Raw genomic sequence first — 209,090 nt, 5'->3', positions numbered from 1 at the left:
CCCACACGGGGGTATGAGGAGCCGGAACCAAATAAAACATTTGGCACTGACATTCATCGACACACTATTGAGTTCTCAAAGAACACACGCACACAACTCCACCCCAGATTCTCTCGGGAGGCTTGTTGAGGCAACTTTCCTAGCCTAGCCAACCGCCCGCGCAGAGTCAAGTCTGCTCGTTCGATCCGGCAACGCTGGTCGCCAGGCGCTCCTCGTCCTACCTCGTTTCCCAGGCCGCTGTGCTCAACGTTTCCGCTGCGCTTTGGGCTCCGGGTCGGTGTCCGTGTCGCTCTGACTTGGATAAAGTTACGCGGCGGAGAACGTCGAGTCAAATCCGCACTACACGCGTGTCATTCCGCAGGTCAGAGGCCATCCGACACCCCCGAAACCTGGTCCGGGCCACCCGAATGTGACCCGAGCCACGTGATCTTTATGCGCCTGCCCGCAGTACGCCCGCGAAGTTCCGCTTGCCGCGGCGCAGCACCAACCACCGTCCGTGCAGGTAGTCAGCATCGGCGGGCGTCCATTCCAGATCCGAGATCCGCTCGTTGTTCACCGACGCTCCACCCTCGTTCACCGCCCGACGCGCGGCGCCGCGGCTCTCCGACAGTCCGGAGGCGACCAGCAGATCGACGATCGTGCTCGGTTCACCGGTCCCGACCTGCGCGACCGTGCCGTCGACCGCGGCTTCGCGCAGGGCTGCCGACAGCGTCGGCTCATCGAGTTCACGCAGATCCGCGCGGCCGAACAGGGCCTGACTCGCCAACTGCACGGCGAGGGTATTCGCCTCGCCGTGCACCAGATTCGTCATTTCCTCGGCCAGCTTGCGCTGCGCTTCCCGAGCATGCGGACGCTCGGTCGTGGCCGACTCCAGCTCGGCCAACTCCTCGCGGGACAGGAAGGTGAACCAGCGCAGGTACCGCACGACATCGGCATCGGCGGTATTCACGAAGTACTGGTACCAGGCGTACGGGCTGGTCATCTCCGGATCGAGCCACAGGCTGCCGCCGCCGGTCGACTTGCCGAATTTCTTGCCGTCGGCCGAGGTAACGAGCGGCACGGTCAGCGCGTGTACCGACGCAGCATCGACGCGACGGTTCAGCTCCACGCCGGCGATGATGTTGCCCCACTGGTCCGAACCACCGACCTGCAGTGTGCAGCCGTAGTTGCGGCGCAGCTGGAGGTAGTCGTTGGCCTGCAACAGCATGTAGCTGAATTCGGTGTAGGAGATGCCCTCACCGTCCAAGCGCCGCTTGATGGTGTCGCGGGCCAGCATGACGTTGACCGAGAAGTGCTTGCCGATATCGCGTAGGAAGTCGACGGTCGATAGCTGACCGGTCCAGTCCATATTGTTGGCGATGATCGCGCCGGTGGGCGAGTCGTCGAGGTCGACGAAGCGCTCGAGTTGCGAGCGGATCCGGCCCGCCCATTCCGCGACGGTATCGGTCGAATTCATGGTGCGCTCGCCCACGTCGCGCGGGTCGCCGATGAGGCCGGTGGCACCGCCGGCCAGCACAATCGGGCGATGACCCGCGCGCTGGAACCGCTTCAGCGCAAGCAGCGGAACCAGATGTCCGGCGTGCAGGCTGGCCGCGGTGGGATCGAAACCCGCATACAGGGTCAGCGGCCCGGCGGCTATCGCCGCGCGCAGGGCTTCCAGGTCGGTGGACTGCGCGATCAGTCCGCGCCAGGTCAGTTCGTCGATGATGTCGCCGCTCACGCCTGCGCCTCGCTGGCGCTCGGCTCCGGCGTGCGCGAGGCGCGCTGGCACATGGTTCGCTCACTTCGTTCGCTCACGCTGTCCCATCTTTCCGCACCGGTCCCCGCGACCGGTATGGCCCTCAGTGTCGCCGTGCGCCGCCACGCAGGGCGAACCATTTTCGGTAAACGCGACAACGATCGACAGACCGCAGGTCTGCCGATCGTGTGCGTTATTCGGATGTTCAGCGAGCCAGCAGCTCCCGCACCGCGACGATGCTGTCGCGACGCTGCCAGGCGATCCAGACGAACACCACGCCGAGCACCAGCGGGAAGGGCGCCAGAGCGGCCGCGCCGAGCAGGAACACCTGGGTCAGGGCGGCGCAGACCATGGTGATGGTCAGGCCGACGGCTGCGGGGCCGGTCAGGCGGGGCACCAGCAGGCCGATGCCGCCGGCGAGTTCGACCAAGCCGGTGAAGTAGCGGAACCACTGGCCCCAACCGATCGTGTCGAAGGATTCGACCGCAGCATGCGCACCCAGCAGCTTCGGGGCGGCGGAGGCGATGATGAAGAACAGCCCGAGCAGGATCTGCACGGTCCAGAGCGCGATATTCATCTTCTTGCTGGGGCGGTGGGCAACGGCGGCGGCGGTGATGGGGGCGGCGGAGGCGATGGCGGTCATCTGTCTATCCTTCGGTTCGGTCGCGGCGGGTGCAGCGCGTTCAACAGATAGGACGGACACCGCGCCGAAAACTCATCGCTGATCCCGAAAATTCTTGTGACCTGGCGTTATACCGCTTCCATCGGAGCGCGCGGGCTGCGCCGGTAGACCGAGACCGCCGGTGATGCGAGCCAGAATCGCCACGGTACATCCGCCGCGCTGCTGACCCCGACGCGCGGGCCGTTGGAAATCTCGGCGGGGTCGATCGCGCCGTTGAGTTCCAACCGGATCGGCGAGGCAGGGTCGAAGAGCGGAGTTCCATAGTCGCTCAGCGTGATTCCAAGCGCGCTGCCGAGATTTCCTGGGCCCCTTGCCAAATCGGCGTCGGTGCGGGCTGGTGGCCGTCGATCCCTTGCCGTCTCCAACCCGGCGATCACTTCGCCGGACCTGATGAGTACCGCGCTCGCCGTGCCGTCCGGACCGCTGGTCACGTTCACGCACATGTGCATGCCGTAGCTGAGGTAGACGTACAGCACTCCTGCGGGCCCGAACATCACCGCATTGCGCTTGGTCCGCCCGCGTCCGGAATGCGATGCCGGATCCGGCCACGGTCCGGCCGGATCGCCGCCATATGCCTCTACCTCGACGATGCGCACGCCGACCGGTCCGGACCACAGCGTCGAGCCGAGCAGTCGGCGGGCCGCGGCGGGCGGTTCGACCGCGAGTTCTTCATTTCGCACGACTCTCAATTGTTCCCGAAAGTCAGACGTAGCGACTGTGCTGGCCCGAGCGCAGCGTGACGAGGTCGTCGATGATCACCGCGGCGTAGCCGACAGCGACCAGCACTGCCAGTTGTGCCCAGGCGACCCATACGACACCGATCGGGATGGTGACGGCCACCGCAGCGGCGGCGAGCAGTCGCGACCACGGGCGCGGCAGACCCAATGCGAGCCGGAAACAGAATTGTCCGAAGAAGTACAGCGCGACGCCGCCGGAGAGCGCGGACGCCGCGGCGATGGAAGCGCGTTCGTTGCCGTGCGCGATGGTCATATTGATGCCCGCGGCGGCGACCGTAATGCCGATCAGCAGTGGGTAGAGCGCATAGCCGTAGGCGAGCAACGCGGGACGCGAGCGTTCCCGCGCGGGAACCGCGGCAAGCGCGTGCTCGCCGCGCTCGTCGTCGATCCCGAAATAGGCCCACCACAGCACATAGACCAGGCAGAGGCCGAGTGCGACGGTGGCGGTCAGCGGCACCGTCAGCTTCTCCCCTGCCAGTCCCAGACCGATCGCGACCACCGATTCACCGATGGCGACGATGATCACCAGCCCGTTGCGCTCACAGAAGTGGCTGGCCCGCACCACGAAATCGCGGGTGTCGACCAGGTACGGGCTCAGTATCTGCACCGCGAGTGCCGAGGCCCAGCACAGGTATTGCCACCAGCCGTGCACGAATCCGCCCGCGGGCACGAGCCCTGCCGCGAGCGCGTTCAGTGGCGCGAGGCGTTTGATCGCTTGGCTGGCCGAGGTGCCGCCGCTGACCCAGAACAGTGCCGTGTGCACGGTGTTGACCAGGACGTATCCGAGACCGAAAGCTAGACCCGTGCCGTGGAACGCGTCCGGGATCGCCAGCGCCAGCACGAAGAAGCCGAACATACCGATCAACAGCAGCGTGCGGCGCTGCGAACTGCTCGGCGCCACCTCGTTGGTGAGCCAGACGTAGCCGCTGTACATCCACCAGATAACCCCGAACAGCACCACCACCTGAGCCAGTGCCTCCCAGCCGGGATGGTGGGTGAAGACGTGGGTCAGCTGGGTGATGGTGAAGACGAAAACGAGATCGAAGAACAGCTCCAGGGTGGAAACCCGAACCTGACCTCCGTCCACGTTTGTTTCCGTGGTCTGGCTGGTCACGGCAGGATCGTAAAGCAACGCCCCGCAATGGTCACCCGAGGACGTCGGTCCCCATGTAGAGCCCCCCGAGTTTGCTCGGGTTCACCTGGAAGCGCAGGTTGTGGATGTGGCCGTCGATGATGTCGTAGGTGAACGCCGCCACCGGATTGCCCTCGATGCGCGCCAGCGCACCGAGTTCCCCGTTGATATGCGCTGGCTCGAGGACGATGCCCGCGACCGACGGCTTGGCGAGTACGCCGAGGACCCAGCGGGCCACATGATCGGGTCCGTACAGCGGACGCCGGGCCGCGGTGACCACGCCGCCGCCATCAGACCATGAGGTGACATCGGGGGCGAGCAGATCCATCAGGGCATTGAGATCGCCACCGGCGCAGGCGGCCATGAATTGTTCGGTGATGTGGGTGCGCTCGGCCTTATCGGTATCGAAGCGCGGGCGGCGGGACTGCACATGTGAGCGGGCCCGATGTGCGATCTGCCGGACGGTGGCCTCGGGCTTGTCGAGGGTGTCGGCGATTTCGGCGTGGCTGTAGCCGAAGACCTCGCGCAGCAGGAAGACCGCGCGCTCCACCGGATTCAAGGTCTCCAGGACCACCAGCATCGCGGTGGAGACGGTGTCGGCCAACTCGGTCTCCTCGGCGATATTCGGTGAGGTCAGCAGGGGTTCGGGAAGCCAAGGGCCGACGTAGGTTTCGCGTTTGGCCTTGGCGGAGGTGAGCCGGTTCAACGACAGGTTGGTGACTGTGCGCACCAGATAGGACTTGGGGTGCTGGACCGCCGACTGATCGGTTTCATTCCACTTCAGCCAGGTGTCCTGGAGGATGTCCTCGGCATCGGTGACGGTGCCGAGCATCCGGTAGGCGGTGGAAAAGAGCAGCCGCCGGTGTTCGATGAATGGATCCCGCGCGGGCGTAGCGTCGACCATTTGGCCCATGCTCCTAGTGCAAGTCCGGATTTGGCAATCCAGCTTTCGGGACGAACGCGGAAACCGCCCGCCTGGGCTGGCGGACGGCTCATCCGGTTCATACGGTCCGACGCGTGGCCTTGCCGCCCTTGGACAGCTGGACCGAGACCGTCATCTTCTTGCTGAGCTTGAAGCTCGGCAACGGGCTGCTGCTCACGCTCTCCTTGTACAGCACGGCGGCGCGTCCGGTCAGGTAGAACCGGCCGGGGGTGTCGTCGACCTTGGTGAACTGGATGACAGCATCCGTGCGCCCCAAGCTGACGGGCTGGTGGAAGTAGCCGAACCGGAACGGCTTGACCTTCTTGCCCTTCAGCTGCCGCGCGATGGTGTCGGCGGCGTACGCCGCGGTCGGCATACCGGACTGGCAGGTGCCGTGGATCTGTCCCCAGGCCTGGCGCACTGCGGCGGCATCGCCGATGGCATGGATGTTCGGGTGCGAAACCGACCGCAGGGTCGGATCGACCACGATGAGCCCGCGCGCATCGGTTTCGATGCCCGCCTGTGCGGCCAGTGGCGAGACACGGACGCCGGTGGTCCACAGGGTCAGATCGGCCGAAACCAGTTCGCCACTGGCGAGTTCGACCGCGTCCGGCAGCACCTTGGTGACCGACTGGCCGACCTGACGAGCCACGCCGAGCCGATCGAGTGCCTTGTTCAGATAGGCACGGGCCTTATCGCCCATCATCGCGCCCGGTTCGGTCCTGCTGATCAGCGTGACGCGCAGGCCCGGGAAGCTTTCAGCGATTTCGGCTGCCGCCTCGATACCGGCCAGACCGCCGCCACACACCGCGACAGTGCCACCATTGGCCGCAACCACCGCGAGGTGTTCAGAGAATCGGTGGGCGGTGCGCGGATCGTTCAGGGTCCAGGCGTGATCGTCGGCGCCGGGCACGATGCTGGTGTCGGTGCTGCTGCCGAGTGCGTAGACCAGCTCGTCGTAGTGCAGCGTGCCGGTGCCATCGAGGTAGACCCGCTGGGCCTCGGGATCGATGGAAGTTGCCCAGCCCTGGACGAATTCGATGCCCGTACCCGCCAGGATTTGCGGGATCCGATTATCGGCCAACTCCTGCCCCGCGGCGATCTGGTGCATGCGCAGCCGCTCGGTGAAGCGGGCGGCCGGGTTGACGAGGGTGATCTTGACATCGAGCTTGCGGGTACGCCTGGCCAGCCGAATGGCGGCCAGCATGCCGGTGTAGCCCGCGCCGAGTACGACGATCCGATGCGTGGTGGTGGTCATGGCTTGCTCCCGTGGTCGGTGTCACCGGGGCAGGTTGTTGGTTGGTGACGACCATCGGACAAAGCAGCACCGCCGGACGTGACAGCCACGCGATGTGACGTGGGACACCCACCGGATCAGGGGTGAAATGGGGACGCTCCCGGATGTGGTCAGGGGCCGGTGATCCTTACCGTCTGCGGCATGTCTTCGGTTTCCCGGCCGCGGTGGTTGCGGCGGTTTCTCTCGATCGGCGTGGCGGTCACGACGATTTTGCTGCTATCGGTTGGCGGCTGCGTGACGTGGGTGTACAGCAGTGCGTCCATATCTACTGTCGGCAGTACCGAATTCAATAACGAACTCGCGATTCCGCCGCTGGCGCAGTCTCGGGTGCGAGCGGACGGTACGCGGGTCTTCGAACTCGAAATGCGTTCGGGGCAAAGGGAATTCCGTGCGGGTCAGTCGACCGGGACATGGGGGTTCAACGGAGACTATCTCGGACCAACGCTGCGGGCGCGGCGCGGGGAGAAGGTAGAAGTCGCAGTTCGGAACAATCTTTCGGAGCAGTCGACGGTGCACTGGCACGGGATGCATCTGCCCGCGGCAATGGATGGCGGGCCACACCAGATGGTGCAGGCCGGTGACACGTGGACACCGCACTGGACAGTGGACCAGCCCGCCGCCACGCTCTGGTACCACCCGCATCCGCACGGTGCGACCGAAGAGCACGTCCGGCGTGGTCTCGCGGGGCTATTCCTACTCGATGACGAAGTGTCCGAAGGGCTTTCGCTGCCGAAGAACTACGGCGTCGATGATCTGCCGGTGATCGTCCAGGACGTGAAATTCCGTGGCAATCAGCTCGATTCGTCACACGGCATGTTCCGCGACGTCGGGTTCCTCGGCGACCGGACCATGGTGAACGGAACTCTCACGCCCTATCGGAGTGTCGGCGATGAGCTCGTGCGGTTGCGGTTGCTCAATGCTTCGACGGCGCGGATCTACACCTTCGGCTTCGCCGACGAACGCCACTTCTCGCTGGTCGGCACCGACGGCGGACTGGTGGAACATCCGGTCGCGCTCGATCGGGTGCGGTTGTCGCCGGGCGAACGCGCCGAGATCGTGGTTCGCGTGCGGCCCGGCGAACGGACGGTGCTGCGCAGCACGAAACTCGATGCGGGACTGAACTTCTGGACGCAGCGATTCTCAGGCGGTGACGACAGCTTCGACATCCTCGAATTGCGTGCGGCCTCGACATTGCGGCAATCGCCGGAATTGCCTGCGGTACTGACACATCCATCCACACCGGATGGCTCGGATTCCGTGCGCGAGCGAAACTTCGAACTGAATCTGAGTGGTATCAACGGCAGTCCGATGGCAATGGATCGGATCGATCTGACGGTCACTCGCGGCACCGCCGAAACCTGGGTGGTGCACAACAACGACGGCATGCCGCACAACTTCCACATTCACGATGTGCAGTTCCGCGTCCTCGAATTGAACGCCGCACCGCCGCCCGAAGCGCTGACCGGCCCGAAGGACACCATCTTCCTGCCGCCGAATACCACCGCGAAACTCGCCATGCGGTTCGACGGACCCGCCGATCCGAACTCGCCGTACATGTATCACTGCCACCTGCTCTGGCATGAGGACCAGGGCATGATGGGCCAGTTTGTCGTGGTCGAGCCCGGCCAGTCGGCCGGAACACCAACACATCACCACTAACGGGTCTTGCCCAGCGAACCAGAGCGCGCTAAATTCATCACACAGTGAATTCAACACTCGATGAATTGAGGCGTCCCATGACGGACCTGCACTCATCCCACGCCGTCGAGGTTCGCAACCTCACCGTGCGCCGCGGCGGCCGCGAAGTCCTACACAACATCTCGCTGACCATCCCGCGCGGTTCCATCACCGGACTGCTCGGACCGTCGGGATGCGGCAAGACCACGCTCATGCGCAGCGTCGTCGGAACCCAGATCGTGGCGTCCGGCGAGATATCCGCGCTCGGACTACCGGCGGGCGCAGCGGAACTGCGGCATCGGATCGGTTATGTGACCCAGGCACCGAGCATCTACCGCGATATCAGCGTGCGCGAAAACGTCGCCTACTACGGCGCGCTCTACGGCCGTGATCGCGACGACATCGACACAGCCATAGCCGCGGTCGGTCTGCTCGACAACGCCCATCAGCGCGGCGACGAGCTCTCCGGCGGCCAGGAGACCCGCGCATCACTGGCCTGCGCCTTGGTCGCGCAGCCGGAGGTGTTGATCCTGGACGAACCGACGGTCGGCCTGGATCCGGTACTGCGCGTCGACCTGTGGAAACAGTTCCACGAGTTGGCCGCCAACGGAACGACACTGCTGGTCTCCAGCCACGTGATGGACGAGGCCGAGCACTGCGACAAACTGCTGTTGATGCGCGAGGGCGATCTGCTCGCCGAGCTCAGCCCGGACGAACTGCGCACCGAGACCGGTGAGCAGAACCTCGAACAAGCCTTCCTCACTCTGATCACGATGGGACGTGCGGCATGACTACCACCCTCATACCGCGCCACCGGACACCGACGCTGCGTCCCTATGTCGCGACGACCGGACGCATCCTGCGTCAGCTGCGCAACGACCACCGCACTGTCGCAATGATTCTCGTGGTTCCCGCGGTCCTGATGGCGCTGCTCTACTTCATCTACAAGGACGCCCCGACCAACCCGTTGAACCCGGTGCCGATCTTCGACCGCGTCGGCATCAGCATGCTCGGCATCCTGCCGTTCATCGTGATGTTTCTGATCACGGCGATCGCCATGCAGCGCGAACGCACCTCCGGCACCTTGGAGCGGTTGCTGACCACACCGCTGTCGAAGCTCGATCTGCTCGCCGGCTACGGCACCGCCTTCTCGCTGGCCGCGGCGGCACAGGCGGCGGTGGCCTGTCTGGTCTCCTTCGGGCTGCTCGGCCTGGATTCGGCGGGCAGTCCGGTCTGGGTGGTGGTGATCGCCATGGTCGACGCGATCTGCGGCGTCGCACTCGGGCTATTGGCAAGCGCCTTCGCACGCACCGAATTCCAGGCCGTGCAGTTCATGCCGGTGGTGGTCGCACCGCAGATCTTCCTGTGCGGCTTGCTTGTTCCGCGCGGACAGTTGCCCGGCTGGTTGGAGGCGATCAGCAATGTGCTGCCGTTGAGCTATGCGGTCGATGCGCTGCAACAGGTTTCGACACATTCGGATGTCACGGGTCAGATGCTGCGTGATCTGGCTGTCGTCGCCGGATTCGCCATTGTCGCGCTGTGCCTGGGCGCGGCCACGCTACGACGGCGGACCACGTGACGGCCGAGGAGACCGCACCGGACCCGACGACCAACGGCGACCGGGGCACTCGCTCCGGTCGCCGGCCGGGTCGCTCCGGCGCCCGCGAGGACATCCTCGCTGCCGCCCGCGCCCGCTTCGCCGAAATCGGTTTCGACAAGACCTCGATTCGCGCCGTCGCCGCCGACGCCGGGGTGGATCCCGCGCTGGTCCACCACTATTTCGGGACCAAACAGCAACTGTTCGCCGCGGTGGTCGAGTTGCCGATCGATCCTGAGGCCACGCTGCGTCTGATCGAGGCCGCGCCGCTGGATCGGCTCGGCGAAACCATTCTCGGTTCGGTGCTCGCGGTATGGGACTCCCCCGCTGGTCCCGGGATCGTCGCGGCGGTGCGCAGCATTCTCGCGGGCGGTGATACCGCGCTGGCCAGGACATTTGTCCTGGATGTCGTCCTGGAACGGGTACGGATGCGGATCGCGAAGCCCGAGGATGACGGTCGCGCCCGGGTCGCGCTGGTGGGAACGCAGATGATCGGCGTGCTGGTCGCGCGCAAGATCCTGGAGATAGAACCGCTGGCCTCGATGCCGGGTCCCGAACTGGTCGCGGCCGTCGCCCCCACGCTGCAGCGCTATCTCACCGGTGAAATTGATACTCCCGCACCGTGATTCGCGGTGGCGCACGCTATCGTGCGCCACCGAGCGGATAACTGCTCAGGCGTCGGCGTGCTGGCTGGTGAAGGCGGCGTGCTCGGCGTCGGTGACATCGCGGGCCTCATCGATCAGCAGCACCGGAATGCCGTTCTCGATCGGGTAAGCGCGGCGCAGGCGCGGGTTGTAGAGGGCGGTCGCGCCCTTGTCGTCGCGGACCAACAGCAGCGGACCCTTGTCCTGCGGGCAGGCGAGCAGGCTCAACAGTGTGGCGTCCAAGGCGGTTTCCTCCGGCATGATCGATAACTTACCCGGCGCCTAGAACCGTTCCGCACCCGAACCGCCCGACGGCGGCTCGGGCATGGGCGCCCGGCGGAACGAGATGTAGCGATGCCCGAAGAAGCTCGCGATGGCGACCAGACCCATCACCACCACCGCGGCCGGCCTACTCGGCAGATGCAGCACCGAAACGGCCAGCGACAGCAGTGCGATATTCATCAGCAGCCCACCGGAATTGACCGCCACGAAGCGAACGAAATCGCGCAGCATATGTCCGCGCACCCGGAAGACCAACGTGCGATGCAGTACGAACGCGATAACGATGCTGACGGAATAGGCGGCGACGACCGCGACCGCGGGCGGCACCCGCTCGCCGAGCACCGACAGCCACAGCAGCGTCAGCACCATCCCCAGCGCGGTATTGAACGCACCGACCATCGCGAAGGCGATCTCCTGCCGACGCACCAGCCGCAGCAGCAGACCCGGATCCTCGGCACCGGTCGCGCCCGCATGATCCGCCGTGAATTCGGCCTGCTGGTCAGCTGTCAACGAGATACTCCCGCCAGATCGGGTTCCGAAACAGACGCGGTCACCGGCGGTTCGGTCCGCTGCGCGTCGTCCTCGTCGCGCTCGCGACCGCGCACGAACATCCACTGCAATGCGCCGATTCCGAACAGCCCGAGCAGTATCGCGACCCCGCCGATCTTCCACCCCGGCGGCCGCCAGGTCAGCTCCAGGTCGCCGTTCTTGGTACCGGCCGGAATATCCACGGCGACGAAGGTTTTCGCGACCACGTCAAAGGGGATCGCCCGGCCGTTCAGCTTCACCTGATAGCCCGGCCAGCCCAGCCGGGCGAAGACCACGCGACCACCAGTATCCGAACTCACGCGAACCCGGCTGGTCAGCTCCGATTCCGACACCGACGTCGCGGTGCCGCCCGAGACCGTCGACACCCGGCCGTTCTGCGTGGACAGCAGCCCACCCACTCGCTCGAGCACCGCGATGTACTGCTCATGGTCCGGGTAGTCGACCCAATGCCAGCCAGATGGTGCGGGTTGATTGCGCGCGTCCGGGTACAGCGCCTTCTGCAGCACTACCCGATCCACCTTCATCAGGTCGACGATCGTCATACCGGTAGTGGGCTCCGTCGCGAAGGCCCGCCGGAAGGCATCGGGGCAGACGCTGGTGTCCCAGCGCATGCACAGCATTTCACCGAACCAGAAGTGCCCGTTGGGCGTATAACCGCTGACGTAGGTCTTCTCCAGATCCTTGGCGTAGTTACCGAAGACCAGCGATCCGTACGCGCCCCGCAGCGAACGATCCTCCGGCCGGATCAGCCCGCGATCGGCCAATTGCAAGGTGGTGCCCCGAAATTCGGGAAACGCGGCCTTCATCTGCGACCGCTGCTCGGGCAGATTCCAGCTCATCGGCGTCGGCTGTGCCGCACGCACCTGCAGGAACGCGATCGGGAACACCGAAACGATGGTCAACGCGCAGGCCGCCGCCATGCTCTTCTTCATCCCGAGCCACACGACGGCCGCGCCGAGCACGGCGATTCCGACCGCCGCCACCACATGCCAGATGACCTCGCGCGGCGCCGCCGAGAACGACCGCACCCACAGCAGCCCGATCAGCACGCCCGCTGCGATACCGCGGCCACGCCAATTCTCGAAGGTGGCGAAGCGGCCGAGCAGCACGCACACCAGCACCAACAGTCCGAGGGCCAGCATCGGCAACACTCGCGCGGGCCAGCGCAGCGGGCCGATGGTGCCCGGCCCCGCCGTCCACATCAGCGCCATCAACGCGACGAGCGCGATCGCGCTGAACTCCCGCCACGAAGCGCGCGCCTTGCGCCAGTCGACGAAGGCCAGCGCCGGAATCAGGAACCAGGCGATATAGACCACCGGCATCGGCTGCACATAACCCCACCAGGAGTTGTACGCGGGCAACGAGCTGGGCAGGCTGGCATTGAGCGATTCCGACCATGGCACGGTCAGGAACTGGTCGTTATTGATCTGAGCCGTGCCGCGCCACGTCACCTTCGCCGACAGCATGCTCGGCAGATAGGTGGCCAGCCCTGCCACCGCAGCACAGCCCGCGACCGCGAGCAGTCGCAGCGACGGCTGCCATTTGCGTTGGTAAACAACCTCCCCCACGGCCACCGCGCCGATCATCAGCCCGGCCTCGACCGCGGGGAAAATGTATTGCACCGAGATGGCCAGATACAGGAAAACGAAGGTCGGGATCGGCCCGCCACGTCCCCGTGCGTAGCGCACGCTGGATGCCCATGCATGCACCAGCCACGCGGTACCGGTGAAGGCGGTGTACCAACTGGCCTCGTCGAAGAACAGCAGCCAACCGGTGAACGGAATCGACACACCCGCGACGGCGGCCCACGGCAGCCGCGCCCCGTACTCCAGGCAGATGCGGTACACACCGGTTCCCAGGACGACCGCGAAGATCAGCTTGATCACGGTGGTGTAGAGCGCGATATTGTCGACCGAGGGCGCGATCAGATCGATCAGCAGTTGCGGCGGATTCAGCAGGCCCGCCTCCTCAATGGCGTAGTTGCCTGCCATCCAGTGCTCGGGGACCAGCACCGGGAACTGTCCGTCGCGCAGGGACCGGCCGAGCATCACCCACAGCGGGCCGTACTGCGACTCACTGTCATCCGTGTAGAAATGCCTGGCATTGGCCAGCAGGACGGCAACATATCCGGCGATCACACCGAGCGCGGTTATGAATCCCCACTTGTACACGTCCCGCCGGGCGGGGGCGCTGCTTTCCACCACGAGTTCCAGACCCTACAGGGCGCACTCGTCGAGGGACACCTCCGATCGGGATGCACGGATCGACCGCTACGAGACCACGTCCGCCAATTCACGATCCGGCTCGCCGGGGCTCGGATGATCCGCCGCCGGCGGCTCCGGGGCCCGACGCCGCGATCGCACCCACAGCCACTGCACCACCCCGATGGCGGCGATGCCGAGCGCTGTGGTGCCGATTCCGATCTTCCAGCCCGGCGGCCGCCAGGTCAGCACCAGTTCGGCGTTCTGCGTGCCGGCGGGTATGTCGACGGCGACAAAGGACTTCGCCACGGTGGTGATCGGGATCTGCTTACCGTCCAGGGTCACCCGGTAACCCGGCCAGCCGAGGCGCGCGAATACCACCTTGCCGCCGCCGGCCGAGGACACCCGTACCCGGCTGGTGGTATCGGTCTCCGAAATCGATGTCGCTGTCACATTTTTCGCATCCGCGACGCGACCGTTCACCGTCGAGATCAAACCGTCCACGCGTTCCAGCACCGAGATGTAGCGCTCGTGGCCGGGATAGTCGACCCACTTCCAGCCCTCCGGTGCCGGCTGATTGCGCGCATCGGGGAACAGGGCGCGCTGCAACACCACCCGGTCCAGCTTCATCAGATCGACAAGGGGACGGCCGGTGGTCGGCTCCGGGGCGAACATCCGCCGATAGGCGTCCGGGCAGACGCTGCTGTCCCACCGCATGCACAGCAGTTCGCCGAAATAGAAGTGACCGGTCGGGGTGTACCCATTGACATAGGTCAGCTCGAGCGATTTGGCGTAGTTGCCGAAGACCAGAGATCCGTAGGCGCCGTCGAGGCTCATATCGTCGCGCTGCAGTAACCCGCGCTCGCCGAGTTGGATCGTGGTACCGGGAAAGTCCGGGAACGCGGCCTGCGCCTCGGACCTGTTGGTCGGCAGATGCCATGTCATCGGTGTCGGCTGAGCGGCATTGACCTGATAGAACGCGATCGGGAACATCGCGACGATGATCAGCACACCCGCGGTGGCCAGACTCCGGTTACGCCCCAGCCATACCGCTCCGGCGGCGAGCGCGCCGATCGCGGCGGCCGCCAGTACGTGCCGGACCACATTGTGTGGATCCGCGGAAAAGGACCGCACCCACAGCAGACCGATCAGCACAGCGGCAGCGACGCCGCGACTCTTCAGATCACGGACGGTGGCGTAGCGCCCGAGTAACACACAGACCACCACGAGCAGGCCGAGCGCGAGCATCGGCAGCACCCGCACCGGCCAGCGCAGCGGACCGATCGAACCCGGTCCGGCACTCCACATCAGCATGATGATCGCGAACAGTGCGACCCCGCTGAGCTCGCGCCAGGATTCGCGGGCGCGCCGCCAGTCGATGAAGGCCAACGCTGGAATCAGGAACCAGGCGATATAGGTGACCGGCATCGGCTGGATATAGCCCCACCAGGAGGTGAACGCGGGCAATGTGCTCGGCAGACTGGCATTCAGCGATTCCGACCACGGCACCGTCAAGAACTGGTCGTTGTTGATCTCCATGGTGCCGCGCCAGGTCACCTTCGCCGAGAGCATGCTCGGCAGAAAGGTCAGCAATCCGGCCAGGCCGGCACCCGTCGCGGCGAGGGTCAACCGCGCCACCGGCTGCCATTTGCGTTGGTAGACGAGCTCGCCCACCGCGACGGCGAGCAGCATCAGCGCCGCCTCGACGGCCGGGAAGATGTACTGCGTGGAGATGGCCAGGTAGAGGTAGATGAAGACCGGAATCGGCCCGCCGAGACCGCGGGTGTAGCGCACCGACGACGCCCAGGCATGGACCAGCCATGCGGTGCCGGTGAGCGCAGTCATCCAACTGGCCTCGTCGAAGAACAGGAAGAAACCCGACAGCGGGAACGCGACACCCGCGACCGCGGACCACACCGGCCGCGCACCGTATACCAGGCAGATCCGGTAGACACCGAGCGCAGCGATGATCGCGAAGATCAGTTTGACGACGGTCGCGTACACCGCCATGTTGTCGACCGACGGCGCGATCAGATCGATCAGCAGCTGCGGCGGGTTGAACAGGCCGGCATCATCCATCGTGTTGTTGCCCGACATCCAGCGCTCGGGCACCAGCACCGGGAAGGTGCCGTCACGCAGCGCGCGTCCCAATCCCACCCAGAGTCCGGTGTACTGGGATTCGGTGTCGTCGGTGTAGAAGTGCCGTGCGTTGGCCAGCAGTACCGCCAGGTATCCAGCGATGACACCGAGTGTGCAGACGGCACCCCATCGGTACACCTCCCGACGTGAATCGGGCTCCCTGTCGCGGGCGTCGGGTCCTGCGTTTTTCGCCTCCGTCACTGCACCAACCGTCACGAGTTCCAAACCCTACAGCGCACAGTCGAGCTTGGCATCGAACCGCCGACACCACCATGATGGTGCGATGAGCTGCTCCGGAATGCCGTATGCGTACCGTGTTAAAGTTCACGGCGGCTCGGGCTCTGCTGTCCAGCGGAGATTACCGGCACGCACCGTCATCGAAAGTCGATCCAGCTGATGCCGATTCCCACCGCCCACCCCAACGGCTCGCCCGCGGGTGCGACCAACGGACGCCCCGCTCGGCCGGGCGCCGACCAGCCGCACGCGGTATCGGTCGTGGTGCCGATCTATCGGGGCGAAGAAACCATCGGTGGACTTGTCGAAGAACTGCACCGGCTGACCGATCCCACCGACACTCCCGGCGGCGTCGCCTTCACGGTCGGCGAGATCATCCTGGTACACGACCACGGTCCCGACCGCTCCGATGTGGTGCTGCAGGAACTCGAGCAGACGTATCCGGAGGTCCGCGTCGTCTGGCTCAGCCGCAACTTCGGGCAGGACGCCGCAACCATCGCCGGAATGTCGGCCGCCCGGGGCGACTGGATCGTCACCATGGACGAGGACGGCCAGCACGATCCCGCCTTCATCGGCGCATTCCTGGACGCGGCCCTGACCGAGCGCGCCGATCTGGTCTATTCGAAGCCGACCAACACCCGCCCGCACGGATTCCTGCGCAATATCACCTCGCGCGGCGCGAAGGTGGTGCTCGCGACGATCTTCGCCTTCCCGGACTCCACCCGATTCGAAAGCTACCGGCTGATCCGCGGCGATATCGGCCGCCAACTCGCCGAGGTCGCCTCCAACGGCGCCTACCTCGACGTCGCGCTGACCTGGGTGGTCGGCACCGTCGCCCAGGTGCCGGTGACCTTGCGCGCCGAGGGCCGTGAGGACTCCGGCTACAACTATCGCCGTCTGTTCTCGCTGTTCTGGAAAATGGTTCTGTGCAGCGGAACCCGGGGCCTGCGGCTGGTCAGCCTGCTCGGGGTAACCCTCGCGCTGGCCGGTGGCGTGATGGCCGCCTTCGTCGTATACGAGGCGCTCACCGCCGATAATTGGGCGCCCGAGGGCTGGGCCTCGATGATCGTCGTGCTGCTGCTATGTTCGGGAACGATCTTGTTCTCGCTGGGACTCATCGCCGAATACCTCGGTGTGGCTTTGCATATCCTCGTCGGCAAGCCGTTGTACCTGACCGTCGGTTCGCCGACGCCGCGCCCGGCGGATAACCGAGAAATGACCACAACCGCCGCCAGCAGGGAGAACGACCAGGTTGAGCACTGACCGAGTCATCTTCAGCCGCCCGTTCCGGGCCCGCCGCGAACTGGCCAATCTGGAGGCCGTTCTCGCCTCCGACCACAGTCACGGCGACGGGCGGTTCACCGCCTCGGCCACCGCGAAGCTGAAGACCATCACCGAGGCGCCGCATGCGCTGCTGACCACCTCGTGCACCTCCGCACTGGAGATGGCGGGTCTGCTGCTCGAGCTCGGCCCCGACGACGAGGTGATCGTGCCGAGTTTCGCGTTCACGTCGACCGCGACGGCCATGGCACTGCGCGGCGCCACCTGTGTCTTCGCCGATATCGACCCGGAAACAGGCAATTTGGATCCCGAATCGGTCGCCGCGGTGATCACCGAGCGAACCAAGGCCGTTGTGGTCATCCACTACGGCGGGGTGGCCGCCGATATGGCCGGGCTGCTCGCACTCGCCGACGCGCACGGCATCGCCATTGTGGAGGACAATGCGCACGGCCTCGGCGGCCGGTGGCGCGATCGCCCACTGGGCACCCTCGGCACCCTCGGTACGCTCAGCTTCCACGACACCAAGAACGTGCACTGCGGCGAGGGCGGTGCACTACTGCTCACCGACGAGATCCTCATGTCGCGCGCCGAGATCATCCGCGAGAAGGGCACCGACCGCGCTCGTTTCCTGCGCGGCGCGGTGGACAAGTACTCCTGGCAGGATATCGGCTCCAGCTATCTGCCCAGCGAGCTCAACGCGGCGGTGCTGGACGCGCAGCTGGACGAATTCGAGACGATCCAGACCGGACGGCACCGGGTTTGGGACGCGTACGCCGCCGCACTGCCGGACTGGGCCCGCCGCAACGATGTCCGGCTCATGGCGGTGCCCGAGGACCGAACACATACCGCGCATCTGTACTACCTGCGCACACCTACCGAGCGGCAGCGCGACGATCTGATCGCACATCTGGCCGCACGCGGTATTTCGGCGCCGTTCCACTATGTTCCGCTGGATTCCAGCCCGGCCGGACTCAAACTGGGCCGCACCCCGAAGCCCTGTCTGCGCAGCGCCGAATTCTCGGGAACCGTTGTTCGCCTGCCACTTTGGCCCGACCTCACCGACGATCAGATCGCCAGGGTCATCGACGCCGTCACCGCATACACCGTTTAGGCGAGCGCCGGGCCCGCCTCACGCGGTGAGCACGAACAGCTTCTCCCTGCCACCGGCGATCAGCGACCGCTGTACCACGCGCGCCTCGTAACCGCGGAAGAACGCGTCCAGAGTCGCCTCGCTGAACCGGCGCGCCTGTGCGCCGTCGCCCGCATCGGTGAACCGCTGGCCGATCGCGGCGAGCACCCGATTGTCGCTTGTGGCCAAGTTGCGAATCGGCTCCGCGATGATCACCTGCTTTCCCGCCGCCGCCAGCATCCGATCGATGACCGGAGCAGGTTCGGGCAGAAAGTGATACAGGCTCGACTGCATGATGACGTAATCGGCCTCGGGCAGTGGGGTATCGGAACGCAAGTTCCACACCACGCCGCGTCCACCCGCCCGGGCCAGCCTGGCGATGAATCGGCCGTTGAGGTCGAGTCCGGCGTATTCGATGGACCGGTCGCGCAGGTAGCGGGTGTACAGCGTCGCGGGCCCACAGCACAGGTCGACCACGCTGGCGCCATCGGGCACGAGTTCGGCTATCGCGCGATACCGAGCGGGGTAGTGCCGCCCATACAGCCCCCGCATCAACAGCTCGTAGATGGTTCCGCTGCGGTAGATAAGGCTCGGTCTCACTGCACCCCTGAACAGTTGTCGACGTGGCAACTACGCCACCCGGATGCGCCGGGCAGCCCGCGAGGAACCGCCCTCTTGGTAATGAATCAACCGACTCGCCAACACGATCCGGCGCGTCAAGCGTACAAGCCTACGGCTGCCGCTGCTGAGGGGCCGCTTCCTCGCGGATTTCGCGCAGTCTGGTCGCCGCATCCTTCGTGGGACGGGGCGGGAGCGCGGGTGGCGGGGTGGCCGGCAGCTGTGGCGCTTCGGTCCCGGTGGCTTTGGCTTTGCCGCGACTGCCGACGTAGAGCCGGAACACGCCGTAACCGGCTAACAGCAGGATCGCCAGTGGCACCAGGGACAGCACCAGACTCTTCACGAACCCGATCACCATCAGCGCACCCAGCAGTGCCAATATGCCGACGCCCAGCTTGACCTTCCACGACATCTCGAAACCTCCGTTGTCGCCGCGGACCTGGCGTCCACGCTACCCCGCCGTTCCGGCCGAAAACCGGAACGACGGGGGACGGGCTCACTCGGTGCCGAAGATGTTTGCGGCCTCGTCCTCGGTGAGGATTTCGTACGCGTCGGATTCCCGGTTGTACCACCAGGTATCAGGTCCCGGCCGCGGGCGGCCCGCCGCCTGCACGGCCCGCGTCGACGGGCGGTAGGAGGAACTGCGCGGGATCTCGTCGACGACGTACACGATGTCGGGCCGCTGGTCCGGATCGAGTGCGCGCACCGCCTCGGTCACGTCCTTGGGTTCCAGCCGGAAACCGTTGCGGACGCTGACCGCCGCCGCCGCCACCGCATGCTCGCCGGCGGGCAGTTCGTACGCGACCTCCATATCGACCGCGGTGATGTCGTTGAGCACGTCGACGATGGGCTGGGTGAAGACCGGACCGCGTTCGGTGTGAATCACCGTGTCCGTGCGATCGACCAGCCAGTAGTCGCCGTCGCTGTCGCGGCGGAAGAGGTTTTCCGTCGGCATCCACGCATCGCCCGCGGTGAATACCCCGCGGAACCCGCCGTCGGAGAGGTCTACGCCATCGGTCGCCTTGCCGATCAGCAGACCGACCTCGTTATCCGCGCACCGACGCGCGAAGCCCGACCCGTCTGTCTGGATCTGTTCGGTGACCGGGTCGTAGGCGACCAACTCCACCTTGGCGGTGCCGGGCACGGGACGGCCCTTGCAGCCCGCCTTCACACCGGCCACATTGGCCAGCACCACGTCGCCCTCGATGGAGGCGTAGAACTCGAGCACCCGAGCAGGCGCGAACTGCTCGGTCGTGCGTCGCCACAAGCCCGCGGGCATGCCCGAGCCGATGAACAGGCGGATAGGGTGCCAAGCTGGGGTGGCAGTCGGCGGAGCCGACGCGGTGGGTGAACGCAGTCCGGACGAGAAGACTTCGGCGTCGAGAATGTCGCGCAGCATGGTCCAGGTGTAGGTGACCACCGTGACGCCGTAGCGATGCACCTCCTCGCCGAAACTGGTCGGATCCAGCGACCTGGCCAACGCGATCCGGCTGCCGCCCGCGATCGCGCCGCCGAGGCTCACCAGCAGACCGGACGAATGATGCAGCGGCGCAAGGCAGTAGACGGTGTCCTTGCGATCCAGATCGGCCGAGGTCGCGGTGCCGAAGGCCGACAGCGCCCAACGGTGGTTGGTGATGTATTTGGTCTCCAGCCGGTCACCGGTGCCGGTGACGAGCACGAACGCCAATTCCCGCGCCAGACCCGGATCCGGGCGATACCAGGCCGGCAGCTCCACCTGCGTCGGATCGATCTGTTCCAGGTCGATCACGTCTTCGCTCAACGGAATATCGAGAGCGCGCGCGGCGCCGCCGCCGAGCACCAGGACCCGCGTATCGGTAGCCGCCGCCGCTCGCAGATTCTCCGGATCCGAGACCAGGGCTTTGATGCCGGTGAGTTCGATGGCCCGCTCCAACTCGCTACCGGGGGCGAGTAATACGGACACCGCACCGATACGGGACAGCGCGGCGACGGTGGCCAGCGCGCTCGGCCTGGTCTCCATCACCACACCGACGCGCATGGCCGGGCGGATGCCGACGGAGATGAGCCCGCGCACGACATTATCGATGCGCACGTTCACTGCGGCGTTGGTGTGCACGCGATCGTCGAAGAGGAACAGATCGCGCAGCGGCGCCCGCCGCGCCTGCTCGGCGACCAGTCGCCCCAACGAGATGCGGGTATGCGGCTGGATCATGCCGAGCCGGGTCAGTCGCGGCAGTGCGCGTGCGGCTTCACCGGCGAGTTCGATCGACCCGCGCACGGTATTGCTGGCCAAGCCCTCCAGCACCTTGCCGACGCCCGCGCCCGCCTCGGCCAGGGTGGCCGCGGTGTGCACGACTCGTGTGGCCGCCGAATTCGGTCGGTTGGTCGCCACATGTTCGGTCATCGGCGCGATCTCCGGCGGCAGCGGCTGATCGCCGTCCATCCAATCGATCCACTGACGCACGAGCGGCCAGGTGTGCCTGGTCGCCATGCTGCCCGCGACGAGGCCGAAATGTCCTGCCACCAAACTGGCTTCGTATACCTCCGCGTTGGGCGCGGCCCGGACAATACCGCGCACCGCGGCGGGTTGGCCGATATCGTCGACCTCGCCGACGAACGCCAGGATCGGGCACTTCAGTTCGGCCAGTGAAATCGGGTGGCCCCGGATCACGAAGCCGCCGAGCATCATTCGGTTGTGCGCGACGAACTGCTTGAGCAGATCCGCCGCCGCCGGACCGGCGTAGCCGACCCAACCGTCATTATTGAGGAACCGACGCTGACGTTCCTTGGGCAGTAACGCCTCCCGGTCGTGCAGCTGGCGCAGGAAGTCGATGCGCGATTTGGCGGTCTTCACCGGATCGAGCATCTGGAAGCCGAGCCGGACCATCGAATCGGTGATCGGCAGCCGGGTCACCACATGGTCGGCCAGGAACTCCGCGACATCGGAGACCATGCCGTACGGCAGTCCGAACGGCATACCCGCGACCACATCCACGGGGCTGCCGAAGGTCACGATGCTCTCCACACCCTTACCGGACCGGTAGGCGGTGGCCTGATAGGCGAACATGCCGCCCTGCGAGTACCCCATCAGGTGCACATCGGCGCCGGTCGCTTCGCAGACTGTATCGATGGCGCTGTTGACCGCGAGGACGTGATCGGCCAGATCCCGTTCCCAGCCGCCCTCCTCACTTGCGGGCGAACCGAAATCGATCACCCAGCAGTCGATTCCGCCGCGATGCAGAATGCCGACCGCGCCGTCCTCGGCGTTGACATCCCAGATATCGGCATTGACCATCAGCGGCGGCACCAGGACCGCGACCGGGCGGTGTCCATGGCGGCCGTCCCGGGGCCCTCCGTGGTTACGCACGCTGTCGCCTGCGGGTCCGTCGCTCAGGCCGAGGCTCGGCGTCGGATCGTCGGGGAAGTAATGGCGCAGTCGATACATTCTGCGCCGTTCGACGATCTCGAACGGCGACGACTCGACATCGGTGCTCAACCCGCCGAAGCGGATGACCTCGAGGCCGTTCTGGGCCGTTGCCATCAACCGCTGCACCGACCCGACCACACTTTCCACATTCAACTTCACGATCGCTCCTGGCCCTACCCTGCAAAGTGACCCGCATCACACACCCCGATGTGCTCAGACGAGCTTCCCACACCGTGTATCCATTATGGGGCGGCTGTGACAGGTTCCATGCCAGGTCTGGGCCGATGATGCGGGATGTTCGCGGCGGCGGTGCGCAAAAGATACCGACCGCGCAGCTTGCTCGGTCCGCGCCGATCCATCCAGGGTCGTTATCGGCAGTTATCCGTATCGAGGTCATGTCGTAACCATCCGAAAAACAGACCAGCATTCTCGTGGCTTCTTCTTCGAGATTCGCGTGCGCACAGCATCTTTCGCGGTTTAGGATCGAAGCCGTTCGGAACGCAATGTCGCGTAAGCCAATTCGCACGGGAGAGTCGGTTACCGTCTGCATGCCTCGGTCCCGCCACTTCTCTCGGCAACCATGCCGCCATACCCAGCAGGCCTGCCGCCTGTCGAATTGTTGTGCACCACCGCCGATTTCGAAATGCGATCGACAACAAATACAGCACAATCGACCGTCTCGGTGACCATCTCAGGTGAGGACAACGCATGACCATCGAAATGCCAGTCCAAACAGAAACCAACGGGCACAAGAGCCTCAGCACCGGTGCCGCCCACCAGCTCGCGCACACCACAAAATCCGAGCCGCAGATGCAGGGCATCACCTCGCGCTGGCTCACCCGTGCGTTGCCGTGGACGCAGGTCAACGGTGGTATTTATCGTGTGAACCGACGGTTGACCCACACCGTGGGCAACGGTGAGGTCGAGTTCGTCATCGACGGCTCGCAAGCCAGAGTGATCCCGATGGAACTCACCGAACTTCCGCAATTGCGAGACTTCGACGACGAAGACGCGCTGCGGGCACTGGCCCAGCGTTTCGAGCAGCGTGACCTCGAACCCGGTACGGTGGTCGCCGAATTCGGCAATCCGATGAATCAGGTCATGCTGATCGTGCACGGCAAGCTCAGCAAGATCGGCACCGGTGAATTCGGCGAGCAAACCAAGCTCGGCATGCTGGGCGGCGGCGATTTCTTCGGCGATGAAACCCTCATCGACGGGTCCGGAATTTGGCCGGTGACCGTCAAAACCATCACTCAGACCACAATGCTGGTGCTGCCCCGGCAAAGGCTCGAGGAAATGCTCGAGAACACCCCGGCGCTGCGCGAGCAATTGTCCCGTATCGCCGACGCACCGGCGCGCCCGCAAAATACCAAGGGCGAGGCGAATATCGAGATCTCCTCGGGCCACTTCGGTGAGCCGTTGCTGACAGGCACCTTCGTCGACCTCGACGCCGCCCCGCGCGAATACGAGCTCAGCCTGGCCCAGAGCGTGCTGCGGGTGCACACGCGCGTCGCCGACCTGTTCAACGATCCGATGAACCAGGTCGAACAGCAGCTGCGGCTGACCATCGAGGCGCTCTACGAGCGACGCGAGAGCGACCTGGTCAACAATCCCGATTTCGGGTTGCTGCACAATTGCGACCTGAAACAGCGCATCTACAGCGAGTCCGGCGCACCGACGCCGGACGATATGGATGAGCTGTTGAGTATGCGGCGCAGTACGAAACTGTTTCTGGCACATCCGAAGGCGATCGCCGCCTTCGGTCGTGAATGTAGTAAGCGCGGTTTGTATCCGGATCCGGTCGAGGTGGACGGGCACCGCGTGTTCGCCTGGCGTGGCGTCCCGATCTACCCGTGCAGCAAGATCCCGGTCAGCGATACCCAGACCACCTCGATTCTTGCCATGCGCACCGGCGAGAAGGATCAGGGCGTCATCGGCCTGCACCAGACCGGAATTCCGGACGAATACGAGCCGAGCCTGAACGTCCGCTTCAAGGGCATCGACGACCAGTCGATCATCTCCTACCTGGTCAGCTGCTACTACTCGGCGGCCGTGCTGGTGCCGGACGCGCTGGGCGTGCTCGACAACGTCCTGGTCGCCCGGCAGGCGGACTGACCGGGGTGATGACCGATGTCGGTGCTCTCGCGCGCCTCGGCACCACCCGCCACCCACGAGGTGGCCGCCGCTGTCGCGGCACTGCTGTCCAACCTCGATACCACTGCTCCCCCGATACTCCCGCTGGAGGTTTCGGAACCGGAAACCACGACTCCACCTGAAAACGCCGAGATACCGGAAAGTACGGAATTACCCGAATGCACAGCAATACCCGAATCATCCGAAACCCAGGTGGTGGAGACTGATTCGCCAGAACTGGACCTACCTACCCAACCTGAGACGGTTGTTCCGCGGAGCCTGCGCGGACCCAGCGGCCTGGGCGCGGCTGCAGTCCTACTTCCGACGTCCACCACCACCCAAGCGGGACTACCTACTACTGAGGTACCCGACCCCGCACGCACACCTACTATCCGGGCGGCTGGTCTCCAGCCGCCACCGGTGGCGTTCAACGCCACATCGATCGCTGTCGGCGTGGCGCAGGGGGCTGCGCCGGCAGCAATCGAATCGGAACCTCCTCGGAGACGAATTCCATTCGGCCCCACCGGATTAGGTACCGCATCGGCCTACCTGCACGGCACCGCGGCACCGATTCCACCCCTGTACTGTCCACCGCCGTTGCGCGATGATCCGGCGTTGGCCGAACTGGTCAACGACGGGCTCATCGACTGGGCGCGCGATATCGGCCTTTACGCAGGGCGCCTGGACGAACTGCGCGATGCCGACTTCGGCCGATTGATCATGCTCGCCCATCCGGACAGCAACGATCCCGACCGGCTGCTCGCGGCCGCGAAATGCGCGGTCTCCGAATGGTCGGTCGACGATTACTACCGCGAGGAAGGAGCCGATGAGACCGCACCCGACGGCACGCCGTCCAGCGCCGAGGCCGAACTCGGCCCCCGCCTCGAATTGGCCGCCGCCGCAATGGATCCCGTCCATCTTCCGGCGCGCTACCAGCAACAGTTGGAACGAGCGTCGCAGGCCGATCCGATCCTGCGCGCGTTTCGTACGTCCTTCGAGCATCTGTCCCGGTATGCGACCCCGGCACAGCTTGCTCGATTGCGTACCGAGATCGCCGGATGGTTCATCGCGCTCGGCGCGGAGGCGGGCTGGCGGGCCGCACACCGGATGCCACCGGTGTGGGAGTACCTCACCAATCGGCGGCCGCACAGTTTTCTGCCGTGTATGGCGCCGATCGATGTGGTCGGCGGCTATGAACTCCAAGCCGCCGAGTACACCGATCCGCGGGTGCGCCGGGTCGTCACCACTGCCGCACTCGCCAGTCAGATGGTGAACGATCTGTATTCGATGGCGCGCGAAGACCGTTCCGACGGTAGGGAATTCAACCTGCCGACGGTCTTGGCCGCCGAGGAGCGCTGCTCCCGGCGCGAGGCGGTGCTGCGCACCGCCATCGTGCACGACGAACTGGTGCACCGATTCGAACAGGAGGCCGGTCCACTGGCCGCGGCCGGATCGGCCGAATTGCGCCGATTCCTCGGCGGGCTCTGGGCATGGATGGGCGGCAACCGCGCCTGGCATGCCGCGAGCAAGCGCTACAACGAGTCGAATTAGCCAGTACCGCAACGAAATCAGTAGTACCGCAACACGAGAGGATGATCAGGCATGACCATGCTCAATCCCGACACGGGGTCCGTCCTGCGCACCAGCTACCAGAAAGCCGTTGCCGAGTACTGGAACAACAACCCGAATGACGACCGGGTCAATACCAGACTCGGTGAGGTCGACGGGCTGTTCCACCACCACTACGGTATCGGCGAACCCGATCAGGCGGCGTTGGCCGGGCCGGCGGATTCTCGCGAAGAACGGCTCGTCAAGGAATTACACCGCCTCGAGACCGCGCAGGCCTCGCTGCTGTTGGACCACCTCGGTGATATCCGGCCCGGCGATCGGTTGATGGACGGCGGATCAGGCCGCGGTGGTACGAGTTTTATGGCCAATCAGCGCTTCGGTTGTCAGGTCGACGGCGTCACCATTTCCGAATATCAGGTCGGCTTCGCCAATGATCAGGCCGCCCATCGCGGTGTCGCGGACAAGGTGCGCTTCCACTTCCGGAATATGCTCGATACCGGTTTCGACACCGGAGCCATGCGCGGCATCTGGACCAACGAGACCACCATGTATGTCGCGCTCGGCGAGCTGTTCGAGGAGTTCTCCAGGCTGCTCGAACCCGGCGGTCGCTACGTCTGCATCACCGGCTGCTCCAATGATGTCAACGGCGGACGCTCGGCCTCGGTCAGCTGGATCGACGCCCATTACGGCTGCATGATTCATCCGCGCAGCGAGTATTTCCGGGCTTTGGCCGACAACAATCTGGTGCCGGTCAATGTGATCGATCTGACCGCCGCCACGATTCCCTACTGGGAGCTGCGCACCGAATCCGAGCTGGCGACCGGGGTGGAGAAGCCGTTCCTGACTGCCTACAAGGAGGGCAGCTTCCAATACCTGCTGATTGCCGCCGATAAGGTGGGGCGATGAGCGAGCGGATCATGGGCGCAGCACCATCGGTCACAGCGGAGGCGACCGCCAGCGAGGTGGAGGCATGAGCCAGCGAGGTGGAGGCATGAGCCAGCGAATCATGGGCGCAGCACCATCGGTCACAGCGGAGGCGAGCGCTAGCGAGGTGGAGCTGTGACCGAAACGCTGGCCAAACCGATCACCGACCGTGAAGCCCTGCCCGTCGAGCTCGTGGACAAGGCAGGGCGCGCAGTCGGTGCGTGCCCGGTGGCGCAGGCGCATACCGCGCCTGGGCTGCTGCACCGCGCGTTCTCGGTGCTGTTGTACGACGATGCGGGTCGGGTGCTGTTGCAGCAGCGCGCTGCGGTCAAGACTCGGTTCCCGCTGCTGTGGGCGAACACCGCCTGCGGTCATCCCGCGCCGGGCGAGCCGGTGGCGGCGGCCGCGGCGGTCCGGTTGGCCGAGGAGTTGGGGTTGGCCACCGCGCTGACAGAGGTCGGCATCTTCCGGTATCACGCGCAGGATTCCGCGACCGGTCGAGTGGAGCACGAATGGGATCATGTGCTCATCGGTCGGCTGAATGCCGAGTTCCTACGGTCCGCGGCGCCACGGCCGGATCCGGCGGAGGTCGCCGACTATGCGTGGATCCAGCCGGAGGCGCTGCGGGATGCGATCGCCGACGATCCGGGGAGCTACACCCCGTGGTTGCTCGGTGTGCTCGATATCGCGGAAGAAGCTTTTCGGGTCATCTGAAGGTCAGCCGATGCCGGTACGTCGGCCGAGGCCGAGGCAGTCACCGATCATCTCCGGCGTCATTTCTTAGTCGGTGGTGATCCGCGCGTAGCTGCCTCGGCCGAGTCCGCGGGTGGCCTGGAGTGGGCCGGCAAGTCGGCGCGAGCGCGTCCCTCTCCTTGCTGGTTTTTGGTGAGACATATGTCTTGGCTGACTTTCGAGTGTCACCTGACATGTTCTGATGCGCATATCTACGTTTCAGCAAGTATTTCTGCGGATACACGGCACTTGTAACACCGAACAAAGCCTTCGAGAAATCACAGGAACGACACAGGGTGCGAACAGGAGCGACTCGGATCCTGGATCACATACGAGGTCTTGAATTCAGCGAGGTGCACGATGGTCGAAGTCGAAGTCACAGACGATAAGGTGACGGTTCATGTGCTCGGCGGGCACCGACTACTGGCGCTGCGCGAGCACGTGACCTTCGATCTAGCCGATATCAAAGGGGTGACCCCCGCCCCGGTCGATCTGCGCCCACCGTGGGTCCGCGCACCCGGCACCTTCTTTCCCGGTGTGATCGCTGCGGGGACCTATCGCGGCAGAGGGCGAAAAGAGTTCTGGGACACCAGGTTCGACGGCCAAGCCATTCTCATCGACCTCGCCGGTCCGGGGTTCACCCGTCTCGTAGTCGATGTCGACGATCCCGATGCGGCCATGGAAACCCTGACCGCCGCCGCCTGACCGCCGCCGCCTGACGGCTCAGAGTTTCGAGCCGAAGGAACGCAGCAGACCGCTGTACGGCTTCGGTTGTGGCGTGGCGAACTCTCCCCTACCCGATTTGCGCAGGCCGAGGGTGATCAGCGACTGCACGGTGAGGGTGGCCGCGGCAACGCCGTCGATCACCGGTACGCCGATCTCGTCGCGAATGTGGTTACAGAGGTCGGCCATGCCCGCGCAACCGAGCACGATCGCATCAGAGCCATCGGCGTCGACCGCATCGCTGCAGGCCTGCGTGATGATTTTGCGCGCATCCGGATCGTCCAGGGCGAGCACCGGGATCTCGCAGGCGCGGATCCCGCGGCAAAAGCGCCGCATGCCATAGCGATACACCAGTTCATCCGCGCGGCCGATGGTGCGGCTCAGCGTCGTGACGATGCTGAAGCCGCCACCGAGGTGACTTGCGGTGTACATGGCTGCCTCCGCGATGCCGATTACCGGGCCGCGTGCCAGTTCTCGGGCCGCATCCAAGCCGGGATCGCCGAAGCACGCGATCACATAGCCGTCGATACTTTCGTGTTCGCCGCGCCGGATGGCGTCGAGAATGCCTGGGACGCTGAGGGCTTCGTCATAATGACTCTCGATCGAGGCGGGCCCCATGTCGGCGGTTACCGCATCGAGCAGCGTGCCCCGGCCCGTTACGGCCTTGGCACACTGCTCGATCGTGTCGGTCATCGCCCTGGTGGTATTCGGGTTGACGACCCGGATGCGCATCAGGCACTGACTCCCTTCACTGCCAACCGGGTTCGGGTGGCCAGCAGGTAGTAGACGAGAAAGCCGAGGCCGCAGCCGATGAACCAGCTGTACTGCGCGGCGGTGTACATGCCGGTGACATCCTTGGCGAGCACCGGGATCACCGCGACGATCGCGCCGACGGCGGTGGCGATGATCGCTGCCGGGTTGTAACCCCTGCTGTACCAATAGGTTCCGGTCCGCGACAAGGTGAACAAGTCGTCGACGACGACCTGCTGTTTGCGCACCAGGTAGTAGTCGGCGATGAGGACACCGAACAGCGGGCCGATGAATGCGCCCAGCACTTCCAGGGTGTAGTGGATGACCTCCGGATTGTTGTACAGGTTCCACGGCGTGATCAGGATCGAGCCGACCGCGGCGATCATGCCGCCCGCGCGCCAGCTGATTCGCTGCGGGCTGACGTGCGAGAAGTCGAAGGCCGGTGAGATGAAGTTGGCGACGATATTGATGCCGATGGTGGCGATGGTGAAGGTCAACGCGCCCAGGACGATCGCGAAGGTGCTGTCGATACGGGCCACCGTCGCAACGGGATCGGTGATCAGCTGACCGTAGACCGGGACCGTCAGCGATGCGGTTATCACCACCAGCAGCGAGAACAGCAGGAAGTTGACCGGCAGCCCGAGCAGATTGCCGCGCCGCACCGCCGCGAAACTCTTTCCGTAGCGGGAGAAGTCGCCGAAGTTCAGCATCGGACCGGAGAAATAGGAGACCACCAGCGCGATCGCGCCGAGCATGACGGGGACCGAGGCCCAGCCGGTGTACTTCACCTCACCGAGCTTCAGGTCGATGGCGCTCCAACCGGCCTTGGCGATCAGGTAACCGCAGAGCAGGAACATCACGACATATACAGCGGGACCGCAGAAGTCGATGAACTTGCGAATCGATTCCATGCCGCGCCAGAACACGCAGGCCTGCACCACCCATAGCAATAGATAACTGCCCCATCCGAGCACCGAGAGACCGAGGAACCCATAGTCGTCGACGACCGCATACCGGGCCAGGCTCGGAAACAGTTTCACCAGTACGACATCCAGCGCCGCCGAGGCGAGGAAGGTCTGGATGCCGTACCAGGCGACGGCGATCAGGCCACGGATGATCGCCGGAATATTCGCGCCGAGCACCCCGAATGCGCTGCGGCACATGACCGGATAGGGCACCCCGGTCACCTGACTCGGCTTCGCGACCAGATTGCAGAAGAAATAGACGATGGTGATGCCGATCAGCAGCGCCACGAGTACCTGCCAGCTGGCTAGTCCGAGTGCGAACAGACTGCCCGCGGTGACATAGCCGCCGACACTGTGCACGTCCGACATCCAGAACGCGAAGATGTTGTAGGTACCCCAGGTCTGCTCGCGCAGCGGGGCCAGATCCGCATTCGTCAGCCGTGGGTCGTAGGCGGGCGACGCGGGAACAGGCGGCGCCGCGGTGGTAAGCGTTTCGGTCATGGTGTTTCCCATCCGAGGGTGGCTGTGCTATTTCGACCGACCTGCAAGCAGTCGCTAGCGGTGTGATCGAAACGACGGTAAGAACCATGCATTGCCCCGCCATTGCGCAGTTATTGCCCGGCTATTGCGCGATCGATATATCTTCCGGCGCGAGCAGTCCGGTATCGGTCGGCAATGTCGCGATTACCGTTTCCAACCTGCGGTGATGCCGTTCGGCCACCAGCAGAAGGCGATCCACGTCCCGGGCCATGAATGCATCGAGCATCAGCGCGTGATCGGTATGCAGGCGCACCCGATCGCCGGGGCCGATATGCACCATGGACTGCACGGGCTCGGTGACATTCCACGCGGATTCGAGCATGTGCAGCAGCCGGAACATCCGCGACGGCTTGGTCAGCGCCACGTGGAAATGGCGAGACTGGCGATGGTACGAGACCGGGTCGTCATCTCGAATCGCCTGTTCCAGTAGCGAATTCACCTCGAGCAGGCGGGCGCGGTCGGCGTCGGTGGCATTGCGGGCCGCGGCCGCCAGTGAGGCGGTTTCCAGCGTCTCCCGCGCGATATACATTTCGCGCAGCTCGTTGGAGGTCAGCTGGGCCACCGCGTACCCACCGTGCGGCCGATGGGTGACCAGTCCCTCCCCGATCAATGTCTTGAGCGCCTCGCGCACTGGGATATGGCTGACGCCGAATAATTCGGCGACCTCGCGCAGCGGGATCACGGTGCACGGCGGCACGGCGCCATCCAGAATCACCCGGCGCAGTTCGCCGAGGATCACTTGCGGTCGGCCTGGTTCGTCGACAACCAACCTGGCCAGTAGCGCCGATCGTCGTCTCGGGGGCATGCTGGCACGCTATGCGAGCCGTATTGCGATCTCGGTCGCGGATGTGACAGTCAGGAAAAGTTCACCGAACCGACTGGTCTCACGGTTGGAATTTCGGCAGCACGATGGGCCGCATGGCCGTCGTGCGATGCTGTTGGTCGGCCTAACGACAGAGGTAATCCGATGACACTTACGGCAACGCAGTCGGTGGATCGTCGCTATGTGCGCCTGGTCGCCGAGTTCGACAGACTGTTTCGGCGGCCGAGCGACGGCGGCGGGTCGCTCGTGGTCTATCAGCATGGCGAACCGGTGGTGGACGTGTGGGCCGGATTCGCGCATCCGGGCGTGCCGTGGGCCGCCGATACCGTGGCAATGGCCTATTCCACCGGCAAGGGTGTGGTCTCGACGCTGGCGCACCGACTGGCCGAGCGCGGTCTGTTCGACTACGACGAGCCGGTCGCCACCTACTGGCCCGAATTCGGGGCGGCGGGTAAGGACCGCATTACGGTGCGGGAAATGCTCACGCATCGGGCGGGTCTGCATCGGTTGCGTGATCTGCTGCCAGGGCCGGTGGCGCGTTTCTTCGACGATGCCGAGGTCACCGCCGCACTCGCGGCCTGCGCCCCCGATCCGCGCCACACGGTGACCAGCGGCTATCACGGAATCTCCTTCGGACATTTGGTCGCCGAGCTGATTCGACGGGTCTCCGGTTCGGACTTCACCGAGCTGCTGCGCACCGAAATCGCGGAACCACTTGCGGCGCAAGAGCTCTGGTTCCGGGTGCCGGAATCCGAGCGCGGCCGCATTGCCACCAACTTTCCGCGGCTCACCGTCGCGGGGATGAATTGGGACAACAGTGCGCGGCTGATGGGCCGGACTCGTTTCGCGGCGGCCGCCGAAACCACACCACGCGGGTTCGCCGATATGGTTTCCGATCCGCGCCTGCATGATTGCGTGATTCCGGGCGTCAACGGGGTCTTCTCGGCGCGTGCGCTGGCGAGGATGTACAGCGCGCTCGCGACCGATGGGCGACTCGGGGACTTCCAGTTGTTGCGGCCGGAAACGATCGAACAGATCACCCAGCGCCAGGTCTTCACTCCCGATTACGTTCTAGCGTTTCGCATTCCGTGGGCGCTGGGCTACCACGGTGTGCCGATGAAGCCGTCGAAGGCCGAACCCGTCTCCGCCTTCGGTCATTTCGGCCTCGGTGGTTCGGGGGCGTTCGCTGATCCGGCTACCGGTATGTCGCTGGCCTTCGTCACCAATCGGCTCGGTGGGAGGTTGACGCCGTTGGGCGATGCGCGACTGGCGCGGCTCGGCGCCATTGCGCACAATATCGCGAAGGCCGGATAGGCGCGGGAAATCATCGGATGATTCCTGACCATGTCGCAGCGCATTCGTGCCATGGGCTGGCAGCATGGGCGCATGGAGTTGCTGGGACTGGAGCGGATCGAGGCGGCCGCGGCGGCATTGGCGCCGGTGATTCGACGGACGCCGGTGGTCGCGTCACGGGTGTTGTCAGAGCTTGCCGGAACCGAGGTGCGGCTGAAGTGCGAAAACCTACAGCGCACTGGCTCCTTCAAGCCGCGCGGGGCGTATTTCCGGATCGCGAACCTACCGGCGCAAGATCGGGCGCGCGGCGTGGTGGCGGCAAGTGCGGGCAATCACGCGCAGGGCGTCGCATGGGCCGCGGCTTCGCTCGGGATTCGCTCGACCGTGTTCATGCCGATGGGTGCTTCGCTGCCGAAGTTGGTGGCCACCAAGGCGTATGGCGCCGAGGTGCGCCAGGTCGGTGAGACCATCGACGACTCGCTGGATGCCGCACTGGATTTCGCCGAACGGACCGGTGCGACACTGATCCATCCGTTCGATCACGCCGATATCGTCGCCGGGCAGGCGACGGTGGCACTGGAGATCATCGAGCAGATGCCCGAGGTCGGAACGGTGATCGTGCCGACCGGCGGTGGTGGGCTCCTCGCTGGGGTCGCCATTGCCCTGCATCATGTCGCACCGCGAGTGCGGGTGGTCGGGGTGCAGGCGGCCCAGGCCGCGGCATGGCCGGATTCGCTGGCGGCGGGTAAGCCGATGCGGGTGGCGCGGATGTCGACCATGGCCGACGGTATTGCGGTCGGACTGCCGGGTGAGGTGCCGTTCGCGCATGTCGCGGCGCATGTGCCCGCAGTGGTGACGGTAGATGAGGATGCGCTGTCCAAGGCGCTGCTGCTGTGTCTGGAACGCGCGAAGTTGATCGTCGAGCCCGCCGGTGCCGCCGCGGTGGCGGCCCTGATGAGTTGCGAGCCCACCGAACTCGGGCTGCAGGGGTCGGTATGCGCGATCCTGTCCGGTGGCAATATCGATCCGATGATGCTGACCAGAATCATCGGTCACGGACTGGGTGCGGCCGGGCGGTATCTGGCTGTACGCGTGACGATTCCGGATCTTCCCGGCGCGTTGAGCGGATTGCTCGCCGTGATCGGGAAGACCGGGGCGAGCGTGGTGGATGTGGTGCACTCGCGGACCGGTGGGTGGCTCGCGGTCGACGAGGTCGAGGTATCGCTGACGTTGGAGACCCGGGGTCCTACGCACCGAGACGATGTGCTTGCCGCGCTGGAGAATTCAGGGTACGCGGTGCGCGTGGAGGATTAGTCGGGTCCGAGCGTGCTCGGACCCAACGTCGACTCCGTCAGCATTTGCGCTTGTAGAAGTACTTCGAGTTGGCATCCATATCGGCCTGGGTAATAGCCACCATATCGGTCTGGATATTGCGGATCACTGGCTTGCCCTCCAGCGCGGCCGCGGCCTCGTCGACGCCCTTCGCGCCGATCCCGGCCGGATCCTGTGCGATAAGTGCCTGCACGGTACCGGCTTTCAGATCCTCGACCTGTTTCGGACTCGCGTCGAAGCCGACCAATTTGACCTGGCCGAGCTTATTGGCATTGCGCAATCCGGTGGCCGCGCCTTCGGCCGAACTCAGGTTGGTGGCGAAGATCCCGGCGAGGTCGGGATGGGCGGCCAGTGTCGCGGTGACGATCGAAGCCGCCTGAGCCGCTTCATTATTGTTGTACTGCACGCCGAGCGAGGTGATGCCCGAATAGGCCTTCACCGCATCTTCGAAACCCTGGGCACGCGCGTCGGTAGTGGAGGTTCCGGCCTTGGTGTTGATCACCAGTACGGGGCCCTTGTCGCCGATGAGCTTGGCGAGCGTCTGCGCCGCGAGTTCGCCGCCCTTCTTGTTATCGGATGCGATCGACGACAGCGCGATCGAGGTGTCGTCCAGTGCGGTATCGACCTCGATGATTTTGATCCCGGCATCCTTGGCCTGTTTGATCGGATTCGCCATTGCCTGCGCATGGGTAGGGGCGATCAGGATGCCGCCTGGCTTATTGGCCACCACGCCGGTCAGCACCGGAGTCTGCGCGCCCGCATCGAATTTGGTCGGCGCCTGCGTCTGCAGTTTGTAGCCGAGTTTGCTCGCCTCGTCCTGCGCGCCGCACTGCATGGAGATGTAGAACGGTTCGTCGGCGACACCCGGAATCAGCACCAATTTCTTGGCATCCGTGCTGCCGGAATTGTTCACCGAACCACCACAGCCCACCACCAGTGCGCCGACCGCCGCCATCGCGCCGATCACCACCGCGGTCCGCTTCGCCACCCTCATTTGGCTACCTCCGCCTATTCTCTTATCGCGCAGTGTTGTAACTGCTTACCTCTCTACTTGCGGTCTCGGGCCCGGCGGCGCAGTTGGTCGAACCACACCGCCCCGACCAGCACCGCGCTCACCGCGATCGGCTGCCAGAACACCGGCACACCCGCGATGACGAAGCCCTTGCGCAGCACCGACGGAATGAAGACGCCGATGACGGTGCCGACGATGGTGCCGATCCCGCCGAAAAGGCTTGTCCCGCCGATGACTACACCGGCGATGGCATCCAGATTGTCGGTACCGTGTCCGCCGATGGTGGTCGTGCCGAAGTAGGCCAGATTCATGAATCCGGCCAGCCCGGCGAGTAATCCGGTCATCAGATAGACCAGCACGAGGTGGCGGGTGACCGCGATGCCCGAGCGCCGCGCGGCCTCCTCATTGGAGCCGATCGCATAGGTGTAGCGGCCGAATCGGGTTGTGTGCAGCACCAAGGCGGCGAGCACCGTTACCACCGCCGCGACCAGCACCAGATTCGGTACGCCACCCAGTGACGTCCCGAAACCCAACGAGTTGCGCAGCTTATCGGGCACCGTTCTGGTGTCGACACCGCCGGTGATGAGTTGTGCCGCACCGAGTGCCGCACCGAATGAGCCGAGTGTGACGATCAGCGGTGGAATCTTGGCCTTTGCCACCAGAATTCCATTGAGCAGGCCCCAGATGCCGCCGCCCGCAATGGAAATCAGGAAACCGACACCGATAATTCCCCAGCCGGCGCCGGTCGCGTTCTCGTCGGGACTCAGCCATTCCATCGTTTTCGCGCCGAGCACGCCCGCGAAGATCAGCACCATGCCGACCGACAGGTCGATGCCAGCGGTGATGATCACGAAGGTCATGCCCACCGAAAGCACCAGCAGCACCGACGTTTCGATCAGCAGAGTCTGCAGGGTGAAGCGGGTGGGGAAGGCGTCGGGGCGGATGACGCTGAAAACGACGTATAGTACAACGAGCACCACACCGATCCACAACGTACTCGCGCCCAGAAGTCGTTGCAGTACAGTGCGTTCCGGCAGATCGGGGCCGCCATTCGGCGCTGCTTTCCTCATGCGGCGTCCTCATGTGACAGCGCTCCGGTCATCGCGCCGACCAACTGCTCCAGCGTCGCATCGGCGGCGACGAACCGGGCCACCCGCTTGCCGAGTCGCAGCACCTCGATCCGGTCGGCCACCGCTAGCACCTCGGGCATATTGTGGCTGATCAGAACGACGGCAATGCCCTGGTCGCGCACATTGCGGATCACCTCGAGCACCCGCTCGCGCTGCACAACCCCGAGGGCCGCGGTCGGTTCGTCCATGAAGACGACCTTGCTCGCCCACAGCACCGCGCGCGCCACAGCGACACTCTGGCGCTGTCCGCCCGACAGGGCGCCGATCGGCACATCAGCGCTCTGCAGTGTCACGCCGAGGCGTCGGAAGTGCTCGACGGCTTGGTTTCGCATCGCCCGCTTGTCGAGCATGCCGAGTCTGCCCGCCCACCCGCGGCGAATCAGTTCCCGGCCGAGGAAGAGGTTGGCGGCCGGGTCCAGATCGGGTGCGACGGCGAGGTCCTGATATACGGTTTCGATGCCGAGATTGCGTGCGGCGGTCGGCGTACCGAGCACCGTTTCCGAACCGTCGAGCAGGATGGTCCCCGAATCCGGTTGTTCCGCCCCGGAAAGGCATTTCACCAGTGTGGATTTACCCGCGCCGTTATCGCCGATCAATGCGACGACCTCACCGGCGCGGACCTGAAAGTTGGCTCCCCGCAACGCCTCGACACCGCCGTAGCGTTTCCCCAACGCCTGGGCCTCGAGTACTACATCGCCCGGTTCCGATGCCATACCCTTACCCGCGTCTACTCAGCTGAGCAAGCGTCCGATCCATCGGCCGATGCTACGTTCGCCGCCGCCTCCCATGGGACGAATTCGGCAAAATGCGCAGGGCGCAACGAGACCGATCAGTCCCACCAGAAGCGCCACAGCTGCCGAAGCATGGATTCGGCGAGTTCATCGAGTGAATCGCGATCCTGTTCGGCAGCGTCCGGGCAGTACAGATACCCCTCCAAGGCCTGCGCGAGCGCGGCGTCTTCGGTCAGCTCCGGCTCGTGTGCGACGGCGAGCCACAGTGTGTCGGAATCCAATGCGACGAGTTCGCAGCTGCGCTCCGAGGCCGCCCACCGGCGCAGCATCAACGCGTGGTCGGCGCCGTCGAGGGCGTAGTTGAGCGCCTCGAAATCTCTCTTCATGAGCCGTCATTCAACAGCCACCCACCGGCAATCTCGCCGCGTGGATGTCAATGTGCGCCACCGAGTTCCAGAGCCAAGACACCGAGAATCACCAATGCGATGCCGCCGACCTGGATCAGCGAAAGTCTTTCGTCGAGGAAAAGGACACCGATGACGGCGATGGCCGCGACGCCGACCGCCGACCAGATGCCATAGGCGACACCGATCGGCATGCCGCGCTTCAAAGCCTGGGACAGGAAGAAGAAGGCCGCGCTATAGCCGAGGACAACGATGATCGCGGGCACCAATTTGGTGAAACCGTCGGAGATTTTGAGCGATACGGTCGCGGTGATTTCGGAGGCGATGGCCAGCGCCAGCAACAGCAGGGTCATCGGCGCAGCGTAAACCAGCGATATTAAGGGTTTGCACCGGCGGATCGAAAGATCACCCGCCCCAGCAACAGGGCCTGGATCAAGATCAGGTGGCACTGATGGTGGGGCCTCTCGGGCGATGCCGCCCTCAGTTCCACCTGATCTTGATCGTTGAGCTGAGGGCCTGCGCGAGGCGCGGGTTAGGAGGAAAGGGAGCGCAGGGTGGCGACGGTGTTGCGGATCTCGGTGAGTTGGGCCGCTACCTGGACGCCTGCGGTTCCGCCGCGGGCGTTGCGGGAGGCGATCGAGCCCTGCACGGTGAGGACTTCGCGGACCTGCGGGGTCAGGGCGGGATCGATGGCGGCGAATTCTTCGTCGGTCAGTTCGTCCAGGCCGACGCCGCGCGCCTCGGCGGCGCGCACACAGGCGCCTGCGGCCTCGTGCGCGACACGGAACGGAACACCCTGCCGGACAAGCCATTCGGCGATATCGGTGGCAAGGGTGAAACCGGCGGGGGCGAGTTCGGCCATGCGGTCGGTGTGGAAGGTGAGCGTCGAGACCAGGCCCGCGATGGCCGGGAGCAGCAGCTCGAGCTGGGCGACCGAATCGAACAGGGGCTCCTTGTCCTCCTGCAGATCCCGGTTGTAGGCGAGCGGTTGGGCTTTCAGAGTGGCCAGTAGTCCGGTCAGATTGCCGATGAGGCGACCGGCCTTGCCACGAGTGAGTTCGGAGACGTCCGGATTCTTCTTCTGCGGCATGATCGACGAGCCCGTGGACCAGGCGTCGGCGAGGGTGATGTAACCGAATTCCGGTGTGCTCCAGATGATCACCTCTTCGGCCATCCTGCTCAGATCGACGCCGATCATGGCGAGCACGAACGCCGCCTCGGCCGCGAAATCACGTGCGGAGGTGGCGTCGATCGAATTCGCCGCCGCCGCATCGAAATCCAGTTCGGTCGCGATGGCTTCCGGATCGAGTCCGAGCGAGGAACCGGCCAGGGCGCCCGAACCGTAGGGCGACACCGCCGCCCGCTTATCGAAGTCGCGCAGCCGATCGATGTCGCGCAGCAGCGGATGCGCGTGTGCGAGCAGATGATGCGCGAGCAGCACCGGCTGCGCGGCCTGCAGATGCGTCTTGCCTGGCATCACCGCATCCGGATGCGCGGCCGCCTGGGCGACCAGCGCGTCGACCACCTCGAGAAGCCCGGCGGCGACCCGGCGCGCCGCATCACGCAGCCACATCCGAAAGAGCGTGGCCACCTGGTCATTACGCGAGCGCCCGGCCCGCAGTCGGCCGCCGAGTTCGGCGCCGACCCGATCGATCAGCCCGCGCTCCAGCGCACCGTGCACGTCCTCGTCGGCCTCGGCGGGGGCAAACGCACCCGAATCCACGTCCGCCGCAAGGTTATCCAGTCCGGCCAGCATGGCGGCGAGGTCGCTCTCCGACAGCAGTCCCGCCTTGTGCAGCACGCGCGCGTGTGCCTTCGACGCGCGAATGTCGTAGGGAGCCAGCGCCCAGTCGAAATGGGTCGACTTGCTCAGCGCGGCCATCGCCGCGGCCGGTCCGGACGCGAAACGTCCGCCCCAGAGCGCCCCTTCGTTGGTGCTGCCGCTCTGCGTCATCGTGTGCTGTCTCCTCAGGGTCGTCGGGCGGTGAACAAAATGTCGGTGGTCATTTTCGCGGCGGCGTCTTGCGGCACTTCGCGGCCGCGGTTGCGCAGTACCTCGACCGGATCGGCGCGGGTCGCCGTCCAGCCATGGCTGGTGAACCAGTCGATCGGATCGCTGCGGCCCTCGTCGGAATACCACAGGGTGCCGACGTCGACCCGGACGTCGATTTCAGCGGATTCCACCTCTCGCACGGCATTCGGGTCGGGTGCCGGCATTCCCGAGCGGTAGATCCCCACGCGACTGCCCGGCGCACTCAGCGCCACGATGCTGTCGAACAGCCGGTCCTGCGCATCCGCCGGGAGGTAGCGCAACAGTCCCTCGACCAGCCATGCCGTCGGCACGGCAGGGTCGAATCCGTGCTCCCGCATCGCCGTTGGCCAATCCTGACGCAGATCCACCGCAACCTCACGGCGCTCTGCCACAGGCTCTACGTCCGCGAGCGCTACCGCCTTGAACTCCAATACCTTTGGCAGATCCAATTCGAATACCGTTGTCCCGCTGGGCCATTCGAGTCGGTACGCTCTAGCATCCAAGCCCGCTGCCAGGATGACGAACTGACTGATGCCGTCAGTAGCCGCATCCTGGCAGTAAGTATCCAAATAGCAGGTGCGCGCGATCAACGAGCCGATGATCGGGCCCATCGCCCGCGTCGCGGCCTCCTCGAGGCCCTCGACCTCACCGCGGGCGATGCGCGTCCACGACTCCGAGCCGACGGCCGTCACCAGCAGTTCGGCATAGGAGTCGTGGAACAGCGCGTCCGGGCGACGGGATTCGGCCGCGCGCATGGCGGCGACGCCGAGGGCGGTGGCGCCCACGCTCGACTCGATATCCCAGCTGTCGTCGTCGGTCCGCATGGCGCTCCTTTCGGGTCGGCGCGATGGCACCGACCCGATCGAGCCTAATAGGCGCAGTCGGACGCAGTCCGTCGCTGAATCTCGCGCGCTCGGCCGAGCGAAGGCGACGCCTACTTCTGGTTGAGGTCGCGACGGGCCGCGACCTTGGAGGACAGGCCGTGGATCTGCACGAATCCCTTGGCGAGCGACTGGTCGAAGCTGTCGCCCTCGTCGTAGGTGGCCAGGTTGAAGTCGTAGAGCGACTGCTCGGAGCGGCGGCCGTTGACCACGACGGAACCGCCGTGCAGCACCATCCGGATATCGCCGGTGACGTGCTGCTGGGTTTCGGCGACGAAGGCATCCAGTGCACGCTTGAGGGGGGAGAACCAGAGGCCGTCGTAGGCCAGCTCGCCCCAGCGCTGCTCGACCTGCCGCTTGTAGCGGCCCAGTTCGCGCTCGATGGTGACGTTTTCCAGGGCCTGGTGCGCGGTGATCAGCGCGATCGCGCCGGGGGCCTCGTAGATCTCGCGGCTCTTGATGCCGACGAGCCGGTCCTCGACCATATCGAGGCGACCGACGCCCTGGCGGCCCGCCCGGTGGTTCAGCTCGACGATGGCCTCGAGCACGCTGACCTGGCGACCGTCGATGGCGACCGGTACACCCTTGTCGAAGGTGACGATGAGTTCGTCGGGCGCCTCGAAGTTCACCGTCGGGTCCGAGGTGTAGTCGTAGACGTCCTTGGTCGGCGCATTCCAGAGGTCCTCGAGGAAGCCGGTCTCCACCGCGCGACCCCACACGTTCTGGTCGATCGAGAACGGCGACTTCTTGGTGACATTGATCGGGAGCTGGTTCTCCTCGGCGAAGGCGATGGCCTTCTCCCGAGTCCAGGCGTAGTCGCGGACCGGGGCGATCACATTCAGGTCGGGAGCCAGCGCGCCGATGCCGACCTCGAAGCGGACCTGATCGTTGCCCTTACCGGTGCAGCCGTGCGCGACGGTGCTCGCGCCATGGAACTTGGCGGCCTCGACCAGGTGCTTGACGATGAGCGGGCGGCTGATCGCCGAGACCAGCGGGTACTGGCCCATGTACATGGCGTTGGCCTGGATGGTCGGCAGGCAGTACTCGTTGGCGAATTCGTCGCGCGCATCGACCACGATCGCCTCGACGGCGCCGCAGTCCAGCGCACGCTGGCGCACCACATTCATGTCCTCGCCGCCCTGGCCCAGATCGATGGCGACCGCCACGACCTCGGCGCCGGTCTCCTTGCCGATCCAGCTGATCGCAACGGAGGTATCGAGCCCACCGGAGTAGGCGAGTACGACGCGCTCGGACATGTCTTTGTGCTCCTCGGTTTCGTGCTTGTCTGCAGGTCGTGCCCGCATCCGCGGGCGGCTGGGCGCGGCGCCCACCGACGCGCCCAAATCGCACGTCAGGCGGCCCTCACCGTCTTGCAAATGATTATGCACGATGATGCAAGCCCATTCACAACCGGGTCCGAGTTCAACCTTCCCGGTAGCACCTTGGCACCCCCTTGCACCTATGTCACGCTTTATCCGTTAACTATCGGAGCGGGCAAAGGACGGACCCATGCTGCTGCACCTCATAGCAGGAGAATTCAGCACCCTCGGCAACGACGTCCTCGACCTCGGCCGCGCCCTACTCGACCTCGTCCAAGACATCATCAGCGTCGGCACTCCAGACACCCCCCACAGCGGCGGCCAATACCCGTTCGGCTGAGGCACAAGAAGACTCGCGCCGTGCAATAGCATCGCCATCCAGCGCTCGCCTCGACCATGTTGTGCCCTATGCGGGGTAGCCACTGATGTGCGTCACCAATCGCAGTGTCGGTCACGTCGAGCGACCGGCGACTCTGCGCGACGAGAGTTCGCGCCTCAGGCCAGTTCCTCGATTTTGGCGGCTAGTTCGGCGCCTGTGAGGGGTTCGCGGGCTATTACCGCGATGGTGTCGTCGCCAGCGATGGTGCCCACGATGAAGGGGAGGGCAGCGCGGTCCAGAGCGCTGGCCAAGTAGTGGGCGGCGCCAGGTGGGGTGCGCAGTACGGCGATATTGCCGCTGGCATCGGTGGAGACCAGGAGGTCGCCGAGGAGTTTGGAGAGGCGGTCGGTTCCACCCGTGACACCGCGCACCGGGCTGCCGTCTTCGGGCACCACGTAGACACCCGCACCGCCGTCGGCGGCGCGCAGTTTGACGGCGCCGAGTTCATCGAGGTCGCGGGAAAGAGTGGCCTGAGTGGTTTCGATGCCTTCGGCGGCGAGCAGCGCGGCGAGTTCGGTCTGGCTGCGGACCGCGTGGGCCGTCAGCAGTTCGATAATGCGGGACTGGCGGCCGGCGCGGGTTCGAGCGATAGCGGGAGCGGACTTACCCGCGTCGGGCTGGACGGTCATGACCATGCCTCACCGAAACGTCTCGCACCGGGCCCGAAGAAGGCCGTGTTGGATCGGCCGCGGGGCCCCGCGTGGTCACCCCGAGCCCTCGAGTCTGTCGCTGCCGCGGCACCGGATCGCTCGCAAGCACTCACCGCGCCTCACCTCGCTTGGCCAACAACCACACCAGCAGCGCCTTCTGTGCATGCAGCCGATTTTCCGCCTCGTCCCACACCGCGCTATGCGGTCCGTCGAGCACCTCGTCGGTGATCTCCTCGCCGCGATGCGCCGGAAGGCAGTGCAGCACAAGGGCATCCGGCTGCGCCTTGGCAAGCAGATCGTCGTTGAGCTGGAACGGACGGAATGGGCCGACGCGATCGAGACCGTCGTTCTCCTGACCCATGGAAGTCCAGGTATCGGTCACCAGAGCATCGGCACCCGCCGCGGCGGCAACCGGGTCGCCGGTGAGGGTGATGGTCGCGCCGGTCTCGGCCGCCCGCTTGCGCGCGGCTTCCAGGATCCATGGCAATGGTTCGAAACCCGTTGGCGCGGCGATGGTTACGTTCATGCCCGCAGTCACACCACCGAGCAGCAGCGAGTGCGCCATATTGTTCGCGCCGTCGCCGAAGTAGGTGAGGTTGCGTCCGACCAGACTGCCCTTGCGCTCGACGAGGGTCTGGAGATCGGCGAGCACCTGACAAGGGTGGAACTCATTGGACAAGGCATTGACGACCGGAACCGTTGCGGTAACCGCCATTTCGTCCAAACGCAGCTGTTCGAAGGTGCGCCACACGATCGCATCGACATAGCGCGAGAGCACCCTGCCGGTATCGCCGAGCGTCTCCTCGCGCCCGAGCTGGGTGTCGCGACCGTCGACCACCACCGCATGCCCGCCGAGCTGCGCAATACCCATCTCGAACGAGAACCGCGTGCGGGTGGAGTTCTTCTCGAAGATCACCCCGACTCCGCGCGGCCCCTCCAGCGGCCGGTGCGCGAACGGGTCCTTCTTCAATTCCGCTGCCAGCGCGAGGATTTCGGCCTGCTCGGCAGGCGTGACATCATCGTCGCGCAGAAAGTGCCGAATCGGTCCACCCGTATCCCGGCCGCCGCCCCTCCGGGAATCGCTCCGCGATGCTGTACTCATTTGTCCCCCTTGGCGTCCGCGATCGCACCGTCGAGGATCTCGGGCAGATCGCCGACGAAATTGTCGGCCTGGGTCTCGGTGAGCACCAGCGGCGGCGCGAGCCGAATGATATTGGGCTTGGGCGCATTCACCAGATAGCCCGCCTCGCGCGCCCGGTTCTCGACCTCGGCCGAGATATCGTCGGTCAGCACGATACCGAGCAGCAGACCCGCGCCCCGCACGTGATCGATCAGCGGGTGCTCGAGCAGTTCGATGCCATCACTGAGCCGCTTGCCGACGGATTCGACATGAGCGAGCAGATCGGTCTCATCGATGGTCCGCAGAACCGCCAAAGCCGCTGCGGCACAGACCGCGTTGCCGCCGAACGTGGTGCCGTGCAGACCCGGCGTCAGCAGATCGGCGGCCGGTCCGGTGGCCAGCACCGCACCGATCGGCAGCCCACCGCCGAGCCCCTTGGCCAGTGTGATCACATCCGGCACAATGCCGAATGCCTGATGCGCGTAGAACTTTCCGCACCGGCCGATACCGGTCTGCACCTCGTCGAGGACCAGCAGCGCACCGTGACGCGCGGTGATCTCCCGCGCCTTCACCAGATAGTCGATCGGCGGCACGACAACGCCGCTCTCCCCCATCATCGGTTCGAGGAATACCGCCGCGGTGTCCTCGTCGACAACCGCCTCGAGCGCCGCCACATCGCCGTAGGGCACATGGACGACACCGGCGGGCATCGGCTCGAACGGCGTCCGCTTGGAGGGCTGTCCGGTGAGCGCGAGCGCACCCATGGTCCGGCCGTGGAAGGCCTCATCGGTCGCGATGATCTTGGGCCGACCGGTCAGCCGCGCCATTTTGAACGCCGCCTCAACGGCCTCGGTGCCGGAGTTGCAGAAGAACGCGCGGCCGTGGCCGTCCCCGAATTCACCGTCACCGAAGTGCGCGAGCAGCCGTTCGGCCAGTTCGATGACCGGTTCGTTGGCGTAGATATTCGAGGTGTGGCCCAATGTGCCGAGCTGCTGGGTGACGGCTTCCAGAATCGCCGGATGTGCGTGGCCGAGGCTGTTGACCGCGATGCCGCCGAGAAAGTCGATGTAGCGTTTGCCGTCCGCGTCGTAGACCACCGCACCCGCACCGCGCACCAGCGCGACCTTGGGGGTGGCGTAGTTCTTCATCAACGCGGCGGACCACCGCTGTTGCAGCTCTGCTGTGTCACTCATATTTTCGTTCCGTTCAGTGTGTCCGCCGCGCTCGTCGGCAGCGGGGCGGGCGTCACCATCGTTCCGATTCCTTCTCCGGTGAACAGTTCCAACAGCACCGAATGCGGGACCCGACCGTCGATGACATGTGCGGTCGGCACTCCGCCCTGCACGGCGCGCAGGCAGGCTTCCATCTTGGGCACCATGCCCGCATCAAGTCGCGGGAGCAACTCGGCCAGTTCGGCGGCGTCGAGGTGCGAGGTGAGCGACGAACGGTCCGGCCAGTTGGTGTACAGGCCCTCGACGTCGGTCAGGATCACCAGCTTTTCCGCGCCGATACCCTCGGCGAGCGCGGCCGCAGCGGTATCGGCATTGATGTTGTGCACCACGCCGTCGGCATCCGGGGCGATGGTGGAGACCACCGGAATGCGCCCCGCGCCGATGAGGTCGAGCACCGCGTCGGCATTCACCTCGGTGACATCGCCGACCAGCCCGATATCTGTCGCCTCGCCGTCGACATCGACGGTGCGTCGAGTCGCGGTGAACAGGCGCGCGTCTTCACCGGAGATGCCGACCGCGTACGGGCCGTGCGCATTGATCAGCCCGACCAGTTCCCGACCGACCTGACCGAACAGCACCATCCGCACCACGTCCATTACCTCGGGTGTGGTGACGCGGAAGCCACCGCGAAATTCGCCTTGCAGCCCAAGCTTTTTCAGCATTGCGCTGATCTGCGGTCCGCCGCCGTGCACCACCACCGGTTGCACACCGACGGTGCGCAGGAACGCCATATCGGCGGCGAAGGCATGTTTCAGGCCCGCATCGATCATCGCATTGCCGCCATATTTGACGACTACGATTTTGTCGCGGAACTTCTGCAGCCACGGCAATGCGTCGGCGAGGACGTGCGCCTTGTCCAACGCCGAAAGTCCCTGCACCGCATCGCTGGTAATGGCTCCGGCTCGCTGGCGCTCACCTTCGCCGTGCCCAGCGATGCCGGCTGTGTTGAGGGTTCGCTCGCCGCGCTCGATCATGAGCTGTAGGCCGAATTCTCTTCGACATAGCCGTGCGACAGATCGGTGGTCCGCACGGTGGCGGTGCCGTCACCGACATTCAGTTCGATCCGCACCTCGATATCGGCGCCGGACAGATCTACCTCGCGCGCACCCGGCGCTCCGACGCCGTCGACGCAGACCGGATTTCCGTTGAACGACACCGAGATCCGGTTCGGATCCAGGGTGATCGGCGCGATGCCGACGGCGGCGAGCACCCGGCCCCAGTTCGGGTCGGAACCGAAGAGCGCGGTCTTGACCAGACTGTCGCGGGCGACGGCGCGCGCCGCGATCAGCGCCTCATCCTCGGAGACCGCACCGGCGACGGTGATCTGCACCCGCTTGGTCACGCCCTCTGCGTCGGCCATCAGCTGGGCGGCCAGATCGTCGCAGACCGCGAGCACCGCAGCGTCGAGGTCCTCCTGTGACGGCGTGGCCTCGCTCGCCCCGTTGGCGAGCAGCAACACGGTGTCATTGGTGGAGCAGGAGCCGTCGACATCGAGCCGGTCGAAGGTGAGCCGCGTCGCGTTGCGCAGTGCGCGATCCAGCTGTTCGGCACTCGCGGCGGCATCGGTGGTGAGCACCACCAGCATGGTCGCCAGCGAGGGGGCGAGCATGCCCGCGCCCTTGGCCATGCCGCCGACATTCCACTTGTCGCGGTGGTGGAACGCCGCTTCCTTGGGCACGGTGTCGGTTGTCATGATCGCGTGCGCCGCATCGAGTCCGCCGGACAGTCCGCCGCCCATTTCGTGCACGATCTCGGTGACGGCCGGGATCACCTTGTCCATCGGCAGCCGATCGCCGATCAAACCCGTTGAGCAGACCGCGATTTCGCCCGCGCCGGTTTCGGTGCCCCAATTACTCAGCGCCTTGGCCAATTCCTCGGCGGTCTGGTGGGTATCCTGGAATCCGCCTGGACCGGTACAGGCATTGGCTCCACCGGAATTCAGGATCACCGCACGCAAGCGGCCAGTGGTGAGCACCTGCTGCGACCACAGCACCGGTGCGGCCTTCACCTGGTTGCGGGTGAACACGCCTGCGGCCGCGTATTCCGGGCCCTCGTTGAATACCAGTGCCAGATCGGGTTTTCCGCTGGCCTTGATGCCAGCGGCGATGCCAGCAGCCCGGAAGCCGAGCGGTGCGGTCACGCCCTGGCTCCGGACCAGCTTGCCTGCCGGAGTTCCGATCGTCGTCACGGTGCCACTCCTACGGTGGAAAGTCCTGCGGTCTCGTCGAATCCGACCGCCAGATTCATGGATTGAACCGCGGCGCCCGCGGTGCCCTTGGTCAGGTTGTCGATCGCGCCGATCACCACCAGCAGTCCGGCATCGGCATCCACCGCGACCTGGAGGGTGACGGCATTGGAGCCGAGTACCGAACCCGTCTGCGGCAGTGTGCCTTCTGGCAGCAGCTGCACGAATGGTTCGTCGGCGTAAGCCTTTTCATAGACCGCGCGAGCCTGTTCAGCGTCGACTCGGGTCGGGGCCGTGCAGGTCGCGAGGATGCCACGCGGCATCGGCGCCAGCACCGGGGTGAACGACACGGCGACCTCGCTACCACCGGCGGCCCGCAGGTTCTGCGCGATTTCCGGGGTGTGCCGGTGCGCGCCCGCGATGCCATAGGCCCGCACCGAACCCATCACCTCGGAGCCGAGCAGACCGATATCGAGTTTGCGGCCCGCGCCCGAAGTACCGCTCACCGCAACAACATTCACCTTCGGTTCGACGATTCCGGCCGCGATCGCGGGTGCCAGCGCGAGGCTGGCGACCGTGGGATAGCAACCGGGAACGGCGATCCGGTGCGCGCCGCGCAGCCGCTCGCGCCCGCCCGGCAGTTCCGGTAGGCCATAGGGCCAGCTGCCCGCGTGCGTGGTGCCGTAGTACTTCTCCCAGGCGACCGCGTCGGTCAGCCGGAAGTCGGCGCCGCAGTCGATGATCACCGTCGACTCCGGCAGCTGCTCCGCGATGGCCGCCGATTGGCCGTGCGGCAGGCCGAGGAAGACGATGTCATGGCCGGCCAGCTCGTCGAGCGTGGTCGGCGCGAGCACGCGGTCGGCTAGGGGCAGCAGGTGCGGCTGGAGCTCCCCCAGCGTGCTACCCGCATTCGATCCCGCGGTCAGCGCCCCGATGACGAGGCGCCCGTCGCGGTAGGCCGGATGACCGAGCAAGAGACGCAACACCTCGCCGCCGGCGTATCCACTGGCACCGGCGACAGCAACCCGCAACACTGGGTTACTCGACGAATCAACCATGTGATGATTATGCACGATTATGCAAGCTCATTCATGAACGGGGGTCTGCATAGCCCAGCCGGACCCTTGTCACCAGGCCGTTCCGTTATACGCCTGAGCGGTCATACCCGGAAAGAACCCATCTCAATCGGGTTGATGAGATTTAGCACCCGCCCCGACGGGGACAGACGGGAGTCCCAGGATCGCGGTGGACCCGACTGCCCATCAGACCGGTGCTCACCGCGACCTGAGTAGCGACCACGATGATCAACAGTCCAGCAGCGGCGTAGAACCCGAGTTGGACGCGCTACCGGGGCCGTGGACGGTCGCTCAGTGCGGACGAGGTGTTCAGGCAACCGTGGCAGGATCGATGCCGAGCGCCTCCCGCAGGCCCCTTTCGCCCTTCGGAGTGAGGCGGACAGCGCGGCCGGAGCCGACGCGCCGCACCCAATCCAGTACCTGCAACCGGCGGCACAACTGTGCTCCGGCAGCACCGCCGAGGTGGGTGCGGCGTTCGGTCCAGTCGAGGCAGGGGCGGGCAATCGGGCGGCGAGTCCGCAGCGTGTTCGCCTCGATGCCCATCGGGCCCGTCAGCCACGCCAGACCCGCGTCGGTGAGGGCGAAGCCGCTGTCGTCATCGAGTAGTTCGCGCTCGGTCATGGCATCGGTGATCGCGACGCCGAGTCGGCCCGCGAGATGGTCGTAGCAGGTTCGGCCGCGGGCCAGGGCCGCAGCCGCGGTGGACGCGCGAAGCGTCGTGGACTCGGGCCGTGCCGGTTCCAGGTGGGCGACCATGGTCTCCAATAACTCGGCGACCTGCGAGCTCGCCAGCTGCACGTAGCGGTGCCTGCCCTGCCGGCGTTCGATGAGTAGACCACCATCGAACAGCCGGTTCAGATGTTCGGTCGCGGTGGATGGCGCCACTCCGGCATGGCGGGCCAGCTCGCCCGCCGTCCAAGCGCGACCGTCGAGCAGTGCCAGGCACATATCGGCGCGGGTGCGGTCGGCCAGCAGGGTGGCCAGTCCGGCCAGCTCGGCTCCTCGGGTTTGCACCACCCTATGATCGCGCCGGGTTGATTCGGCGACCACCGAAACGTCGGCGGGATAGCGTCGCGACATGAACAGTCCTGTGATCACCGATCCCGATCGGGTGCGGGCGGTATTGGCCGATGCCCCGATGCCCGCGGTTTCTCGCGACGTGCCACCGGCCGGGATCGCGTGGCTGCGCGCCACCGTCGCCCGATTCTGTGACGGGGCCGAACATGATCGGCGGCGAGGCCTGGTCGTGGCGGAATTGGCGCGGCTGGCTCCCGAGGTGCTGCGCGCACGGGCCAGGATGACCGATGGGAAACTGCCGCATGTTCGCGTGCTAGCGGAAGCGCTTGGGCTCCAGGATATCTCGCTATCGTCCGTCGCCGTGGCCGCCGCGCACTACCAGCCCCACGAACCCGACAGCCCGGAGGCGGATCGGGCCGTCACGGAATTGGTCGGCGCCTGCGGCGGAGTGGCCGATGAGCGGACCGCCGCGCGGATCGGTCTGCTGATCCAGGCTTGTCAGGCGACAGGTGCGCTGGTGGACAACGCACGTCGGCTCGCAGGTGCGGGTGCCGCCGATGAGATCATCGCGCGAACGTTGGTCGAGGATCCACCGGTGCGCCGCACCCGCCGCGTCCTCGACGATGAACTGGTCGAACTCGACCTCACCGGCGCGGGTCTGGGATTCGGCGCAGGGCCGCATGTCTGCCCCGGTCGCGACCATGCCATCGCCATCGCCACCGGAATCATCGAGGGGTCATGACGAACAAGACGAAGGCTTTTCACGATCTGCACCACGGGGCCGGGCCGCTGGTGCTGCCCAATGCCTGGGACTTCGGGTCGGCCGCCGTGCTGGCCGCGGAGGGGTTTGCGGCGATCGGGACCACCAGTCTGGGTGTCGCGGTGGCGGCTGGTCTCACCGATGGCGCCGGTGTCACGCGCGATGAAACACTTGCGCTGGCAAAGAGGCTCGCGCGGCTACCGGTGCCGGTCACCGTCGATATCGAGGGTGGGTTCAGCGAAGACCCGGGGACGGTTGCCGAATATGTCGCGCAGCTGGCCGGTCTGGGCATCGCCGGAGTGAACCTCGAGGATGGGCGGGCAGATACGGCTCTGGCCGAGCCCGGGCACCACGCGGAGTTGATCGCCGCGATCAAGTCGCGCGCGCCCGAGTTGTTCGTCAATGCCCGGGTCGATACGTATTGGCTGCGGCTGCAACAGGGTTCGACTCTGGCTCGCGCCGAGGAATATGTGAAGGCCGGTGCCGATGGGGTTTTCGTGCCCGGCGTGACCGATCCGGATCAGATCGGCCGGATCGTCGCGGCGGTGCCGCTGCCGGTCAACATGTTGTACTCGGTCGCCGGGCCGTCGATCGCGGAACTCGCGGCCTTGGGTGTGCGGCGCATCAGCACGGGATCGCTGCTGTATCGCGCGGCGCTGGCCGGGATCGTGGATGTAGCGCGGGCGGTGCGCGACGGCGGGGCCATTCGCTCCGGCATTCCCAGCTACCGCGAAATCCAGGCGATCACGGGGTCGTAAGAAACCGCCGAAAGATTTCTGTCCGCGATGTCGATTCAGCGGGTAGCCGCTCGTGTAGGAGGTGAAGCCGGTAGCGGACCGGCCAGCAACAGGAAGGACTTCCTCATGAGCAAGATCATCGCGGTCGAGCACGTCACCCTGGACGGCGTCATGCAGGCCCCCGGCCGGGCCGACGAGGACGTCAGGGACGGTTTCCGGTACGGCGGCTGGGCGCATCGCCACGACGATCCGGTGCAGGCCCAGGTGATGGGCGAACATATGGCGACCCACCACGGAGCGCTGCTGTTGGGGCGGCGGACCTATGAGGACTTCTACGGCTTCTGGCCGCATCAGACCGACAATCCGTTCACCGAGGTGCTTAACAAGACCGAGAAGTTCGTCGCGTCCCGGACGCTGACCGAGCCGCTGCCCTGGCAGAACTCCACGCTGCTTGCCGACGCCGTCCCCGCGGTGGCCGACCTGGGTCAGGATCTCGTGGTGCTCGGCAGCGGCGACCTGCTGCGATCACTGATGCGGCATGATCTGGTCGACGAGCTTCTGCTGCTGATCCACCCGATCGTGGTCGGCGGCGGGCAGCGGCTGTTCGACGGGGTCGGCCTCGGCGAATTGCGACTCGTCGACAGCGTCGCGACCACCACCGGCGTGGTGATCGTCACCTATCAGCGGGATGAGGAGAAGCGATGAAGCAGTACCTGCTCAGCATCTACCAGCCCGACGACGTCGCGCCGCCGGACAATCTCGACGAGATCATGCGCGACCTGGAAGCCGTCAACGACGAGATGCGGGCCGCGGGCGCATGGGTTTTCGCCGCTGGACTGCATCCGCCGAGCACCGCCACCGTGCTGCGTGCCAGCGCCGACGACGTGCTCATCACCGATGGGCCGTACGTCGAAAGTAAGGAGCACATAGGCGGATTCACCATCATCCAGGTGGCGAATCTCGATGAAGCACTCGAATGGGGTCGCAGGGTGGCGGCGGTGGTGACCCTGCCGATCGAGATCAGACCGCTCGCCGATGGTTGAGGTCACCCCGGCCGTGATCGAGGACGTCTTCACCGAACATTACGGTCGCGCGGTCGCCAGCCTGATTCGCGTCTTCGGCGATATCACCGTCGCCGAAGACGCGGTGCAGGATGCCTTTACGGCCGCGGTGCAGCGCTGGCCGTCGGACGGACTGCCGCCGAGCCCACCGGGCTGGATCATCACTACGGCCCGCAATCGCGTCATCGATAGACTGCGCCGCGAGGCAACGCGGCACGATCGTCATGTCGTGGCCGCCCTCCTGCGCGCCGACGACGAACCGCCCGATTCCGTTGCGGTGCAGGATGATCGGCTCCGACTGATCTTCACCTGCTGTCACCCGGCCCTGTCGCTCAACGCACAGGTCGCGCTCACCTTGCGACTGCTCGGCGGGTTGACTACCCCCGAAATCGCCCACGCCTTCCTCACTTCCGAATCGACAATGGCCCAGCGGCTCGTCCGAGCCAAGGGCAAGATCCGCGACGCACGCATCCCGTACCGGGTCCCCCGCGATGCGGACCTACCCGCCCGGCTCCGCGCGGTCCTCGCCGTCATCTACCTCGTCTTCACCGAAGGTCACACGGCCACCTCGGGCGATCGCCTCGTGCGGGCCGAGCTGTGTAGCGAGGCAATCCGCCTGGGGCGCTTACTCATCGAGCTGATGCCCGATGAGCCGGAGGTGCGTGGGCTGCTCGCCTTGATGTTGCTCACCGAATCACGTCGGGACGCGCGCACCGCGCCGGACGGTTCGCTCGTACCACTGCCGGAACAGGATCGCCTTCGCTGGAATCGCGCCCTCATCGCAGAGGGCCAAGCACTCGTCCGAGAGTGCCTGCGCCGCAACCAACCCGGTCCGTATCAGATCCAAGCGGCGATCAATGCGGTACATGCGGACGCTCCGGACGCGAAATCCACTGACTGGCAACAGATCCTACGTCTGTACGACCAATTGTCCACCGTGGCACCGAGTCCGGTGGTGGCCCTGAACCGGACAGTGGCGGTCGCCGAGGTCGCGGGAGCGGATGCGGCGCTCGCGCTACTCAACGAAATCGACCTCCCGAACCACCATCTGTACCACGCGATCCGCGCCGATCTGCTACGCCGACTCGGTCGCAACACCGAGGCGATCCGCGCCTACGACACCGCCATCACCCGTACGCCCAACACCGCCGAACGGACCTTCCTACGGCGACAACGGGACAACCTCGCCTCGGCTAACTAGAGCGATGAGCGGTTTCACTTACTCTGCCCTAATGGTGGTACCGGATCTCTGCGGCCAACTCGCGTTGCCGAGTATCAACTCCCACCGATGACGCCGTACTTCTTCCACCAGTCGAACAGTGGGACCGCGCCGGTGGAGTCGCCGGCGAAGGCGATGGCCAAGACGAAGTCGCGTTCGTCCGTCCATTCCAGCGCCGGTACCGGTAGTGCGCTGCCGGTACTCCGAGTGCAGGCTAGATTGCCGGTGTAGATGGTCTGACCGTTGTGGGTTACCTTGCTCGAGCGATCGAGTTTGCCGTCAGGGCAGGGGACGACCGCGCCTCGGATGGTGGCCTGGTACGCGTCGTTGAGAGCGGCAAGGTTCGGATACAAATAGAAGTGGGCTTCCGGCGTGCCGCCGACGTTCGGTGTGCCGGTGGGATTCGCATTGCATGACAGGGCGGCCACGCTGGTGGCGTCGCCCTTGCCCCGTCGGCAGTTGCTGGCGCTGTAGCCCTGTGGCAGCAATTGCAAGAGGTTCTTTTCGGCGGGAGTGAGCTGCGCGGACGAAGGGGCTGGTGATGATGCGGCCGGTATCGACACCGGGGGCGGTGCGGGGTTCGCGGAAGTCGGAGTTGGCGGGTTGATGACAGAGTAGAGCCCCCACCCGCCCAATGCGAGTGCTGCGACGCCCGCCACCGAGCCGAGCGCGATCAGCGCTCGCACCTTCCATCGGTGGACGGCGGGCTGGGGGCCCGCGAACGCCTGCCGTCCGGGTGGGGCGGGCCACGGAACAGGAGGAGACGGCACCTGATCGGCCTGGGGCCAGACCGATCCTGCCGCGGCCTGACCTGCCGCCGAGGGCGGCCATGGGGTGCCGTCGAGCGGAGAGTCGCCCAGATTCGACGGCCCGGCCGGGACGCCCGGCACGGGATATCGGATGGTGGTGGGAGCTGCGGGCGGTTGACCAGCTGGGTGCTCCACGCCAGGTTCGCTGCGATGGTCATCCGGCGCCTTGGTCGGCACTGCCTCGTGATGCTCGGCCGGAGCTTCCTGGGCGATTGTGGCCAGGTGGGCGCGCTCAGGCTCGGTCAACACGGCGGCTGCAGCCAACGCCAAGTCGCCGGCGCTCGGGTAGCGGTCGGCTGGATCGCGGGCCATCCCGCGCGCGACGACCGCATCGAATCCAGGCGATAGACCAGGACGAACCGCGGATGGTTTCGGCGAGGGCTCCAACATCAGCGCCCGTATCAGTGTGGCGAACGAGTCGGCGTGGTACGGCCGCTCGCCGGTCAAGCATTCATGCAACACGCAGCCCAACGAGTACACGTCGGCGCGATTGGTCACCGCGACGTTCTCGAACCGTTCGGGCGCCATATAGGAGAACGTGCCGATGGCGTGACCCGTGTTCGTCAGCCGGGGGTCAGTAGGGGTCGTCGCCAGACCGAAGTCGACGAGGTACGCGAAATCGTCGCCGGTCATATTGTCACGAGTGATCAGGATGTTTTCGGGTTTGATGTCGCGATGCACCCGATGATCGGCGTGGGTGGCATCCAGCGCGGACGCCACCTGCTGCACGATGGAAACCGCTCGCGCCGGCGACATCGGCCCGTAACCGGTCAACAACTTACGCAGATCCGGACCGTCGATGAGCCGCATGTCTATATAGAGGCGGCCATCGACCTCACCCCAGTCGTGGATCGGCACCACGTGCGGATTGCTGAGCCGCGCCGCGCCGTGCGACTCGCGCCGGAACCGCTCTCGATACTCGGGGTCGGCGCCCAGCGCCTCCGGCAACAGTTTCAACGCGATGTTGCGGTCTTTGACGGTGTCATAGGCTTCATACACCTCACCCATTCCGCCCCGACCGATCAGCCGCAACACCTGATACCGTCCGAACCGCGTTCCCAGTCGGGATTCGCTCTCGGCGCTCATCGCGAGGGCCCGCCCATTCTCCTGCGCCGCCCACACAAGGAGCCGGCGTCAGCGAGCCTGCCGGCGACAGGGGATAGATCAGAATCTCCGAGCCCAACGATGACCGCCGAACCGGCCGAAACTTGACTAGCGCCGTTGATATCGTCTCTATTCACGGCAGCCCTCCACAAAGACGGAAGCCACGACGAACTCAGCTCAAATGTCCATGATAGCACTTTGCTATGATGACGCCGGGCGCGACCCCGACGATGGGTGAGTCCGCCTGGAGCAGGTCCATCCGGCAAGGTCAGGGTCGGCGCGGAAGCTGGCGCCTTCGATGAGTCGGATTGTTGTCGGTGTCGGCAATTCCAGGCTCAGAGGCTCGCCTTGACGAATCCTTGGTGGGCATTTGCGCCCCCACCGACCAGCAGCATTCGTTGCAAGCTGGTCGGTGACTGGCCGGCCATCCCGATAAACCCGTACTCGCCTCCCAGCCGGGTCGGCTCTCGTCGGCCGAATCAGCGTCGAGCCCTGACTCGTGCGCGGCTGCTCAGCCGGGAGGTCGAGGATTCGTCCAGAATTCGTCCAGAATTCGTCCAGGCGGCGGCCCGACTCTGGTCTTGCCAAACCGGCACACCCGACCAGCACAAGGAGACATAACCATGTTCGGACACCGCCTGTCCCGCACGATCGCCAGCGCCCTGATCGCCGCCACGGCTGGCATCGGTGGCGTCGCCGTCGCCGCGACAGCCACCGCCGCTCCCAGCGCCCCCAGCACCACAAGTGACGCTCGATTCCTGAACCTGATCCGGCAAGAGGGCATCGGATTCGCCTCACTCGCGGCCGCAATCGGCGACGCCCACCATGTCTGCCGCGCCATTGCAGGCGGCCAAACCCCGGTCGCCGTCAGCAAGGACATCCTTCACAATACCGACCTCACCACCCGCCAATCCGCGGTCTTCGTCGTCGCCTCGGTCGACACCTACTGCCCGCAATACCACAAACTCCTTGCCGCCTGACCCACCCGTAAGCGCGGGGCCGGGCCCGGGCCCGGCCCCCGCAACCCAGGCGAGCCACGGGTGCCGACCGGACCTGCGGCAGAGGCCCCAGCCCGTACGCGACCGCACAGATCCCGCCCGCGACGGCGGGCGGAACCAGCAAGCACCGGCACCGCGGTGTCACTCCTAACGGCTTGGGCCAGCCGTCACGCGACGGGAAGTTTCGGGCGGGACGCTGGGAAAGTGCCTGCCAGGCTCGCTATCACGCTCATAATCAAGTGAGGTGGGCACATCGATACCCCTGAAGGAGTCGAACGCGATGGCCGACACCGGTGTGAGCTTTCGCGTATTGGGGCCCTTGCAGTTGACTATCGGCGACAGCACGGTGGAGCTGGGCACCCCGAAACTGCGCGCGGTGGCCGCGATGTTGGTGCTCAACCGGAACCGTCCGGTCGCAATCGACGCCCTGACCAGCGCCGCGTGGGAAGACTGTCCGCCGCCGAAGGCGCGTGCCAGCATCCATTCCTACATTTCCGACCTCCGTAAGATCTTTGCCGACCACGGTGTCGACCCGCGGGCCGCACTCGCGACCGCTGCGCCCGGCTACCGGCTCGCCGTCGCCGACGCCGACTACGACCTGGCCCGGTTCACCGCCGCGAAGACCGCTGGCGTTAAGGCTGCGGCTGTCGGGCAGTTCGAGCAGGCCAGCCGACACCTGACCGCGGCCTTGAACGAATGGCACGGTCCGGTGCTGGCCGACCTGCACGAGTTCCAGTTCGTAACGACGTTCGCTACGGCGTTAGACGAAGACAAGCTGCTCGCCCACACCGCGTACGCCGAAGCCGAAATCGCGGGCGGACGCGCCCACGAGGTCATCGTGGAACTGCAGACGCTCACCGCCCTGTACCCCTATCGGGAACCGCTGTGGGCGCAGCTCATCACCGCGCTGTATCTGGCCCACCGACAGGCTGACGCGCTCGACGCCTGCCGACGTCTACGCACCATTCTCGAGCACGATCTCGGCATCGACCCTGGACACACTATCCGTGATCTGGAGACACGGATCTTGCGTCAACAACCGCTCGACGTCATACAGGCCGCGATGACCACCGCCACGCTCCATATGAAGACGTTGGAGAACCGGAGCGCCGGACAAGGTGGCTCGACCACTGCACACCTGCGTGATCTCACCACCGGCAGCGACTATCCGCTCCGATCCGCCTCCACCAAGATCGGTCGTCTGCCCGACAACGACATCGTGCTCGACAATGCCGCCATCAGCCGCCACCACGCCGTCGTCGTCGACACCGGTACCAGCTACATAGTCTGCGACCTGCGGTCCGCCAATGGCGTGCACATCCACAACCAGCGCATCCGCGGCAGCGCGGCCCTCACCGACGGCGACCGAATTCGCATCGGCGACCACCAGCTGATGTTCGAGGCATCACCAAATTGACAGCGCGCCTGCGGGGATCGTCAATAGAACGGGTACCGCTTCCGATGCTTGTGCAGATGAGTGGCCACGTCGTACAACGGGTCACCGAAGAGCGCGGAACTCCCAATCGATGGAATACGACCGCATCGTCGTGAATGAACGCTTCGTACGCGTCGAGGAATACGACATACGGTTTATTCCCCGCTGTCGCGGCCTTCAAATCCTCGGCGAATAGATACGACACTGCGGCTTGCAGATTGGCGAGGCTGAGTTGATCGAGCTCCTGCAGGATCGGGTCGTGTCGGATCTGGTGCGTGCGAACCGCGAGCACCCGATTCCTCTTTGCGGTCCCCTCGCGTTGAGCACTGCCTAGATCCTGTCAGACAGCGATGTGGTTCGCGGCGTAACCGATGGGGTCTTTAGGCCTGCGTGGGCTGAGCGGGTGCTCGGCGTCGCCGCGCCGGACAATGTCTCGCCCGGCGCGACTGCCGAATGAGGGCCGGGGCTACCCGCCGACGTTTGTAATCAGTCCGGACTGTCGGAGGAAGATCAGGTTGTCTTCGTAGTGCCATCTTCGATGGTTCGGGCGTCGGGGTTCGCGTGTTGGATGTCGAGTGAGAGGCGGTTCATGCGAGACGACCTCCGCCATCGATGTGCAGGGTGGTGCCGGTCAGGAACGGGTTGGTCAGGGCTAGGAGGGCAGCGGCGGAGATGTCGGATGGGTGACCAACTCGGCGGGCGGGGTTCGTGGTGGCGATACTTGCGAGGAATTGGTTCTTGTCGGGGCCCAGTCCGTCCCATGCGCCGGAGTCGACGATGCCTGGGGAGAGGGCGTTGACGCGGATGGGTGCCAGTTCGACTGCGAGGGCTTCGGCGAGAAAGCTCACCGCGCCGTTGGTGGTGGCCATGACCGCCCGTCCCGGCGCGGGCCGCCAAGCCGCGACGCCGGAGAACAGGAGGATCGCGCCCCCGCCGTGAATTCTGGGGGCGAAGTGTTTGGCGAGCAGGAGAGGGCCGATAACCTTCGCGTCGAATGCCTGATCGACGGCGCTTCGATCCAGCTGCGTCACAGGACCGTTGGCGTGTGCGGCCGCCACCGAGACCAGGTAGTCCAGGTTGCCGATCTGCTCGGCGAGCACGCGGATCGAATCCTCATCGGTCAGGTCGACCGTCGCGCCGACCACAGACGCACTCGGCCCGGACGGATCGTGAGCGCCGTTGGTCGCATAGTCGTCCACAATCCGGGCAACCGCACGATCGACGGCCTCGCGATCCCGTCCGGCGAGCACGACATGCGCACCCGCATCAAGCGCGTCCGCGGCGATCTGCCGCCCGATTCCGGAACGTCCTCCGATGACGAGCAGCTTCTTCCCATTCATCGCATCCGACATGTTTTGCCTCCTCGGTGTTTGTTGCCTTTCACCGAGATCGAACGTGGTCCGGCACCGCCGCAATCCCATCGCGCCATGAATCTTTTCTCAGTTTTCGATAGAATCTCCGAATGGCAACATTGCGCGCCCTGGAATGCCTTGTCGCCGTGCTGGATTACGGCTCCGTGACCGAAGCCGCCGCGCGCCTGCACATGTCGCAGCCCGCCTTGTCGCATCAGATCGCGGCCCTGGAACGCGAAATCGGCACGCCGGTGGTGCAGCGGCTACCGCGCGGCGTACGCCCGACCGCGGCAGGCCGGGCGATCGTCGCGGACGCGCGGGCCGCGCTCACCGCCGCGGAGCGGGTCGTCAGCACCGGCCGCGCCATCGCTGAGGGCACCGAGGGACAACTTCGCATCGGTTGCGCGGAGAGCATGACGGCCGGACTGCTCGCGCCGGTCCTGCGTGCCTGGCATCGGCGAAGCCCAGGCATCCACCTCGCATTGACGGAACTGTCGAGCGCCGACGCGCTGGCTGAACTGGCCGCGTCGGGGCAGGTGGATATCGCAATCGGTCCCCAGCCTGCGCATTGGGACGGACAGTTGGATGTCATCGGCACGGAGGAGATCGTCGCGGTCTTGCCGACCACCGAACAGACAAGTTCGGCACTGACTTTCGCCGATATCGCGGCCCAACCGATCGTGCATTATCACCCGGACAACGGCCTCGGCGTCTGGCTCGACCAGATCGCCGCCGACCACAGCGTCACCCTCACCGCGGCGACCCGAACCCGTCAGGCCACCACCGCAGCCCAGCTGGCGGCCGCCGGACTCGGCGTCGCACTGGTCCCGACCACCGCGTTGACCGCGTCGTTCAGCGGCGCGGTAGCCAGTATGAAACCACGTCTGACCCGGAACGTCGTGGCCTTGACCTGCACGCCGAATGATCCACTGGTACAACGCTTCACAGCTGACCTGCATCGTCGCGGCATTCCAGTTCCCGCGTCGATCGCAGCCCAGCTCACCCCGCGCTGACGGGAGAGCACCGAGTTCGGCTTCCTCGCCATCGCTCGCAGCGCAGAGACGTAGCCAGCGCAGTCCGCGTGGCTGCACCACGCGCCGGTTATTAATGCCACGCGGACCCGCAGCACCCACCGAGATCGCCCCGGCGGTGATTTTCCCCGAACTGGTCGGCCCTGATCACCGCCGACAAGCCACCTACCGCTCAGTGCTTGCGCACCACCCGCTCCCCCTGTCCCGGCTTCCAGATGGTGATGTCCAGGTGATCGTCGATGACCTCGACGGTGGAGGCGCTGGTCAGGTCTGCGGTGTAGAAGTGGTCGAACTCTTGGTCGCGGATGTCGAATCCGGATTCGTCGAACAACTGTTGTGCGAAGCGGGCGTGCACGTCTTTGTCCGGGAGGTCGATAACCGTGCCGAAGAGCTTTGCGTCACCGTCGCCGACCTGTGTGTCGACGGTCGCGGTGTGCAGGCAGAAGCGGGGGTCGCGGGCGAGATCCTTGAACTTGGTGGTGTTCGGCATGCCCGCGATCACCAGCATGTCCTCGAAAATCCGCGGTTCGACGGGGCTGATGCGCGGGAAACCGTCGGAGCGCAGGGTACCGAGCATGCAGAGATTGCCGGTGGCCTGGTGGCGACGAGTGAACACGGTCGCGATGCGTGGGGCTTCTTCGGTGAACTGGCTCCATGTGGTCATGCGGTCGACGGTACGAGCCAAACATGCCATCTTCTGTCAGGTTTTATGGCTAATCTCGAATCATGCGAGCGAGTCGACTGGTGCAGCTGTTGTTGCTGCTGCAGACCCGCGGCCGGACCACGGGGCCGGAGCTGGCGCGCGAGCTGGAGGTGTCGGTGCGCACGGTGTATCGCGATATCGAGGCGCTGTCGGCGGCGGGCGTGCCGATCTACAGCGAACCGGGTCGGACCGGTGGCGTGCGGCTGGTCGACGGGTACCGCACCCGGTTGACCGGTCTCACCACCGAGGAAGCCGATGCGGTACTGCTCGCAGGACAACCTGCGGCCGCCGCTGATCTCGGACTAGGCACGGTATTGGCGACCGCGCAGCTCAAGGTGCTGGCCGCATTGCCACCCGAATTGCGCGGCCGGGCAACACGAATCGCGGAACGTGTGCACGTGGATGCGCCGGGCTGGTTCCGCCGCCCCGACGAAACACCAACGCTGGCAGCGGTTGCCGATGCGTTGTGGCACGACAGGCGACTCGATATCCATTATCGGCGTAAGGATCGCGCCGTCGAACGCCGCCTCGATCCGCTCGGCCTCGTGTTGAAGGCCGGAACTTGGTATCTCGTCGCACGCGACGGATCGGCCATCCGCTCCTATCGGGTCAGCCGGATCACCTCGGCTGTGCCGTCGGGCGAATCCTTCACGCGGCCAAATGATTTCAACCTCGCTGCGCATTGGTCGGAATCCGCCGATGATTTCGCCCGATCGATGCTTCGAGTGCGGGCTCGCTGCCGGATCGCGGCCGCCCAGCTGCCGCTGCTCCGGTTGATGATCGAGCCCGCCGCGGTCGTCGAGGCGATGGCATCGGCAACCGAACCGGACGCCGAGGGCTGGGTTGAAGCAACCATTCCCTCGGAGTCCTACGAGGTTCTAGCGAGTGCGATCCTGCCGCTCGGCCAATTCTGTGAGGTTCTCGACCCGCCAGAATTCCGCGACCGGCTCGCTGCCACGGCCTTCGCGATGGCCGAGTGCTACCGAGGCCCGCGAGTTCCCTGAGCCCACCCACCCAGCGCAAAGAGTGTGCGCAACCTCAGCGCAGCGAGCGGAAGAATGCGCGCACATCGCTGGTCAGCAGATCCGGCGCCTCCATTGCCGCGAAGTGACCGCCCCGGTCGTATTCGGTCCATCGCACGATGTTGTGCTGCTGCTGCGCGAGCACACGAATGGAATTGTCACCGGCGAATACCGCTGCCGCAGTCGGCACGCCGGAATTCCGCAGCGGCATCCCCCACGAGTCCCCCTCCCCGTACAGCCGGATCGAGGAGACGAAGGTCCTGGTGAACCAATAGAGGCTGACATTGGTCAGCAGCGCATCGCGATCCACCGCCGCATCGGGCAATTCGAGCGCGGGATTGGTCCAGCGCTGAAAGAGATCCACGATCCAGGCCAGCAGCCCGGCGGGCGAATCGTGCATGCCGATGGCCAGGGTCTGCGGGCGGCCCGCCTGCACCATCGCATAGCCGTACCGGGTGTAGCTCTCGCTCCCAGTGAGTTTGTCCAACTTCGCCCGATCCTCGGGGCTGTAGTCCGGCTCTGTTCCGTCATCGCTCCAGGACGGCAGTGTGATCGGACCGTTCACATGGATGCCGAGCGCATGGTCGGTGGCGATGCGCCCCAGTTCGGTCGAGACGAAGAAACCCGCGTCACCGCCCTGCGCCCCGTACCGGTCGTAGCCGAGCCGGGCCATCAACTTTGCCACCACCTGCGCGAACTGCTCTGTCGAACCGTCCCCGACCTTCGGCCCGACCTCGGAGAAGGCGAATCCGGGCAACGACGGGATGACCAGATGGAATGCATCGGCCGGATCCCCGCCGTGCGTGCGCGGGTCGCTCAAAGGCCCGATCACATCGAGGAATTCGACGAACGAGCCGGGCCAGCCGTGGTTCAAAACCAACGGCACGGCATCGGGTTCGGGCGAGCGGACGTGCAGGAAATGCACCTGCTGTCCGTCGATCTCGGTGACGAAGTGCGGCAGCTCGTTCAGTCGCGCTTCGACCGCGCGCCAATCATATTCGGACCGCCAGTACTCTGCGAGGTCCCTCATATACGAGATGGATGCGCCCTTATCCCAACCGCTGCCCGGGATTTCATCCGGCCACGCGGTATTCGCCAGCCGGGCGTGCAGGTCATCGATCCGGGCCTGCGGGATCTCGATGCGGAAGGGGCGGATGTCCTGTTCGGTGCTCATGGAAACGACGCTATGACCCCCTTAGGACAGGCACGTTCCTAAGAATCTGACATTCTGGATTTCGTGTTGGAGACCTCGGCGCGCCTGCTCAAATTGCTCGCCCTGCTGCAGACCCACCGTGACTGGGCCGGAGCCGAACTCGCCGAACGACTCGGCGTCACCGGCCGCACGGTCCGCCGCGATGTGGATCGGCTGCGTGAACTCGGCTACCCGGTGCACGCCACACAGGGCACCGCGGGCTATCGGCTGGGCGCCGGGGCTGCCCTGCCGCCACTGTTGCTCGATGACGAGGAGGCCGTCGCGGTGGCGGTCGGCCTGCGCAGCGCCTCCGATGGCACCGTCGCGGGTATCGAGGAGGCATCGCTGCGCGCACTCAGCAAACTCGAGCAGGTGCTGCCGCCGCGACTGCGCCACCGCGTCCGCACGCTGCGTGGCGCGACGGTTCGGGTCGGGACACCGGACGCAACGGTCGAACCGGACACCTTGATGACCGTCGCCGAGGCCTGTCAACGGCACGAACGCCTGCGCTTCGACTATCGCGCGCACAGCGGCGCCACCACCCGCCGTACGGTGGAGCCGCACAGCCTGGTGCACTTCAGCAGGCGGTGGTACCTCGTCGCCTGGGATGTCGATCGCGGTGACTGGCGCACCTTCCGGGCCGACCGCGTCTCGCCCCGAACACCCACCGGCCCAAGCTTCACTCCGCGTGAGCTCCCGGAAGGCGATGTCGCGGCGCACCTTTCGCTACAACTGTCGTCCCGGGCGTGGCCGCATCAGGCAATTGCCCTGCTGCACAAGTCCGCCGAGGATGCCGCGGCGAATGTCTGGCCCGGCATGGGCGTCATCGAAGCCGTCGACGACCACAGCTGTCATCTGCACGTCGGCGCGGATACGCCGGAGGCACTGGTCTGGATGATCACCTCGGTGGATATCGACTTCACACTGCTCAGCGGCCCACCCGAACTCGTCACTGCCATCCGGGCCCAAGCCGACCGCTGCGCAACCGCCCTCCGCAACTTCGACTGATTCGCTCGACAACGCCGATCGGACACCGCCACAGGCGCTTTCACCTGCACCGACAACGGCATTGAGTCGCATGGCCGCCCGCCCCGCGACCACCGGCACCCGACTCCCCTTGCGCGACAGCACCCCATACGGCCCGACCGGTGGACGACTCGACGGCTTTCACCACGCATGCGGCCATTACAGACCGCAGCCGAATGGCGGCCCGCTACGCCCTGATCCTGGACGCGACAGCCCGCCATTGCCACGAATTGGTCAGCCCGGCAACGGGATTCGATCACGATGCCGGGCTGATGCGAGCTCAGCCGACAATCGCGAACAGCACCGCCGCAACCGCGAAACTCACCACCGACAGCACGGTTTCGAGCACCGTCCAAGTCTGCAGCGTCTGCTTCACCGTCAGGTTGAAGTACTTCGAAATGATCCAGAAGCCACCGTCGTTCACGTGGCTGAGGATGATCGAACCCGCCGCGATCGCCATGGCGATGAGTGCGATGGCCATCTGCGAGTATCCGTGCCCGGTGACCAGCGGCGCGACAATACCGCCGGTGGTCACGATAGCGACGGTAGCCGAGCCCTGGGCGACGCGCAGACCACAGCTGATGATGTAAGCGAGCACGATCACCGGCAGTCCGGCGGCAGACATGGTGTCGGCGAGCGCGGTGCCGATGCCGGTGGCGGAGATGACCTTTCCGAAGAACGCACCCGCACCGACCACCAGCAACAGCATGCCGACCGGCTTCAGCGATTCCGCGGTGAGCGTACTGAGTTCCTGCACACTGGAACCGCGCCGCACGCCGAGCAGATAGAAGGCGACGAGCACCGCGATCAGTAGCGCGACGGCGGGCGTGCCGAGGAAGGTGAGCACCTGCAGCAGTCGCGACTCCTTGTCCAGCCATTGGCTGCCGAAGGTCGCGCCGAGAATGAGCACCAGCGGAATCGCGATAATGCCGCCGATGAGACCGACTGCGGGCGGACGTGTCTCGGTGCGTACTGCCTCCGGATCCGTTGCGGTGCCCGGACCTTCGCCCTTCGCCGCAGGCTCGGCTTCCGGCCGCACCAGGAATTCGGCAGGCACCTCGACCTGCACCCGCTTACCGATGTAGGTGCCCCACACGATGCCTGCGGCAATGAAACCCGGGATGCCGCAGATGAATCCCATGATTATCAGCCAGCCCAGGCTCACCCCGAGCAGACCACCGAGTGCGACCGGACCCGGATGCGGCGGCAGGAAGGCGTGGGTCATGGACAGACCGGCCAACATCGGCATGGCATACAGCACCAGCGATCGACCACCGCGCTTGGCGGCCACATAGATCAGCGGCGCGAGCACGAAGATGCCGATATCGAAGAAGACCGGGATGCCGAAGATGAGCCCGAGCAGACCCATGGCGACCGGTGCGCCTTTCTCGCCGAAGATGCTCAACAGCTTGCCGGTCAAAACGTCCGCGCCACCGGAACGTTCGAGAATCGCGCCGAGCACCGTGCCGAGGCCGATAATGACCGCGATATGCCCGAGGATGCCGCCGAAACCGGTCTCCAGCAGCGAATCACCGGGCTTGATCGCCGTACCGACGATCTTCGACACCGGTAGTCCGGCGGCCAGCGCCAGCCCGAGTCCGGTGAGCAGCAGCGCGATGAACGGCTCCAGCTTGACCTTGATAATAGCGAGCAGCAGTACGGCAATCGCGAGACCGCACAGCACCAACAATCCGGGTGTTGTAGTGCGTAGCCAGTCGACAGTGGTGCCCATGTGGGTACCTCTCAATTCATGGATCGAACGAATAACGCCGCGCGCGAGGCGATTTCGGACCATCGGCCCGCGGCGACGTCGGATGGGGCCACGACATCGGTACCCGCGGTCACGGCCACGGCTCCGTTGGCGAGGAATTCGGCGGCATTGCCCGCATTGACGCCCCCGGAGGGAATGAGCGCCGCATCGGGGAAGGGGCCGCGCAGGTCTTTCAAATAGCCTGGACCGAGCGCCCTGGCGGGGAAGATCTTCACCGCGGCGGCGCCGAGGTCGAGTGCGGTGAGTACCTCGGTGGGTGTGAAAGCGCCCATGACGACCGGAATATCGCGCTCGGCCGCGACGGCCGCGACCTCCGCACGTACACCGGGTGTTACGAGGAACCGTGCGCCGCTATCTATCGCGGCCTCGGCCTGATCGGCATGCAGTACGGTTCCGACACCGACAACCGCATCAGGGGCCGTTGCGGCGATACGTAAGTAATCGAGCACACCCGGTGTCGTGAAGGTGAGCTCTAACGTACGAATCCCCGAGCGTGCCAACGCATCCGCAAGTGCCAGCGGGTCCGGAATCTCCGGCGCACGCACCACACTCAGCACGCGGTCGGCGCGTATGACCTCCAGAGCGCTCATGGTGGTCAATATGTCTCCTTCCGCGTGGCATCCATGCGCAGCGCACGTCCGGCGAGCTTGCCGGTGGGCGCGCCGTTCTCGATGGCGAATTCGCCGTTGACCAGCACGTGTTGAATACCGCGTGCCTGCTGCTTCGGGTCCTCGAAGGTCGCGGCATCGGCGATCGTCGATGGGTCGAACAACACGAGATCGGCTGCATACCCGGTGAATACGTGTCCGCGGTCGCTCAGCCGCAGCCGCTCGGCGGGCCGTCCGGTGAGGTGGTGCACGCACTCCTCGAGCCCGAGCACGCCGAGTTCGCGGACGTAATGGCCCAGATAGCGCGGGAAGGTGCCCCAGGCGCGCGGATGCGGCCGCGCGCCGACGAGCAGTGCGTCACTTCCACCCATATGCGCCGGATGCACCATGATCGCGCGCACGTTCTCCTCATGCCCGACGTGCTGCAGGATGGTGGTGGCCAATTGATCTCGGCGCAGCAGGTCGAAGAAAACCGCGACCGGTTCGCGACTGGTATCGGCCGCGATTTGCGCGACGGTCCTGCCGACGCACTCCGCCAACTCCGAATTCGCTACACCGCTGATCTGAATGGTCTCCCATTCGACCGTGACGCCGTGGCAGCCGTCGGAACCATTAACATTCACGTCCAACGCGATTCGCGCACGCATCGCGGGATCGTCGATGCGAGCCAATGCCGCATCCGGACCACCGGACATCGCCCAACTCGGCAGCAGCGCCGAAAGTGTGGTCGAGCCGGGCAGATACGGATACGTATCCAGGGTGATATCGCACCCCTCGGCCCTGGCCGCATCGATCAAAGCCAGGAATTCCGGCGCGCGCCCGCGGTTCACGCCGAAGTTCATGGTCGCGTGGGTGAGATGCAGTGCGCATCCGGTGCTGCGAGCCAGGCCGATCATCTCGGCGTACGCCGCCAACGCGCCCTTACCGTAGGAGCGCGTATGCGGCGCATAGAACCCGCCGTATTCGGCGACGATCTCGCACAGCGCCGCCAATTCACCTGTGTCCGCATACATTCCGGGCGTATAGGTGAGTCCGCTCGACATACCGACCGCACCCTCACGCAGCCCCTGTGCGAGCAAGTCCCGCATTCGCCGGATCTCCGCCACCGTCGCAGACCGCTGTTCGCTACCGACAACCAGCAGCCGCAGTGTGCCCTGCGGTACGAGATAGGCGGCGTTCGGCGTTATGCCCTGATCGAGCCGGTCCAGGTACTCCGCGACCGTGCGCCAAGAGAAGTCCAGATCGGTGGGATTACCATTCCATCCGGCGATCTGACGCCGCAGCACCGCCAGGGCGGCGGTATCGATCGGGGCATACGAAAGCCCGTCCTGTCCGATGACCTCGGTCGTGACGCCCTGGCTGATCTTCGGGAAATGCCCGGGCTGCGTGAGCAGATGCAGATCGGAGTGCGCGTGCATATCGATGAAGCCGGGAGCGAGCACCGAACCCGGTGCATCGATGAACCTGGCCGCCTCGGTGATCGTTCGCGGGTCCGCGATCGTGCTGATCCGTCCTCGGTCGATGCCGACATCCGCGCGGAAACGTGGCGCACCCGTGCCGTCTATGACGTCGATATCGCGAAACACTAAGTCCGTCATGGCCACTCGTCAGAAGAAGGTATGCAGGAGGTCCACGACGCGCGGACGTTCCGCATCGGCATCATCGACGACCGGGATCAGCCGCCACTTGTCGAATGCCGTGCACGGATGCGACAGGCCCAGCCGCACCACACTGCCGACCGGCAGGTCACCGGCCACACCGTCCGGCAGCCGCAGGAAGGTGTGCTGGTCATTGAGCGCACTGACATGCGCCGCCGGATTCAACGAACCTTCCGGTCCCGCAACGAATTGCGGGACCGGAAGCCCCTCATCGAATGGCAGATCGCGCTTGCCGGCATCCAGCAGCGCGAGTTCTGCCTCGGGTCGCGATACGGTCCGCGCCCACCCGTGCATCGCCGAGCGCAGCGGTCGTTCGCTGCGCGGCGGTGCCAGCGGCGAGATCCCCGCGTAGAAGCCGTCGTCGTGAATGATGTACGCACCGGAGCGCAATACCACTGTGGTCGGAACGCCTTGCTCATCGGCGAGTCCAGCCAGACATTCGACGACCAGATCGGGGAAGGCGCTGCCGCCCGCGGTGACGATCGCATCCTCCGGATAGCTTCCGCCCGCGGCGAGTTCGCGGTGTAGGCGGGCGATTTCGTCCAGGTAGCGGCGGACCGCGGCGATCGCGTCCGGAGTGCGATCGTGGGCGAGCGCACCTTCGTAGCCGCCGACACCGGCGAGGGTCAGCCGCTCGGCGCGGTCGACGGCCTCGGCAATCGCATGTGCCTGTTCGACGGTGCGCGCGCCCGTACGCCCGTGCGGCCCACCGAGTTCGACGATCACCCGAATGCGCGCATCGTCCGGCAGATGCTGCTCCATCAGCGCGACGGTCTCGACACTGTCGACCCAGCAGAAGAATTCGAACTCCGGATCCCGCGCCGATTCCGCGGCGACCCAGCGCAATCCGACCGGATCGACGAGCGAGTTGGCCAGCACGATCCGTCCGACACCGAACGACCGGGCCACCTGCACCTGCCACACGGTCGCGAATGTGATCCCCCAACTCCCGGCCGCCAATTGCTGCGCCCATAGCTGCGGGGCCATGGTGGTCTTCCCATGCGGCGCCAACCGCACACCCGCGGCGGCCGCCCAATCCGCCATCACCGTGACATTCGCCGCGACAGCTGCCCGGTCGACGGTCAATACCGGGGTTTCGAACTCGTCGAGGTGCGGCGCGGAGTCCAGGAAGTCGCGAACCGTGCGGCCCCACGCCGCGGGCGGCAGACCCTTGTGCTCGGGCCCGAGCATCCGATCCGCCAGTGCGGCAACGGCTTTCTCATCGATCGCCATGTCGCTCCTTCCCGCGGAATCGAGTCCGCCGAATCATACCGCCAGTACATTGCATAATTCGCAACGCTGGTTGCATATCGTGTTTTGCGTGGTTATTCTGCACTGGATGGCCGGTGGCCGCAAGGGCAGAAGGGAGATCGATGTGACGTGGCCTACTACGTCGCCCCGCCCACGGGCGGTGACCATCGGTGAGGGGCTCGCGGTACTGGTGGCGCGTCCCGGCCCGCTGGAGGACTCGGAGAACTTCGAGCGAACCGCGGGCGGCGCCGAGGCGAACGTGGCCACCGTGCTCACACAGCTCGATGTGGATGCGGCTTGGATTTCCCGGGTCGGCGCTGACGGATTCGGCCGGTATCTGACCCGACATCTCGCGGCACGTGGCGTGGATGTGTCGGCGGTTGTCATCGATCCCGCACGCCCCACCGCCATCTATGTGAAAGAGCGCGGCAGCGGCTCGGGCAAGGCCACCGATCTGGCCGATGGGACCAGCCGCATGCAGTACTACCGCACTGGTTCCGCCGCCAGCGCACTGTCCACCGTCGACCTGACGGCGGCGGCAGGACTACTCGAGCGCTGCGACCTCGTGCACTTCACCGGAATAACCACCGCGCTCTCGGAATCCGCGACCCGCCTCACCGAAAGCCTTGTCGCACTGCCCCGCCGAGGCAGGCTCGTCAGCTTCGACCTGAATTACCGTCCGACCCTGTGGGCGGGGCGCGACGAGCAGGCCGCCGAGGTGCTGGCTCGTCATGTACGCGGCTGCGATGTGGTATTCCTCGGCGCCGACGAGGCGGATGCGGTCTTCGGCACCGACGATGCCGACCGATTGCGGGCACTGTTCCCGGAGCCGGAACATCTGGTGGTCAAGAACAATGAGCATTCGGTGACCGGATTCTCCGGAACCGAGCGCGTCGAAGCGCCCGCGTTGGAACTCGAGATCACCGAGCGAATCGGTGCCGGTGATGCCTTCGCGGGCGGATATCTGGCCGCCCTGCTGCACGGACGCCCGCTGGAGCAGCGGCTGCGCTTCGGGCATCTGTGTGCCGCCGCCGCGCTGACCGGCACAGGGGATGTCGCGGAACTGCCATCGCCCGGTGCGCTGGAAGCATTGGCGATGCTCGACCAGCCCGCTTGGGGGCGTGTGCATTACAGCAGAGATGTCGTAGCAGAGAATGTGGCGTCATGAGCGAGCGATCAATGGACGTAGCCGAGCATTTCTCGGTCATGCCGGAGCAGAGCGCCAGCGAGGCGCAGTCATGAGTCAGAGTTTGTTGCGCGCGTTGACCATCCTGCTCTCGCTCGGGGAGGACGCCCGCTCGCTCGATCAGCTGGCCGGTGAACTCGGCGTGCACAAGTCGACGGTGCTGCGGCTGCTGCAGACCATGGAGTCGCAGCGCTTCGTCACCCATGACAGCCAACACCAATACGTTCTCGGCTCCCGGCTTTTCGAACTCGCCAACCGCGCCTTGGAACAGCGTGACGTCCGCACCCTCGCCCGCCCGCATCTGAGCGCGCTGAATTCCGCTACCGGCCAGACGATTCACCTGGCCACGTATGAATCCGGCGATGCCATCTATATCGACAAATTCGACGCGATCCAGAGCGTGCGAATGTACTCCCGCATCGGCCGACCTGCGCCACTGCACTGCACGGCGGTCGGGAAGGTGCTCGTCGCCGCACAGCCGCGCACCGAATGGCTCGTGATCGCCGAGCGCCTCGACTACCGCACGTTCACCGATCGCACCATCCGCACTCCGGAGCGCTATCTGACGGAGCTGGAACTCGTTGCGGCACAGGGCTATGCGGAAGATCACGAAGAGCACGAGAGCTTCGTGAACTGCATCGGCGTTCCGGTGCGCAATGGCACCGGGACGGTGGTAGCCGCGGTCTCGATGTCGGTGCCGGACATGCTGCTCGACCACGATCAGGTTTTGGCGGAGCTGCCGCGGGTCCGCGCGGCGGCCGATGCCATCTCTGCCGAACTCGGCTGGACTCCCGGCCGCACCGCAACGAAAGGCCACTCATGAGTGAGAAGATCGCCGTCCACACCACCGATGCGCCCGCACCCGCGCACACCTTTTCCCAGGGTGTGCGCAAGGGACCCTTCGTGCAGGTCTCGGGTCAGGGCCCGGTGGACCCGGCGACCAACGAGTACCTGTTCCCGGGTGACGTTGCCGCCCAGACCATTCGGACCCTGCAGAATGTCAAGGCGATCGTAGAAGCAAGCGGCGCCACCTTCGACGACGTGGTGATGCTGCGCGTCTACCTGACCAAGCGCGAGGACTTCCCCACCATGAACGAAGCCTACGGCGATTTCGTCACCACCAACACCACCAGCAACGCACTACCAACCCGCACAACAGTATTCACCGGCCTCCCCCGCGAGGAAATGCTGGTAGAGATCGACGCCCTAGCCATCCTCTAACCGCCGCCACCGTCTCGCCGCCCGACGGTCCCACGCACTGATTCGCGCGCCGCGCATGGTTTCGCCCCGCGATTTCGCGCGCGGCGTGACAAAAGGCGCGCGGGAGCTACCGAGGCAACCTAGCCGGAGTTGCGCAGTGCGGTGGCGAGTCCGTTCATGGTCAGCAGGATGCCGCGTTTGACGAGTTCGGTGTCGTCGCCCGCGCGCAGTCGTCGCAGCAGCTCGACCTGCATCTGGTTCAACGGCTCCAGATACGGGAAGCGGTTGTGGATCGACTCCGCCAGTGACGGGTTGTCGGCGAGCAGGTGATCATTGCCGGTGATCGCCGCGTGCATGCGGATGGTGCGGGCATGCTCGTCCCGGATCATGCCGAAAATGTGCTCGCGCAAGGCCACATCATCGACTAGTTCGGCGTACCTGGCCGCAATATCAAGATCGCTCTTGGCCATGACCTGGGCCAGATTCGATAGCACCGTCCGGAAGAACGGCCAGCGGCGATAGAGGTCGGACAGAATCGCTAAGCGGTCGGGATCGCCGCCGACCCAGTCCTCGAGCGCGGCACCGGTTCCGTACCAGCCCGGCAGCATGACGCGGGCCTGACTCCACGACATCACCCACGGGATGGCGCGCAGATCGCTCACCGAATTCGTCGGCTTGCGGGAGGCAGGACGACTGCCGATATTCAGATCGCCGACCTCGGCAACAGGCGTGGACTGCCGGAAATACTCTACGAATCCCGGTGTTTCGTGCACGAGCCGTGCATAGGACGCACGGGCGCGCGCCGCCAGATCGTCCATGAGTTCATACGACGGCTCGGCAGCGGGACCCAGCCCCTCCACATCGAGCAGCGTCGACTCCAGGGTGCCCGCGATCAGCGACTCCAGATTGCGGTGCGCCGCACCGGATTCCGCGTACTTGGCCGCGATCACCTCACCCTGCTCGGTCAACCGCAGCGAACCCTGCACGGCGCCGACGGGTTGGGCGAGAATCGCATCATAGCTGCGCCCACCACCGCGACCGACTGTGCCACCGCGACCGTGGAAGAGCCGCAGGCGAATTCCGGTCTTGCGCGCGACCTCGACCAGATCCAGCTCCGCACGGTAGAGCGCCCAGTTGGCGGCCAGATACCCACCGTCCTTATTGGAATCGGAGTATCCGAGCATCACTTCCTGCCGCATTCCCTTGGCGGCCACCAGCTCTCGATACACGGGGACATCCAGCACCGCGGCCAAGGTCGCCGCACCGGCACCCAGATCCTCGATGGTCTCGAACAGCGGCACGACATTCACCGGACAGCTCGGCGGCCCGTCCGGCTCACCGGGATCGAGCAGCCCGCCCTCCTTCAGCAGCAGCGCCGCTTCCAGCATGTCGCTGACCGAGGTGCACATGCTGATGATGTAGTTCGGTACCGCCTCGACGCCGAAGGTCTGCACGACGTCCCGTGCGGCACGGACGATGTCGATCTCCTTGGCGGCGAGTTCGCTGAGCCGCGCATGCGGGCCGAGCAGCGGACGGCGGGTGCGCAACTCGGCGGCGAGCAGCTCCACCCGCTCATGCTCGGCGAGACTCGTATAGTCCTGATGCACTCCCGCCCAGGCCAGCAGCTCGGTGACGACCTGTTCGTGCACCTCCGAGTTCTGCCGCATATCCAGGCCCTGCAGATGAAATCCGAATGTCTCGATGGCATATCGCAGCGCGGCCAAGCGTTCATCGGCGAGCAGACCGTCGCCGCTGGCCCGCATCGAGACGTCCACTGCGTCCAGATCGTCGAGTACCGCCTGTGGTGTCGGATAGGCCGGTGCACCCATATCCAGCCCGTCGGCGGGCAGTTCGCCGAGCGCGGCGACGGCCGATGCCGACAGGCGCGCCCGAATCCGATGCAGCGCGCGGCGATACGGCTCATCCGAGTGCGTCGCGGGATCGGAATAACCGGCCTCGGCCAGTGCGGCCACCTTCGGTGTCACCAACACCAGCCGCGCCGATTGCGACAGCGACTTCTCCAGCTCCACCAGCTCGTGCAGATACCGTCCGAATGCCACCGCCGATGCCTGTGCTGCCGCCTGACGCACGACATCCGCTGTCACATAAGGATTTCCGTCACGATCGCCGCCGATCCACGATCCGGGGCGCAGGATCGGGCGCGGCAGTAATTCCGCGCCCGGCCAGCGGGATCGCAGCGCCGCCCGAACTTCCGCGTTTATCGCCGGAATTACGTCGAAAAGCGTGATGTCGTAGTAGCGCAGACCGACCGAGATCTCGTCCTGAATCCGCAAGCGCTGCAATCGAATCAGCGCCGTGCGCCACAGCGAGAGCACCTGGCGACGGATGCGCAGCTCCAGATCCGCGCGTGCCCGCTCGGTTTCGGTATAGCGCTGCCGCAATCGCATCAATTCGGTAATGCGGGTCTGCACATCGAAGACGGTGCGGCGCCGGGTTTCGGTCGGATGTGCGGTTATCACCGGCGATACCAACGCATCGGCGAGCAGATCCGCGACCTCGGCGCCGTCCAGCGCCGCCGCGTCGAGTTTGCGGTAGGTCGCCGCGAGCGAGGAATCCTGCGGTGGCTCCCCCGCCGCCTCATGCGCCGAGCGCCGCCGGTCGCGCTGGATATCCTCGGCCAGATTCGCCAACAGCACGAAATAGGTGAACGCGCGGATCAGCGGCAACGCGACCGCGATATCGACGCCGTCGAGCATCTGCGCCACCGCGCTGCGCCCGACCTCCTCGCGCCGCACCCGGAATGCCTCGATCCGCACCCGCTCGATCAGGTCGAAGACTTCGGGGCCCTCGTGATCGCGGATGGTGTCGCCGAGCACGCCGCCGAGGAACCGGATGTCATCCCGCAGCGGCCGGGTCGCGTCCTGTTCCGTCTCGATCCGCGCTTGGGTCATGCTTCGACCCTAGTGCCAGGTGCGACCCAGTTGGCGGTGACATTCGCCTCGGGCGGTTCGCGGCGAATCAGCCGAGCAGTTGGGAGAACCGCAGTTAGTTGCCCCACGGATCGCGGAAACCGCAGTCGCGGACGCCGTACGGCCGGGGGTGGTTGGAGGGTGAAGATCAGGGTGCCGTTCTCCTGAACTTACGCGACCGTGTTCGTAAGGTTGCTGTCAGGTTCCTGCTTCACGGAGGATGCTTGCCGGCCAGCGCAAGCGCCGGCCGGTAGAGGCGGAGAACTCTCCACAGGCTGATACCGGGGAACTCCCGGCGTATTCAAATGATCGAGATTGATCGCCGCGTTGACGTCGCGGTGATGACCGACTCCGCAGCGCTCGCAGGTCCATTCTCGGACAGTTAGTGCCATCCGCTGCTTGGTTTTCACACCGCATGAACTGCACGTCCGTGAACTGGCGAACCAGCGATCCGCGACAACCAGCCTCCGCCCGGCCAGAGCGGTCTTGTACTCGAGCTGGCGGCGAAACTCGAAGAATGCTGCCTCCGATACCGACTTCGCTAGATGCCGGCTACGCACCATCCCACGCACGTTCAAGTCTTCGATGGCGATCGAGTCATAGTCCCCGACGAGGTGAGCGGTGAGCTTATGCAGCCAGTCACCCCGCGTGTCAGCTACTTTCGCGTGGATCCGCGCGACCCGGCGGCGTGCTTTCGCCCGGTTCGCCGAATCCTTCTGCTTGCGGCTCAACGATTGCTGGGCGCGTTTGAGCTTCCGCTCAGCTTTGCGCAACGCACGCGGCGTCGCGAATAACTCACCATTGTGCGTAGCGAACTCACGCACACCAACATCGACACCAACCGTGCGGCCCGTGACCGGGAGCTGCTGCGGTTCGACGGTGTCGATCGTCAGGGCCGCGAACCACTGTCCACCACGACGGGACACGGTGACCGCCTTGATGGCGCCAGTGAAGCGGGGGATCTCCGACATCATGATCCAGCCGACGTTCGGGACACGCAGCCGGTTCTCGGTCACGGCGAACTGCCCAGACGACAGTTTGAACGAATCCCGGACACCCCTCTTCTTGAAACGCGGGTACTTGGCCCGTTTCTGAAAGAAGTTCTCGAACGCTCGCCCGAGGTTGATCAACGCTTCCTGTGGCGCACACTTGGTCGATTCCAGCATCCACGGAAACTCATCGCGTTTCACCGAATTCAGGACGCGACGGGCTTCGAACTGACCAGGGGTCGTGTCACGCTGCCCGGCCTTGTACTTTGCGTACTCGCTCTGCCACCAAGCCAGGCCCCAGTTCCAGGCGAAGCGCGCGCAGCCGGCGGCGCGGGCCAGGCCAGTGGCCTGCATATTGTTCGGTTCTAGGTGAATTTTGTGGACGCGCAGCACCGGTTCAAACCCCCAGCACGTCGCGGATGGTGGCGGCCATGTTCTCAAGGCTCTCGCGAAGATCGAAGACAAGTTCGGCATCGAACCGCATGAGACGATCATGGTAGAAGCTGGTGAACTTCCCCTCAGCGCATTCGCTCATATGTTCGATAATATTCAGTTGGGTCGCGACACAAAAGCCCTCGCAGGCAACACACCGCGGCTGAATCCCTGCTCCAGGCCGTGTGGTCAGCCGACCTCGCGGGTTTGCCGTTGGGGTGTGGAGACGCGCTGGACGAGCACCTGTTCGAGCAGTGCGACGAGCACCTCCTTCACCGAAGCCCGTTCTCGCGCATCGCATTCCAGGATCGGGATGCACTCGTCGAGCTCCAGCGCCTCACGGACCTCGTCGAGTTCGAAGTGCTCGCCCTGTTCGAAACGGTTGACCACCACCACGAATGGCGTGTTGTGTTCTTCGAAGTAGTCGAGCACCGGGTAGCAGTCCTCGACCCGGCCGGTATCCACCACGATCACCGCGCCGAGCGCGCCGTCGACCAGGTCGTCCCACAGAAAGACGAAGCGATCCTGACCCGGAGTGCCGAAAAGGTAGAGCACCAGCGAGGTGTCGAGGGTGATGCGGCCGAAATCGAGAGCGACTGTGGTCTGGGTCTTGTCCGCGCGTCGCCCCGGATCGTCGACACCGATGGCGACCTCGGTCATCGCCGCCTCCGTCACCAGGGGTTCGATTTCGGAGATCGCGCTGATGAATGTTGTTTTGCCGACACCGAATCCGCCGCTGATCACAATTTTGACCGAGGCGGGCATGGGCCGCTCGACCTGTGCTGTCCGATATTCAGAGTGCCCGTACAAGGTCCCTGATCCTCTCGATGGCTGCGGTGGAAAGTTCGGGGGCGTCCCGGACCGAAACATGCCCGGCGGCCGCGAGATCGCTGACGATCACCTTCGCGACGCCCACCGGAACGTGCAGCGCCGTCCCGATTTCGGCAATGGAATGCGGCTGCTGGCACAGCCGAACAACGGTGCGCTGTTCAAAGTGCAGCGGCGCCGACAGTGCGGCAGGCGTTGCCAGCACCAGTGTTTCGATGCGCAGCCCGTCGATCAACGGAGTGGTGCGGCCCGCGGTAACGACAAAGGGGCGCACGAAACGGTCATCGGGGGCCTGCACATCCGGACTACCCTTCGGCGGCCGATTGGCGCCGTGCCAACCGAAGGATTGGTTCACCGGGATCATCCGCGGGTCCGGCAACCGCGGCCGGTATGGATCCCTCATCTGCGCAACGACTCGCGCAATTCCGAAATGAGCGCGGGGTCGAGCAGCGCACCGGCGCGTTCGGCCAGCACGGCCATCTCGTACCCGACCAGACCCACATCGCAACCGCCGTCGGCGATTACGCCGAGGCAACTGCCGTCACCGAGTGCCGAGACCAGCAGAAAACCGCGCTTCATCTCGATCATGATCAGCTTCAGACCATCGAATGCGTAACTGCGCGAAGCACTTCGGGCCAAGCTGGACAGTCCGGAGACCATCGCGGCCAGTCGATCCGCGCCGATGCGGTCCAGACCCTCGGACATGGCGATGAGCAGACCGTCGGAGGAGACGGCGACGGTATCGCGGACACCGTCGGTATTGCGGACGAAGTTGGCCAGCATCCAATTGAAGGTGTGCGGGTCCGCCGTCTGAATATGGGTAGTCACCGAAGCTCCTCTGCGGTCGTGGGTAAAGCCGAGGTTTGCGCCAAATCCGTGGCGCGCGGGATGTTTTCGGACGCCTCCATTCGCGGCGAGGTGGGAGTGCCGCGCTCGTGTCCGGCACGGAACGAGGCGAGCATGCTGCGGATTTCGGCCGGTGAGCGTTCCACGACCGGAGCGCTGGGCGGGGCCGGGGTGAGAGCCGTTGGTGCGCTGCCGCTTCCGTTGGTGGTTGAGCGTGCTCGCTTGTTGCGCTTGACCAATCCGTTCTTGGTTCGCGGCACAGCCGCGGGTGTAGCATCAGATTCCGTTGCCGCTGTTGCGGTTTCGGGTATCTGCCACAATAAATGGCTCGTTGACGAGTGGACGGCGGGTCGCGGCCGTTCGGTCGTAGGTACGGCATCGGTTTGGCGATCGGGCGTGGGTACGGCGTTGGCAGAACGATCAGTCCCCGATCCGTTGACGGGCAAGCCTGTCTGGGAACCGTTGGCATCGTCGCTCCCAGTGCCATCCACCCTTGGCAGACCCGTCAGCGATCCGTTGCTCCCCGCCACTGCAGTGTCACCCGTCGGGATAACACCGGCCGCAGCCCAATCGCCGGACCGGGGGCCCCCAGAAGCCGCTTGATCGCCCCTCGAAACGCCCCCAGAAGCCGCCTGATCGCCCCTCGAAACGCCTTCAGACGTCGCCTGATCGCCCCTCGAGATGCCCTCGGAGGCAGCCCGATCGCCCCTCGGTACAGCTCCCTCGACGTCGGCGGCTGTGAATCCGACACCGTCGCCGGAATCGCCCGGCGTGGAATGGAAGTGGGCGAACAGCGCGGGTGTCGATGTCGGCGATGCGAATCCCGGTCGGGAATGCGCGGGTCCACCGGACCTCGCTCGCCGAGGTTCGACGCCGTCGAGGTCGGACCCGCCGGTCATTTGCACATCATGCGTCGGCCCGCCAGGTAACGAGGCACCGTCAACCTGAGAACCGTTAGCCCTGGCACCGTCGAGCCAAGCACCGTCCCCCTCGGCACCGTCGACCTGAGAACCGTTAGCCCCCGCACCATCGACCCATGCACCATTAACCCCGGCACGTTCGACCCGAGCACCGTCACCCTCGGCACCGTCGACCCGAGCACCGTCACGCCCGGCACCGTCGACCCGAGCCTTGTCACTCCCAGCACCGTCGACCCGAGCCTTGTCACTCCCAGCACCGTCGACCCGAGAACCGTTAGCCCCCGCACCATCGACCCATGCACTATTGACCCAGGCACTGTCAATCTGAGCACCGTCGACCCGAGCACCGTTGACCGGAGCACCGTGCCTTGGCCTGCCGAGCGGCCTTATCGCCGAAATAGGTTCACCCGCAAGGGATCCCCCCGAGGCACCGACAAACTCCGCTGCCGACTCTGTATGCCTTTGCACACCCGGCACCCCACCGGCAGGCCCCGCAGCCGCCTCGCCCTGCTCCCCGCCCGCAGGTGCCCGTCGATCGTCCTCCCCTGCTCGGGAGACCACGGAGGAACCGACAAACCCCGCCACCGCCGAACCGGTATGGTCGCGCGCTCCCGGCACCCCACCCGCAGGCCCGGCAGCCGCCTCGCCCCGCTCCCCGCCCGCAGGTGCCCGTCGATCGTCCACCCCCGCACGGGAGACCACCGAGGAACCGACAAACCCCGCCACCGCCGAACCGGTATGGCCGCGCGCTCCCGGCACCCCACCCGCAGGCCCCGCAGCCGCCTCGCCCCGTTGTCCAGCGGCTGGCGCACGCCGATCCTTTTCTCCCGCAATAATTCCCGCGGGCAACAGCAGGCGCGCGACGATTCCGCTCACCGGCGACACATTCAACTCGACATCGATCCCGAGCCGTCGCGCCAACCGACCGACCACGTAGTGCCCCAGATACCGCGTCGACGCGACAATGAAATCGGTCTCGCCGCGCAGCCGGGCATTCGCCTCCGCCAACTGATCCACCGGCATCCCGACACCGTGGTCCACCACGGCGAGCAGATATCCGGTCGGCAGCTTGCGTCCGTAGATCTCCACTTCCATATCCGGTGGGGAGAAGGCCAATCCGTTCTCGATCAGCTCGGCCAGCATGTGCGCGAGATCGCTGACCACCGCGCCGGTGATCGCGATATCGTCGACCCGCCGCAGCACCACCCGGCGATAGTCGTCGACCTCCGACAATCCGGCCCGGATCACATCGGTGAGCGCGATCGGTTCGGCCCAACGCCGCGGACTCGCCGAACCGACCAGCACCAGCAGACTTTCGGCATTGCGCCGCATGCGGGTGGCGAGGTGATCGAGCTCGAACAGATTGGACAGCGCCTTGGGATCGAGTTCCTCGCGTTCGAATTCACTGATCAGGCCGAGCTGGCGGCGAACCAGATTCTGGTTGCGCCGCGCCAGATTCGCCATCGATTCGGTGGTATTCCGGCGGACCAGCGCCTGCTGCGAAGCCAATTCGAAGGCGGTGGTCTGCACGCCGTCCAATGCCCCTGCCACGGCGGCGATTTCGGCACTCGCGCCGCGCGGTGTGCGCACCGGCGCCGGCGGATCCGGATGGGTGTCATCGGATGCCTGCCAGGCCGCGATCACCTCGGGCAGTCGGTGATTGGCGACATCATCGGCCGCTGCCGCCAGCTCGGCGAGCGGACGCACGATGGCGCGCACACTGGCGAAGACCAGCACCACCTCGGCGGCAATGGCGATCAGTGCCGCGAGCAGGAAGCCGCCGAGCGTCAGGAACGCATCCCTGCGCAGCGCCTGCGCGCGCCGCTGCACATCGTCACCGACCCCTTGCTGCACCGTGCGCTGCTCGTCGATGACCGCCGTCATCTGCGCCCACCAGGTGCTCGAATCCACCGAACGCACCAGCGGACCGGCGCTCGACGCGATCGCGATTCGCTCCGATTCGCCTGCCTTGACGGCATTTTCGCTACGTAGGGCCGTATCGAGTTGGGCCTGTTGTGCTGCGGTCGCGTCGCGCGCGAAGGCGGTCAGTCCGGCCATCTTGGCGGCGCGGATATCGAGGAACTCGACATACTCGCCATTGCGGAACTCATCGGCGGCGAAGACGCCATTGAGGAATCCGCGCTCCTTGGCCGTCTGCTCCTTGGCCTCCCCGAGCGCGTACAGAGCCTGTAGGCCGTGTCGAACCTCGGCGTCGCGCGCCTGATCGAGCCCGAGTGTCAGGCGATTCAGCGCGGAGATGCCGTCGGTATAGAACTGGAAGGCGGCCTGCCTGCTGGTGCGGCGGGCGTCGACCTGCGCACGGGTCGCATCGAGCGCGTCGAATTGTCCGAGTGCCGAACGCACCTGAGTCGCGCCGGGCGTATTCCCGGCGGCCGCCTCCTCGAGTGCGCGCATGGCCCGATCGGTGTCGGCCCGCTGATCGGCCACGGTCTGAACCAGGCGAATATCGCCGCCGAGCAGGCCATTGCTGAGTCCGCGTTCGCGCTGCGCCTGCTGCACCAGATCCTGTACGGCCAGCGCAAGCGAGACCGCGTGCACAGTGTCACCGCTCTCGCGGAACGCCTTGACCTCCCGGGCGACCGTCACGCCGAGCAGCCCCAGCACCAAAACCAATGAGACGACGAGGATTCGGGCCAATTGCCCCCGAATCGTGCGCGGTCGCACTATTCTGTTCCCGGCAACCTTGCGTTCACTTCCGGGATCGGCAGTCATATCCGGTGTGCCACCGGATTTTTCCGACCTTTGACGTAAACGCACCACCCTGCTCCTCCGACGGCCAAGCCGTGATCGCTACACCCCTAGCGCACGGAAAGTCACGCAGCAGCCTGCTCCGGGGATATGGCAAGTGTCAACGCGAAAGCCGGACAAAACGGACATCGGAAGCATTTGTATACACGCTGGTAATCCAGCGTTTCCGCGGTATCGATCCGCTCACAGCGGGCCGCTGGACGGTGTGACGTGACGCCCGTCGCAATCGGGTTCGCCGAGGTTTCGGTGTGCGTGATTCTGCACTGAATCCTCAGAGCACGCCTACCTTGCACCCACCAATGCCGGGGATACCGTTTGATATGGTCAAGATCTCCGGATAGTCGCAGGTCGAGAGGGTGGGGATGGCGCACCGATTGAAATTGATGCTGCTCGCGGCGGCCGCGCTGCCGGGGCTGGTCGCGTGCGGGAGTTCGACGAGCGGTAATCCGAGCGCCAGCAGTGAGACGAGTGCGGCATCGGTCAAGCTGTTCGATCCGTGCACGCAGATCCCCGATGACGTGCTGACCGCCGCGGGCGTGAACCCCTCTGCAAAAGAGAGCGGTGTGGCCGGTGTGCACCAATCCGGATGGGAGATCTGCAACTGGAAGGGCTCGAAGTACTCCCTGGGAGTCTTCTCCAGCGGCCGAGCCGTGCGGGAGATCGAACAGAAGCAGGGAAATGTCGAGTTCCAGGACGTGACGATCGCCGGGCGGCAGGGCCGCCAGTTCCGCGTCGAGGGTGCTTCATATGACCTCATGTGTGATGTCGTCTTCGCCGCGTCCCAAGGCATCATCGAACTCACACTGATCAACAATCCAGTGCTCGACCATCCGGCGCCACCATGCGGGCTGCTGCAACAGGCCGGCGCGGCGATAGTGCCGAGCCTGCCTAAGTAACTCCAAGGGGGAGCAAGTAGATGAGCCAATCTGATATCGCACAATGGTCACGATTTGCCGAACAGGCGAAGTCCGGAGAGCTATATCTGGACAGCGAGGAAGCAGCGCGGCAATGCCTAGCTGCCTGCGACCAACGGCTCAATGATCTTCAGGACATGCTGATCCAGGCACAGGCTGCCCAAAGAGTTTCCGGCTTCGGCGATTTCCACATGGCCGATGATCTGGTCAAGATGTTCAAAGGCCAAGCGACCGGCGAAGCCAACTCTATCGACGCCATCATTCGTGAACACATCGAAGTAGTCAAAGACATGGGCGAGATAATGGCCCTATCAATCAAACGTATTACCGGCCAAGACGTTACCAACTCCGCGTACTTCAACACCAGTACCGAATCGATGGGCGGATAAGCCATAGCGCCACCGCTCGTTCAGTCGATCAAATAGTCCCCTCCGAATGTTCCTGAGGCGTAATCACTTCCGCCCAGTACTCGTGCCGCACCGCATTCCACAACCGGGACAGGTTCGGGTATTTCTCACGCATATCGGCCAGGTCGGGCGCAGCCGCCTCCACATCGACGTTCAGCAATGGACGCGCGCTATCGATAAGGCTGCGCACGAGCATAATTCGGATACTCCAGTGGTCGATCTTCCAGATGGCCACCCACCCGTCGACCTCGGCACGACGCTCACGCATATTCGGCCTAGCGAGTCAATTCCTCTGGTCTGCTGTGCCATTCGCGCCGGGCACCGGCAGCGCCAGCTCCGACAACCTTTCCAGTACCTCCCGCAGCGTCCGTAGCGGCGGGGCGCCACACACCGATGGTTGCGCGTCCAGCGGCGGGAAGGCGGCATTTCGGGCCGCGGCTCGCTCGCGCGGCGTCAGCGTCTGCGGCGCGAGATGACCTGCGGCCACCAGTGTGTAGTACGCCGCCGATTTCCAGATGCACAGATCGACCCGGCAGACCCGATGCTGTCGCATCAGCTCATGCGCCAGTGACACATCGGCACGGCCGCATACCAGAGTAGCCGCAGCGCGGGCAACGACACATGTGTGGAGATTGCGCAGGGATGGGGGCAAGGTCGGGGTGCGCGACTCGAAAAACCCGACCGGCCAAGCACTCGTCTTCACACCCACCGAGTGGGACGCCTTCACCGCTGGCATCCAGAACGGCGAGTTCAACTGCCCCTCTCAGCAAACCCGAAGCCACTCCCTAACCCGACGGTTCAACTGCCGGGGCGCTCACCAGGATGAGGCCGCGTCGCAGGGATCACGTGTAATCCATTGGCAGTGAGTGTAGTTCGAGACGACGAGTTCGTCGATTCTGCCGTCTGCGAGCAACGAACGACCTAAACTCGAAATGCGGGACCTGGTGATCACTCTGGACTACACAGAGCCTATGAACAGGCTGGACCACGGAGGTGTTTGCACATGCCGGAGAAGGTTCGACGCGCCAGAATATCCACCCGGGCCCGCAAGTCCGCCGCCAAGCGGACCTCGACAGACTCGCCTCATGGCAGCCGAGGGAGTTCGCAGTCAGGAGCGGGGGACGCGTTCACCGCGATCACCACTCCCCACCCATTGCAGACGGGCTTATCCGATTACGCGATCTGGGTGAGCATGTTCATGTCCGGCGCCGAGGCCGAGAATGATCCGAGCACGTACCGCCGCGGGCGAGTATGGGCCTGAGTAAGTAGCGGAATCGCCGACTCGAATCACATACGCCTCGTGCGCGCGCAATAACGACGCGCGCAATAACGAGTAGAAGCGCACATGCCCGACTGCGATGTTCCTGCGGGCATTTCAAACATGCTCTCGGTGATAGGCACATGACTCTCGTCATCGCTGATGGTGGCGAGTGAGTGAAAGAGTGTTTCCGAGTAGAAGGAGATGTGTTATGTCGCAGTTTCTTCCGCAACTGTCGGAACCCGTCGAACGGGAACCGATCCGCGCCGTCCGTGGTGATGACACCGCGGTAGAGCAGTCGTGGGTTGATGGAGTTTGGTACCACCTCTTCGCAGACGACGCGGAGTGATTTAGCGCCGGAAACGGCGGCGCCGTCCGGTCCGGGAATGGTGTGGGGCGGGCGGCGTCGCGCTCGGTGAATTCGCGGCGCTAGTCGGCTTCCGGACAGGGGATTTCGAGAATGGTGGAATTGGCGGAGATCGCGGGCCTGGGAGAGTTGTGGAAGGAAACCGCAGGGGCCGAGGAGATTTGTGTCGCCGTTGTGGACGGCGATGCGGATCTGGATCATCCTGCGTTCACAGGTGCGTCGATGGCTCGCTTGTCAGGGCCGTGGCCGCGTGCGGGATTCGACGGGGAGAAGACTCGGCACGGCACACATGTGGCGAGTGTCCTGTTCGGTCGTCACGACGGACCCGTGCCCGGGGTGGCTCCGGGATGTTGCGGGCTGGTCGTGCCGGTGTTCTCGGACGGCAAGTCGACATCGCAGCTGGATTTGGCGCGTGGCATCGAAGCAGCGGTGGACGCCGGGGCGCATGTGATCAATCTCAGCGGTGGTCAGTTCTCGGCGTCCGGGGAGGCGGAGGACCTCCTGCGGCGCGCGGTGGAGTTGTGCACGGAGCGGAACGTATTGCTGGTCGCGGCTGCGGGAAACGACGGGTGTCAGTGCGCGCATGTTCCTGCGGCTCTCGGGTCCGTCATCGCGGTCGGCGGACTCGACGGCGACGGTATGGCATTGGAGTCGAGCAACTTCGGCGTGGAGTACGCCGAGCACGGGATCCTGGCGCCGGGTGTGGAGATATTGGGTGCGGTGCCCGGTGGTGGCGCCGCACGAGCGACCGGCACGAGTATGGCGACACCGATCGTGTCGGGTGTGGCGGCGTTGCTGTTGAGCCTGCAACTGCGGCGAGGCGAAAGGCCGGACCCGCACGCCGTTCGAACGTTGTTGCTGGCCACCGCGGACCCATGCGTGGGGGCCGAGCAGATGTGTCGCCGGTATTTGTCGGGAAAGTTGAACATAGGGAGAGCCATGGCCATGCAGGAGAACATCTCGACACATGCGGACGCCGAGGCGAATGCGGTCCTGTCGTGCGCGACGACCCATGTCGCCGGCTATACGGCGCCGGTGCGCGGTACGCAGACCTCGGATGCCCCAGTTGTCGCGGCGCAGCCGGACCCGACCACGATGGACGTAGCGCCCGCGCTAGCGGTAACCCAGTCGGCCGAGTCGGTGAAGGTGACGTGGACGCCGCTGGTGTATGCGTTGGGGACGCTGGGATACGACTTCGGCACCGAGGCGCGCAGGGACTCGTTCAAACAGTTGATGGCGCCGGTCACCATCGATGGCAGTACGGTTCCGGCGAACCCGTACGACTCGCGGCAGATGGTGGATCATCTGCTCGCGCATCCGTCCGAGGCGCGGTCGCTGATCTGGACGTTGAACCTCGAGCTGACCCCCATCTACGCGCTGGAACCACTGGGGGCGTATGGATCCGAGGTGTACGGCGTGTTGACCACGCTGCTGGCCGGTGAAGTCGCCGCCGAGGCAGACGCCGACTACATCGAACGCGTTTCGATACCGGGCAGATTGACCGATCGCAACGTGAAGCTGTTCTCCGGCCAAGTGGTGCCGGTGGTCTCGGTGGAACAGGTCCGCGGATTGTATGGGTGGCGGGTCAACGCGCTGATCGATGCGGCGCTCACCGCAGCGAACAACGCTTCCGGCGAAGCACAGGAGGACGCGGTGCGTGGTTCGCTGCGGGAGTTCTTGACCCGGGTGTACTACGACTTGCGCAACCTCGGTTCGACATCGCGGGATCGGGCGCTGAACTTCGCCGCCACCAACGCGTTCCAGGCCGCGCACACCTTTGCCGACGCCATCGCCGTCGGGATGGCGCTCGACGACATCGATGTGCAGAAAAGCCCCTACAGCCGGATGGACTCCGACTCGTGGGATGTCAAGTTGCGGTTCTTCGACCCGGAGAACTCGCGGCGCGCCCGCAAGGTGTTCCGATTCACCATCGACGTATCCGATCTCATGCCGGTCACCCAGGGTGACATGCGCGCATGGTCCGAATCCGGCAGCTAGCTAGGAGTCCACCATGAGATTGCCGCCACAAGCACCACCGGTCCCGCGGCCGGATCTCGTGCAGCCGCACCGCACGGTCGATGTCGTGCACGGCACAGCGCAGCAGCTGATTTCCATCCGCATCCAGCTCATGCACGGCGCCAACTTCAGCGACCCGCAGTATTGGGCGTGGCCGTCGTACTCGCGAGCACAACAGTCCAGTCACGGAGGATGCGGTGCCTGACCTGGCCGACATAGCGGGAATTCCGCAGTTGTGGGCGTTGACCACGGGCGATCCGCGCGTGCGGGTCGCCTTGGTCGACGGCGGACCGATCGAGTTGTCGCACCCGTGTTTCGACGGCGCCGCCATCGTCGAGGTAGCCGATTCTTGGCACGACCGCGGCGACGACTCCACCGAAGAAGGCCGGGCAGGGGCGGAACACGGCACCTGGGTCGCAAGCGTGCTGGTCGGCCAACACGCAAGCCCCGCACCTGGTTTGGCGCCGCAATGTACCTGCATCATCGTCCCCGCGCTCTCCGATGAAGCCCACGCCGTCGATCCGGTCAACGCTGCGAGAGCGATCGAGGCCGCCGTTGGTGCGGGCGCGAACATCATCGTCCTGGAACTATGTCTGCCCAGTCGTTCCGGTGATGTCGACGGTTTGCTGCGCGCCGCAGTGGAACACGCCGAACAGCACGGCGTGCTGGTCATCGCCGCTGTGGGAAACGACAGTGGAAACCACAGCTGCTCTCTGGCGAGTCTGCCTACCGTCCTCGCGGTCGGAGCCCACGACGACGACGGAAAGGTCTACGGTTTCACCAACTGGGGGCCGCAGTACCTGCCGAACGCCATCATTGCCCCGGGCGGCAACATGCCCGGTGCCAGCATCGATGACGACAGCGGCGTCAAGCGACACAAGGGCACCAGCTGCTCCGCGCCGATAGTCGCCGGAGTAGCCGCGTTACTGGCCAGTCTGCAACTGGCCCGCGACGATCGAATCGACCCGCTCGCAATCCGTCAGGCGTTGCTGGATTCGGCGCTGCCGTGTGCGGATGCCGACACGGACGACCAACCGGCCCGCTGCCTGGCCGGCAAACTGAACGTGCCCGGTGCGACGCGGATCGTGCACGACTCCGCAGGATCGGGTGCAGTGGTTTCGGCCGTGGCGTCACGCACGCCGGGGCCGGTGTATGCGCTGGGCACGCTGGGCTACGACTTCGGCACCGAAGCCCGCCGGGATACGTTCAAGCAGCTCATGGCGCCGGTGCGGCTCGACGGTGTCGCCGTTCCCGCCGACCCGTACGACTCTCGACAGATGGTCGACCATCTCGCCGCATATCCCACCGAGGCCCGCTCACTGATCTGGACCGTGAATCTCGAACTCACACCGATCTACGCCGTCGAGCCCACCGGGCCATTCGCCGCTGAGGTCTATCAGACGCTGACCCGGCTGATGGCGGGAGAAGTCCTCGCCGAGAACGATACCGACCACATCGAACGCATCTCCGTCCCCGGCAGGCTCACCGACCGCACAGTACGGCTGTTCTCCGGACAGGCGATTCCGGTGCTCGAGATCGAACAGACTCGGGGTATGTACGGCTGGAAGATCAACACTCTTCTCGATGCCGCCGTCGGCATCGTGGCCACGCGGAGAAACAACGTCACCGAGAACGAAGTCCATCGCAATCTACGTGAATTTCTTACTCGGGTGTATTACGATCTGCGCAATCTCGGCACTGCCTCACGCGACCGCGCATTGAATTTCGCCGCCACCAATGTTTTCCAATCTGTCCACACTATCGCCGATGCACTCGCCGCCGAGATGTCACTGGACGCCATCGGTGTAGAGAAGAGCCCGTTCTGCCGGATGAACAGCGACTGCTGGGATGTCCGACTACGATTCTTCGACCCGGAAAACGGCCTACGCGCACGAAAAGTATTCCGGTTCACTATCGACGTGTCCGACACTCTTCCCGTCACCGTGGGAGACGTGCGCGCCTGGCCCGAACCGAAACCACCACGCATCAGCCCCTCCTCGACGACCGGATCGTAGCCGACCGCGGCCACCTCTGAAATACGGTTCAGCAGCCTCGGTTCGACACAACGAACCGAGGCTGCACCGTCAGCAGGCGTCGACAACAGACGAATCTGGTTGCAGCACAAGCCCATTTACGTAGCCGGCTGATTGCTCACCAACGGTGGGAATCCGATGACGCCGGTTACATGACGTTTCATGACATTGTCGAAGCGAAAAATTCACGGCCTCCGAAGGGGGCCAACCGTCGATGAGGGTTGCATATGGGTTTGCGCATGTCGGTATTGCGAGAACGGCTGGGGTACCGGCGGATAGCGTCTGTCGCCGCGGCCGTGACGCTCGCGGTCGCACCGCTGATCGTCGTTGCTCCGCAGGCGAATGCGGAAGCCGTCGTCGAGCGAATCGAGCGCAGCTCCCCGCAACAGTGGCAGATGTACGTCCGCTCCCCCGCGATGAAGCGGACCATTCACCTGGACGTGCTGGTGCCCGCGAACCAGTCGGCATCCCGGCCGACTTTGCTGCTGCTGGACGGAAACGGTGCGTCGGAATCTCAGCCGGCGAGCACCTGGACGCTGCGCGGCGGCGCCAAGGAGTTCTTCGCCGACAAACCGGTAAATGTGGTGATGCCGGTAGGCGGCGGCGGAACCTACTACACCGACTGGTTGCAGGACGATCCCAAAATCGGACACCAGAAGTGGGAGACCTTCCTTACCTCGGAACTGCCGCCGCTGATCGACCGTGAACTGAAAGGCAACGGGGTCTACGCCGTCGGCGGACTTTCGATGGGAGCGGGAGCGGCGGCCATTCTCGCCGTGCGCCACCCCGACATGTTCCGAGCCCTGGCAGCCTTCAGCGGTTGCTACTCCACCGACGGTGTCGGCCAGCTCTCGGTGCGCCCCGTGGTCGAATCGAAGGGCGGCAACCCGGACAACATGTGGGGTTCCGCGGGCAACCCGGAGTGGGCGGCGCACGATCCGAGCAAACACCTCGACACGCTGCGCGGCAAACCGGTCCACCTGTACATGGGCACCGGCGTGCCCGGCCCCGACGATGCCCCGTTCGACGATCGCTGGTCGTGGCCCAACGACCCGCTCCGGGCGAACGAGATCGAACAGGTATCGCACGACTGCACCCTCGCTCTCACGCCCGCCATGAAACTCTTCGGCGCCGACCTCTCCATCGACTACGCCGCCGTCGGCGTCCACTCATGGCCGTATTGGAAGACCGCCCTGCCCAAAGCCTGGCCGTCCCTGAAGGCAGGCCTCGGCGTATAAGGGCCAGCGCCCGCCGCGCGCCCCAGCGGTGCACTGTCGGCGATGCTTATCTGCACTAGGCCTATACGGCCAATCCGAAGACCAGACTGAACAAGTCCGGACTTCTCTCGTGGGTTACCAATGCCGTGGTCCTTGGACCACCGCGGGTTGCGGGCTCGCGGAGATCGACATCGACGCTGAGGGGGCCCGTCTCGGCCCGACCGGCCACCGGCTGATTCGGGTCCGAGACATCCTCTTCTGACCACGCAACCTACGTCTGCTGTCTCCTGAGGTACTCCGGGTCGAGGGTTACTACATCCCAGGAGGTGGCGGTCGGTCCTGGGCCGCATTCCACGATTTGCGGTGCATCAGTGCCGGAGATCAACATCCAGCGGGGTAGCTCAGCATGGTCTGAGCGTGCCAATCGAGTCGAGGTAGGTGGTGGTGGCGACAATCGCGATGGCGAGGCCGAGTACGAAGGCCAATTCTCGATCACGGTGGTTGGTGCGGTGGTCCATGGCTTCCTCCCGTGGCGGTAGCTGTAGTCGGTGCGGTATCCGGATACGGCGGGGCCGGCGCGCGGTGTTGCTGGCACGCCGGGCCCCACGATGAACTGTCCCGGTCAGGGCAGGTTCTGGGTGAAGAAGTTGGTCAGCTTGTCGAAGGGGATGAGTTCGGTGCGGTCGTAGAGGTCGACGTGGCCGGCGCCGGGCACGATCACCAGTTCTTTGCGGTCACCGGCGAGGCGGTAGGCCTCTTCGCTGAATTCGCGGGAGTGGGCGTTCTCGCCGGTGATGAACAGCATCGGCCGCGGAGAGATGGTCTCGATGTCGTTGAACGGGTAGAAGTTCATGAACTTCGCGTTGCTCGACAGCGTCGGATGGGTCGTGGTGTCCGGGCTGGCGCCCTCGGGAGTCACGGCTCCGCGCTGGGTGCGGTAGAAGTCGTAGAACTCGCGCTCGATAGGGGTCGATTCGGCCGTCAGCTCGTGAACGGTGCCGCTGGTGTATTCGGTGGGGCCACCGGTGAATTCGACATCACGCTGTGCGGCGGCTCGAGCGAGGATCGCCTGACGCTGCTCGGGAGTGACGGAATGGTTGAGCCCGTTGCGGTTGGCTGCGCCCATGTCGTACATGCTGACGGTCGCCACAGCTTTGATGCGGGGGTCGATCTTGGCGGCGGAGATGACGAAGCTGCCGCTGCCGCAGATTCCCAGAGCACCGATGCGTTCGGGATCGACAGTGTCTTGGGTGCGCAGGTAGTCGACACCGGCGGAGAAGGTTTCGGTGTAGAGGTCAGGGGCGACGGCGTTGCGGGGTTCACCGCCGCTGCCGCCCCAGAACGCCAGGTCCAGGGCGAGGGTGACGAAGCCTTGTTCGGCCATCTTGGTGGCGTAGAGGTTGGCGCTCTGCTCCTTGACCGCGCCCATCGGATGCCCGACCACCATCGCCGCGGCCCGGGTGCTGGGGGCGAGGTTCTTGGGGACGAACAAATTGCCGGTGACGTCCATCTGGTACTGGTTCTTGAACGTCACCGGCTGCATGGTGACCTGGTCGCTGGTGTAGAAGTTGTCCGCGCCGCGCGACAGGTCACCGGGGGCCAGGCCCGCGATCGGTGTCACAGGCGTGGCGGATGTTGTGGCCGAGTTGGCGCCGGAGCAGGCCGAGGCGGCCAGAACTGCGAGGGTGGCGATACCGGCGCCGGCGATGCGGGTCCAGCGGCGCGGATGTCGTCGCACGGTCGTGATGGTGGTCATGGTGGTACTCCTGGTGCAGGTTTCTTCGGTGGTCAGACAGTGAGCAGGGTTTTGATCGCGCGGCGTTCGTCCATCGCCTTGTAACCCTCCGCGACGTTGTCCAGAGGGAGAGTGAGGTCGAAGACCTTGCCGGGGTCGATCGTTCGATTCCAGATACGGTCGATGAGGTCGGGCAGGAACCGGCGCACGGGGGCGGGGCCGCCAAGAAGGTGGACTTCGGCGAAGAACAGCTGGTCGGCGGGCAGGGTGACGCCGTCGTGGGCGACACCGACGTAGCCGACGTGTCCACCGGAGCGCGCGGAGTTGATGGCCTGCATCATCGATTCCTGGCTCCCGACGGCCTCGATGACACTGTGGGCGCCGAGACCGTTGGTGAGATCCTTGATCGCGGCCACACCTTCGTCGCCGCGGGTTTCGACGATGTCGGTGGCGCCGAACTCGCGGGCCAGAGCCTGACGATCGGCGTGACGCGACATGGCGATGATCCGTTCGGCGCCGAGTTGTTTGGCAGCCAGGACACCCATCAGCCCGACTGCGCCGTCGCCTACCACGGCCACGGTCTTTCCGGGTCCGGCCGCGGCGGCGTCGGCGGCGAACCAGCCGGTGCCCAGCACGTCGGACGCGGCCAGCAGCGACGGGATCAGGTCGGGTTCGGGCATGGCGGGGGTGGCGACGAGGGTGCCGTCGGCGTAGGGGATGCGCGCGAGTTCGGACTGGGTGCCGATGGTGCCGGCGACGAATGAGCCGTGCACGCAGCGGGATTGGAATCCGGCACGGCAGATCTCGCAGGTGTTGTCGGAGATCACAAAGGAGCCGACGACGAAGTCACCGACGTTCAGGGTGTGCACGTCGGAACCGATTTCTTCGACGACACCGACGTATTCGTGCCCCATGAGGGTGTGATCGACCGGTTCGACACCGCGGTAGGGCCACAGGTCCGAGCCGCAGATGCAGGTGGCGGTGAGCCGGATGATCGCGTCGGTGGGTTCGACGATCTTGGGGTCTTCGCGGTCGACGACGCGAACATCGCCGGGGGCGTACATGACAACTCCACGCATGGGGTGTGTCCTCTCGATTCAGGGTGGTTCAGCGGGCGGTGTAGCCGCCGTCGACGGGCAGTGCGACGCCGACGACGTACATCTGGGTGACCATCGGGGTTTCGATGGCTCCCGGGCAGATGGCGTTGACATGCCGCGTGGCACGAGGGATGCCCTTTCTGTTCGGTGCTCAGGCGGCGGTGATGGTGAGGGTGGTGCCGGCGTTGGCGGCGGTGATCGCGTCGAGACCGCCCTCGATCTCGCCGATCATCACGATCCCGGGGGCGGGGATGCGGAAACCGTCTTCGCGGTAGTAGATGGCCAGGTCGTGGCTGGGCGCCCAGTAACCCAGTTGCCCGGCGCGGTAACCGGATTGGCCCTGCCCGTCGGCGAGTTCACGCGGCAGCGTCCCGGCCTTCTCCCGGCCGCCGAGATCGTGAATGGTGAGGGTGACCGGTAGCAGCGAGGCGAAATCGCGGGCGGTGGGGTTGTCGTAGAGCCGCGCGGTGGCTTCGCTGGTGTCGATACGCAGTCGGATCTGCATGAACGTTTCCTCCTGACCTGGCGGTGTCGTCGCCGGTTGCCAGGCACGCGCGGGGAGGGCCGGGGTAGTTGTTTCCGGGGCGTCGGAGCAGGCCGTGATCACCGCCGTGGCCGCTATCGCGCTCACGGCGATCAGGGTGCACAGGTAGCTCCTGTCGGTTGCGGTGCGGCGCATGCTCAGCTCACTCCGATCAGAACCCGCTGGGGCTGCCGGCCGGGTCGCGTCGGCGTGTTGTCGCTGCGCGGACCAGTTCGGTTGGCGGCGAGGAAAGCGATCGGGATCAGCGCGGTCGCGGTGATCGCCGCGCCCAGCACCGCCGGCCCGGTCACGCCGAGGGCGGTGGACAGGGTGGTCGCAGCCAGTGCCGAACCGGCGGCGGTGCCGAGGTTGAACGCCGCGGTCGCCAGGGAGGACGCCAGCCGGGAGCCGTGCCCGGCGAACCGCATAGTCTGCGCGATCAGCACCGGGTTCGCCCCCAAACCCGACGCACCCAGCGCGACGACCAGGGCGACGACGATCGTCGAGTGGTTCGCCGTCGCAGCGAGGACGAGCAGCAGTAGCGAGGTGGCGGCGATCGCGGTGGTGATGGTGCCCAGCGGCCACCGGTCACCGAGCCGACCGCCCAGCGCAGTACCGGCCAGCGCACCGATACCGAATCCGACCAGCACCAGCGGGACCAGCGCCGTGGCAATACCGGCGCGGTCGGTCAGCAGCGGGCTGATGAAGCTGTAGGCGCCGAGGAACCCGGCCTGGGCCAGGGTGATCGCCGCCAGCACCGCCCACACCCGCCACGGACGTACCGCGGCGACCTCGGCCCGCACCGACACCTCGTCCGTGACGCGGTGGGAGGTCGTGGGGGCAAAGCGCAGCACGGCGACGATGGCAGGGACAGCCAGTGCGGCGAGGATCCAGAACGGGCCACGCCATCCAGTGAGCTGCCCGGCGAAGGTGCCCAACGGAACGCCGGCGACCACCGCCAGGCTCAACCCGCCCGACATCACCGCCAGCGCCAGCGCGCTCGCCCCCGGTCCCGCGGCCGCCGCGGCGACAACCGCGCCGGTCGCCCAGAACGTGCCGGTCGCCAGCGCCGTCACCACCCGGGAGACGGTGACGACGGTGAACGAGTCGCTGACCGCGGCCACCACGTGCCCGGCCGCGAACACCGCCAACGCACCGACCAGTGTGGCCCGGGCGGGCAGCCGCAGGGTGGCCAGCGCCATGACCGGCGGGCCGATGATCATGCCGACCGCGAACGCGGTAACCAGCAGGCCGGCCCGGGCGATGTCGACCCCGAGATCGGCGGCCACGTCGGGCAACAGGCCGGCGATCATGAACTCGGTCGTGCCCATCAGGAAGATCCCGGCGGCCAGCACGTACACCAGCACAGGCAAACGGGTGCTCGGGCGGTCGATGGTCGGCGTGCTCATCTCACCTCGTCGATGTCGAAGAATTGCGGGACTCGGAGCTGTCGGCTCCGCAATCCATGCAACGCGGCGCAGCGCGGTTGTGGGAGGTGTAGATCAGAGGGGTGCTGGCAACACCCCTCTCACAGCACCTGGCAAACACGCAGGCCACGGGCCTAGCCTCGATCACATGGAGTCGAGCAGCCGCGCCGCCGAGATCGGCCAGTTCCTGGCCTCACGCCGCGCCAAGATCACCCCCGACAAGGTCGGGCTGCCGGTCTACGACGCCGCCAAGCGCCGCGTCCCGGGCCTGCGCCGCCAGGAAGTCGCCACCCTGGCCGGGCTGTCGGTGGACTACTACACCCAGATCGAACGCGGCAAGGTCAACAGCGTCTCCGAGTCGGTGCTCGACGCCATCGCCCGCGCGCTGGAACTCGACGACGCCGAACGCTCCCACCTGTTCGATCTGCACCGCAACGCCCTGATCAGCCCGCAACGACGCCCGCGCCGCGCCGCGAAGACCGTCCGTCCGGGCGTGCAGAACCTGCTCGACACCTACAGTGGGCCCGCCTTCGTCCGCAACGCCCGCCACGACCTGGTCGCGGGCAACCAACTCGGCTACGCCTTCTACAGCCCCCTTTACCCCGACCCCCTGCACCCGGACGTCTCCAAGCCGGTGAACTTCGTGCGGTTCTGCTTCCTGGACCCACGCGCCCACGACTTCTACCCCGACTGGGACCACATGGCCGACGGTGCGGTCAACCTGCTACGCACCGACGCCGGCCGCGACCCCTATGACCGCGGCATCTCCGACCTGGTCGGCGAACTGTCCACCCGCAGCGAGGAATTCCGGGTCCGATGGGCCAAACACAATGTGCGCCTGCACTACACCGGCACCAAATCCTTCCATCACCCCGTCGTCGGCGACATCAGCATCGGCTACGAAACCATGCCGCTGCCCGCCGACCCCGGGCTGGTCGTCAACTTCTACACCGTGCAACCGGCCACCCCGTCGGCTGATGCGATGACCCTGCTCGGTACCTGGGCTGCCACCAACATTCACCCGCCCGCGCCCGCCGATCAACCCGCCACCACGGCCGGCGAATAGCTCGTCACCCCAGCGTTTTGAGAGCAAGAGAATGACCACGATGGCGATATGCCGGTCACGGAGGGGTTTCCACGGCGGTGACCGATCCGATTCGAGGCACAGACGCCGGGCGATGCGCGGTCAGCGGCGCGCGGTCAGCGGCGCGCGGCGTCGCTTCTCGGCCGACCGCGCACCTTTTGCGCGCAACGCCGGGACTGGTCGGAGGTGCGCGGCTGACTGATAGCGAGCGGTGGCGGGGAATACGGTGCGTGTGGTTTGGGTTACACACCGTAGCCGTGGTGTCTGCGCGGCGGAATCCAGTGCGACGGTGGGAGATTCGATGAGCGTACGAGCGGTATGGAACGGCACGGTGTTGGCCGAGAGCGACGACACCGTAGTGGTCGAGGGCAATCATTACTTTCCGGCGGGAACACTGAAGACGGAGTACTTCCGGGACAGCGATACGCATACCGTGTGCGGATGGAAGGGGCTCGCGTCCTATTACACGGTCGAGGTCGAAGGCGCGAAGAATCCGGATGCCGCGTGGTACTACCCGGATCCGAAGCCGGAGGCCGAGCAGGTGCGCGATCGGGTCGCGTTCTGGAAGGGCGTCGACATCGTCGAGGTGTAGTCCGCTCGGGGCGTCGGCGCGCAGAGGTGGCGGGTACCGGGTAAGAACGATGGCATGCGACATCCGGCCAGTCCGATCCTCAATGCGCTGACCTTCATGCCCGATCGGCAGATCGTGCAGACGCCGTCGGTCCTCGAGATGGACTACACCGAATTGTCCATCCGCACGACGGACGGCGAGATACTGCAGGGGTGGTGGTTGCCCGCCTCCCGCTCGATCGGGCACGTCCTGTTCGCGCACGGCAATGCGGGCAATATCGGCGACCGGGTGCCGATCTATGCGCTGCTCACCCAAATCGGTTTGGACGTACTGACTTTCGACTACCGCGGCTACGGCCGAAGCACCGGGCGCCCCACCGAGTACGGCACCTACCTCGATGCCCACGCGGCGCGGGAGGTGCTGCTGAAACAGCCTGGCGTCGATCCGGATCGAGTGCTCTATCTCGGGAAATCGCTCGGCGGCGGGGTGCTGCTCGAACTGGCGACCGAGCATCCGCCCACAGGACTGATTCTGATGTCCACTTTCACCGGTCTGCGTGACGCGGCCCGCTCGGTATATCCATTCCTGCCCAGCCCGTTCGTCCCGGACGCCTATCCGAGTCTGCGCCGCATCCGCAAGCTGCGCGCACCTATCTTGATCATGCACGGCGACCAGGACGAACTGCTGCCGCTGCGGCACGCCCAGCGGCTGTACGCGGCCGCACCCGAACCGAAGCGATTGGTGGTCTTTCCCGGCGGCGGTCACAACGATCTGATCATCTCGGCCAGGGTCAGTTGGCCGGATCTGATCCGCACTTGGGCGAGTGATCTGCTCAACCCGTGACGGCGCTCGTGCGTAGCCTGGCGATATGAGCGATTTGGGTGAGATCACCGCACGCCTCGCGGCACTGTCCGATGACGAACTCTTGGCAGTGCTCGGTACCGCCACCGCGGGGCGGCCTCGGCTCTCGTGGGTGCACACCGCGGTCGCGGAAGCCTCGGGCCTCGGTCATGCGGGCTCCGATGCGGGTGTGAGTCCCACCACGGTCACGCCGCAACCGCATGATCAAGAGTCGGGCGTCGGCGCATCCGAGCAGGTCGGAGGCTTTTCTCCGGTACCGGCAGTACCGGTACCGCCGACCGGTATCCCGTCCGGGTCCGAGGTGGGCGGATATTCGTCCGGCGGCGTACCTACTTTCGAGTCAGTTCGCGATAAGGTCGAGCAGCGTTTCGGTACCGCGCAGGGGATGGGCGAACTCGACCGGCAGACTCCTGCGGGCCGCAGCGCCGACGAACAATGGGAGACGCGCGAGAAAGCGGCGCGTGAGCGTCTGGCTCAGATACGGAAATCGTTGCACGGCAATGATGTCGAATGAACGATCCGTAAGCTGACCGAGCGCGACGGACTACGAATGTGATGGTGATATTCGATGAGCGAGCCGCGTGAGATCGCCGAACGGCTACTCGATGCCCAAGTGGAATTCCTGCTGGCCGAGGTGAGCGGCGAGCGCTTCACCGAGGTCGTCGCTCGTGACGTGGAATCGGTGATCGAGGTGGCCGACACCCTCATCTTCCGCGATATCGTCGGCATCGACCAGGCCAAGGAGACGGTTCGCACCGTCATCGACCTGATCGGCGGCAGTCCGGTCATCGCGGATATGGTCGGGGTATTCGCCGACTCGATCTACGACAATATCGCCGCCAACAACGACTACACCCTCGGGCAGGTCGTCGACCGCGAACCGGTCGAGGCACTGCTGGAGAAGATCTTCGGTATGCACCAGGCACAGGAGCGCATCCTGGAGCGGCTCACCGAGAGCCCGCTGGTCGCCACCGTCGCCTCGAAGTTCGTGGATAAGCTGATCTCCGATTTCATGGAGGCGAACAGGCAGATCGCGGGCAAGATTCCGGGTGTCTCCTCGCTGATCTCCATGGGACAGTCGGCGGCCAAGACCGCCAAGAAGGCCACCGAAAGCACCTTCATCGGCGATATGGCGGGCAAGGGCGCGGTATTCGCGCTCAAGCGCACCAACAATGCCATTCGGGAGATGTTGCGCGACGCTCCGGTACACGATGCCGCGATGGAGTTCTGGGATCTGCACGCCGATGAGCCGGTGAGCGGTCTGCGGGACTACCTGACCCAGAAGGATCTGAACGAACTGGTGCTGCTCTGCTACGAGATCGCGGTCACCACCAGGGAGAAGGAGTATTTCGGGCTGCTCGTCGACGAGTGCGTGGATGTCTTCTTCACCAAATACGGCGATTACACGCTGGCCGCGATGCTGCCGGAACTCGGTCTGTCCGGCGACGATATCGCCAAGGAGATCCTGCGCTACGGCCCCGCCGTTATCGAGGGCGCGAAGCGAAATGGCGTGCTGGGCAAGCTGATTCGGGAACGACTCGAGCCGTTCTACACCTCGGACGTGGTGCTCGGAATCCTGGGTGAGGCCACCAGCTGATCCGGCGGGCCCACGCCCGGCACGACCGGGCGTGGGCACTCAACGGGCGAGGTGATCGCCGTTGCGGACCTCTTCGACTGTGCGGCTGATCATTTCGCGCAGTGTCGAGGTGATGCGCTGGCGATCGGTCGGCTTCACGATGACGGTGCGACTGCCGAAACTTACATAGCGCCCATCATTTTCGAAATCTGTGATCTGGAAGTCCTTGCGGCCCTTGGTATGCCGATTGTCCACACTGCCGAGCGGGTAGACGCCGACATGCACGGTGGCAGTGGTCGGCCGACGGAAGAACTTGTCGAACTCCTCGCGAATCGTCGGACGCCACGCGTCGCGCACCACGGGCGGTGGCTTCTCCAATTCCTCGACCGGCACCTGCATCGGTTTGCCTTGTCCCGGACGGGTTTCCGGCAATACATCGACCACGGCGGGGGCCAGGTCATCGGCCGATAGGAACAGCAGGTCCACATCTCCGCCGTGCTCGTGATCGGGCCCCGGCTCCTGGATCGCCAATGCGGCGTGCTGAAAATGCACGCCACCGTGTGCGCGAATCTTCCACTCGTTACGCGGACCGTGGAACCCCGCCACCTCCACGCGCGCCTCCGGTGCCAGCAGCACCTCGACGGACCGCACCAGATCGTCGTCCAACTGTGGGACCACCACCTCGGCCGCGGCCCGACGCAACCGATTCGAATCTTCCTGGAAGACCTCGGTGGAGCGATGTCGCAGCGGATACGGGAGCACATCCCGTCCGGTCGACTCCCAGAGCACTCGGAATTCGAGCGCGGTGAAACGCCACCGCCGCGCGGTTGTCATGCGGTCTTCCTGTCTTTCCGGCGATCACAGCTCCGCCTCCCTGGCGCTCGGCTCCGCTGCGATCGTTGACGCTGTGTCCTTGGTGCCCTCGTCGCGTTCGGTCACTCACCGATGACCGGCGGGACCGTCTTCGGCGCGCTGTCGAGCCCGATGAGCTCTTCGCCGTTCTGCTGGTTGATCAAGTAGTCGGGGACGCCCTTGGTGGACTCGTTCTCGTCCTTGCCGCCGCGGCTGCCGGGTGAGCCCATGCCGGACATACCGCTGCGGCCCGTGGTCGCGGCGGTGGTCGTTGCCGCCGCGGCGGAGGTAGCGGTGCCGGTGGGTGCGCCGGTGACGGTTCGGCCCGGGGACTGGCTGGTCGTGCCGGGTATGCCACTCGGGCTGCCCGAACCGGTCGACGAGCCTGTGGTGGTCGGCATTGTCGTCGACGACGGGTTGGTCGCGGTGGTATCCGGCTTTGTCGTGGTCGGCTCGGTGCTGGCAGTGGGTGTCGTCGAACTATCCGTCGACTGGGTATTCGACGGGTCGGTGGACTGGCCATCCTCGGTGCTCGCGGGCTCCTGCTTTCCCGTCGGCTCGGTGCCGCCGGTGGAAGTACCGGGCTGGCTGCCACCAGGGCTGTAACCCGGTCCCACGGTGGGAGTTTCGCCCGGCTTGGCGGTGGGGTTATCGGGTTTCGGAATGACCGGGACGTTGGTGTCGGTCTCCTCGATGACCGGCGCGTACACGGTGCGCAGCACGCGAACCGCCTCGGCGTGCGCGGTGCTCTCGGCCTCGTCGTTATCGCGCCAGCCACGGCCCGCTACCCAGTGCCGAGCGTTTTCGACATTCGAACGGAGCTCGGGAGCATGCGGCACAAGGGCTTTGGTCGGTTCCAGGCCGGTTTTGAGTTCGGCGACCTTGCTGCCGGTCAGCTTGGCGGCATTGGCGAGTTGCATGGCCTGGGTGCTGTAGTCGCTGACAGCCTTGGCGACGGCATCGCGCGACGCACCCTTCCAGATGCTTTCATCGGTCGCGCGTTCCATCGCCTTGTTGAAGGTGTTCAGCGAGGTCTCGGCGCGTTTGCCGATCTCATTCCATGCGGTCGCCAGGTTGTCGACGGCAGTGATGTCGATCTTGTCGACCTTTTCACGCAGTTGGGAGGTCGTCGGAGTATCGAAGTCGTCGCGGTTCTTGACCGAACGCGGCCGGTAGTCACCGTGGAAGCCGATGCCATTGGCAGTGCTGCGGACACCGTCGCGCTGTTGGTTGTATTTGGTCTGCACGGCGGCCGGATCGACCCCCGGTTGACGTTCCTCGCCCGCGATCCAATCGGTGAGACTTCCGAGCATCGCGGAGCCGAGATCGCCTGCGCTCCACTCGAACATGCCGAATCCCATGGCTCAACCGCCCATCGATCGCAGCATCAACGTCACTCGGTGCGCCATCCCCACCCTCTCGACCCGTCCGGAGATCCTTACCATATCAAACGGTATCCCCCACCTGCCGCGCGTCGAATCGGCTCTGCGCTGGACACTCGACGAGCAAATCGGCCCGCGAGCAGTCCCCCCGGTTTCAGCCGCACAACACCGCGGGCGTCAACCGGCGATCAGGACCAACCCCTCTGGCCATCCCCCGACCTGACCATGCGGTGACGCCTCGACCTACGAAAGCGGCACCAGAGGAGTGCCATCCATGGCTTATCGCGGACGAAAAATTCGACCGCCGCGCCAAATCCGAGTTCGCGCAGAGCTTGTGACTTTCAGCTCGGCGTGTCATGCGGAGCGTCGGTGTGTGACCGCATCGAAGGTCTGCGTCAGCTCAGCGGGCGACATGCGAGTGCAGCTGCGACACAGTGGCATCGGCAACTCAGCGGTCGCGAGCGACACTCGACCTTCTTCGGCCGCCCGCGCGGTTATGCCCTCAGCCACAACGCAAACCGGCCCCGGACGGGATTTCCATCCGGGGCCGATTTCAGTCGACTACCCCCGCAGCACCGCGCCGACCGCGCCGGCGGCCGCAGCGACTGCCGAGTCACGCGCGGCACTCGCCTCGTCCTCGGTCAGGGTCCGGTCGGTGGCACGAAAACGCAGGGCATAGGTGAGCGACTTGCGTCCCTCCCCCGCTTGCGCGCCCTCGTACACATCGAACAGGGCGATATCTTCGAGCAACGTACCGCCGCCAGTGCGCAGCGCCGATTCGACCGAGGCAGCGGGCACCGACTTGGCGACGCTCACCGAGACGTCCTGCAGTACCGCCGGGAACGGGGAAACCACTGGGACGGGCCGAGATTCGCGCAACGGCAGCGCATCGAGATCGAGTTCGACGGCACAGGTGCGCGGCGGCAGACCCGCCCGCTCCAAAACGGCCGGATGCAGTTCACCCGCATGCCCGATGACCTGACCATCGACCACCAGCTCGGCGCACCGCCCCGGATGCCACGGCAGGTAGACCCCTGGGCGACGCTCGATGCTCACCCCCGCTGCATCGGCGACGGCGTCGGCGAGCGCGAAGGCATCGGCGGCCTCCGCCGGACGTCCGGCACCCCACGGCCCGCGCGGTTCCCGCCGACCCGTCAGCACCGCGCCGATATGCACCGGCTGCGCGGGCAGCGAATCGATCAGCTCCTCGATCTGCGCATCGGTCGGACGACGATCCACCGGCAACGCCGCCACCGCACGCACATTGGGACCTGGCAGCACTACCTGCGCGATCCCGAAGATCGCGAGATCGCGCGCACCCCGAGAGATATTGCGCGCGGCCACTTCCAGCAGCCCCGGCAGCAGCGTGGTCGCCAATTCCGCGCGCTCCACATCGAGCGGGTTCAGCACCCGCGTGGTGTTGCGGCGCGGATCGTCGGCGGCCAAGCCCCAAATGTCGAAAATCCCGGCGGCGAGGAACAGCGGCGGCGGCACCTCGACGCATCCGGCGAAGCCCAGCGCCCGACTCACCGCGCGCCGACGGCGCTGCGCGGCGGTCAGCCCGCGCCCGGCCGGCGCGGTCGGAATGACCGACGGAATCTGCTCCAGCCCCTCCAGCCGCAGCACCTCTTCGACGAGGTCGGCGGGCTGGGCCAGATCCGGCCGCCAGCTCGGCGGCGTGACGACGAGCTGTCCGTGCCCGGTGGTCTCATCGACACCCACCTCGACCGTGCAGCCGATCTGCGCGAGCCGACGCGCCGAGGTGCCGGTCGGATACACCACGCCGGCCACCCGATCGGCGAGATCGATATCGATCCGGATCGGCGGCGCGGCAGGCACCGGCACACGCACATCGGTGAGGGCGGATTGCACTGTGCCACCGGCGATTTCGGCCAGCAGCGTGGCAGCGCGATCGAGCGCGACGACATTGATCTCCGGATCCACGACCCGCTCGTAACGCTTACCAGCCTCGGAGACCAGCTTGTGCCGGCGCGCGGTCCGGTAGACCAGCAGCGGATTCCAGGTGGCGGCCTCCAGCACGATATCGGTCGACTCCGCGCCGACTTCCGTTGTCGCACCGCCCATTACACCCGCGAGGGAGACCACACCGGAATCGTCGGCGATCACCACATCCTCGGCATCGAGCACCCGCTCGACCTCGTCCAGAGTGCGCAGCGTCTCACCGTTGTCGGCGGTGCGCACGACGAGACCGCCGGTGAGCTTGGCCGCATCGAAGGCGTGCAGCGGCTGGCCGAGCTCGAGCATCACATAGTTGGTGACATCGACCGCGGGCGAAATCGGGCGCACACCCGACAGCAGCAGCCGACGCTGTAACCACCAGGGGCTCACCGCATTCGGGTCGATACCGATGATCCGGCGCACCGCGAAACGGGTGCACTTGGACTCCGGTTCGAGCCGGACCGGCCACGCGTCCTGCTCGTCATCGGCCAGTGTCCGCACCGCCGGATCCGCGTATTCGAGATCGAATCCGCACGCCAGTTCGCGCGCAAGACCGCGGGCCGAGAAGCAGTACCCGCGATCCGGCGTGATGTTCAGCTCGATGACCGTATCGTCGAGTCCGAGCAGCTCATTGGCGTCAGTGCCCGGTTCGGCAGTACCCGGCTCGAGCACCAGAATGCCCGAATGATCCTTGCCGATACCGAGTTCGGCGACTGAGCAGATCATGCCGTTGGACACATGCCCGTAGGTCTTGCGCGAGGAGATCTGGAATCCGCCCGGCAGCACCGCGCCCGGCAGCACCACGACAACCAGGTCGCCAACGGCGAAGTTCGTTGCGCCGCAGACGATCTCCTGCAGATCGGGGTTGCCGACATCCACCTTGCAGAACCGGATCGGCTTCTTGAACTCGGTCAGCTCGGTGATCTCGGCGACGCGACCGACCACCAGCGGCCGATCGATATCACCGGTCACCCGCTCGAGCTTGTCGACCTCTTCGACCTCCAGCCCGACGCGGACGAATCCGGCATCGAGCTCCTCCGGGGTCACCGACCAGTCGGGGGTGGTCCGGCGCAGGATTTCGGTCAGCCAGGACTGCGCTACTCGCACTTGACGTTTCGCTCTCTCGATCGAAGGTTCGTTGGAATCGACAAGCTCAGGACCGAACACCGAAGGGCAGCGTGAAGCGCACGTCGCCCTCGACGATGTCCCGCATGTCCGGGATGCCGTTGCGGAACTGCAGCGTCCGCTCCAGCCCCATACCGAACGCGAACCCGCTGTACACCTCGGGATCGATCCCGCTGGCGATCAGCACCTTCGGGTTCACCATGCCGCAGCCGCCCCATTCGACCCAGCCCGCGCCGCCCTTCTTGTCCGGGAACCACACGTCGACCTCGGCCGATGGCTCGGTGAACGGAAAGTAGTTGGGGCGCATACGCGTGCGGGTATCCGGCCCGAACAGGGCGCGCGCGAACGCGTCCAGGGTGCCGCGCAGATGCGCCATAGTCAGACCCTTGTCCACCGCCAGACCCTCCACCTGGGAGAAGACCGGGGTATGGGTGGCGTCGAGTTCGTCGGTGCGGAAGGTCCGGCCGGGGCACACCACATAGATCGGCAGCTCGCGCTCGAGCAGCGAACGCACCTGGACCGGTGAGGTGTGCGTGCGCAGCACCTGCCGCGAACCCTCCGGTGCGATATGGAAGGTGTCCTGCATCGTGCGGGCCGGATGATCGGGCAGGAAATTCAGCGCGTCGAAATTGAAGTGCTCGGTCTCGACCTCGGGCCCCTCGGCGACCTCCCATCCCATCGCGACGAAGACATCCGCGATCTGCTCGGAGATAACCGTGATCGGATGGCGCGCTCCGACGGCGTCCCGACGCGCGGGCAGCGTCACATCGATCGCCTCGGCGACCAGCACGGCCGCGTCACGCTCGGCGAGCAGCACCGTGCGGCGCGATTCGAAGGCCTCCGATACCCGCGCCCGCGCGACATTCACGCGCTTGCCCGCGTCCGCCTTCTCCGACTTCGGCAAGCTGCCGAGCGCACGCTGGGCCAAGGCCAGCGGCGCCTTACCGCCGAGATGCTCGGTCTTCGCGACCGCGAGCGCATCGAGATCGGCGGCCGCCGCAAACGCCTTCTCGGCCTCCGCCGCGGCGGCGGCCAATGCCTCTTCGCTCAGCGCTGCGTTCTCGACTCCATCGTTGTCGTCGGCCACGATCGTTCGTCTCTCCCCTGGGGATCGGTTGGCGGGTCCGCGTAATTGCCTACCCACATTGCTGCTGGTCGAATCGTATTCGATGCGCCGCGGCCGATTCATCCGGATTACCGCTGTGGCGCTTGCCGAGCGTGTGCCAGCTCGAACTTGCGCAGTTCACCCACGGCCAGCGCGGCTCGACGGCCAGCGGCAATTCGTTGATCGCCACAGCGCGCCGCAGTTCCATTTCCGACGACGAACAGCGCGTACCCCGCGACGAGGACCAGGATTGCGAACAGCGCACGCTTAGGCCTCGCCGCAGGTTGCGCCCGGTTCGATGCCCGGCACGCACCACTCATGTCCAAAAGCCCGTCGTGATAGGGCCCGGAAGTGGCGCGCACCCTGCGACGGCGGCCATACCAGAACGCAGCTGTGCGCCCGCCCCACGCGAATGACATGGGGCGGGCGCATAGCCGCCGATCAGTGTCGTGACGATCAGTCCACTGCGGTGATGCGGCTGGGCAACAGCCGGGAAAGCACCGCGCCCACCGCGACGATCGCGGCGCCGACCCACACGGCGGGAATCAGACCGTCGACGAAGCTCTGCGGATCGGTGTAGGAGCCGTGTGAGGCAAAGACCGACGCCAGCACGGCGACACCCATGGCGACACCCACCTCACGGATGGTGCTGTTGGTGCCCGAAGCCATCGCCCGATCCGCTGGACTCGCACTGGCCATCACCACGGTCGCACCGGGTGCGAATGTCAGCCCCATCCCGATGCCACCCAGCAGGAACGGACCGACGAATGCGAGGTAGCTCGCGTCGACCGAGGCCACCGCCGCCATCCAGGCCAGGGCCACCGCCAGCAACGTCTGTCCGGCCGTCAGCAGATTCCGCGCGCCGACCCGATCCACGACCAATCCGGCCAGCGGCGCGACCACCATCGGCGCCATCGTCCACGGCATGGTCCGGATACCGGATTGCAACGGCCCGAAGCCCTGCACTACCTGGAAATACTGCGCCAGCAAGAAGATCGAGCCGAAGACGCCGACCGAGAAGGTGAAGACGGTGGTATTGCTCACCCGAAATGCGCGGGAGCGGAACAATCGCAGCGGCAGCATCGGATCCGGTGTCCGCAACTCCCAGGCGATCAGCAGGCCGAGCAGCACCGCACCGCCGATCAGTGCGGCCAGCACGCCGGTCGAGGTCCAACCGTCATCGGCGCCGTGGATCACGCCCCACACCACCGCGAGCACGCCGCCCGCGGACAGCACCAGCCCGAGCGGATCCAGCCGCTTGGCCCGCCCGTGCGATTCGGTCAGCACCCGCGCCGCGAAGGGCAGCGCCAGCACGCCGATCGGCACATTCACCCAGAAGATCCACTGCCAGCTCAGCCCCTCGACCACCGCACCGCCGATCAGCGGTCCGAGCGCGACGCCGAGCCCAGAGATGCCACCCCAGATGCCGATGGCGGCACTGCGCATCTTCTCCGGGACCGCCGATGACAACAGGGTCAGCGAAAGCGGCATCACCGCGGCCGCACCGAAACCCTGAATCGCCCTGGCGGCGATCAACATCCAGGGCTCGGTGGCCAGCGCGCAGGCCGCCGATGCCGCTGTGAAGACCGCGATACCGGCCAGGAAGATCCGGCGGCGACCGAGCCGGTCCCCGATGGACGTGGCGGTGAGCAGCAGCGATGCGAAGGCCAGCGTGTAGGCGTTGACGAACCATTGCAGATCGGCGAGGGAGGCGCCGAGTTCGGTGCGGATCACCGGCAGCGCATTGGTCACCACCAGGTTGTCCAGCGTGACCATGAACATCGGGATGCCGACCGCGGCCAGCACGGCCGCCAGCGCGCGGCCGCCAGCAAGCGGTTCGACGGGCGCCTGCGGGGCGGCGGTTACGAGTGTCTCGGACATGTCCAGCCTTTGTTGTAATCGACTGATAACTAACTGCTCGGACAGTATGCATCGACTGATAACATGTCAAGGGCAGGCGGCCGACGACGAAGTGGAGCACGATGGCGAGTCCAGCCCGAACCCGGATGACCGCGACCGAACGCAGCGCGGAAGTATTGCGCGCGGCCATCACCGCATTCGCCGAATCAGGTTATGCCGCAACGAAAACCGATGAGATCGCGCGACTGGCCGGAGTTTCGCAGCCATATGTGATCCGCCTGTTCGGCACCAAACAGCAACTGTTCCTGGCCGCGGCGAACCAAGTATGCGACCGCATCGAAGACATCTTCCGCGCGGCCGCCGCCGAAGGCATCACACCCGACTCCACGCAGGACGAGAAGATGCGCGCGCTCGGCCAGGGCTACAAGACGTTCCTCAACGAACGCGAACTACTCCTGGTGCTGCTGCATGCCTTCGCCGCCGCCTCCGATCCGGCCATCGGCCCGAACGTCCGCGAACGCTTCGGCGGCATCTACAGCGTGATCCAAGAGCTCACCGACGCCTCCATCACGGAGATTTGCCGCTTCCTCGGCAACGGCATGCTGCTCACCGTGATGGCCGCAATGGGTGTCGCCGGCCCCGATTCGGTCGAGGTCTGCTGGGCCACCGACATGCTCGAAAGCCTCCGCGCCGAGGCGGATTAGCCGATCTTTCCCGTGCGGTGACGGCAAGGTCTGCGGATGCACAGTTTTGCTCACGGTGATCGAGACCGATGGCAACGGCGTCGTGGTGCCGGAAAATGCGCCGAGACCGCTTCGTCGCGGTTGATGGCAGCGCAGTCGATTTGTCCCCACGACCATGTCAGGAGTATCTCGCTTGACCACATCACTGCCGGTGAATCTCAAGCACACCAATGATATTCACCCCTCGGTCGATGTACCGCTGATACGCGAGGCGGTATGTCCGGAGCGGACGTTGTGGTCGCCGGCGGAATTGCGGGAATTGACCAGGTCGGTTGCCGATGCCATGGCAACACCGCTCCTGGACATCGTTCGGTTCGATCCGCAGCAACGTTGGTGGACCCGGCTGGCGCTGACCATGGGCGTCGAGGTGTGGCTGCTGTCGTGGGCACCTGGACAGGGCACCGAACCACACGATCACGGCGGTGCGTCCGGCTCGTTCACGGTATCCATCGGTGAACTCGGCGAGGAATACCGTCATCCCGGCGGCCCAGTCCGCACGACGCAATGGCGGGCGGGCGAAACTGTCGCCTTCGGACCTGAACGCGCGCACCGGCTGCGCAATCACAGCACCCGCCCGGCCGCTTCGGTGCACGCTTATTCACCACCGCTTCGACCGGTCCGCGAGTACCGCGCGCTCACGGATTTCGTGGGCGTATGAGCGAGCGAACATTCAACACAGCCGCCATGGTGGTCATGACGGAGCCGAGCGCTAGGGAGGCGCAATCATATAAACCAGTCCTCGCTCGGACGACATCTTCCGAGACGACCCGACTCCGGCACAGGCACTCGGGGACGCCGTCTCATGACAGTCCTCGAAGGACAAGCAGCAAAAGCGTTCCCCAGAGATCCCGGCCATGAAAGAAGGTACTGCTATCAGCGCCGAGGAAAGGCTCGACCGTGCACGGGCCGAACTGAATCGCGTCAACCCGCAGCAGGCGGCGGCACTGCTGGCCGAGGGCGCATTGGTCGTCGATATCCGCCCACACGCCAACCGGCTCGCCGAGGGTGAGATTCCCGGCTCGGTCGTGGTGGAACGAATCGTGCTGGAATGGCGGCTCGACCCGACCGGCACACACCGGCTGCCCGGCCTCACCGAGCACACACCGGTAGTGCTGGTCTGCAATGAGGGCTACGCCTCCAGCCTCGCCGCCGCCGACGTACTCGAACTCGGCCTGCACCGAGCCACCGACCTCATCGGCGGCTTCCGGGCCTGGCAAGCAGCTGGTCTACCGGTAGTCCCCGGCGGCACAACAGCCGTCCCCTAGCCCTCCGCCTCGAGCTTGCGGCGCCGAGCGCTCCAGCCCGAACTGTCGCATATCCGGTGCGCGCGGCGCAGAAGGCAGAACCTGCGCCGACCGCCATCGGATATCCGCAAAAATGTTCCATGCCTCAGCGGCCGCATAGCCTGGGCGCGCCTCACGGTCCAGTACAGCTCACTCACCCGAATCTCCCTAGGGCTCAAGGGATCCGAGTGTCAAGCATCTCCGTCAGTTTTATAGAAGGTAGAGCTATGCGAGATCACTACCGGATATGCGGCACCTCGCATGCCTATTTCGCGTGCTGAACCCGAGCGCTGGCATAGAGGGAGATCGCGGCCGCCGCAGCGAGATTCAGGCTCTCGGCACGGCCGTGGGTCGGGATACGTACACGATGATCTGCACGCGCGGTGACGGCAGGGTCAAGACCGTGCATCTCATTACCGAACAGCCACGCCACCGGACCGGCTAACAATTCGTCAGCCTCGTCCAAATCGACCTCTCCCTCAGCTGCGGTCGTCAACACCGTAATACCTCCTGCCGCAACGGCATCGAGTACCTCGCCGATATCACGATGCCGCGCGATCGGCACGTGGAACAGGCTGCCCGCACTCGCGCAAACGCATTTGCCGTTGTGCGGACCGACCGTATCCCCCGCCAGCACAACGCCATTCGCGCCCACCGCATCGGCTGCCGCATCTGACATTCGTCACCTGCCGCTCGACGAGTACCGGCGCCGGGTGAAGTCCCACCGCTTCGGCCTATCCGATCGGGGACCCGGCTTCTTCTTGCCCACAACCCCATCATCGACCACACCGGTGTCCCAAGTCGGCACTGCTCATCGTCACGTACGAAGGATCCTGTTCTCGCCCTCTTCGAAATCAACAGTCGCCCCGATTATCTCGATGTCTGAGGCGAGTCCGACAGGTAGGGCCGGTGCGATCCTTGCGTTGCTGCTGACCGTAGCGGGGGTCGCCGTAGTCCGCGAGGGCCCGACTCCTGCCAATAGTATGGCCCGGATAGCAAGAACGGACGGGGAACTCTGTGGCACAGGTCGTGGTGGCGACGAACAACAGGTCGATGCCGAAACTGAGCGGCGCGATCAAGGACAGCATCTACCGCTACCTCGACCGGATCGGCACTGATGACACCATGACCGATCTGCACATCGAGTCGCTGCCAGGGGCAGTCGACCCTCGAGTGAGGACCGGACAGGTCGACACCGAGCATCGCGTGATCATGTTCCGTATCGAGGACCGATTCGGCGATCCCACCTACATTTACCTGGGCACCTGGCACAACGATGTGGCGACCGAACTGGCAGCCCAGTCGACGCTGCAGGTCAACAAGGTCAACGGCGTGCTCGAGGGCATCGTCGGCGCCCTGGACGGCCACGACGACAGACGCAAGCGCACGGTGGTGCCCGACCGGAGCGGCAAGCTCACCGAACTTGCCGCTCAGTCGCCGACTGGCTACGTCAGCCGAGCCGGCTACACCCTTACGCAACTGACCGAACACCTCGGCCTCGGCGACGAACTTGCCGCGGCCGTGCTGGCGGCGCCGGATCGCGACGCCATCCATCTCGCGGCGCAGGATTCGTCGGTCACCTGGCAGCTCAACGCCGTCCTCGAACTGGCCGCCGGCCGCTCCATCAACGAAATCCGCGATGGCCTCGGCTTCACCGATCAGCCCGTCGACGACAATCTCGACGAGAACGAGCAGATCCTCGCCGCGCTGGCCCACCCCGCCACCAAAATGCAGTTCACTCTCGTCGACGACAGCGACGAGCTGCGCCGCGTCATCGAGGAGGGCGATTTCACAGCGTGGCGAACGTTCCTACATCCCAACCAGCGTCGATTCGTCGAGAATGACAACCGGGGTGCGTTCCGTCTCTCCGGAGGCGCCGGCACCGGTAAAACCGTTGTTGCCCTGCATCGCGCTCGGTATCTCGCTCGCCGGAACCCGGACGCTCGCATCATTGTCACAACCTTCAACAAGACCCTGGCCAAGGCATTGCAGGACGATCTGCGCACGCTCGATCCGAACATCATGCTCGCGGAGAAGCCCGGCGACAGGGGCGTCTATGTCGCCGGAGTAGACAAGCTCGCGGCCGCTGTTCTGAGCGGCCGTCGAGATCTGGAACAGAGCCTCGCGACAGTCTTCGGGCCGGGCTCCTGGACGCACCACAATCAGCGTCGCGGAAGCGAATTCGGTTGGGCCGAGGCCGTCGATATGGCAGGCACCGACCTCGATCCACGCCTGCGCCATCCGTCGTTCCTGGCTGCCGAATACGTCAACATCGTCCTGGGCAATCGTGTCACCACCCGCGAGGAATACCTGCGGGTGCCGCGGGCCGGCCGTGGCGTGCGGTTGTCCCGGCCGCAGCGGACGGCGGTCTGGCGGATCTTCGAGCGGTATCGCAAGAACGGCCGGACCGCCGGGCGGCTCACGTTCCCAGAGGTGCTCGCAGTCGCCGCTGCCGATCTGCGGTGGCGCTTCGAGTCGACCGGGGTCAGTCTTGCCGACCATGTGATCGTCGACGAGGCCCAGGACCTGCACGCCACGCATTGGTCATTGCTGCGCGCTCTCGTTGCCGAGGGCCCCGACGACCTGTTCATTGCCGAGGATTCACACCAGCGGATCTACGGTCAGCCGGTGGTGCTCGGCAGGCTCGGGATCAATATTCGCGGCGGCAGGTCCGCCAAGCTGACCCTGAACTACCGCACCACCGCCCAGAATCTCCATTTCGCGGTGAGCATCCTCGACGGTTCCGAGTACCGCGACCTCGAAGAAGGAGCGGAATCCACGGTCGGCTACACCAGTGCCCGGCTCGGCCCGAACCCCCGGCTGATCGAGTGCCGCTCCAGCACCGACGAACTCCAGGCCATCGCCGACCAGATCAAGCAGTGGACCACCACGGACCAGGTTGCGCCCGGCAATATCGCTGTTCTGACCCGGGCACAGCAGGATCGTGACCTGATCGTGCGCGCCTTGCGGGAGCGCGGCATCGATGCCGAGGTCCTCGATGACGACCTGCCCGCGGGCGGCCGGGCCCAGGTCCTGACAATGCACCGGGCGAAAGGTATGGAGTTCCGGTGCGTCATCCTGGCCGGAGTCGATCGCGAGCGTGTGCCGTCCCAGGCGCAGCTGCGCGGAATTCCGGAGGAGGAAGTGGCCGAGGCCCAGCAGCGCGAGCGATCGCTGCTGTACGTCGCAGCCAGCCGCGCCCGCGACGAACTCGTGGTGACCTGGAGCGGTCAGATCTCGGAACTGCTGGCCTGATCTCGGTGGGGCGTGTGGGCATTCGTAATGTGCCCCACCGTCCGGTCACCGTCCAACCAGTAGCGCACCCAGCTGGTTCGCCGCATCGGCAGCCTCGACCGGAATCACCTGATAGCCGTCCCCACCCAGGCCCGAGTCCCGATCGGTGTCCCGGCCTTCCACCACAACGATCTTCGCCGACGGCCACGCCAGCTCCACCGGCCAGTAGTGCCTCCCTTCCTCGATACCGATCTCGGGCTGCGGCACACCAGCTTTCGCGAGCTCGACCAGCAACGCCCGGACCGCATCCGACACGTCGGCCGATGCCAGATCCCACCGGACTGCAGCAGGGCCCGAATCCACACCGGCCAAGCCGAGGCCGCTGAACACCTCCAGGGCACCTTCGCGGGAGAGCTTGTCGTGATGACGCTCGTTGCGGTACGAGCGCAGGCATCCGTAGCAGGAGGTCTCTGCACCACAATCGCATTGCACAACCCGGTACGCGGCCGAGCGCAGCACCCGATCGAGCTCGGCGGCAATCTGTTTCGAAGCGCCCGCGCCAGCCGGGACCGTGTCGAACAGAACGATGCTGCGGCGCCCGTCAGCACTCCACGACAGGGTGCCGTCGATATCGTCCCGGCTGATCTCGAGCGCCTCCGACGCGCCCTCGAGCATCGCGTAGAGGACCGACATCCACCGGGCTTCGGCCTCCGGGGTGTAGGAGAACTCGGAGGAGAAGGTGATCTCAGCGACGTCGGTTTCGTAGCGGTGTGCCAGCGATACCACTTCCAGTGGACCGGAGCACGCGCTGCCGGTCGCCGGCCGGCTGTGGGATTTGATCTTGTTGCGATTCGCACCGATCGGGTCTGCCCAGCCACACCATCCGCACAGTAGGAATCCGCTGCCTGCTCCTTCACCGATGACCGCCAGCCGGGCCCGGGTGCCCGCGCGTGCCCGCACTTCGATGCCGTCCTCCGTTCGCCACGGTGGCAGTTCGACCGATTCACCGATCGTCTCCACGTAGCTGGCACCGAACCAAGCCCGCTGCGGTGGTTCGGATTTCACATCCTCCGGCATCCGATCCGCCACGAATCCGAACTCCGGCAGCACGCACCGCTTGGTCGGCCCGAACTCGGTCTCGCAGTTCGGGCAGACCGGCGGGCCATCGAGGACGTGCCCGCACTCGAAATGGTTGCACTCCTTACACACCCGGTACTGGAGCGACTCGAGTTCTCGCTTGGGCAGTTTGTGCAGTCCGCGCGAGGTCCACAACTTCCCGCCAGCCACCACCTGGTTACCGGGCGCATAGTCGTAGATCGCCTGTCCGAGATCACGCGACAGCTCGAGCCGGGCACCGACTGTTCCCTCGCAGTGGGAGGTCCGCAGTTCCACGGTATCGACCGGGAATCCGTATTTCGGCAGCACATTCTTGTTGGCCAGGTAGCCGAGCAGCTGCCGGTCGCTGATGGTGCGCAGCGTCTTCTGCAGCTTGTCGCCGAGCCCGAGCTGCCGATCGGCCACCGCCTGCTTGATCAATTCTTCGAATGTCGCTATATCGGTGCGGATATCGTTCTCGGCGTCGGCCAGCTGGTCGCAGAGCCGCTCGACCCACGCGTCGTCATCGACCCCGATCTCGCGCCGGATCCTCTCGGGCAGTGCCGCCCGCAGCGAGGCGCGCACAGGCTCTGGCACGGGACTCAGAAACTCCCGCACCTGGGCGGCCGGGGAATGCTGCGCCCCCGCTGCGGGGGTGAAGAACTGGCCGGCCGTTCGCCATTCTTCGCCGCTGCGGTCATAGCAATGCCGGAAGTAGGCGGCCAGCGCGATGGAATATGCGTGGCGGCGGCCGATTCGGTCGTTCTCGATGGGAATCCAGGGAATCCGCATTCGGCCCGCGATCATGGATTCTGGACTTTGGAACTTCGACAGGTCGTGCGAACTGCGTTTGGCGTAGGTCACCACTAGTGCGGCCGAGGCGGCACGACGACCGGCCCGCCCGGCGCGCTGCACATAATTGGCGGTCTTGGGTGGCATATTGCGCAGCATGACCGATTGCAGGTCACCGACGTCCACACCGAGCTCGAACGTGGTCGAGCACGACAGCACGTTCACCGCTCCGGAGATGAACTCGCGCTGCACTTCCGCGGCCGCGGTGGCCTCCCACTGGGCGGTATGCTCGCGCGCAGACAACGGCAGCATGGCCAATGTGCGATAGGCAGTTCGATAGTGGTTCGTGTCCGCGACCAGGCTCGGGAGTGTGAACGGGGTCAGCTGCCCATCGCAGTTGCCCTGGGGGCACAGGTCGCGAATGTTGTGAGTGGTCAGACGGCGGCACGCACCGCACTGGAACCAGTGGCAGTCCGAACCGGGGCGAATCCGCAACTGTTCCTGGTCGAGCTGATAAAGCACACCCGCGACGCGGTCGTTCTCCTCAGTGAGGAATTGATTCTCCAGGAGGAACGTCCAGCACGCCTCGAGCACCCGTTCGGCATCCACCGCCGCACCGGTGGCGGCGAGGACCTTGCGCAGGAACAGAATCCGGTTGTTGGTGGTGCCGGGCTTACCGCCGGGCAACCAGCTGATGATGCGACGGTCCCGGTCGGCGGTGCGTGACCGGATCCTGATTCGGTTCGCCCGGGGCTCGAAGATCGATTCCTTGATATCGACATCGGGCAGCAGGCTCATCGCCCCCTGCAGTCGGATCGTCTTCACCAACTCGTCGAGCAGACCCCAGAACTCCTCGTCGGTGAGACCGATCCTCGCGAATCCCGAGGGGATCCGGACTGATCGAGGCCGGAAGAGCTCGACGGACATCAGCCCGAGCCCTTCCAGGGACATTCGCTGGTCCATGGCCATGAGCTCAGCCATCACCCACGGGTTGACGGCACGTCTGAGCGCCGTGCGGGTCGCCCGCTCGTCGAAATGCTCAGCGTCTACCGCAATCTTGCGCGCGCCTTCGGCAAGATCTTCCGGGCACAGCTGATCCCCGGCGTTCTGCGGCAGTGCCAGAACTTCTGCGAGGTAACGACGTTCGAGCATGCGCCCGTACGTCTCGGCAAGGTAAGGAGCCGCGAACGCGGCTGCTTGCCGCGAGTCGGAGAACATCAGCAGCTTGCGTCCGCCCCCGACATTCTCCGCGGTCTCGTCGTCGGCGGGCGGCAGGTTCTGGTACAGCGCGGTCGTGATAACCGCTGGTGCGGCATTGGTATCGGTACGCAACCGCCGGATCACCTGTCGGGCCCGCGCACCACATTCGGTGCACTTGCTCATGATCCGTTGCGCCACAGGATGTTCCCGCACACGCAGGACAGGCCCACCCGGGCATTCGAGTCCACACGATCCCGCGCCGCCGTCGAGCTTTCCACATCCCGAACACAGCGAACGGATCCCGGTGTCACGACCGGTGCCGGTGTCTTCGTCGAGGGTGGCGTCGTCCTCGTCGGTGAGATCGGCGCCGTCGCTGTCGGTGAGGACCAGCCATTTGACCCGTGAATCCCGTTTGGCCGGGCGGAAGAACTCACGTCCACCGTCGAATTCCAGCTGGCCCGCCAGGTGAACCGCGCCGCAGCGCTGGCAGGTGCCGAATTCGAACACCGCACGGCCGGTCACCGGATCGATCTCATGCCGTCCCAGCAGCACAGTCGGCTCGGAGTCGGTGAAACTGACAAAGGCTCCTTCGGTCGCCCGAACGAACAGGTGGTATCGGGCGGACAGCACCGGATTACCGTCCTGACCGGTGACTTTCGACCCCAGCGTGACCAGTGCCTCGAGCTTGGTCACCGCGAGGTCGTCGTCCGGCCAGAGCTTCGCGGCCAACTCGTCGACGCTCTTGGGTCCGCGTCCGGCATGCGCCGTGAGGTCGGCGGTGCGGCGTTCAGCGTGCAGCGCATCGGCGATATCCCCCGACGGCACATTGGCGCCGATCCACGTCAGGTCCGCATCGGGCTCGGCCAGCAGCATCAGCTTGTCATCGTCGAGCTGCCACGTGGGTTCGGGTCTGCGCGGCATCCTGGTCGCAATCACCAGATCCTGGCGGGCCGGGTCGCTGTCGATGAACTCGAACGGGGCATCGAAGAGCTTCTGCGCGAAGGCTGTTGCCTCGTGCCCCTGTTTGTCGTCGGTGCTGCCGGACAGCGATGCCGATGTCGCGATGCACTGCAGGGGCCGGTTACCCGCCACCCGGTCACGCAACCGGCGCAACAGCAGTCCTACCTCGCTGCCCTGGGCGCCGTCGTAGACATGCGCTTCGTCGAGCGCAACGAAGCGCCATGTCCCCGAGTGCTTTCCGTCGAACAACTCCATGTCGCGTGGACGCAGCAGCAAGTATTCGAGCATGGCGTAGTTGGTGAGCAGTATGTTCGGCGGGGACTCCCACATCTCCTCACGACTGAGCAGCTCATTGGGCAACCGGTCCGCTCCGGGAAACATCGAACGGTAGGTCGCTTTGGCATCAGCGCGGCGCTGCTTGGTCTCCCCGGTGTAGCGGCCGAAGGTGATATCCGGGGTGGCGGCGAGGAGCTGGCGAAGTCGCTTCAGCTGATCGTTGGCCAGTGCGTTCATCGGATATAGCAGGAGCGCACGCACACCGGGCCCCAGCGTGCCCGCCGCCTTCTGCGCGATCAGCTCGTTGAGAATCGGTAGCAAGAAGCTCTCGGTCTTGCCGGAGCCGGTTCCCGTACTCACCACCAGGTTCCGGCCCGCAACCGCTTTGCGCACGGCGGTCTCCTGATGCCGGTACAGCGGACGGTCCAGCGCCATCGTCTCGGTGAACTCGATGAAGTCATGGTGCAGGACCCCTTCGGCGATCAGCGACCGTAGCGATGCCCCGGCAGCGTACGGCGGGGTGAGCTCGAGCAACGGCCCCTTGGTGAGCAGCGAGGTCTTGTCCACCGCATGGTCGAACGCGGTGGCCAGCGCCGGATCACGTGGTGCCAGAAGCGTTTTCAGGTACCTCTTGTAGCCGGCTTCGATATCTGCGCCGGCCGCGAGGGGATCGAGCCGCTCGGTCACCGTGGTTCTCCGATCTTGCTGACGAGGTCGTGGTGCAGGGTGTGGGAGGCGAGCGCATCGGCGATGAGCACGTCCGTACACACCAGCGCGGGACACAGTTGGGCAAGGCGCGCCCACGATTCGCGCATCGGTGCAGGCATCGACCAATCGCGGATCACCGATCGCGCGCGCAGGCGGGCCACGGCGGCGAACAGCAGCGATTGCATCGACACCAACAGCCAGGGGAATTCGGTGGTGTCGGCACCGGTCAGTGCTTCGTTGCGAGCCTTGACCATGTCGTAGACCGGCGGCGATGCGCGGCGCAGCAGGGGTATCAGCTCCGCCGAATGGACTGTCATCGCCGTGCGGGCGGGGTCGTCCTGCCAGGCGAGGCGTTGCGCGAATGCTTCGAACACGGCGCTACGGCGGGTATCGGCATCGAGCATCGCTGCGGGCACGATCTCGCACGCTTGCTTGAGGGCGGCGAACTGCTCCTCCGGCATGTAGTGCAGCGCGACCGTTGCCGCATCGAAGATGTCGGTGCAGACGCCGCGGACATCGCCACCGAGCAGGTCGATGAGCTGGCTGCCTCCGTAATTTGTCAGGTCGGCCCTCAGCTCCACGGCGGCACCGGAATTCGCTTGTTGCAGTGCGACGAACGGCAGGTCGGCGATGCGGATCAGGCAGCCGAGCCACGGATCGGTGAGGGCGCCGGACCGGATCGGTGAGGACAGGTCGCGTTCGATCAGTCCACTGCTGATCAGCAGGGCGGGGACATCGTTGAGGGCGATGATGCTGCGGTCCAGTGCCTCCACCGAGGACCGCGGGTCGGCGCGAAGTACATCGAGCAGGGCGGACCGCACCGACGACCGGGGGACCTGCCCGCCGCTCCGCGCGGCAGCGAAGACTGTCCACACCTCCGGCACTGCGGAACTCGTGTGCGGTAGGTCACCGGCGCCGGCCAGGAACCGGGCCAGGTTCGCCCGGCCCGGGTCACTATCGCGCATCCAGCCGGTCTGCTGCACGCTGTGGGCGGTGTCATCGGGATGTTCGGGTGCGGCAATCACTGTCCACGGATCATCGACGAACACCTGAACTGTCAACGGACCGGCACCAACGAATTCCGCAGGTAGCGTTGCGCGCCCGTCGACCAGCGGCACCTGAACCGGCGCCCGCCATGGCGCAGTGCAGGGCCAGACGTAGGCGGCCAGATCGGAGTCGGTCGCCCCGTCGAACACCAGGTCGGCATCGTCGAGCCGCACGCCCGTGCACAACCGGCGCGGCTGGATCCGGGCCAGCGTGACCGCGGTGGTCGCACCGTCGGCGGTGTCGATGCGCACCACGATCCGTGACCGGCGCATCGAACGCGCGGTGTCGATGAATTCCCGGGTCGGGACCTGAAAGACGTTGTCGCGGAGGACCTGCGGCTCGGCGATCTGCCTGACGCCGCCGGCGTCGTCGGTTAGAACCACGTCGACTTCGACCGAGCCGGGTACCCGCGCGGCCACGGTCATGTACTCGGCCAGATCGTCGACGGTCAGCACCGGCGCCACCGTCCGCCATCGGGCAGCCGCTCCGATCGGATCCACCCGAAGTTCCACGGCGGGCGGCCGAACCATCAGCCGTTCGGTGAGCTGGCCAGATACCACGACGATGGCCGACTCCCGGACCGTGGCACCGAATCCGAGCTCTGTCTGGTCGGCCCGCAGCGGCGCCACAGAGGTCACCGTCGTGCTGGTCGGCGCCAGCCCATCCTGCACGGGGACGCGGAATTCCGCCGCATGCTCGACGGCGAGCCCTTCCGCTAGGAACAGACTGTGCCGGATGTCCTGGCCGAGCGGCCCGCTGATGACGACATCGAACAGGCCGAGCAATCCGGATTCGAGTCCGTCGAACGGGTCGAGCGAGACCGGCTCGGTATCCGATTCCCAGACGTCGTCGGCAAGCCAGTCGACGGTGCCGGAGCGCCGCACCCGTACTCGCCAATTCACCGGTTCTACGGCATGGGCGGGCAGGTCGACGGCAGGGCGCTCGGCATAGACCGGCATTCCCGACCTGGTGTAGACCCCGTCGATGGGGTCCGGCAACACCAGGCGCGCGGATCCTGTCCGCCGAACCTGCCGCGGTGGGCCGGACCTGTTGTCGTCGCGAAGCAGTACCGCGTCGGTGTCGGTCAGGTCGTAGACCCGAGCTACCCAGTCACGCCACCCCACCGGCACGGCGTCCGCGAAGTACTCGAGCGCCGCTCCTGTGTGGGCGTCACGCAGCTGCGCCCGCGCGGGATGAACCGCGACGACCTCGCCACGTGGCAGTGCCACATGACGCGACAGGTGCTTCCCCTGATCGTCGAACAGCAACAGCGGATCAGCCTTGTCCACCAGCGAGATCCGATAGTGCACGCCGGTGCCCTCATGACGCAGCACCACTTCCCGGACCCGGTGCGGTACCGGCACCGATGTCGGCGGCTGCACCTCACCTGCCGACAGGCCCCAACCGCGGCGCGCGTGCACACTGGTGGTCTCACCGTCGAACGACACCAGCCAGGGAACATCTGCGGACTCCGCTGGGTACGGCACCTCGACGACGATCTGGTCGTCGGTGCGCGAGTATGCGAGGACCGGGCGCCGCGCTCGCACGGACCGTGTCGCGGCCACCGCGACAGCTCCGAAAGGCCGTTCCGTCCACCGTTCGATCAACGCCTCGAGCAGGAGGCTCGGCAGACCGGTAGTCGAGGTGTCCAGGTTCAGGTCGTTCGCCAAATCTGGGTGTTCCCGCGTGTAATCGGCGAACTCGATGATCCGGTCGACGATGTCGACAGCCACCTCGCCACCGTGCTGCAGGAAGTTGCGCACCGGAACGTCCAGGTGGTTCATGCGGTATTCCAGCCCCGGCTGGGTCAACCAGTCGAAGACCGCCGCCCCGCTCGGATCACGTCCTTGCGCGATGTGCTGTTCGATGATGTCGACCAGATCGTCGAGGCAATGCACGGGTACACCGGCATGCACCGCCATCATCTGGACGTATTGGGTGTTCAGCTCCGGGAATTCGCGCATCTTGAACTTGCGGAGGAACACCGGAAGCCGCGCCCGCAGCAGGTTCTCGAAGTCCTGTTCCCGTACCAGGTGGAGTTCATCCCAAAAGCTCTCCCAATATTTGCCCCGCTCGTAGTCGAGGCCGGCATGACCGATCAGCGTCGTCAGGGTCAAGGCCGGGAAGGTGTCGATCAACCGGGGTGCGCCCAGCTGTCGCCGATGTTGGCGGATGACTTGGCCGAGCAGGTCACGGGTGCGCACGATCTCGTCGTAGTCGAGGTTAAGCTCCGCGAACAGCGACACTTGCTCGAGCCGTCGCGCCTGGCGAAACTCCTCGTTCTCGGCCTCGCGCCACGCGAACGTTTCCGGCACGGCCCCTCCCCTCCACCACGCCGCTACCCCATTGCGCCCGCGGCAAACATTCAGAATCGCCCACCCATCATCGCACCACCCTGCGATGCTGTGGGCCCGACTCGGCCATCTCGGGTTCGCCGATCCCGCGCACAACCGGCTCAGCCGCTACCCTCGATCCAGGCCGTGCGGGGCGGGAGCGGGAAGGTGATGCGGCGTGGGAAACGTACTGGCGGAACGGATCATCGCGATATTGCGCGCGCAGCCGAACCTGAGCGCGCCGCAGATCGCCGCGAAACTCGCCGACCCCGATGTCGACCGCTCCACCGTCAACCGCCTGCTGTATGCCGAGCGATCCCGCTTCACCATGGATTCGACCACCAACCCGCCTCGCTGGTCGCTGAAAGCAGACCCGAAGCAGATTCCCCGGGAACCGTCGCCGACCGAGGTGGCGGAGGACGGCGATGTACCTCCCCTGCGGACATGGCAGCGGCGCATGTTGGCGCAGTGGATTCGCAACGGGCGCAAGGGCATTGTCGAGGCGGTCGGCGGTACCGGCAAGACAGTGCTTGGTGTCCGTGCGGTTGCCGAAGCCGTCGCGGCGCACACCCCGGTGGTGGTCGTCGTCGCCGATGAAGAGGCTCGCGCCTGCTGGCTCGACGAGCTGGCCGTTGTCGCGCCCGACTGCCGCGTCGCCGGGCTTGGCAGCAGGTCACGACCTGGCGCTCAGCGAACGTGGCAGGTCGTGATCGTGATGGCGTCGACCGTTGCCAGGCTCCGTCAGATCGCCTCCGCCACACAGTGTTCGGACGCGCTGCTCGTCGTCGACGATATCGACCGGTACGGCAGCGGACTGTTCGCCCAGGTGCTCACCGAACAGTTCTCAACTCGCCTTGGGCTCACCCGTGGGCTCGATCGGGGTGACCACACGGTGCGAACCCAGCTCCTCCCGTACTTCGGACCGATCGTCGTGGGCTGCGACTACGAGATTGCCTGGGCCGACGGATTAATGGACCCGGTCACCCTGGTCCAAGTCGGCGTCGAGCTCGATGCGAAGGAACGCGCTCGACTCCACCATCTGCAAGCGCTGGTCGACCGCGAGTACGACACCCTGACAGGCAACTACGGCGCACCCGAATCGGGTACCGAGTTCTCGATATTCGTCGAAGCGCTGGCGGCAGGTCGGGGTTCCGGTGCCCACCACGCGAACCGGTATCTCAGCGCTGTCACCGATCGCGCGACGACGCTGGCCGAATGCCGAGCCAAACTCGATCTGATCGGCACCCTCCCTGCCGATGTCCTGACAGCGACCCAGACTGTCGTCTTCACTGATCGCCCGGTGGCCGCGGGACTGGTCCATCGGGCGCTCTCCGCGAATGGTGTTCCAGCGGCCATGACAGGGCCGTCACTCAGCGCAACGCAGCGGTCCGAGATCGCCGACGGCTTGCGTGACCGATCACTGTCGGTGCTCGTCGAGCAGCGAGTTCTCGATCTGTCGCTCACCGTCCCGGGGGCTGAGATCGTGCTGATCCTGGCCCGCTCCCGCGACAACACCCAGCTGACCCACCGGCTGAGCCGCGTTGTGCATTCCGGCCGGCCGTCTCGCCGTCGGCTTGTCGTGATGGTGTTCGTGTCCGGTTCGGTCGATGATCCAAGCCGCAGCGACGCGAGCATATCCGCGCTCATCGGCCCGCTGGCCATCGATACGGTCCGTACCGACACCGCCGGTCTGGTCGCGCTACTTCGCGAATGGCACTGCACAGCAACAGCGGTCACCCACGACGAGGTTTCGGCAGCAGACCGTACGATGCGAGAGCCCGGCGCGGAGGATGGCGGCGCTGTGGCGGTGACCGACGAGGCACCCGCATCGGAACCCGCCGACCGCAGAATCGATCACCAGCAGGACGCCGAAGACGACGCCGAGCCAATCGATTCAGGCGATCTCGAATCGTCCCGCCACGCCGAGTTGCTGTCCGAACTGGCGAGCCTCGGCAATATCGCCACCAGCGAGGAAGTCGGCGATCTCATCGGCTACGCCGATCCGGCAGACTTGCGCGACATGGTCGAATCCGCAGTCCGCGCCGAGCGGCTGGTGTTCCACGAAATCGGCGACGACAGTGACGATCTGCTGCTACTCGGCGTCGACGACGGCGCCGATCGGCATCACCTGCGCGCGGCCGCCGAGCGAATCACGATATGGGCCCACACCGCCGAGGACCCGATAGGAGACATGTACGCGCTGATGTCAGACCTGAACGACGTGTCGGTCCCCCCGCATCGGCTTGTCCAGATCGCAGCCTTCCTTCGTGGCACAACCCCGAAAGCACTGCTCTAGGTGCTCGATCATGGCCGGTGCAGCTGTCCGGCGATCGGCAGCACGATGGCCAGCATGGCGATGGCCCGGTCGGTCAGCTGAGTCTGTCCCAGCGCGGAGGCGGCATGCCGCATGAGCGCAGACCGATCGGCCCAGCCGGTGGATTCGGCACTGCGGGCTAGCATTTCGGCCAGCTCACGCGGCGGCACCTGTTCGATCGCTCGCGCTCCGAGCAGTCGTAACCTGCTGGCAGGCTGCGCCGGGGTCCGGTAGCTGAACCACTCGGGCTGCCCGAGCTCGAGAAAGTCGTCGAGCACCAGCATCCCCTGTTGGACGGCGGCTTCGAGCGCTCGGTCGACCAGTGCAGTGATCCGGGCATCGTCCTCGTCATCCCCCGTGCGCACTCGTGCGACCACCGCATGCAGGCGCCCGGCGGTCACCGGTCCTTCCACGTCGACGATGCGGAGCAAATCCTCCTTGACGGAGGCGATGTTGTGACCGGCCCTGGCCACTGGCAGCAGCTCCGCGAAAGCACCGTATTCGGCGATGCCGCCCGATTGCCCAGGGCGGGGCGAAGGCACGGCGTTGCCGACCCCCAACGTCTGCGGCACAGGCACTTCCGGAGCCACCATGGCCGTAGGCGTCGGCGCCTCCTGAACCGGGCCGACCTGCTCCGCGGTCGTAGCCGCTGAGGGCTCCACCCGCGCGACTGTCGCAACCTGCTCGACCACCTGCGGTGCGGGTTGATCCGCCGGCTCGTCCTTCGCTCCATCGAGCCACGGCTTGTCCCACAGGAAGCTGCTGAGCAGTTCCTCCTCCGGAAGAGCTCGGAAGACAGGCACTTCGCCAGTGGCCGACTCGGCTGGCACCACAGACACCGTATCCGGTTCGAAGGCCTCCCGGACAACCGGCACCAGCCCGACCGAATCGAGCAGTTCCCACAGCGGTTCGAGGGCCCGTTCCGGATCGGATACGAACTGCGACTGGCGAACCCGGAAGAACGGCCACCCACAGCGTTCCAGGTCTCGCTGCCACGACAGTGCCTTCTGGTACGCCTGTGGCCCCGCCCAGGCGTCACCTTCGCACAGCACCGCCACCCGGATATGGCCGCCGACGACCACCATGTCCAGCGTGTGGATCCCGACATCGTAGTGTGCGACAACGCGATACCGCCGGGCCAGGATCCGGTTGAACACCTGTTGCTCGAACACCGAGGAGAACGGCGGAACCGGCCGATCCTCCCGAACCGGAGCGGGCAATTCGCCACCTTCCGGCGTGGGAGGAGCCGCCTCGCTCGACAGGCAGTAGTCGAGCAACTGGTAACGCATGTCGGCGGGGTTGGCGAGATCCTCCAACCGCAGCGAATGGAACAGCCACATCTGGTCGGCGGCTCGGGACGCTGCGACGTTGTACCGCTGGATCGCCGACTCGTCGGTCTGCGGCATCAATCGGGTGTCCGGTCCCGGCGCTTTCACCATCGACAGGAACATGACGTCACGCTCGGCACCCTGGAAGTCGGCCGCATCACCGCAACGCAGCTGTCGCCGGTCGATCTCCTCCGGCGGAACGGCAAGCAGCAGCTTGTTCCAAATGAGCTCGGCCTGTGGGGCGCCGAGCAGCGAGACGACCCCGAAGGTCTTCGACGCGTAGCGCGGGTCGGCCAGGCAATCCAGCACCCGTGCCACGATCTGATCCGCTTCGGCTTCGTTCAGATTGCCCTTGGTGCTGACCCCGTCGGCCACGTACTCGGTCCGGATGGGCGGGAGCCGGTCAATACCGAAGACTCGCACCGGGATCAGCGGTTTGGCGTCCTTCCTGTAGGCGATCTGGTTGGAGAACCCGATGATCTCCGGCACGCAGCGCCGATGTTCGACCAGGGTGAGCCGCGAGCCGAACCGCATCCCGGCATCGTCGAAGAGGCTTCGTTTGGTGTCGATCCAGCTGGCCTTGTGCGGGTTGTCGGCGAGGTACTGTTCGGCCAGTCCCCGCACGGTATCTATCTTCACGCCGACCCCCGAGGGCGACACCTGCCGGTCGTCACCGATCACCACGATCCGCGGTGCCAGATACTGCAGGAAGACCGCTTCGGCGCCCGCCTGCGAAGCCTCGTCGACCACAACGACATCGAACATGTCCGGTTCGATGTCGAGCTGTTCGACAACCCGGTAGATCGGCATGATCCACACCGGGACGGCCGAACGACAGCGGCCCATGGTGGCACGGATCTCGCGCCGCCTGCGGTCGGCGTGAGCGCCGGTGCCCTTGCCGTATCGCCGCACCAGCTGCGCGTATTGCCGCAGGTCCGTTCGGGTTCCCGGCCCGAGCCGATCCGGAGCAACGGCCCGGTCCCAGGCCTTGGTGACTGCAAGCTGAGTCGCTTCGTCGCGGAGCCCGGCTTCGATGTCGTCGAGCTGATCGAACAGCTTGTTGACCGGTTCGGGGTCGACCCCGGAGAGCCATGCGCCGAGACCGGCCCAGTCCCAGGCCTGTTCGAGGTCAGCGAGATGGATGTCCCACACGTCCGACACCGCGGTGGACACCACGGCTTCACGCAACCTGGGCAGCTGCGCCATCCACGCATCGAGTTCGCCGCGACGGGCATAACGGCCACGCAGAACGTTCAGTTCGGCTAGCCGCGTGTGCGCACGCTGGTAGGCGTCGATATCGCGTTGCTCGATCGCACGATGCAGATCGTGCAAGTTGGTAGTGGCGCCGGGCTGATAGCGCGGCCCGGATACACGGGTGGCGACCTTGTCGAACAGTGCCGATGCCTCTGCCTGCTCGTCGAGGGCGGTGGCCGCGTCGAAGGAAGCAAGCAGCGCTCGCCGACCGGCCGGATCCGACCAGTCCGGCTCTGCCATCCCGAATCCACGCAATTGCTGTCCCGCCGTGACCAATTCGGCGCCAACGGTGAGCAGTATCCGCAACTGTTCGGCGTGTTCACGGTGATCGGCCAGCCGCACGGGCACGCTGCCAGGCACCGCGGCACCAACGCCGGACCCCGTCCATACTTCGTCGAGCTGTTCGACCAGCCGCTCGAGCTTCTCGTAGCGGAGGAACGCGCGCAGGTGTGCGGGATCGACCGGGATCCGGCCGTCCACCCGGACATGTTCGAACAGCGGTGCGGCATCTTTCAGCACCCGGTTGGTGGTGATGCCGACTTTCGGTGCACCGTCCGGGCGCAGTTTGATCGACCCGTTCTTTTCGACATAGCCGAGAACCGATTCAGCCAGCGCGACGAGGCCCGCGCGGTCGCCACCGGAAACTCGAACCTGGGCTATGCCGAGCTCTCTGGTCAATGGGGCTGCGGGTTCGAGCAATTCGACAAGCCGCATCCGCCGCCCGTGCCACACACCGCCCCGGCCCCTGGCCACATCGACAACGGCATCGCGAACCCACCCATCCCGGCTGGACGACAGTTCCCCGAGTTCGCGGTCCACCTGTCGTACCGTCGCCGACACCTCGGCGCGACTGGCCGGCGTCAGTCCGCGGATCGCCTCGATCCACGGGCGCGTCCCCTGTCCAGCCAACGCCGTGGCCCGCTCGGTCGCATCGGCCAGCCGTTTGCTCCATTGCGCCACCGGCGGCACATCGTGCACGGTGATCAACTGCGGGGCTGCCACTTCCGGATCAGCGAGTGCATCGTCGAGAAGCAGCGTCCGCCATTCCCGCACCTCGGTCGATGAAACAGGCAGTGCTGTACCCGGGTGGACCTGGTCCAGGTTTCGAACCCACCCGTACCGCACTGCCTCTGCTCGATGCCGAAGCACCAGCTCGGTCAATGTTCCACGGTAGGAACCGATCTCGTGCGAGGTCACCTCCTGCTCACGATGCCGCAGCAGCTGCTCGGCGAGCAGCGCACGGGCCGCCCGCAACTCGGCGATGCGCGCGTTGGCGGCCTCGACTCTGCGACGGGCGCTCGGCGCATCGTGATCGTCGGCCGCCGCCGCGATCCGCTCCATCGACAGTTTCAGATCGTCGAAGCTGTCGCGGCTGGCCCCAGCCACTGACACACACAGATCACGGATCTCCGCAGGCAGCTTGCCCCGCACCTCCGCCAGCGCGCGATCGGTGTGCGCGGTGACGAGCACCCGCTTGCCCTGGGCCAAGAGGTGGGTGATCAACGCTGCTGCCGTGTGGGTCTTGCCGGTGCCGGGAGGGCCCTGCACGATCGTGTGCGCATTGCAGTCGACGTGGTGGAGGATCGCCAGCTGCACCGAATTCAGCGGCAGCGGCAGGAAGCTGTCGGTTCCGTCGTGCACGATCGCGCCGTTGTCCGACGGCGGGTCCGCAGTCGCCGTATAAGCCGGATCGACCAGGGTGCGCAGCCCGGCCGGGACCCGGCCTCGGTCCTCGATCCGGTCGGCGATGGTGTCGAGCACCCGGGTCAGTCCTCGCTTGCCACGCGACCGCACGATCAAGGCCGGCGCGTAGTAGCCCACCGGTTCTGTGGTGGCAGCGGCTGGCATCATCTCGTCGTGGAAGGCCGAGTCCGGCCCCAGGCTGTGTAGGAGCCGCCGCATGAGCACCGCGACGGCATCCCGGTCGAACGGGTCCACACCGTCGAGGAATTCGCGCTCCACCGAGCGCAGCAGTGCCGGATCGATGATCTCACCCGGGTCGAGGAAATCGGACAGCTCCATCGCCGAGCGACCAGCGTCGAGATCGAGCCGCACGGTCAACGTGCCCGAGTCAGTGTCGAATTCGAACTTCACCGGCATGGTCAAGGCGTGCCTGCGGATCGTCCCCGCCCCGCGACGCCGCCAGACGACGCACCCCAGCGCCAGCACCGCTTCCCGGCTCTCCGCAGAGGCGTTGACGTCGGAGTACATCCGGTAGATGGCCCGATACCAGCGATACGCCGGCTCCTCGATCCGGGCCTTTTCAGCCCAGGCACGCCACCGCCGCAACCAGCCGTCGAACCGTTCGGAGATGTGCGGGTGATCGACAAGCCGTTCCGTCCGGGCACCGCCGTCGACGTGTTCGGCCCGCAGCGCTGGCTCGGCCGCGTGATCGTCGAGTGGTCCGGGCACCAGCCACTCCCGCACATCGGGCTCGGGCGGATCGATCGGCGGCGTCACGGGCACCTTGTCCACCCGCAGGAACGGCTTGTCCTCCGACCCGGACGTGAACCGGACCGCCGTGCTCGCAGGCAATTCACCGAGCCACTCCACCGCCCCGAGATCATCGGCGTCGAGGATCGGGGTGCCACCAATTCCCTGGACTCGGGCCAGAAATCGGAACAACCGCGATGCGCGATCCGCCAGATCGGCCTCCCCCACGGTCCCCGAGTCCGTCATCCCGCTGTCTCCTTACCCCACAGGCCAACCGTCAAAACGGTATCGCCAGGTCAGGGGTATCCGCTACAGATGTACCTCGACCGCGCCCAGGATCGCGACCGTTTCGTTAGCGTCGCGGAGGCGTCATTGATCGCGATGGCAATCCAATTATCTTGTGCCCGCCCTTATCTGGGCGATCATCTCCGACAGCTGCACCACGCGCGCATCGCTCTCCCCGTGCCACGCCGTCAGCTGCGCGTGCAATTTCCGCAGTCGCGTCAGCGCGGCCCGCACCTGACCGCTGTGCACCTGGCAGGTGGCCATCTGCCGCTGGCAGTACATGACCTGGTCGTCATACGGCCCGCGCTCTGCGGTGAGGTCGTCGATCAGGTCGCTGTAGAACGCGGCGGCTTGGACATAGTCACCGGATTCCAGACACAGATCGGCCAGCCGAACCCGCGCGTCGACGACGTCCACGTCGCGAGCGCCGAGCTGTGGCACGGCAACGCCGAGAGAGTCTTTCAACCCTCCGATGGCAGGCACGTAACGGGACTCGTCGGCGAGGTCGCGAGCACGGCGGACCGCCCGATCGAGATCACCGCGGGTGAACTCTGGTGCGGCTGCAGTATCGCCGACTTCGGGCCGCTTCTGGGGCACCGCGGTCCGTGTCGCCGCGGAGGCACCGACGGCTGCCGCATACAGCCGTGCGGGGCTCGCCGGATCGGGACGTTCTATCAGCCCGTCGAGCGCACCGACATACCGCATCAGTACCCCGTGCACGGTCGCCGCATCCCCCGGACGATCGACTGGCTTTTTGGCGAGCATGCTCGTCAAGAGCACCGCCAGTTCCTCGGGCACCTCGTCGCGTTCCGGCACGAGAATCGGTGGTGTCGTATTGATCTGGTTGAACATCGTGTCGAACTCCGACGACCCGAGCATGGCCCGGACGCCGGTCAGCAGTTCGTACATAACCAGCCCCAGCGCGTACAGGTCGGTCTGCGGCACCACCGAGCTACCCCGAACCTGTTCGGGCGCCATATATTCCGGTGTTCCGATGCCCGATCCGGTCCGGGTGAGCCGCGTTTGATCACCGTCGAGCGCGACGGCGATGCCGAAGTCGAGCACACGAACCGTTCCGTCGCCGCAGAGCATGAGGTTCGACGGTTTGAGGTCGCGGTGGAAGATCCTGTGCCCGTGGGCTTCCGCGAGCACCGCGGCCGTTTGCGCGCAGATTCCGGCGACCGCGCCCAGCGGCAGCCGACCGCGGGCGGACAGGATGCTGTCGAGCGTGACACCGTTGACGTATTCCATGATCAGGAACGGCTGCTCGGGCGGCCCCGGGTCGATGCCGGCGTCGAACACGGTGGCCATACCGGGATGACTCATCCGCGCCATCAGTTCGGCTTCCCGCACGAAACGGCGTTCCCATTCGTTGTTCTCGGCAAGATGGGGATGGATGATCTTGATCGCGACCTGACGCTTGAGCCTACGGTCGAACCCCCGGAACACCCGGCCCATGCCGCCGCGACCGATGACCTCGATCAGCTCGTAACGCTCGGCGATGATTCGTGGCACGGTTTCATTCGCCATGCGCCCCACCCGCATTGCCCGCACCGTCCGCAATCCGAAGCGTTCCCGATGAGAGCCCGGACAGGCCGTCTCTGACCATGCGTTCGACAGCGAGACGCTGACCGCGCCATGCCTTTTCGATCTCCATCAGCTGCGCGACCGCTTCGCCGACGGTCCGCTGCTCACCGATCGGCACCCGCGGAAAGGCGACCCCGAACAGGTCGATCGGTCGGCTGTCCGCGGCGTCTGCGGCCGCTCGCACAACTCCGGACAAGAAGTACGCGTCGATGACATCCGGATTGACGCGCAGCACCGCAACCCCTGGAGCGAGTAACGCCGCATCCGTGCACACCGACACCACTGCATGACCCCCTCCGGCCACAACCACCACGTCGCCTGGCTGCCCGAGCACCGCACCGGGCGTGCCCGGATCCCCATTCCTCGTCGGTTCCCGGCCGAGACGAATGTCCTTGGCAGTCAACATCGGAGCTCCGCTTGCGATCGCCACAAGAGTGGGCGGTGACTCCAGCACGGTCAGCGCCCCGGCCTCGGCGAGCTCACCGATCGACACCATGGGACGCGGACCATCTCCGGCGACGAGCTCGGGCGCGACCGGCGAACGGAACGCGAAGACGGAGGTCCGCAGCGCGGTGTAGGTTGCGACATCAGGCACGAGCACACCGTCCGCGACCAGCTCGGTCGGCGCGCCAGCCGCGTCGTTCTCCACGATCGCAACCTCCCCCACCTGTCCATTCGGGTGCAACAACGGTAGCAGCGCGCCAGCCACGTGACCGGTTGGGCAGCGGATGAATACGCAAGTTTCCACGCTTTTGTCATATACATAGTTCTCAGCTGACCCGTACACTTCGGTGACGCTGACGAACGAAACATGCAGTCCCCCAACCAATTTAAACATGTGGAATTCCGAAATGGTTTCCGATTCGGCACTATTGGATCTCCTCTGCATCGATCCACCAGGAGTACCCCTGATGACCCAAGCCGTCGAGCATCGCGAGCTCAATGTCGCCCCCGGCTCGATCGTCGTAGTCCGCGACGAGGAATGGCTGGTCACCTCCGCCGAACAAGGGTCCGACGGCTGGCTACTACGCGTGCGCGGCCTGTCCGAACTGGTCGCCGACACCACCGCGACGTTCTACGACAGCCTCGACACCATCGAGGTGCTCGACCCGGCCAAGGCCCAGGTCGTCCCCGACGGTTCTTCCGGCTACCGCGACTCCCGCCTGTGGCTCGAGGCCCTTCTGCGCAAAACCCCGTTCCCCTACGGCGACCAGACGGTCACCGTCTCGACCCACATGCTCGCCGATTCCCTCGGCTACCAGCGTGCCGCCGTTGCCAAAGCCCTTGACCCACAGCACATCCGCCCCCGGATTCTGCTGGCAGACGCGGTCGGACTCGGCAAGACCCTCGAGATCGGCATGATCCTGTCGGAGCTGGTGCGACGGGGCCGCGGCGAGCGGATCTTGATCGTCACCCCGAAGCACGTCCTCGAGCAGATGCAGCACGAACTGTGGTGCCGTTTCGCGCTACCGTTCGTCCGCCTCGACTCGGCAGGCATCCAGAAGGTCCGCCAGAAGCTCCCCGCCACCCGCAATCCTTTCACGTACTACAAGCGCGCGATCATCTCGATCGACACTCTCAAAAGTCCCCGCTACAAGGCACATCTGGAACGCCAGCACTGGGATGCGGTGGTGATCGACGAGTCCCACAACCTCACCAATGTCGGCACCCAGAACAACGAACTGGCCCGGGTCCTGGCTCCCAACACCGAGGCCCTGATCCTCGCCTCGGCGACCCCGCATAACGGCCGCGAGGAATCGTTCGCCGAACTCCTGCGCCTGCTCGATCCCACCGCGGTCGCCGCCGACGGATCCTTCACCAAGGAGGATGTGCAGAACCTGCTGATCCGCAGGCACCGTCACCACGACGAGGTCGCCGCGGAGGTCGGCAGCGACTGGGCCGAACGCGCCGAGCCGGTGCACCGCCTCGTGCAGCCGTCCGACGCCGAAGACGCTGTCGCCCGCGAACTCTCACAAGTCTGGCTGCATCCGGAAACCGGTGCCTCCCCGTATTCCGGCGAAGCCAAGTCCCTATTCCCGTGGACCCTGGCCAAGGCTTTCCTGTCCTCTCCGGCCGCTCTGCGCGAGTCGATCAACCAACGCCGTGACAAGCTCCGTGACGGCGCCCCCCAGCAGCGGATCGAACTGGCCGCCCTGAACACGCTCAGCGACCTCAACGACAAGGCGTTCACCGAGTCGGCAGGCAAGCAGGCCGCCCTGGTCGCACGCCTGCGCGAGATCGGTGTCGGCCCCAAGTCGTCCCTGCGCGCAGTCGTTTTCGCCGAACGCGTCGCCACGTTGAAGTGGCTCACCGACCTTTTGCCCGCCGCTCTCGGCTTGACGCCGGAGAACATTGCCATGCTGCACGGCGGCCTGTCGGATGTGGAGCAGCAGGAGATCGTCGAAAGCTTCAAACTCGAAACCTCCCCGATCCGGGTCCTCGTCACCGGCGATGTCGCGTCCGAGGGCGTGAACCTGCATGCCCAGTGCCACAACCTGATCCACTACGACATCCCGTGGTCGCTGATCCGCATCGAACAGCGCAACGGCCGAGTAGATCGCTACGGCCAGAAGTTCCCGCCAGTGATCTCCTCCCTCATCCTGGAACCTTCGGATCCCGAATTCTCCGGTGACCTCCGCGTGCTGTCGCGCCTACTCGAACGCGAGAACCACGCGCATTCCACGCTCGGTGACGTCGCCTCACTGATGGGCAAACACAGTGTGGGCGAAGAGGAATCGGCGATCCGCGACGTCCTCGCCCGGAAGTCCGACCTCGACGATCAAGTCAGAACGGTCGAAGACGTCCTCGAAGGCGACGATTTCGACGCCTTCTTCGCCCAGCTCGACAACGACGACACCCCCGCGCTTCCCGAACTCCCCCGCCAGAGCCTCTACACCGACGACATCGGCTTCCTCGACGAAGCCCTGCGCGCCGCCTACAACGACGTACCCCATGCGGCTCCCGGCAACGGTGGTGTCGGCTGGACCGTCCACACCAATCACGGTATCGCCGAACTGGTCCCGCCCCCCGACCTCCGCCAGCGCCTGGCCCACCTGCCGCAGAACTACCGCGAGAAGGGTCGCATCGACACCCACCTGAAGCTCGCCACCTCCCGCCAGGTCGGCGACGCCCAGCTCCGCGCCGCCCGCCAGGGCAAAGGCATCAACAACACCACCTGGCCGGAAGCCCACTTCCTCGGCCCGCTGCATCCTGTCCTCGACTGGGCCAGCGACCGCGCCCTGTCCGCCCTGGGCCGCAACCAGATCTTCGCCATCCGTGGTGACGTCGACGCCGTCACCGTCCTGCTGATGGGCACCTTGATGAACCGCCGCGGCCAGCTCGTATCCCGCGTGTTCTCCACCGTCGAGTTCCCCGACATCGAACGACCCATGCTGGCCTTCTCCACCCCACTGGAAAACCTCGGCTTCCTGCTCACCGACACCGGATTGAAGCCCGAGACCGCAAACCCCGGCCCAATCCCCGCCCCGGAACGCCTCCAACAGCTGATCCCCATCGCGGTCGACAAGGCCACCCAGTCGATGAAACTCGTCCTCGGCGAGCAGGAACGCACCGCCAATGAGCGCCTCGCCCAGTGGCGCCGCCGCGCCGACCGCTGGCATTCCGGCGCCGACCAACTCGAACTGTTCGGCAGCCAGAAGAAGAAGGTCGACACCTACGCCCGCCGCATCGCCGAAGAACAGCGCCTCGCCGAATCCCTCGCCCCCACCCAGCAATTGGTGCGCCCACTGCTGGTGATCGTCTCCGGAAAGGACCAATAACCGTGGGCTCTTTCGACTCCATCGTCGTCGGCGAGGATTGGATCAGCGAACACTACTTCACCACCGATTCGGTGAAGGAGTCGTTTCACGGCAAGGTGATGGAGCTGCGCAAGGCCTGGGACGCCGAGGCTAAGGAGGGTCGGAAAACCGTCCGCAGCTCCCTGTTGTCCGCAGCCGGCGACCTGCACACCGCGCTGGGTGCCCTTGCTGAGAATCCCGAGACCGCCCCCAAAGCCCACGCCGCTGTCCGCGCCGCATTCGGCTTCGACGGCGAACTGACCCCCTTCACCGCCGAACGGGCCGGCTCCGAACTCACCATCCCCGACGCCCAACTCGCGGGCACCCCGAATGTGCTTTTCCTGCAGGCCAACCCAGTCGAGTCGATCGAAGACTTCCTGGGCACCGGAACCCTGATCACCCCCGTCGTCGAAGACAACAAGCCCCTCGAATCGGCCTCCAAAGCAGTCTCCGCCGCCTTCCGCTCCGACACCCCACCGACCTTCGTCGTTGTCCAAGTCGGCCGCTGGCTCCTGCTCGCCGAAGCCGAACGCTGGGCCGAAGGCCGCTACCTCGCCGTGGACCTGCTGGTAGTCGTCGAGCGCCGCCACGACGCCCGTGGCGGCGAAATCGACCGCGCCGCAGCAATCTTCGGCCACCAGGCCCTGAAGCCCGACGCCGACGGCAACATCTGGTGGACCGGCGTCCTGGAAGACTCGGTGAAACACACCGTCGGCGTCTCCAAAGACCTGCGCGAAGGCATCCGCCTGTCCATCGAAATCATCGCCAACGAGGTCGTGCGCCGCCGCCGCGCCGACGGCGAGACCATGGACGGCATAGACGGCAACGACCTCGCCAAGCACTCCCTGCGCTTCCTGTACCGAATCCTGTTCCTGCTCTATGCCGAGGCGTCGCCGGAGATGCAGGTGCTGCCGACCGGCGCCGCCGAATACGAGGAGGGCTACGGCCTCGACCGTCTCCGCGAACTCACCCTCACCGAACTGGTCTCCAACCACGCCCGTACCGGCACCCATCTGTACGAATCTTTGAAGCGCCTGTTCGACCTCGTCGACAAAGGCCACACGCCCGCCGTTCGCGAGAACGTCACCGACGATCCGGCTCCCGGTCTCGAGTTCAACCCGCTGCGCGCAGACCTGTTCTCCCCCAAGGCAACCGCTCTCATCGACGAGGTCGGCCTCGGCAACGAAGCCACCCAACAGGTCCTCGCCCACCTCCTGCTCACCAAGGAGAGCAAGTCCCGCAAGGGCGCCGACCGCGGCTTCATCAGCTATGCCGAACTGGGCATCAACCAGCTGGGCGCGGTCTACGAGGGCCTGATGTCCTACACCGGCTTCTTCGCCGAAGAGGACCTCTACGAGGTCGCCAAAGACGGCAACCCCGAAAAGGGTTCCTGGGTAGTCCCCACCCACCGCGCCGAACATCTGTCCGAATCCGACTTCGTTCGGGTGGAAGACCCCGTCACCCACGAGATGAAGCCCGTCCTGCACGCCAAGGGCACCTTCGTCTTCCGGCTCGCCGGCCGCGAACGCCAGCAGTCCGCGTCGTACTACACCCCAGAAGTCCTGACGAAGTTCGTTGTCTCCCAAGCCCTCGAAGAACTCCTCGACCAAGACGGGCACCGCACCACCCCCGAGGAAATCCTCTCCCTCACCATCTGCGAGCCCGCCCTCGGGTCCGGCGCGTTCGCCATCGAGGCCGTTCGTCAGCTCGCGGCGGAGTATTTGAAGCGCAAGCAGGAGGATTTGGGCGAGCTGATCGATGCTGATCAGTACACGGTCGAACTGCAGAAGGTGAAGGCGCACATCGCCCTTCACCAGGTATATGGGGTCGACCTCAACGCGACTGCCGTCGAGCTGGCCGAAATCTCGCTGTGGCTGGACACCATGGTCGCCGGGCTGCAAGCACCATGGTTCGGGCTCCACCTGCGACGGGGCAACTCATTGATCGGTGCGCGAAGAGCGGTATACGCACCCAGCGAGCTGACCAAAAAGGCTTGGCTCAAGACCGTGCCGAAGGATATCCCCCTCGGCTCCGAAATCGGCGCCGGAATCCACCACTTCCTCCTCCCCACCGAAGGCTGGGGCGCAGTGGTCGACACCGCCGAAGCCAAAACCTACGCCCCAGAACAACGCGAAGAACTCCGGTTGTGGCGCAACGAGATCCGCAAGTCTCCCTCCAGGGAGATCACCAAACGCCTTGCATCCCTGGCTCAGCGCGTGGAAACCCTCTGGGAGTTCACGCTGCGCCGCCTCACCATCGCGGAATCCGAAATCCGGCGTGACCTCCATTTGTGGCGCAGCGATCCTGTCGACCATGTCCCCGCGGTCTCCCGCGAACAGATCGAAACGGTCCTCAACGACGAGAACCGCCCTTACCGGCGCCTGCGGCGAGTAATGGACGCCTGGTGTGCATTGTGGTCGTGGCCAGTGACCGGCGATATCGCAGCACCGGACTGGGCCCAATGGGTCGGCGGCCTCGAAGCGATTCTCGGTACAACCGCAAGGGCGGGGAAGTTCCAGAAAGACGGGCAGACCAGCTTCGCTTCGGACATGGACTGGTCCGAACTCGACATCGCCGAGGACCACGATCGGGTATACGCGCAGGCCAGATCTGTCGATGCGGCTATCTCCGAATTCCCTTGGCTGGCAGTCGTTTCCAGGATCGCCCAAGCGCAGGGGTTCCACCATTGGGAGCTTGATTTCGCACCGGTATTCGCGCGAGGCGGGTTCGACTTGCAGGTGGGTAACCCGCCGTGGGTACGGCCGGATTGGGATGAGGCCGGGGTGTTGGCCGAGTTCGATCCGTGGTGGCAGTTGGCCCACAAGCCTTCCGAAGCCGACAAGCGTGCCAAGATCGCTGCGGCTATGGCGGATCCGACCGTTCATTCCATGTTGCTCGATGAACGAGCCCACCAGGTAGGACAGAACCAACACCTCGGCTCAGGCACGGATCGCCCATTCCTCGCAGGACTGCAGCCAGATCTGTACCGCTGCTTCATCGAACGGGCCTGGCGCTCAACGTCGGCCACTGGCGTCTCGACACTTATCCATCCAGAGAGCCATTTCACCGAAGCTCGCGCCGGCCGACTGCGTGGTGCGTGTTATCGCCGTCTCCGGCGACACTACAGATTCCACAACAACACCTATCAGTTCCCTGAAATCGGGCACAAGAAGACGTTTGGGATCCACGTTTACGGCGCGGAGACCGACGTCCGCTTCACCCACGCAGCATGGATCTTTGCGCCAAGCGTCATAGAACGATCCCTGGTCCACGATGGCTCAGGACCCCAGCCCACGATTCGAGACCAGGACGAGAAATGGGATCTCCGTCCCCACGCAGACCGGATCACGCACGTCGACAACTTTGCACTCTCCCGATGGGCGACGCTGATCGACGAACCGGGCACCCCAGCAGCTGAGGCCCGAATGCTGTACCCGGTGAACCGCGCCAGCGCAGACGTACTCGACAAGATTGCCGCCGCACCGCGACTCGCCGATATCGAATTCCAATGGACTGCAGGCTGGCACGAATCGGGTGACCGTAAACTCGGCTACTTCGAATCCCGCTCCGCAATTCCGGACACCCTCGACAACACCATCCTCCAAGGCCCCCACCTCACCGTCGCGCGCCCGCTATTCCAGGAGCCAAACTGCTCGATGCGCAGCGCCGGCGACTACTCCCCCATCGACCTCCAGTCGATCCCAGACAACTTCATCCCGAGAACCAACTACCAGCCCGCCCGCCCTCTCCCCGAATACCAAGCCGCATACCCGAAGTGGAACGACCAACCAAGCTCGTCCTACTTCCGCCTCGCCTGGCGCCGAATGGCCGACTCCGCAACAGTCCGCAGCCTGCACAGCGCGATCATCCCACCTGGTCCTTGCCACGTGGATCTGATACGAACAGCCGTGCTGCCTTCAGCTACAGACTTGGTAGTCGCAAACGGAATCTGGTCATCGATCGTTGCGGACTTCTTGGTGAAAGCTGCTGGCATCACGGAACTGAAGTACAACAGTGTCGGTCGAATCCCACATATTCGCAACCATACCCTCGAACCCCACATCATCCATCGGACCATCCGCCTCAACGCCCTAGTCTCCGCCTATGCCCCACTGTGGGCAGAACTCTACGACCCAGCCTGGACATCAGACACCTGGACCCTAGGAATCAATCCGGGCTACCCCCGCACGACCCACTTTGCCGACATCACCCCTGACTGGACCTGGCACACCCCATTGCGCAGCGACGCCGACCGCCGCCAAGCCCTTATCGAAATCGACGCCATCGTCGCCGTAATGCTCAACATCACCGCAGACGAACTCCTCACCATCTACCGCACCCAATTCCCCGTCCTCCAAAAGTACGAACGCGAAGCCCTCTACGACACCCACGGCCGCCAACTCCCCGCCAAACTCGCCTCCGAGTACCGCAAGAAAGGCGCCCTCAGCCGCTCCGAACTGACCATCGACGGCATCACCTACGCCGAACCGTTCGTCGGCGTCGACCGCGAGCGCGACATGCAACTCGCCCATAAGCACTTCTCGGCTATCTCGCCTGGTACGAGAATGACCCGAGCGACCGTATCCGATTGAGATTCCAGCTGGCCCATGAGCCATGGTTGCCTGCGACCTGACGAGCTATTCGAAATCAATTCCAGCGGCCGGGAGATACGTGCAGCGCTGGGCTGTCGTGCAATTTTTCATCGTGAAGGAGATTGAGGAATTTAATGGCCGTATCGCATGATCGCGTCGTGGAGATGATCGGAGAAATATTCCGCATACCGCCGCGCGCCGTTGACGGAGGCTACGACTTCCGCCTCGATAGGTATGAGCCTCTGCTAAATCTCAGCCATGAACGCCTGACTGAAACGCTTGCACATGTGCAGTCGTACAAGAAGATTGACGAGACCGCTGTAGCCCTTGGAAAGAGTTTCGAAGTTCTTCTTAGGCGAGATAGCTCGATTAATACGCGACACTTGCTTCGACCTGGACGGGAGGCCCTTACCGTCTCCGATGATCAACAAGGGATATCGTATACAGTTGGCCTGGCAAGCGATGCATACCTCATATTTTTGTTGCTAAACATTCCAGAAGGCGCTAACCTCCGAAATCTTAGAATTTCAGCTACCCCATTGTCTATGTTTATGGATCGGCTTAACCGGCTGGAGAATCCGCCGACTGACGCTTTGGAAGTGCTCGGACGGTATCTGCAGATTATGACATTAAGGCTGGAAGCGAATTCAGCAACGCCATCCGATAGATGGCAGCGATATGCCGATGCATTCTTTTTTCAGCTTGGATACAACCTCGATGTGGCAATAACTCAAGAGCGGTACGTTGAAGAGCTTATACGTCCTTCGCGAATTTCCCGCCTGCGCCGGTCCACCATTGGCGACTTGGATGCGCCGCGACGATACTATGTTCCAGACTTGGTCTATCACTATCAACTCGGAGTTTCGGTTGAAAGTCCGATGCTTGAATATATATCATATTACCATGTCGCCGAGCACTGGTTTGAATCTGTATTCGAGGAAGATTTGGTTGCGAAACTACAGGCTCAGATTACTGGTCCCAATTTCTCATATAAGCGTACAGCAGATATGCGACGTGTAATTCGTACTGTAACGAAAGCGGTACAGCTTCGCAAAGAAGAACTTGTTATTAGCGAGGAGGTCGCACTGAAGCTCACGTTGGAGCGTTACCTAGATTTGGGGATGCTAATGTCCGACCTTGACGAGTTTGAAAGCGGACTTGTTCGATACTATGCGGATAATAAAGTGGATTTCTGCGAAGGAGACTTCGTTGACCTCGCCGGACCCGACTCCTCGACCGTATTTTCTGCTCTTGCTAGGAGAATATATAAGACTAGGAACGCACTGGTTCACAGTAAAGATGGATCCAAGGCGAAGTTCGTCCCATTCTCGCACGATAAGCAGTTGATACGAGAGGTAACATTGATTCGATTCATTGCAGAGCAGATAATAGTGTCAAGTTCCGCGTTACCTTCCTGAATATTAATCCTTTGTCATCCTGACATTGAATTAGGATATTTGGTTTGGTACCCAGATCCGAGCTTGAGCCGGTTAAGTATTTCGGCTTGTGCGGCAGGGATCTCGGGTAGGAATGACTCGGTGACACCGTTGATGGTGATGGTCGTGGTCCGCAGGGGCCGGAGTTGTTTGACGACGTTGCCGATCGCCAGACCGGTTCGTTCTTGAACGGCACGTGCGACTGCCAGAGCAGCGAAGACGATGGTCCGGTGCGCTTCGATCGCGTCGCGGGTGCGGGTGGAACAACGGTCGTTGCCCGCAAGTCGGTCTTCGATCCCCGCCGAACCCGCCTAGGCACCCGAAATCGCGCCGCCACAACAACTACCACACGAAGAAACCCGACAAACCCGTCAGCACCCGTCGCAGCGGACGAGCCACCATCCCCTGCCGCCTACTCATACCCGACCGTACGGCATGAATACGCTACGTGACATTGGGGCAAAAGGGTCAGTCGCGGACATGGCGAGGCTTACCTGTCCAGGGGTCGCCATACCTTTCGTAAGGATTCCCGAGTTCGGAGGCCCTTCGTTCGCCCGGTTCAATGAGATCGGCCCGGAACACCTCATTGGAACCGATTTCTTCGTCAGAGATGTCGAGATATCCGCGGACGTCGTTGTAGCCGTAAGCAATTCGATCTATCGACTCGTCGATAGAGGCATCCCATGGCTCCCACGATCGACCCCCGCCCGGGAAGGCTCCGAATCGTATGTACCCCTTGGACGCAAGTTCCCGAATCGTCTCCAAGACCGTTTCCCGCGAATAGTTTTCGGGGGTTATGGCTGCAACCATTCCGTCGAAGGTGCCGATCGGTGCCCAGTCGTCGGTCAGCTCATACAGGAGGAAATGCTCAAGTTTCTCGTTCGTCATTTCGGAAGGTGCACCTTTACTGGCGTGGGGTTCCCAGGATACTTGATGTCGAGCGTAACTCCACCTGACTTGCTACCATCCCTGATCCTGATCTCGGTCCCGTCAGGGAGTCGACTGCCTTTACCCGGGTACGTACCGACATCCATTGGCTCCCCATTTTTAGTCAATTCATTGTAGAGCTGACGGATTTCGTCGTCTGTCGCCATTTGCCGATGTGGCTCAGTTTTCCCGGGTTGTGTACGGGAGTTGACGACGGACTCGACGTCGGAGGCGCTTTTCGGCCCGGCCGCGCTGGTTGTGCCGCCATCATTCCCTGGGGCATCCGGTACATCATCGTCGATAAGGACCTTCATGGCGATGATGGCACCGAGTTTGATGGCGATATCGGTGAGGCTGGGTACTTTGTCGAACGCAGTGACGGTGAAGGCTGCGGCACCCGCTACTGCGGAGGCCGTGCCGATTATTTTGATGAGTTTGCTTGCGTCGTAGGTGCTTTTGAGCACTCTGGCGGTGTTGCCGGCGATCGCGACGACGCCGACGCCCGCGGCGACGTCGCTGAGGGCGGCGGTGATCCAGGAGGCGGCGACACCGATGACGACAGTGGTTCCGGCTGCTATCAGAGCGTTGGTGACCGCGTCCCGGAATTTGTCGCGGGTTTCGGAGGTCGCGGTGCTGTATTCCGCGACAGGTGTGGCGAGGCTGAGGGATGCGGAGGCCAGTTGGGTGGCACCGCCATTGAGGGTGGTGAGGTGGCCGAGGAGGGGGTCGAGGCCTTTCTTGTCCTGGATATCGCTGAACAGATTGCTGATCTCGGTGATCCGGCCGGCTGCGCCTTTGATGGTGGTGCGTTCGGCGAATGTTTTCCAGGTCGATGCGGCCTTGGCGAGCTTGTCTTTGTTGCCGTTGGGCAGCTTGCTGCCGAACTCTTCCTGGATCTTCCCGACCAGGGCGTCGTAGAAGCCGGGGATACTGCCCTTTCCCTCGGTGACACCATCGCCGTTGTTGCCTACCGAAGTCGGGATCGACACCTTGTACTCCGACATCGCAGTCACAGTGGGACGGTCGGGCATTGGATTGGAGTTATTGGAGAGTGCCCAGTTGTACCCGGCGGCGTAGAGCATGGTGCCGAAGTTGGTCAGGGCATCGGCCAGGTTCGTACACGCCTGCATCGTTTCCTGGGCGACACGGTCATAGGTCTTGCCCCATGATTCGCAGCCCGCAGTGTCACCGGCCATGCCCGCACAGTCACCTTTGACCGCATCGTGGACCGGTTTGTCAGCGGCACGCAGATCGGTGGCCAGGGCATGGCATTTCTTACCGGCCTCGTAGTAGGTCTGCCAGTCGATAACCAGTACACCCATATGTCTTACCCCTGGGAGAACATTTTGTAATTCGTGCCCTGGGCAGTGGTATAGCGCGCATGCGCCGCCTTGGCCGCGTCGCTCACATCCTTCACACCCTCGACGAATTCCCTTGCCCCAATGACCCATTGAGTATGGGCATCGGCATACGCCTGGGCGGCAACGCCTTCCCACCCACTGCCGACCAGGGTGGCGACCCGGTCATTGATCTCATCGAGATGCTCGCCGATGAACCCGGCCAGACCCGACAGACGGACCACGATCTCATCGAGATGGTCCAGGTCGACCGAAAACCGAGAGTTCATGGCAGATCCAAACTCGAGGTGTTCAATGTGGCGGCGTTGCTTCCATCTTGGGCCTGATAGGTGTCTGCGGTGACGCCCAGCTTTTCCGCCATGCCGGTCAGTGCGGTCATGATCTGGACACCGCCGTCACGCACTTCTGTCCAGCCCTCGGAGAATTCCGTGGCCGCGTCCCCGGTCCAGCTGCCATCGGTCAGCGAAGCGACATCCTTAGCCGCGGAGTCCAGTGCCGATCGCAGTGCCTCGGCCAACTCGTAGACGTACTTGCCGACCTCGCGCACCTTCTCGGGCACCACCGAGAGATTCTGGCCAGAGGCTGGTGTCCCCCCATCACTCATGACGCGAATCCTAACCGATGCCCGTTGCGGTAGCGATAGAGCGAAGTGAGAGACCTTGGGGCGCCGGGCGTTTAGGTCAGCGTGTCGCCTTCGACAGCTGCCTTGTTGCGGTCATCCGCTTCGAGTTCCACAGTGTAGCTGCGGAACTCGATATTCAGTGGGCCGAATGCCGTCATGTACAGATCGGTCTCTCCCGTGCGGGACTGCAAACTCCTGTGCCGCTCGTACATGGTCGGCCGCTGCGGGGTAGTTCAGCGTCCGGGCATCATTGATCGCGCTGGGCCGGTGCGTTCCTTGATGATTCGAATCACTCACTTCGAGGCGCCGACGGCCGGGGGTGAAATCACGCCCAGTTGGGTTGGGGTGCCGATCTGGCTGCCTTCCACATTCGCTGTCAACTCGTTGTAGTAAGTGGCGAATTTTTCGTCCTGCTCCATGTATTTCTGGGCGATTGTGCGGTGGAGGTTTTGGATGTCGTCGACGATCTGGTAGTGCTGCTGGAGGATGTCGTAAACGTTGTTGTCCGTGTCGGTGGCGGAGTTGACAATCTTGGCCTTGCCGCGGAAGCGAGCCACCAGCGTTGCGGCCGAGGTCATGCCCTCCGTTGTCTCGCCGAGCCCCCAGTGCTCACGGCCCGAGATCCTTTCCGCGATCCGCTGGAGTGCCACGATCTCTTCTTTAAAGGCTTTGCAGTCGCGTTCGATGTAGACGAACTCGGCGGCGTTGACCCGCACTTCGTCGCTGAAACTGACGGTCAACTTGCCGTCCTGAGCGTCCTTGATCGCACTGGCCAGCGGACCCGCAGACGGTGTCGTCGTATCGTTACTCATACTGGTATTCCTCCCCAGAGCTCCGGCCGCGATCGACCGGAGGTCGCGTACAAGTTTTAGAGGGCAGCAGGTATCGCTGGAACAATCTGGCCCGCAAGGCGCTTCGCGATATCGCAAGCATGCTGATTCCCAGTATTCCGGCGTGATGGTGGGTTATCGACGCTGACCTCAAGGCTGCCGCCTTTCAACTCGACATTGATTGTGCAGTCCGCGTGCGAATCCTGTCCGCTGACGTGGGAAGTGAGTGCAGCCCGCCCGGCGACCGTAAGTTCCTCATCGACCGTAAAGTCCTTGTTGGCTCGCACCATCGCCAGGGTGATGTTGGTGGTGTCGATCGTGGGGGCATATCCGTCGCCACCTGCCTGGACCCAGCCGCAACCGCGCCACTTGATGCCGCCGGGCCTATCTACGTTGTCCACGTCTGGCTTGATCAAATGTTCCTGCTGAATCACCGACTGCGGGAGGTCTTTACACGCGTCGAACCCCGCTGGCACATCCGCTGCGATGGTCTGCGTCACCGACGCACTGTTGGTGCTGCCCTTCGACTCCCCACCTGAGTTGCACGCCGAACCCAGCATGACCAGCCCCGCACCGAACACTACACCCCGGAATACACCACTCCAGCAGGCCATCTCGTCCTCTCGCGCCGGTGCCATCAGACCCGGGGCCGGACCGGCTTCCCCGCCCCCTGCAAGCTCGTCTAGACCGTACCGGCCAAATCGCCAGCACGTAAAGGCGATGGTGGCTTCTGTGGAATGTGGGTTCTAACGGGGCCGCGCACGCCAACAACGATGACGCTGGATGGGATGCCGAGGTTGCTTCGTATGTCGCCATCGTCAGCCGAACCGACGCACGTCCACCTACCGTCGCCGACGCGCGGGCATGGAACCCGGGGAACGGAAGAACTCCAGGCGACGAAAGCGCCTGGAGTCATTCGGTTTCGAGTGTCGACCGCCGATCAGGCGCGATCGAACTCGCCTTCCTTGACTCCGGCCGCAAAGGCATCCCACTCCGCAGGACTGAAAACCAGCGCCGGACCGGTGCGATCCTTGGAGTCGCGCACGCCAACCATGCCCTCGTTGAGGTGTGCAATCTCTACGCAGGCTTGGGCGTCCCGGCTGCGGCTGGACTTGAACCACTTCGCCCTGGATAGGTCGATGCTCACCCTTCGTACTCCCTTGCTATCTGGGCCACCAGTTCCCTGGATTTTCCCTCATCCAACGCGACACGGCGTATGCCCGCAAGCCCGGTGCGGTACTGGCGAATCTCGGTCTCGCGTTCCAGATAGAGGGCACCCGTGTATCCATCCACGTATACCACTGGGGGCTCCGACAGGTACGCGGTCGGATGTTCGGGGAACTCCAGCAGCACGAAGCTCCCTATCTGCAGACCGATATGCATACCTGCGCTGAATGGCACAACGCGAATCGACACATTGGGCAAGTGGCCCAACTCCTCGAGATGACGGAGCTGCCGACCCATAACCGCTGGGCCACCGATCGGGTAGCGCAGGCTTGACTCGCACAGCAGAACGTCAAGGGTGAAGTTCTGGCTATCCCTCTGCAGCCGTGCTTGCCGTCGAATCGTCAACTCCACGTTGCGTTCCACTTCGGTCGGGCTGGCCTGTGGCTGCAGCGCCCAGACACCAGCGCGTCGGTAATCGGCGGTCTGGAGGAGACCCGGCATCAGAGTGAGCTGGAAAGTCGTCAAGTGGCGGGCGAATTCCTCAAGACCGATGAACAGGGCGAAGTCTCCTGGGAATGCATCGTCGTACGGGTGCCACCAGTTCGTCTGCTCCGCCAGCTCCACCAGACCGACTAGCACCTTCGTCTCGTCCGATGCCGCTCCGTACAGCTGGCAGAGCGCTTGTACGTAAATCTCTTTCAGCTTCGGTCCCTGTTGTCCGGTTTCGATCCGCCACAACGTCTGCGCCGATACCCGGATGGTCTGCGCCGCAACCTTCGGCGGTGTGCCCGATCCTTTCCGCAACCGCTTGAGCGCTCGGCCGAGCATACGACGCGGCAGAGTGGAACCCGTTGAACCAATAGACATTCCTTAGCCTCGCTATCGGGTGATGTCGGATTGGAATCAGTTTGCTCCGCGCCGTGGAATTTCGGAACAAACTTGGTCAATTCACGTGCTGAAATCTTCCACAGCTCTGTGGAGAAGCGTACTACTGAAATCACCCCGGTAGCCGGGATGTATCCACTGCCTTAGTGAATCACTTTGTCGCACAGGCAGTATCGGCCTCGGCTACCGGGCATTCCAGACGCCCACACCCACGTTCGGAGTCTCCGTATGCATGGCCTGCCCGTAACAAACCACAGCGAATTGCCTGTGATGACAATCGAATACGCCCACGCGACGATGCAGGCCCATCTGGACTGCGCGGCATCGATGTGCCCGGTCAAGGCGCAGGCGAAGAAACGGCTGATCGAGGCCGGGCGGTTGATCCCGGCTGATGTTCCGCACCAGGGGTTCTGATATGGCCGCCGATCCCATCGAGCACCGGTATCCGCGCCAAGCGATGGCACCGGCGCAGATGCATCAGGAGATCTCCCGCGACCTACACGCCGACTGCACGGTAGGGACGTGTGAGATGTTGCGCGGCTGTTGGACACGCCTGATCAAGACGGGACATCCGCACCCCGCCGATTCGCCCGCTGACTGCCCGACCTGCACCAGACCCTCTGCCTGACAACAGATCTCCCAAACCGGACAACCGAGGGCGCTGTCCAATGCCCGCTCTGATCGTCGTGCTCACTACCCGGCTTTACGGAGTGCGGCTGGTCTATGCCGAGGGGAACTCCACGCCGATCCGGGCGCGGAGAACACCGGTCGGAATGGCCGGTGACCACCCAAGACCCGAATCGCCTCCGATCTCGAGCGGTGGACCGCGATTCGGCACTGCCGCAACGGGATCCGTTCATCGGACGACCGGCCGTCTACAGCGGGCGCACCAGCCGATGTGGTCGATCGGTTCGCGGACGCGGTCCGCGAAGGAATCAGCCTGTGCCCACACAATCGTCCCGGAGCCGCGGCGTGCCACATCCCCCGGCACCGGGCATACCAACGGTTCGTCGCAGCTGCGCCGCCGGGAGTTGATGCCGGGTTCCCTCATCAGCAGATCGACCACTCAGCCAAACCGCCCGTTAGGTGGCGACTGCTCTTCGGCGGCGGTGCTTACCAATACACGATCAGGAGGAACAGCACGGAATGAGCCCGGACATGAATATCTGCCAGCAGTACAAACCGTGGCGATCCACATCCGCCGACGCTTACGAGAGAAGGCCGAAAGCCGGACGCCTCGAACGGACCAATGGGCCGGAGTGCGTGATCGAGACTCGTTGTGACACCGAATGGCTGGGCTGTCGCTATTTCGTTGATCCCAAGCCACCGGCAGCGCCCGGCCCCAACATGCAGACCTTGCTGGATGTCCTGGATGGGCTGACCGACCCCGGCGCGGATGCCGTGGCACTCGCCGCGCGGCTCACACCGACAGCCGCGTCTCGCGATGCAAGGCCGCGATGAGGCCGCGTCCGACTGCGCTGGGTTGGATAGACCCGATGGTCACCGGAAATCCGGAATGGGATGCGGCGCAGGTGCGGCGGCTGGCGCGGCGGCTCGGCTACGCATTGGTGTGGCCGCCGGAGATAACGCTGATGCCGCTGGTCGACCAGGTTCGGGGTGCGGATGTGGATGCGGTGATCATGCCGTCCCCGCTGCATATGGATGTGCTGATGTTGCATGCGGTGATGTGTGTCGCGGACGTCGAAACTGTCACTCCGCGAATGTCTTTCGCTCGGTGGACCGCGTTCTCGTGCGGAAGGCAGGGATGAGGAGGAGTGGCACCCAGCGGTTTCCGCTACTGGGCCGTTTGCACTGCCATTGGTAAATCTCACTCCTCGCTCATCCTGGGAATTCTCAGGCCTTGCCGATCCCCGGTGTTACCAGTTTCAGCAGGTCCAGCAGCTCACGGGCACGAGCGAGCTGCTGTGGTTCGTCCTCGGGCGCATCGATGTTCCAGTGCGCGATCTCGTTGCGGTATTTGGCTACATCGCGCAATCGTTCGACGATGCGTTGTTGCTCGAACGGCCAGCCGAGCCACTTCCACGCCGCCGACTGGTCGAGCAGATAGGGGTAATTCCCCAGCGTCAGGTCCTCGGCCTTCTCCACCTTCTTCTTGCTGCCGGAGCGCAGCAGCTCCGGCGGCATGTTTCGAACTGCCTGCCTTAATCGCCGTTCAAGCTCCTCGAGCACCATGAACGGCGTGACCCGCGCTTCGAGTTCGTCGGCGAGGTCAGCGGCAGTCACGATGCCGGTGACGACGTTCTCGGAATCAACGATCACTACGAATCCGAACTTGCGGATGTCATCCATCCGGCTGAACAGTTCCTGCTCGCCATGCGCGGCAGGCGGATACTGCGCTGCTCTTGCACCCCACAGCTCTATACCCGCGCTTGTCAGCGATTTGTGGGCAATGCTCTCCCACGTCACGACCCCGACTAGTCGGTGATGTTCATCGACAATCGGCAACTGCGACAACCGCTTCGTCACCATGAGCTCGATCGCCTTGTGCAACGAGTCGGTCCGCTGAACGGCGACCACGGCAATCTGCTGCCGGACATTGCCGACTCGCCAGGTGAAGTCGTGTTTGTCGGCCTCGGCAAGATCGCTACCGTCAACCGCTGAGACACTTTCGTCGTTCTCGGGGTCGGCCGAATCAGCCGACAACACTGTAACGATGCTGTCCAGCTGCACGGTCGTGAAATCTGGACGCACAACCAGATCATTGTGGTGCAGTGCCGCCATCACGACCTCGAGTGCATCACTGGTGCGGCGGCCGAAACCCCATAGCCCGAGCAGATCTCGCACCGACAGCTGGCGCGAACCAGCTGCTTCCACCTCCGAGATCAGCGTGTCGATGTCGGTGGGTGGCGCGATCGCCCCCGAATATCCTGGATCGATCCCGGTTTCGGCGAGCGCCCGAACACGCTGCGCAGCGTCACGGCGGCTGAGTTCGCTGACAGTCAGCAAAGTGCCCATGCTGTCACGGAGGTCGCCAGAGATAGCGGCTCTTTCCACAACATTCAGCCACTCGACGGGCCGCACATGGCGATATCCGGCATGCGCGTCGGCGCGGTACGCGTAGTCGCCGACGACACGACCGATCGCTACCACGTCCCGGTACTTGCGGGGCATCACGACGAAATCCCCCACCGCGATGTCGTGCAGAAAGCGCCAGATCTGGTGCGCCCAGTTATCCCGGGTGCGTTGGCCCTCGTCCGAGTAGCACCGCGTCAGCAGCTCACGCAACTCGTCGAAACTCGCCAGCGTGGAAAGATCGTGACGAACCTCGGTCCACCCGGCGATCGCCGCGCCGTCCTCGAGCGCCGCCTCCTCTCGTCGACCATCCCATCCCCCACGAACTGTCCACGCCCGCACCATGTTTCCCCTCGCGTCGGCTGCCCCGAATCGCCCACAATTCCACCATATGGTGACCGCCTACGCGGCCATCTCGCAGGCGGACCCGGTCCACCGGCCCATCCTCCGTCCGATGTCTGGTTTCACAGGTCGCCCAGCAGGTCATCCATGACCGACTCCTCGTGGACCGCTTGGTCGACCCGCTCCATTTCCGCCCGCACGTCAGGATCCCACGGCGTCGGCACCGGACGACCGCTGAGCGGAATGCGAGGGATGCCCGCGGATACTGCACGAAGATAGTCCTCGGCGCGCATCCGCCAGGGTTCGGCGCCGGCAGCGATGAGGCGGCCAGTGATCGCCACGCCGGGCCAGTCGAAATCTCCGTGGTATCGGAGGCGTACTCGTTCGGCCAGAAGCTGTCCGGCTGACGACGGGTTCCCGCTGAAACATACTGCGGGCCGATCGATTCCGGATTCGGCGATGCGCTGCAGCACCTGGGGGTTCTCACATCCGCTGACGATCGTGGTGGCTGGAACCAGCTCGTGCGGTGCGACTGTCAGCTCAGCCAAGGTCAGGTGGCTGATCAGACCCAGATCCGCGCGAGCCTGCATCATCCGGGACCAAGGGTCGTTGCCTGGAGGCCGGAACCCCCAGGTGAGGACCGTCCCTGAGATCCTGTCCACCGACACACCGACCTGCTTCCACAGTTCGATGCGATCGCGGGGTGTCTCGGGATCCGCGGTATCGAGTGCGAAACTCAAGCCCCGCACGGCAATCCGACCGGCGAGCTGATCCGGGTTGAGCGCGTGCGCGGTGCCGCCGACAGTATTCGCCAGCTCACCGAGCATTCGCCGGGTCTGTGGATCGGCCAACACGATCGCGAGCGCACGTACCGCAGTATCGAACTCGGCTACGGCACGACTGCCACCGCGAACCAGCAGTGTGGACTGATGCAACCATTCGACCCATGACCGGGCCCACTCGGACGCACCGAAACCATTGCCGGACAACGACCTTTCGACATCGTCCCACAATTGCTGCAGCGTGTCGCTGCGCGCCATCCGCTCCGACGGTCGATCTCGCAGCGGACCACCGGTGAGTTGGGCGACTACTGGGACCAACCCACTGCGGGCAGCGCTGTTCCGTAGTGCCTCGTCGAGTTCGTTCAGTCGCAGACGTCGGCGGCCGACTACTATGCGCTGTCCGAGCAGGCCTGAGAGGCGCTGTGCGGCATCATCATCCAGGTCGACCGTGATCGTCCCCGCGACCTTGTGCCCGGTGGTCTCCAACCGTTTGCGTACGCGGATCCACAGGTCCGCCAAGGCTGGGTCAGCCAGGTATTGACGGGTCTTCTCCGGCATGGTCATGCGGGTCGTACCACCTGCATGAAGGTCTTCTTCCGCCCATTCCATTGGATCCAGGTGGGGATCACCGCGCTGCCGCCGATCCTGCGGATCTCGTAGATGTCGAGTGCAGGTACCTCCGGCACAGTCCCCCACAGCGCGTGCCCGGTCATCACGAAGTCGATGTCGAGGCGCACCAGCAATCCCATCAGCTCACCGATCGCCCGCTCGTCGACCTTGGCGAAGGCGTCATCGAGCAGGACCAAACGCAACGCTTGATCACTCGTGGGCAGACCCGACAGGAATCCGTCAGCGGCGGCGAACAATGTCACGTAGGACACGAATCGTGTCTCACCTTGGGAGATCTTGGCGCGCTTGGAGATTCGGCGACGCTGATTGGGCTCGGGCCCGACGATGGTGACCTCGACGGAGTGCCAGGCGCGATAGTCGAGGGCCGCCCGCAGATGCGCGGTGTAGCCGACCGACGAGTCGGCAGCGTGCAGCTGTTCGACACGGCGGCGGATCAGACCGACGAGCTCGTGATCGGCATCCTCGGAACGAACGGCGTCGTTGGTCTTGACGAGTCCGATCAGACGCTGCAGCTCGGGGTCGGCGGTGTCGAGGGACCAAGCGATCGACACACCGATGCCATGGCTGGTCCGGCTACCGGAAAGGCTGGTATCCATCGCTTTCATCAGCGCGTCGGATTGCTCGACCCGGCGACGGAGCTCGTCGGCGACACCACCGAGAACGAACTCGGTGAACACCCGCCGCTCCCGCTCGGACAACGCTGCCCGGCCCTGCTCGTCACGACGGATCAGATAATCGAGCACCGCTGTGCAATCGTGGTGCTCCTCCGCACCCTCGATATGCACGAGGTAGACATCCGATTCGACATGGTGAGTGACATCGAGCTGCCCGCTTACACCTGTCTCGAAACGCCGCAGCGCAGCGATCAGCTGATTGAGTGCGACCGGCTTCGACACCTTCCATGTTGTTCGGGCCGCGCGAATCACCCGGCGGATGCGCTCCCGATCCGTGGTATCCGCGATTCGTTCCACGGTGGCCTCCGAAGCGGCAGCCGCCAAACCTGGCAACCGCAGGCGGGTGTCGAAAGCGGCTCCAGCAGTGCGTAACTCGTCGATACAGGCCCGCACCTTGGCATCGGCGAGGTCGCGATCGTGTTCGGCCAAAGCGAATTTCGAGATGAGACCGGTTTGCTTACGACCGAGTTCGACGAGCTTGTCCTTGGTGTTTGCGTAGGCGCTTTTGCTGCGTCCGAGCTCGTCGTGAAGCTGCTGCACCGAAAGATCCAGCGCCGCATGGCGAGCGGCGACGTCGTTGGCTTCCCGCACCCAATCTCGACGCCGAGCCTCCGCGGCGAACTCCGCGTTCTCCCGTCGACTGCGTGCCTCGGCGAATTGCTCAGGCGTACCGACAAGCCGGTCGGCCGCATCGGTCACCTCCCCGAACGCCTTTCGCAGATCCCGGCAGGACTGCTCAGTACTTGTGCACTGTTTCTCGATCGCCGCTAGTTGATCAGCCGCAACAGGGAGACCCGCACTATCGCACTGCCTGCTGTGGGTCTGGAATTCTGTGCTCCACTCTTCCCGAGCAGAAGCTGCCATCCGTTGTTGCGCGTGTGCCGTGGCTTCGGCATCAGCCGCGTCTCGTTCGGCGAGCCGAGCGGCCTGCCTCTGCAGATCGAGCTCGCGCGTGCGTGGAGCAGTCACCAGGTGTGCATCGAGTTCGACACGGTGCCGGTCGATCTCGGCTTGTACAGTCTCGCGATTCTTCACCGCGGTAGCGAGATCATCGAGTCGGCTTTCGATCTGCGCAAGTTCCGCCGCACGGTTCGCGGCGCGCGCCGCAGCGCCGATATGGAGCGCTGCGGGTTGCGTGTGGCGACCGGTTAGGACTCCGTTTCGCCAGCTGCCGTCGATGTCGACCGTGGTCCGGCTATCGAGATCATGTAGGCCGACCCTAGCCAGAATCGATGCGATCACATCAGCTGGCACATCGGCTGCCGGATCGGGACGCAGTGCGCCCGACAATGGCGAGTGGGCGGGTATGTCGGCCGTGCTCAGCAGAATCTGTCCGTCTTCGGCCTGAACCGTAGCGTCGAGGGCGACTGTGGCCGTGAGTAAGCCGGAAGCAAGAAGAGCAGCTTCGATTCCGGCGCGCTGCTCGGAAGTGAGATGTGGTTGGAAGTCGACTGCCGCCCACAGCGGGACTCCCGAGTGAACGCGATGCCACGAACTGGTCGGAGGTTCGGGGTCGTGCTCGGCCAGAAGGTCGTTGCGACGCGCTACTAGCTCGGCGCGGCAGAGATTATCGGCTCGCTGTTCGTCCACCAGAGCACGGCTCCGGACAGCCAGATCCTCCCGGACCGGTATGGCAGCACGCTCAGGTGCGGCGTCGAGTTCGGCCAGTATGTTGTCGGACTCGGAATCACCACACAGCGCTTCGAGGTCGACAGCCAGCACCTCCGATAGTGCCGTCGGCCAGACTGCGCCCGGAATGATCCGTGTGGTCTCCGGCAACGAAACCCATTCCCGCCAGCGCCGATTCAGCTCGATAGCCAGTTCGTCGCGCACCTGCGCGCTTGTCGTCGCAGCGGCCCTGCGGGTTTCAGCGGTCTCTGCCGCCTGCTCAGCGCGACTCTCCTGATCCAGCACCCGATCGAACACGATGTCGAGCCGGCGCGCTTCGGCTGTTCGACGCTCGACGAGGCGACCACGTTGGAGCGCCGCCTCCGCACAACGGCTGGCAGATCCAGCCGCATGCGACAGATCAGACGGCTCCAGCGTCCACGCAGGCAGAATCGGTCGAGTGATCGACACCGGCGGCCCATCCAACGAGTCCGTCACCACGGCCGTCACCGCACCGACAGTCGTCCGGGCGAAACGAAGGGCGTCTGGCAGTTCACCAGCGGTCAGGCCGATGTCGCACAGCCGGTCCTTCGCGATACTCAACTGTGCCATCGCAGCACCGACCGCCGCGTCGACCGCGTCCACGCCCCGCTCGACGGACTCGACAAGCTGCTGCTCAGCCTTGCGCGCCTGATCTGCCCCGCCCAACGCCGTGTCGGCAAATTTGCGCAGCACTGCGACGTGCTCATCCCGCAGTTTCAGGTCGTCAGCAGCGGCGAATTCGGGACGATCGCTCAGGATTTCGATAGCGCCCCGCAAGGTGTCCAGCTCTTCGGTCAGCTCGTCGATCGTCTTATCGACCGTGACCTTCTTCTCGGCAAGCTCGGCTACTTCAGTGATCCGCGCTTCATGGGCGTCAACAGCCGTGTCGACCGCGTCGAGCGCTGCTTCCAGTGATGAAGCACCGGCGGTGAGTGTCGTTGCGGCATACCGCCGGTAGACGTCGTGGAATTCCCGCATGTGGTCCAGCGTCTCCGACAGTCGCTGTTGAGCCAGCCTGGTCTCGGACAGATCGTCGAGTCGGTCACCAGCGGCTTCCAGCATCTGCTCACTCAGGGGAGGCAGCGCATCGGACAAAATCTGCGGCAGCTTGCCCTCATCGATGCGGTTACCGACGTCCGGGGACCGCAAGGTGTGGAGCAACTGCATGAGGCCGGTGAAACGGTCGCGACCGGACTCTCCGTGCAGGCCGAACACCTTCGTGCGGACGGCCTCCCGGTGCTGCTCGGCATCGCCGAGCCGATGCGCCCCGACCAGCTCGGCGAGTTGATCACGGGCCAGTGGTTCCCGGTTGTCCGCGACAAGTTTCAGGTCGTGTCCGACGCGCCGCTCGGTGGTGAAGTAGTGGACTTCACTCCGCCTGGCGGAAGCGCTGTATCGAATGTGCGCGCCCAGAGTGAGATGATCGCCGGGGCGAGTCAGTTCGAGCCAGAGGTAGCCCACCCGATTCGTCTGGTTCCCGATACCGGTGTGCATGAGTTCGTCGAGGCTCACCTTTTGTGAGCCGGTCGCATCCATGCGGCGGCGGTCGGCGTCGAGCAGGAACGGCAGAAGCATCTCCAGCGCCCTCGACTTGCCGGAGCCGTTCGAGCCGCGCAGGATCAGACGGCCACCGGACAGCATGAACTCGGTGTCGATGTAGTGCCAGACATTCACCATGCCCGCACGAGACAACCGCCAGCGGTTCTCGAAATGCTTCGAACCCACGGTGGTCATCGAAATCTCCTCATTCGAAAGTCAGCTGGGTGCCGCCGGATTTGGGCTGTGGCCGGTAGCGAGCGGCCGCGGCGTTCAGCACGAGCGCGTCGGATGTCGGCTCGGCCAACCGCAACGTCGTCAGCAGCGCCACAGTGTCGTCACGCAATGCCCCTGGCGCATCGGCATATTCGGATCGCCAGGCGCGCCCGTATGCGCGAACCAGTTCGGCGAGCACAGAGTCGACCACCGGCCATGCGAATTCCATGCTCCCGGTGACGCCGTCGTCCGTCAGGTCGAGCAACGCGCCGATCAGGAGCAATGCGGCCTGCTTGACACTTCCCGTCCCCGGGAACTCGATGTCCGACAACGAACCGGCCGGGTCGTAACCAAGAGCTCCCTCTGCTCGGACCTCGAGCACCAAACCGAATGCCTCACCCAGCATTCGAGTCAATTCGGATCGCTCACGGGACAGCACATCAAGCTCGTCGGGATCGAGATCGGACCGCAGGACGACAGGCTCCTCAACCAATCGGCGCCGCAGCCTGCGCCGAGGTGCGTCAGGTTGTGGGGTCAGCAGATCGCGGCGGTCAGCCCCTGAGCCGATCGACCGCGTCAGCAGGTGCGGTAGTAGTGGGCGGCAGATCGTCAGCAGCGCCTCCTCGGCCGACTCACCCCACTGTGCGACCGTGCCGTCCACCTCGGTCAGTACTCCCCACTCGAGAAGCACCGCCAGCGCGGCGACCAACAATCGACGATCGGCGATGCTGTCCGACAACGGGATCTCTTGCTGGGCTGCATCGGTGCGGATCTGGGTGACAAGTGCCGACAACAGGATCTGCTCGCCTACCCCTGGAGCCAACAGTGCGCCGCACGCCAGTACGAGGAGCGTGTAGCCCCTGGCACCGAATGGTGTCCCGTTGCGGCGATATACAACCCGCTCCGTCGCACTGGATTCCGGCGGCAACTTGGCCAGCCGCGCGAAACTTGCCTCCACCACAAGGTGGTATCCGACGTTGGTAGCGAACAGCTTTCGGAGGGCCACCGCATGCTTGCGGATAATCGCCATCGACTCCGGAGCTCGCGCGGCAGTGACGATCGGCGTTCGCAGCAGGATCCGCGCGGCCTCACGGACCTCAGCGGCAACCTGTCTGCTGGTGGCGAGAGTTCTGTCCGAATTGGTCATTGGGCCTGCTCCCACGGAGTTTCTTCGGCCGGACTGCACCTGAGCTGATACCCGTGGACGACCAAGGATCCGTCGGTCGAGGTGACTGTCGTCGAACCTCCGGGTGCCGCGTGCAGAATCACGCCGAGATCCGGATTCGTGATGGACGCAGACACTGCCGGATCCGGTGCCGTCGCAAGCAGGCGGGCGAGTTCGTCGAGCAGCACGGTCCGGGCGTGGGGTGACAGGTGGGCGCCGTCGAGTTGCCCCGCGGCGGAGAGTTCAGCGGCCACCTGCGCATTGCGCTCCGCTTCAACACGGACAGCGGCCTCGACTATCGCCCGGTCGGCGCTGATATCGGGTACCCGGGCCGAGCGCCCTTTTGCGGCCCGGGTACCTCTCTGCCGCAACGAAACCGGCACATCGATGGGTTCCGCAGCCACCCATGAAGTCATCGGTCCGATCCTGGGGTCGGGTTCTTCCGGCCCGAGTGACAGGTGCCGAGTCGACCAGGCCCCGAACGCCGCGGCGAATATCCGATGTGCTTCGCCGTCTCCGGACTGGTTGAGCCAACCCGCCAGTCGCAGCAGATCGGCACGCCGGGAAAAACCCGTCGAGGACGAGTGGAGCATCCGCTTGGCATTGACCAGCAGCTGGCCCAGCGCCTGACCGGCCGCGGCACGCAGCTGTGCCGGACCCGAGTCCTGACCGGAACCGGTGTACCACTGCCGCAGCTGCTCCCAGTCTGAACGGCTGCGACCGCCCGAACGTTCAACTGCCGCGAGGTCGCCCAGCTCGAGCCTCGGCACCGAATCCAACACGGCCAGAATCTCATCCAGATTCTGCGACACAAAGGTCAGCCTGTCAGCGATCAAGGGAGCATGCCGATTCACATCCGCGGTGATCAAGTCGACGTAGTCCAGCAGCAGCCCCTTGAACTGTGCGTACTCCGCGCCGTGCAGGTCGAAGCGACTCAACACACCGGCCAGGTACGCATAGAAGTCCGTGACACTGGCGGTGAAGAGCCGCTGATTGTTGAAGATCGTCGTGACGACGCCGGCCAACCGGTCGGCCCGATCCGAGGACATCGGGAGCTGCACAGTGTTCATGACCTCTGATAGCGATTCGGCTATCTCGCCGAGTAGTTCCCGCGCAACCTCACGTGCGCCGTCGGCGGCTTCCATGATTTCCACCGCGTTGCGATGCACCCGGCCGCCTAGACTCGACACTTGATACCTCGAGCGCGCCCGTAGGTAGTCCTGCACAGTGGTCACCCGGGCATCGCGCAGCGATGGCACCAAATTTCCCCACCGCACCAGCTGTCGGCACCGAGACTCGACGACATCCGTATCGAGCAGCAAGCCATCGCGAGCAAGTTGTTCGGCCACAGTGGCCGCAGACATATCGGCCAGTAATGACGCCGTGAATCGCGTCATGATGGCGACGTATTCGATTCGCTCATCCGCGGCGAGGTAGCGGAAGAGCTCGAGGTGCGCAGGTGTGGAGCTCGGCATGGCAAACCCAATTCAGGTGCGGCGCTGTCGGTGTAACGGTAGATGGGACCACCGACAGGGCAACGGAAATTCAATTGTCGTTCAGCTCCGCCCAGCCAGCACTGCTGCGGCAGTCTTGACAGCGATGCACCGTGCCGAGTCTCCTTGGATGTCAACGGATCTCGGTAGTTCTCCGCAGCGGCGGCCGCACTGGTCGGTGCCGATCACCGGTGAACCGTCCGGCCACACACAGCCATTTGCATCACACTGGTAGTCGCGATCGATCGGCATTGCGCCGGACCAGGATTCGGCATCAGGGTATTGGCGGCCGCCCCGGGTGTCGAAACATCATTGGGAGTAGGCGGCGGTGCCGTCGCTCCAGATAGCCACGGCCGCGGTCCCTTCCAAGCACTCGACCGGGTATAGCTCGAGTGCGGGTGTCACCGAAGCCGGTGGCAGCCAGCGCTTGCCGGACTCGGATGTCCATCGGTCGCTCCCCCAACACCTGCCTGAATGGTTTCATGCAGCCTAGGCGCCATTGAAAACATCGTCAATCGTTGTATTGAGTATTGTTATCGTGTTACCGTCCCGATGGGCCGAACGACCTCGAGTCGCACAACCGCCCAGCCGGGGTCGCCCGGTCGACTAGCATCCGAAACGCGTGGCAAGCACCTGACGAACCATAGGTCAGATGCTTTCCACAACGCCCAGCCGAACAGCTGGCTGATATTCGAGGAGCACACGTGGGGGCCCTGCTTCCGACTCTGCAAGCCGAGCGGCTGCGGGAGGGTTTGACCGACTATCTGACGACAACCTTCGCCCTGACTGACCCGGACACGCAGGGCGCTCTCACCGACTTCATCGGCCATCCCAGGGATGGCCTGTTCAAGGGCCCCTATGTGCGCCTTCGACTTCCGTTCTCCCCTGCCGGTGGCAACTGGGGAATGCACCTGGACTGGTGGCCTAAGTACTTCGAGCCGTATGGGCACCAGGCAGCGGCGTTCGAACGGTTGTCGACCAAATTCCAGCGGCGTCCCCGGCCCACGTTGGTCACCACGGGCACCGGCTCAGGGAAGACCGAGTCGTTCCTGATCCCGATCCTCGATCACGTGCTGCGGGCCAAAAAGGCTGGGGTCGTGGGGATGAAGGCGCTGATCATCTATCCGATGAATGCCCTGGCCAACGACCAGGAGCAGCGGCTGGCGAAGATGATCACCGGGCATCCCGAACTGTCGGGAATCACTGCCGGTCTGTACACCGGTGAGCAGTCCTCGGGTGGGCGAACGCTGGTGTCGCAGGCGGGTCTCATCACCGACCGACGGCTGATGCACGATTCACCGCCCGACATCCTGCTCACCAACTACAAGATGCTCGACCACATGTTGTTGCGGTCGGATCGGGCGGCGCTGTGGCGGCAGTCCGCGGATTCGCTGCAGTACGTCGTTCTCGACGAATTCCACACCTACGACGGTGCGCAGGGCACTGATGTGGCAATGCTGTTGCGGCGGCTCGGGTTGACGATCAAAGCGCACTGGACGTCGGGATCGCCGGTCGGCGAGGAGGACCGGAGGCGGCCGCTGGGCAAGGTCACCCCGGTGGCGACATCGGCGACGCTCGGATCCAAGGACTCTTCACCGGAGACCATGCTGGCGTTCGCGAAAACCGTGTTCGGGGAAACGTTCGACGAAGACGCCCTCATCGGGGAGACACGACTTTCGGTCGAGGACTGGCTGGCAGCGCGCAGCCTCGCGCTGGACCGGACCTTCTCACCGATCGAGCCGGTTACCGCGGACGCGGTCGAGGAACTGAATAAGGTTGCGGCGCAGTCCCCGACGAACAAGCGGCTGGCGGCTTCGGTGCTGGCCACGTTGTTCCGCCAGACCTCCGATATCGACGACACCTTCGAACGTGCAGCCGCGAGCTTGAACCGGCTCGACGAGACCGAGATGCTCGACCTGGTCAAACGGCACGGCACCATCGCACGATTGCTGCGCAACACCGTCGACGTTCGCTCGATCGAAGACCTTGCGGTGAGAGCGCTGCCGGCGCACACCGGTGAGCGGGATCTCGCACGAGGACAAGCGCAGCGGGAGCGGTACCTCGGATATCTGCTTGCCGCACTGTCGCACCTGCGGGCGGAAGTCGGTCGTTCGGCGCTCAATGTCGATGTGCACCTGTGGCTTCGGGAACTGTCGCGGATCGATCGGGCGGCCACGGTGACTCCGCTGTTCCGATGGTCCGACGACGGGAAGCTCGATGATGCGACAACCGACTACTACCCGTCACTGTATTGCCGGCACTGCGGGCGGTCGGGATGGGGTGTGCGGCTGGCGCCGACCGGCAGCACGCTCGATTCCAGCGATGACGACATCCGCGGCTATCACGCGACCGGCGAACCGAGGTTCCGTGCGTTGATCTCGGCGCCGACCGAGGCCGAAATCGACAACGTCGTAGACGGATTGCAGTGGTTCCGGGTCGATGATCGCGAGATCGTCGACAAGCGGCCCGAGGCCGACAGCGCAGACCTGCTCGATGGACGGGTGCTGCCGGTGCTGTATTTGAGCGGCCCCGAAGCCGACGAGAACTCGAAGAAGGACCTGTGCCCGGCATGCGGCGCCGAGGACGGGATCAGGTTCCTCGGCAGTGCCATCGCCACCCAGCTGTCGGTGGCACTGTCGAACCTCTTCGGTGATGCGCGCCTCGACGACACCGAAAAGAAAGCACTGATCTTCACCGACAGTGTGCAGGACGCGGCGCACCGGGCGGGGTTCGTCCAGGCACGGTCGCACACGCTCAGCATGCGCTCGACATTGCGGAATGCACTGGGCGACCGGGTGAGCGGGTCACAGACGTTGACGCTGTCGGAGCTGTGCGCCGCCGTGCTGGAACGAGCTGGTGAAGACCCGAATCGGCGCTACCGCCTGTTGCCTCCCGACATCGTCGAGCACGACGAGTTCACCGCGTACTGGCAGCCGGACCGACCCGCTGCGCTACGCCGCAAAGCGGCCAAGAATGTGGCGCGGCGCGTCCAGTTCGACATCGACCTCGAATTCGGACTGCAGTCCCGGTTGGGCCGCACCCTCGAGCTGACCGGCAGTGTGGTGGCCGAGGTGGATCTCGGTTCACCGCAACGGGTTGCGCAGCTCGGTGCCGCTGCGCTCGAACGCACTGAGCACCAGCTCGCGTTCTCCGCACCGGACTCGGAGGCGGTGACCCAATGGGTGCGCGGCGTGGCCGAACGCATGCGCACACGTGGCGCGGTCTCGCACGAATGGCTGACGAAGTACGTACAACGCGATGCCAACCGCCGGTGGGTGTGGGGTGGTCGGCCCAAAGGCCAAGGCATGCCGGCATTTCCGAAGGGTCGGCCTGCCCCGGCGTTCCCGGCCGTAGGTGGGCGCACAATCCCCGAGGGCTTCGACCCCATCACCGCCGCCACGTCCTGGTATGCGCGGTGGGCGGCGCAATGCCTGAACGTGTCGCCGCACGAAGGTGGTTTCCTCGCTCGGGCGCTGTTCGAGGTGCTCGCCGAGGAGCGGATCGTCACAACAGCGAGCACCGAGAAGTCGCTCACCGCCTACCAATTGACCCACGACTCGATCCTCGTCGGGATTCCCGATGCCGACGGGCTCGCGGGCATGCGGTATCTGCTGGTCTGCGATGTCTGCCAGACCCCGACACCGGGCAGCGCCACCGTCATCGACCAGCTCGACGGCGCGCCCTGCCTGCTCACCCGCTGCCCCGGCGAGCTGACTCGGGCGACCAAGCAGGACAACTTCTATCGCAGTCTCTACGACAGCTCGGAAATGAAGCGGGTTGTCGCCCGGGAACATACCTCGCTGCTCCCAACGCAGACCCGGCTGGAATACGAGACCAAGTTCAAAACCACAGCCACCGACCCGGCCGCACCGAACGTGCTCGTCGCCACGCCCACCCTGGAGATGGGCATCGATATCGGTGATCTGTCCACCGTCATGCTCGGCTCGATGCCGCGCACGGTGTCGTCGTACCTGCAGCGAGTCGGCCGCGCCGGACGTCTCACCGGCAATGCCCTCGCCCTCGCGTTCGTGCGTGGCCGCGGCGAGCATCTGCCCAAGCTCGGCGACCCGACCTCGGTGATCCAGGGCGAGGTCCGACCGCCTGCCACCTTCCTCACCGCCGAAGAGATCCTGCAGCGCCAATACATCGCGCACATCGTCGACCGACTGTCTCGGAAGGCCGGCGCCGAGGACCCGGGTAGCGCCAATAACGTCCTGTCGAGCTTCGACGAGGGGACCTGGATGGGCACCCTCGTCGAAACCGCTGACGAGGACGCCGATCTGCTGCTCGACGAATTCCTCGCCCAGTTCGGTGACACCCTCGGCGAAACTGCCGCGGCCAACCTGCGAACCTGGGCCACGCCACCCGGTCTGGGCGACCACAGCGGGCTCGGAGTGCTGCTGCGCGAAGCGGTGCACCGCTGGAAACGCGATGTCAACGAATTGCGCTACCGGCGCACCGCCGTAGACGCCGCCATCCCCGAATTCGAGCAGCGAGCCAACTCACCCGCCGCGACCGACGACGACAAACGCGACCTCCGCACGGCACGCGGCACGCTGAAACTGCTGTCCCGCAGCATCATCGATCTCACCGCCGAGCACTGGGTGGGTGTGCTCGAACGCTACGGAGTGCTGCCCAACTACACGCTGCTCGACGATGCAGTCACTCTGGACGTCGGCATCACCTGGATCGACCCCGACACCAACGAATATGCCGAGGACACAGCCAGTTACCGGCGCGGTTCTCGGGTCGCGTTGACCGAGCTCGCGCCGGGCGCCACGTTCTACGCGCAGGGACTCGCCGTCGAGATCGACGCCGTAGACCTCGGCGCAGGCGAGTCTGCCATTCACATCTGGCGTGTGTGCCCGTCGTGCGGGTGGACCGGGATCAGCCATACTGCGGATCAGAGCCCGCCGCCGATCCAGTGCCCCCGCTGCCACACGTCGGCCATCGCCGATGTGAGTCAGCAGTTGCAGGTGGTCGAGATGACGAAGGTATCCGCCGAAGTCCGCCGCGACGAGTCGGCGATCACCGACATCCGCGACGAACGGCGCAAGGAGTCCTTCACCGTCCTCACCGCGGCCGACATCAACCCTGACAACATCACCAAACGCTGGTTCGTCGCCGAACAAGACTTCGGCGCGGAGTACTTGCGCCGCATGGATATTCGCTGGATCAACATGGGACGGCGGAACTCCCAGGGCAGCAAACGCACCATCGCGGGCAATACGACAACCGGTGGGTTGTTCCGGGTGTGTTCGGGATGCGGACAGCTCGACAAGATCGCCGGACAGAATCAACCGCACGAGCACCGCAGCTGGTGCAAGTACCGGAAAGCCGACGACGAGAAACACGTTCGCGAGATCGCCCTCGCACGGACGCTGCGGACGCAGGCGGTGCTGCTGCACCTGCCGAGCTGGCTCGAATACGACTCCTTCGCCCATCCGAGCCTGAGCGCGGCAATCCTGCTCGGGCTGCGCCAGGTGATCGGTGGTTCGCCGGAACATCTCGATGTCGCCACCATCACCGACGCACTACACGCACCGAACCAGCGCGCTCTGCTCATCCACGACACCGTGCCCGGCGGCACCGGCTACCTGGCCGAGTTCGCCAATCCGGCGCAAGTGTGGGCGGTGCTGGCCGCGGCACGTGAGCTCGTCAAGAACTGTGACTGCACCGACCGGCTGGCCTGCCACAAGTGCCTGCTGCCGTTCGCGCCGCCGCGGGAACTGGACAAGGTTTCGCGGATCACCGCAGCCAAGGTGCTCGACGACCTGCTTGCCTGCCGAGGCGGTGAACCGAATGCGGACAGCTGGCTGGCGTCGATTACCGAGGAGACCCCGGAGAAACGTCTCGGCAGTGAGGAGTCGCCGCTGGAGCGAGAGTTCTACCGTGCCTTCACCGAACGCCTGACCACCATGGGAGCCACGATCGTCGAGAAGCCGGGCACCTACGGCCCGACGGCGACGATCAAGCTGCCGGGCACGAAGATCCGGACCTGGCAGCTCGAACCCCAGGTGCTGATGGGTAACAGCCAGCCCGATTTCCAGCTCCGCACCGCCGACCCCGACATCCCGATCATCGCGCTCTTCGCCGACGGTCGCCGGTTCCACGCGGTGCCCGGAAAGAACCGGGTCACCGACGATGCCCGGAAGCGGGAGATCCTGCGGTCGGGTGGGGTACTGGTTTGGTCGTTCAGCCACGACGATCTGTTGCGGTTCACGGGCGCCCAGCCGATGCAGCCGTCCTGGTACACCGACAAACTCGCCAAGTTCACCCTCAACCACGGAAATCTGCGGCCCGCTCTGTTCAAACTCCTGCATGTCGATCCGATCACCCAGCTGATCGAGTTCATGCTCAACCCGGATCGGGAGGATTGGAACGCCGTCGGGCACTGGCTGCCACTGATGTTCATGCTCGACGGCCGGATGAACGGCGACGGTGGCGCCATCGCTGGCTGGGCGCTGGATCTCATCGAGGGCAACGGATCACAGATCGCAGCAGGCGAATACGCGTGCTGGTCCTACACCGACGGTCCGCTGACCCTCACCGCCGCATTGCGCAAGGACAAGAAGGTCCTCGACGCGGTTCTGGCCCTGGACGACCGCGACGACACGCTCGAACTGCGCGAGGGTCACGCCTGGAAGGAATGGCTGCGCCTGGCCAACTGGTTCGGCCTCGCCGACCACGTGGTAACCACTCGCAGCCTGCTGGCGGCCGACAGCACTGTGCCCGAGCGTGGTCCCGACTCCACCGGCGCCGGACTCACCCCCGAATGGCAGGCCCTCTATGACGACACCATTTCCGACGCCGAACGCGAACTCGTCCTCGGTCTGGCTGCGGTTGGGGCGCCGGTACCGGAGCTCGGTGTGGAAACCGATCGTGGTGATGTCATCGACATCGGGTGGGCGGATGCCCGTATCGGGGTGCTCCTCGAAAGCCCCGAAGCGGCCCCTACCATGACCGAGCAGGGCTGGACGATCTGCCCGGCTGATCCGGCAGAGCTCGTCCAAGCGCTGAAGACGAACGGGGTGATGTGATGGCGCACATCGTCATGACCAGTACGAGCAAGTCCGGCGTCGAACTCGAGCGGGCTGTCCAGCGCCGGGTCTACGACTTCCTCGACACCGTCCAGAACGATGAGCCGGCCGCTGCCGGGCTCATCGAGACCGTCGCCGGCGCGCGCGACGAACGTGTCCGGCTCGGGCGAATCGGCTTGGGCCACAGCGCGATCCTGTTCCATGTCGTACCTGCCAAGGGTGACGGTTCCTACGTCTATGTCGGCGCATGGCAGGATGCTGCGGCCGCAGAGTTGGCACCCCGCACCGAGCTGCAAGTCAACCCGGTCAATGGAGTACTCGACTTGGTGGTGTACGAGGCCGGTGCGGAGATCGTTCCCGCTGTCACCGCAACAGCTCCGCGGTCGCCGCGGCAGCGGGGCTACCTCTCGAGCCTTGGCTTCACGCTCTCTCAGCTCACCGGCGAGCTCGGACTCGCGTCGCAGCTGGCGGCCAAGGTCCTCGCGGCCCCCGACGATCACGAACTCAACGACCTCGCGGCCGAAGTCGACGGATGGCAAGGCTCCGCGATTCTCGACCTCGCATGCGGCGTCGCCCTCGACGACATCCGGGAGAAACTGCGGCTCGACGAGAACCCTGTCGACCCCACTCTCGGCCGGGACGAGCAGACCCTGCAGGCACTGACCCACCCCGCCTCGCAACTCCGTTTCACCTACGTCGGTGAGAACACCGACGAGCTCCGGCGCGTCATCGAAGGCGGCACTTTCGCCGCCTGGCGGACCTTCCTGCACCCAGAGCAGCGCACCTACGCCGAGAAACACTACAACGGCGCGTTCCGGCTGTCCGGTGGAGCCGGCACCGGCAAAACCGTGGTGGCGCTGCACCGGGCACGCAATCTCTGGCGGCACAACAGGAATGCCCGCATTGTCCTGACCACCTTCAACCGGACGCTGGCCCGGCAACTCCAGGCGGATCTGACGACCCTCGAACCGGACATCACCATCGCGTCCGCCCCCGGCGAACCAGGCGTCTACATCGACGGAGTCGACAAGCTCGCCAGCGATGTGCTTGTTCGCGCGCGGAACCTCGTCCCTGTCACCGAAGCCGTACTCGGCAGTGCCACCACCGTCTCGTCCCGGCGCACCGATGCAGCCAAGGTCTGGCGCGAGGTCACCAAATCTGTTGATACGCCTCTGGATCCGCGCCTGACTACAGCCGCGTTCCTCGACAACGAGTACACCGCCGTTGTCCTGGCCAACAAGGTCACCACCGTCGCGGAGTACGCGAAAGTGGCGCGGGCGGGGCGTGGTGTACGGCTGAACCGTCCGCAACGGATCGCGGTCTGGAAGCTGATGGAAGCATTCCGGCGGCACAGCCGCATGGACGGAACTGTCAGCTTCCCGGAGGTGCTGGCGCTGGCCGCGGAGTACCTGCGGCAGCGAAGCGCCGCGGGTGAGCCATTCGTCGCCGATCACGTCATCATCGACGAGGCGCAAGACCTGCATGCCACCCATTGGTCGATGCTGCGCGCGCTCGTCGCCGAAGGCCCCGACGACCTGTTCATCGCCGAGGACTCCCACCAGCGGATCTTCGGTCAGCCGGTCGTCCTCGGACGGCTGGGCGTCAAGATCGTGGGCCGTTCCCGCCGGCTCACGCTGAACTACCGGACAACGGCGGAGAACCTGCGGTTCGCCATCGACATTCTCTCCGGCGGTGACTACCAGGACCTGGAAGAAGCGGACGAGACCACCCACGGCTACCGCTCTGCCCGCACCGGCCCGGAACCTGTGCTGGTGGAATGTAATTCGCTGGCCGAGGAACTCGATCAAGTCACTGAAACGGTGCGCGGATGGCTGGGCGAGGGCGTGGAACCATCGAGCATCGCAATCCTGACTCGAGGCCGGAACGAACGCAGCCAGTTCGTGCGCGCACTGGGCGAACGTGGCATCGAAGCACGCGTTCTCGACGACAACCCAGCGGGGCCCGGGCATGTGCAGGTGCTGACGATGCACCGGGCCAAGGGAATGGAATTCGCCAAGGTGATCCTCGCCGGCGTAGACGAAGCCCACGTTCCTGCCAAGTCCGTCCTCAATGAGGTGCCTGAGGAAGAGCGCGGCGACGCCGAGCTGCGGGAACGGTCCCTGCTTTATGTGGCGGCCAGCCGGGCCCGCGATCAGCTCGTCGTGACCTGGAGTGGCCGGGCATCGGCTTTGCTCCGGCCAGCCGTTCCAGCTTGATCGAGGCAGCGCGCGTCGGCTGCCCATACCGCGGGTAGTCGACGCCGATCGAACGAAGTGGGGTGTGGCGTGGCCAATCTCGTCCTGGCGGCCAACAAGGCGATGCCGAAGATCGACGGGTCGATCAAGGACAAAGTCTGCGACTTCTTCGACAAGCTGCGCGCTGACGACACCGCACTCGGCCTGCACATCGAGCCGCTGCGCGGAGCCCTCGACGCCCGTGTCCGTACCGGACGGGTCGACCTGAACTATCGGGCCGTCATGTTCCGTGTCGACGACCGCTTCGGCGAGCCGACCTACATCTACCTAGGCACGTGGAAACACGACGTCGCCAACAAACTTGCCGAGAAGGCGATGTTGCGCGTCAACCCGATCAATGGCGTCCTCGAAGGCATTGTCAGCCAGCTCGACGGAGGCGGAAAGCGGCCAGACGTTCCCCGTCCGTCCGGCCGGGCAGCGGCACAGCCGACGCTCGGTTACCTGGCCGGCGCGGGCTACACCCTCGAACAACTCACCGATCGTCTCGGCCTCGACACGGACCTGGCCGCTGAAGTGCTCAGCGCCCAGGATCAGGATGGAGTGTTCGCCGTGGCGCAGACGGCCGAGGTCGCCTGGCAACAGAACGCGATCCTCGAACTGGCCGTGGGGCGTTCCATCGACGACATCCGTGATGCCTTGGACTTCGCAGAGCCGTATCCGGAACCGGCTCTCGACGAAAACGAGCAGATCCTGGCCGCCCTGACCCATCCGGCCAGCAGGATGCAGTTCACCCTGGTCGACGACAACGACGAGCTGCGCCGAGTGATCGAAGGCGGTGATTTCACAGCCTGGCGAACCTTCCTGCATCCGAGCCAGCGCCGGTTCGTGGAGCAGGACCAGCGCGGCGCCTTCCGCTTGTCCGGTGGCGCGGGAACAGGTAAGACCATTGTCGCCTTACATCGTGCACGTCACCTCGCCCAGCAGAATCCCGGCGCACGGATCGTGCTGACGACCTTCAACAAGACCCTCGCGCAGGGGCTTCGCGACAGTCTCCTCGCCCTGGATCCGACGATCACGCTCGCCGGCCGGCCCGGTGAGCGCGGCGTTTACGTCACCGGTATCGATAGGCTCGCAGCCGCTCATCTCCGGAGCACCACCGATCTCGACTCGGCCTATCGCATTGTGTTCGGCGCCGACACGCCGGCCCGCTCGGACCAGGCAGTTTCGCCCGATATCGGTTGGGCGGAAGCAATCTCATCAGCTGAGCACAACCTCGACCGCCGTCTCGCGCAGACCTCGTTCCTGTCGACCGAATACGTCAACGTGGTGCTCGGCAACCAGGTGACCACCCAGGCGGAGTACCTGAAGGTTCCGCGAGCTGGCCGCGGTGTCCGGCTCAGCCGTCCCCAGCGAATTGCGGTGTGGCAGATGATCACTCGATACCGGAAGCTGGGCCGAGTCGCTGGTCGTTTGAGTTTTCCAGAGGTGCTTGCACTCGCTGCGGCAGATCTACAGTGGCGCGCCGAATCCACCGGGCAGCGCGTTGCCGACCATGTGATCGTCGATGAGGCGCAGGATCTGCATGCCACGCACTGGACGCTGCTGCGCGCCCTCGTAGCGGAAGGTCGCAACGACTTGTTCATCGCCGAGGACTCCCACCAGCGCATCTACGGTCAGCCTGTGGTGCTCAGCAGGCTCGGAATCAATATCCGCGGGGGCCGCAACGGCAAGCTCACCCACAATTACCGCACCACAGCTCAGAATCTGCACTTCGCTGTCAGCATTCTCGAAGGAACGACCTACCACGACCTCGAGGAGGGCGAGGAATCCACCGCCGGCTACACCTCCGCACGTCTGGGGCCTGCCCCGGCACTGATCCGTTGCGATTCCACCGCCGACGAACTGCAGGCCATCACCGACCAGGTCACGGCCTGGATCAATGAGGACGGTATCGGTCCGGGTGAAATCGCGGTACTCGCCCGCAGCGCTCGAGAACGGGACTTCCTGGTGCGGACGCTAGGCGAGCGTGGTGTAGCCGCAGAGGTTCTCAGCGACGCGCTGCCGTCCGGGAGCCAGGTGATGGTGCTGACGATGCACCGTTCCAAGGGAATGGAATTCCGGTGCGTGGTGCTCGCTGGCGTCGACCAGGAGCATGTGCCATCACAACACAGGGTGCGCATTGTGCCTGCGGAGGAACGCGACGAGGCCGAGCGGCGCGAACGATCTCTCCTTTACGTCGCGGCCAGCCGCGCGCGTGACCAGCTGGTGGTGACCTGGAGTGGGCACGTATCAAAGCTGCTGGCATGACACGAATCGCATCACCCAGGCCGGATTCGTCTGATTCCCGTTCTGAACCTTGATCTTCAACTATGTTGGACAACAAGGTATTTGAGCCCGCGTGCCGGGGCAGCCTCCGGCCGTGTAGATCGGGGGATCATGGCGAACATTCATCGTGAGCGGGTTGCCCGCTGGGCCGAACGCGCCCTGTCCGAGCAGCGACAGCTGACCTCCGCACAGCGCCGCTTTCTCGCCGGTCTGCTGACCGTGCGCGGCTGGCATCTTCTGGTGGAGCGTGGTACGCCGCGCTCGGATCGAGCAGCCGCGTTCGCAGTGGGACGGACCGGCGTCTTCGCGCTCGTCTTCGCAGAGTCGGTGCTGGACTCGGCCACCATCGGGAAGATTCGCAAAAATGCCGAAGAGTCGTTCGCCCGTCTCGCTCTCGGCGGCACCCAGTTCGTTCCGTACTCCGTCGAGTTGGTTCTGTTGGTGCCCGACGCGAAGCACTTCCTCGCCGACGGTCGCTTCCTCGTCGCCGACGAAGCCGGGTTCGTCGGCATGCTGGTACGCGGTGATCAGCGAATGCGCGCCCAGCGCGCTGACGAACTCGCGGCGACCGCCGCGGCGAAACTGTCATCACACCAGTGGCTACGGGCCGATGATGCTCCCGAATCCGAATCCGTCGACGCAGGAGGCCTGTTCGACGAAGTCGACCTTCGCTCCGACGCTCGCGATGTCGCGCTGGCCCGGCCGTTCGGCGACTGGATGACCTTTCTCGACCCGGATCAGCTCTCCCTCGTGCATGCCACATTCAGCGGTCCGGCGAGATTCAGCGGGCCGGCCGGGACAGGAAAGTCGGTCGTAGCACTACATCGCATGGCACATTTCGCCAAGCGCAATCCGGGCAGGCTCCTGTTCACTACTTTCGTCAAGACGCTGCCCTCCTACCACGAACTGGGATTTCGGCGCCTTGCTCCATACGCGGCGGATCGCGCCAAGTTCACAGGCCTGCATGCCTGGACAACCGCCTTCCTACGCAGCCGTGGGATCGACTTCAATCTCGATGAGGGCGCGATCAATACGGCGCTGGCCAAGGCATGGCAGGGTGCACGGGACGTTTTGGACCGTGTCGAAGGCACGGACCACGGTTACTGGACGGACGAGATCGATCGGGTGATCAAAGGCCGTGGGATTTCCGAACCGGACAGGTACAAGACGGTCAAACGTACCGGCCGCGAGGGGATCAGCCTGCATTCGAATAAGCGCAAGTATGTCTGGGAACACTGGTACACGCCCTACCAGCAGGGCCTCGAAGCGCGGGGCGCGCACGACTTCAACGACGTCATCGCGCTAGCCGTCGACGAGCTGAAGCAGCGGCCCCTCGACAACACCGAGGATTTCGCAATGGTGGTCGTGGACGAGGTACAGGACTTCACACTTCGGCAGCTGGAGCTGGTGCATCAGATAGCCGGCGGCGACATCGATGCACAGTTGCTTCTGGTCGGCGACGGACAACAACAGGTCTACGCCGGTGGTTGCACCCTCTCCGAAGCAGGCATCCCTCTCGCCGGTGGCCGTGGCCGAGTGCTTCGCAAGAACTACCGCAATAGGCAAGCTGTTCTGCGATATTCGCAACGGATCGAAGCGGGCAACACCGTGGACGACCTCGACGGCGGAGCCGGTGTCATCCTCCGCGACAGCGAATCCACGCTGCCCGGCGGGCAAGCGCTCGACGTACGCGTCCGACGTCGTGACATCGACCTAGCGCTCCCCCAAGCGATCCGTGACGCATCACTACCTTCCAGCTGCGAGATCGCGGTGATCGTCAACTGGCCCAAGGAGGCAAGCCGCTATCTACAAGTCCTGCGCCGCGCGGGTTTCCCGGCGATCTCGCTGGAACATTACGATGGCAGCCAGGTCGGTCCGATCAAGGTCGGCACGGTTCGGCGCGCCAAAGGGATGGACTTCGCCGCGGTCTTCCACATCACCGAAGAGCCGCCCGCCGATCCGGAACAGCTCTCCGGGGGCGACAGGGATCGCGCCAATATGCTCGCCAGACAACTTCTCGTCGCCACAAGCCGCCCTCGTGACTACCTGTGGGTCGCCTATCTGACCGATTGATCCGGAAGTTTCGGCGACCGATCGGCCCGCCCGAGATAGCCGAGGACCTACCTCGGCGGTTCGATCGCCCCCGCCGTCAACCCCGTTCCGATCAGCTCCGCCGCTCGCTGCGCCGCATCAGCCGTCCGCGCCGCCGCCACACGCAACAGGTGCAGCCGACGGAACGCCGCGGCATATGGCTTCTGATCTTCGAGCCGCAGAATCGGAATCCGCAAGCGGGTGGGGTCGATCCGGATGGTCGTCGCGCCGAACATCGCCGCCGAGTTGTCGGGGCTGCCGATGAAACCGGCGAAGAACCAGGGGTCCAATCTCGTGGGATCGGCACGAAAAACGATCACGCCTACTCCGGGAACTGCCCCCACGTCGGCGCCTTCCGCCACCCGAGCACCGGGTGCGGCGCCATGATCGTCGCGAAAACGCGAGACCAGGATGTCGCCCTCGTGGATCACCTCGGTGGAGGCGTGGACGCCGGGGCCGGTAAGACCGGACGGTCCCCGGCCGGCGAGCAGGTCACGACCGGAAAGTACCGGGCGCTGAGGTGAACCCACGGCCTGATCTTCTGCCGCCAGTGGGACCAGGTGGACCGCGCCACCTCGTTCGAGGTCACCGACAGTGGCCGTCCGCAGGGTGAGGTTGCCACCCGGCGACCAGAGCTCGACCGTCTTGGCAGCAGTGCGGAGTTCAGCCAGGTGGCGGCCGAGGAGCTCGATGGCGGCGTGGGCGGAAGCAGCGACACTGTCAGGGTCGACGGCGGCGCGGACTCGACGGGCCGGAGTGAGGTCGATGTCGTCGTCGAGGACGTCCATGGCACGAACCACGGCGGTGAATCCGGCAATTGCGGCGGCTTCCATCTCACCGTGGTCGAAGGCACGCCAAGTGTCGGTCACTCGCTCGGCCAAGGCTTGCCAATCCGATTGGCTTCCCCCGGAGTCGAGGACTTTAGCGGCGTCGGTGAACAGAACGAACTCGGTCGTAGCCGCGGAATCTGGGCGACGGAGCACCCAGATCTGCAGACCTACCTGTTTAGGTGTCGACGCCCCGGGCGGGAGCGCGATGACAGCGCGCAGCGCATTTGCGCGTAACAGTTCCATCCGGATCCGTCGCCCGGATGTGCGCGAAGCCACGGCCGGCGGCAGCAGAACGATCGCTGTGCCGCCGGGGTGGACGTGAGAAAGGGCATGTTGGACCCAAGCCAGTTCGGATTCGCCCCGCGGGGGGACCGAGTACTCCCACCGGAGGTCGAGGGCCAGTTGATCGGCCCCCCAATCACGTTGCGTATATGGGGGGTTCGACAAGACCGCGTCAAACTGCTCTCCCGGGAACGCATCGGCCAGGAGACTGTCGCCGGTGCGGATATCGACACCGGCACCAGGAAGCTCCGCATGCAACAAGGCGGCCGAGCGGGCAGCTTGGACGGCCAGCACGTCCTGTCCCGCCAGGGTTGAGGCACCGATCCGCGCAGCCTCGGTCAGGAGGGTGCCGCTGCCGCAGGCAGGATCGAGAATGCTCTGAGGTTTGGACGAGGAAGCGGCCGCCAGAAGGTCGGCCATCAACGCGGCGACGCGCAGCTCCGTTGGATAGACGCCAGTGCTCGGCTCCGCATCCAGCCCACGTTCGGCGAGCACATCCAACGTCGCCTTGATCCCAGCCTCCGCGACGACATCATGTATCGCAGCATGCACCGCCGTGCCATCGGCAACATCCCGATCGCTAACGACTTTCATCAATGCGGGCACTTCGCTGGGATCCACCTCGGCGCGGAGAACCGCACGCAACCGTTGGACAGGCGACTCGGCGGACCTTACCCCGTGGCCGCGTAGCCATTCCTGCACCTCACCGAGGTGGAACAGCGGCCGAGATTCGGTTCCTCCGGACACTGGCGATGGGAAGTCGGCATGCCGACGCCGCCAGTTGCTGACGGTCGCACGGGTGACGCCGGCCAGCCGGGCGATCTCAGCCGCCGCGACGGTGGGCGTTGAGTCCGACATGAGCCTCCTTTCGGCCTACCACTACTCGGGGGAAGGTTGTAGCTCAAGATAACACGATGTCAATTGACAATGTTTTCAACAAAACTGCAGGCAGTCGCCTGTCGCCACGCACCGTACATTTGAGGACTATGTCAATCACTTTTGCGCCCGACATCTAGATCTAACTTCATCGCATCGTCGGCGTATCAATGTCGATTACAGAGAAACCAAAGACTCTGCCCCCAAACCAGCGCCGTTCCCGCCCTCGCTTGGCACGAGTTCCCGGTCCCGCCCGGTTTCATCGAAGATCCCAAGAAGGCGCAGACGCTGAACGTCACGCTCTCCCTGGTCGAGTCTGAAGCGCTCAGTCGGACTGACTCGCTGATCCTGATCAGGCAAACGGCAGGTGAGATGCGCTGATTGCCATGAGTGCGAACACATCCCACTCGAGTTGGGGGTGCCTGCCCCGACAGTTCAGCGATTGGTGTTCAGATTCCGTGCCGATGGCGAGGCTGGACTGGTTCCGCAGCAGGGCGCGGACGGCAAGGCGGTTGGCTCGCTCACCGATTAGCGCTGGACCGAGACCGCGCGGGAGGTAATGGCCGAGTATGCCGATCAGTCGCGGCCATCACGAACGATGGTGATCGTTGCTTTCGGACCGAGTAGTTCGGCTTGCTCGCATTCTGCGATGATCACGAATGACTAGTGGCCGTCTGGTCCCGCCGGGATAGGGTGGCGACCTCAACGATCAGGGGGTTTCGATGATGAGAAGAAGTTTCGCAGCTGGTTGCCTGGTGGTGAGTACGACGACGCTGGTCGCCTGTGCTGGTAGTTCCACCGATCAGGGTGCGAACACAGTGGTTTCGGCGACGGCCTCGCCCGCGACGTCTGCCGGGGCGACGGCCTCCGTGAAGGTGAACGTTCCACCGGCGCCAGTGCAGACCGGCGCCCAACAGGTTCGGTTCGATCCGTGTGTGCGTGTGGGCGACGACGTGGTGACCCGGGCTGGATTCGACCCGGCGACTCGCGAAAGATCCACAGCCGAAATCGTTTCCAGCCTTTTCACGGAAATCGGCTGCCAATTCTGGCGTGAGGCACTTGTCGATGGCGAGAAGTACCCCACCGGCTTGGCGACGGTGACGTCGAGCGACTTGACTCTTGACGACATCCGGAAGAACCCGGGCAACAGCATATTCGACTCCGACCCGATCGGCGGGCGCGAGGCCGTGCTGTACCAAACTCCGCAGGTTGACGGCGCTTGCTCGGCGTCGATCAAATCATCCGACGGGACTTTCACGGTTGGCCTGCATGTGCACCCTGGACCGGTTGCCGTGCCGCCGGCATGTGACCAGATCCGCCAGATCGCCGGGACCTTCAGCGAATCACTCGGCACCAACTAGTACCTTCATTTGACGGACCCTGCCCGCACCCATACAGTCCGGAGGCGCGAGTCTGTCGGTGGGGCAACGATGTTCGGCTTCACTTCGGTGAAAAGTACGGAGTTAGGGGATCAAACGGATGGCCGAGACATTCGCGGCGAATCCCAGCGAAATTGCTGGTCTGAGTAGTCTTGTCACCTCGATAGCTGGGGACGCCCTGCTGGCGTCCAGCTTCGTGGCGAAGGAGGGGAAGGCGGCGGAATGGCTCCACGGGCCGATCATCGACACGCTGGTGGCCCCTATCAATGACGCGGCTGACTGGATGTCTCAGCGCCACGCGGTGCTCGCGAATACCACCCTGGGCACCGGTATCGAGCTAAATAAGGCCGCCTGGATGTATCACAGCCAGGATCAGAAGTCTTACGCCGAGCTGAACGCACATACCGAATCGAATCTCCCGGTTGATGACAGCACCGAAGAGATCGGCGTGACCGCGCAATACGCCGGTGCCGCCACTTACCCGAAGCCGGAGTCTTTCAAACTCGAAGCGCCGGCGGCGAACAAAGAGGAGCTCGCCGGTCTCATCGCCGACGTTTTCCCAGTGCTCGGCAGGGTGAACGAGTCCATCAAGAGCATCACTCGCGCGGCGGGAACCGAATACGATCCGCTGGTAACGTGCTTGGAGCCGATTCCGGGGAACTGGTCCGAGATCCGCAGGCTCGGTGAGGTTTATAAGGCAGCTGGCAACGGGCTCGAGGCATGCGGTAAGAATCTCGAATCCGGCGTGAAGCGAATCGACGGTAGCACGGACGGCAAACCCAATTGGGACGGTAGAGCTTCCGTATCCTTCAGCGAGTGGGCGACCAAGCAAGCCGCGGCAATGAAATGGGAAGGCCCAGTTGGCCGGATCGTCAGTGACTGTGCGGGCAAGGTTGCCGACGAGATCAGGGACGGCATCAAATCCATCCTTGAAGGCCTGTGGGGGATGCTCAACAAGTATGTCGACTTCGACGACATCAAGGGCGCTCTCAAGTCTGTCGCCAATATCTTGTCCGCGGCCGTACCGGGTCTCGGAGCTGCCCGCATCGCCAAGCTGGTCTATGACATCGGTGTGCTCATCAATGCCGCCATCAAGGTGGTCAGCAAGATCAAAGAGCTTGCCGATGCATTCAAGAAGCTCCTCGATATCATCAAGGATCCGGTAGGCCAGTTGAAGGAGAAGGGGAAACAGAAACTGGATGAGGCCATCGCGCCGGTCACCAAGAAAATTGACGACGCGACCCGTAAGGCGGCCCTCGCCAAGGATATCGAAACAATTTCCCATTACGGCGACACCGTGGATCGCCCGACACAATCGTATGACGCCGGGTCCGGCACCGCACCGTGGGAGAACGCGTCATGACGCGACCACAATGGGGCAGCATGTGGGAGCCTGATCTCGACCCTGAGGTGGAGGCGATCGCCCGGAAGGTCATGGACGCGGTCGACAATCTACGCACCGCCACCATCCGCTTGGCCAACATAGACATTGACGAACTGTTCGACGGTCCCACCGAGGTAACCGAGGAATTCATCTCGATGGTCGCCGGTATGGACACAGCGTCACCGGCGCTGAAGGCATACGCCGAACGAGTCGGTAACGGTGAATGCCGTTGGTGCGACATCGAAACGCTCGCCCGCCCGGTGCCACCGGAAGTCGCCGAGATGAAGAGCTCGCCGCTGTTCACCTGGACGTGGACCCCGGAACCCCCGCAAGCGCCAACACCGCCTCCTGCCCCCTCATGGCCGCCCACCCAGACCCCCACTCGCCGTCCGCGACCAGGCGAAACCGTCGTCGGCCCCAGCGATTGGCCGGACGACTTCGAGGACTACCCCGATGAGCGGCGCTGGCGCTGAGACGCAGCGTGCCGTGACTTCGCGTTCCTGAGGTGCCGTTACAGTCGGTGGCTCACTGCCGGTTGCTCGAGGAGTTGGTATGGGGCGGTCCCAGAAAATGATCGGCCCGATGTCGCTGGTGTGGACGCTGGGTGTCGCGATAGCGGCGGCGGCCTTCATGACGGGCGTGCTGAGCCTGGGTGCCGCGATAGTCCGGTGGACCGGTTCGCAACTCACCATGGCGCTGTATCTTCCGGTGAGCATATTGCTGGGCATGGGTGCGTGGATGCTCGTGCTAGCCGCCGCATGGCGGCTGCGCCGGAATTACCTGCGGCGGGCCGGGATCGCGGTGTCCGCGGTGGTGGTCGAGTCGGATCTACGATACAAACACCGCTCGGGGACGCTCAGCTACGATTTGTGGCAGGTGCGGGTCGAAGTTCAGTTCCCGCACCCGGACTCGGGTGCGGATGCCCGCGTTGCGAAGCAGTACCTCTACCCTCAATTCCGCGAGGTCAAAGCGCGAGCACTGGCCGAGCGGCTGAGCGTCGGCTCCTCGGTTCCCGTTGTGGTCCACAAGAATTCCGCATTGTTCGACATTCCCAAACGGCCCGTCTGGACCGATATCTGGTGACCGTCACCGACTTCGGTTGGGCCCCATAGAACCCGGCGGTCAGCCCGTTGCACGGGCCGCCCGCCCTGCAGCGGCGCACAGTAAGGTGTTCCTGTAATCCACACGGGAGGGGAAATTCTTGATTGTGCAGTACCGCAATGTGATTCGGGGTCGGCGTGGATGAGTTCAGCGTCGACCTGCCCAGTATTGCCGGATTCGGTTTGGATCTCCAGGAGCTGGTAACGAACTTTTCGTCGAACGCCTCGACCCAGCTGTCGGGGCTGGTACTCCCCTCGGGGACAACGGGGCTGCTGGCCACGCTGACTTCAGCATTGGATGGCTTTCACAGCGCGCTGTCCGGAGCACACCAACGTGACGTGACCACGCTGAACGCCCTGGTCACAGATCTTTCCACCGCCAAGAGTGGCTATCGAGCCACCGATGATGCGTACGCGGATTCGATATCGGCGGGCACCTCGGACGTGACAGGAGGCGCAGGAACGTCCGGTCGATCGGGCGATCTACGAGGCGTCACCCGGTACAGCGGTCTGCAACTTCCCAACCTGCCGCATGTCGAGGACGGTACATACACAATCCGGCGGGTGGTTACCTCAGCGATCGATCTGATCTCCGCCTACGACGACCCCTGGAGCCAGGTCGTCGGTATCAAGCCCGCGGCGGACTATCTGTCCTCGCTGGTATCGGATTGGGAAGCGCTGCAAGCCATCGGTAAGCGGATCGGGCTTCTCGGAATCAACGACTACGTCACCTCGCAGAACATCTCCGGCGGAACCACGTGGTTACGCAGGGTCTGGACGGGAGGTGCCGCGCAGAGCTTCGAATCGAGCGCGGGCGGCATCGGACGATCGGTCGACGAACGCAGCAATGGCGTCGAGACGGTGTCGAAGATCGTGGAAAACGGCGGCGCACTCCTCGAACGCCTCGTGTACAACCAGGCGATCGGAATCAGCGGCGCGATCGCCAAGCCCATCAATGCACTCGGCTTCACCATGCCATTGGGAGTGTGGGCACTGCGGATCAACGATCCCATGAACGAAACGCTCAGATCCCAGATCACTTCGGCGGTCAATTCCTTGAAGCAGACGGCCGAATCCACGAAGACCTCGATCGCCACAGCTGTCGGCCAGATTTCCAAGGCGCTCAACTATTACCCCGGACAGGCGGCTCCCACCTACAACGCAACGGATTTCGAGATCCCTGCCAAAGTGGTAGTTGATATGGGCAATGTGAAGTATGGATTCGGCAACAATACCTGGTGGGAGCACAGTATCGATTCCACCGCATCCTCGGTCTGATTGCTTCAGAAAAACCTAATGTGCGCGATCCGAATATCCGCATCGCGCTCATCGACTATGACGGTACGGAGCATCCCGATTCCAGTCGGTGATTGGAACATATCCTGAGCTTTCTCGACATTCGGCGACGACGCCAAATCGGGCCCGGCGATCGTCGTCTCATGAGAGGCCAGGTACAGCTTCTCGAAAGTAGCCGTGAAATGAGACGCCTCCAACATCGAGCGGAACTCGTCCGGCGACATCTCCACGGCCAACTCGTATGTCTTATGGCGCACGATCTCCCTTCGCACCATGAGGACCTTCCCATTCACAGGCAGCGTCCAACCGCCGAATTCCGTGGCTTCCCGCACCAGTTCCGGACTGGTCGACGTCTCGACATCCGGCGCTATCGCACGATCGACGGCGCTCGAGCATCCAGCCAAGGTCAGTGAAACCAGCGCCAGCATCCCGGAAAGCAGCACGCGCAGCGTCATCCCCGGACCCGCCATCGAACGCCGCTCACCGGGTCGGGTCGGCGCGGGTGTCTTTGCGATTTTCCGGCCCCTGCAGGTCGATTGAGCCATTGGTGGGCACTACCCCCTCATAGAGTTTTTCGATCGATGAACCGTACTGCTCGAATTCCTGCGCCAACCCGGCGGTATGCAACGCACCCAACTGGAGGTCGGTGACGTTGACTCCAGCGATTTTGGTCGACTTTTGGCCATCCCAGTTGTAGCGGTCATGCAGATGAATCGCGTAGTAGACCGTGACACGAGGCTGTGCGCCGTTGTCCGGACGATGAACCGTGACCACCCCGCTGGCGGCAACGTGCATCGATCCTATCGCCAGAAACCAGTCCCGCTGGCTCGAAGAATCGAATGTATAGCCATCCCACCCCGACTGGAAGGGAATCGAATTCTCATAGCTGTTCGATACCGCCGCTTGGTCGGCGATTTTCAGGATTGACCTGGCGACGATATCTTCGGCGAACCGCTTCAATGTGGAATCATCATTCAGGATCTGGTCCGGATCAAGAATCAAATCGGTGCCGGAGTTATCGAGATAGTGACGCAGATGTTTCGATGCGTGAGTCAACCCTTGGGCATCCGCAGCGATTACCGCAGCAGTTGCCGCCTCCGCGAATGCAATATCGTCTGCGCGGCTGTACCACGGCTGCGAACCATGCGGAGCCTGTCCCGAGTCATCCGGTAGCGGCGTCGGCATACCCGGAATTTGTGGCGCCATCGAAAATCTCTCCCCCAGTCGATAGAGCATCTCGCCACCTTCAACCCTACCCATGAGGAAGTTCACGAAACAACCAGTGCCCGACCATCTTCCGCAGAGCGAACCCGAACGCGTGCGTGACGGCAGCGGCAGGCTCCCGAGTATTTCCGAGCCGACGCGCTGGCACCCGACTTCCTGAACCAAACGACGGCTTCACCCGCTGTACAGAGTCATTGGGCGAAGCTGTACGGAGGCTGCTCATCTCAGCGGCGGCAACGTCGGCGTGCGGTATTCGAAATTGGGGGGCGCCCCCGGGTGCTGGTTTCGACGGAGCGGCAAGGAACTGTCCGACTACGCCGTAAGGCCGACAAGGTCGACCGCAACAGGCACGCTGAGTACGAACTCAGCCGACCGGAGCATTCCACTGCGGGTTCGCGCCCAGCCTATTTCGTGTGCTGGACCCGCGCGCTCGCGTACAGACAGATAGCTGCTGCTGCGGCGAGATTCAGACTCTCGGCACGGCCGTGGATCGGGATTCGCACACGATGATCCGCACGCGCGGCGACGGCAGGGTCAAGACCGTGCGCCTCATTACCGAACAGCCAAGCCACCGGACCGGCTAACAATTCGTCAGCCTCGTCCAAATCGACCTCCCCCTTGGCTGCGGTCGCCAACACCGTAATGCCCGCGGCCGCAACGGCATCGAGCACCTCGCCGATATCGCGATGCCGTGCGATCGGCACATGGAACAGACTGCCCGCACTCGCGCGAACGCATTTGCCGTTGTGCGGATCGACCGCATCCCCCGCCAGCACAACACCATTCGCGCCCACCGCATCGGCGACTCGAATGAGAGTCCCCGCATTGCCGGGTTCGGCGATCTCCACCGGAACGGCGAGCAGCGTCGGCCGCTCAGCCAATACGTCCGCCAGCGGCACGTCAATGTGATCGCACACCGCGACAAGCCCTGGCGCCGTGACGGTTTCACCGAGGTGTTCGGCGGCACGCTCGCTCACCAGTGTGGTGCGCACGCCCGCGGCGGCGGCCCCGGCGATCAGCGGATTCTCCCGCGTAGCGGCGTGCATCGAATAGAACAGCTCACGCACCCGACCGGTTTCCAGCGCCGCCGCAACGGAATTCGCGCCTTCGGCCAGAAACTGCCCGGTCTTGCGGCGCTGCGCGGCGCGCTGGAGCTTGACAGCGGAAACGACCCGCGGATTGTGCTCGGAGAGCGCGTCCACGGGTCGTTCCGAATGCTGTGTCGTCACGCAGTTGCGGATCAGGCGGCGGGTGCGTTGACGTCCTGCGGGAGAGCGGCCTTGGCGACGGCGACCAGACCGGCGAACGCCTCGGCGTCGGAGACGGCGAGCTCGGCGAGGATCTTGCGGTCTACCTCGACACCGGCGACCTTGAGGCCCTGGATGAAGCGGTTGTAGGTGATGTCGTTCAGGCGCGCCGCGGCGTTGATGCGGGCGATCCAGAGCTTGCGGAAGTCACCCTTGCGCGCCCGGCGGTCCCGGTAGGCGTAGGTGAGCGAGTGCAGCTGCTGCTCCTTGGCCTTGCGGTACAGGCGCGAGCGCTGGCCGCGGTAGCCCTTGGAGGCCTCGAGAACGGAACGGCGCTTCTTCTGCGCGTTGACGGCCCTTTTGACGCGTGCCATGGGTCAGTCCTTTGTCGATCTAGGGGGCGCATGCGTGGCGCCCGGATGTTTGTCGGTGGTCGGCGTCCGGAATCCCGGTCGCGCGGGGCTGGCCTGAAAGTCTCAGAGACCCAGGAGGCGCTTGACGCGAGGGACGTCAACGGACGCGACGGCCTCCGTGCCGTCCAGACGACGAGTCCGGCGGGTGGACTTGTGCTCGAGCAGGTGGCGACGGTTCGCCTGCTGACGCAGCAGCTTGCCACGGCCCGAAACCTTGAATCGCTTCGAGGCGCCGCTGTGGCTCTTCATCTTCGGCATGGATTCCTCTATCTGTCTCGTACCGGTGGTCCGCGTCGGACCACCGGTTCTCTGATCGGTATTACTGCGGTTCGGCCGGCGCGACCTGTTCGGCGGCCGGTGCGCCCGCAGCAGGTGCGGGAGCGGCAGGCGCTTCGGTGGCGGCGGGACGCGGTGCCCGCGAATCCTCCTGCGCCTTCACCCGCGTCTTCGCACCCTTATGCGGCGCGAGGACCATGGTCATATTGCGACCGTCCTGCTTGGCGGAGGTCTCGACGAAACCCAATTCGGCGACGTCGGAGGCCAGACGCTGCAGCAGCCGGAAGCCCAATTCGGGGCGCGACTGCTCACGACCGCGGAACATGATCGTCACCTTGACCTTCGAGCCGGCCTCGAGGAAGCGAACAACGTTGCGCTTCTTGGTCTCGTAGTCGTGGTCGTCGATCTTGGGACGGAGCTTCTGCTCCTTGATAACGGTCTGCACCTGGTTCTTGCGAGACTCGCGCGCCTTCTGCGCCGTCTCGTATTTGAACTTGCCGTAGTCCATGATCTTGCAGACCGGTGGACGGGCATCCGGCGCGACCTCGACCAAGTCGAGATCCGCCTCGAGGGCGACGCGTAGTGCATCTTCAACACGCACGATCCCAACCTGTTCACCACCTGGTCCGATGAGTCGGACCTCAGGAACGCGGATGCGATCGTTGATGCGGGTCTCAGTGCTGATGGGGCCTCCTAGGTCAAGCGGTGTCGTCAGACGACCGCACGCAATAACGGCAACCCCTTTTCAACACAAAAGCCCCGGTGCGGTATTCCGCCACGGGGCCCGAGTCGACCGGCCTTCGACCACGAGCAAGCTCGCGTCGACCTTGTCCGATGATCCCGTGAGAGATCCCCGCACAAGAAACCCGCCTCGAAAGGACGGGGGACCGGACCGTTTAACCAGTACGATCGCTCGTCGGCAACGGTGGGAGTCGGGCTCCACTTATTGGCCCCGAGCAAGCCCGGGGCGGTCGTCAGCGGAAAGTCTAACATTCCCACTCGCTATCGCCGAATCGCCCCGCCCCGGCGACCGCGCCCGACTACCACGATGCCATCCTCGTGCGTATGAGTGAGCCCGACCCGACCGACGTCCGCGAGCTGGCCGAGATCCCTGCGGTCGAGATCATCAGCCGCGCCGCGATGATGCTGATGAGCGCGGCGGCGGAGAAGCTCGGGCTCGCCGACGAGGATCCGGACAACAGTCCACGCCGCGATCTGGACGAAGCTCGTCGTCTGATCACCGCGCTCGCCGGGCTGGTCACATCGTCCATCGAGTACTTCGGCCCGCATGCCGGTCCCTACCGCGACGGCCTGAAGTCGCTGCAACTCGCCTTCCGCGAGGCCTCGGCACATCCGGATGAGCCGGGCAAGGGTCCGGGCGAGAAGTACACCGGCCCGGTCTACGCGTAGTAACTCCTTGAAATTTTGCCCAGCGGGAAACATTGCCCGCCGGGCAATTTTCGTCGTACTCTGGTGTCATGCCAGATGAGCAAGTCCTCGGCCTTCGTGAGCGCAAGAAGCTCGACACCCGCAAGGCACTCAGCAATGCGACGCTCGAGCTGGCATTCGAACACGGACTGGCCAATATCACTAGAGAGGACATAGCCGCCCGCGCGGGCGTATCGGTCCGGACCTTCAACAACTACTTCACCGGTAAGCACGAGGCGCTGGCCTACCGGCAGACCGAGCGGATCCAGCGCAGTCTGATCGCACTGCGAAACCGGCCCGCGGACGAGCCGCTGTGGATCGCGATCACCTCGGCGGTCCTCGAACCACTCGAAGCTGACGGCGCCGGAGACCACCCGCCGACCGCGCGCCAACTGGCGGTCATTCGCGAATTGCTCGAGGCACCCGAGACCCGAACCGCGGTGTCCAAGGCGGTATCCGACGACTGGATCGAGGCGATCGCGGCACGCACCGGAACCGACGCGGCCCGCGATCTGTATCCACGTCTCGTCGTCGGCGCGATCGGCGCGATCTACCAGGCCGCTACCGCGACCTATGTGTACGCGGATCCGCCGGTATTGCTCACCACACTGCTACGACAAGCCATCGACGAGGTAGCCGCGGGACTTCCCGCGCCTTCCGTCGGCGACTGACTCACCGCACACTCACTTTCAAAGGCAACAAGAGGTGTATTTGTCATGCCCGAAAGCTCTTTCGACGTAGTCATTTCCGGTGCCGGGCCGAACGGGCTAATGCTCGCCTGCGAACTCGCACTGGTCGGCGTGCGTCCCATCGTGCTGGAGAAACTGAGCGAGCCCAGCGCCGAGCCGAAGGCGAACGGCCTTGTCGGCCAGGTGATTCGGCTGCTGGATATGCGGGGCCTATACCACGAATTCGGCGGCGCGCCAGGCGCTCCGCAGCCCGTGCCCGGCTATATGTTCAGTGGGATGCCGGTGTCATTCGCCGAAGTTGCGAACAATCCGATGTACGCGCTGCTGCTCCCCCAGCCGAAACTGGTTCGCCTGTTGGAGAAAAGGGCACGCGAACTCGGTATCGAAATCCGTTGGGGCCATGAGCTGACCGATCTGGTCCAGCAGGACGGGAGCGTGACCGTCACAGTGACGGGCCCCGACCGCGAGTACGACCTGACCACCACATACTTGGTCGCGGCTGACGGCGGCAAGAGCTTCGTCCGCAAACACACCGGAATCGAATTCCCCGGCAGCACAAACGCATCGAAGTTGGTCCGGATGGCACATGTGAGCCTGCCGGAGGAACTGCGAACCGGAGACGGCGGCATCCTGATTCCCGGCCTCGGGCGACTTCCCTTCGGACATAACCGACTCGAACGTGGCATGTTCATCTTCGCAGAGCTCGAACCCGGCCGCCCGTTGGTCGCGACCATGGAGTTCGACGGCGATCCGGTACTGGAGGACACGCCGATGACGCTCGACGAACTGCGCGCAAGCCTGCGGAGGGTGCTCGGTGTCGACCTGCCGATCGCGCCACCGCCTGGATCCGGCCCGCACGCCTTGCGCCGGAACGAAGGCCAGAACACTCGACTGGCCGAACGCTATCGCGACGGAAATGTGTTCCTGCTCGGCGATTCCGCCCACGTGCACTCGGCGATGGGCGGCCCCGGCCTCAACCTCGGTTTGCAGGACGCGGCCAATCTCGGTTGGAAGCTCGCCGCACAGGTGAACGGTTGGGCACCCGTGGGACTGCTGGACACCTATCACTCCGAGCGATACCCGGTCGGCGAGCGCGTAATGATGCACTCACTGTCCCAGCTCGCACTGATGGCGCCCGGTCCGGAGGTCACCGCGCTGCGCGAGTTCATGGGCGAACTACTCAAAGCACCTGAAAGCGCTGGACATATCGCACATCTGCTCGCAGGATCCGATATCCGCTACGACATCGGCGATCCGCACCCACTGTCCGGACGGATGGTCCCGGACCTCACCCTCGAAACCTCGGACGGCCGAACGCGTATCGCCGATCTGCTGCACTCGGCACGAGCTGTACTGGTCCAATTGACCGAGAACAGCGGATTCGCCGATATCGCGGGCGACTGGAACGACCGCGTCGACACCGTGATCGCGACCTGTCCGGACGCGCCCGCTGACGCGCTACTCATCCGACCGGACGGATATGTGGCCTGGGCAGGTGAAGTCGGTAGCGAAGATGACCGACTCCGGAACGCATTGACGCGGTGGTTCGGCCCAGCTCGAAGCTCGTGGGCACGCCGATGTGGCCCGCCCGGAATCACGGAGATGCCACCCGGGTGGGCCGCAAGCGACGCGGGGCAATCCGTGCCGCCGTTGCCGGTCGATCTCACGGGGCAATCCCAGTCGACCCGAAGTAGTTCATCTTGTGAACAATGAAACGCTTTGTGCGCGTGGCCATCTCGGTGACCCAAGACATATTGCTGCGGATTTGCGTTCCGCCGGGTTCGGCATGCGATGCTCACTGAATGGCACGGATACTTCTGATCCCCGGATTCTGGCTCGGCGCGTGGGCATGGGACGACGTCGCGGCCGATCTGCGCGACCGGGGTGACGATGTGTTGGCGCTGACCCTGCCCGGACTCGACCCGGACGATGACGACCGGCTCGGCGCGACCCTGGAAATGCAGGCGCAGGCCCTCCTCGATGAAATCGCACCGGATGAAGCGGTGGTGGTCGTCGCACACTCGGGCGGTGCGGCGGCCGCCTATCTCGCCACCGATATCGCCCCAGAACGCTTCAGCCGCGGCATTTATGTCGACGCCGCTCCGCTACCGAATGGCTTCATCCTCAATACCGCACTGGATGCGACCGTTCGCGAACTCGCGCTGCCGGATTGGGATCAGTTGGAGGCCGACGGCAATAGCCTCACCGGGCTCGACGAGGTGTCCCTGGCCCGGTTCCGCGAGCGTGCCGTTTCCGAACCCGCCGGAGTCGCCGCCGCTCCCCTGCGACTGAGCGATTCCCCGGCGCGCCTTGCCATCCCGACGACGGTGATCTGCAACAGCATCACCGCGGACCTGGTCGAACAACTACGTGACGCGGGTCAGGAACCACTGTTCGCCGAGTTGGCCAAGATCGACGCCGAATACATCGATCTACCCACCGGCCATTGGCCGATGTGGTCCCGATACAAGGAACTCGCCGAACTGATCCACACCGTCGCGAACCGCTCGGGCTAGTAGTCTCCTAGCCGGGATTGGTGGCGGGTCGGTACCGGAGGTTGACCACCGAGGTTGGGTCGCCCGCACCGACATGGCGTAGGCGGATCGGCACACCGCCCGGATTGTCATACAGCCGAATGCCCTCGCCGAGCAGGATCGGTGCGACGTGCAGGTCGATCTCGTCGATAAACCCGAGTTCGAGCAGCTGACGGCCGATGCTCGGCGAGAACACTTCCAGATTCTTGCCGCCCGCCGCCGCCAGCCCGACGCGCACCGCCTCGACCGGGTCACCGTTCAGGAAGGTCACTCCGTCGGTAGGCGTCGCATCCTCGGGATGATGCGTGAGGATGAAAATCGGCCCCTCCCAGGCACCGCCATAGGGGCGACTGCCATCGATGACGTCCCAGCCATCGCGACCTGCGAGCACCGCGCCCGTGGTCTCGACGTACTCCGCGACCAGTCCCGGGCGGAACGAAAAGCCGGTCATCCAATCCATCGCATGGTGCGGACCAGCCACGAATCCGTCCAGCGACATAGTGAAGTGCCACAGCACCTTCCCACCCGCGACCTGCGGCTCGATGTCGATCATCTGGAACCTCCGAAGATCTGATTGCATCTTGCAATCGGTAGCGCTCACGATAAGTCTTCCGATGGCAGATTGCAACCAGTTCGCCGGTAGACGCACGCATCAACCAGGCTCGCATTAACAACACGACTGGTCAGTTCGATTCCATAACATGACCACCGCAAAAGCACCGGCGCTATGACCGGCATGCCACCGACCTGGCAGCGTCCGAGCGTCTGGGCTCTGTTCGGCAGTTTCTTCGCCGTGCTCGCGATAGGTTTCCTGGCAGGCGCGGGCCCGTCGATCCTCATGCATGCGACTGCGGCAGCTTTCGCTCTCTTCTGGCTGGTCGCTTGGCTGGAGGACAAGCGCGCAGCACGTCGACCCAAGAACTGAACCGCACCCGTTGCCTCAGCGTCGACACCGAGTAGCCGATATCGGGCGAGACAACGGGTGCGCGGGCGAGATCAGCGCAGGGCGGCGGCTTTTCGGGCGGCGCGCTTCGCGGCGGTCGGGTTGGGTGCCGGAATCTTTGTCGTCGCCGGCTTTGCTGTCGACGAGTTGTTCGCCGCCGCTTTGGTGGTGGCCTTTTTGGCCGGGGCCTTCTTCGCCGCCTTTTTGGCGGGAGCCTTGGGCTCGGTCGCGGCGGGTAGGGCCAGGACTTCCTTCAAGAACTGACCGGTGTAGCTGGGTACTACTTCGGCAACGTCTTCCGGAGTGCCCTCGGCGACCACCGTGCCGCCGCCGGAGCCGCCCTCGGGCCCCATATCGACGACCCAGTCGGAGGTCTTGATGACATCCAGATTGTGTTCGATGACGATGACCGTATTGCCCTTGTCCACCAGGCCATTGATGACGAGCAGCAGTTTGCGGATGTCCTCGAAATGCAGACCGGTTGTCGGCTCGTCGAGGATGTAGACGGTGCGTCCGGTGGAGCGCTTCTGCAGTTCCGCCGCCAATTTCACGCGCTGCGCCTCACCACCGGAGAGGGTCGGTGCGCTCTGGCCGAGGCGCACATAGCCCAGCCCCACGTCGACCAGCGTCTTGAGGTAGCGGTGGATCGAGGTGACCGGCTCGAAGAACCCTGCGGCCTCCTCGATCGACATATCGAGTACCTCGGCAATGGTCTTGCCCTTGTAGTGCACCTCGAGTGTCTCCCGGTTGTACCGGGCACCGTGGCACACCTCGCACGGCACATACACATCCGGCAGGAAGTTCATCTCGATCTTCAAAGTGCCGTCACCCGAGCATGCTTCGCAGCGGCCGCCCTTGACATTGAACGAGAATCGACCGGGCTGGTAGCCGCGCACCTTCGCCTCGGTGGTGGCCGCGAACAGCGTCCGGATCTTGTCGAATACGCCGGTATAGGTCGCCGGATTCGAGCGTGGCGTCCGGCCGATCGGCGACTGGTCCACCTGCACGAGCTTGTCCAGATGATCGAGACCATTGATCCGGGTGTGCCGACCCGGCACCTGCCGCGCACCGTTCAGCTTATTCGCGAGCACGGTCGCCAGAATGTCGTTGACCAGCGTGGACTTACCGGAGCCGGAAACACCGGTCACCGCGGTGAGCACGCCCAGTGGGAAGCTGACGTCGATATTGCGCAGGTTGTGCTCATTGGCACCGACCACAGTGAGCTGGCGCTTCTTGCTGACCGGCCGCCGCACCATCGGCACCTCGATGCGCTCGCGGCCGGAAAGGTATGCGCCGGTCAGCGATTTCGGGTCGGTAAGCAGTTCTTGATATGGACCGCTGTGCACGACCTCGCCGCCGTGCTCACCGGCCAGTGGACCGATATCGACCACCCAGTCCGAGGCCCGAATGGTGTCCTCGTCGTGTTCGACCACGATCAGCGTATTGCCGAGATTCCGCAGCCGCGTGAGGGTTTCGATGAGTCGCCGGTTGTCGCGCTGGTGCAGACCGATCGACGGTTCGTCCAGCACATACAGCACTCCGACGAGTCCGGATCCGATCTGGGTCGCCAACCGGATGCGCTGCGCCTCACCACCGGACAGCGTCGCCGCGGCCCGCGACAGACTCAGATACTCCAGTCCGACATCCAGCAGGAACCCGAGCCGCGCCTGCACTTCCTTGAGCACCTGCCCGGCGATGGCGGTCTCCCGCTCCCCCAGCGTCAAGGAATTCAGGAATGCCGAGCAATCACCGATGGACAATTCGCTCACATCGGCGATCGACTTCTTCACACCGTTCGAAGCGATGGTGACGGCCAGAATTTCCGGACGCAGCCGAGCACCGTTGCACACCGGGCACGGCACATCCCGCATGTACCCGTCGTAATGCTCCTTCATCTGCTCGGATTCGGTGCTCTCCATGCGCCGCTGCAGGAACGGCATCACGCCCTCGAAATCGGCGTAATACGAACGCTTGCGGCCGTACCGGTTGGTGTAGGAGACGTGTACCTGATCGGAACTGCCCTCGAGCACCGCCTTGCGTGCCTTCAGCGGCAGCTCCTGCCATGGCGTATCCATGGAGAAGCCGATGGATTCGGCCAGACCCGACAGCAGCCGGGTGAAGTATTCGGCGGTCTGCCCGCGCGACCACGGTGCGATCGCCCCCGCGGCCAGGCTCAATTCGGGATCGGGCACCACCAGATCCGGATCGACCTCCTTGCGGATGCCGAGACCGGTGCAGTCCGGGCAGGCACCATAGGGCGAGTTGAACGAGAAGGAGCGCGGTTCGAGATCCTCGATATCGAGGGGGTGACCATTGGGGCAGGCCAGGCGTTCGGAGAAGCGGCGCTCTCGATCATGGGCGTGCTCGTCGCGGTCGACGAAGTCCAGCACCACGATGCCGTCGGCCAACCGCAACGCGGTCTCGATCGAATCGGTAAGGCGCTGTTTGGAACTCGGCTTCACCTGCAGGCGGTCCACCACGACCTCGACGTCGTGCTTCTCCTGCTTCTTCAGCTTCGGCGGATCGGTGAGCGGATACACCACGCCGTCGACTCGGACGCGCGAATAGCCCTGGGAGTTCAACTGGTCGAACAGATCGACGAATTCGCCCTTGCGAGTGCGCACCACCGGCGCCAGCACCTGGAATTTGATGCCCTCCTCCATGGCGAGCACCTGGTCCACTATCTGCTGCGGAGTCTGCTTGGCGATCAGTTCACCGCAGACCGGGCAGTGCGGGGTGCCCGCGCGCGCATACAGCAGACGCAGGTAGTCGTAGACCTCGGTGATGGTGCCGACCGTCGACCGGGGGTTGCGGTTGGTCGACTTCTGGTCGATCGAAACGGCAGGCGAAAGTCCCTCGATGAAGTCGACGTCCGGCTTGTCCATTTGCCCGAGGAACTGGCGCGCGTAGGCCGACAGCGATTCGACATAGCGACGCTGCCCCTCGGCGAAGATCGTGTCGAAGGCGAGGCTGGATTTGCCTGAACCGGATAGACCGGTGAACACGATAAGACTGTCGCGGGGCAGATCGAGGTCGATGCTCTTGAGATTGTGCTCGCGAGCTCCGCGCACAGTGAGGCGTTCCGCCACCAGGTGTCCCTTCTCGATCGTGTCGATCCAACAGACGTGATATCCCCAGCGCCATGCTAGGACGACCCACCGACAAGTTTCGTCGCGCGCCGGGTTCCCAGGTCATCGGCCCAGGTCAGGAGTCGGATCGACGCAGCTTTCCAGCCAATCCGCTGAGCTGCCAACCCCCATTGTCCACGGTGACGGTGAGCACATCCGACCCCACCCGCACCCCGCTCACCCGCAGCGGCAGGTACCGATCCGGCACCGCGGGCGCGACCGAGGCCGACCCGCTGCCCGGCTCCAACCGCAACATACTCCGCATGAAGAGCAGCGGCGCCGCCGACGCCCACGCCTGCGGTGAGCACGAGGTCGGATACGGCACCGGCGCGTCGAATTCCGCGCGGTCGAAACCGCTGAACAGCTCGGGCAGTCGATAGCCGAAGCGGGTCGACGCGTCGAGCACCCCATCGATAACCTGGTTGGCGTGTTCGGTGAAGCCGTAGCGCATCAGTCCGGCGGCACAGATCGCGTTGTCGTGCGGCCACACCGATCCGTTGTGATAGCTGACCGGGTTGTACGCACCCATGTTGGTGGCCAAGGTGCGGATCCCCCATCCGCTGAACATCTCCGGCGACAGTAGGTGATCCGCGACCGAGCGCGCCTTGTCCGCATCGATGATCCCGGTCCACAGACAGTGCCCGATATTCGAGGTCAGCGCGTCGATCGGCCGCTTGTCCCCATCCAGACCGATCGCGTACCAACCGTGCTCTGGCAACCAGAACGCCTTGTTGAACGCGTTCTTCAATGCGGCTGCCTTGACGCGGAACCGATCAGCGGTCCGGTGATCGCCCACATCGGTCGCGAGCTCGGCCCGCGCCAGATACGCCGCGTACACATATCCCTGCACTTCGGCCAGCGCGATCGGCGCCTCGGGCAGCCTGCCGTCGGCGAAATTCACCCCGTCCCAGGAGTCCTTCCATCCCTGATTCGCCAGGCCGTGATCGGCCGCGCGCTGGTACTCGACGAATCCGTCACCGTCCGCGTCACCGAACCGCTCGATCCACTCCAGCGCCCGATCCGCATGCGGCAGCAGTTCGTCCCTGGTCTCGGCATCCAGTCCCCACCGGTGCAACTCGCCGAGCAACATCACGAACAGCGGTGTGGCATCGGCGGTTCCGTAATACACGGTGTCCCCGCCGAGCAGCGTCGTCGCCGCCCGCCCGAACCGCACCTCATGCGGTATCTTCCCCGGCTCCTCCTCGGTCACGGCACGCACCTCGGTGCCCTGCAGACCCGCCAGACTCTGCAGCGTGCCGACGGCCAGCCGCCGGTCCAGCGGCAACACCATCCATGAGGTGAGTAGCGAGTCGCGCCCGAACAGTGCCATGAACCACGGCGCACCCGCGGCGACCACCGCCCGCTCCGGATGACCGGGATCGAAGATGCGCAGAGCGCCGAGATCGACGACGGCGCGCCGCAGTACCGCGGCGAGGGTCTGATCGTCGGTATGCACCGACGGCGAATTCTCGTACCATTCGCGCATCCGCAGTGCTGGCGCACTGTACGAAATCGGATTCCCACACTGATGCCGCGGCGTAACCGCCGATCCGAGCGTCGCCTGGTACTGGATGCACACCGACCATTCGCCGCGCCCGGGCAGATCGACCTGCCACCGCAATTCGCGATCGACTGCGGTCGCCCCCGCGGCGGTCACCGTCACCGCCAGCGGCAGATCGGTCCGGCTGATCTCGACTGTGCCCGCCGTCGACTTACTCTTGGTGACCACCACGCTGTCGCCGATCCGCCCCTCCTTCACCTCGAACAGATCGGCGAAATCGGCATCGAGCTCCAGCGCGACCGCACATTTGATCGCCGCACCGGAGAGATTGCGCACGGTCACGTCCTCGCGCATTCCGTCGCCGACATACCGCGCGACGGTCACCAGAGCGGTGCTGTCGGCACGTCCGGGCCGCGGCGGCGTCCTGGCCAGCAGCGTCGCGCTGTAGGGCTCGGTGTGCTGGACGGCGAGCGGTTGCGGCGCCAACCCATCGACGGTCAGCCGCCACCGCGACAGCACCCTGGTATCGCGCACGAACAGTCCCTCGGCCCGATTCGGGCTGATGACACCGCCGTCCTCGCTGATACAGAAGGTCGAGCCCTCGACCAAAGTCACCCCGGCGACGGCGCGTGGCGCCCCGGTATCGGCGCCCTCGCCCCAAGGGCTCGTCAAGCGACCGGCGTGGGCTGCATGGCCCGGCTCGTCCGCTCACCGGTCAGCGCATCGGCATCTACCCGAGGCTCCAATGGCTCCTCGCGCGGTTCGGGGTCGTCGGGTCCCATCAGTGGACGCACCCGCTCAGTGTAGTAGCGACACTGCTCCGGTTCGCGGATCTCGGTGATCATCACCAGCTTTCGGCGCGCCAGCCGGACCGGCTACATGCATCAGCTCGGCCTCCCCGATCCGCGCGGTACGGGCACTCACGGCGGCACGATCAGCCCGATCTTCATTGACACATCGACTCTTCTTCGGGTCCCGGTTCCGACTCGATCGCGGGGGCCTCCCGAATGGCGCGACCGTGCGCGAAACGCCATTGCATGCCGCATTCGCGGCAACGGAACAGAGTATCCCGGTGGTCGACAAAGGTCGCGATAGCATGCGATCCACAGTCGGGACAGCTCTGCGGCGGACCGAAAATATTACCGAAATCGAGTCTCGCCGAATATGTCATTGTCCGAGATACCTATGCATGGGGCCCTCCAAGGCCACGCTGCCAAAGACCTCTATGAATGACTTCGGCCTCAGCATACCCGGCAGCCTGCTTTGCACAACGGCTTCGGCGGTCGGTTTTTCCCGGCGTTTCGATAGCGTTAGTCGGCAAATTTCGAGTCGGCATTACTCGAAATTTTCGATTCCGACATACCGATGCGGCCCGCCGAGGGCTACCTTGTCGGGTAGGACCGAAACGCCGGGGGCCGCACGAGATCCCCTGCACCGCAAAGGAGGTCGCGTGATCACAGTGTTCCTCGTCGACGACCACGAGATAGTCCGACGCGGTCTCGTCGACCTGCTGGAAAGCGATCCGGAACTCACCGTGATCGGCCAGGCCGGCGACGTCGCCGACGCCGTGGCCGGCATTCGCGCGCTACGGCCCGATGTCGCCGTACTGGACGTCCGACTTCCTGACGGGAACGGCATCGAACTGTGCCGCGACCTGCTCGCCGAAATCGACGATTTGCATTGCCTCATCCTGACGTCCTACACCGATGAACACGCCATGTTGGACGCGATACTGGCGGGCGCGAGCGGCTATGTCGTCAAGAACATCAAGGGCATGGAATTGGCCGAGGCGATCAAACAGGTCGGCGCCGGACGTTCGCTACTGGATAACCGTGCGGCGGCCGCACTCAAGGCCCGGCTACGTTCCAGCACCGAAAAAGACGGACCGCTGGCCGGCCTCACCGAGCAGGAACGACGACTGCTCGCACTGCTCGGCGAGGGATTGACCAATCGACAAATCGCCGCGCGAATGTTTTTGGCCGAGAAGACCGTCAAGAATTACGTCTCCCGGTTGCTGGCCAAACTCGGAATGGAACGGCGCACCCAGGCCGCGGTGCTGGCCTCCAAATTGCGTCAGAGCTAGCGGATTTCAACCGGAACGACGATGGTGAGATCCCCATCGTAGCGGCGGTACAGCAGGCGGCCACGGCCGCTGTCGGCATCGGTGAAGAACAGCAGCGGCAGTCCCTTGCGGCACAGCCGGGTTACCGCCGCCTCCTCGATCAGGGTCGGCGCCGACTCCGAATCCATGATCAGGGGTAAGGAATTCACCGTCAGCGGCCGCTGCGCCGGAGCCTGCGGCGGCTGTGTCGTGCGCTGCCTGGTCAGTCGGATGCCGAACGGATCCGCCCAGCTCACCAGAGCATCCTCACCGGTTTCGACATCGACGAACAGGTAGGAGTCGTAATCCATCGCATCCATTACCGCCGTCGCCTCGGCGGGCGTACCGGTCAGTAACGCGCAGCGCTTCCTCCGCACGATCGGGCGCGGCTCGGTGACCCTGGCCAGGGGCGGACGCGCCGGATCGGGCCACTCGCGTGACTGTTTGGTCGCCAGCCGGGCGATCTGCCGGTCCAGCCGTTCCACCGCGAAGGTCACCGCGAAGCCGCGTGGACCGGTGACCTGCACCCGGGTGGGGGTGTCGTGTACGCGTATGTTGGCCTGTACCAACGTGGGTTCGTCCGAATCCACCGGCGCGGTCACCCGCACCCGCGCCGCTGCGTCGAGGTGGTGTCGGCGCAATACGCGGCCGATCCCCCGCACCGCCCTGGTCACATCCGCGGGCGGCACCGCACCCCGGGTGGTCACTGCCAGTTCGGGGTCGGCGGCAGTGGCCCACAGCTCCGAGGAACGCAACGGCGAATTCATAGGACATCCCTACTTTCTATTCCCGGTGTGCGACCATGCCATCACCGCTACGCCACCGCGAACAGGGCCGAAAGTCCTCGATTGACCAACTAGACTGGCGTAGGCGCTGTTACGCGCCTGCCAGAACAGGATGCCGTCATGACCGAAGAGCTGGGCAACGGCCTCTATTCGGTGCGCGACACACTGTCGCAACTTCGGCTCCGGGAGCTGCTGTCGGAGGTCGAGGAACGCGTCGAGCTGATCATCGATTCACGCGACCGGATGGACGGCTTGGTCGAGGCGATGCTGACCGTCACCTCCGGCCTCGACCTCGATGAAACGCTGCGCGCGATTGTCCATACCGCCACCAGCCTGGTCGACGCCCGCTACGGCGCGCTGGCGGTGCGCGGGCACGAACAGCAGGTCACCCAGTTCCTCGACGAGGGCATGGACGAAACCATCCGGGAGCGCATCGGGCGACTGCCCGCCGGACACGGCGTACTCGGCGAGGTGTTCACCCAACCCAAACCACTGCGCCTCGACGAACTCTCGAAACACCCTGCGTCCGTAGGATTTCCGGAACACCACCCGCAGATGCACACCTTCCTCGGCGTCCCGGTGCGCATCCGCGACGAGATCTTCGGCAGTCTCTACCTGACCGAGAAGGCCAATGGTCAGCCGTTCACCGAGGACGACGATGTGCTCGTCCAGGCACTAGCGGCCGCGGCCGGTATCGCGGTCGACAACGCCAGACTCTACGAATCGGCCCGCACCAGACAGGCCTGGATCGAGGCCACCCGCGATATCGCCACCGAATTCCTCGCGGGCACCGAACCCGATCTGGTGCTCGCCCATGTCGTCGACCACGCGCGCACCCTGACCGGCTCACATCAATCGTTCCTGGCCAGCACCTCGATACCGCAACTCGAACTCGCCGCGGTCTCCGAGCTCGTCATTACCCAATGGTCCGGTCCGGGCAGCGGATTCGACGGACTGATCGTCGACGCAGACGGCACCGCGCTCGGTGAGGCCTTCACCCGCCGCACACCGCTGCGTTTCGACGACGCCGCCCTGATCGACCTCGGCGTACCACTGCACGAGGTCGGACCCGCACTGATCCTGCCGCTGTGCACACCCGACACCACCCTCGGCGCGCTGGTCACCGTGCGTCCCATCGGCGCACCGCCCTATACCGACGAACTCGTCGAGCTGACCAACGCCTTCACCGACCAGGCCGCACTGGCCATGCAGCTGGCCGAAACCCAGCGCAGGATGCGCGAACTCGATATCCTCGCCGACCGCGACCGCATCGCCCGCGACCTGCACGACCATGTGATCCAGCGGCTGTTCGCCATCGGGCTCACCTTGCAGAGCGCGGTTCCGCGCGCCGAGGTTCCCGAAGTGCGCCAACACCTTTCGACGGTAATCAATGATCTGCAGGAGGTGGTGCAGGAAATCCGCACCTCCATCTTCGATCTGCACGGCGGCAATGGCGGCAGTATCGAATTGCAGCAGCGAATCGAGGATGCGGTGCGCCAGCAGACCACCGATTCGCCACTGCGGGCCACCGTGCAGGTGACCGGGCCGCTGTCGGTGCTGGAGGCGGAATTGGCCGATCACGCAGAGGCGGTGGTGCGCGAGGCAGTGAGCAATGCGGTGCGGCATTCCGGCGCGGCGACCGTCTCGGTGGAGATCAGTGTGGCCGATGATCTGACCATCGTGGTCACCGACGACGGTTGGGGCATCCCGAATCATGTGATCCGCAGCGGATTGCGGAATCTGGAGCAGCGGGCGGAGAAGTCCGACGGGCAGTTCGCCATCGGACCCGCGGTGGCGGGTATGCATGAAACCGAGGGCATGCCGGGCACGAAGTTGTCCTGGTCGGTGCCGCTTCCGTAAGTGGGCTCATGGGCTCAGTCGACGGGACCGAGCACGACCATCGAATTGTTGCCGCCCATGCCTAGCGACAGCTTGACCGTGAGTCCGCCCTCGAAGGGCGTCGGGCCGTCCAATAGTCGCTCGTAGGCGGGTGCGACGATCGGTGCGGCGGGCACGATGCCGCGGTCGTAGGCCAGTGCCGCGGCGGCCACCTCGACACCGGCCGCAGCGCCCTGGCAATGCCCGACAAGCGGCTTGACCGAATAGACGTGCGGGCGGTCGTCGAACATCCGCCGAAGAAGATCTCGCTCGGCCACATCGCACTGCCGGGTGCCGGTGCCGTGTGCGTTGAAATACCGCACATCCGCAGGCGCGATAGCGGCGTCGATGAGCGCGTGGCGCGCACAGTTGAAGATCTGGGTATGCCCCGGGTCGACCGAAACCACATGATAGGCGTCATTGGTCATACCGCCGCCGAGCACGGTGACATAGGGCCGCTCGACCGAGCGGGTGAGGACGAAGGCGACCGACGCCTCACCCATAGAGAAGCCGCGGCTGCCCTCCTGGAAGGGGCGGCAGGCGGCCAGCGGTTCGGCATCGCTGACCGCGGCGCCGAGCCGGACGAAGTGCTCGACCATCTCAGGGGTCGCCGACATATCGGTGGCGACACAGATCACGTCGTCGGCGATACCGCAGTCCAGCCAGAGTTTGGCGGTGATCAGCGCGACATTGGCCGAACTGCACGCCGCCGAGACATTCATCGACGGACCGTGGAAGCCGAATTCCTGCTGTAGCACCGACATCGGTGTGGAGGGCAATAGTCGCAGGTAGTCGCGGGAGCGCCGGTGACCGTCATCGACCAGATAGAAGTCGCGCCAATTGGCGACGTCGCCGAGCACGATGGCGTGCAGCAAGCCGACGGTGCGGCCAGGGCGCCACCCGCGCGCGGATGCGTCGGCGATCGCCTCGCGACCCGCCTCCTGCACGGCGCGTCCGTAAATGCTGGTGCTCACCATGGGATCGCCGCCATCGGGAATCAGCGAAACCCAGGCGTGCTGATCGCGGCCGACGCCGTAGCCTGGTTGTAGCGAGGCTGCGGATTTCCCGCTGAGCAATCCCTGCCAGAGCGTCTCCCGACCCCAGCCGTAGCCGCTGACCGCACCTATCCCGGCGATCGTCATATGATCTTGATGGTGCTTTTCATTGTCCGGGTTGGTACCCGACATGGCATCGCTCCTTCACCGGTTCCCGGGGCCGAAGCGAGGTTCGGCTCGAGAAATGTTCACAGGTCCGGGTTCTGTAAAGATCACCAGATAGCGGCCGATGGAGTGCCCGGACTGTGAGCGAAGCAATAGCGTCGACGATGTCATCTTGTACACGTCGAGACCAGAATAATCCCATGTTCCAATGGCCATGAGTGGGTCGACGATCGGGGGTTCGAGTGGATCAGGACAAGGCAGTCGACGCCGGGGTCGACGCCGAGCAACTGGCTCAGCGCTACCGGTCCCTGGTCGAGCACACCCCGGACGGGATCGTCGTGCATGAGCGTGGCACCGTCGTCTACGCCAATCAAGCCACCGCGCGCATGCTGGCCGCCGAAAGTACCGATCACGTGATCGGCCAGCCACTGACCCGATTCGTCCATCCCGACTCGGTGCCCGGCATGGTGGACCGCATCAGCCAGCTGACCACTGCGGGCGCGGCGTCGGCTCCCACCGAAATGGAGCTGATCCGGGTCGACGGCGAGATCGTCCCGGTCGAGACTGTTTCGGTGCTCACCGCATGGCACGACCATCTCGCCTATCAGGTGGTCATCCACGATCTCACCGCCCAACGCACCGCCGAGGCCGCGCAGCGCCGGGCCGAACAGCATTTCACCACGGTCGTCTCGCAGTTGGAGGAGGGCGTGGTGGTGATCGACCGGAACGGCCGCATCGAATCGGCCAATCCCGCGGCCGTGCGGATCTTCGGCACCGACGAACGCACCGGTGATCTCATCGGCGCCACCATCGACGAACTGCCGCTCATCCTGCTCGACGCCAATGCGCAGCCGCTACCGCCGAGTCGGCATCCGGTCGCGCGGACCCTGGCGACCGGCGAAACGATCACCGGATACATCTTCGGCGTCGACCGTCACGACGGCCAGCGCCGCTGGCTCTCCGGCAGTTCGCGGCTGCTCAATCCGGGCGATCCGGATTCACCCGCGGTGTCCTCCTTCGCCGATATCACCGAATTCCGCGCCAGTCGAAGGCAATTGGAGTTCCAGGCCACCCACGACTCGCTGACCGGACTGCCCAATCGCTCGCTGATCCTGTCCCAGCTCGCCAATGCGCTGGCCGCCAGCGAAGATCTGCCGGTGTCCACCGTGCTGTTCATCGACCTGGACGGCTTCAAAGCGATCAACGACACCCTCGGCCATGCGATCGGCGATACCGTGCTGCAGATCGTGGCCCAGCGGTTGCAGCGCGCACTGCGCGGCACCGATCTGGTCGGTCGGCTCGGCGGCGACGAATTCCTGGTGCTGCTGGCCGGGCGGCCCCGGCGCGTGGATCTCGACTCGCTGATACTGCGGCTGCGCTCGACCACGGCCGAGCCGATCATCGCGCGCGGGCACCGGATCGAAGTGAACGCCTCGATCGGCGTGACCGAACTCGCAGCGGGCGACAACCGCACACCCGAGGCGGTGCTGCACGACGCCGATCTGGCGATGTACCGCGCCAAACCGACCGGTCACCGGGAAGCCACCAGCCTGGGCCGCAGACCGAATAACACGCACGCTTCCTAGGGGTTTTCCGATGATCATCGAACACGCGCTGTTGCCCGTCCGCCCCGCCGAAGCGGCGGCCTTCGAAGCCGCATTCGCCGAGGCCAGGCCGATCATCGAGAGTATGCCGGGCTTCCGGTCGCTATCGGTGTCACGATGCGTCGAGGCGCCCGACACATATTTGCTGCTGGTGGGATGGGAACAGCTGAGCGACCATGTCGATGGCTTCCGCGGGTCCGCCGGTTATCAACGCTGGAAGCGACTACTGCACCACTTCTACGAACCGTTCCCCATAGTCCAACATTTCACGCCGGTCCTGGCCACGGACCCGCTACCTGCGGTTACAGCGAGCCCGCCGAACGAGCAGTAGACTCGAAAACTCTGTTTTCAATGGCGTTCGTGTGCACCGTGACCTGCGTGTGCACCGGCTCATCGCGGTGACAAGGAGTTCAGTTTGCCCGACCGCCTCACTCAGGATCGTGCCGCGCACGACGGCATCCCCGAGCGGAACCGCGAGATCGACCAGGAGCAGGCCTACCTGTCCGTGCTCTATGAACGACTCGACGATATGCGCGAATACGCCACGAAACGGCTGCGCACCGTGCTGCTGGAAACCGGTGGCACCCCGCAGGCCCGCACCGAACGCGAATCCTTCAGTCAGCTCTACTCCGAGGATCTGGCCAAATACGATGCCGCCGAACACGGCCTGTGTTTCGGCCGCATCGACCTCGACGGCAGTGCCGTTTCGAGCGACCTGCAAGCAGTCGCTAGCGGCCAGGAAGACGAATACCGCTATATCGGCAGGCTCGGCATCCTCGACGAGAAGGACGACTACGAGACGCTGCTACTGGATTGGCGCGCGCCGCTGGCCCGTCCGTTCTATCTCGCGACGACCGCCACACCGGACGGGGTGATCCGGCGCCGACATATCCGGTCCCGCAATCGGCGGGTCACGGCCATCAACGACGAATACCTGGACCTCGACGCGGCCCGGACCGCGGGTGTGACCGATGACGACGGCGGAGTCGGCAGCGAGAGCGCATTGCTCTCGGCGCTCAACGCCGCGCGCACCGGCCATATGAACGACATCGTCGAGACCATCCAGAGCGAGCAGGACGCGATCATTCGCTCCGAGCACAAGAGCGTGCTGGTGGTCCAGGGTGGTCCGGGAACCGGCAAGACCGCCGTCGCATTGCACCGCGCGGCTTACCTCCTCTATACCTATCGTCAGCAGTTGGCCAAGAGCGGTGTGCTGATCATCGGCCCGAACGCCACCTTCCTCGATTACATCGGCCAGGTGCTGCCATCGCTCGGTGAGACCGGCGTGCTGCTGTCCACCATCGGGGATCTGTATCCGGGAGTGAAGGCCACCCGCGAGGATTCGCTGCGCGCCGGTGAGGTCAAGGGCTCGCTGGCCATGTTGGAGGTGCTCAAGCAGGCGGTGCGCGACCGTCAAGAGGTGCCTGCCGCGCCGATCCGCCTGGCCTTCGATGGCTACCCGGTCACACTCGACCGCAAGATCGCCACCAGGGCGCGCGGCCGGGCCCGCTCCTCGCGGCGCCCACACAATCTGGCCCGACCGATCTTCGCCTCTTTGGTCATCGACGCACTCACCGAACAACTCGCCCAGACCATGGGCGCGGATCTGTCCGGCGGCCACCGCGGGATGGCAGGAGGCGCAGCCGACGGGGCGGGTAAGGAAAGTCTGCTCAGCCGAACCGATCTCGCCGAGATCCGGGATGAAATGCGCGCCGATCCGGAGATCCAGGCGGCCATCGGCAAGCTTTGGCCGATCCTGTCGCCGCAGGAAGTGCTCGCGGACCTGCTTGCCGATCCGAAGCGACTCGACCGCGCCGCGAGCAGTTTGGATCCGGCCGACCGAGCCGAACTGGCGCGCTCGGACAACGGCGAATTCAGCGCAGCGGACGCACCGCTGCTCGACGAACTCGCCGAACTGCTCGGCATCGACGACACCGAGGAACGCGAACGCGCCCGCCGCCGCTGGCGGGCGCAATTGGCCGAGGCACAGGACGCACTCGACATCCTGACCGGTTCGGCGCCACAGGATCTCGAGGACGACCTCGATCCGGAGATCCTGATGGCCTACGACCTGATCGACGCCAGCCAGCTGGCCGAACGTCAGGATGTGCGCAACCGGCAGACCACCGCGGAACGCGCGGCGGGCGACCGCAATTGGACCTACGGCCATGTGATCGTCGATGAGGCGCAAGAACTTTCGGAGATGGCCTGGCGAATGGTGATGCGCCGCATACCGAACCGATGGGTCACGGTGGTCGGCGATGTCGCGCAGACCGGCGATCCGGCAGGCGCGTCGTCCTGGCAGCAGATGCTGGAACCCTATGTGGCACAACGATGGAAGCTCACCGAGTTGACCGTGAACTACCGGACCCCGGCGGAGATCATGGCGGTCGCGGCCGATGTGCTCGCCGAGATCGATCCGGACGCGGCGGTGCCGCGGTCGGTGCGGGAGACAGGTGTGCCCCCGCGCGCCCATGCTGTAGATGCGAGCGAATTGCGCAGTGCGGTAACAGAATTGGTAGCCGCGGAGACCGGCCCGGGTACCACGGCCGTCATCACACCGCATGAGATGGTCGCGGACTTCGCCGAGTTGGCGGGGGAATCCGTCCGGGTGCTGACGGTGCAGGAGGTCAAGGGCCTGGAATTCGACGCGGTCTATCTTGTGGAACCCCGGGTCATCCTCGACGAATCGCCGCGTGGGATGAACGACCTGTATGTGGCATTGACCCGAGCGACGCAGCGGCTCGGTGTTGTGCACACCGGCGACCTGCCATCGGTGCTCAGCGCGCTGGATTGACGAGAGCGACGACAGCCGCACATTCCGAGGAATGTGCGGCTGTCGTTTCGGCTCTGCTGCTTACCTGACGGTGTGCACGATCAGCACATCCGAGCGGGACTTGCGCGCCACATCCGAGGGCACCGAACCCAGCAACCGGCCGGCCAGGGTGTTCAGGCCGCGGTTACCGACGACCAGCAGATCGGCCTCGACCTCCTTGACAAGCGCGAGCAGCGATTCGACAGGCTCGCCCACGATCCCACGCTCGACAATCTCCTTGGCGCCCTCGGCGGTCGCGCGGTCGCGGGCGGTGCGCAGGATCTCGTTGGTGGGCGCGGAGCCGCGCACCTGGTAGGCCTCGTCCTTGAGCACGTCGGCGGCGGCGGCCACATCGCGATCGTCGGTCGGGTAGTACGCGCAGGCCACGACCAGGGTCGCACCCGCGGCCGCGGCCAGCGAGGCGGCCTTCTCAACGGCGACGTACGACGAGTCCGAGCCATCGGTACCGACGACAATTGTCCGGTAGGCGCTCATGCCTCCACCTCGCTAGCACTCGGCTCCGGCATGACCGTCCGTGGCGCTGCGCCCATGGTTCGCTCGCTTCGCTCCCTCACGGCTTTCTCCTCCAACTATGTGGTGTCGGGTGCCTGCGCCGGTGCCACATGGAGTCGTGGCACCCGCGCGGCGACTGGGGTCGACCATAGCGGCAAATCGGCCGGAAATAGCAGAAATCGCAACACATCACACTGCGGGAGTTCCGGCTTTACCGACTCGGGTTCATCCGACGAATGCCCCGAGACCTTTGCGACCTGGGCGGATCTAATTTCCAGGTCCACGACTTGTGACCCATCACAACCGGCCCGAACGTTCTTGCCCCCCTGGGATATTCATCACATTTACCCGACCTCGGCCGCTATACGACGGCAACGTCGGCTCGACCGCGACCGGTAAGAACGTTCCCGGCCGGGCCGACGCCATCCGCCCGGTTCCGCAGTTGCCCGCTGGCGCTCCGTCGACGCCAAAAGTCGGCCGCGCCTATACGGCTCACAATATCGACAGCTGCGGCACAATTCCGGTCGCGTCTACAGGCCGGTGAAAAGCGGTCCGGTGATGGTCAATCCGAGTTCGTCGACATGTGCGAAGAAGGCGAACAACATGAGCGAGGCGCCGGCGAGTGCGAGATCCTTGTTGAAATGGATCATCTCGCCCTGCTTGGCCTGCGGATCGGTCTCCTTCCAGAACTGGTGCATCAGGAATGCCGTCGGCACCAGCATGACCACCAGCAACAGTGCCCCGAGGTCGGCCCATACGCCGAGCAATACGCTGAGGCCTCCGACCGCGAGCACGACCCCAGCGGCCAGCACCGCCACCCTCGGCTGCGGCAGGCCACGACTCTGCGCATATTCGGTCATCGCGTCGGTCTGCGTGAAATGCCCGAACGCGGAACTGAAGAACAACACCACGAAAAGCACTCGCCCTATCAACACCAATATATCCATCACCAACTCCTCACTCGCCGATGTGAAGGGCCGATTCCGATTCGTGCTCGAATGGGACGAAGCGAGCGGTCCTGCAAACTACATTCTCGTCGGAACGACCTTCGAAGTCACCTCGTTACGGGAGCGTAGCGAATTCTTGGCGTACTCCAGTGGAGCCATTCCGACTTCCGCGGTGAACTCACGCGAGAAATGTGCTTGATCGAAATAACCCAACTCGGTGGCCAGTGCGGCCAGATCTTCGATGCGTCCGCGTGCGAGTAGATCGGCGCCGTCCTGGAGCCGGTATCGGCGCAACACCCATTTCGGTCCGGCACCGACATAGCGCCGGAACATCCGCTGCAATGTGCGGATAGGGATATCGAACCGATCGGTGACCTGATCGACCCGGGTAAGTTCCAGGTCGTGTTCCATGGCGGCGACGATGCGCAGCACCAATCGATAGTTGGGATCCGCCGCGAACTTTCGGCCGATCAGAAAATCCTCGATTATGCTGCGGCGCTTGATATCCGAGGATTCGGCCAATACGCGTTCGGCCAGACCGGCGGCCTCGGGCAGCGCGTCCGTCAGCGGCACGGCGGTGTCCCGGAATGCGCCGACATCCAATCCGGTGAACGCGCCGAATCCGCCGGCGCGAAAGCGCGCGCCGAAGGTTTCGCCGACCCCGCTGAGCTCCCGGACGAACTTCGTCGTGCAGACGCCGTTGACGAAACCGCCGGTGCGAGTCTCACTGCGTTCGAAGGTGACGTTCACGCACGGGAACGGCAGCACTTCGGCGTAGTACGGCGGCCGACCGGTCAGATCCCAGCGCACCGACCAATACCACTCGACGAACCGCCCGACCTCCGGTCCGGCCGACAGCCGCGCCAGCGAGCGATGTCTGGCCTGCTCGTCAGGATGCAGAATGCCCTTCACGTTATCGGGCGTGGGCACCGGAACCGGCCCGTCGGATGCTGTGGTCACGGCTGTCGCTTTCTTACAAGACCATTTCGCCGCCCTCGACGAGGCTTATCGGCATGAGCGAAACAGCGAATACCGTGAACCCCATCGCCGACGGCTACCACTCCATCACCTGCTTCCTGGCCGTCCCCGACGGCAACAAGGCAATCGAGTTCTATACCAACGTCTTCGAGGCGGAGGTGATCAGCCGCAACGATCTCCCCGACGGCCAGCCCGCACACGCCGAACTGAAGATCGGCGACTCGACCCTGCAACTGGGCATGCCCATTCCGGACAACAACGTCCTGGCTCCCAATGGCGAATGGGTGCACACCTCGATCGTGCACTACTGCCCCGATGTCGATGCGGTCATCAAGCGGGCCATCGAGAACGGCGCCCGCAGTGCGGAGGAGCCACAGACCTTCGTCACCGGTGACCGTTTCGGCGTTGTCCTCGACCCCTTCGGCCACCGCTGGGCGGTGCTGACCAAGGTCGAGGATGTTTCGCGCGAAGAGGCCGAGCGCCGCGTCAACGAATGGCTGGCCACCCAGAGCTGAGCCATGCCGAGCCCGGCGGCGTCGAAAGACGCCGCCGCTCAACTCAACCCCGCGGCATCCATTCCGCGCAGTTCCTTCTTCAGATCCGCGATTTCGTCCCGCAGCCGACCGGCCAATTCGAATTGCAGCTCGCGGGCCGCATTCATCATCTGCGCGGTGAGTTCCTTGACCAGATCGGCCAACTCCGCCCGCGGCATGGACTTGACGTCGCGGCCCTCGTACACACCTGCGCTGACCGCCCGCCCCGGCTCGCCCTGGGCACGCCGGCCACGGCTGGCATTGCGGCCGGAGCCGCCGACGGCCACCTCGCTGTCGTCGGCCTCCTGATACACCTGATCCAGGATGTCGGCGATCTTCTTGCGCAGCGGCTGTGGGTCGAGGCCCATCGACTCGTTGTAGGCGACCTGCTTGGCCCGGCGGCGTTCGGTCTCGTCGATGGCGAACTGCATCGACGCGGTGACCTTATCGGCATACATGTGCACCTCACCGGACACGTTGCGGGCGGCACGGCCGATGGTCTGGATGAGTGCGGTCGTGCTGCGCAGAAAGCCCTCCTTATCCGCGTCCAGGATCGCGACCAGCGATACCTCGGGCAGGTCGAGGCCCTCGCGGAGCAAGTTGATGCCGACAAGAACGTCGTACTCACCGAGCCGCAACTGCCGCAGCAGCTCGACCCGGCGCAGCGTATCGATTTCCGAGTGCAGATATCGCACCCGGACGCCGAGTCCGAGCAGGTAGTCGGTCAGATCCTCGGACATCTTCTTCGTGAGCGTGGTGACCAGCACCCGTTCGTCGCGCTCGGTGCGCTGTCGGATTTCATGAATCAGATCGTCGATCTGCCCCTTGGTCGGCTTGACCACGACCTTCGGGTCGACCAGCCCGGTCGGCCGGATGACCTGCTCGACGACCTCGCCGCCCGCCTGACCGAGTTCGTACGGCCCCGGGGTGGCCGAGAGATACACCGTCTGCCCGATTCGATCGGCGAACTCCTCCCAGGTGAGTGGTCGGTTGTCGATGGCCGACGGCAACCGGAACCCGTACTCGACCAGGTTCCGCTTGCGCGACATATCGCCCTCGTACATGCCGCCGATCTGCGGGACGGTGTTGTGCGACTCGTCGATGACGAGCAGGAAATCCTCCGGGAAGTAATCCAGCAACGTGGCGGGTGCGGAACCCGCCGGACGCCCATCGATATGGCGCGAGTAGTTCTCGATACCCGAGCAGAACCCGACCTGCCGGATCATCTCCAAGTCGTACTGCGTGCGCATCCGCAGCCGCTGGGCTTCCAATAGCTTGCCCTGGCGCTCCAGTTCGGCCAGCCGCTGCTCGAGTTCGGCTTCGATCTCGCGGACCGCGCGCTCCATCCGCTCCGGCCCGGCGACATAGTGCGTGGCCGGGAAGATCCGGACAGTATCGACCTGCCGCACCACATCGCCGGTGAGCGGATGCAGGTAGTACAGCGCCTCGATCTCATCGCCGAAGAATTCGATGCGCACCGCGAGTTCCTCGTAGGACGGGATGATCTCGACGGTGTCACCGCGCACCCGGAACGAACCGCGGGTGAAGGACATGTCATTGCGGGTGTACTGCACGTCGACCAGCAGCCGCAGGAGTGCGTCGCGATCTATTTCGGTGCCGACATCCAGCTGCACCGACCGATCCAGATACGACTGCGGCGTACCGAGACCATAGATGCACGACACCGACGCGACCACCACCACATCGCGCCGTGAGAGCAGACTCGAGGTGGCCGAATGCCGCAACCGCTCGACATCGTCGTTGATCGAGCTGTCCTTCTCGATATAGGTATCGGTCTGCGCGATATAGGCCTCGGGTTGGTAGTAGTCGTAGTACGAGACGAAGTACTCGACGGCATTGTTGGGCAACATCTCTCGCAGCTCATTGGCCAGCTGAGCGGCGAGTGTCTTATTCGGCGCCATCACCAGCGTCGGCCGCTGCAGCCGCTCGATCAGCCACGCGGTGGTGGCCGATTTACCGGTGCCGGTCGCACCGAGCAGCACAACGTCACGCTCGCCCGCCTTGACGCGGCGCTCCAGTTCGGCGATGGCCGCGGGCTGATCGCCGGCCGGCTGGTGTTCGCTGACGACCTGGAACTGCCCACCGGCCCGCTCGATCTCCCCGACCGGCCGGAACTCCGAATGTGCCAGCGGGGTGCCCCGGTCCTCGTAGCCTTCCGCCGGGATTTCGGTTGCGAATGCCATGGTGACCAGCCTAAGCCCAGCCACCGACAGATTCGCGGCCCCGCCGGATCCGCCCAGCCGTACCAAGCCTGACCACCACCGGAGCGCAGTATCCGGACGGTCATTGCAACCGACCACCTCGCCGACCAGCCCACTCGGCTTTCGGCCAGGACACCGCGACGCGTGGTTGATCGTTCGGCGTGATGAGTCGCGGCAAAGCCGGCCGAGCCACCACGAACCCAGCCGATGAATCCGCCCCCGCGCCGGGCCGGTTCATCACGATCGGACAGCCGTTCCGCGATCTAGCGCACTGTCCGGAACCAACACTGATGCACGATCTGTTACCTGTCCGAAATGTCCGTTGCTGCAACGAGATTCGTCCCACCGATGACAACGGCAGACAGCCTCTACCGGGTGTAACCTAATTTGGTTGTCGGACCTGAGGATGAGGCTATGAGCGCTCTGATTCCATTGCTTGCCGCCGCGCCCGCTGTGACCGGAATCGCCGGTTACGTCGCACGTGACTTTCGCGGGCTTCCGCCCGTCAATCAGCCAACCACCACCGCCGCACCGGGATCACCGATGACCACTACCCAGCTAAGACCGAAGATCGAACATTTCAATATCGCCGAGCTGACCATGACCGATCCCAAGGGTTTCGTGCGCCCGCTCGACCGCGTGCACATCGAGCCGTGGGGTCTGTACGTGGCACGCACCGTCGGCGGTCCCCGGATCCAATACATGGAGACCTGGCTGCTGCCCGAACTCTGGTTGCGCGTGACAATCGTGCACTACCAGACCGGACACCACCGCGACCTGGACTATTGCCTGCATATCGGCGAGTACACCCGGATCGAACCCAAGCGCTGGAAGTCCATGGACCAGTACCTCGAGATCGCGGTACGCCACTCCCGCGCGGCCGCACTGCGCGGCGTGGACGATCTGCTGGCCGCCCATTCGGCCGGTCTGATCGATACGACGCATGCGCATCACGCGCTCGACCGGGCGACCAAGGCCATGGAGGGCTTGGCCGCGCACGGGCACGAGGTCGAGCCCTGGCTGGCCACCAAGGAGATCACACTGACCTGGATGTAGCCCGATCCAGGCAGAGTCTGCCCAACCTTCGCCTACCACTCGACGGCGCGGCGACGGCGGTAGATTCTGTTTGCATGACACAGGCACCATCAGTGGACGTGCACAGGCCCAAGGTCGAGTACTTCAACCTCGCGGACCTGACGAACACGGACCCGAAGGGCTTCGTCCGGCCGGTCGAGCGCTACCGGACCGAGCCGTGGGGCCTGTACATGGCGCGCACCTCGGACCATCCGCAGTTCCACTACATCGAGTCGTGGCTGCTGCCCGGGCTTTCCATTCGGGTGACGATCTTCCACTTTCACCCCGCACATCGACGCGATGAGGACTATTACCTCGACCTCGGCGAATTCACCCAGGTCGAGCCGAAGAAGTGGAAGTCGGTGGACCACTACCTCGATATCGTGGTGCGCTCGGGACGCGAGACGGAACTGCTCGACGTGGACGAACTGCTCGCCGCGCACACCGCCGGTTTGATCACCCTCGCCGAGGCCCAGGCCGCCATCGAACACGCGTCCATTGCCATCGACGGCATCGCCGCCAACGGCTACTCGCTGGACCGCTGGCTCGCCACCTTGGATATCACCCTGACCTGGATGTAGTACCACCGCCGAGCTGGCGATGGTCCCGTTGGCGGCACCGCTCGGTGCGGCCAACGATCGGCTCGCCGCACTGCTCTGAACATCCGATAGCCCGCGTACAGTTCAGCGTTCGACGCTGTCGCGCCAGGCCGCGGCCCGCGGGCAGGCAGCGTCGAACCACGGTTCCTTCACATCCAGATACGCCAGCGTTGCCGCCTCGCCGGTCAGCCCGGCCGCCTTGGCCTCACCTTCGCGCTTGACCTCCAGATACTCCGCGCGCACGGCTGCTTCGGCAATCAGCCAGTCCCGGAACAGCAACGCGAATTCCTGCCCCGGCGAACCTGCCACCCGGACATGCACATTCGCCAACCGCCCCGGGTCGGCACTCTGGTGAAACCGCTTGGCCCACAACGCCGTATCGCTGCCCTTCGGATCCGCCGCGGTCGGCTTCGGATTGTCGGCAACGATATCGGGCCGCACCGGAAAACCAGCCGCCCCCAACGCATCTCGCAACCCATCGGCGGCAGCCAGATCCGCCACGGTGATTTGCACATCGATGACATCCTTGGCGGGCAATCCCGGCACCGCGGTGGAGCCGATGTGGTCGATCCGCGAGGCCGCCGCACCACACGCAACCCACAGCCGGGCGATTAGCCGCTGCGCCTGCGCCGCCCACTCGGGATTCGCGGGAACAACGCGCAACTCCGTGCGCCGCGCCGGTGTCGCGGTGCGCAGATTCCGCTCGAACGGCACCAGCCGTTGCGCCCACAACTGCCGAACAACCGAATCAATGGCCCCCGACTCACCGCTATTGTCCAACAGCACATCCGCGACCGCATGGCGCTGTTCATCGGTGGCCTGCGCCGAAATACGTGCCCGGGCATCCGATTCGGAAACGCCCCGGAATTGCACCAACCGCCGTATCCGAGTTTCCGCGGGCACATCGACGATCAATACAAGATTCATCAGCGGCGCGAGACCATTTTCCACCAGGAGCGGAATGTCTTGAACGAGAATCGCATCCGACGGCGCGGCGGAAATCAATTCCGTAGTTCGTTTACCGACCAATGGATGAACAATGGAATTCAACGTGGCACGCGCTTCGTCGGATCCGAATGCCTTGGCCGCCAGCGCCGGCCGATCGAGGCTGCCGTCGGCGGCGAGGATGCCGGGACCGAACGCCGCCACCAACGCCGTCAGGCCTTCGGTACCCGGCTCGACGACCTCTCTGGCGATCACATCGGAATCGACGATCACCGCGCCGAGATCGGCGAGAATCCGCGCCACCGTCGACTTGCCCGCTCCCATG

166 protein-coding genes and 1 pseudogene (1 of these 167 cut by a window edge) are annotated in these 209,090 nt (G+C 64.9%); 73 read left to right on the top strand and 94 right to left on the bottom strand.

Annotated elements, in window-relative coordinates; genetic code table 11:
• Positions 1–430: 430 nt before the first annotated feature.
• The 6 genes from tyrS to ACIBJI_RS27210 all read right to left on the bottom strand — a co-directional run bounded on the left by tyrS (position 431) and on the right by ACIBJI_RS27210 (position 6,469).
• Entirely contained in the window at positions 431–1,720 is a 1,290-nt protein-coding gene (gene tyrS, locus ACIBJI_RS27235; RefSeq protein WP_364352082.1) for a tyrosine--tRNA ligase, read from the bottom strand.
• A gap of 223 nt (positions 1,721–1,943) precedes the next feature.
• Positions 1,944–2,381, bottom strand: coding sequence for a DoxX family protein (locus ACIBJI_RS27230; protein WP_364352085.1), 438 nt, complete (start codon positions 2,379–2,381; stop codon positions 1,944–1,946).
• A gap of 107 nt (positions 2,382–2,488) precedes the next feature.
• Entirely contained in the window at positions 2,489–3,100 is a 612-nt protein-coding gene (locus ACIBJI_RS27225; protein WP_364352088.1) for a DNA-3-methyladenine glycosylase, read from the bottom strand.
• A gap of 22 nt (positions 3,101–3,122) precedes the next feature.
• Positions 3,123–4,271: a low temperature requirement protein A gene (locus ACIBJI_RS27220; protein WP_397086460.1), complete on the bottom strand. Its 1,149-nt coding sequence runs from the start codon at positions 4,269–4,271 to the stop codon at positions 3,123–3,125.
• Between the two features lie 31 nt (positions 4,272–4,302).
• Complete coding sequence (locus tag ACIBJI_RS27215) at positions 4,303–5,193, bottom strand: RNA polymerase sigma-70 factor (protein WP_397086458.1); 891 nt, start codon at positions 5,191–5,193, stop codon at positions 4,303–4,305.
• 97 nt (positions 5,194–5,290) lie between these two features.
• Positions 5,291–6,469 carry an NAD(P)/FAD-dependent oxidoreductase gene (locus tag ACIBJI_RS27210; protein WP_397086456.1) on the bottom strand — a complete coding sequence of 393 codons (1,179 nt, stop codon included), beginning with the start codon at positions 6,467–6,469 and terminating at the stop codon, positions 5,291–5,293.
• A gap of 180 nt (positions 6,470–6,649) precedes the next feature.
• Between ACIBJI_RS27210 and ACIBJI_RS27205 the strand changes: the two genes are divergently transcribed.
• The 4 genes from ACIBJI_RS27205 to ACIBJI_RS27190 all read left to right on the top strand — a co-directional run bounded on the left by ACIBJI_RS27205 (position 6,650) and on the right by ACIBJI_RS27190 (position 10,408).
• Positions 6,650–8,167 carry a multicopper oxidase domain-containing protein gene (locus ACIBJI_RS27205; protein ID WP_364352100.1) on the top strand — a complete coding sequence of 506 codons (1,518 nt, stop codon included), beginning with the start codon at positions 6,650–6,652 and terminating at the stop codon, positions 8,165–8,167.
• A 77-nt stretch (positions 8,168–8,244) separates the two neighbouring features.
• Positions 8,245–8,976, top strand: a complete 732-nt coding sequence (locus tag ACIBJI_RS27200; RefSeq protein ID WP_364352103.1) for an ABC transporter ATP-binding protein — start codon at positions 8,245–8,247, stop codon at positions 8,974–8,976.
• Positions 8,973–9,764, top strand: coding sequence for an ABC transporter permease (locus ACIBJI_RS27195; RefSeq protein ID WP_364352106.1), 792 nt, complete (start codon positions 8,973–8,975; stop codon positions 9,762–9,764). The genes ACIBJI_RS27200 and ACIBJI_RS27195 overlap by 4 nt, the downstream gene beginning before the upstream one ends.
• Positions 9,761–10,408 carry a TetR family transcriptional regulator gene (locus ACIBJI_RS27190; RefSeq protein WP_364352108.1) on the top strand — a complete coding sequence of 216 codons (648 nt, stop codon included), beginning with the start codon at positions 9,761–9,763 and terminating at the stop codon, positions 10,406–10,408. Before ACIBJI_RS27195 ends, ACIBJI_RS27190 begins: the two co-directional genes overlap by 4 nt.
• 45 nt (positions 10,409–10,453) lie before the next feature.
• Here ACIBJI_RS27190 and ACIBJI_RS27185 read toward each other — a convergent pair whose 3' ends face one another.
• The 4 genes from ACIBJI_RS27185 to ACIBJI_RS27170 form a co-directional block, all read right to left on the bottom strand.
• Positions 10,454–10,687: a Trm112 family protein gene (locus ACIBJI_RS27185; protein ID WP_040689305.1), complete on the bottom strand. Its 234-nt coding sequence runs from the start codon at positions 10,685–10,687 to the stop codon at positions 10,454–10,456.
• A 21-nt stretch (positions 10,688–10,708) separates the two neighbouring features.
• Entirely contained in the window at positions 10,709–11,218 is a 510-nt protein-coding gene (locus ACIBJI_RS27180) for a GtrA family protein (RefSeq protein ID WP_397086453.1), read from the bottom strand.
• Positions 11,215–13,458 carry a hypothetical protein gene (locus tag ACIBJI_RS27175; protein WP_397086474.1) on the bottom strand — a complete coding sequence of 748 codons (2,244 nt, stop codon included), beginning with the start codon at positions 13,456–13,458 and terminating at the stop codon, positions 11,215–11,217. The genes ACIBJI_RS27180 and ACIBJI_RS27175 overlap by 4 nt, the downstream gene beginning before the upstream one ends.
• Positions 13,459–13,527: 69 nt before the next feature.
• Positions 13,528–15,735: a hypothetical protein gene (locus ACIBJI_RS27170; protein ID WP_397086472.1), complete on the bottom strand. Its 2,208-nt coding sequence runs from the start codon at positions 15,733–15,735 to the stop codon at positions 13,528–13,530.
• 258 nt (positions 15,736–15,993) lie between these two features.
• Here ACIBJI_RS27170 and ACIBJI_RS27165 point away from each other — a divergent pair, with 258 nt between their 5' ends.
• Both ACIBJI_RS27165 and rffA read left to right on the top strand, forming a co-directional pair.
• Entirely contained in the window at positions 15,994–17,094 is a 1,101-nt protein-coding gene (locus tag ACIBJI_RS27165) for a glycosyltransferase family 2 protein (protein WP_364352113.1), read from the top strand.
• The gene (gene rffA, locus ACIBJI_RS27160) at positions 17,084–18,223 is read left to right on the top strand and encodes a dTDP-4-amino-4,6-dideoxygalactose transaminase (protein WP_364352116.1); all 1,140 of its coding nucleotides are present in this window, start codon (positions 17,084–17,086) and stop codon (positions 18,221–18,223) included. The genes ACIBJI_RS27165 and rffA overlap by 11 nt, the downstream gene beginning before the upstream one ends.
• Before the next feature lie 18 nt (positions 18,224–18,241).
• Here the strand turns inward: rffA and ACIBJI_RS27155 are convergent, their stop codons facing one another.
• The 3 genes from ACIBJI_RS27155 to ACIBJI_RS27145 all read right to left on the bottom strand — a co-directional run bounded on the left by ACIBJI_RS27155 (position 18,242) and on the right by ACIBJI_RS27145 (position 22,379).
• Positions 18,242–18,841 carry a methionine biosynthesis protein MetW gene (locus tag ACIBJI_RS27155; RefSeq protein ID WP_364352119.1) on the bottom strand — a complete coding sequence of 200 codons (600 nt, stop codon included), beginning with the start codon at positions 18,839–18,841 and terminating at the stop codon, positions 18,242–18,244.
• A 130-nt stretch (positions 18,842–18,971) separates the two neighbouring features.
• Positions 18,972–19,271, bottom strand: coding sequence for a hypothetical protein (locus ACIBJI_RS27150; protein ID WP_396960033.1), 300 nt, complete (start codon positions 19,269–19,271; stop codon positions 18,972–18,974).
• Positions 19,272–19,355: 84 nt separating this feature from the next.
• Complete coding sequence (locus ACIBJI_RS27145; protein ID WP_397086470.1) at positions 19,356–22,379, bottom strand: AMP-binding protein; 3,024 nt, start codon at positions 22,377–22,379, stop codon at positions 19,356–19,358.
• 594 nt (positions 22,380–22,973) lie between these two features.
• On the opposite strand from ACIBJI_RS27145, the gene ACIBJI_RS27140 reads away from it, so the two are divergent.
• The 5 genes from ACIBJI_RS27140 to ACIBJI_RS27120 all read left to right on the top strand — a co-directional run bounded on the left by ACIBJI_RS27140 (position 22,974) and on the right by ACIBJI_RS27120 (position 28,328).
• Positions 22,974–24,380, top strand: a complete 1,407-nt coding sequence (locus ACIBJI_RS27140) for a family 2B encapsulin nanocompartment shell protein (protein ID WP_364352128.1) — start codon at positions 22,974–22,976, stop codon at positions 24,378–24,380.
• Positions 24,381–24,395: 15 nt separating this feature from the next.
• Complete coding sequence (locus ACIBJI_RS27135; RefSeq protein ID WP_397086450.1) at positions 24,396–25,949, top strand: family 2 encapsulin nanocompartment cargo protein terpene cyclase; 1,554 nt, start codon at positions 24,396–24,398, stop codon at positions 25,947–25,949.
• 51 nt (positions 25,950–26,000) lie between these two features.
• Positions 26,001–26,873 (top strand): geranyl diphosphate 2-C-methyltransferase, encoded by an 873-nt coding sequence (locus ACIBJI_RS27130; protein ID WP_364352134.1) that lies wholly within the window; start codon positions 26,001–26,003, stop codon positions 26,871–26,873.
• A 153-nt stretch (positions 26,874–27,026) separates the two neighbouring features.
• Positions 27,027–27,605 carry an isopentenyl-diphosphate Delta-isomerase gene (gene idi / locus ACIBJI_RS27125; protein WP_364352137.1) on the top strand — a complete coding sequence of 193 codons (579 nt, stop codon included), beginning with the start codon at positions 27,027–27,029 and terminating at the stop codon, positions 27,603–27,605.
• Between the two features lie 378 nt (positions 27,606–27,983).
• The gene (locus tag ACIBJI_RS27120) at positions 27,984–28,328 is read left to right on the top strand and encodes a hypothetical protein (RefSeq protein ID WP_364352140.1); all 345 of its coding nucleotides are present in this window, start codon (positions 27,984–27,986) and stop codon (positions 28,326–28,328) included.
• Between the two features lie 18 nt (positions 28,329–28,346).
• Here ACIBJI_RS27120 and ACIBJI_RS27115 read toward each other — a convergent pair whose 3' ends face one another.
• The 3 genes from ACIBJI_RS27115 to ACIBJI_RS27105 all read right to left on the bottom strand — a co-directional run bounded on the left by ACIBJI_RS27115 (position 28,347) and on the right by ACIBJI_RS27105 (position 31,406).
• Positions 28,347–29,078 (bottom strand): aspartate/glutamate racemase family protein, encoded by a 732-nt coding sequence (locus ACIBJI_RS27115; protein ID WP_364352143.1) that lies wholly within the window; start codon positions 29,076–29,078, stop codon positions 28,347–28,349.
• Positions 29,078–30,562: an NCS1 family nucleobase:cation symporter-1 gene (locus ACIBJI_RS27110; RefSeq protein WP_364352146.1), complete on the bottom strand. Its 1,485-nt coding sequence runs from the start codon at positions 30,560–30,562 to the stop codon at positions 29,078–29,080. The genes ACIBJI_RS27115 and ACIBJI_RS27110 overlap by 1 nt, the downstream gene beginning before the upstream one ends.
• A 121-nt stretch (positions 30,563–30,683) precedes the next feature.
• A complete protein-coding gene (locus ACIBJI_RS27105) occupies positions 30,684–31,406 on the bottom strand; it encodes a GntR family transcriptional regulator (RefSeq protein ID WP_364352149.1) in 723 nt (240 codons plus the stop codon).
• A 162-nt stretch (positions 31,407–31,568) separates the two neighbouring features.
• Between ACIBJI_RS27105 and ACIBJI_RS27100 the strand changes: the two genes are divergently transcribed.
• Positions 31,569–32,738 carry a serine hydrolase domain-containing protein gene (locus tag ACIBJI_RS27100; RefSeq protein WP_364352152.1) on the top strand — a complete coding sequence of 390 codons (1,170 nt, stop codon included), beginning with the start codon at positions 31,569–31,571 and terminating at the stop codon, positions 32,736–32,738.
• Positions 32,739–32,768: 30 nt separating this feature from the next.
• Entirely contained in the window at positions 32,769–34,031 is a 1,263-nt protein-coding gene (ilvA, locus tag ACIBJI_RS27095) for a threonine ammonia-lyase (RefSeq protein ID WP_397086448.1), read from the top strand.
• Positions 34,032–34,068: 37 nt separating this feature from the next.
• Here ilvA and ACIBJI_RS27090 read toward each other — a convergent pair whose 3' ends face one another.
• From ACIBJI_RS27090 to ACIBJI_RS27055, 8 genes are all read right to left on the bottom strand, one after another.
• Entirely contained in the window at positions 34,069–35,043 is a 975-nt protein-coding gene (locus ACIBJI_RS27090; protein ID WP_364352158.1) for an ABC transporter substrate-binding protein, read from the bottom strand.
• 53 nt (positions 35,044–35,096) lie between these two features.
• Positions 35,097–36,131, bottom strand: a complete 1,035-nt coding sequence (locus ACIBJI_RS27085; protein WP_396960026.1) for an ABC transporter permease — start codon at positions 36,129–36,131, stop codon at positions 35,097–35,099.
• The gene (locus tag ACIBJI_RS27080; protein WP_364352164.1) at positions 36,128–36,904 is read right to left on the bottom strand and encodes an ATP-binding cassette domain-containing protein; all 777 of its coding nucleotides are present in this window, start codon (positions 36,902–36,904) and stop codon (positions 36,128–36,130) included. The genes ACIBJI_RS27085 and ACIBJI_RS27080 overlap by 4 nt, the downstream gene beginning before the upstream one ends.
• A gap of 116 nt (positions 36,905–37,020) precedes the next feature.
• Positions 37,021–37,308, bottom strand: a complete 288-nt coding sequence (locus tag ACIBJI_RS27075) for a DUF4253 domain-containing protein (RefSeq protein WP_364352167.1) — start codon at positions 37,306–37,308, stop codon at positions 37,021–37,023.
• Between the two features lie 47 nt (positions 37,309–37,355).
• Positions 37,356–37,679: a multidrug efflux SMR transporter gene (locus tag ACIBJI_RS27070; RefSeq protein ID WP_364352170.1), complete on the bottom strand. Its 324-nt coding sequence runs from the start codon at positions 37,677–37,679 to the stop codon at positions 37,356–37,358.
• 179 nt (positions 37,680–37,858) lie between these two features.
• Positions 37,859–39,280: an argininosuccinate lyase gene (gene argH, locus ACIBJI_RS27065; RefSeq protein WP_397086446.1), complete on the bottom strand. Its 1,422-nt coding sequence runs from the start codon at positions 39,278–39,280 to the stop codon at positions 37,859–37,861.
• A 14-nt stretch (positions 39,281–39,294) separates the two neighbouring features.
• Positions 39,295–40,182, bottom strand: coding sequence for a class I SAM-dependent methyltransferase (locus ACIBJI_RS27060; protein ID WP_364352176.1), 888 nt, complete (start codon positions 40,180–40,182; stop codon positions 39,295–39,297).
• 110 nt (positions 40,183–40,292) lie between these two features.
• Positions 40,293–41,495: an argininosuccinate synthase gene (locus tag ACIBJI_RS27055; RefSeq protein ID WP_364352179.1), complete on the bottom strand. Its 1,203-nt coding sequence runs from the start codon at positions 41,493–41,495 to the stop codon at positions 40,293–40,295.
• Positions 41,496–41,748: 253 nt separating this feature from the next.
• Between ACIBJI_RS27055 and ACIBJI_RS27050 the strand changes: the two genes are divergently transcribed.
• Positions 41,749–41,898, top strand: coding sequence for a hypothetical protein (locus tag ACIBJI_RS27050; RefSeq protein WP_364352182.1), 150 nt, complete (start codon positions 41,749–41,751; stop codon positions 41,896–41,898).
• A gap of 155 nt (positions 41,899–42,053) precedes the next feature.
• On the opposite strand, the gene ACIBJI_RS27045 is transcribed toward ACIBJI_RS27050, so the two are convergent.
• From ACIBJI_RS27045 to ACIBJI_RS27015, 7 genes are all read right to left on the bottom strand, one after another.
• Positions 42,054–42,566 carry an arginine repressor gene (locus ACIBJI_RS27045; RefSeq protein ID WP_040689265.1) on the bottom strand — a complete coding sequence of 171 codons (513 nt, stop codon included), beginning with the start codon at positions 42,564–42,566 and terminating at the stop codon, positions 42,054–42,056.
• Positions 42,567–42,696: 130 nt separating this feature from the next.
• Positions 42,697–43,689, bottom strand: a complete 993-nt coding sequence (argF, locus tag ACIBJI_RS27040; RefSeq protein WP_364352186.1) for an ornithine carbamoyltransferase — start codon at positions 43,687–43,689, stop codon at positions 42,697–42,699.
• On the bottom strand, positions 43,686–44,900 hold the full coding sequence (locus ACIBJI_RS27035; protein ID WP_364352189.1) for an acetylornithine transaminase: 1,215 nt from the start codon (positions 44,898–44,900) through the stop codon (positions 43,686–43,688). The genes argF and ACIBJI_RS27035 overlap by 4 nt, the downstream gene beginning before the upstream one ends.
• The gene (gene argB, locus ACIBJI_RS27030; RefSeq protein ID WP_397086442.1) at positions 44,897–45,913 is read right to left on the bottom strand and encodes an acetylglutamate kinase; all 1,017 of its coding nucleotides are present in this window, start codon (positions 45,911–45,913) and stop codon (positions 44,897–44,899) included. Before argB ends, ACIBJI_RS27035 begins: the two co-directional genes overlap by 4 nt.
• A complete protein-coding gene (argJ, locus tag ACIBJI_RS27025; protein ID WP_364352192.1) occupies positions 45,910–47,127 on the bottom strand; it encodes a bifunctional glutamate N-acetyltransferase/amino-acid acetyltransferase ArgJ in 1,218 nt (405 codons plus the stop codon). The genes argB and argJ overlap by 4 nt, the downstream gene beginning before the upstream one ends.
• Complete coding sequence (gene argC, locus ACIBJI_RS27020) at positions 47,124–48,182, bottom strand: N-acetyl-gamma-glutamyl-phosphate reductase (RefSeq protein ID WP_364352195.1); 1,059 nt, start codon at positions 48,180–48,182, stop codon at positions 47,124–47,126. The genes argJ and argC overlap by 4 nt, the downstream gene beginning before the upstream one ends.
• Before the next feature lie 327 nt (positions 48,183–48,509).
• Positions 48,510–49,280 carry an ArsR/SmtB family transcription factor gene (locus tag ACIBJI_RS27015; protein WP_396960006.1) on the bottom strand — a complete coding sequence of 257 codons (771 nt, stop codon included), beginning with the start codon at positions 49,278–49,280 and terminating at the stop codon, positions 48,510–48,512.
• Between ACIBJI_RS27015 and ACIBJI_RS27010 the strand changes: the two genes are divergently transcribed.
• The 5 genes from ACIBJI_RS27010 (at position 49,279) to ACIBJI_RS26990 (ending at position 52,976) form a co-directional block, all read left to right on the top strand.
• On the top strand, positions 49,279–49,959 hold the full coding sequence (locus tag ACIBJI_RS27010) for a hypothetical protein (RefSeq protein WP_396960004.1): 681 nt from the start codon (positions 49,279–49,281) through the stop codon (positions 49,957–49,959). The two genes, ACIBJI_RS27015 and ACIBJI_RS27010, sit on opposite strands and share 2 nt — an antisense overlap.
• On the top strand, positions 49,956–50,735 hold the full coding sequence (locus tag ACIBJI_RS27005; RefSeq protein ID WP_364352204.1) for an isocitrate lyase/phosphoenolpyruvate mutase family protein: 780 nt from the start codon (positions 49,956–49,958) through the stop codon (positions 50,733–50,735). The genes ACIBJI_RS27010 and ACIBJI_RS27005 overlap by 4 nt, the downstream gene beginning before the upstream one ends.
• A gap of 105 nt (positions 50,736–50,840) precedes the next feature.
• Complete coding sequence (locus tag ACIBJI_RS27000) at positions 50,841–51,419, top strand: dihydrofolate reductase family protein (RefSeq protein ID WP_364352207.1); 579 nt, start codon at positions 50,841–50,843, stop codon at positions 51,417–51,419.
• Positions 51,416–51,757: a YciI family protein gene (locus ACIBJI_RS26995; protein ID WP_364352210.1), complete on the top strand. Its 342-nt coding sequence runs from the start codon at positions 51,416–51,418 to the stop codon at positions 51,755–51,757. Before ACIBJI_RS27000 ends, ACIBJI_RS26995 begins: the two co-directional genes overlap by 4 nt.
• Positions 51,750–52,976: an RNA polymerase sigma factor gene (locus ACIBJI_RS26990; RefSeq protein ID WP_397086438.1), complete on the top strand. Its 1,227-nt coding sequence runs from the start codon at positions 51,750–51,752 to the stop codon at positions 52,974–52,976. Before ACIBJI_RS26995 ends, ACIBJI_RS26990 begins: the two co-directional genes overlap by 8 nt.
• Before the next feature lie 74 nt (positions 52,977–53,050).
• On the opposite strand, the gene ACIBJI_RS26985 is transcribed toward ACIBJI_RS26990, so the two are convergent.
• Positions 53,051–54,889 carry a serine/threonine-protein kinase gene (locus tag ACIBJI_RS26985; RefSeq protein WP_364352216.1) on the bottom strand — a complete coding sequence of 613 codons (1,839 nt, stop codon included), beginning with the start codon at positions 54,887–54,889 and terminating at the stop codon, positions 53,051–53,053.
• A gap of 641 nt (positions 54,890–55,530) precedes the next feature.
• On the opposite strand from ACIBJI_RS26985, the gene ACIBJI_RS26980 reads away from it, so the two are divergent.
• Positions 55,531–55,887: a DUF732 domain-containing protein gene (locus tag ACIBJI_RS26980; protein WP_364352219.1), complete on the top strand. Its 357-nt coding sequence runs from the start codon at positions 55,531–55,533 to the stop codon at positions 55,885–55,887.
• Positions 55,888–56,185: 298 nt separating this feature from the next.
• Entirely contained in the window at positions 56,186–57,322 is a 1,137-nt protein-coding gene (locus ACIBJI_RS26975; protein WP_364352222.1) for a BTAD domain-containing putative transcriptional regulator, read from the top strand.
• A gap of 605 nt (positions 57,323–57,927) precedes the next feature.
• Here ACIBJI_RS26975 and ACIBJI_RS26970 read toward each other — a convergent pair.
• Entirely contained in the window at positions 57,928–58,692 is a 765-nt protein-coding gene (locus ACIBJI_RS26970) for an SDR family oxidoreductase (RefSeq protein WP_364352225.1), read from the bottom strand.
• Positions 58,693–58,802: 110 nt separating this feature from the next.
• Here ACIBJI_RS26970 and ACIBJI_RS26965 point away from each other — a divergent pair, with 110 nt between their 5' ends.
• Entirely contained in the window at positions 58,803–59,705 is a 903-nt protein-coding gene (locus tag ACIBJI_RS26965; protein ID WP_364352228.1) for a LysR family transcriptional regulator, read from the top strand.
• A gap of 190 nt (positions 59,706–59,895) precedes the next feature.
• On the opposite strand, the gene ACIBJI_RS26960 is transcribed toward ACIBJI_RS26965, so the two are convergent.
• Positions 59,896–60,387: a pyridoxamine 5'-phosphate oxidase family protein gene (locus ACIBJI_RS26960; RefSeq protein WP_364352231.1), complete on the bottom strand. Its 492-nt coding sequence runs from the start codon at positions 60,385–60,387 to the stop codon at positions 59,896–59,898.
• Positions 60,388–60,449: 62 nt separating this feature from the next.
• Between ACIBJI_RS26960 and ACIBJI_RS26955 the strand changes: the two genes are divergently transcribed.
• Positions 60,450–61,430: a helix-turn-helix transcriptional regulator gene (locus ACIBJI_RS26955; protein WP_397086434.1), complete on the top strand. Its 981-nt coding sequence runs from the start codon at positions 60,450–60,452 to the stop codon at positions 61,428–61,430.
• A gap of 34 nt (positions 61,431–61,464) precedes the next feature.
• Here the strand turns inward: ACIBJI_RS26955 and ACIBJI_RS26950 are convergent, their stop codons facing one another.
• Positions 61,465–62,622: an epoxide hydrolase family protein gene (locus ACIBJI_RS26950; RefSeq protein ID WP_397086432.1), complete on the bottom strand. Its 1,158-nt coding sequence runs from the start codon at positions 62,620–62,622 to the stop codon at positions 61,465–61,467.
• Positions 62,623–62,685: 63 nt separating this feature from the next.
• Here ACIBJI_RS26950 and ACIBJI_RS26945 point away from each other — a divergent pair, with 63 nt between their 5' ends.
• Positions 62,686–63,648 carry a helix-turn-helix transcriptional regulator gene (locus ACIBJI_RS26945; RefSeq protein WP_397086430.1) on the top strand — a complete coding sequence of 321 codons (963 nt, stop codon included), beginning with the start codon at positions 62,686–62,688 and terminating at the stop codon, positions 63,646–63,648.
• 298 nt (positions 63,649–63,946) lie between these two features.
• On the opposite strand, the gene ACIBJI_RS26940 is transcribed toward ACIBJI_RS26945, so the two are convergent.
• The 4 genes from ACIBJI_RS26940 to ACIBJI_RS26925 are packed head-to-tail and all read right to left on the bottom strand — an operon-like array spanning position 63,947 to position 68,936.
• On the bottom strand, positions 63,947–65,398 hold the full coding sequence (locus ACIBJI_RS26940) for a gluconate:H+ symporter (protein WP_364352243.1): 1,452 nt from the start codon (positions 65,396–65,398) through the stop codon (positions 63,947–63,949).
• Positions 65,399–65,409: 11 nt separating this feature from the next.
• The gene (locus tag ACIBJI_RS26935; RefSeq protein WP_397086468.1) at positions 65,410–66,027 is read right to left on the bottom strand and encodes a bifunctional 4-hydroxy-2-oxoglutarate aldolase/2-dehydro-3-deoxy-phosphogluconate aldolase; all 618 of its coding nucleotides are present in this window, start codon (positions 66,025–66,027) and stop codon (positions 65,410–65,412) included.
• A 5-nt stretch (positions 66,028–66,032) separates the two neighbouring features.
• Positions 66,033–67,643, bottom strand: coding sequence for an amidohydrolase family protein (locus tag ACIBJI_RS26930; protein WP_397086428.1), 1,611 nt, complete (start codon positions 67,641–67,643; stop codon positions 66,033–66,035).
• A gap of 9 nt (positions 67,644–67,652) precedes the next feature.
• Positions 67,653–68,936, bottom strand: coding sequence for an amino acid deaminase (locus ACIBJI_RS26925; protein ID WP_396959980.1), 1,284 nt, complete (start codon positions 68,934–68,936; stop codon positions 67,653–67,655).
• Positions 68,937–69,024: 88 nt separating this feature from the next.
• On the opposite strand from ACIBJI_RS26925, the gene ACIBJI_RS26920 reads away from it, so the two are divergent.
• The 3 genes from ACIBJI_RS26920 (at position 69,025) to ACIBJI_RS26910 (ending at position 71,361) form a co-directional block, all read left to right on the top strand.
• Positions 69,025–70,122 carry a sugar kinase gene (locus ACIBJI_RS26920; protein WP_364352254.1) on the top strand — a complete coding sequence of 366 codons (1,098 nt, stop codon included), beginning with the start codon at positions 69,025–69,027 and terminating at the stop codon, positions 70,120–70,122.
• A gap of 70 nt (positions 70,123–70,192) precedes the next feature.
• On the top strand, positions 70,193–70,963 hold the full coding sequence (locus ACIBJI_RS26915) for an IclR family transcriptional regulator (RefSeq protein WP_364352257.1): 771 nt from the start codon (positions 70,193–70,195) through the stop codon (positions 70,961–70,963).
• The gene (locus ACIBJI_RS26910) at positions 70,960–71,361 is read left to right on the top strand and encodes a RidA family protein (RefSeq protein WP_364352260.1); all 402 of its coding nucleotides are present in this window, start codon (positions 70,960–70,962) and stop codon (positions 71,359–71,361) included. The genes ACIBJI_RS26915 and ACIBJI_RS26910 overlap by 4 nt, the downstream gene beginning before the upstream one ends.
• Before the next feature lie 119 nt (positions 71,362–71,480).
• Here ACIBJI_RS26910 and ppc read toward each other — a convergent pair whose 3' ends face one another.
• The 7 genes from ppc to ACIBJI_RS26875 form a co-directional block, all read right to left on the bottom strand.
• Positions 71,481–74,252, bottom strand: a complete 2,772-nt coding sequence (gene ppc, locus ACIBJI_RS26905) for a phosphoenolpyruvate carboxylase (protein ID WP_397086425.1) — start codon at positions 74,250–74,252, stop codon at positions 71,481–71,483.
• Between the two features lie 188 nt (positions 74,253–74,440).
• Complete coding sequence (locus ACIBJI_RS26900; protein ID WP_397086423.1) at positions 74,441–75,652, bottom strand: RNA-guided endonuclease InsQ/TnpB family protein; 1,212 nt, start codon at positions 75,650–75,652, stop codon at positions 74,441–74,443.
• Between the two features lie 4 nt (positions 75,653–75,656).
• Positions 75,657–75,794: a hypothetical protein gene (locus ACIBJI_RS26895; protein ID WP_397086421.1), complete on the bottom strand. Its 138-nt coding sequence runs from the start codon at positions 75,792–75,794 to the stop codon at positions 75,657–75,659.
• Between the two features lie 86 nt (positions 75,795–75,880).
• A complete protein-coding gene (locus tag ACIBJI_RS26890) occupies positions 75,881–76,435 on the bottom strand; it encodes a GTP-binding protein (RefSeq protein WP_397086466.1) in 555 nt (184 codons plus the stop codon).
• Between the two features lie 49 nt (positions 76,436–76,484).
• Positions 76,485–76,883, bottom strand: a complete 399-nt coding sequence (locus ACIBJI_RS26885) for a DUF742 domain-containing protein (RefSeq protein ID WP_364352509.1) — start codon at positions 76,881–76,883, stop codon at positions 76,485–76,487.
• 35 nt (positions 76,884–76,918) lie between these two features.
• Positions 76,919–77,302 (bottom strand): roadblock/LC7 domain-containing protein, encoded by a 384-nt coding sequence (locus ACIBJI_RS26880; protein WP_364352512.1) that lies wholly within the window; start codon positions 77,300–77,302, stop codon positions 76,919–76,921.
• 41 nt (positions 77,303–77,343) lie between these two features.
• On the bottom strand, positions 77,344–80,970 hold the full coding sequence (locus ACIBJI_RS26875; protein WP_397086419.1) for a nitrate- and nitrite sensing domain-containing protein: 3,627 nt from the start codon (positions 80,968–80,970) through the stop codon (positions 77,344–77,346).
• Positions 80,971–81,416: 446 nt separating this feature from the next.
• Between ACIBJI_RS26875 and ACIBJI_RS26870 the strand changes: the two genes are divergently transcribed.
• A complete protein-coding gene (locus tag ACIBJI_RS26870) occupies positions 81,417–81,950 on the top strand; it encodes a DUF3558 domain-containing protein (protein WP_397086417.1) in 534 nt (177 codons plus the stop codon).
• Between the two features lie 20 nt (positions 81,951–81,970).
• The gene (locus ACIBJI_RS26865) at positions 81,971–82,357 is read left to right on the top strand and encodes a hypothetical protein (RefSeq protein ID WP_397086415.1); all 387 of its coding nucleotides are present in this window, start codon (positions 81,971–81,973) and stop codon (positions 82,355–82,357) included.
• Between the two features lie 28 nt (positions 82,358–82,385).
• Here the strand turns inward: ACIBJI_RS26865 and ACIBJI_RS26860 are convergent, their stop codons facing one another.
• Entirely contained in the window at positions 82,386–82,643 is a 258-nt protein-coding gene (locus ACIBJI_RS26860; RefSeq protein ID WP_397086413.1) for a hypothetical protein, read from the bottom strand.
• Positions 82,644–82,658: 15 nt separating this feature from the next.
• Complete coding sequence (locus tag ACIBJI_RS26855) at positions 82,659–83,084, bottom strand: hypothetical protein (RefSeq protein ID WP_397086476.1); 426 nt, start codon at positions 83,082–83,084, stop codon at positions 82,659–82,661.
• On the opposite strand from ACIBJI_RS26855, the gene ACIBJI_RS26850 reads away from it, so the two are divergent.
• From ACIBJI_RS26850 to ACIBJI_RS26825, 6 genes are all read left to right on the top strand, one after another.
• A complete protein-coding gene (locus ACIBJI_RS26850) occupies positions 82,999–83,241 on the top strand; it encodes a DUF397 domain-containing protein (RefSeq protein WP_397086411.1) in 243 nt (80 codons plus the stop codon). The two genes, ACIBJI_RS26855 and ACIBJI_RS26850, sit on opposite strands and share 86 nt — an antisense overlap.
• 137 nt (positions 83,242–83,378) lie before the next feature.
• Positions 83,379–83,636 (top strand): cyanobactin biosynthesis PatC/TenC/TruC family protein, encoded by a 258-nt coding sequence (locus ACIBJI_RS26845; protein ID WP_364352278.1) that lies wholly within the window; start codon positions 83,379–83,381, stop codon positions 83,634–83,636.
• A 457-nt stretch (positions 83,637–84,093) separates the two neighbouring features.
• A complete protein-coding gene (locus ACIBJI_RS26840) occupies positions 84,094–85,998 on the top strand; it encodes a PatA/PatG family cyanobactin maturation protease (RefSeq protein WP_364352284.1) in 1,905 nt (634 codons plus the stop codon).
• Between the two features lie 13 nt (positions 85,999–86,011).
• A complete protein-coding gene (locus tag ACIBJI_RS26835) occupies positions 86,012–86,221 on the top strand; it encodes a cyanobactin biosynthesis system PatB/AcyB/McaB family protein (protein WP_364352287.1) in 210 nt (69 codons plus the stop codon).
• Positions 86,214–88,031 carry a PatA/PatG family cyanobactin maturation protease gene (locus ACIBJI_RS26830; RefSeq protein WP_364352290.1) on the top strand — a complete coding sequence of 606 codons (1,818 nt, stop codon included), beginning with the start codon at positions 86,214–86,216 and terminating at the stop codon, positions 88,029–88,031. Before ACIBJI_RS26835 ends, ACIBJI_RS26830 begins: the two co-directional genes overlap by 8 nt.
• A gap of 245 nt (positions 88,032–88,276) precedes the next feature.
• Positions 88,277–89,287 carry an alpha/beta hydrolase gene (locus ACIBJI_RS26825; RefSeq protein WP_397086407.1) on the top strand — a complete coding sequence of 337 codons (1,011 nt, stop codon included), beginning with the start codon at positions 88,277–88,279 and terminating at the stop codon, positions 89,285–89,287.
• Between the two features lie 601 nt (positions 89,288–89,888).
• Here the strand turns inward: ACIBJI_RS26825 and ACIBJI_RS26820 are convergent.
• The 4 genes from ACIBJI_RS26820 to ACIBJI_RS26805 form a co-directional block, all read right to left on the bottom strand.
• Positions 89,889–91,022, bottom strand: a complete 1,134-nt coding sequence (locus ACIBJI_RS26820; protein WP_364352296.1) for an alpha/beta hydrolase — start codon at positions 91,020–91,022, stop codon at positions 89,889–89,891.
• A 32-nt stretch (positions 91,023–91,054) separates the two neighbouring features.
• On the bottom strand, positions 91,055–92,080 hold the full coding sequence (locus ACIBJI_RS26815; RefSeq protein WP_364352299.1) for a zinc-dependent alcohol dehydrogenase family protein: 1,026 nt from the start codon (positions 92,078–92,080) through the stop codon (positions 91,055–91,057).
• 169 nt (positions 92,081–92,249) lie between these two features.
• Positions 92,250–92,777, bottom strand: a complete 528-nt coding sequence (locus tag ACIBJI_RS26810) for a cyclophilin-like fold protein (protein ID WP_396959946.1) — start codon at positions 92,775–92,777, stop codon at positions 92,250–92,252.
• A gap of 2 nt (positions 92,778–92,779) precedes the next feature.
• The gene (locus ACIBJI_RS26805) at positions 92,780–94,030 is read right to left on the bottom strand and encodes an MFS transporter (RefSeq protein WP_397086405.1); all 1,251 of its coding nucleotides are present in this window, start codon (positions 94,028–94,030) and stop codon (positions 92,780–92,782) included.
• Positions 94,031–94,196: 166 nt separating this feature from the next.
• Here ACIBJI_RS26805 and ACIBJI_RS26800 point away from each other — a divergent pair, with 166 nt between their 5' ends.
• From ACIBJI_RS26800 to ACIBJI_RS26780, 5 genes are all read left to right on the top strand, one after another.
• Positions 94,197–95,114, top strand: coding sequence for a helix-turn-helix transcriptional regulator (locus ACIBJI_RS26800; protein WP_397086403.1), 918 nt, complete (start codon positions 94,197–94,199; stop codon positions 95,112–95,114).
• 319 nt (positions 95,115–95,433) lie between these two features.
• Positions 95,434–95,724, top strand: coding sequence for a DUF427 domain-containing protein (locus ACIBJI_RS26795; protein ID WP_329406503.1), 291 nt, complete (start codon positions 95,434–95,436; stop codon positions 95,722–95,724).
• Between the two features lie 54 nt (positions 95,725–95,778).
• Positions 95,779–96,546, top strand: coding sequence for an alpha/beta hydrolase (locus tag ACIBJI_RS26790; protein ID WP_397086401.1), 768 nt, complete (start codon positions 95,779–95,781; stop codon positions 96,544–96,546).
• Positions 96,547–96,571: 25 nt separating this feature from the next.
• Positions 96,572–97,078: a hypothetical protein gene (locus ACIBJI_RS26785; RefSeq protein ID WP_397086399.1), complete on the top strand. Its 507-nt coding sequence runs from the start codon at positions 96,572–96,574 to the stop codon at positions 97,076–97,078.
• 54 nt (positions 97,079–97,132) lie between these two features.
• A complete protein-coding gene (locus ACIBJI_RS26780; RefSeq protein WP_364352318.1) occupies positions 97,133–98,161 on the top strand; it encodes a hypothetical protein in 1,029 nt (342 codons plus the stop codon).
• Positions 98,162–98,200: 39 nt separating this feature from the next.
• On the opposite strand, the gene ACIBJI_RS26775 is transcribed toward ACIBJI_RS26780, so the two are convergent.
• The 5 genes from ACIBJI_RS26775 to ACIBJI_RS26755 form a co-directional block, all read right to left on the bottom strand.
• The gene (locus ACIBJI_RS26775) at positions 98,201–98,974 is read right to left on the bottom strand and encodes an ESX secretion-associated protein EspG (protein WP_364352321.1); all 774 of its coding nucleotides are present in this window, start codon (positions 98,972–98,974) and stop codon (positions 98,201–98,203) included.
• Positions 98,975–99,075: 101 nt separating this feature from the next.
• Positions 99,076–100,341 (bottom strand): hypothetical protein, encoded by a 1,266-nt coding sequence (locus ACIBJI_RS26770; RefSeq protein ID WP_364352324.1) that lies wholly within the window; start codon positions 100,339–100,341, stop codon positions 99,076–99,078.
• 594 nt (positions 100,342–100,935) lie between these two features.
• Positions 100,936–103,440 (bottom strand): phenylalanine--tRNA ligase subunit beta, encoded by a 2,505-nt coding sequence (gene pheT, locus ACIBJI_RS26765; protein WP_397086396.1) that lies wholly within the window; start codon positions 103,438–103,440, stop codon positions 100,936–100,938.
• Between the two features lie 46 nt (positions 103,441–103,486).
• Positions 103,487–104,545 (bottom strand): phenylalanine--tRNA ligase subunit alpha, encoded by a 1,059-nt coding sequence (gene pheS, locus ACIBJI_RS26760; RefSeq protein ID WP_396959927.1) that lies wholly within the window; start codon positions 104,543–104,545, stop codon positions 103,487–103,489.
• A gap of 474 nt (positions 104,546–105,019) precedes the next feature.
• On the bottom strand, positions 105,020–106,444 hold the full coding sequence (locus ACIBJI_RS26755) for an MFS transporter (protein WP_397086394.1): 1,425 nt from the start codon (positions 106,442–106,444) through the stop codon (positions 105,020–105,022).
• 101 nt (positions 106,445–106,545) lie between these two features.
• Between ACIBJI_RS26755 and ACIBJI_RS26750 the strand changes: the two genes are divergently transcribed.
• From ACIBJI_RS26750 to ACIBJI_RS26740, 3 genes are all read left to right on the top strand, one after another.
• Complete coding sequence (locus tag ACIBJI_RS26750) at positions 106,546–107,127, top strand: TetR/AcrR family transcriptional regulator (RefSeq protein ID WP_396959923.1); 582 nt, start codon at positions 106,546–106,548, stop codon at positions 107,125–107,127.
• 172 nt (positions 107,128–107,299) lie between these two features.
• On the top strand, positions 107,300–107,824 hold the full coding sequence (locus tag ACIBJI_RS26745) for a cysteine dioxygenase (protein WP_396959921.1): 525 nt from the start codon (positions 107,300–107,302) through the stop codon (positions 107,822–107,824).
• Between the two features lie 196 nt (positions 107,825–108,020).
• A complete protein-coding gene (locus ACIBJI_RS26740; RefSeq protein WP_397086392.1) occupies positions 108,021–108,431 on the top strand; it encodes a rhodanese-like domain-containing protein in 411 nt (136 codons plus the stop codon).
• Between the two features lie 283 nt (positions 108,432–108,714).
• On the opposite strand, the pseudogene ACIBJI_RS26735 reads toward ACIBJI_RS26740, so the two are convergent.
• Positions 108,715–109,113: pseudogene (locus ACIBJI_RS26735) on the bottom strand (TrmH family RNA methyltransferase); the annotation flags it as partial.
• Positions 109,114–109,466: 353 nt separating this feature from the next.
• On the opposite strand from ACIBJI_RS26735, the gene ACIBJI_RS26730 reads away from it, so the two are divergent.
• On the top strand, positions 109,467–111,704 hold the full coding sequence (locus ACIBJI_RS26730; RefSeq protein ID WP_397086390.1) for a 3'-5' exonuclease: 2,238 nt from the start codon (positions 109,467–109,469) through the stop codon (positions 111,702–111,704).
• Positions 111,705–111,749: 45 nt separating this feature from the next.
• Here the strand turns inward: ACIBJI_RS26730 and ACIBJI_RS26725 are convergent, their stop codons facing one another.
• Positions 111,750–116,693 carry a DEAD/DEAH box helicase gene (locus ACIBJI_RS26725; RefSeq protein WP_397086388.1) on the bottom strand — a complete coding sequence of 1,648 codons (4,944 nt, stop codon included), beginning with the start codon at positions 116,691–116,693 and terminating at the stop codon, positions 111,750–111,752.
• Positions 116,690–120,076, bottom strand: coding sequence for a hypothetical protein (locus tag ACIBJI_RS26720; protein ID WP_397086386.1), 3,387 nt, complete (start codon positions 120,074–120,076; stop codon positions 116,690–116,692). The genes ACIBJI_RS26725 and ACIBJI_RS26720 overlap by 4 nt, the downstream gene beginning before the upstream one ends.
• Before the next feature lie 196 nt (positions 120,077–120,272).
• Here ACIBJI_RS26720 and ACIBJI_RS26715 point away from each other — a divergent pair, with 196 nt between their 5' ends.
• Entirely contained in the window at positions 120,273–122,390 is a 2,118-nt protein-coding gene (locus ACIBJI_RS26715; protein ID WP_397086384.1) for a DEAD/DEAH box helicase family protein, read from the top strand.
• 8 nt (positions 122,391–122,398) lie between these two features.
• On the opposite strand, the gene ACIBJI_RS26710 is transcribed toward ACIBJI_RS26715, so the two are convergent.
• The 3 genes from ACIBJI_RS26710 to ACIBJI_RS26700 form a co-directional block, all read right to left on the bottom strand.
• A complete protein-coding gene (locus ACIBJI_RS26710) occupies positions 122,399–127,669 on the bottom strand; it encodes an AAA domain-containing protein (protein WP_397086382.1) in 5,271 nt (1,756 codons plus the stop codon).
• A gap of 147 nt (positions 127,670–127,816) precedes the next feature.
• On the bottom strand, positions 127,817–129,238 hold the full coding sequence (locus ACIBJI_RS26705) for a protein kinase (protein ID WP_397086380.1): 1,422 nt from the start codon (positions 129,236–129,238) through the stop codon (positions 127,817–127,819).
• Positions 129,228–129,944 (bottom strand): hypothetical protein, encoded by a 717-nt coding sequence (locus ACIBJI_RS26700; RefSeq protein ID WP_397086378.1) that lies wholly within the window; start codon positions 129,942–129,944, stop codon positions 129,228–129,230. Before ACIBJI_RS26700 ends, ACIBJI_RS26705 begins: the two co-directional genes overlap by 11 nt.
• Before the next feature lie 262 nt (positions 129,945–130,206).
• On the opposite strand from ACIBJI_RS26700, the gene ACIBJI_RS26695 reads away from it, so the two are divergent.
• The 3 genes from ACIBJI_RS26695 (at position 130,207) to ACIBJI_RS26685 (ending at position 139,102) form a co-directional block, all read left to right on the top strand.
• Entirely contained in the window at positions 130,207–133,074 is a 2,868-nt protein-coding gene (locus ACIBJI_RS26695; RefSeq protein WP_397086463.1) for a helicase-related protein, read from the top strand.
• A 2-nt stretch (positions 133,075–133,076) separates the two neighbouring features.
• The gene (locus tag ACIBJI_RS26690) at positions 133,077–137,684 is read left to right on the top strand and encodes an Eco57I restriction-modification methylase domain-containing protein (protein ID WP_397086376.1); all 4,608 of its coding nucleotides are present in this window, start codon (positions 133,077–133,079) and stop codon (positions 137,682–137,684) included.
• A 158-nt stretch (positions 137,685–137,842) separates the two neighbouring features.
• Positions 137,843–139,102 (top strand): hypothetical protein, encoded by a 1,260-nt coding sequence (locus tag ACIBJI_RS26685; protein ID WP_397086374.1) that lies wholly within the window; start codon positions 137,843–137,845, stop codon positions 139,100–139,102.
• 486 nt (positions 139,103–139,588) lie between these two features.
• Here the strand turns inward: ACIBJI_RS26685 and ACIBJI_RS26680 are convergent, their stop codons facing one another.
• From ACIBJI_RS26680 to ACIBJI_RS26645, 8 genes are all read right to left on the bottom strand, one after another.
• Positions 139,589–140,008 carry a hypothetical protein gene (locus ACIBJI_RS26680; protein WP_397086373.1) on the bottom strand — a complete coding sequence of 140 codons (420 nt, stop codon included), beginning with the start codon at positions 140,006–140,008 and terminating at the stop codon, positions 139,589–139,591.
• Positions 140,005–141,369 carry a hypothetical protein gene (locus ACIBJI_RS26675; protein WP_397086371.1) on the bottom strand — a complete coding sequence of 455 codons (1,365 nt, stop codon included), beginning with the start codon at positions 141,367–141,369 and terminating at the stop codon, positions 140,005–140,007. Before ACIBJI_RS26675 ends, ACIBJI_RS26680 begins: the two co-directional genes overlap by 4 nt.
• A gap of 5 nt (positions 141,370–141,374) precedes the next feature.
• On the bottom strand, positions 141,375–141,674 hold the full coding sequence (locus ACIBJI_RS26670; RefSeq protein ID WP_397086369.1) for a WXG100 family type VII secretion target: 300 nt from the start codon (positions 141,672–141,674) through the stop codon (positions 141,375–141,377).
• Positions 141,671–142,009: a WXG100 family type VII secretion target gene (locus ACIBJI_RS26665; RefSeq protein ID WP_397086367.1), complete on the bottom strand. Its 339-nt coding sequence runs from the start codon at positions 142,007–142,009 to the stop codon at positions 141,671–141,673. Before ACIBJI_RS26665 ends, ACIBJI_RS26670 begins: the two co-directional genes overlap by 4 nt.
• Positions 142,010–142,320: 311 nt before the next feature.
• Positions 142,321–142,839 (bottom strand): hypothetical protein, encoded by a 519-nt coding sequence (locus ACIBJI_RS26660; RefSeq protein ID WP_397086365.1) that lies wholly within the window; start codon positions 142,837–142,839, stop codon positions 142,321–142,323.
• Positions 142,840–142,895: 56 nt separating this feature from the next.
• A complete protein-coding gene (locus ACIBJI_RS26655) occupies positions 142,896–143,417 on the bottom strand; it encodes a DUF3558 domain-containing protein (RefSeq protein WP_397086363.1) in 522 nt (173 codons plus the stop codon).
• A 380-nt stretch (positions 143,418–143,797) separates the two neighbouring features.
• Complete coding sequence (locus ACIBJI_RS26650) at positions 143,798–144,004, bottom strand: DUF397 domain-containing protein (RefSeq protein WP_397086361.1); 207 nt, start codon at positions 144,002–144,004, stop codon at positions 143,798–143,800.
• Positions 144,001–144,852: a helix-turn-helix domain-containing protein gene (locus tag ACIBJI_RS26645; protein ID WP_397086359.1), complete on the bottom strand. Its 852-nt coding sequence runs from the start codon at positions 144,850–144,852 to the stop codon at positions 144,001–144,003. The genes ACIBJI_RS26650 and ACIBJI_RS26645 overlap by 4 nt, the downstream gene beginning before the upstream one ends.
• 285 nt (positions 144,853–145,137) lie before the next feature.
• Between ACIBJI_RS26645 and ACIBJI_RS26640 the strand changes: the two genes are divergently transcribed.
• From ACIBJI_RS26640 to ACIBJI_RS26630, 3 genes are all read left to right on the top strand, one after another.
• Positions 145,138–145,323, top strand: coding sequence for a hypothetical protein (locus ACIBJI_RS26640; protein ID WP_397086357.1), 186 nt, complete (start codon positions 145,138–145,140; stop codon positions 145,321–145,323).
• Positions 145,324–146,055: 732 nt separating this feature from the next.
• On the top strand, positions 146,056–146,370 hold the full coding sequence (locus ACIBJI_RS26635; RefSeq protein WP_397086355.1) for a hypothetical protein: 315 nt from the start codon (positions 146,056–146,058) through the stop codon (positions 146,368–146,370).
• Positions 146,371–146,405: 35 nt separating this feature from the next.
• The gene (locus ACIBJI_RS26630; protein WP_397086353.1) at positions 146,406–146,678 is read left to right on the top strand and encodes a hypothetical protein; all 273 of its coding nucleotides are present in this window, start codon (positions 146,406–146,408) and stop codon (positions 146,676–146,678) included.
• 85 nt (positions 146,679–146,763) lie between these two features.
• Here ACIBJI_RS26630 and ACIBJI_RS26625 read toward each other — a convergent pair whose 3' ends face one another.
• From ACIBJI_RS26625 to ACIBJI_RS26605, 5 genes are all read right to left on the bottom strand, one after another.
• A complete protein-coding gene (locus ACIBJI_RS26625) occupies positions 146,764–148,284 on the bottom strand; it encodes a CBS domain-containing protein (protein ID WP_397086351.1) in 1,521 nt (506 codons plus the stop codon).
• Between the two features lie 122 nt (positions 148,285–148,406).
• The gene (locus tag ACIBJI_RS26620; protein WP_397086349.1) at positions 148,407–149,630 is read right to left on the bottom strand and encodes a TIGR02679 domain-containing protein; all 1,224 of its coding nucleotides are present in this window, start codon (positions 149,628–149,630) and stop codon (positions 148,407–148,409) included.
• Entirely contained in the window at positions 149,627–153,754 is a 4,128-nt protein-coding gene (locus tag ACIBJI_RS26615; protein WP_397086347.1) for a TIGR02680 family protein, read from the bottom strand. The genes ACIBJI_RS26620 and ACIBJI_RS26615 overlap by 4 nt, the downstream gene beginning before the upstream one ends.
• A 10-nt stretch (positions 153,755–153,764) precedes the next feature.
• The gene (locus tag ACIBJI_RS26610) at positions 153,765–154,919 is read right to left on the bottom strand and encodes a TIGR02678 family protein (protein WP_397086345.1); all 1,155 of its coding nucleotides are present in this window, start codon (positions 154,917–154,919) and stop codon (positions 153,765–153,767) included.
• Positions 154,916–156,412, bottom strand: coding sequence for a DUF2397 domain-containing protein (locus ACIBJI_RS26605; protein WP_397086343.1), 1,497 nt, complete (start codon positions 156,410–156,412; stop codon positions 154,916–154,918). Before ACIBJI_RS26605 ends, ACIBJI_RS26610 begins: the two co-directional genes overlap by 4 nt.
• Positions 156,413–157,134: 722 nt before the next feature.
• On the opposite strand from ACIBJI_RS26605, the gene ACIBJI_RS26600 reads away from it, so the two are divergent.
• From ACIBJI_RS26600 to ACIBJI_RS26585, 4 genes are all read left to right on the top strand, one after another.
• On the top strand, positions 157,135–163,470 hold the full coding sequence (locus ACIBJI_RS26600) for a DEAD/DEAH box helicase (protein ID WP_397086341.1): 6,336 nt from the start codon (positions 157,135–157,137) through the stop codon (positions 163,468–163,470).
• Positions 163,470–165,686 carry a 3'-5' exonuclease gene (locus ACIBJI_RS26595; RefSeq protein ID WP_397086339.1) on the top strand — a complete coding sequence of 739 codons (2,217 nt, stop codon included), beginning with the start codon at positions 163,470–163,472 and terminating at the stop codon, positions 165,684–165,686. Before ACIBJI_RS26600 ends, ACIBJI_RS26595 begins: the two co-directional genes overlap by 1 nt.
• A 69-nt stretch (positions 165,687–165,755) precedes the next feature.
• The gene (locus tag ACIBJI_RS26590; RefSeq protein WP_397086337.1) at positions 165,756–167,972 is read left to right on the top strand and encodes a 3'-5' exonuclease; all 2,217 of its coding nucleotides are present in this window, start codon (positions 165,756–165,758) and stop codon (positions 167,970–167,972) included.
• Positions 167,973–168,101: 129 nt separating this feature from the next.
• On the top strand, positions 168,102–170,063 hold the full coding sequence (locus ACIBJI_RS26585; protein WP_397086335.1) for a UvrD-helicase domain-containing protein: 1,962 nt from the start codon (positions 168,102–168,104) through the stop codon (positions 170,061–170,063).
• A 47-nt stretch (positions 170,064–170,110) separates the two neighbouring features.
• On the opposite strand, the gene ACIBJI_RS26580 is transcribed toward ACIBJI_RS26585, so the two are convergent.
• Positions 170,111–172,051: an N-6 DNA methylase gene (locus ACIBJI_RS26580; RefSeq protein WP_397086333.1), complete on the bottom strand. Its 1,941-nt coding sequence runs from the start codon at positions 172,049–172,051 to the stop codon at positions 170,111–170,113.
• A 740-nt stretch (positions 172,052–172,791) separates the two neighbouring features.
• On the opposite strand from ACIBJI_RS26580, the gene ACIBJI_RS26575 reads away from it, so the two are divergent.
• The 5 genes from ACIBJI_RS26575 (at position 172,792) to ACIBJI_RS26555 (ending at position 177,210) form a co-directional block, all read left to right on the top strand.
• Positions 172,792–173,430, top strand: coding sequence for a DUF3558 domain-containing protein (locus tag ACIBJI_RS26575; protein WP_397086331.1), 639 nt, complete (start codon positions 172,792–172,794; stop codon positions 173,428–173,430).
• A gap of 118 nt (positions 173,431–173,548) precedes the next feature.
• A complete protein-coding gene (locus ACIBJI_RS26570) occupies positions 173,549–174,811 on the top strand; it encodes a hypothetical protein (protein ID WP_397086329.1) in 1,263 nt (420 codons plus the stop codon).
• Positions 174,808–175,305, top strand: coding sequence for a hypothetical protein (locus ACIBJI_RS26565; protein WP_397086328.1), 498 nt, complete (start codon positions 174,808–174,810; stop codon positions 175,303–175,305). The genes ACIBJI_RS26570 and ACIBJI_RS26565 overlap by 4 nt, the downstream gene beginning before the upstream one ends.
• Positions 175,306–175,384: 79 nt before the next feature.
• Positions 175,385–175,915, top strand: coding sequence for a hypothetical protein (locus ACIBJI_RS26560; RefSeq protein ID WP_397086326.1), 531 nt, complete (start codon positions 175,385–175,387; stop codon positions 175,913–175,915).
• A gap of 155 nt (positions 175,916–176,070) precedes the next feature.
• Positions 176,071–177,210, top strand: a complete 1,140-nt coding sequence (locus tag ACIBJI_RS26555) for a hypothetical protein (protein ID WP_397086324.1) — start codon at positions 176,071–176,073, stop codon at positions 177,208–177,210.
• 5 nt (positions 177,211–177,215) lie between these two features.
• Here ACIBJI_RS26555 and ACIBJI_RS26550 read toward each other — a convergent pair whose 3' ends face one another.
• The 6 genes from ACIBJI_RS26550 to infC all read right to left on the bottom strand — a co-directional run bounded on the left by ACIBJI_RS26550 (position 177,216) and on the right by infC (position 181,118).
• The gene (locus ACIBJI_RS26550) at positions 177,216–177,683 is read right to left on the bottom strand and encodes a hypothetical protein (RefSeq protein WP_364352396.1); all 468 of its coding nucleotides are present in this window, start codon (positions 177,681–177,683) and stop codon (positions 177,216–177,218) included.
• A 25-nt stretch (positions 177,684–177,708) separates the two neighbouring features.
• Positions 177,709–178,500 (bottom strand): hypothetical protein, encoded by a 792-nt coding sequence (locus ACIBJI_RS26545; RefSeq protein WP_397086322.1) that lies wholly within the window; start codon positions 178,498–178,500, stop codon positions 177,709–177,711.
• A gap of 356 nt (positions 178,501–178,856) precedes the next feature.
• Positions 178,857–179,654, bottom strand: a complete 798-nt coding sequence (locus ACIBJI_RS26540; RefSeq protein ID WP_397086320.1) for a TrmH family RNA methyltransferase — start codon at positions 179,652–179,654, stop codon at positions 178,857–178,859.
• A 38-nt stretch (positions 179,655–179,692) separates the two neighbouring features.
• Positions 179,693–180,073 carry a 50S ribosomal protein L20 gene (rplT, locus tag ACIBJI_RS26535; protein ID WP_364352405.1) on the bottom strand — a complete coding sequence of 127 codons (381 nt, stop codon included), beginning with the start codon at positions 180,071–180,073 and terminating at the stop codon, positions 179,693–179,695.
• Between the two features lie 102 nt (positions 180,074–180,175).
• Complete coding sequence (rpmI, locus tag ACIBJI_RS26530; protein ID WP_040689021.1) at positions 180,176–180,370, bottom strand: 50S ribosomal protein L35; 195 nt, start codon at positions 180,368–180,370, stop codon at positions 180,176–180,178.
• Positions 180,371–180,431: 61 nt separating this feature from the next.
• A complete protein-coding gene (gene infC, locus ACIBJI_RS26525) occupies positions 180,432–181,118 on the bottom strand; it encodes a translation initiation factor IF-3 (protein ID WP_364352521.1) in 687 nt (228 codons plus the stop codon).
• Positions 181,119–181,453: 335 nt separating this feature from the next.
• On the opposite strand from infC, the gene ACIBJI_RS26520 reads away from it, so the two are divergent.
• The 4 genes from ACIBJI_RS26520 (at position 181,454) to ACIBJI_RS26505 (ending at position 185,021) form a co-directional block, all read left to right on the top strand.
• Entirely contained in the window at positions 181,454–181,798 is a 345-nt protein-coding gene (locus tag ACIBJI_RS26520) for a DUF1844 domain-containing protein (RefSeq protein WP_364352409.1), read from the top strand.
• 68 nt (positions 181,799–181,866) lie between these two features.
• Complete coding sequence (locus tag ACIBJI_RS26515; protein ID WP_396959751.1) at positions 181,867–182,487, top strand: TetR/AcrR family transcriptional regulator; 621 nt, start codon at positions 181,867–181,869, stop codon at positions 182,485–182,487.
• 45 nt (positions 182,488–182,532) lie between these two features.
• Positions 182,533–184,218 carry an FAD-dependent monooxygenase gene (locus ACIBJI_RS26510; protein ID WP_397086318.1) on the top strand — a complete coding sequence of 562 codons (1,686 nt, stop codon included), beginning with the start codon at positions 182,533–182,535 and terminating at the stop codon, positions 184,216–184,218.
• Between the two features lie 89 nt (positions 184,219–184,307).
• On the top strand, positions 184,308–185,021 hold the full coding sequence (locus ACIBJI_RS26505) for an alpha/beta fold hydrolase (RefSeq protein WP_397086316.1): 714 nt from the start codon (positions 184,308–184,310) through the stop codon (positions 185,019–185,021).
• Positions 185,022–185,028: 7 nt separating this feature from the next.
• Here ACIBJI_RS26505 and ACIBJI_RS26500 read toward each other — a convergent pair whose 3' ends face one another.
• Positions 185,029–185,592 (bottom strand): dihydrofolate reductase family protein, encoded by a 564-nt coding sequence (locus ACIBJI_RS26500; RefSeq protein WP_364352421.1) that lies wholly within the window; start codon positions 185,590–185,592, stop codon positions 185,029–185,031.
• Positions 185,593–185,766: 174 nt separating this feature from the next.
• Between ACIBJI_RS26500 and ACIBJI_RS26495 the strand changes: the two genes are divergently transcribed.
• The gene (locus ACIBJI_RS26495; RefSeq protein ID WP_364352424.1) at positions 185,767–185,964 is read left to right on the top strand and encodes a hypothetical protein; all 198 of its coding nucleotides are present in this window, start codon (positions 185,767–185,769) and stop codon (positions 185,962–185,964) included.
• A gap of 71 nt (positions 185,965–186,035) precedes the next feature.
• Here the strand turns inward: ACIBJI_RS26495 and uvrA are convergent, their stop codons facing one another.
• From uvrA to ACIBJI_RS26480, 3 genes are all read right to left on the bottom strand, one after another.
• The gene (uvrA, locus tag ACIBJI_RS26490; RefSeq protein WP_364352427.1) at positions 186,036–189,071 is read right to left on the bottom strand and encodes an excinuclease ABC subunit UvrA; all 3,036 of its coding nucleotides are present in this window, start codon (positions 189,069–189,071) and stop codon (positions 186,036–186,038) included.
• Positions 189,072–189,186: 115 nt separating this feature from the next.
• Positions 189,187–191,283, bottom strand: coding sequence for a glycogen debranching N-terminal domain-containing protein (locus tag ACIBJI_RS26485; RefSeq protein WP_364352430.1), 2,097 nt, complete (start codon positions 191,281–191,283; stop codon positions 189,187–189,189).
• Positions 191,280–191,456, bottom strand: a complete 177-nt coding sequence (locus ACIBJI_RS26480; protein WP_397086314.1) for a hypothetical protein — start codon at positions 191,454–191,456, stop codon at positions 191,280–191,282. The genes ACIBJI_RS26485 and ACIBJI_RS26480 overlap by 4 nt, the downstream gene beginning before the upstream one ends.
• Before the next feature lie 605 nt (positions 191,457–192,061).
• On the opposite strand from ACIBJI_RS26480, the gene ACIBJI_RS26475 reads away from it, so the two are divergent.
• Positions 192,062–192,694: a response regulator transcription factor gene (locus tag ACIBJI_RS26475; protein WP_364352436.1), complete on the top strand. Its 633-nt coding sequence runs from the start codon at positions 192,062–192,064 to the stop codon at positions 192,692–192,694.
• On the opposite strand, the gene ACIBJI_RS26470 is transcribed toward ACIBJI_RS26475, so the two are convergent.
• Complete coding sequence (locus ACIBJI_RS26470; protein WP_397086312.1) at positions 192,691–193,479, bottom strand: sigma 54 modulation/S30EA ribosomal C-terminal domain-containing protein; 789 nt, start codon at positions 193,477–193,479, stop codon at positions 192,691–192,693. The genes ACIBJI_RS26475 and ACIBJI_RS26470 overlap by 4 nt on opposite strands.
• A 138-nt stretch (positions 193,480–193,617) precedes the next feature.
• On the opposite strand from ACIBJI_RS26470, the gene ACIBJI_RS26465 reads away from it, so the two are divergent.
• The gene (locus ACIBJI_RS26465) at positions 193,618–195,357 is read left to right on the top strand and encodes a GAF domain-containing sensor histidine kinase (protein WP_396959760.1); all 1,740 of its coding nucleotides are present in this window, start codon (positions 193,618–193,620) and stop codon (positions 195,355–195,357) included.
• Between the two features lie 14 nt (positions 195,358–195,371).
• Here ACIBJI_RS26465 and ACIBJI_RS26460 read toward each other — a convergent pair whose 3' ends face one another.
• Complete coding sequence (locus ACIBJI_RS26460) at positions 195,372–196,562, bottom strand: beta-ketoacyl synthase N-terminal-like domain-containing protein (protein WP_364352445.1); 1,191 nt, start codon at positions 196,560–196,562, stop codon at positions 195,372–195,374.
• A gap of 215 nt (positions 196,563–196,777) precedes the next feature.
• Here ACIBJI_RS26460 and ACIBJI_RS26455 point away from each other — a divergent pair, with 215 nt between their 5' ends.
• The 3 genes from ACIBJI_RS26455 (at position 196,778) to ACIBJI_RS26445 (ending at position 200,936) form a co-directional block, all read left to right on the top strand.
• Positions 196,778–198,121 (top strand): diguanylate cyclase domain-containing protein, encoded by a 1,344-nt coding sequence (locus ACIBJI_RS26455; RefSeq protein ID WP_397086310.1) that lies wholly within the window; start codon positions 196,778–196,780, stop codon positions 198,119–198,121.
• Positions 198,122–198,131: 10 nt separating this feature from the next.
• Positions 198,132–198,470 carry an antibiotic biosynthesis monooxygenase gene (locus ACIBJI_RS26450; RefSeq protein WP_364352451.1) on the top strand — a complete coding sequence of 113 codons (339 nt, stop codon included), beginning with the start codon at positions 198,132–198,134 and terminating at the stop codon, positions 198,468–198,470.
• A gap of 84 nt (positions 198,471–198,554) precedes the next feature.
• Positions 198,555–200,936, top strand: coding sequence for a HelD family protein (locus ACIBJI_RS26445; RefSeq protein WP_397086308.1), 2,382 nt, complete (start codon positions 198,555–198,557; stop codon positions 200,934–200,936).
• 60 nt (positions 200,937–200,996) lie between these two features.
• On the opposite strand, the gene ACIBJI_RS26440 is transcribed toward ACIBJI_RS26445, so the two are convergent.
• From ACIBJI_RS26440 to ACIBJI_RS26430, 3 genes are all read right to left on the bottom strand, one after another.
• Positions 200,997–201,449 carry a universal stress protein gene (locus ACIBJI_RS26440; protein ID WP_364352454.1) on the bottom strand — a complete coding sequence of 151 codons (453 nt, stop codon included), beginning with the start codon at positions 201,447–201,449 and terminating at the stop codon, positions 200,997–200,999.
• Between the two features lie 548 nt (positions 201,450–201,997).
• Positions 201,998–202,414, bottom strand: a complete 417-nt coding sequence (locus ACIBJI_RS26435; RefSeq protein ID WP_364352457.1) for a DoxX family protein — start codon at positions 202,412–202,414, stop codon at positions 201,998–202,000.
• Between the two features lie 78 nt (positions 202,415–202,492).
• A complete protein-coding gene (locus ACIBJI_RS26430) occupies positions 202,493–203,374 on the bottom strand; it encodes a DUF6597 domain-containing transcriptional factor (protein WP_397086305.1) in 882 nt (293 codons plus the stop codon).
• 53 nt (positions 203,375–203,427) lie between these two features.
• On the opposite strand from ACIBJI_RS26430, the gene ACIBJI_RS26425 reads away from it, so the two are divergent.
• Positions 203,428–203,907: a VOC family protein gene (locus ACIBJI_RS26425; protein WP_364352463.1), complete on the top strand. Its 480-nt coding sequence runs from the start codon at positions 203,428–203,430 to the stop codon at positions 203,905–203,907.
• A gap of 38 nt (positions 203,908–203,945) precedes the next feature.
• Here the strand turns inward: ACIBJI_RS26425 and uvrB are convergent, their stop codons facing one another.
• Complete coding sequence (gene uvrB, locus ACIBJI_RS26420) at positions 203,946–206,129, bottom strand: excinuclease ABC subunit UvrB (RefSeq protein WP_364352466.1); 2,184 nt, start codon at positions 206,127–206,129, stop codon at positions 203,946–203,948.
• Positions 206,130–206,561: 432 nt separating this feature from the next.
• On the opposite strand from uvrB, the gene ACIBJI_RS26415 reads away from it, so the two are divergent.
• Together ACIBJI_RS26415 and ACIBJI_RS26410 are read left to right on the top strand one after the other, a co-directional pair.
• Complete coding sequence (locus tag ACIBJI_RS26415; RefSeq protein WP_364352469.1) at positions 206,562–207,203, top strand: hypothetical protein; 642 nt, start codon at positions 206,562–206,564, stop codon at positions 207,201–207,203.
• A gap of 74 nt (positions 207,204–207,277) precedes the next feature.
• Positions 207,278–207,802 (top strand): DUF402 domain-containing protein, encoded by a 525-nt coding sequence (locus tag ACIBJI_RS26410; protein ID WP_364352472.1) that lies wholly within the window; start codon positions 207,278–207,280, stop codon positions 207,800–207,802.
• A 102-nt stretch (positions 207,803–207,904) separates the two neighbouring features.
• Here the strand turns inward: ACIBJI_RS26410 and coaE are convergent, their stop codons facing one another.
• A protein-coding gene (gene coaE / locus ACIBJI_RS26405) for a dephospho-CoA kinase (protein ID WP_364352475.1) crosses the window boundary here: on the bottom strand, positions 207,905–209,090 show its 3' portion. 26 nt of this gene lie beyond the right edge of the window; 1,186 of the gene's 1,212 nt are visible here — the last part of the coding sequence; the start codon falls outside the window, past its right edge — the gene reads right to left on this strand; the stop codon is at positions 207,905–207,907.

This window comes from Nocardia sp. NPDC050408 (assembly GCF_044458905.1).
Taxonomy (GTDB): Bacteria; Actinomycetota; Actinomycetes; order Mycobacteriales; family Mycobacteriaceae; genus Nocardia.
Note: the sequence above shows the minus strand (reverse complement) of the source record. Positions and strands in the feature narration are given on the sequence as shown.

What these genes read in the sequence shown, in the direction of transcription:
- ACIBJI_RS27100 (WP_364352152.1), top strand. Translation starts at nt 31,569, where the DNA reads ATGACACTTACGGCAACGCAGTCGGTGGATCGTCGCTATGTGCGCCTG.
- ACIBJI_RS26570 (WP_397086329.1), top strand. Translation starts at nt 173,549, where the DNA reads ATGGCCGAGACATTCGCGGCGAATCCCAGCGAAATTGCTGGTCTGAGT.
- ACIBJI_RS26615 (WP_397086347.1), bottom strand. Translation starts at nt 153,754, where the DNA reads ATGACCACCGTGGGTTCGAAGCATTTCGAGAACCGCTGGCGGTTGTCT.
- ACIBJI_RS26925 (WP_396959980.1), bottom strand. Translation starts at nt 68,936, where the DNA reads ATGGCGATCGATGAGAAAGCCGTTGCCGCACTGGCGGATCGGATGCTC.
- ACIBJI_RS26435 (WP_364352457.1), bottom strand. Translation starts at nt 202,414, where the DNA reads ATGGATATATTGGTGTTGATAGGGCGAGTGCTTTTCGTGGTGTTGTTC.
- ACIBJI_RS26800 (WP_397086403.1), top strand. Translation starts at nt 94,197, where the DNA reads ATGGAGTCGAGCAGCCGCGCCGCCGAGATCGGCCAGTTCCTGGCCTCA.
- rpmI (WP_040689021.1), bottom strand. Translation starts at nt 180,370, where the DNA reads ATGCCGAAGATGAAGAGCCACAGCGGCGCCTCGAAGCGATTCAAGGTT.
- ACIBJI_RS26775 (WP_364352321.1), bottom strand. Translation starts at nt 98,974, where the DNA reads ATGACAACCGCGCGGCGGTGGCGTTTCACCGCGCTCGAATTCCGAGTG.
- ACIBJI_RS26880 (WP_364352512.1), bottom strand. Translation starts at nt 77,302, where the DNA reads ATGCTGGCCAACTTCGTCCGCAATACCGACGGTGTCCGCGATACCGTC.
- ACIBJI_RS26940 (WP_364352243.1), bottom strand. Translation starts at nt 65,398, where the DNA reads ATGGGCACCACTGTCGACTGGCTACGCACTACAACACCCGGATTGTTG.
- ACIBJI_RS27130 (WP_364352134.1), top strand. Translation starts at nt 26,001, where the DNA reads ATGACCATGCTCAATCCCGACACGGGGTCCGTCCTGCGCACCAGCTAC.
- ACIBJI_RS27230 (WP_364352085.1), bottom strand. Translation starts at nt 2,381, where the DNA reads ATGACCGCCATCGCCTCCGCCGCCCCCATCACCGCCGCCGCCGTTGCC.
- argC (WP_364352195.1), bottom strand. Translation starts at nt 48,182, where the DNA reads ATGGTTGATTCGTCGAGTAACCCAGTGTTGCGGGTTGCTGTCGCCGGT.
- ACIBJI_RS26740 (WP_397086392.1), top strand. Translation starts at nt 108,021, where the DNA reads ATGAAAGAAGGTACTGCTATCAGCGCCGAGGAAAGGCTCGACCGTGCA.
- ACIBJI_RS27215 (WP_397086458.1), bottom strand. Translation starts at nt 5,193, where the DNA reads ATGGTCGACGCTACGCCCGCGCGGGATCCATTCATCGAACACCGGCGG.
- ACIBJI_RS26710 (WP_397086382.1), bottom strand. Translation starts at nt 127,669, where the DNA reads ATGACGGACTCGGGGACCGTGGGGGAGGCCGATCTGGCGGATCGCGCA.
- ACIBJI_RS26460 (WP_364352445.1), bottom strand. Translation starts at nt 196,562, where the DNA reads ATGTCGGGTACCAACCCGGACAATGAAAAGCACCATCAAGATCATATG.
- ACIBJI_RS27015 (WP_396960006.1), bottom strand. Translation starts at nt 49,280, where the DNA reads ATGTCGCGACGCTATCCCGCCGACGTTTCGGTGGTCGCCGAATCAACC.
- ACIBJI_RS26505 (WP_397086316.1), top strand. Translation starts at nt 184,308, where the DNA reads ATGGCACGGATACTTCTGATCCCCGGATTCTGGCTCGGCGCGTGGGCA.
- ACIBJI_RS26620 (WP_397086349.1), bottom strand. Translation starts at nt 149,630, where the DNA reads ATGACCATGCCGGAGAAGACCCGTCAATACCTGGCTGACCCAGCCTTG.
- ACIBJI_RS27110 (WP_364352146.1), bottom strand. Translation starts at nt 30,562, where the DNA reads ATGACCGAAACGCTTACCACCGCGGCGCCGCCTGTTCCCGCGTCGCCC.
- ACIBJI_RS26780 (WP_364352318.1), top strand. Translation starts at nt 97,133, where the DNA reads ATGAGCGAGCCGCGTGAGATCGCCGAACGGCTACTCGATGCCCAAGTG.
- ACIBJI_RS27145 (WP_397086470.1), bottom strand. Translation starts at nt 22,379, where the DNA reads ATGGCAACGGCCCAGAACGGCCTCGAGGTCATCCGCTTCGGCGGGTTG.
- ACIBJI_RS26990 (WP_397086438.1), top strand. Translation starts at nt 51,750, where the DNA reads ATGGTTGAGGTCACCCCGGCCGTGATCGAGGACGTCTTCACCGAACAT.
- ACIBJI_RS26770 (WP_364352324.1), bottom strand. Translation starts at nt 100,341, where the DNA reads ATGTTCGAGTGGAGCGCAGGCGATCTCGGCTCCGCGATGCTCGGAAGT.
- ACIBJI_RS27000 (WP_364352207.1), top strand. Translation starts at nt 50,841, where the DNA reads ATGAGCAAGATCATCGCGGTCGAGCACGTCACCCTGGACGGCGTCATG.
- ACIBJI_RS27055 (WP_364352179.1), bottom strand. Translation starts at nt 41,495, where the DNA reads ATGTCCGAGCGCGTCGTACTCGCCTACTCCGGTGGGCTCGATACCTCC.
- ACIBJI_RS26750 (WP_396959923.1), top strand. Translation starts at nt 106,546, where the DNA reads ATGGCGAGTCCAGCCCGAACCCGGATGACCGCGACCGAACGCAGCGCG.
- ACIBJI_RS26425 (WP_364352463.1), top strand. Translation starts at nt 203,428, where the DNA reads ATGAGCGAAACAGCGAATACCGTGAACCCCATCGCCGACGGCTACCAC.
- ACIBJI_RS26500 (WP_364352421.1), bottom strand. Translation starts at nt 185,592, where the DNA reads ATGATCGACATCGAGCCGCAGGTCGCGGGTGGGAAGGTGCTGTGGCAC.
- ACIBJI_RS26970 (WP_364352225.1), bottom strand. Translation starts at nt 58,692, where the DNA reads ATGTCGGATGCGATGAATGGGAAGAAGCTGCTCGTCATCGGAGGACGT.
- ACIBJI_RS26630 (WP_397086353.1), top strand. Translation starts at nt 146,406, where the DNA reads ATGGTCACCGGAAATCCGGAATGGGATGCGGCGCAGGTGCGGCGGCTG.
- ACIBJI_RS27045 (WP_040689265.1), bottom strand. Translation starts at nt 42,566, where the DNA reads ATGACCGTCCAGCCCGACGCGGGTAAGTCCGCTCCCGCTATCGCTCGA.
- ACIBJI_RS27080 (WP_364352164.1), bottom strand. Translation starts at nt 36,904, where the DNA reads ATGGCATCGGAACCGGGCGATGTAGTACTCGAGGCCCAGGCGTTGGGG.
- ACIBJI_RS27115 (WP_364352143.1), bottom strand. Translation starts at nt 29,078, where the DNA reads ATGCGCATCCGGGTCGTCAACCCGAATACCACCAGGGCGATGACCGAC.
- ACIBJI_RS26980 (WP_364352219.1), top strand. Translation starts at nt 55,531, where the DNA reads ATGTTCGGACACCGCCTGTCCCGCACGATCGCCAGCGCCCTGATCGCC.
- ACIBJI_RS26795 (WP_329406503.1), top strand. Translation starts at nt 95,434, where the DNA reads ATGAGCGTACGAGCGGTATGGAACGGCACGGTGTTGGCCGAGAGCGAC.
- ACIBJI_RS27090 (WP_364352158.1), bottom strand. Translation starts at nt 35,043, where the DNA reads ATGAGGGTGGCGAAGCGGACCGCGGTGGTGATCGGCGCGATGGCGGCG.
- argB (WP_397086442.1), bottom strand. Translation starts at nt 45,913, where the DNA reads ATGATCGAGCGCGGCGAGCGAACCCTCAACACAGCCGGCATCGCTGGG.
- ACIBJI_RS26515 (WP_396959751.1), top strand. Translation starts at nt 181,867, where the DNA reads ATGCCAGATGAGCAAGTCCTCGGCCTTCGTGAGCGCAAGAAGCTCGAC.
- ACIBJI_RS26610 (WP_397086345.1), bottom strand. Translation starts at nt 154,919, where the DNA reads ATGACCAATTCGGACAGAACTCTCGCCACCAGCAGACAGGTTGCCGCT.
- ACIBJI_RS26915 (WP_364352257.1), top strand. Translation starts at nt 70,193, where the DNA reads ATGAGTCAGAGTTTGTTGCGCGCGTTGACCATCCTGCTCTCGCTCGGG.
- ACIBJI_RS27050 (WP_364352182.1), top strand. Translation starts at nt 41,749, where the DNA reads ATGCTGCTGCACCTCATAGCAGGAGAATTCAGCACCCTCGGCAACGAC.
- ilvA (WP_397086448.1), top strand. Translation starts at nt 32,769, where the DNA reads ATGTCGCAGCGCATTCGTGCCATGGGCTGGCAGCATGGGCGCATGGAG.
- ACIBJI_RS26895 (WP_397086421.1), bottom strand. Translation starts at nt 75,794, where the DNA reads ATGAGCGAATGCGCTGAGGGGAAGTTCACCAGCTTCTACCATGATCGT.
- ACIBJI_RS26695 (WP_397086463.1), top strand. Translation starts at nt 130,207, where the DNA reads ATGACCCAAGCCGTCGAGCATCGCGAGCTCAATGTCGCCCCCGGCTCG.
- ACIBJI_RS27205 (WP_364352100.1), top strand. Translation starts at nt 6,650, where the DNA reads ATGTCTTCGGTTTCCCGGCCGCGGTGGTTGCGGCGGTTTCTCTCGATC.
- ACIBJI_RS26410 (WP_364352472.1), top strand. Translation starts at nt 207,278, where the DNA reads ATGACACAGGCACCATCAGTGGACGTGCACAGGCCCAAGGTCGAGTAC.
- ACIBJI_RS26635 (WP_397086355.1), top strand. Translation starts at nt 146,056, where the DNA reads ATGAGCCCGGACATGAATATCTGCCAGCAGTACAAACCGTGGCGATCC.
- ACIBJI_RS26655 (WP_397086363.1), bottom strand. Translation starts at nt 143,417, where the DNA reads ATGCTGGGTTCGGCGTGCAACTCAGGTGGGGAGTCGAAGGGCAGCACC.
- ACIBJI_RS26755 (WP_397086394.1), bottom strand. Translation starts at nt 106,444, where the DNA reads ATGTCCGAGACACTCGTAACCGCCGCCCCGCAGGCGCCCGTCGAACCG.
- ACIBJI_RS27210 (WP_397086456.1), bottom strand. Translation starts at nt 6,469, where the DNA reads ATGACCACCACCACGCATCGGATCGTCGTACTCGGCGCGGGCTACACC.
- argH (WP_397086446.1), bottom strand. Translation starts at nt 39,280, where the DNA reads ATGACGCAGAGCGGCAGCACCAACGAAGGGGCGCTCTGGGGCGGACGT.
- ACIBJI_RS27120 (WP_364352140.1), top strand. Translation starts at nt 27,984, where the DNA reads ATGGTCGAAGTCGAAGTCACAGACGATAAGGTGACGGTTCATGTGCTC.
- ACIBJI_RS27195 (WP_364352106.1), top strand. Translation starts at nt 8,973, where the DNA reads ATGACTACCACCCTCATACCGCGCCACCGGACACCGACGCTGCGTCCC.
- ACIBJI_RS26835 (WP_364352287.1), top strand. Translation starts at nt 86,012, where the DNA reads ATGAGATTGCCGCCACAAGCACCACCGGTCCCGCGGCCGGATCTCGTG.
- ACIBJI_RS26805 (WP_397086405.1), bottom strand. Translation starts at nt 94,030, where the DNA reads ATGAGCACGCCGACCATCGACCGCCCGAGCACCCGTTTGCCTGTGCTG.
- rplT (WP_364352405.1), bottom strand. Translation starts at nt 180,073, where the DNA reads ATGGCACGCGTCAAAAGGGCCGTCAACGCGCAGAAGAAGCGCCGTTCC.
- ppc (WP_397086425.1), bottom strand. Translation starts at nt 74,252, where the DNA reads ATGACCCAAGCGCGGATCGAGACGGAACAGGACGCGACCCGGCCGCTG.
- ACIBJI_RS26480 (WP_397086314.1), bottom strand. Translation starts at nt 191,456, where the DNA reads ATGATCACCGAGATCCGCGAACCGGAGCAGTGTCGCTACTACACTGAG.
- ACIBJI_RS26825 (WP_397086407.1), top strand. Translation starts at nt 88,277, where the DNA reads ATGGGTTTGCGCATGTCGGTATTGCGAGAACGGCTGGGGTACCGGCGG.
- ACIBJI_RS26975 (WP_364352222.1), top strand. Translation starts at nt 56,186, where the DNA reads ATGGCCGACACCGGTGTGAGCTTTCGCGTATTGGGGCCCTTGCAGTTG.
- uvrB (WP_364352466.1), bottom strand. Translation starts at nt 206,129, where the DNA reads ATGGCATTCGCAACCGAAATCCCGGCGGAAGGCTACGAGGACCGGGGC.
- ACIBJI_RS26680 (WP_397086373.1), bottom strand. Translation starts at nt 140,008, where the DNA reads ATGACGAACGAGAAACTTGAGCATTTCCTCCTGTATGAGCTGACCGAC.
- ACIBJI_RS27140 (WP_364352128.1), top strand. Translation starts at nt 22,974, where the DNA reads ATGACCATCGAAATGCCAGTCCAAACAGAAACCAACGGGCACAAGAGC.
- ACIBJI_RS26930 (WP_397086428.1), bottom strand. Translation starts at nt 67,643, where the DNA reads ATGACGGACTTAGTGTTTCGCGATATCGACGTCATAGACGGCACGGGT.
- ACIBJI_RS27150 (WP_396960033.1), bottom strand. Translation starts at nt 19,271, where the DNA reads ATGTCGTGGAAGGTCAAGCTGGGCGTCGGCATATTGGCACTGCTGGGT.
- ACIBJI_RS26450 (WP_364352451.1), top strand. Translation starts at nt 198,132, where the DNA reads ATGATCATCGAACACGCGCTGTTGCCCGTCCGCCCCGCCGAAGCGGCG.
- ACIBJI_RS26660 (WP_397086365.1), bottom strand. Translation starts at nt 142,839, where the DNA reads ATGAGTAACGATACGACGACACCGTCTGCGGGTCCGCTGGCCAGTGCG.
- ACIBJI_RS27200 (WP_364352103.1), top strand. Translation starts at nt 8,245, where the DNA reads ATGACGGACCTGCACTCATCCCACGCCGTCGAGGTTCGCAACCTCACC.
- ACIBJI_RS26845 (WP_364352278.1), top strand. Translation starts at nt 83,379, where the DNA reads ATGCCGGAGAAGGTTCGACGCGCCAGAATATCCACCCGGGCCCGCAAG.
- ACIBJI_RS27085 (WP_396960026.1), bottom strand. Translation starts at nt 36,131, where the DNA reads ATGAGGAAAGCAGCGCCGAATGGCGGCCCCGATCTGCCGGAACGCACT.
- ACIBJI_RS26470 (WP_397086312.1), bottom strand. Translation starts at nt 193,479, where the DNA reads ATGAATTCGCCGTTGCGTTCCTCGGAGCTGTGGGCCACTGCCGCCGAC.
- ACIBJI_RS26840 (WP_364352284.1), top strand. Translation starts at nt 84,094, where the DNA reads ATGGTGGAATTGGCGGAGATCGCGGGCCTGGGAGAGTTGTGGAAGGAA.
- ACIBJI_RS26415 (WP_364352469.1), top strand. Translation starts at nt 206,562, where the DNA reads ATGAGCGCTCTGATTCCATTGCTTGCCGCCGCGCCCGCTGTGACCGGA.
- ACIBJI_RS26865 (WP_397086415.1), top strand. Translation starts at nt 81,971, where the DNA reads ATGAGCCAATCTGATATCGCACAATGGTCACGATTTGCCGAACAGGCG.
- ACIBJI_RS27105 (WP_364352149.1), bottom strand. Translation starts at nt 31,406, where the DNA reads ATGCCCCCGAGACGACGATCGGCGCTACTGGCCAGGTTGGTTGTCGAC.
- ACIBJI_RS26870 (WP_397086417.1), top strand. Translation starts at nt 81,417, where the DNA reads ATGGCGCACCGATTGAAATTGATGCTGCTCGCGGCGGCCGCGCTGCCG.
- ACIBJI_RS26550 (WP_364352396.1), bottom strand. Translation starts at nt 177,683, where the DNA reads ATGACGCTGCGCGTGCTGCTTTCCGGGATGCTGGCGCTGGTTTCACTG.
- ACIBJI_RS26675 (WP_397086371.1), bottom strand. Translation starts at nt 141,369, where the DNA reads ATGGGTGTACTGGTTATCGACTGGCAGACCTACTACGAGGCCGGTAAG.
- ACIBJI_RS26670 (WP_397086369.1), bottom strand. Translation starts at nt 141,674, where the DNA reads ATGAACTCTCGGTTTTCGGTCGACCTGGACCATCTCGATGAGATCGTG.
- ACIBJI_RS26950 (WP_397086432.1), bottom strand. Translation starts at nt 62,622, where the DNA reads ATGAGCACCGAACAGGACATCCGCCCCTTCCGCATCGAGATCCCGCAG.
- ACIBJI_RS26645 (WP_397086359.1), bottom strand. Translation starts at nt 144,852, where the DNA reads ATGCTCGGCCGAGCGCTCAAGCGGTTGCGGAAAGGATCGGGCACACCG.
- ACIBJI_RS26885 (WP_364352509.1), bottom strand. Translation starts at nt 76,883, where the DNA reads ATGATCCCGGTGAACCAATCCTTCGGTTGGCACGGCGCCAATCGGCCG.
- ACIBJI_RS27010 (WP_396960004.1), top strand. Translation starts at nt 49,279, where the DNA reads ATGAACAGTCCTGTGATCACCGATCCCGATCGGGTGCGGGCGGTATTG.
- ACIBJI_RS26935 (WP_397086468.1), bottom strand. Translation starts at nt 66,027, where the DNA reads ATGAGCGCTCTGGAGGTCATACGCGCCGACCGCGTGCTGAGTGTGGTG.
- ACIBJI_RS26995 (WP_364352210.1), top strand. Translation starts at nt 51,416, where the DNA reads ATGAAGCAGTACCTGCTCAGCATCTACCAGCCCGACGACGTCGCGCCG.
- ACIBJI_RS26665 (WP_397086367.1), bottom strand. Translation starts at nt 142,009, where the DNA reads ATGAGTGATGGGGGGACACCAGCCTCTGGCCAGAATCTCTCGGTGGTG.
- ACIBJI_RS26440 (WP_364352454.1), bottom strand. Translation starts at nt 201,449, where the DNA reads ATGAGCGCCTACCGGACAATTGTCGTCGGTACCGATGGCTCGGACTCG.
- ACIBJI_RS26605 (WP_397086343.1), bottom strand. Translation starts at nt 156,412, where the DNA reads ATGCCGAGCTCCACACCTGCGCACCTCGAGCTCTTCCGCTACCTCGCC.
- ACIBJI_RS27035 (WP_364352189.1), bottom strand. Translation starts at nt 44,900, where the DNA reads ATGAGTGACACAGCAGAGCTGCAACAGCGGTGGTCCGCCGCGTTGATG.
- ACIBJI_RS26955 (WP_397086434.1), top strand. Translation starts at nt 60,450, where the DNA reads ATGCGAGCGAGTCGACTGGTGCAGCTGTTGTTGCTGCTGCAGACCCGC.
- ACIBJI_RS26565 (WP_397086328.1), top strand. Translation starts at nt 174,808, where the DNA reads ATGACGCGACCACAATGGGGCAGCATGTGGGAGCCTGATCTCGACCCT.
- ACIBJI_RS26810 (WP_396959946.1), bottom strand. Translation starts at nt 92,777, where the DNA reads ATGCGCCGCACCGCAACCGACAGGAGCTACCTGTGCACCCTGATCGCC.
- ACIBJI_RS26860 (WP_397086413.1), bottom strand. Translation starts at nt 82,643, where the DNA reads ATGCGTGAGCGTCGTGCCGAGGTCGACGGGTGGGTGGCCATCTGGAAG.
- ACIBJI_RS26560 (WP_397086326.1), top strand. Translation starts at nt 175,385, where the DNA reads ATGGGGCGGTCCCAGAAAATGATCGGCCCGATGTCGCTGGTGTGGACG.
- ACIBJI_RS26820 (WP_364352296.1), bottom strand. Translation starts at nt 91,022, where the DNA reads ATGACCACCATCACGACCGTGCGACGACATCCGCGCCGCTGGACCCGC.
- ACIBJI_RS26815 (WP_364352299.1), bottom strand. Translation starts at nt 92,080, where the DNA reads ATGCGTGGAGTTGTCATGTACGCCCCCGGCGATGTTCGCGTCGTCGAC.
- ACIBJI_RS26575 (WP_397086331.1), top strand. Translation starts at nt 172,792, where the DNA reads ATGATGAGAAGAAGTTTCGCAGCTGGTTGCCTGGTGGTGAGTACGACG.
- ACIBJI_RS27005 (WP_364352204.1), top strand. Translation starts at nt 49,956, where the DNA reads ATGACGAACAAGACGAAGGCTTTTCACGATCTGCACCACGGGGCCGGG.
- ACIBJI_RS26465 (WP_396959760.1), top strand. Translation starts at nt 193,618, where the DNA reads ATGACCGAAGAGCTGGGCAACGGCCTCTATTCGGTGCGCGACACACTG.
- argF (WP_364352186.1), bottom strand. Translation starts at nt 43,689, where the DNA reads ATGAGTACAGCATCGCGGAGCGATTCCCGGAGGGGCGGCGGCCGGGAT.
- ACIBJI_RS26985 (WP_364352216.1), bottom strand. Translation starts at nt 54,889, where the DNA reads ATGAGCGCCGAGAGCGAATCCCGACTGGGAACGCGGTTCGGACGGTAT.
- ACIBJI_RS26520 (WP_364352409.1), top strand. Translation starts at nt 181,454, where the DNA reads ATGAGTGAGCCCGACCCGACCGACGTCCGCGAGCTGGCCGAGATCCCT.
- ACIBJI_RS26910 (WP_364352260.1), top strand. Translation starts at nt 70,960, where the DNA reads ATGAGTGAGAAGATCGCCGTCCACACCACCGATGCGCCCGCACCCGCG.
- ACIBJI_RS27165 (WP_364352113.1), top strand. Translation starts at nt 15,994, where the DNA reads ATGCCGATTCCCACCGCCCACCCCAACGGCTCGCCCGCGGGTGCGACC.
- ACIBJI_RS26640 (WP_397086357.1), top strand. Translation starts at nt 145,138, where the DNA reads ATGCATGGCCTGCCCGTAACAAACCACAGCGAATTGCCTGTGATGACA.
- ACIBJI_RS26580 (WP_397086333.1), bottom strand. Translation starts at nt 172,051, where the DNA reads ATGTCGGACTCAACGCCCACCGTCGCGGCGGCTGAGATCGCCCGGCTG.
- ACIBJI_RS26790 (WP_397086401.1), top strand. Translation starts at nt 95,779, where the DNA reads ATGCGACATCCGGCCAGTCCGATCCTCAATGCGCTGACCTTCATGCCC.
- ACIBJI_RS27135 (WP_397086450.1), top strand. Translation starts at nt 24,396, where the DNA reads ATGTCGGTGCTCTCGCGCGCCTCGGCACCACCCGCCACCCACGAGGTG.
- ACIBJI_RS26585 (WP_397086335.1), top strand. Translation starts at nt 168,102, where the DNA reads ATGGCGAACATTCATCGTGAGCGGGTTGCCCGCTGGGCCGAACGCGCC.
- ACIBJI_RS27185 (WP_040689305.1), bottom strand. Translation starts at nt 10,687, where the DNA reads ATGCCGGAGGAAACCGCCTTGGACGCCACACTGTTGAGCCTGCTCGCC.
- ACIBJI_RS26960 (WP_364352231.1), bottom strand. Translation starts at nt 60,387, where the DNA reads ATGACCACATGGAGCCAGTTCACCGAAGAAGCCCCACGCATCGCGACC.
- ACIBJI_RS27075 (WP_364352167.1), bottom strand. Translation starts at nt 37,308, where the DNA reads ATGAAGAGAGATTTCGAGGCGCTCAACTACGCCCTCGACGGCGCCGAC.
- ACIBJI_RS26495 (WP_364352424.1), top strand. Translation starts at nt 185,767, where the DNA reads ATGACCGGCATGCCACCGACCTGGCAGCGTCCGAGCGTCTGGGCTCTG.
- ACIBJI_RS26595 (WP_397086339.1), top strand. Translation starts at nt 163,470, where the DNA reads ATGGCGCACATCGTCATGACCAGTACGAGCAAGTCCGGCGTCGAACTC.
- ACIBJI_RS26510 (WP_397086318.1), top strand. Translation starts at nt 182,533, where the DNA reads ATGCCCGAAAGCTCTTTCGACGTAGTCATTTCCGGTGCCGGGCCGAAC.
- ACIBJI_RS26785 (WP_397086399.1), top strand. Translation starts at nt 96,572, where the DNA reads ATGAGCGATTTGGGTGAGATCACCGCACGCCTCGCGGCACTGTCCGAT.
- ACIBJI_RS26965 (WP_364352228.1), top strand. Translation starts at nt 58,803, where the DNA reads ATGGCAACATTGCGCGCCCTGGAATGCCTTGTCGCCGTGCTGGATTAC.
- ACIBJI_RS27070 (WP_364352170.1), bottom strand. Translation starts at nt 37,679, where the DNA reads ATGACCCTGCTGTTGCTGGCGCTGGCCATCGCCTCCGAAATCACCGCG.
- ACIBJI_RS27060 (WP_364352176.1), bottom strand. Translation starts at nt 40,182, where the DNA reads ATGCGGACCGACGACGACAGCTGGGATATCGAGTCGAGCGTGGGCGCC.
- ACIBJI_RS26705 (WP_397086380.1), bottom strand. Translation starts at nt 129,238, where the DNA reads ATGGCGAATGAAACCGTGCCACGAATCATCGCCGAGCGTTACGAGCTG.